The organism is Maribacter sp. C-4077, assembly GCF_055378385.1.
The window spans coordinates 173,015-403,700 of record NZ_AP038807.1; the positions used below are offsets into that span (position 1 = coordinate 173,015).

Here is a 230,686-nt window from a genome sequence, read left to right on the forward strand (position 1 = left end):
AATTCTTTAGAAAAATTCGGCAGAATCTCCTTATGGAAAATAAAACCTCCAAATATTTTAGATATGCCATTGGCGAGATTGTACTTGTAGTCATCGGTATTTTAATCGCGTTACAAATAAATAACTGGAACGAAGAACGACTTGAGAATAACCGGGAAAAAATCACCATGCAAAATCTAAACACTGAATTCCAAGAAAATTTAAGGGACTTGGATTCCATAAATACCATTTTGCAACGCACCATTTTGGCTACGGAAACCATTTTTGGAAAGTTTAAAGAAGAAAACCTACAAGAAACAGAACCAATAGACAGCCTTTTGCACCATGCCATAGAAAGTCCTTCTTGGAAGCCCAGTGAATTTGTTTTGAACGACCTGCAGAACTCTGGCGGACTCTCAAAATTGAACAATACGGAACTTAAAATTCTATTGTTCAATTGGTCCCGATTTTTTAAGGAATTACAGGAAACGATGGATCAAACCGAAAAAACGAATATCAATTTGATCGAATATATTCGGGAACATGGTTCGCTTAGAAACATCGATACACAATCCGATGCCTTTCCATACGAACCCTCCCAGCTTCAAATGGACAATGCACTGTTGCTCCAAAATATTCAATTTGAAAACTATATCGATGACAAACTCTATGTCCTTAAAGAGTCTGAAATTGCCTATTCGCAAGCCAAAATATTAATACAGAAAATTTTGAACGAAACCACCGTAGAATAAAGCATACGGCGCCGAAAAAAATAAACCACTAAACCCATGAAAAACTTTCCAAATGCCTTTGTCATTATCATTGGGGTGGTGCTATTCGCCTGGGTGCTCACCTTTATTATACCCCAAGGAAGCTACCAAAGAATTACGAATACAGATACAGGAATTACAACGGTGGTCAGCAATTCATATCAAAAAATGGAAGGAGATCATTTATCCGCATTTGACGTGATGCTTACCATTCCCAACGGAGTTGCGGGAAGGGCGGACGCTATTGTACTTATATTATTGTTGGGGGGTTGTTTTTTTGTTATCGAGAAAACCGGGGCATTATCAGAAGGATTGTATAAAATCGTCAACATACTCCAAGGAAGGGAAGGTTTATCATTATTCATCGTCTCCTTACTGTTTACGGCAGCAGGGGTCAGTATTGGCATGCAAGAGGAGGTAATTGCCATGATGCCCGTACTGCTCATTTTTGGGAAAAGTATGGGATTCAATACCTATACGACACTGTACATGAGCTACGGTTCTACCGTACTCGGGAGTGCCTTTAGTCCCTCAAATCCATTTGGTGTCATTATAGCACAACAGGAAGCAGGTGTCCCTTTACTTTCGGGAAGCGGTTACCGACTGGTAGTTCTCGGGATTGCCTTTTTAGTTTGGGTCATCTACCTGATCCGCTATAATGCCAAAAACAGGATGAAAAAAGTTGAAGCGTCCACTCCCCACGAAAAAATATCCCATAATTCCAAGATTATTCTCATCCTATTAGGTTTAACGTTTATTATTGTCATGTATGGGCTTCTACAGCTGGATTGGGGCTTTATGGAAATGTCCGCCTCCTTTTTTGCCTTGGGCGTGGTCTCCGGTCTTTTGGGAAAATTGGGTGTGAACGGTACAGGAGAAGCCTATGTCAACGGATTTAAGGAAATGATCTTTGCGGCCATGATCATCGGCTTGGCAAACAGTATTTCCATGGTCCTAAAAGAAGGTATGATCATCGATTCCATTGTATATGGACTATTTGGTCCCCTACAATACCTATCGGCCTCTGTCTCCGGAGTGTTGATGATGGTCGCCCATTCCATTTTACATTTTCCCATCCCCAGTTATTCCGGGCAGGCCATTTTGACTATGCCCATTTTGGTTCCGCTTTCGGATTTGATCGGGATTTCGAGACAGACATGTGTACTGGCCTACCAATATGGCGCCATTATGGGCGACATGATAGTTCCCACAAACGGGGCATTGATGGCTATTTTGGCCATTTGCGGAATTCCCTATAACAAATGGTTCCGATTTGCCTGGAAACCTACGTTACTTATGCTTCTCTTGGGAGGCATAGGTATTGTAGTCGCCATTTATATAGGTTATGATTAGAGCATCTTAATACCAAAGTTACCTTCCCACCGATTTATACCCCCCTCGGATACGTTTTCCATACCGACAGCGGAACCTCTGATTATCAAGTTTAACCTAGAGTTTTGGACAGGAAAGGGCAATTCCCAGCAGGTAATTCTTATTTACATCGTAGTGAGAATTTAATGAAAAATCAGTCCTAATATCGACCGAAAAGTAAGCTAAAAAATAGTGTTTTTGACATCATTAAAAATGTAATTTAAATCTTAAAACCTACTAGTTTTACGGGCAAAATTATACGTGTCCAAATACATGAAAAAACACCTCATTTCCTTCTTGATATTAAGTTTTATTATTCAATCTTCCCATGCTCAATTTGTAAAGCAAAAATCGATAAGTGCGCAAATTGGATTTGTTTCAAGTATGGCTTTCAATAGTGCGGAGGATACAAGTAACAATGGTTTTTTTACCCAAGGGGAACTCATTTTAAAGCTCACTTCATGGGCAGAGTTGCGACCTTATGCGGGCCTGGTTTGGACAGGTACCCAAGGTTATGATTTTGATGGAAATCCCACTTATGAAAAATCGGAAACAAAAGCCCTTATGCTTGGAGGTAAAGCTAGGCTAAGGGCACCAATTCCATGGTTTGCCCCATACATTGAATTGGGCGCAGGGACTTCCATTGGCAAATTCGATACATTTACCGCGTTCACGGACATTGAAAAAAGCGGAATAATTCCCCATTTACCATTTTCTTTTGGCGTAGAATTGGGAAAACGGAACAATGTTGATTTAGGTCCTGCTTTCTATTCTCAACCTACCGTGGAGCAATACGTTGGGGTGTTCGCCTTTGGAATGTCCTTTCCCATAAAATAAAACACTTGTTCTTAGCCTCATAAATTAAGCTAATTTCTTATAGGCCCTTAGTACATTTTCGATTTTCGCCTCCGTGTCCGGGTCAATCCATTGCCGTTCCGGCTTTTCCTGTAGCCATTTTAAGGTACGCTTGATTCCTTCGGAATAGGGAATGGTCGCCTTGAAGCTTGGCACAAAAGTCTTGATCTTGGTATTGTCGAACAGTACACTTTCACTCTTGTCCGCTAATAAACTTCCGGTAAAGGAAGGTTCTATCTGGCAAATAAAATCGGAAGCAATATGAACGATATTCGCCTCCTTGCCAAGTGCCTCTGCGGTTATTTTATAGATCATGTTCCAACTGAGGACCTCATCCGAAGTAATATGAAAGGCGTGACCAATGGCCGTGCTGAGTCCCAAAAGCCCAACAAATCCCTTGGCAAAATCGTCCGCATGGGTAACTGTCCATAAGGAAGTTCCATCGCCGTGTACAATGATTTCCTTACCCTTAAGAATACGGTCTATCGTATTGTACTTGTCGAACCCACCTATGGCCAAGGGCGTCATGGTGTTGTAGGTATGCGAGGGCCGTACGATGGTCATGGGAAAGCCCTGCTCCTGATAGGCCTTGGTCAACAGTTCCTCACATCTTATTTTATTATTGGAATAGTCCCACAGGTTATTACTTAGCGGAGTGGATTCCGTAATGACGGGATAGGTCAAAGGGGTTTGGTAACAGGAAGCCGAACTGATAAAGATATACTGTTTCGTTTTTCCTGAAAACAGGTCCAGATCACGCGCAATATCGGCCGGGGTAAAGGCGATCCAATTCACGACCACGTCCCAATCGTGCTTTTTTAATTCGGTCAATTCTTCTGGTTTGTTGATATCCCCGATGATGGAATGGGCTCCCTCAATGTCCATTTTGGCCTTGCCCCTATTCAGTACATACAGATCCATTCCCTTTGCAACGGCCAAACGGCTAGAAGGGGTACTGATATTTCCCGTACCCCCAATAAATAATACTTTCATTCTACTATTTTTATTTGTTTTAAATACTCATAATCAATAAATTATATGATAAAATTCAACTTTTAGTTCAACTTAAAATGAATTGCCTACAAAACCGTCAGTTCGAGTTTTTTCCATTGGAAAAAGTATCGAGAACACGGTTTTACTGCTGAAAAGTTTTGATTCTCGATACATTTTTTCTGGATGTTATCCAGTAAAAATGCTCGAATTGACAAATTCCTTAAAGGTTGCTTTTATGTAATTAAAAATTATGAACTCGAAATATCCCGATAGAACGTTAGCCCGTTTCTAAACGGGTCATAAAAGGCAAATTCCTTCGTTCCCCAAGCCGTTTCCCGTAACAAAGTATGGGAGTGGAACACATCCTTTTCGGCAAATTCTTCGTACAGTCCTTCAATATTTTGGGTGACAATCCGCAACATGGGCCGGTCGATATCAAAATCCCAATCTTTTTTAGCGTGCCACTGAAAGTGTATCTCCACATCGTCCCGGATGACGCCTGCATATTTGGGATTTTTTGAATCGTCCGCAAAGGCTATCCGGAATCCCAATCGGTTAACATAAAAGTCCAGCGCATCCAAAACCTCCCATACGGGAAGCACCGGATGTATTTGATGTAGGTGAATTTTTTCTTTCATAGCCTTAAGGTAAGTAAAATAGTAGTTAGTAATTAGTGAACTAGCGGTTAGTGGGTTCGTGGTTCATTCACAGTTCTAACTTCTTGCAACTTATAACTATTAACTTAGAGCTAATAACTCTTAAAGACAAAATCCGTAAATTCATGGCTCAAACTAAACAAGCACCAGCATATGAAGAATTGTATTGGCATTATCGCCTTTCTCCTCTGTGTAACGACCGTATCGGCACAGACCAAAACCAACCTCGAACTTACGGATATCTTTGATTACGAGTTTGTATCGGATCCCCAGATATCACCGGATGGCTCCAAAATCATCTATGTGCGGAACTTTAAAGACATTATGACGGACAAAAACCTATCCAATCTCTGGATCGTAAATTTTGACGGCAGCCAAAACCGACCTTTAACGACCGGAAACCACAATGATTTCTATCCCCGCTGGTCGCACGATGGCAAAAAGATCATCTTTAAGTCCAACATGTCCGATGATAAGATGAAACTCTACCTCATGTGGTTGGACACCAAAGAAACCGCACCACTGACCAATACGCCCATGGCACCCGGTGCCGTGAGTTGGTCCCATGATGACCGCTATCTGGCCTTTACCATGTTCGTGCCGGCCAAGGACGAGTCGCTCATTAAAATGCCCGGAAAACCGGAAGGTGCCAAGTGGAACACCCCGCCTACCTATATCGACAAGCTTAACTACCGTGGCGATGGCCAAGGCTATATCAAAGGGGGTAACGATCAATTGTTTACCCTTTCCGTAGATGGGGGCACGCCCAAGCAACTGACTACGGCCGAATTTGACCACGGTGCGCCTGTTTGGTCCAACGATGGCAAAAGCCTGTATTTCTCCGCTAATTTTCATCCGGAATCAGATTTTGAACCCGCAAACAGCGAGGTCTATAAATTAGACCTTAGCGATAATAGCGTCAAAGCATTGACCGATCGCTTTGGTCCTGACGGTTCACCCGCCCTTTCACCCGACGGTAAAAAAATTGCCTACACGGGGAACGATGATACCTTTCAGGGATATGAGCTCACACAATTATATGTAATGAATGCAGATGGTAGCAATTCCCAATTGCTTTCGGCGGATTTTGATCGTGATATTGGCAATGTACAATGGGCCAACGATGGCAAGGGACTCTATTTTCAATACGATGAAGAAGGGGATTCCAAAATAGGCCACATCACCTTGGATGGAAAAGTAACCACCATCGCCGAAGGCCTTGGGGGACTCTCCCTGGGAAGACCTTACAATCAGGCCGACTTTACCGTGTCCAACAAAGGTACCTTTGCCTATACCTTGGGCGGTACGCAACACCCGTCCGATTTGGCCGTAGCCGATAAAAAAGGAACAAAACGGCTTACCTATTTGAACGATGATTTATTTTCTTTCCGTAATGTAGGTGCCGTGGAAGAAATCTGGTGGAACTCGTCCTTCGACAACCGAAAAATTCAAGGATGGATCGTGACCCCACCCAACTTTGACCCGAACAAAAAATATCCCTTTATCCTGGAAATCCACGGCGGACCTTTCCAAAGTTATGGTTCCGTATACAGTGCCGAGATTCAGGCCTATGCCGCAGCAGGTTACGTGGTGTTGTATTCAAATCCGCGTGGGAGTACCAGTTACGGGGCCGAATTTGGCAACCTCATCCATCACGATTATCCCAACCATGATTATGAGGATCTCATGAGCGGCGTGGACGCTGTTATCGCCAAAGGCTATGTGGATACCAATAACCTGTTTGTTACCGGAGGTAGCGGTGGCGGTGTGTTGACCGCGTGGATCGTGGGCAAAACGGACCGCTTTAAGGCCGCCGTGGTAGCCAAGCCCGTCATCAACTGGACCAGCTTTGTGCTCTATGCGGACAGCCCTGCCTTCTTCTCCAAATACTGGTTCGGGAAGAAACCCTGGGAAGACCCGGAAAACTATTTTAGGCGCTCCCCGCTCAACTATGTCGGGAATGTGACTACACCTACCATGCTTTTAACAGGCGAGGAAGATTTTCGGACCCCAATCGCTGAATCGGAACAATTCTATACCGCATTGAAGTTGGAAGGGGTTGAAACCGCCATGGTGCGTATTCCCGGTTCCGGGCATGGCATTGCGAACCGACCCAGTAATTTGGTCGCCAAAATAGCCTCGGTATTGGCGTGGTTCAACAAATACAAAACGGAATAGTCCGGTGACCATGATGAGAAATATATTTTTTGCGGTTTTTACGGTATGTATGGCTGTAATTGGACAGGCACAGGAATTCAAAGTGATGTCCTACAACATCAAGTATGACAACGTCAACGATACCGTAAACAACTGGAATTTTAGAAAGGAGGCTATGGTGCGGCTTGTGCAACACTATGGCCCCCAATTTGTGGGCATGCAGGAGGTTTTGCTTAACCAGTTGGAATATCTAGACGAGCACCTACCGGATTATGGCTATATTGGTGTGGGCCGGGACGATGGCAAACAAAAGGGCGAGTACTCCCCTATTTTGTACAATAGTCAACATTTTGAACTAAAAAGCGCCAATACTTTTTGGCTCTCCCCCACCCCGGAAAAAGTTTCCAAAGGTTGGGATGCCGCCTTGGAACGAATCTGTACCTATGGTCGGTTCAAAGACAAAAGCACCGGGAAGGAACTCTATGTATTCAACACCCATTTTGATCATGTGGGTACGGAAGCCCGAAAGCAGAGTGTCAACCTCATTTTACAGAAGATCAAGGCAATCAATACCCAAAACCTGCCGGTGGTGGTGACGGGGGATTTTAATCTGGAACCGGACTCCGAGCCCATTCAATTGATGCAAGCAGGGATGACGGACGCCCAGCAAGCCACCCAACAACCCTTTTACGGCCCTACCGGAACTTTTAACGGCTTTGACCCAGATATGGTCCTGGACCGCCGTATCGACTATATTTTTGTGGATGATTTAAAGGTGCAAAGCTATCTCCATATCGATGACCGAATGGAAAACAACATGCATATCTCGGATCATTTACCCGTGTTGGCGGAGTTGGGAATGGAATAGGAAATTACTTAAGGTGAACGGTTCGTATTGTGAATCGTATTTTTCAGATGGGAGCTATGATTTCATTTACATGGTTCACTACTAGACTTATTCTATGTTTTTTAAAAAGTGTACTGTTTCCTCTTCTTCCCAAAAGCCTATTTTTTTGTGAAATTCTCTTGATTCTCTATTTGTAAGCCAAGTATCAGAACCTATTTGAATGCAGCCGTTTTCTTTACACCATATTTCACCAATTCGTAGGAAATCCTTTGCTATTCCAATCCTCCTATACTCAGGTTCTACATAGATTCCTTCCAAGTAACCGGTTGGTGACTTATCTGCTCCTTCAACATAATCTGTACGGAGAGAAAAAAATGAAAATCCAGCATTTTTATCATCACCTATTTTAGCCATCAGAATTTTATTCTTTTCCAACTGAACAGCTTCCATCAACACATTTTTGAGCTTATTTTCTTCAAAATCTGTCCAAAGTTTTTGACTCATTTTAAATAGTGCTTCAAAATCTTCGATGACAAAGTCTATATACTTAATTTGATTCATTTTCATTTGCTTGAAGCCAACGGTCTCGGCTATGGTTTGGCGCCTGGAGGCGCCAGCCTTTCCGTTTTGTTTTTGTTAATCCCTAAAATAGCAAATAATCCCAGACCTCTGAGGGCGATGAACCATAGCCGTTGTTAGCGGTAGTATTTAAGACACCCAAAGCATATTTCTGTACAATATTTTCCATTTTCCATTCACTTTGGAGCAGACTATTATTTCCCCTGCTCCGCACAAAGGACCACATAGAAAATCATAGTAGAAAACAGCTTTGTTTCTGTCTTCGTTCATTCTGAAATCAGAGAATCTTAGCGAGGCAATGTATCGATACTCGGTGCTTTTCCAGTATTCTTTATTTTGCTTTTCTAGTTGGTCCAAGTCTTTAATGATATATTTACCTGTTTGGGTTAGTTTCGCTAAATCAATTTCACCTTTATCGAAAACAGTACTATCCGCCAAATCCAACAAGAGTTTGTCGTAGTCTTTTGAATGCAAAGAATCTGGATAGTACATTCTCGGTTGGAATGTCTCTTGGGTACTCCAATTTATTGATTCTGGAATAGGCTTAACATGATATCCCGCAACTCCCAATACCAATTTGGCGGTATCTAATTTCGGATTATCATAGGCCTCATCGAATATTCTTTTTTGAATCTGGTAGTTTATTGAATCTTGTTTGTTTTCAGCATATTCTAGGGGCATTGGAGGTGCAGGCAGTTCTTCATAATAATATTCTGTTCCAACCAGTTCGAGAAAGATGTCATTAAGCAATTCCATATCATTATCATGCTTCTGCCAACAGCTAGACAAGATGGAAAGCAAAATAAAAAGAGGAACTAAATATTTCATATTACCGCTAACAATTGTATAAACTTACCCAGGTATGTTTATTTCTATTTTAGGGGGAAGTGAATTAAAAATCCTACATAAAAATGATTTGGGCAAGGAAAAATGGGAAATATGTGCCTTCGCTTTCCAGAAATGTTGTTTCGACTCCCCCTTCGACTTTAGTTTACCTTGAGCGTAGCCGAAAGGCTCAAGGAAGGCTGCTCAACCACCGAGAGCGATGCCCCTTCGACTTTAGTTTCCATTGAGCATTTTCGAAAGGTACAGGGCAGGCTCCTCGGGCATCAAATATTTAACGCCCTGCAGATATATTAATTAACTTGGGTCGGTTATTTCTTGGAGTATTCAAACAGGTCCCCAGGTTGGCAATCCAAAGCCTCACAAACAGCTTCCAATGTGCTAAATCGAATGGCCTTGACTTTCCCAGTTTTAAGTTTGGATAAATTCGCCAAGGTAATATTGACCCTTTCGGACAATTCATTGAGCGACATTTTTCGCTTTGCCATCATTACATCCAAGTTTACAATAATTGCCATAATCTATACCGTTTCTTCCAGTTCTTCTTGATACTCCACTCCTTTGGAAAATATTGTTCCAATAACATAAATAACAGCCGCCATTAAAATGAATGCCTGACTGTCTGCCCAGAACGGATCCAACTGATTCAATGTAAAACCATTATGTCCCAAATCCATTGCCAACTTCCTCGCAATAAAACTTAATAATCCAATGGAGAGGGTATAGTAGCTTATCTTAAGAATTTGCTTGGAAACCCACCTATTGAAGGGTTTGGGCAGGTCAATTTTAGTTACCAATAAAACAACTTGGTAGAATAGGACGGCCTTTAAAATGGATACGGTAAGAACAAACCCGTACATTCCAAAAAAAGCCAACTTACTACCTTGAAATAACTGACTCATATCCAGTTTCTGATAAAGGTTTTGGATAAATTCTGGACGGAGAAGACTAAAAATAAAATTGACGATTAGGCCACCTGCTTCCACCGAGAGCCCCACAAAGATTATCCAAGAAATGATTTTCAAACCTTTAAATATGAGATTTTTTGCTTTAACCCGTGTTTTCATGATTAATAGTATTAGATGGAATAAAAGTAACTAATTATTTATTGATAAAAAATAAATATTTTTCACTTTATGATAAATATTAGTAATGATATTCTTTTAGGCTTGGCTTGGTTATTGGCATGGAAATGAGGAAATATGTGCCTTTGAGTCCCCTTCGACTTTAGTTTACCTTGAGCATTGGGTGAAAAGAAAATATATTTTCTTTGAACGCAACTTACGAAGCAAAACCAAAGGCTCATATACTCTTTAGGGGCAGGCTGTTTAGGACGAACCGCACAGTAAAAAAAATAAAAGCTGTGGCTAATTGGTTTTTTGAAGTTTATGAAAGGACACGTAAGAGGCGATCAGTATTCCCAAAATAATTAGAGGGAAAAAGGATTGGAAATCCATACCGTCCACGGCAAAATGGCTGATACTGGCAAATATAAAGTCGAAAGCAAATCCAGCATAGGCCCATTCCTTTATGCGCTTAGGTATTTGTGGAATAATCAATACCAAGGCGCCCAATACCTTAAATACGACCAAAGCGTTCCCAAAATATTCCGGGTAGCCCAAATGTCGTATACCCTCCTTGGCGAGCTCGGTTTGGGAAGTCAACGCGGGCATGACCCCTTCCATTAAAAAAATAATAATGGTGGTGGTCCAGAAGATGATTTTGTTGGTTTTTGTAGTTGCCATTTGGATGGTTTTAGGTTCATTCCAAATATAATTCAGATTTTGATTTGTTAGATCGGAATTTTAGAAACGATAATGTGAAAATAACACCGCTAGTTGAAAAGGTATTTCCCCATTCCATTTTGGATATGAGGATTTAGTATTAAGCAGCACTCGATATGAATATGGTAGAGGTAAATTGATATGGAAACGAACTGATTAAAAATACCAAAGGCTGACAAATCACATAGCACATAAATCGATTCTATTCCAATTGTCTATTCTGCTCCTAGTCCCATATTAGGGGCCTATCCACATTCATGGCCCTTAAATAGGATAAAAATTGACCGGCATGGACGGCTTCGTGGTAACCAATCCGTAAGATATATTTTCCAAGGGGTTTCCTTTCCCCGTTTCCCGGATGCACTACCTGGAATTCGCTTAATTCGGTATCCGAAAATTGCCGGACGCTTTCCAAAAATTGATTTCTATAAGGTTCGGCAAATGCCAGTTCGTCCACAACGTTAATGAAGGGTCGTTGCTTCCAAGGTGTTTCATAATGGGCCATGGAGCCATTGTTGATTATTATGTTCCACCCATAATCCGCTTCCAAAACATGTCTTACCATTTCTATTGCGGTCATCGCGCTTTCGTCAGGTTTCCAACGGTAATACTGTTCAGGAAGTGCTTTCCAAAGCTTTATGCTTCTTCTCCGGATTTCCGTAAGGTTTAAAATTATAAGTTCAGCCTGAGTCATTTTCTTGCCGTATCCCATGTTGTTAAACCAATTTTTGTTTTCACAACATTTCCTGCCAAAATATAGGGACAAAGTTCCAAAATCCCCAAAATTTTATTTTTTGCAAGTGATAATTTGAATGTGTTACAACGCTCTATGGAAAGGGTTTGTTATCCTAAAATAAGGACCATCATTTTCGTTACCAAAGTCGATTCTCACAAGGCCTGTTAAAAAGTATATTGGAGCGGCACAACTATTTTTTTCGGTGATGATGTTTCAGTAAACCTCTAGTTTATTGGGAGTTTAAGGACCAATAAAGTTTTGATTTGGTAGCACATAAGTCAGGCTTTAACACCGTCCAAAACCTTTTTCTTCCTTTTGTAGGTTCGCCCATACCACAACAAAGCACCGGTTACAGGTAAACTAGCGGTCAATAGGCTTATTAAAAAGGCAATAATTTTTCCAACAATCCCACCAATCGCCCCAATATGGATATCATAATTCATGCGTAGGATTTTTTCGGCAACCCCTGCATTTTCATATTTTCCATAGATGCTAGGGGTTTCTATCTCCTCCAAGGTGTTCTGGTCAAAAAATCTATAATCCGCATCGTAATAAAGACCTTTACTATGGGATACCTCCACATAAATACTTTCCTCCGATGTATATGGATAATGAAGCTCAAAACTTTCCGCATCGGGATTTTCGTTAGAAAGTTTCGTTATCAAATAATCCATTGGTAAAACATCTTCCTTTTCGTCCGCTTTACGGATGTTTTCCGGTATCATGAAAACAGGTTCCTTTTCGCCACCTACGGACTTATATACTGCATATTTAAGCCAGTTATAAGACATCAATGAGCCCGTAAAGGCCAGTACCAATGAAAATGCACAAATATAAAAGCCAATAACCGTATGTAGATCAAAGTTTTTACGTTTCCATCGTGTAGTACTTTTCCAATCAAATTTTAAGCGCTGCCTTAAGTTTTTACGTTTTTTGGGCAACCATAATATGAAACCTGAAATAATTATGAAAATGAAAATCAAAATTGAAACGCCAACTATCTGCTCGCCAATATTTTTTGGTAACCAAAGTCGCATGTGCCCTTTTAATACAAATGCGAAAAAACCGGATAGATGGTCATCCACTTGGATAACCTCGCCAGAGTATGGGTTTAAAAAAACGCTTTGATAAAATTCAGGTTCGGCATCGTAAAATATTACTTCAATGGCATCGTCCCTTTTTTTGAACAAAGTTCCATGAACCGTGTTATCGGGAAAAATTTGCTTCGCGAGATCCTTTGCCTTGGTTGGTGTTAGTATGGGACGGTTTTCCGGAACAACCTTTTTGTAATCGTCATATAGACTCTCAATTTCTTCTTTAAAGGCCCAACCACATCCCGTGATGGCAACGATGAACACCACTAGTCCGGTCGAAAGCCCCAATATCTTGTGAAGTTGAAATATGATTTTTTTAAATGTCATCCTTAGTAAACTTAAAAAGGACAAAAGCGTTTTATCGCCTTTGCCCTTTCTTAAAATTATGTTTAGAACCTGTACGAAAAATTTGCCAACAATGCCCTTGGTTGTTGTGGGTTTATGGTTGTCCAACCTTTATAATATTCCTTATTGAACGCGTTGTTCAGTTTTAGCCCAATTCTATAATTTACGGATTGGAAATAAAGGGATGCATTGGCAATGGTATAACTTGGCAAAATAAATTCTCCGGTAGATTCATAATTTATGGCAAAGCGTTCGCTTGCCCCATTGAACCCCAATCCCATTCCAAAACCGTTCAAAGCTCCCTCTTGAAACTCATAGTTTGCCCAAAAGTTATATAACGTTTCAGGGCCTGCCTCAAGAGGTCTTCTGTTCAAAATTTGCGCATTGTCGGATTTGGTAGTTTCACTGTCATTATTGCTAAATCCTGCCCTAACATCCAAACCATTTACAGGGTTGGCGTTTATTTCTATTTCAAATCCACTACTTACTACTTCACCACCCTGAATTCTATTGAAAGGCGAAGAAGGGTCTGTGATGACGCGATCAATAACCTTAATGTCATAGTAACTAACGGTAGCATTCAGTCGGTTATCGAAAAGATTGGTTTTGAAACCGAATTCAATCTGGTTTGCCTGTTCGGGGTCAAAGGTTTTCAAAGTTTGAGGTCCTTCATTGGGATCTCCTACCAACTGGGGAGCTACGTTGGTAAAGCCATTTTGGTAGTTTCCAAAAATGGATAACCTGTCCTTGATGGGCTGGTACAATAAGCCGAATTTTGGTGAAAGTGTGGTCTGGTCAAAATCATCGCCCTGGTTCTGTAAACTACCTTCATTGTCAAAATGATCCACCCTTAGACCAATCATCGCCGAAAGGTTATCCGTAAAATTGATTACATCCGAAGCATACAAACTGTAAATATGATATTTGGATTTCACATTGCTGACCCCCTGCGAAGCGAGCGCGGCATCAACTCCTGAAGTGGAAAGAGGAAAAAGGTCATCTTCTACCTCCTGTGTAAATGGGTCGTCCCCGTTTGAACCTCCATTAGGGGTAATATTGCCATAGAATGCGTAACCTGTACTATTGTTGGTCTGTGTTTCGTTGAAATAATCAATACCTATCACCATTCGATTCCTTAAGGAAGCCAGTTTAAAGTCTCCAATGAAGTTTTGCTGAATATCGGTTGTTTGTGTATTTGCGTTTTGTTTATTGATAAATCGGGTATAGGTATTTCCCTCCAAGATACCATAATCAAAGAGATACGAGTAATAACCTTTTGTAGAAGTAGAACTTTTGGAAAGGAGCGTTTGCGATTGCCAGGAATCGGAAAGCTTATAATCCATTTCAATACGATAGTTCTGCGTTGGGTTCTGTAAGGATAGATCATTGCTGGTAAATGATAACTTGTTATTATATCCCAGTTCCTCTAGATTGGATGCCACTGTAGGTGCGCTTCTGTTTAAAAATAAGAAGGTGGGATTTGTCTGCTCTGCCTGGGTAATTTCACCATAAAAAGAAAATGAGAGTCTATTGTTTACTTTGTATGATAAGGACGGAGCAATAAAAAAGGACTTTCTAAAACCTGCATCCTGAAAACTCTCCTCGGTCGTGTAAGCGGTATTCAACCTAAAATATAAATTGTCCGCCCTACTCAGGGGGGTATTGAAATCTCCTACAATTTGATTTAGGCCATAGGTACCGGAAGTAAACGACAGCTCCCCTCCTGTACCCACGTAGGGTTTTTTGGTAACTACATTGATAAGTCCTCCATAAGAACTAACTGCATTGCCAAACAACGTTGCGGAAGGGCCCTTTAATACTTCAATCCGTTCTATGTTTGCAGGATTGATGGTACCATTTGTCAGTCCGGGCAGTCCATTCACCAATTGCGGTTGAATGGAAAAACCGCGAAGCGAATAATATCCTGCACCGTCCCCGCCCCTACCGGTAGAAGTCCAAAGTTGCTCAACGCCCGTTGCATTTTTTAATGCATCATCAAAATTTGTAACTATTTGCGATTTTAAAATTTCGTTGGTAACGGTACTATATACTTGAGTATTTTCAATGTCCTTTAAAGGAAGCTTTGCGACATAAGCCGTTTTCTTTCTAGAAAACTTATTGGTACGCCCCTGTACGGTAACTTCACTTAGTATTTCATTGCCTTCGTACAAGATAATATCAAGATCGACAGTTTTATTATTTGATATTGAAATGGGAATTTCGCGAGTTCTATAACCCAAGTAGGAAACGGAAAGTATATAGTCGCCATTGGCAATATTGGAGATTTCAAAAGCACCGGCTTCATTAGTCTGTGCACCTTTTGGAGTATTTACCAGCGACACGTTTACACCCCAAAGTGGTAATTGGTCATTGTCTTTTACCGTTCCTGAAATTGCTCCATTTTGGGCAAGGGTTACCCTTGAAATGAACAATAAGGTCAGGATACAAAAAAGTTTTTTCATTTGGTTTTATTTAGACTTAATATAAATTATAAGGGCAAGACAAAAATATAAGTGCGTTCTGACATGCACAAATTATTTATATTAAATCTAAATAAATATTCTTAATGGTCTGATTATGTAATGCTGGTGATAAGCAACTTTTATAGCGTGAAGCACAATTTCAGGAATATATAGTATGTTTCCTAATCCATATTATAGGATTAAATAATTCCAATGACCTGTTGGCTTGACCATATTCTAACCCGATTATGGCAATTCCCTAAAAGCAAACAATTTATTCCTTGTTATTTTTGTCCAATCCCTTTTTAGCAACGAATACACCGCTAATCAATATAACCCCAAATACAATTCCCGAATAGGAATTAAATTTGTTGACCTCCGAAAAATGGAGATAAACACCCAATGCGATGCTTAAAATTCCAATTGAAAAAAGTAGATTTTGAGCAGGTTTTTTCATAAAGAATCTTTAATGGGTTAAAAACAAGTATGCCCTTTTGAGATAGGTGGATTGAATTGCTTGATTACAATGTTAGTTTATCTATAATTAAATTTCAAAATACTCCATAATTTTTTGATTCTGGCCAAAACTTGAAACTTTCTTTCAAATCTAATTTTTGGCATGATAGAAGGAAGATTTGCCTTAGGTCATTCTTGCACTAGGGAAGCATCGGTAAGTATAAGAGCATATGCTCCCTCCAATTCTGAGAGTGCATTAAAACGCCATACATCATCCACTATGGGCTGTTGTTCATAGGTTTTAATTAAGTCGCCATTTTCTGCCTTTCGGTAGAGAATTACCTTATCAAAAGCAATACCGCTGGACGGTTTCACAAATACGACCCAATCCACTACAGAACCTATAAATTGTTTTGTACCCTCTTTAATAACTACTTCACCGGCAGTTTCTGATATCCATATCAATTCAGTACTTGAATCGTTTTGAATATAAAACTCAGTACGTAAAACAGGTTCATCGTCAGACTCACATTGGGTGGACATTAAAAGGGATGCCAAGAACAACACGTATATTTTCTTCATGGGACAACAAGTTTAACCTTTTACAACTTAGTTCTTAAAAACACTATCTAAAAACGTAAAATTATTGTTATAAATACAAAAATTTAGAAATACGAAAGCTAAGATCCGGCGGCACTGCGAATGTTCAATTCCTCCTTTGTAGTCCAAAGTCATAAGGTGCATCCACCAATCGCTTGATAGTTGCCATTTGCCCGCAATGCCACATGGTATGTTTTATGTTCCAATCGATGGCCTCAAACTTGGTTTTAACCACGGGATGCGGTACTTTGGTAGGTTCCACGGGTTGCCACAGGTTGGATTCTGACAACGAGTTGATGACCTCCAAGGATGTGTTTTGCATCCGTTGTAAATCGGACCAAAGGGCAGCTGGGGTCCAGGTTCCCTTCATTTCTTTTGCAAACGTATCGTAGCCACATAATTTGGTATACGATCGTAGGTCCAATTTTTCCAAAAGTTCCGGTAAATGCCCCACCGTGGTCATGATGGAATGGTAGTAGATACTCACGACCAGATGACCTATCTGCCAGCTAAGATTTGAGCCTAAAGCTTCGGGGATGATTTCCCATTTCTCGGCAGGAACGGAATCCATTAATTTATGGGTCCAATCATAGGCCGTTTCCGTTTGTTTATTAAGGATTTCAAGTTCGGACATTTGAATTGATTTACCAATCAAAGATATTTAAACTATTGTTTATGAATTAATTATAATTTTAATAAAAAAGAGCCTCTTAAAAAGGCCCTTTTCGCTTCTTAGGTATCCCACTTATTTTTTAAGGAAAGAAATCAAAATTTCGTTCAGCTCCTTCGCATGGGTGATGTTCAATCCATGGGGCGCACCTTTGATAATTTCATACGTATTATCAGCTATACCCTTGGCAGCCTGCTCCGCCGAAGTTTCAATAGGTACTGTACTATCGGCATCACCGTGTACGATCAATGTAGGTACGTCCACATTCTTGAGTTCCGATCTAAAATCGGTGTGCATCCATGCCAAGGCAGCCTGTATGGTACCTCTAGGCGAGGCATGCGAGGCCACGATAAAGTCATATTCCAATTGTCCCTCGCTGACCTTGTTCTTATTATCGTCATAATTGTAAAATCCTTTGTGAAAGGTCTTCAAGAATCCAACTCGATCTTTCTGCAAAGCATCCTTGATATTGTCCAAGACATTTTCGGGCACCCCGGCCGGATTGTCGTCCTTCTTTTTTACCAATGGAATGATGGAACTGATCAGGGCGGCCTTGGCAATCTTATCGCTTCCATAATCCGTCAAATAACGCACCACTTCGCCCCCGCCCATGGAAAAACCTACAATAATGGCATCCGTCAGTTTCATTTTCTCAATAATTGTATGCAGGTCACTGGCCAGGGCGGAATAGTCGTAATCGCCCCAAGGTGCGGAGGAAATTCCAAAACCCCTGCGGTCATAGGATATACAACGGTATCCTTCTTCAACGATTTTCCAAACCTGTTGCTCCCACGACTTTCGGCTCAAAGGCCAACCGTGAATTAAAATAACCGGTTGTCCTTCCCCGTAGTCCTCATAAAATATGTCAACAATTTCCTTTCCTTTTTTGTTCGTTATAAATGGCATCTTAGTTCTATTTTAAGTTTGAAGTAAAGTACCCTTTAAAAATAAATTTGCTTAACGCGTTCACTTAGATTGTTACCTGAATCAATGTTTTGCTACTTTTATGGTATGTATACGCCCAAACACTATAAAAACGAGGACCTTGCTAGCGTAAAGGAATTTATAAAAGCGAACAGCTTTGGAATTTTGGTAAATCAGGTCGATGGAAAACCTTGGGCCACCCATATACCCATGGAATTGGATACCGATGCCGATGGAAACGAGGCACTGGTGACCCATATAGCTAAGGCCAACCCTCAGTGGCGACATTTTACGGAGACTGATGAAGTGCTTTGCATCTTTAACGGTCCCCATTCCTACGTGTCCTCCTCTTGGTATGCCGATGAAGAAGTACCAACTTGGAACTATATCGCCGTGCATGTATACGGTCGAATCCGTATGTTATCGGAAGATGAAGTGTTGGCCTCCATGCATCGATTGGTGGACAAATATGAAAAGGATTCCAAGCATCCCATTTCGTTGCACGATATGTCCCCAAAGACCCTGGCACAGATACGCGGTGTAGTCGGATTTAAAATTTTGATTACTGACATCCAGGCAACTTATAAATTGTCACAAGGTAGGGAACACGACCATTCCAAGATCATATCGGAGTTGAAGGATCGTGATGCGGGTGCCAGGGCAATTGCGGTTGAAATGGAAAAAAAGACGTAACAATGCAAAAGCGCGGTATACATTTGGTTTTGCTCTACCTATTTCTATGGGTAGCAACGTTTGTATATTTCCTGGTCCGGTTTTCCCGAAGAAATGAAAGCCTTTCTGAATATATCTCCTTTTTCTTTGAACTGGCCTCCCGCAAGTTCATCCTCATAGGTTTCCACATCCTTTTTCTACTTTGTTGCTTGCTTTATTTAGTACTTGCCCATTTTGTAAATGTGGGCAGAAAAAAAGGTAGTCGTACCGCTTGGCGCCAATTTTCATTCCGATTTTTACTGCCCATCGTTTTTCTGGTCGTTGGTTTTAAAACAGTGGTCTTCATCAATGCCAATGAGGGACATGATTTTCAATGGGACCATAGCGCCATGAACACATCGGGGAAGGCAAATCATTATTATGAAATTGACAAAAAGCACAGGGGCGCGAGTGTCTTTGGTTGGTCGGACAACAATACGGAAGCCATAGCGAATCTGATAAAAGCAAACGTGGAGTGGGTGGCCGTCGTTCCCTTTTTACATCAGGAAAACGAGAAGACAACCCAAATGGAAGTCCCTGAATCTATGGAAACCTATGACCGAAGGGATTCCAGCATCGTAAGGGCCATCAACGACCTGCACAATAAAGGACTCCACGTGCACTTAAAACCCCATTTATGGATGAACGAAGGTTGGCGGGCCAACATCCAATTGAAGGATGAAGAGGCTTGGGACCAATGGTTTGAAAGTTACCGAAAAAACATGCTCAAGTATGCCAAAATAGCCCAAGAAACGAACACGGAACTATTTTGTGTGGGAACGGAACTAAAAACTTCCATCAAAAAACAACCCGAAAAATGGAGATCACTCATTTCGGAAATCCGTACCCTGTACGATGGCAAACTCACCTATGCCGCCAACTGGCACGACGAATATGAGCATATCGATTTTTGGGACCAACTGGACTATATTGGCATACAGGCCTATTTCCCACTTACCAAAGAGGAACACCCCACTTTGGAGAGCATCGAAAAAGGCTGGGACAAACATTTGGCCGCTTTGGAGGCCGTTCACAAAAAATACAGCAAACCCGTCCTTTTTACGGAAGTGGGCTATAAAAGCACCCCCGATGCTACCATAAAACCATGGGAATGGGGTTCCTATTTTAATAAGTATACCATGAAGAAATCGGACCGGACCCAGCAACTGGCCTATGAGGCCATGTTCAAAAAGAATTGGGACAAACCTTGGTTTGCGGGCATTTATATCTGGGAATGGCAAAATAGGACCACTGCGGAAAGTGCAAAAACCGACCTTGATTTCTCGCCCCGTTTTAAACCTGCGGAAAATGTGATCGCCAAGTGGTTTGGCAAGTATCCCTCCCACCAAAAACCCTGATTTTCTTGGTTCACTTCGCATGTAGTTCATCGAATTTATGGTACTATTAATCTTCAGGTGTTTAGTTTTTTACACCTTTGTACTGCCCAACTTTTTAAAATAACCGGTTTTCAAAAAGTCTTGAGGAAACCATTAAACATTTTAAAATGAAAACAAATCTTATTTTCACCCTACTCGCGTATACCCTATTTTTAGCTGCCAGTTGTTCCGATGACTCCCCAAACCTTAATGAAACCGGGAGGTTACGGGTTCAAATGGTCGACGCCCCATTCCCTTTTGATCAAGTTACCGAAGCCAATGTAACCGTATTCAAAATCGATGCAAGATTAAAAGAAGAGGAAATTATTACGGAAGACGATGAAGCGGTGGATGAAGATGCGGAAGAAATGGACGCCCCGTTCGTAGTTCTCATGGAGGAGGAAATCCCACTAAACCTATTGGACCTAGTGAACGGAACTACGGCCAGCCTAGCCGATTTAGAAGTACCTGCAGGCACCTACGATTTGGTTAGGGTCTATGTAAAAGGTATAAACGTGGTTCTTACGGATGGAACCGAATATGACCTCAAAGTGCCAAGTGGAGCGCAGACGGGTATTAAAGTCTTTATCAATCCGGGACTAACCGTAGTGGGTGGTCTATCGGCAGATCTACTATTGGATTTTGATGTAAGTAAATCCTTTGTTGCCAAAGGAAACACAAAAATAGCCGGAGGTATTAACGGGTTTAACTTCAAACCAGTGATCAAAGCATCAAATATGTCTACGGCAGGAACCCTTACAGGAAACGTTTCAACACTTGTGGAAGAAGCTCCTTTGGGACTGGAAGGCGCATTGGTTGAGATATTCAATGAAACCGATACCTTGACGACCTTTTCCGATATAGATGGAAATTATATGATCATGGGAATTCCGGCCGGTAGTTACAGAATCACTGCAGGTTTGGAGACTTATGTTCAGAGCGATACCTTATCCGCAGAAGTTAATGCTGCCAACAGCACGGTTCAGGATTTTCTATTGGAAGCGGAGCCGATAGTAGAAGGAGGTAACTAAACACCTTCAGTTTGCATGGGATAAAATAAAGAAGACGGTCACGGACCGTCTTTTTTATTTCTGAATGCTTCGTTCCTGAATCAGCTTTCCTTAAGCGATTTCATATCGATAACGAATCGATATTTCACATCCGATTTTTGCAAACGGTCGTACGCTTCATTGATATCCTGGATATTGATCATTTCAATATCGCTCACCACGTTATGTTCGCCACAGAAGTCGAGCATTTCCTGTGTTTCCTTTATACCGCCTATCAATGAACCTGCAATACTTTTTCTTCCCATGATCAATCCACCGCCATGCAAAGGATCCAAAGGTTCCACAGCCCCAACGATGACCATACTGGCATCGCGCTTCAACAGGTTCAAATAAGGGTTCATGTCATGCCCAACGGGAATGGTGTTCAAAAGAAAGTCGAAGCTGCCTGCGTGTTTTTTCATTTCGTCTTCGTTTTTTGAAATGAGAACTTCATCCGCCCCCAATTTTTTGGCATCACTACTCTTGTCTGGAGAGGTGGTGATCATGACCGTATGGGCACCCATGGCATGGGCGAACTTGATATCCATATGGCCCAAACCTCCTAAACCGATCACGCCCACCTTATCATCCTTCTTTACCCCCCAATGGGCCAACGGGGAATAGGTAGTAATTCCCGCGCAAAGTAGCGGAGCGGCCGCTTTGGCATCCAAATTTTCAGGAATTCGCAATACAAAATCCTTATCGACCACAATGCTTTCCGAATACCCCCCAAAAGTATGTCCACCAAGATGTTTATCCTTACTATTGTAGGTCATGGTGGCGCCATTCTCACAAAATTGTTCCAAATCATCCTTACATGAGCTACACGTTTTGCAGGAGTCTACCATACAGCCCACGCCCACCAAATCGCCTTTCTTAAAATTGGAAACGTTCTCTCCTACTTCCACGACTTTTCCAATGATTTCATGCCCAGGAACCACGGGATATTGGGAATTTTTCCAGTCGTTGCGTACCTGATGTAAATCGCTATGGCAAACCCCACAATATAGAATATCGATTTTGATATCATCAGGGGTGATATTCCGCCTATTTATTTCAAAAGGTTTTAAATCCGCCTCCTTTGAAGAAGCTGCGTATGCTTTTAGTGCCGTCATTGTTTGTGCTTTAATTTTTGTAAAGTTGAAAAAAATAAAGGGAGTTCGTTGATCTATATGCTAAAATCGTGGATGCATATTGTTCAAATTTCGTTTTACAATTCCTAAAATTTTGTTAAATTAAACTTAAGCTAACTTTTATTAATCAAACACTGACAGATGGTCCGTGTACGACAATTTTTCAAGAAAATTTTAAAACCTTACGAAGTGCAGGGAATACTTCCCAATATATTGTTATTACTTCCTAGGGTCATAATGGGCTGTTTATTAACCTTTATTTTCTCCAAGGAACTACTTGGCACCCCATGGGCAGATGAAGGTTTAGAGCTTTTACAGGTGGCGCCCTGGTTTGTGGAAAAAGTATCGAATTTTGGTATTCCCTTTAGTCTTATGCCAAAAACCTTTGCTTGGTCTGCAGGTTTTACAACAGCCATGGGAGGTATTTTGTTGATTATGGGTGCAAATACCAGAATCACCGCCTTTTTTATCATTTGTATGATGCTGATAACCATCCTTTTTAGGGCATGGGACGGCAGTTGGGATATTCTCCCCGTATTCAGTTTCTTTTGTTTCGGACTTTTCTTTTTGGGCTTTGGCGCCGGAAAATATAGTTTTGATTACTATTTTTCCAGATATGTTCTTTAGAGGTTGTTCAACTGATTGCTATTGTTATCCTGGCTGATGGTCCAAAAGAAACCGACAAAAAAGAAGGTATCCGCATTTGGACGGATGGTACGTCTTTCAAAAACCCCCAGATCATTGGGTGAATCCGCATATTGATATCCATTTACATTGTTGAATCCTGCCACATTGCTGATTGAAAAGTATAGGATTTTCTGTTGGGACAGTAAATAGGCCCAATTGATGCTCAAATTTTTAAAGGGTTTGGTTTTTTCACTTAGGTATCCGGTTTTGTTGGGGTCGTTGTACGGTCTTCCGGAACCATAATTGTACGAAAACCCTACCTGGGAAGTCAAATCCTCCACCCAATATTTGGTAACCAGCGAGAAACTATGTTTAGGTGCAAAATTGGGAGTGGCCCTTTCCCTGAAATTTCGGTAATCCCTTTCGGTGTCCAAAAAGGAATAGGAAATCCAGTAGTCCAAGTTTTCGATACTTTTATTGTCCCGCCAGAAAAGGTCCAGCCCCGTTGCATAGCCGCCTCCGTTATTATTGAATACGGAATTGAACCCGGGCATATCCGTATTGAACTTCACCAATCCGTCATAATTCTTATAATACCCCTCCGCCCTGAAGGTTTTCCCGTTATCCAAGTATTGATAATTTAGGATGTAGTGCGACGTTTTTTCGGCCTCTAGGTTCTGGTCAAACTTCAGGTACTCAGACCATGGGTTTTGATAGAAGTCCCCATAAGCCAACGAAAATTGTCCCTTTTCGCCACTTTTATAGGCCAATGAAAATCGGGGTGAGAGTGTGGTCTGGTCCAATAGCGCACTGTGCTCCATGCGTCCGCCCAATTTCATGGCAAACCGATTGCTGAAGTAGACATCCGTTTCCGCAAAACCGGCCCATAATCCGTCGTCAAAACCATATTTAAAGGGGTCTACTCCAGCACTGCCGAAACTTTCATCAAAGTCTTGCACAAAATATTCCGTACCAAAATTCAATTGGAGTCGGTTCGTAAAGCTCTTTCCCATTTTGGCCTTGAGGTGTACGGCGGTTTCCTTGGAGTCAATCGCATTGTTCAGCACATTGATATCGTTGGTATCATTGGAGATACTTGCGCCCGTGGTAAGCGTCCATTCCTTATCGAAAAAATGTTTGTAGGAAGCGTTCAGGTACAAATTGTTGTTTTTCAGACTAAAAGGCACAAATTCCTCAAAATTGATATCGGCCTGCGCAATGTCCAAATTGGAATGATTGAAACCCGTATACAGCTTGAACATACTTTTGTCCCCCAGACTACGAAACACCGCTTCCCCAGAAATGGATTCAAAAGGTTTGTTCCATCGCATATCCTGATCGGAAGGTACCAAGACCTGATACGGGGCCAAATTGATGTAATTGGCATTGATGCTCAGGGATTCCTGGCCCCAAATTTCAGTATGGCCCAGTCCACCACCAACGGACATAAGGGAAATATCCGTCTTTTCCTGATCCGGGATATCCGTAGTGTTCAACAAAAGTACACTGGAAAGTGCCTGACCGTATTCCGCGGAATATCCACCGGTACTAAAGGTAATCCCCTTGAACAAAAAGGGGGAAAATCTACCCCGTGTAGGAATATTGTTCGCAGTGGCATTGAAAGGCTGAAAAACCCGTAGGCCATCAATGAAGACTTGGGTTTCCCCGGCGGCACCTCCCCGTACGAACAACCTACCGTCCTCGTTTACGGTACTGGTTCCTGGAAGCGTTTGTAGGGCGGCCACAAAATCGCCTGCAGCCCCTGCCGTGGTAACGATATCCAAAGGTTTTAATACCGAAGCCTTTGAATTGTCGCCCGCCTTGAAACTCCCGGCAGTTAGGGTAACCCCTGTAAGTTCGTTCAAAGCTTCGTACAAGGTTATCTTAAGGTCCTTCAAATAGGAAACGTCTCCCGCTTGGGAATATGTTTCATAGGAAAGCATGGAAACCAGTAAGTGCTGTGTGCCCGTTTCGGTGGTTTCAAAACTGAAACTACCTTGGGCATCGGTAGAGGCACCGTCATAGGTTCCTTCCAAATAAACATTTGCGCCTTCTATTGGACTGTTCTTTGCATCCAGCACCACTCCAGATACTACGGTTTGTGCAAAGGTCCCTGAGGTAATTAGTATGCATATAAACTGATATAAAATTCTCATGATGTTTTTATTCCGATTGATTACGGCACAAAACTCCCCAAATGGAAAAAGTTGTCAAACTTGGCTTGACCGAAGTGTGGAATTTCCTACCTGAACTGTTCCAAAAAAACAGGTCAACAACTCACTCCAAAAATTCAACAATTGGGTAGGTGCGTTTTTTTTGTGGTTTGGATATAACGCAATTTTGAGGCATCGAATAACTTTAAAAACCGAAAACATGAAAAAATTAGGATTTATTTTAGGATTGGTACTGACAAGCGTAATGCCCGGATATGCCCAAGAAAAAAAGGGCGTAAACATTACCGTAACCATTGAAAACGTACTGTCAAGCGAAGGACAGGTCATTGGTTCCCTGCACACCGCCGATACCTTTATGAAAGGGGCCGGCATCCAAAATCAAAGCGTGGATGCCCGTACAGGTGAGGTGACCCTTACCTTTACGGATGTTGAACCCGGTTCCTTTGCACTTATGTTGATGCACGATGCCAACGGCAACCAACGTATGGATTTTGAACCAACCGGTATGCCAAATGAGAGTTACGCCACAACAGGGGAAATGACCTATGGTCCGCCTAATTTTGAAAGTTCCAAATTTGAGGTAGCCGATTCCGATTTGGAATTTAGGATTCGCTTCTAAATAAAACATCAGTAAACTACCTCTGGGTATGGACCCCTTGAGAGGTGCCTATCAAAAAACAAAAAGACTTCCATTTGGAGGTCTTTTTTTATAGAAAGAATTTCCTAATTTTAAATGGATAACCTAGATACACCTTCCTATGCCAACCATGATAAAGGCTTCCAATTTTGAGGGCTATGTTGCCCATTTCCCTATAAAAATACAGGAGCAATTACGTATACTGCGGAAATTGGTCAAAGAAACCGCTCCAGAGGCCGTTGAAGGAATAAGTTATGGAATGCCGGCGTACAAACTGAACGGGAACCCTTTGGTATACTTCGCGGCCCAGAAAAAGCATTTTGGGTTTTATGCCATGCCTTCCGCACATGCCGCATTTGAAGAGGAACTGGCCGGTTATAAAAAAGGGAAAGGTTCCGTACAGTTTCCCTTTGAAGAAGAACTTCCTTTGAGGCTCATAAAAAAAATGGTCAGTTATAAAGTTCGGGAACTTAGTAACTGACCATTTCGTAGGCTTTATATCCATTAAATATCTTCTGCCAGCCAAGCCTTCATCATCCAAACCGTTTTTTCCTGTTCCGTTATGAAATCACTCATCATAGAATTGGTTCCTTCATCAACAGCATCGCCCGATGATTTTAAAATACTTCTTTCTATGGTCAGCAATTCCTTTAATGAATTGACAATCAAACGAATTGCTTCATCATCCTTGGTAATATTCTTGCCTACAGGTACCGAGGCCATATCAATGTAGTCCTCGAAAGTATGCATAGGAACACCGCCCAAGGTTAATATACGCTCTGCCAGCATATCTACTTTAGCGTTTGCGTCGGTGTATAACTCTTCAAACTTTAAGTGCAAGTCAAAAAATCTTTTGCCCTTAATATTCCAATGTATTCCACGTAAGTTTTGATAATACCTTTGAAAATTGGCCAAAAGCAAATTTAAATCCTTACTAATCTCTTCGGATTTGTCGGTTTCTAAGCCTATACTATTTAATTTCATATCTGTTTATTTATATATTAAGTTATCGATTGCAATACTAAGTATAAAGATATTGAATAAAAATGACGATAGTCATAAATATTATTGATAGTTTTAATACCTTTATCATTAAAATCGTTAGCATGACAATTACCCAATTAAGATACGTATTGGCAGTCGCCGAATATCAAAACTTCACCTTGGCCGCGGAGAAAAGCTTCGTTACACAGCCTACTTTAAGTATGCAGATACAAAAGCTTGAGGATGAGCTGGATGTACAAATATTTGACCGCGGAAAAAAACCGATATCGGTGACAGAAGTCGGACAAAAAATTGTGGCCCAGGCAAAGAATATCGTCAACGAAGCAAACAGGATCAAGGATATTGTCGACCAAGAAAAGGGATATATTGGCGGTGATTACACCGTGGGCATCATCCCTACCATTATGCCCACCTTGTTGCCCATGTTCCTAAAAACCTTCATCAACAAATACCCAAAGGTGAACCTCATCATCAAGGAGCAGAATACCGAAACCCTGATCGAAAATCTCCAGGACGGCCATTTGGACGCTGCAATTGCCGCCACGCCCTTGGAGGTGGACACTATCATAGAGAGACCGCTATACTATGAACCCTTTGTGGGCTATGTCCCTAAAAATCACAGGTTGGGTAATTATTCGACCTTGGAAGTAGAAGACCTGGATGTATCCGATATATTATTATTGCAGGACGGCCATTGTTTCCGGGAAGGCGTTTTAAATCTTTGTAAAGCCCCAAAAAAATTGGGCGGTGACCACTTTCAATTACAGAGCGGAAGTTTTGAGACCTTGATCAACCTTTCCAACGAAGGCCTTGGCATGACCCTTCTGCCCTTCCTAAATACCTTGGAATTGGAAACAGATAAAAAAGAGAACCTAAAGTACTTTAAGGAACCATCCCCGGCACGGGAAGTAAGCCTAATTTATCATAAAAGCGAACTGAAAATACAAATTACGGAAGCCCTGCGAGATGTTATTTCTGGAGTGGTTCGCGGGGCCATTGCTTTTCAGGACGTAAAAATCATAAGCCCCCTAAACAAGTAATCAAATTCAAAGTGGTGGTTAGTAAACCTAGTTTATCCACTTGGTTCAAAAAAAAAGCCACTTTTCAGTGGCTTTTCGATTATTTATTAAGATACATTAAACTTGGTCTAAGTTCCGGTTTGTCATCAACGAAAGACTCCAACCAGACCTTTAATTCGGCCACCTCCTCGGGTAGCAATCTCTCAAGGGCTTTTTTAAGCTCCTTGTAAAACAATTTGGCATCAAAACTAACCTTCTGGAGTACCGTCTTACTGTACTCCAACATTGTTCTTTTCATCTAAACACGTTTTTAAATTAGTTGTTGTGTAAATTTAAACCCCAAAGCGAATATAAAATTGCATTCAAAAAGTTAAAATCGATTAAAAAATGTTAAACCGCCTTTGGAAATTAATTTTAGGAAAATACAAAAAGTAAAAACTATATCCTAAAATATTGGATAACAATAAAATACATAATAGTTATATGCGAAAAATATCCCTGCTATTGTTGCTCTCAGCCCTTGTATTTGGTTGCGCCAGCGTTAAAAAAAGAACGGAAAAATCGATTGGTACAACCTTGAATTCCCCTTTTTTTGATAACCAATTTACCGGGTTATTAGTCCTTGACCCAATTGCAAAGGATACCCTATATAGTTATAACAGCGACAAATATTTTACGCCGGCCAGTAACACCAAAATCTTCACCTTGTACACGGCCCTAAAAACATTGCCAAAACAGGCACCTGCACTTAGGTATCTTCAAAAAAACGACACTCTATTTTTTGAAGGAACGGGCGATCCCTCCTTGCTGCACCATTACCTAAAGGACAGTACAGCCTATTCGTTTTTAAAAAACAGCATAAATCTGGCATACCACTACTCCAACTTTCAGGATATGAGGATGGGTCCGGGATGGTCTTGGGACGATTTTGCTTGGTATTATTCCCCGGAGCGAAGTGCTCTACCCATTTTTGGAAATACGGTGATGATCCATGATACTCCGGATTATAAAGTAACTCCTGCCTATTTTAAGGACAGTGTGTTGCAAATCCAACATTCATGGAACCGAGAAGAGAAAAGGAACCTCTTTTATTTTGATTCCGCCGAAAGGGATTCCCTTGAAATCCCTTTTATAACCGACGCAAATACCATAAAAAGTGTTTTGGAAGGTTTGTTTGCTATGCCGATAACCTTAATCAATGAAATGCCCAAGGGCGAAAAGAAAACCCTCTACGGCATCGAGATGGATTCCCTTTATGTTAGATTGATGCATGAAAGCGATAACTTCATTGCCGAACAGTTGCTCATCATGGCCTCTGGCGTATTGACGGATACCCTGAACTCGGAAAATGCCCGAAACCATATCTTAAAAAACCAATTGAAGGATCTCCCGCAGCAACCCCGTTGGGTGGACGGCTCGGGATTATCACGATACAACCTGTTTACGCCCAAATCCATGGTGTATGTGTTAAACGAGTTGTATCAAGAAGTTCCCGAAGAACGTCTTTTCAGTATTTTTCCAGCGGGCGGTGTTTCGGGTACGTTGAATTCTTGGTATGGCGGAGAGGAAGCGCCGTACATCTTTGCAAAATCGGGAAGCTTGGGCAATAACTACTGTTTGAGCGGGTATCTCAGAACCAAAAAAGGCCATTTGTTGATTTTTAGTTTTATGAACAATCACTTTAGGCACTCCCCATCCGAAGTGAAAGAGCGAATGCAAACTATTTTTGAGGCACTACGGGAGGGGTATTAGGTGGTGGCTTTTGGCAATTAGCAATTAGCAATTAGCAATTAGCAATTAGCAATTAGCAATTAGCAAAAAAACACTTTTCATTTTTCTTTTTTTCAATTCCAACCTGCAACTTGAAACTTGAAACTAAAGACTATAAACTATGAACTTTTAACTTTAAACTCCTAATCGCTAACTCCTTATACCCCTATCAACTTATTTAGCTGCGCATACTGCAACAGCATCACGGTCTTCGCATCGCGAATTTCACCTGTTGTCATCATTTGCAAAGCCTTTTCGAAAGGAATTTCAAGAACTTCAATATTTTCGGTCTCATGTTCGGCACCGCCACCCTCTTCAATTTTCATGGCGTCTTCGTAGGCACCAACGAATAAATAGAGTTTCTGGGTCACGGAACCCGGACACATATAGGTGACCAATACCTGCGTCACTTCGGTAAGTTGATAGCCCGTTTCCTCAAGGGTCTCCTTTAAAATGCATTCCTTAGGGCTAAGTCCGTCCAGCAAACCCGCACAGACCTCCACCATCATTCCGTTCGTATTCCCATTTACATAGGTGGGCATCCTAAATTGGCGGGTAAGCACCACGGTCCTTTTTTGGGTATTGTAGAGAAGCACTGCGGCACCATCGCCACAGTCATAGGATTCCCGTTTTTGAACCTCCCAGCTACCATCGAACTTCTGATATTCAAAAATGTATTTGTTAAGGGTGTACCAGTTATCGGAAAGAATTTCGTGTTGAATATTTTTTATTCTGCTGTTTTCCATGTGCTAAATTTAACGAACATAATTCGCATAAATTGCTATCTTTCTCAACTAGACCAAACCTGTTTTTTATGCTATGAGGACCCAATTCGGCCATTGGCTCATATTTTTCCTGTTCACTTTCTCCGTCTCGGCGCAAGATTTGGGGGAACGCTACCTAGCTGCTTGGAAGGCCTTTTATCCCTCCCAAGCACTGGAATCGGGTTTTCGGCCCTCTGTATTCCAATATGAGGACCTATCCCAAGAAAATATAAAACAATGGATTGGCTTCAACGAAAACTTTCTATCCCTGCTGGCAGAATCCAATGCCCAGATAGACCCTGTAGACGGCAGGTTGTTGCGTGTTCAGGCCCAATCGGAAATCGATACCTGGAAAAACCTAGCCAGCCACAACCATTTCCTCAACTTGTATGCGAAGCACATTTTGAATGCCGTCCCATCGGTGGCAAAGGCCGATTATCTTCTGGACAACGAAAAAGTGGATCTTATTTGCCATCGGCTTATAGCCATTGAAAAATTGGCGTCGGCTGCACAAAAAAACCTGAAAAACGTTTCAAAAACCGATTTGGGGAGCGGTCTGGAAAATTTATCCGATGCGCTTACCTATCTATCGCAAGACAAGTATGAAAATTTGGGTCGGGATCAAATCGCCCAACATTGTCCCGAAATGACGAACGCGATAAAGAGTATCGAATCCTTAAAAACACTTGCCTTAGAAAGCTTGAAGGATACGTCGCTGCCCGATACTTCCATATTGGGAAAACAGGAATACGACCGAAGGTTAAAATTATATACGGACAGTGAACTGACTTCGACCGAATTGGCCCAAATGGCCCTTGACGAAATTGAATCGGTACGTAAACTCATCGCCCAAGTGTCCACACAGTACCTTATTGAGACCTATCCCACAAAAAACCTTCCTAAAACCGATTTGGAGATTATTGGTTTGGCCTTTGCCGATATGGAGAAGGACGCTCCTTTGAACAGTGCGGATTATCTGGAATTTTGGCAAGAGCTGGCCGATAGGGCCGTTGATTTCATCGCAGCAAATGAAATTGCCACCTTACCTAAAAATCAGACCCTACGCATTCAAACAGCGCCTGAAAGTGCAGGTCCCGCAGCCCGCATTGGTTGGGTGGCTAGTGCGCCCCCGTTCGACCCCAACCCCATGACCACGCTCAATTTGCCTTCTATTCCGGATACCCTGCCCCAACAGGAACAGGTCGATTTTTGGGCTTCCTTCAACAAGCCCTTTAACCGTATGATCGTCATCCATGAGCTTTTTCCAGGGCATTACATGCAATTAAAAATCAGTCGGGAAACCCCACACCCCGTTCGATTGCTCTTTCCTTACGGGATTTTTATGGAGGGTTGGGCGACATTTACGGAAAAAGTCCTCTTGGACGCCGGCTGGGAGGCTGAAAATAAGCTCACTTTTTTGGCGCATCTGCGAAAACGTTTGGAAAATGCAAATAGGGCCTACACCTCCGTGCAGGTTCACTGTAACGGATGGAACCAGGAGCAGGTTTTAAAATTCTCCACGGAAACTTCCCTGCTGGCCCCACAGTTCGCCAAAAGTCTTTGGGGGCGGATCATCAACAGTCCCTTGCAGCTTACCTCCTATTATTTGGGAGGGGCCCAATTCACCCAACTACTAAAAACGGAGAAAGAACGCCTTGGAGACAAGTTCAATTTGAAATTTTTTATGGATACCATTTTGAAATCAGGTCCCATACCCATCGACGAATTCTATGATATATTTGAAAAAACGAGCCCAAACTAAGCAATGGAACGAATAGCATTACAACCCGGATATACGATTTCAAGGGTAATCAAAGGTGGGTGGCACTTGGCTGGTGGTCATGGCACTATCTCCGAGGAGCAGGCCTTGGCCGATATGCGACACTTCGTGAAAGCGGGCATCACCACGTTTGATTGTGCCGATATTTATACCGGTGTGGAAGAGCTTATTGGCAAATTCCGAAAAAAATACGAAGCTGAATTCCGCTCGGGAGAGTTGTCGCCCCTTCAGATACACACCAAATATGTGCCGGATTACAAAGCCTTGGCAACGCTCAAAAAAGAGGATACAATCCGCATAATCGATCGTTCGCTCAAGCGCCTAGGTGTCGAGCGATTGGACCTGGTACAATTTGCGTGGTGGGATTACCAATTTCCCAAGTATCTGGAAACCGCGGTGCACCTATCGGAATTACAGAAAAGCGGAAAAATACGATATCTGGGGGTTACCAATTTTGATACCCAACGCATTCAGGAAATGCTTGATGCGGGTGTATCCATCGCATCGAATCAGGTGCAATATTCCGTATTGGACCATCGGGTGGAAAAGAACATGACCGCCCTTGCCCAAAAACACCATATTCCCTACCTCTGCTACGGCACCGTGGCCGGTGGGTTTCTGAGCGACCGATATCTGAATGCACCGGACCCTGTTCCACCCTATGAAAATCGTTCCTTGACCAAATACCGATTGATCATTGACGAGTTTGGCGGATATGAACTCTTTCAGGAAGCCTTGCGGACACTTAAAGGTATTTCCGACCAATATGCGGTTGGAATCGCCGAAGTCGCATGTAAATATATCCTACAAAAGCCGATGGTAGGTGGAATCATCGTAGGTGCCCGAAACCGGAATCATCTAGAGAGTCTCAAGAAATTGGACAGTTTTACCTTAACCCAACATGACCTTGTAAAAATAGAAGCTATTGTTTCCCGAAGCAAAGGCCCCAACGGACCCTTTTATGAATTGGAGCGCGACAAGACCGGCAAGCACGGTTCCATCATGAAGTACAACCTAAACGAGGACTAGGTTTGAAGCTGGACGAAACACAGGAAGCCCTTCCAAAAATTGAATTCTATGGTGGCACCTTAGGGGTCTTGTTGCCCTTTTTCGTCTTTGTTTCCGGTGTGATAACAATTGCACTTTCGGGAGCTCCGGACGAACGTGGATTTTGGCCCGTTTTAATACTGGCCTTAGGCTTAGGTCTTTTGCTTTGTAAGGACAAAACCGCGTTTTCCCAAGTGGTCATTTCAGGAATGTCCCAAAAAATAGTGATGATTATGATCACCGCTTGGATGTTGGCCTCCATCATAGGTGTCCTTATGACGCTTACAGGTTTTGTTGAGGCGCTTATATGGCTTTCCGATCAGGTAAAACTTTCGGGTCCAGGGTTTATTATCGCTACCTTCCTCATTTGTTGCATTGTTTCTTTATCTACGGGTTCGAGTTTTGCAACCATATTGATTTGCAGCCCCCTGCTCTACCCAACTGGCGGTGTTTTAGGAGCACATTTGCCCACCTTGGCCGGAGCGATTTTGGGCGGAGCGACCTTTGGGGATTTTATTGCTCCAATTTCGGACACGACCATTGCCAGCGCCCTAGGTCAAGATGCTAAAATTGGCCCTACCATAAAAAGCCGATTCAAATATGTTTTTCCTGCAGCATTGTTTGCTTTGGTCTCCTATGGTGTGATGGCCTACAACAACGTAGGTACATCAAGTATTGCTGATATAGGTGGGTTGGGCAATCCAAAAGGACTCCCTATGTTATTGGTGCCCGCATTCATCATCTATCTTTTCCTGAAAGGAAAACACCTTTTGCACGGACTCTTATTTGGGTTACTTTTCGGAACAGTTTTGAGTCTAGTATTTGGACTTTTACCATTCGATAAGGTCATTGCCCTGGATATCGAAAATTTCACCACCAAAAGTTTTATTATCGATGGAATCAACAGGGCCGTTGGACTCAGTTTTTTTACCATACTCTTAATGGGTCTGGTAGCAACGTTAAAGGCCAGCGGACTTATGGACCGTTTGGTAGATTTTGCCACTGCCCAAGCAAAAACCGAAAAGCATGCCGAAGGTTGGATCGTTACGGTCATGAGTATGGCCGTGTTATTGACTACCCACAGCATTGTCGCTATTTTAATGGTGGCCGACTTTACAAAAAAAACGGGCGAACGATTGGGAGTATCTAAAATACGACGCGCCAATCTCTTGAGTTTGATTGCCTGTATATTCCCCTTTATAATCCCTTATTTCATTCCTGTAATATTAATGGCGAACATGACGAAAACGGGCCAAGAATATGATATTCCACAAGTGAGTCCCTTGGAAGTAGGTTTGTTTAATTTCATGTCATGGGGTCTTTTGATCATGACTGTAATAACCTTAATTTTTGGCTGGGGAAAGTTTAACGAAAGAAAAGATAACAATGAAAAAAGATACAAAACTTAGGGATGATCAGTTTGAACTCTATGATTTAACCGTGGTCGTTGAGAGCATTAGCGGTAACTGCACGTGTAATATGAAAGTCGGCGATAAATTTCACCTAAAAGGTGGAAAACTCTCCATGCCGGATAAATCCGATTTCTGTTTGTATGCCCTACAATCCACCCTACCCCTATTACCCACCAAACAGCGAAAAAACCATCCGGCCGACTGGATGGAAACCGATGCCCGTGTCGTCTGCCCGGATCCTGAGTGCAAGCTTATCATGCGCATAGACAGAAATAACCTGAGGATCCTAAACCACGATGATGTGAGCCCGATTAAATGGAAAAAATAAAGATGAAAACCGGTAGTTTTGAAGAAAAAGATTAAAGCACTGTGAGATTTCGATATTCAGAAATTCCAAAAACCAAGTTTCAAAAACCAAATTACTTAATCAAGTCCGAAAAAAACACCCCACTTCCAGGTCAAAACCCTAATAAGTGAGGTGGATATTTTTAGAGAAAACGAGTATTGATACCTTTAGTTGAACAGGATATATTTCTACAAATTACAAAACAACCGGTACAAGTTTCCTATTACAGACTCCAACGATTACCTACTTCGGAAAGTGGTTTACAAGGCTCATAAGTTCCAGGAATGGGGTCATAGCTCAATACATTTTCTCCTATTTCCTCGGATGTAAAATAAGCCCAAATAGCCATGGATTTCATTGATCTATAAAAACCTACAGGTTGCTGGTCCCCTACCGTAGTTCCCCAAACACCGGGATTGAATTTTGGAGAGCTCGCTTCTGCCTCTTTCAGTACGGCCGTTTTGTCGGCATCACTTAGTTCCGGAAAAATAGCTCCATATTTTTCCTTAGCGGAAGCATTAAACTCGGCAATCGCATTGCGCATATTTTGTTGTCCTTCGGCATCATACGTTTGGGCAACAACATTGTCTATGAACATATCGGCCTTTACATCCAAACCGCCGAGTGTATCGGTCGTAGGTAAAATAGTGTCTATTAAAGCCGAAATGGTCTTAGCCTCCTCCTCGGTAAAAAACTCGGGCTGCCAATCCAACCGGGTCTCTGTTTTACAAGATTGCAAAATGGAAAAAAGGGAGGGCATGGCAATTGTTGCACCTGTCAATAGGCCCGCTTTCTTAAGTGCTTTTCTTCTATCCATGATTTTAGATATTAAATTTTTTCAATTCGGATACTGCATGATCGGCCGCTCTTGCTGTCAGGGCCATATAGGTCAATGATGGATTCACACAAGACGAGGAAGTCATGCACGCGCCATCCGTTACAAAGACGTTTTTGGCCGCATGTACCTGATTAAATCCATTAAGTACGGACGTTTTTGGGTCCCTACCCATTCTTGCAGTTCCCATTTCATGTACTCCATATCCTGGCGGGTGTTCCTTATCAAATCCCATTACATCTTTGAGTCCGGCTGTTTCCAACATTTCAACTGCGTCCTCCTGAATCTGCTTGTTCAAGGCCTTTTCGTTCTCCTTAAATTCGGCATCTATGGTCAAGGTAGGTTGCCCCCATTTATCCAACACATCTTTATTAAGACTGATTTTGTTGTCATGATACGGTAGACATTCCGCAAAACCGGTAATGAAGAATTCCCAACCGCCCGGCTTCAATATACTGTCCTTAAAGTCGGCCCCAAAGGATTCTATATTCGCCGGATTGCCTCCACGGTAACCACTACCTTGGAAGCCGAAACCACGTACAAACTTATCCGATAAAGATTTTTCATCAATATTTACATATCTAGGGATATAGATACCATTTGGCCTTCTTCCCTTGTAGTATTTATCCTCAAAACCTTCAACCTTACCTATGGCACCAACCCTGTAAGTATGATCCATTAAGTTATGACCCAATTCTCCGCTATCATTGCCCAAACCGTTCTCAAAACGCTTGGATTTCGAATTCATCAAAATATGGGCGGTACTCAAGGCCGAGGCGTTTACGAAGATAATCTTGGAGTTGAATTCAATGACTTCACTCGTTTCTGCGTCAATGACCCGAACGCCTGTAGCCTTTCCTTTGGCGTCATCATAAATTACCTCTTGTACAATAGAGTAAGGCCTAATGGTCAAATTCCCCGTGGCATTCGCCGCTGGCAAGGTAACCGCATTACTACTGAAGTAGGCTCCATAAGGACATCCCCTACTACATCGGTTTCGGTTTTGGCACTGTCCCCTTCCATTATGGGGCTGGGTCAAATGGGCAACCCTACCAATAATCATGTTTCTACCTTCAAAATTCTTTTCTATTCGTTCCTTAACATGTTTTTCCACACAGTTCAGTTCCATGGGAGGAAGAAAATGACTATCGGGTAATTGTGGTAATCCTAAGGCTTCCCCACTAATTCCCGCAAATTTCTCCACATACGTGTACCAAGGTTCAATATCCTTATATCGTATAGGCCAGTCTACACCGTGACCATCTTTTGCATTGGCCTCAAAGTCCAAATCGCTCCAACGATACGTCTGTTTACCCCAAAGAAGGGATTTACCTCCCATTTGGTGACCCCTCAACCATAAAAACGGCTTCTCTTCCGTGTAAGGATTGGCTTCATCATCGGCCCAAAAGTGTTCCGTATCCTTGCCGACCCATCCGGAGCGGATGTTTTTGTAATGTTTCTTTTTCTCTTCGGGCGTAAGTCCACCCCGTAGTTCCATGTCCCACGGATCCCAATGCATGGTTTTGTAATCCACCACATGTTCAACGATAGGTCCTCTTTCCAATACCAAGGTTTTTAGTCCCTTTTCACAAAGTTCCTTTGCTGCCCATCCTCCACTGATTCCTGATCCCACAACAATGGCATCATAGGTCATGTCCTTTTTTGCGTCTATATTAAAATTGGCCATAAAAAATATTAGTTAACCCAATAAAGATAGGATTAATCAGGAATATGACAATAAAACGGCAAAAAAGAAAATAAGTGGTATTTTTAATGAAACTTAAGATTCCCATATGAAAAAAATTGTCCTCTTATTTGTCCTTTCCCTTTTTAGCTTTATAGGGTGCAAAAACCAATCCGAAAAGACAACAGTACAAAAGGAGCTGCCAAAAATCGCTATTGCCGGTATTGGCATTGAATCCAGCACCTTTTCCCCGGCCCAAACGGGAGAAGCCGCCTTTCATGCCAAAATAGGGGATTCCATTTTTGGCAGATATCATTTTTTTGATGCTGAAACCGATATTCGAAAGCGGGCGGAATGGGTTCCTACCCTCTTGGGAAAATCCCTCCCAGGAGGCATTGTGACGCGTGAAGCCTATGAATCCATGGTAGAAAAAACCTTGAAAATGTTAAAGGAAGGCATGCCTTATGACGGTGTTTGGTTCGATATTCATGGCGCCATGAGCGTTGTTGGCATGGAGGATGCCGAGGGTGACTTAATTACACGTATCCGAGAGGTAGTTGGCCCTGAAGTTTTAATTTCAACCTCCATGGATTTACACGGTAACGTTTCGGAAACTTTGGCCAAACAGAGTGACCTTATCACTTGCTATAGAATGGCACCTCATGAAGATGCCCTAGAGTCCAAGGAACGTTCGGTTCGCCTGTTGTTAGAACGATTGGAAAACGGTAAAGGAAAACCCGCCTATAAAGCTTGGATTCCCGTTCCTATTTTGCTGCCTGGTGAAAAAACAAGCACCCGCATTGAACCTGGCAAAAGTCTATATGCTAAAGTTCCTGAGGTCGCCGACCAAGAGGGCGTCATAGATGCCGCTATCTGGATCGGATATGCCTGGGCAGATGAACCACGAAACCATGCGGTGGTTATGGTCACAGGTGATGATAAAGAAAGGGTGACCCAAGGAGCTGAAAAATTGGCAAATGCCTTTTGGGAAGTTCGGAACGAGTTTGAATTTGTAGCCCCTGTGGGTACGCTGGAAGAAAGTTTGGCGTTGGCGCTTAAGAGTGATAAAAAACCTTTCATGATCAGTGACATGGGCGATAATCCCACGGCCGGTGGCGCAGGCGACGTAACATGGACCTTACAACAGATTTTAAATCGGCCAGAGTTTAAATCCGAAAATGCTCCTTCCCTTATATATGCCTCTATTCCTGGGCCACAATTGGTGGAAAAAGCTCTGGAAGTAGGCGTTGGCGGTAAAATAAGTGCAACCGCCGGAGCAGAAGTGGATGACCGATTTGCCCCACCCCTGGAAATCACCGGAACAATCGAATCAATAAAAGAGGGAGACCGGGATGCTGAAGTGGAAGTTGTGGTCAAGGTAGGAAGCGTACATGTGATTGTTACTAAAAAAAGAAAACCCTATCATCATAAAAGTGATTTCACCAATTTGGGCCTAAACCCTATGGAGACCGACATTATCGTAGTAAAGATAGGTTATCTGGTTCCTGAACTATATGATATGCGGGGTGATTGGATTATGGCCTTGACACCTGGTGGCGTGGACCAGGATTTAGAACGATTGGGGTATAAAAATATCAAACGTCCCATGTTTCCATTGGATGCGGATATAGAAACGCCGGATTTAAGTGCAAGATTAATTCCGGCCTCCAACGAATAGCATTTAAACGGTAATGGCCTTGTTAAGATATGTTCGAAAGGGAAGCATTTCCTTATAGACACCGAAAACCTTTTCGTTAAAATTATCTTGAAACAGCAAGGTATTATCAAATTTTGCCATCACGGCAAAGGTCTTGTGTTTGATTAAATCGATATGGGGATGGTCCTCAGAAAAACCTTTGGGAGGCCTTGTGAGTTTTACGTCTTCTATCAAACCTCCAAAGGCATTTTTAAAAGAAGGCTTTTCCAAAATGTCGACCAATTCTTCTCCATTATAGTCGATGGCATCCCTAATGCTAGCCAATCTCTTGGGGTCCGGTCGCCATAACCCTCCGGCGAACATGGATTCCTCCATCCCAATTTCGATATAAAAATCGCCCGTATTGGGCCTTTTATCCAAACCGGCACCAAAATGGTCCTTATAAATGGGTCGGTTTGGATGATATAGTAAATTATTATTGATACGGTTGATTCCCTTTTTACCTGGCGTATCATAATAATCATCATACTGCCGTAGAAGATTATCGTTCAGTTCATCAAGCCATCCAACGAATTCATTCCGAACTTGGTGATACCACTTTCTATTGGCATCCATCCATTCCTTACTGTTATTTTTGTTGAGTTCTTGGAGAAAAGTAATTAAGTTTTTGAAATCCACTTGTTTCGTTGTTGGTTGTTGGTATTTTGGCCTTACGCTGTGCGCTATACGCTGATTGCTATTCTTGAATTTATATCTATTTATTGCTAATTGATAATTGATAATTGTTTACTGCCAACTGCCAACTGCCAACTGCCTAAACAAACTACTCTGCACTCTGAACTCTGAACTAAAAAAACTTGAACTTGACTCTTGAGCTTGTATTTGATTTTAGAATCGGTTATCCCCATCCAACAAATCCCCTAAGGAACCAAGGATACTACCTTCGCCCTTGTCCTTGCCACCTCGCGGGATTGCTGCCAATACCCGACCTGCCAGTCGGCTGAAAGGTAAGGATTGGATGTATACGGTACCCGGACCCCTAAGGGTAGCAAAAAAGAGTCCTTCCCCGCCAAAAATGGTATTTCGTATCCCACCGATAAATTCAATATCATAGTCCACATCCTTCGTAAAGCCAACTATGCAGCCTGTATCGACTTTTAAAACCTCACCGGGACCCAAGGTCTTTTTGGCCAAGGTCCCCCCTGCATGTACGAAGGTCATACCGTCGCCCTCCAATTTTTGCATAATGAAACCTTCACCCCCAAAGAGCCCACGGCCCAATCGTTTTGAGAATTCAATTCCGACAGAGACCCCTTTGGCCGCACATAAAAAGGCATCTTTTTGACAAATGAACCTGCCGCCCAGTTCAGATAAGTCAATGGGCACAATTTTACCTGGATAGGGAGAGGCAAAGCTCACCTTCTTCTTACCTTGACCTATATTTAGGAAGGCGGTCATAAAAAGGCTTTCACCCGTTAGCATGCGCTTACCTGCCGAAAATATTTTACCCAATACGCTATTATCCTGGTTGCTACCGTCCCCAAAAATGGTATTCATCTTAATATCGGTGTCCATCATCATAAAGCTACCGGCCTCGGCCACTACGGCCTCTTGGGGATCCAGCTCTATTTCTACGTATTGCATTTCTTCTCCAAAAATCTCGTAATCTATTTCGTGTGCGTTCATAGTTTGTAATTTTTTTCATTCCCGTGAAGTCGGGAATCTTTGTTTTTTCTTGATAGTTATTGGTTGTTAATTTGAAAAATTTGTTACAGAAGATTCTATATTGAATTCTATCAGAACATTATTAAAATAGTTTTGTGGAAATTTTTCAACTAACGACATGGATTATAAAGCAAGAAGCTTTAATTCTATTGCTTCAACTTTACCGTCCACTCAAAATTAAAAGTACTCACCACTACCCCATCGGTATTCACACCAACCGATTTCATCCAGACCGTTTGTCCTTCTCCCGTAGCGATCGTTTTCTCCAAAGCTTCTTTGATGAGTATCCCATCCTCACATGTAAATGTGATTTTTCCAGTGGCCTTTTTGGAGAAATTGGCGTTGTTGTTGGCCACTAGCATGGAAATTTTTTTGCCCGTAGCATTAATCTGATCGATCATCATGGCCCCTGTGGAGAGTTCTGCGGCCATACCCTGCACTGCCCAAAACATGGAATTAAAGGGATTTTGATTGAACCATCTATGCGTAACCGTCACTACGGCCTTCTGCTGGTCCAAATATTTTAAACGTACGCCACACCACCAGGCAGAAGGTAACTTAAAAAAGGTGAACGTATTGAATTTACGGATGTTTACGGCCATTGTTGTTCTGTTTATTTTCTAAAAATATCGATAAAAATCAATATCCTAAAATGTTAATAAAAAGTTAATTTTAAGTACTATGTGTTGCATAGTACCATCTTTTAAATATATATTTGCATTGTAAGTTATTATGCAATCAATATATTCTTATAAAACCTAGTAACATAAAATAGCATCAAATTAAAGAACGAACCATGACCGAATCACTATCAAAACACGAAAGAAACCTCTCCGCATTGATACATGCGAGTACGTTTTCCAAATTCTTTATCCCTTTTGGGAATTTTATTGTGCCATTGATATTATGGACAGCCAACAAAAAGGAATATGACTTTGTGGACCATAATGGAAAACAGGCCTTGAATTTTCAGATTAGCCTCCTACTCTATTCCATTGTTTTGGGAATTATTAGTATTCCCTTTTTCATAGGCTTTTTTCCAAACATCTTCGATTTCGATTTTTTTGGTTTCGGGCATTTGAACAAATGGAACAATCTTAACTTTCACTTGGATAGTGACGATTTTAGGTTTGGTACTTGGTTAGTACCTGTTGGAATTACAGGACTATTACAGGGCGCATTATTCGTAGTGAATATTGTCTATACCATATTGGCAACCATCAGAACCAATGAGGGACAAACTTTTCAGTATCCCATAACTATTAAATTCATAAAATAATGAACCTTTTGAAAATAATCATATATAGCATCGTTGCTTTTTTTACAAGCATGGCATTTGGGCAGGTTTCAAAGGATTCTGAACTGTACAGAACCATTCTGGAATTGGACAACACCTACTTCACCGCTTATAATACATGTGATATGGAAACACAGACGGCCATTTTCGACGAAGACTTGGAATTCTATCATGATAAAGGCGGTTTGGCAACGGACAAAAAAGCAATTTTAAAAAGTATTGAAAACAATATTTGTGGGAAGATAACCAGAACCCTGGTCGAGGATAGTGTAGAGGTCCATGCCATAAACGATTTTGGGGCAGTTCAGATAGGAATGCACACTTTTTTTAATAAAGAAGAACCGGACGCAGAATCAAAACCATCGAAGTTTATAGCCATTTGGAAAAATACGGACGACCATTGGCTAATGCACAGAGTAATAAGTTTACATTAAAATAATCAGGGTACTCATCACACCCATAGGAGTTTATAAATCAATCAAAAATGAATCAAAAATCAATCAAGGATGTTTATTCATCTCCCGATAGCTATCGGGAAAAAAACGAACCGTTAACCCATGCAGACCACAACAACGCGGACAGAGCAATCTCCACTTGGAAAGTGGCCGCATAAAAAAGAAAAAGACAATATGAATGTAGAAAATACAAAAGCGCAGATGCGTAAGGGAGTCTTGGAGTACTGCATCCTGTCCATTTTAAACGGACAAGACAAGTACGCCTCGGAAATCCTGGATACGCTAAAAGATGCCAAAATGCTGGTGGTGGAAGGTACCATTTACCCGCTATTGACAAGGTTAAAAAATGCCGGGCTACTAAACTATCGTTGGGAAGAATCCACATCCGGACCACCAAGAAAATACTATACCCTAACGGAGACCGGTAAACTTTTCCTAAAGGAACTGGACACCACCTGGGATGAATTGAGAAAAGCCACCAATTTGGTAACCAACACAAAAAACAGCTAACAATGAACAAGACAGTAAATATAAATCTAGCGAATACGCTCTTCCATATAGATGAGGATGCGTACAACAAAATGCGTAGGTATTTGGAGAGTGTAAAACGCTCCTTTGCCAATACGCCGGGAAGCGATGAAATTTTGGCCGATATAGAGGCCAGGATCGCAGAACTTTTCTACGAAAAATTGGAGAACGAAAGACAGGTAATCACCCAAAAGCAGGTGGACGAGGTAATCGCCATTATGGGTCAGCCCGAAGATTATGTGGTGGACGAGGACATTTTTGAGGACGAACCAAAGTCCAAAACTACGGGTCCGGCCCCACGTGTAAAAAAGCTGTACCGTGATACCGAACAAAAATATGTAGCTGGGGTATCCTCGGGTCTGGCCCATTACTTGGGAATAGATCCGTTATGGATACGAATCCTTTGGGTCTTTTTGACCATAGGTTCCGGCGGAGGCTTTATCCTACTCTATGGACTTCTATGGATATTGATACCAGAAGCGACCACCACGGCCCAAAAACTGGATATGCGTGGTGAAGCCGTGAACATAAGCAATATTGAGCGTAAAGTAAAGGAGGGTTTTGAGGACGTTGCGGATCGTGTAAAAAGTGTTGACTACGAAAAAGTGGGCAATACCGTCAAAAAAGGAGGCAAAACATTCTTTGATACCCTTGGGGACATTATTATGTTCCTATTCAAGATTTTTGGAAAATTCATAGGAATCTTGTTGATCATCATAGGGGCTTCTACCTTGATAGGGCTGTTCGTAGGATTGATTTCCTTGGGGGTAATGGACATGGTGAACGTACCGGGCATCGACTTCTACAATGTGGTCAACTCCAGCAATATGCCCATCTGGTTGGTATCCCTATTGGCCTTTTTCGCCATTGGAATCCCGTTCTTTTTCCTGCTATATTTAGGGTTGAAGATTTTGGTCAAAAACCTGAAATCCATCGGGAACATTGCCAAATTCAGTCTCTTGGGTCTTTGGTTGATCTCCATCATCGTATTGATAATCTTTGGTGTTAGGGAAGCGGCATCGCATGCCTATTCCGGTAGCGATACCTCAGAACGGGAAATCTATTTTGAAAATACCCTGGACACCTTGGACATACGCCTGGCCACGTTCGACTATGACCGGGACCGTAAAATGCATATGGGAAATATGATTATCACCCACGATGACAATGGAGAGCGGATTTTGGTATCCGAAAACGTTCGGTTCAGGATTCGTAAATCTACCGATACCATTTTTAGGATCGAGGTGCGGCGGGAAGCCAACGGCCCCTCATTTGCAAAGGCCAAGGAAACTGCGGAAGCCATCGATTATGATTACAGCGTGTCCGGCAATAGCCTAGTTTTGGACAACTACCTGCAAATACCGGGAGACAGTAAGTTCAATGACCAAGAAGTACGGGTAAATCTTTTTGTTCCCGTGGGAACCGTTCTTACCTATAATCGCGGGGAAGGTCGCAGTTGGGTCATGCGTGCCGATACCGATCGAGATACGAACGACTTGGACGGCTATACATGGCAAATGGAAAACGATAACGAACTAAGTTGCCTTGATTGCCCCGCCGATATGGAATTTGACGAAGACTCCAACAACAGGGTGCGTATCAATGAAGATGGCATCGATATCAACATCAATGATACCGATGGGGAATCGTTTAAAATGAAAATCGATGAAAACGGGGTTCGTATCAATGCGAAGGACAACGACGAAGAAAAAGTGGATATCAACATCGATGCAAACGAAAGCAAGATAGAGATACAGGCGCAGGACGGTGATACTACGATGCGAAAGACCATTTCCAAGAATTAATTTCAAAGATTACAGTTCAGAAAGAGAAAACGACAGATCGGTAACAATCATTTACTAAAAAGAATACAAAACATCAATTTTACATCAATCAAAAAAGCAACAACCTAAAAAACAACAATCATGACAACACTAGTTAGAGTAACCATCGCATTCGTACTTGCATTATTTCTTAGCTCCTGTGGCTTCGACATAAACTTTGGGGACTTTGGGTCTGGCAAGGCTGGGAACGGCGTAGTAGTGGAAGAATCCAGGGAAGTAACGGAGGATTTCAATGAGGTCCATGCTTCGGAAGGTATACAGGTCTATGTTACCCAGGCATCGGACTTTAGCATTTCAGTAGAAGGTGACGAAAATATCATCGACCTCATCGGAACGGATATTCGCAACGGAAAATTAAAAATCCACGCTATTGAGAACATTGGAAGGGCTACCAAAAAAGTATTTGTTTCCCTACCGGAGATCACTTCCTTGGAAAGCTCCAGCGGGGCCCAGCTAACGTCCCAAAACCTAATTAATGGAGACCATATCAATGTGGATTCCAGTAGCGGTTCCATTTTGAATATAGAGGTGAACGCCAATCACATGGACATAGATGCAAGCAGTGGCGCCAATATTGAAATTACAGGAAACGCCAAGGAAGTTTATGTAGACGGCAGCAGCGGTGCGAATATTAAGGCGAAGGACCTCGTTTCTGAAGAATGCCGTGCCGAAGCCAGCAGCGGTTCCAACATCAGCGTGAACGTGTCCGACCTTCTTACGGCGGATGCCAGTAGTGGTGGCAATATATCCTATAAAGGCGACCCAACGGTGAAAAAAAACAAATCGGTTTCCGGAAGTGTACATAAGTATTAGAAAATATCTTTAATCAATCAATCAACCAACGGACCCACTGAAAAATCAGTGGGTTTTTCTTTGTATTTCTCCCAATTTGGTCTTGGAAACCTGATTGGTCTTTTGCATCTTCGTGTAAAGATTTGACCCATGCAGATACAGCTTCAAAAACACATCCTTGCCCTGAGGCACACCTTCAGCATTTCTAGGGAATCCCATGATTTTCAGGATACCTTGATTGTGTCTCTTAGCTTAAACGGACATACAGGGTTTGGGGAGGCCACGAGCAATCCGTACTATAAAATTACCATAGAGAGCATGATGGCGGAAATAAAGGCCGTTCGAAAAGAGGTGGCGGAGTATGATTTCCAAAATCCAGAGGCCTTCCATGGATTCCTGAGGGCAAGGGGCCTTTCAAATTTTGCACTTTGTGCCATGGATTTGGCAGCCCATGACCTTTATGGAAAATTAAAGGGCAAGCCTTTATACGAACTTTGGGGGACACAATACGACCGTTACCCGATTACCAATTACACCATTGGTATAGCGCCCGTGGAGGAGATGGTGGCCAAAATGAAGGAAATGCCCTGGCCCATCTATAAAATCAAGTTGGGAACACAGGACGATGTCGCCATCGTACGGGAGCTACGAAAACATACCGATGCCGTTTTTAGGATAGACGCCAATTGTGCTTGGACGGCCAAGGAAACCATAGCAAATGCCCTGGTGCTGAAGGAACTTGGCGTGGAATTTCTGGAACAGCCCTTAAAGGCCAATGATTGGGAGGGTATGGAAAAAGTAGCACATCATAGTGTCCTACCCGTTATTGCCGATGAAAGTTGCATTGTGGAAACCGATGTGGAAAAATGTGCCTTACATTTTAATGGAATCAACATTAAGCTCACTAAGTGTGGAGGTCTCACTCCTGCCCTGCGCATGATTAAAAAGGGTAAAGAATTGGGACTAAAAGTCATGGTAGGATGTATGACGGAATCTTCCGTTGGTATTTCGGCCATTGCACAGTTATTACCACAATTGGATTACGTGGATATGGACGGAGCAATGCTTTTAAAGGAAGATATTGCCAAGGGCGTGGAGATACAGGAGAACGGAAAGGTCATTTTTCCGGAATTGGCCGGTAGCGGTATAACCCTATTATAAGCCTCATGGCCTTGTACATCGATTCATTTCCAGGAAGACAGATTACGGTAGCGGATGAAAAATACCTGTACTTTGGCGGGACCTCCTATTTGGGGCTCCAAGACTACGAACCCTTTCAGGAGCTATTTATCAAAAATATCCGGAAATACGGTACCAATTATAGTGCTTCCAGAAAATCCAACGTACGGTTTTCCGTATTTGAGTTAGCAGAGGACTATTTGGCCGATTTGGTGGGCAGTGAAGCCTGTATAACACAATCATCCGGTTATTTGGCGGGACAGTTTTTATCGGATTATATCCACAAGAAATCCTACAAGCCCTTTTTTGCCCCCAACACACATTCCGCCCTTTTCAGGAACAAGGTCAAGAACTATGTAACCTATGCCAGCTTGAACATAGCGCTGCGAAATTACCTGAATGAACCCAACGCCAAAACACCGGTACTTTTCATGGACGCCATTGATTTTTCAGGTGGTGGTTTTCCCAATTTTGAAAGTTTGAAAATACTTCCCTTAAAAGATATAGTCATCGTGGCGGACGATTCCCATGGCATTGGTATTATTGGAAATAACGGGAGCGGTGTCTATCGTTCTTTGGAGGCCTTGAACCCTAAAAAACTATTTGTATGTTGCTCCTTGGGAAAGGGGTTTGGGATACAAGCGGGCGCTATTTTTGGAAACAAGGAAGACTTGCTACAAATGGAAAACAGTTCGTTTTATGGCGGGGCAAGTCCGGCAAGTCCTGCCGCAGTGGCCACCTTTTTGGAAGCAACGCCCATCTATTATGAAAGACGAACAATACTGCAGGAAAATCTAGCCCGATTTTTGGAGAAGTTGGAATCGCTGAAGCATTTTAGGTACATGGATGGACACCCAACATTTACCTTTCTAAATCCGAAGTTGGTGGAATTCCTTGAAATGCAAAAGATGGTGGTTACCAACTTCAATTATCCCGATGATGCTTCAGACAATATGAGCCGTATTGTGCTTTCTGCCTCGCACCGCTCTTCAGATATCGAGTTGCTTGTAAATACCTTAAATTCATTTAAACAGTAGAATCCAGATAAAACGTTAATGAATATTTTGTAATTATTATATATAAATTTTGTTAAATTATTAATATTATTTGTATCTTTTATGGTATTAATAATCATTAAATAATTTGGCCATGAAAAAATTAATTGGGTCGGTTTTTTTGATGTTTATATTGGTTACCCTTACCAGTATTGCCTCCACAAAACTGCAAACACCAAATTCCCTGGAAGGGACTTGGGAGCTAATCAACCGATATAATTATGATGAACAAGGTGTTTCGGACACCTTACAAAACGTAAATGGATATCGGCAAGTAAAAATCTACAGTAAAGGCAAAGTAATGTGGACTCGCTACTCACCTGACGATCCAGTAGAATGGTTTGGATATGGGTCCTATACCAATACTGAAGACGAGTTGGAAGAGCGTTTGGAGTTTGCCTCCGCAGAAATGATGAAGGTTCAGGACACCGTGAAAGTCTTTAAGTTTGAACTGGTGTTGGACGAAAACAATTACAGCCAGATTACCTTGGACGATAACGGCAATAGAATTTATGCCGAAAATTATAAACGAATCGATTAGAAAAGCGGCATTTTTATGGAACAAAAAAGCGCCATTCATGGCGCTTTTCTATTTAGTTTAAATGATTCTCAAATATTATAGTTATCCGCAATGGACTCCGCTACGGAACCAATAGTGGCCAGGTAACGTTCCGCATCCAGGGCCGCCATACATCCCGTACCCGCCGCGGTAACGGCCTGTCTATACTCCTTGTCCTGGGCGTCTCCGGAGGCAAAAACCCCGGGAACATTGGTTTTGGTTGATTTGCCCTTTGTAATGATATAGCCCGTTTCGTCCATATCCAATTGACCCTTGAAAATATCCGTGTTGGGCTTGTGCCCAATGGCAATGAACAGACCGGTGATGGCAATCTCCTCCTTTTCCCCGGTTTGGTTGTTCACCATTCTAAGTCCTTCCACCACTTGGTCTCCCAGTACCTCGTCCACTTCCGTATTGTATTTTATTTCGATGTTCTTAAGGCTCTGCACCCTGTGCTGCATGGCCTTTGAAGCCCTCATGTAGTCCTTACGCACCAACATGGTCACTTTGTTACAGATATTTGCCAAATATGAGGCTTCTTCTGCAGCGGTATCCCCTGCACCCACAATAGCGACGTCCTGTCCCTTATAGAAAAATCCGTCACAAACGGCACAGGCGGAAACTCCTCCGCCGCGTAATCTCTGTTCACTTGGAATGTTTAAATATTTGGCCGAAGCCCCGGTGGAGATTATTACGGTCTCCGCCTCGATCATCTTATCATTGTCCACTGTAATTTTGTGGATATCGCCCTCTTTTTTTCCGAATTCCGCCTTGGTAACCATCCCCATACGTACATCGGTTCCAAAACGCTCCGCCTGTTGCTGTAACTGCACCATCATGGAAGGTCCGTCTATTCCTTCTGGATATCCGGGGAAGTTGTCCACCTCCGTGGTCGTGGTAAGCTGTCCGCCAGGCTCCATACCTGTATACAAAACCGGCTTTAGGTCGGCCCTTGCCGCATAGATGGCGGCCGTGTATCCCGCAGGACCGGAACCTATAATCAATGTTTTAACTCGCTCTATTGCATCCGACATAATAATACGCTTTCATTTAGTTCTACAAAAGTAGGTTTTTGGACAAAAACCTTACGTGTAAGTTATCAAAAGTTTTCACAGGCTACAATTGTTCCCAAGGATGAAAACACGGATTGAACGAAACCTTAAAATAAAAAAATGAACCTAGTTGAAAAAACCCCGTATGTAAGGTAGAAACCTATTTGAAGCTATTATGAAAACACTGCATTGTGCCGTAGTGGAGGATTCGAAAACCCATCTCAAGATATTGGAAAAAAATATTGATTTGAATCCCCACCTTGAACTAATAAAATCCTTTAGGAACGGTAAAGAGGCAAGGGATTTTTTGAAAATTAACCCGATAAACCTACTGTTTCTTGACATAGAACTACCGGATATCAACGGATTTGAAGTTTTGGGACATCTTAATTATGAATTATCCACCATTGTAACCTCTGCAAATCCGAAGCATGCCATTAGGGCCTTTGATTTTGATGTAGACGATTATTTATTAAAACCTTTTTCCAAAGGCCGATTCAACAAAGCCATTGATAAGGTCCTTCTAAATAGGAACCTCCTAAACGAAAATAAGACCGAAGAAAACTGTATTCTGGTGCGCAGTAACCTAAAGGAGGTTCAGCTTTTTCCCAAAAAAATACTTTGGGTGGAAGCCTTGGGAGACTATGTAAAGATTGTCACCCAGGAAAGGAAATTGATCGTGCTCTCGTCCATGAAGGCCTTTATGGAAAAACTGCCCCATGACAAATTCTTACGAATACATAAATCCTATATCGTCAATATAGAAAAAATAGAAATGTATAATCATGCCCATGTTCAGGTAAGGGACAAAAGACTACCCATAAGCAGAAACAATAACCTCGCCTTGGACAAATTGCTCAATTATTGGAACTGACCGTGCTTATTCAAGCATGGCTGCAGTGGCGACCGTCCTAAATCCCGTATGTTCCAATGAGGAATCCATACTGGAGCCCATCCTGGCGGAAATGCGATAGCTAGCGCAATAAGATGCGCTACATAAAAAGGAACCCCCTTTTATAACCCTTTCTTTTGCCAATGGATTATTTGGAGTAAACGGGGCTTTGGCACCTTGTGGATTTCTTTGAACCATGCCCGAAGCTTTGGCCTCCTTATAATAATTTGTATTATACCAATCACTGGTCCATTCCCAAACATTGCCGGCCATGTCATATAGCCCATAATCATTGGGGGGATAGGACTTCACAGGAGCCCTCAATTCAAAGCCATCGGCTTTTGTATTCGTAACGGGAAATTCCCCTTCCCACGTATTGGCTCGGTCCTTTAGAACCGTAATATCATCGCCCCAAAAGAAGGTGGTTCCGACTTGTCCGGCCCTGGCGGCCAGTTCCCATTCCGCCTCGGTAGGTAGGCGTCTACCGGCCCATTCGCAATAGGCCATGGCATCCTCAAAGGAAATCTGAACCACGGGATAGTCGTCTTTACCTACAATGGAACTACCGGGACCATTGGGGTGTTTCCAATCCGCACCAATGGTCCAATTCCACCATTGTGAAAAATCATACAGATTGGGTACCGATGTTTTCGTTTTTTTAAAGGTAAGTGCCCCGGGCTGCAAAACCGAGTCATGGGGTTTCTCCGTGCCCTCCGGCACCTGTTTTTTTAACTCCTCCCAATCTATGGCTCTTTCGGCGGTCGTAATGTATCCCGTTTCGGAGACGAAATTATTGAATTGGGCATTGGTGACCTCTGTAACATCCATAAAAAAACCATCCACCACCACATCAATGGCAGGTTTCTCGTGCTGCATGGCCATCTTGTCCTGGGGTACGGCCCCTTGTTTCAGTTCCCCGCCGGGTATCCAGACCATACCTTCCGGTGTAGGAATATTTTCAGGTTTTTCTACCAGAATGCTTGCCGTTGTTACGGCGATAGGGGTAGGTTCATTTTCAGTTTTTGGACTTTCTGTAGGCTTTTTTACCTCCTCTTTGCATCCTATAAGAACTAGTGCGATTACTATAGGGATATAAACTTTGAAGAATTTTTGCATCCTAAATGTATTAACCTTCCGTAAAACTACATATTCTACAGCGGGATGACAATAGCACTACCTTATTAGATCGAACAAAAAACACCTGGACAGGCCAGGTGTTTTTTTATGCTATTTTCAATGAAACCCTAATGGAGGGGTTTGTTGCTGTAAGTTAAATACCTCTACAAAAGAAAATGTTTAAATATCAAGATATTAACCTAATTTTAAACGTGTTAACTATTAGTTTCCTTTCTTGTAATCTTCCAAGAATTTGGCCAAACCACTATCTGTTAAAGGGTGCTTTAAAAGTCCTTTTATAGCGGATAATGGGCCCGTCATCACATCTGCACCGATTTTCGCACAATCCAAAACGTGCATTACGTGACGCACGGATGCGGCCAGAATTTCCGTTTCAAAGCCATAGTTGTCGTAAATCAATCGGATATCCGAAATCAGTCCAAGTCCGTCCGTGGAGATATCGTCCAACCTTCCAATGAATGGCGAAACGTAGGTAGCTCCTGCTTTGGCGGCCAATAATGCCTGTCCGGCAGAAAAAACCAACGTTACATTGGTTTTGATTCCCTTATCGGAAAAATACTTACAGGCCTTTACACCATCGGCGATCATGGGCAGTTTCACCACTATCTGCGAGTTCAAGGCCGCCAACTTCTCCCCTTCTTCGACCATTCCGTCAAAATCTGTGGAAATGACTTCCGCGCTCACATGTCCGTCCACCAAATCACAGATTTTTTGGTAGTGGTTAAGGATGTTCTCTTTTCCTGTAATGCCTTCTTTGGCCATTAGGGAGGGATTGGTAGTAACACCATCCAGTACCCCCATATCCTGGGCCTCTTTAATTTCGTCGAGGTTTGCCGTATCTATAAAAAATTTCATCGTTCGTTGTTTTATTTGTTTAAAAAATCTATCACCTCAGTATACACTTGATCTCCCGTAAATCCAAATTTTTCGTCCAAAACTGTTGCCGGAGCGGAATATCCAAAGTGGTCAAGCCCGAAAACCTTGCCATTTGGCCCTGCCAAACCTTCTAGGTTTACGGGCAAGCCGGCAGTAAGTCCAAAAACGGGCTTATTACTTGGAATCACTTTTTCCTGGTATTCCTTTGACTGTTGTCTAAAAATACCTTCGGATGGTATGGAGGCTATATTCACCTTAAGCCCTTTCTTTTCCTCCAACAGTTTGGAAGCGTCCATTAAGGTAGAAACCTCGGAACCATTGGCTATTAGAATTACATCCGGGTCCTTGGATTCCTTGACCAAATACCCGCCTTTTTCCGCACCAAGAGCAGCTTCATAGCGACTACCGGACTGCGCAGCAACGTCCTTGATATTCTGTCTGGATAAAATAAGCCCCGTGGGCGTCTTTTTGTTCTCCATGGCCATTTTCCAAGCAACGTTGGTCTCTTGCGAATCCGCCGGACGCAAGGCCATAAAGCTTTGCGCATGACTGTGGTTCTTCAATTTTTCCAATAATCGTATCTGGGCCTCCTGTTCAATGGGTTGGTGCGTTGGACCATCTTCTCCTACCCTAAAAGCATCGTGGGTCCAAACATACTTGACAGGTAATTCCTGAATCGCACTCAAACGTATGGCAGGCTTCATATAATCCGAGAATACGAAGAATGTTGCCACAACGGGTATAACGCCTCCATGTAATGCAATTCCGTTGGCAACGGCGGCCATGGTAAGTTCGGCTACTCCGGCCTGTAGAAAGGCCCCGGAGAAATCCCCATTTTTAAGAATGGTCGTCTTTTTTAGGAAACCATCCGTTTTATCGCTGTTGGACAGATCCGCAGAGGAAACGATCATGTTCTCCACGTTCTCGGCCAAATATGCCAACACATTCGAGGATGCAGCCCTGGTAGCCTGACCCTCATTTTGGGCTATGGAACCAAAATCCAGTTCTGGTAACTTACCGTCAAAAAAGCTATCCAATTTACTGGAAAGCTCCATATTTTCTGACCTCCAGGCATCGATTTCCTTTTTCTTGGCATGTGCAGCGGCTCTTTTTCTTCCAAGGACATCCTCATAGAACTCGGCCACGTTCTTGAAAATCTCAAACGGATTTTCAACATCGGCACCCAAGTTTTTCAAGGTCATTTCATAATCCGCCCCGGTGTCACCAATAGGTTTTCCATGCAGTTCCGTATGACCTTCGTAAGGCGCACCATCAGCGGTAACACAGCCTTTGCCCATAATGGTCCTACCAATTATTAAGGTAGGTTTCTCCGTTTCCGCATTGGCATCGGCTAGGGCCTTTCTGATTTGGTCATGGTCATGACCATCAATAGTTACCACTTTCCACCCCCATGCTTCGTATTTCTTGGCGGTATCTTCCGAGGTTACCTCATCAGTCTTCGAAGATAGCTGAACATCGTTTGCATCGTAGAACATAATGAAATTGTTCAAGCCCAAATGCCCTGCCAAACGGCCAGCTCCCTGGGATATTTCCTCTTGAACACCACCGTCAGAAATAAATCCATATACCTTATGGTTCATCCAATCCCCAAAACGGGCTTGTAGAAACTTGGCCGCAATAGCAGCACCAACGCCCATGGTATGTCCCTGACCTAGTGGTCCTGAAGTATTTTCAACCCCTCTTGCCACATCAACTTCGGGGTGGCCGGGAGTCACTGAACCCCACTGTCTAAAATTGGCAATATCCTCTTTCTTATAGTTTCCCAGCAAATAGTATTGGGCATACATCAAGGTAGATAAGTGACCCGCATCCATGAAGAAGCGATCACGGAACGGCCAATGCATATCGGCAGGGTCATAATTAAAGAATTCGGAGTACAGAATATGCATAAAATCGGCCCCGCCCATGGGTCCGCCCGGATGTCCGGAATTTGCCTTTTCTACCATGGCTACGGCCAGCGCCCTAATGTTGTCCGCTGCCAATTGATCAATTTCCTGGTTCATGTATTAAAAGGTTGTTTGAATTTTACTTGTTGCTTTTAAACTTCTCGCCCCAAATATACCCCATTTGGAGCGCTATTTAAAATTAATATGGCAGATATAACAAATATTATGTGTATTATATACATTTAAAAAGAAGGATTCTTTACCAGTATTCTCATTGGTCGCTTTTGTGCAACTATTTGAACATAAAAAAACCCACGAAAGTGGGTTTAGTATTCTGTTCCAAAATGTGGTGCTATTGTTGTGCCATCTCCAAGTTGATGGTCAAATCGATTTCACTACCAATTGCGGCACTGGCTTCACCAACTCCAAATTCGGTTCTATCTAGCGTACCGGTCAATTTGAGTCCGGCCTTAAGCTTTTGGCTTCGTTGATCGGTGATGACACCGTTGACCTTTCCCTCTAGTGTAACTGGTTTTGTAACTCCGTGCATGGTAAGGTCTCCCATCATTATAAAGGTATTATCACCTGTTTTTTCAACGGATGTTGTCTTAAAAGTCATTGTGGGATGGGCTTCTACGTCAAAAAAGTCGGCACTTTTTAAATGTCCGTCCCTTCTTTCATTGTCGGTATCAACACTAGCGGTATTGATAGAAACTTCAAAGGATGGGTCCATGAACGAATCTCCTGCAGTGGCGGAAATTTCGAATTCGTCAAAATTGCCATCCACCTCGGATATTAGTAAGTGGGTAACCGCAAAACCAATTTTTGAGTGTGCCTTGTCCGCGGTCCAAGTTGATTGGGCACCAACAGCCCAGCTAGAAAGAAGTATTAATAGGAATAGTTTGTTTTTCATAATGTTCTAAAATTTAGTTGTTTGTATAGATGGGTAAGACCACAAAGGAATCGAATGGTTTAATATGAATATGTTAAATGTTTCATAATTAAATAGTATGCTATTCGACTAGTATTCAGTTTTTTAAACCCTTGCCACATCTAACCGAACAAAATACCTCCCACAACAGGAATTACCGTTTTAAAATCATAACTTTAGAAGCGATCGTAAAGAATAATTCCAGGAATGAATGACATTTCGGTCCAATAAAATTTTCTTTTGCGGTATTTGTAAATGGGTTTGTTTTTTATAAAACCTCAAAGAAATTATTGTCGACCAATTGAAATTTGTATCCAACGTAAACCATGAGAAAAATTAGACCCTTCCTTTTCGTATTTTTTATCTGTATGTCATTGACCTTTGCACAGCGTGATTTTAGTGATGTGGCCATAACCTCGGAAAAACTCACCGAAAACGTTTACGTACTTTTTGGTGCCGGAGGCAATATAGGACTGGCCATTGGTGAGGATGCCGCCTATCTCATCGACGACCAATTTAGTCCCCTGACCGAAAAGATCGTGGCGCATGTTCAAACGATTACGGACAAACCTATAAATTTCGTACTGAATACCCATGTGCACGGTGACCACACGGGCGGTAACGAAAACTTGGCCAATGCCGGAGCCATGATCATTGCCCACGAGAACGTGCGCAAGCGGATGATTGAAGCCGATGAACCCAGACCCCAAGAGGCGTGGCCCGTAGTTACTTTTAACGATAAAATGACCTTATACCTTAAAAACGACAGAAGCGTCCACGCCATGCATGTGAATCCTGCCCACACGGACGGTGACACCTATTATTACTTTCCACAGGACAATGTCATCCATATGGGCGACAATTTTTTTAGCGGACGCTACCCCTACATTGACTTAAGTTCTGGGGGCGATATCGATGGGTTGATATCCAACACCACTATGGCCTTGGAACTTATTGATGAAGAAACCAAAATCATACCCGGCCATGGTTCCGTTTCCTCTAAGGCCGAATTAAAGGAATATACGGAAATTTTGAGTATCTTAAGGGAACGTATCATAGCGGCCAGAAGTGCTGGGAAATCTTTGGAGGAGGTCCAAAAAATGGGAATTTCCAAAGAATGGGACGAATCCCACGGACAAGGCTTTATCAATGCGGACCGGATTGTTGAATTCATTTATAAATCTGCCGATTAAAAACTTAGTAATATGAAAGAGCTACGAAAAGAAGACATCAAACAGGAGGTATTTGACCTATATGACGATTACGCCCATAACCGGGTAAGCAGAAGGTTGTTCATTGACAAACTTTCCACCTACGCCGTGGGTGGTATTACGGTATCCTCCTTGTTGAGTTTTATATCTCCGGATTACGTTAAGAAAATTCAGATACAGGCCGATGACCCCAATTTAAAATCGGAATACATCCATTACGACTCGCCCAAAGGAGGTGGTTCCATCAAGGCCTTGCTTTCAAGACCGGCTGATGCAAAAGAACAACTCCCCGGTATCGTAGTCGTTCACGAAAACAGGGGGCTGAATCCGCATATTGAAGATGTGGGCAGACGCGCCGGACTGGCCGGATTCATTTCCGTTGCCCCCGATGCCCTTACCCCCCTAGGGGGCTATCCCGGCAATGACGACGATGGCAGGGAGCTGCAGCGGAAGCGGGATAGGGACGAAATGCTGGAGGACTTCATCGCGGCCTTCGAATACCTCAAAAACCATCCGGAATGTAATGGTAACGTGGGTGTCGTAGGATTTTGTTTTGGCGGATGGATTTCAAATATGATGGCCGTTAAGGTTCCGGACCTTGGTGCCGCTGTACCCTTTTACGGAGGTCAGCCTACGGAGGATATCGATAAAATAAATGCTCCCTTGCTACTGCATTTTGGCGAATTGGACAAACGGGTCAATGAAGGTTGGCCTGTATATGAAGCAGCACTTAAGGAACATGGAAAGCAGTACGAAGCCTATATGTACGAAAACGCCAATCACGGCTTTCATAATGACACTACCCCAAGATATGACCGGGAAGCCGCTGAGTTGGCCTGGAAAAGAACGATAGAGTTCTTTAAAAAGAAATTGTCCTAAGATACCCTCGCAATATCTACGGACACTTTAAGCTTGCTTTTTCCGCTTCCATAGACCACTCCTTTTAAGGGAGGTACGTCATAGTAATCCCTGCCCCAACCCACCACAATATGCTGGTCCTTGGGGATTTGGTTGTTCGTTGGGTCAAAATCAACCCATCCAAAACCGGGAATGAAGATGGAGAACCAAGCATGCGAAGCATCGGCACCCACTAACTTTTCCTTACCAGGTGGTGGTAATGTTTCAATATACCCGCTCACATAGCGTGCAGGCAGCCCCACTGATCGGATGCAGGCGATGGCAATTTGCGCGAAATCCTGACAGACCCCCTTTTTTTCTTTCATGACCTCTTCCACCGGTGTAGAGATACTGGTGAAGCCGGACACAAAATCGAAATCGGTATAAATACGCTGCATCAGCTCATGGGCGGCATCAAAAACGGACCGGTTTGCTTGAAATGAAAGCTCCGCATATTCCCTAATATTTTTATCGGTACGCCTAATAAATATGGATTCCAGTACAAACTGTTTCGCCTCCATGGTGGCAGGGTCATTTTCGTTCATGGCATTGAGCGCCTGGGTCATGGTAATACTTCTACAGGCATCGGAAAAGAACGAATCATGTATGGTCCCATAGTGCCTAATAATCTTGCTCTTGGTCATAACCTTGAGGGTATCGTGCTCCGCTTGTATGGAAAATCGGGTTATATAATTTCCGAAAAAATCCAATCGCTCCGTGATCTCAGCAGGTTTGGGGCTAATGTTTATTTTATAGTCCAACAATTCCTGTCCGTCAGATTTTCGTGGCCTCAGCGTGGCGATATTATGGCAGTAATTGACCGGGGCATTGTATTTAAATGTGGTGATATGAGTAACGTTAAAGATCATGCTTAAATGGGAAATGACTGGGTGAACATTTGCGTCTGTCTATCCGTGTGGTTGAAATAGGTGCTCGTTAAGGATTGGGAAGTTTTATATAACAGATCGGAAAGCTCCCCGAGAAGACTGTCCAAATCCTCCCTGACCACATCGTTCTTGGATCTTGTCATGCATAATTTGTTCGATTCCGATAGCCGTAACTTGGAAAATGCGCTGAAAACATATTTCTGGTAGCTGGTAAGCTGTTGGTCCTTTCTGGAATGTGGCAACCGAGCGATATCCTTTTGAAGTCTTTTGATCATGAACGTGAGGGACCTTGCATATTCCACGTCCAAGATCACCAAATCCAGCACATGTTCCAATTGTATATGTGACCGATAACTGTATCTGTAAATATTCAAACTTTCATGACTCGTAAGCAGATACTCCAATAAATCATACTCTACCTGCGATTCATATTTTACGGCCAACAAGGAACGGCATTTGGATATGGTCAACATACTTTGTTCCAATTGCAGACCTATGAAATAAAGTAAAAGTCCTTGCTGTACCATGATACTTTCCTCGATAAGTCCCATAAAGGCGATTAAGCGGGTAATCAGTTGGTTCAGGACTTTTAGAATTTTTAGAATGGACGGATTCTCGTCCTCCAAAAAGCCCTGCCATAGTTTTTGGATGTTCTCAAAGACCCGCCACATGTCCGAAGACCACAGGTTGCGAATGGAATAGTAGGAATTACTGAACATTCCAATAGTATGGGCCAAACTACCCACCCTGTTTTTGTCCCGAATAACAGAAAGCATTTCCTCATAGGGACTGTCCATGGCCGGATTGCCATCCTTGTTTTTTTCGGCAAAGCCGGGATAGGTGCCCGTTAAATGGGTAACGGTCTTTAAAAGTACTTGTAGTTTTAGGGCTTCCGGCTTTTCATCCCTGTTCTGCACCATGGCCAACTGACGCATTACCGTTCTTATAAATCGGGCACTTACGAGGGTTCTACCCACATAACGGCCGGCCCAATATAGGTTTTCGGCCGTAAGGCTTGGCAAATCGTCCAGACCGGATATGGCTATAGCCGATTTCTGTTCCCAATTTTTATTTTTATCCTCCTTAACCACTTGGTCCTCAACCACCCAAAAATCCTTGCTTGTACCTCCCCTTTGATTGGAAACCCGTACGGTCCTACTGTCCGGTGCTACCCGTACCAATCCGCCGGGCATGACACTGTAGTGGTCGCCCGATGCAATGGAAAAAGCCCGCGTCACCACGTTTCTAGGCTCCAGGATGTTTCCCGATAGATTGGGCGCCGTAGAGAAATTGATTTGTTCTTGGGCCACGAACCTATAGGGCCGCTCCAATATTTGTGCTTTTAAGGACTCCAATTCGCTATCGCTCAAAAACTTGCCGAAATAAATGCTCTCCCTATTGGTGCGGTCTATGCGCTTGACCACCAAATTGGAGAGGTTATTTAGTACGTAGTTCTTCTCCTTTTCCTGCCCGCACCACCAGGAAGCAATTTGCGGAAGTATTAGATCTTCGTTTAAAAAGTATTTGGAAATGGCATGCATGAAGGGAATCAAACCGGGGTTTTCAATGACCCCGCTGCCTACAGGGTTAATGACGGATACATTTTTTCTTCGGACTACATCCAACAATCCTGCAACCCCTAGGTGCGAATCCTCCCGCAGTTCCAAGGGGTCCGAAAAGGCATCATCGACCCTACGCAATACCACATCAATCTTTTTGAGGCCCTGTAAGGACTTCATCCAAAGGAATCCATCGCGCACCACTAAATCATTACCCTGCACGAGTGGGTACCCTAAAAAAGATGCCATGTAGGCGTGTTCAAAATAGGTTTCGTTATGTGATCCTGGGGTAAGGATTACAATATTTGGGTTGTCCTTTTTTCCAGGTGCGGCATGTATCAACATCTGATGGAACTCCTTAAAAAAGGTGGACAATCGGGTCACGTTCATTTTGGAGTACATCTCCGGAAGAATCCTACTTGTGGTGGACCGGTTTTCCAATGCATAGCCCATACCGGAAGGGGCCTCGGTCCTATCGTTCACCACCCAAAGACGACCGTCCGTTCCACGGGCCAAATCGGCCGCATAAATTGAAAGGAGTTTTTCCGTAGTATATTCGATTCCGGCACACTGGCGCAAAAACCCCCTGTGACCGTAGATTATTTCGTGCGGTATGATGCCGTCCTTGATCAATCTTCGTTCCCCATAGGCATCCTTCAGTGCAAGGTTCAACAACTCCGCCCGTTGCTTTAGTCCGGCCTCCACATTTTGCCATTCGTTCCGGTGCATGACCAAGGGAACTACATTCAGGTTCCATGGCCTGTGCATTCCCTGCGGGTCATTGTATACGTTATAGGTGACCCCATTTTCCAAGAGCAACCAATCGATATCCTTTTGGCGTCCGGAAAGTCCGTTTTCTCCTAATTTATCAAAGCCCGTGAACAGCTTTTTCCAATAGGTCTTTACATCATTATTTGCGGTGAACAACTCGTCGTTCCCAAACTTTGTTTCATAGGTATTTAACCAGCTCGCCTTCGTAGTTGTGGACATTAAAATCTGCTAATTACTTCTTTCTTAAATCCGTTACATGCGGATATTCCGGATTTATAGGTATCTCTTTGTATGCAAATGTATTAGAAGCCGACTTAGGTTGTACCATTCTACCAGCAAAATTTGATGAAGGAACGACTTCCATCGGTACAACTTCACCTTGGGTATGGCCAAACTCCCAAAAACGGTTAATTCTTCTAGATTCCGCCTCATAACTATTTACCGGATAGGTATCGTAGGAACGGCCTCCCGGATGCGAAACAAAATAGGTACAGCCCCCAATCGATTTTTTGTTCCAGTCATCCACAATATCAAAAACCAAGGGTGTATCCACACCAATGGTGGGATGCAAGGCTGACCAAGGTTGCCATGCCTTGAACCGTACCCCAGCCACATATTCCCCTTTGGTTCCCGTTGGGCTCAGTTCCACCTTGATTCCGTTGCACGTTAAGGTATAACGTTGTTCCGTAAAGTTTTTCAATTTTACCTGTACCCGTTCCAAGGAGGAATCCACATACCGCGCCGTTCCCCTTCCGGACATCTCTTCGCCCAGGACATTCCAGGGCTCAATGGCCATGCGTAGCTCCAATTGCATCCCGTTGATCTCAACCATGCCATACAGGGGAAATCTAAATTCAAAAAATGGGTCGAACCAATCCAATTTAAAGGGATATCCCGCCTCGTTCAACTGCCCCACTACATCCCTAATATCCTCTTTTACATAGTGTTCCAAAAGGAATTTGTCATGCAGTTCCGTGCCCCAACGTACCAAGTCATGTTTATACGGTTTTTTCCAGAACCAGGAGACCAAGGTGCGTACCAATAATATTTGCATCAGGCTCATTTGGGCGTGTGGCGGCATGTCAAAGGCCCTAAGTTCCAGAATGCCCAACCGCCCAGAAGAAGAATCGGGCGAGTATAGTTTATCGATACAGAACTCGGCCCTGTGGGTATTTCCTGTGATATCAGTTAACAAATGCCTAAAGAGTCGGTCCGTCAACCAAAAAGGAACTTCCTTGTCCTCCGGGATTTGCGAAAAGGCGATTTCCAATTCGTACAAATTCTCCAAACGCGCCTCATCAACACGGGGCGCCTGACTCGTAGGTCCAATAAACGCTCCTGAAAACAGGTATGAAAGCCCGGGATGGTGCTGCCAAAAGGTAAGCAAGCTGCGCAACAATTGCGGGTTTCGCAACAACGGACTGTCGCCGGGCGTGGGTCCGCCAAGGGTGACGTGGTTTCCACCGCCTGTACCGGTGTGCTTGCCGTCCAACATGAATTTTTCAGTACCTAGGCGCGATTTTTTCGCTTCCTCGTAGAGTTTAAGGGTATTTTCGGTCAGTTCCTTCCAATTGTTGGCAGGATGCACGTTCACCTCAATAACGCCCGGATCCGGGGTAACTTTTAAAACTTCCAATCGGTTGTCCCTTGGAGGTTCATAACCTTCCAGAATAACGGGCACTTGAAGCTCCTTGGCCGTTGCCTCGATACTGGCCACCAAATCCAAGAAATCATCGGCACTGTCCAAGGGAGGCAGGAATAAAAACAATTTATCCTCCCGTACTTCGGCGCAAATGGCGGTACGAACGTACGGATGTTTTTTATCGGAATTTATTACATCACTTTTCAACCGTTCATTCAAATCTGAGGCATACGGTTTTAGATGTGGTTTGGCCTCGAACAATTCCGGTTCTGCCGTGGGTTCCGAGGGTATCTCCGGATTTTTGGGCAGGGATTCCAACGGCAAACGCAGTCCTATGGGCGAATTCCCGGGACTTAAAAAGAGATGTGTTCCCCGAAATTTCCACGGATTTGTAATCCACCGATTCCCTTTTTTACTCAATGGCAATACATGCCCAACACTTTTCCCGACACCCTGTTCCAGCACTTCGCCCAATTTCTTACGTAAGGCAGAATCCTTTTCGTTGTATTTCTTTGGGTCGATATCCACGGGTAGTTTCCGTTCCTCCCACAAAAAGTAAAAGGCATCCTCGTAAGCCGGGATAATGGAATCATCAGGACACTTCAAATAGGTAGTAAGGGTTTTTAGAAATTTGGAGGTAATATCATTCGGCAGCTCATATTTTTTGGTGAAGGATGCCAATAAATCGGGTTCCTTCCAAATGGTATCGCCGTCCTTTCGCCAATGTACCCCGATCAACCATCTTGGCAGGGCTTCGCCGGGATACCATTTTCCCTGCGCATGGTGCAACATGCCTCCTTTGCCAAAAGTTTCCAATAATCTGACCGAGAGGGAACTGGCCAATTGACGTTTATGCGCACCATCCGCAGCGGTATTCCATTCCTCGGATTCCATGTCGTCTATGGATACAAAAGTGGGCTCCCCACCCATCGTGAGCCGTACATCGTTTTCCTGCAATTCTTCCTCAACGGCAAAACCTAGATTGTAAATGGCCTGCCACTGATCTTCCGTATACGGTTTAGTAACGCGGGGGGATTCAAAAATTCGGGTTACGGAATTCTCGAACTCGAATTGGGTTTCGCAGGGATCAGTGAGTCCATATACCGGAGCGGCACTTTCAAAGGATGGCGTACAGGCCAGTGGGATATGTCCTTCCCCCGCCAACAGGCCGGACGTGGCATCCAAGCCTATCCAGCCAGCACCGGGGAGATATACCTCTGCCCAGGCGTGCAGATCGGTGAAATCCTCTTCGGGACCGGACGGACCGTCCAAGGATTTTTCATCGGCTTTCAACTGTACCAAATACCCCGAAACGAACCGGGCCGCAAGGCCCAAATGCCTAAGGGTCTGTACCAATAACCAGGCAAAATCCCTACAGGAACCCAATTTTCTGGCCAAGGTTTCCTCGCAGGTCTGGACGCCCGGTTCCATACGGATCGTATAGTTCAAATACTTGTAAAGGCCTTGATTGAGACTCGTTAAAAAATCGATACTGCGTCTGGGTGTTTTGTCTATTTTGGATAACCATTCCTGTAACAGGGGCCCTTGTTCCGTAATTTCAAGATAGGGCAACAGTTCCTTTTTCAGTTCGGGTTTATAGGTGAAAGGAAAATTCTCCACCGATTCCTCCACGAAAAAATCGAAGGGATTGATGGTCTTCATATCGGCAATGATTTCCACATCAATGGAAAGTTCGTCCGTTTTTTCAGGAAAGACCAAACGGGCCAAATAATTTCCAAAGGGATCCTGTTGCCAATTGAAAAAATGGTTTTCCGGCTTTATTTTGATCGAATACGCCTCAATGGGTGTTCTGCTATGCGGAGCCGGTCGCAGTCTAAATATGTGGGGGGACAGATTGACCCTTCTATCGTATTTGTATCGGGTGTAATGTTTAATCGCTACTTTTAAAGCCATATACTTTTAAATTTCAAGCCTAACTAAGATAAAAACTTAATTCCCAATTACAGATTTTTAGAAAGGTTTCCATTCTATTTTTATCCAAATCATAGTTCTTGGGATTATTTTTGAATTAATCATAATTTGTAACCCAGAACTAAATAAGTTAAATCAATACTTACTAAAGGAAAGAACCGATCTTGATTTCATAGTGCGAATTGCTATCTTGTGATTATCAACGTAGGATCTAATTCTAGATTTGAAACCTTTTGACAGTGGAAACATATGTGAAATAACCCTTAAATAGTACCATTCGTGAAAATAAAATTAGCCCTTGCGATAATCGCCTTTTCAACTTCAATACTAAGTTTCTCCCAAGAACCAGACTGGGAAAAACTATACAAGGAATCCCAAAAAACAGAAGTGTATGAACCCGTTCCTCCCAAAGTGGATGCCGGGAAATGCTACGGCGAGCCACCGTCCGATGCGGTTGTACTTTTTGACGGAACCGATTTAGAAAAGTGGACCTATGACAACCCTGAAAATTCCGAAACTTGGAAGGTGGAAAACGGCATTATGACCGTCAATAAAAAAGCAGGTAGTCTCACGACGAGAGACAGCTACTTGGATTACCAATTGCATTTGGAATACCGAATCCCTGAGAATATTACGGGCGAAGGCCAAAGCAGGGGCAATAGCGGAATTTTCCTAGCCTATCTGGGACTTGATGAAACCGGGTTGTTCGAGGACGGGTATGAAATACAGATATTGGACAACTACGATAACGATACCTACGTCAATGGCCAGGTAGGGTCTATGTACAAACAATCCATTCCATTGGCCAATGCCGCCAGAAAACCCGGCGAGTGGCAGACCTATGACATCGTTTGGAAAGGCCCACGTTTTAATGAGGATGGCACACTAAAATCGGCCGCAAGTGTTACGGCATTACACAATGGGGTTTTGGTTCAGAACAATTACGAACTTAAGGGAATCACCCCTTGGATAGGCCCACCAAGCTATAGAAAACATGGCCCATCCCCTATCCGACTTCAGGCACATGGCGACCCCAGTGAACCGATAAGTTTTAGAAACATATGGCTCAGAGAGTTATAACATAAAAATATCCACTATTTCCTATGTCCGAACCGAGAAAACACCGTATCTACACCATGTCCTTCGCAGGCGTATATCCCCATTATATTGCCAAGGCCGAAAAAAAAGGGAGAACAAAAGAGGATGTGGACACTATAATTTTCTGGCTAACAGGTTATGATAGGGAAGCCTTGGCCAATATTATTGAGAACAAAACAAATTTTGAGACCTTTTTTGACGAGGCTCCCAAACTAAATCCCAATGTTTCCAAAATCACAGGTGTCATATGTGGATACCGCGTGGAGGAAATTGAGGACAAACTGTTGCAAAAAGTACGCTATCTGGATAAATTGGTGGATGAACTCGCCAAGGGTAAAGCCATGGACAAGATTTTGAGGAAATAGGGATATTGGGATGCGTGAACCGTTTTAGATTCATAGTTTTCCATAGAGAATGGGGTCGAATTTTAAATATCCGGCCGAAACCTCTGTAACAAAAGTTACCCAGATAACGGTTTATATAGTTTATTTTTGCAGTAAAATACACGGTATGTTCGGCAAAGGTTCCAAAATCTATAGTATTCTATTTTTAAAATGTCCTAGATGTCATGAAGGGGCTTTTCTAGAGGCGAACCCCTATAAATTGAGCAACTTCAATAAAGTGAAGGAGCATTGTCCTAAGTGCAATCTTAAGTACAGCATAGAGCCCAGTTTTTATTATGGCAGTATGTATGTTTCCTATGCCGTAGGCGTAGCGGTTGCCGTTGCGGTATATGTTCTAACGTTGCTCTTGGGTCTTGACCTGAGTATTTTGGGAATATTTGGGGCCATAGTGACCGTTTTGGTCCTGACCATGCCCTGGATTGCGGCCGTGTCAAAGTCGATCTGGGCAAATTTTTTCTTCAACTATAATAAGGAAATTGCCGATAAGGTTAAATAATCTCATCAATGATACAGGAACTTACAGAAAGTTATGGGTCGATTTTTGAAAAGGATCTCATTAATGAAATCGTACAGGTAGGTACCTTTAAAGAAGTCCCCGAAGGATACAAACTCATTGAAATTGGTGATTACATCAAGGGAATGCCACTCTTGATTTCAGGAGCCATCAAAATCCTAAGGGAGGACAATGATGGGGACGAGCTTCTGTTGTATTATTTGGAAAAAGGGGACACCTGCTCCATGACCTTGGCCTGCTGTATGGGAGATTCCAAAAGTGAAATCAGGGCCATTACGGAAACCGATAGCAAGCTTATTATGGTGCCCATGCAAAAAATGGAGGAATGGACCGTAAAATACAAGAGCTGGCGAAATTTTGTGTTCAACAGCTATCACGAAAGGCTGAACGAATTGTTGAGTACCTTAGACAGTATCGCATTCGATAAAATGGATGCCCGCTTGATCAGTTATCTCAAGGAAAAAGCTAGAATCAACAAGGGGGACATCATCAACAACACCCATCAAGAAATAGCCTACGAACTGCATAGCTCCAGGGTGGTGATTTCCAGATTGCTAAAAAAACTGGAACAGATGGGCTCCATTGAGCTGCATCGCAACTACATTAAAATTTTGGATTTGTAATCCTTTGTAACCAAAGTTACTGCAAGGCTTCTGTAGGTGCTATAGCTTCGCACCTGTAATTGTAAATGTTACATGGAAGTGCTACACATATTTGGTTACATCAGCGCGTTAATCATTGGAATATCCCTAGGTCTCATTGGCGGTGGAGGTTCCATTTTGGCCGTACCCGTACTGGCCTACCTATTTTCCGTAAATGAAAAAGTGGCCACGGCCTACTCCCTTTTTATTGTCGGGGCAAGTGCCCTGGTAGGCGGTTGGAAACAACATCTAAAAGGATATGTGGACTGGCGAACGGCGATTGTTTTTGGTATACCCGCTATTATAGGGGTAACCTTGGTAAGGCACTATCTCGTCCCCATTTTACCGGATGTTTTGTTTGAAATAGGTGATTTTCAGTTTACACGTCGCATGGGTATGTTCGGGTTGTTTGCAATCCTAATGATTCCTGCTGCATATTCCATGTTAAAAACAAAAAAGGAAGCCCCAAAGAAAGTGACTGGCGTTGTAAAATACAATTACCCCCTCATTTTGGCAGAAGGCTTGTTGGTTGGTGGTATCACTGGCCTAATTGGGGCCGGGGGCGGTTTTCTGATCATTCCAGCGCTCGTTATCTTGGCCAATGTAGAAATGAAGGTCGCCGTGGGAACCTCCTTGATCATTATTGCGGTAAAATCCTTAATGGGTTTCTTTTTGGGGGATGCGTTGACCATGGAAATCAACTGGTTTTTCCTTCTCATTTTTACAGGTCTTTCCTTTTTGGGAATCTTTATAGGAAGTTATATGGGCAACTTTATCGACGGTAATAAGCTGAAGAAAGGCTTCGGATATTTTATTCTGGTGATGGCCGTATTCATTTTTTACATGGAGTTCTTCACCCTTTCCTAGACGCGCATTTTTCAAGTTTTACTGCATTTTCCCTACCCCGACAATTTTTCGGCTTATGTAACAAAAGTCACTGTATCCTTTTTTGGGAATCCCTACTTTTAAAAAGTAAACCATTAAATATCAGCAATTATGAAAGTAGAACAGATCTATACAGGATGTTTGGCGCATGCCGCCTACTATATTGAAAGTAAAGGTGAAGCCGCCGTATTTGACCCCTTGCGGGAAGTTCAACCATATCTCGATAGGGCAAAAAAGGACAATGCCAAAATCAAATATGTCTTTGAGACCCATTTCCATGCAGACTTTGTAAGCGGTCACTTGGACCTTCAGAAAAAAGCCAATGCCAAGATCGTATTTGGACCGGGGGCAAAACCTGCCTACGAAGCCATTACCGCCGCCGACGGGCAAATTTTTGAAGTAGGCGATTACAAGGTAAAGGTTATCCATACCCCGGGCCATACCATGGAAAGTACCACCTATTTACTTATCGATGAAAAAGGAAACGAACACGGTATTATTACGGGCGATACCTTGTTTATTGGCGATGTGGGAAGACCCGATTTGGCCCAGCACGTAGTATCCGAACTGACCGAGGAAAAATTGGCGGGGCATTTGTTCGATTCCCTTCGAAACAAGATCATGCCCTTGAGCGATGGCCTAATCGTGTATCCCAACCATGGAGCCGGTTCCGCATGTGGTAAAATGATGAGCAAGGAAACCACGGATACCCTAGGGAACCAAAAAAAAGTAAACTACGCCCTCCGAGCCGATATGACCAAGGAGGAGTTCATAAAGGAATTGCTAACCGGACTTACCACACCACCGGGCTATTTCCCAAAGAACGTATTGATGAACATCAAGGGCTACGAAAGTTTGGATAATATAATGGACAGGGCCACAACCCCTTACTCGCCCCAAGCCTTTGAGGCCGTGGCCAATGAAACCGGGGCCCTGGTTTTGGACACGAGGGATGCGGCCGATTTTGCGAAGGGTTTTATCCCTAACAGCATCAACATTGGTCTGGAAGGAAGTTTTGCCCAATGGGTGGGCGAAATGATTCCGGATATCAAACAGGAAATTCTGTTGGTGACCTACGATGGAAAAGAGGAAGAGGCCATTACGCGCTTATCCAGGGTGGGCTATGACAACACCGTGGGCTTCCTGAAAGGTGGCTTTGAGGCCTGGAAAGAATCCGGTAAGGAATTTGAGATGGTCAACCGCATTTCGGCCACGGAACTGGAAAAAGCCATGAAAGATGAAAGACCTTTGATAATCGATGTTCGCAAAAAGAGCGAATTTGATTCGGAGCATTTGATCGGTGCGGTGAACATACCTTTAAATGAGATAAACCAACATTTGGCGGAATTTCCCAAGAACAGCACATTTGTGCTACACTGTGCGGGCGGTTATAGAAGTATGATTGCCGCATCCATACTGAAACAACGGGGATGGCAGGATTTTGCGGATGTAGAGGGAGGCTTCGCCGACCTTGCCAAAACGGCACTTCCAAAGTCGGAATACGTATGTCCGTCCACCATGTTATAATTCATTGAGAACCATGACAAAGCCCCTTTTATAGGGGCTTTTTGTTTGCGGCAAATGTAACCTTTGTTACCTATTTAGTAAATTACAATTAGTAATTTTGTCTTCAATTAAAAACTGTGTACCCATGAAATGAGCCATAACAAGTCTTGATACCTATTGAAACCAAAGGTTCACGAACACCTTTTTTGAAAATAGACAAGCTTCGTGAGTAAATGGTTATTGGCGAATTGCATCTGACCTAATAAAAACAATAAAAATAAACAGATGAAAGTTGAACAGATTTATACAGGTTGCCTTGCCCAAGGAGCTTATTATATAGAAAGTAAAGGAGAGGTGGCTATTATCGACCCGCTACGGGAGGTAAAACCGTATCTCAATAGGGCGAAATTGGATGATGCAAAAATCAAGTATATTTTTGAGACTCATTTTCATGCCGATTTCGTTAGCGGACATGTAACCTTGGCCAAGGAGACCGGGGCACCTATCATATACGGCCCCAATGCCAATCCCAATTTTGAAGCCATCATTGCAGAGGACAACCAAGAATTCAAACTGGGAGAGGTAACCATAAAAGTACTTCACACTCCCGGGCATACCATGGAAAGTACCACCTACCTACTGAAGGACAAAGATGGAAAGGATTATGCCATATTTAGTGGTGACACCCTGTTCTTGGGAGATGTTGGCAGACCGGACCTTGCCCAAAAAATGGGCGTATTGACGGAAAAGGACCTCGCCGGATTTTTGTACGAAAGTCTCAGACAGAAAATAATGCCACTCGCCGATGATGTAATTGTATATCCCGCCCACGGTGCAGGTTCCGCATGTGGAAAGAACATGATGAAGGAAACCGTGGATACCTTGGGAAATCAGAAAAAAATGAACTATGCCCTTCGTGCGGACATGACCAAGGAGGAATTTATCGATGAAGTTACGGACGGATTATTGCCTCCGCCACAATATTTCCCCTTAAACGTAAAAATGAACAAGGAAGGATACGAGGATATCGACCAGATTCTTGAAAGAGGAACCAGGGCCCTGTCCCCAAAAGCCTTTGAAGCGGCAGCCAATGAAACTGGAGCCATTGTATTGGATGTTCGCAATGCGGCCGACTTTGCCAAAGGACATATCCCACGATCCATATTCATAGGGCTTGATGGTAGCTTCGCCCCATGGGTGGGAGCCTTGATCGCAGATGTACAACAACCCATTCTATTGGTGGCACCAAAAGGTTTGGAAGAAGAAGCCGTTACCAGATTATCCAGAGTAGGTTTTGACAATACCCTTGGTTATTTGGAAGGCGGGTTTGAGGCTTGGAAAAAGGCCTCCATGGAATATGATACGGTTAGTCAGGTCGATGCTTCGGAATTAAAATCGCAGATGGAAAAGGAAAATATTCCTGTTTTCGATGTCCGAAAGAACAGCGAATATCTTTCCGAACATGTATTGGAAGCACATAACACGCCCTTGGATTATTTGAACGATTACTTGGCCGAATTTCCGGATAACGATACATTTTATGTTCATTGTGCCGGAGGTTACAGGAGCATGATTGCCGCCAGCATCTTAAAAAGTAGGGGCATCCATAACTTGATCGATGTAAAGGGCGGTTTTAAAGCCATCAATGAAGCCGGAATACCGGTTTCCGAATATGTTTGCCCATCTACTTTGTAAATTAATGTAAATCAAATACCTTCAAAGAACCTTTAGTTAGTTAGAGACCCACGGAAAGATTCATTTCATGATTTTTGTGGGTCTTTTTTTTACCTCAAAGGCCGGTATTCCTAAATTTTTCGATTTTTTTTCCTTGTGTAACTATAGTTACTGTGGGTGCCCGGATTACATTATACCTTTAGGGTACTATAGTAATACGACTGTAGTAACAAAAATCCGATCGATATTTAGGGATAGGTATTGATCCGATTGTTTTTAATTGGTTGGTTGTTTAAAGGAGGCAGGCCAGAAAGTCTGTCTCCTTTTAAAAATTCTCACTTTAAAATTCGTAACAAATGTCATTTCTAAGCGCACTATTTGGTTCCAAGAACACTACCGATACGGGAAACATCGTCATTTTGGATAAAAACGCATATGCCACTGCCATCAGCGACCCAAAAGTACAGTTGGTGGATGTAAGGACCCCTTCTGAATATAACGGCGGACACATAAAAAAGGCCCTTAACATCGATTTTTTCAATGCCTCGAACTTCAGGACGGCTTTTGAGAAATTGGATAAAAATAAGCCTGTATATGTTTACTGCAGATCCGGCGCTAGAAGCCAAAAGGCGGCCAAGAAACTGGTAGCTATGGGTTTTAACGAAATTTACGATCTACGGGGAGGCTATAATTCCTGGAACTGAACATAATAAAAGTACTGGTATGAAGGCTACATTAGTGGTGCAGAACCTTAAATGTGGGGGCTGTGCAAAAACGATCATCAGTAAAGTATCTGAATTGGATTCGGTTTCCAATGTTTCTGTGGACGTAGAAACTTCCTCCGTTTCCTTTGAATACCAGGATTTGGACGATGCCATACTGGTTAAGGAAAAGCTTCGGAAAATTGGATATCCGTCGGTGGATATGGAAAATTCAAAGATGGCACAATTCAAGTCCTATGTTAGCTGTGCTACAGGTAAAATGAAATAGCGCTTTAAAATGGTATTTTGATGCCGATGTTGCAATTGGAATGACCAGTAATCCATATCAAAGAAGGGATATTTTTAGTCTTCCCACAAATACCTAGGAAGCCGGTGCAAGCCTATTTAATTCAAAAAATCAATCCGATGAAAAAAATCCTATTCATAATCTCGCTTCTATATTTGGCAAGCTGTAAGAATTCAGGGAATACTGATAAATCGATTTCCGAGGTAGCAATAGAAAAGCCAGCATTTAACCAACAAGATGTTTTATGGGGCAAGGAACTTATGGAAGCCAAATGCTATGTATGTCATGGTCCCGATGCCAGCGAGGATGCACAGATCGCCCCGCCCATGGTCGCCATTAAGGCTAGATACCTCATGGACAGCCCCACCAAGGAAGAATTTGTGGATGCCATTTGGAACTTTGTGGAAAAACCCAGCCTGGAAAAAGGAAAGATGAAAGGTGCCCTAAAAAGATTCGGGGTAATGCCATATCAACCCTATTCGGAGGAGGATATCAGAATTATATCGGAGTATCTGTTTGACTATAAAATTGAGGAACCCAGCTGGTTTAAGGAGCACTGGGAACAAGGACACGGTTCCGGAAACTTTGAGCAGCAGGGAAAAGTGCTAAAGGAGGCGGACGCCCCTCAAAAATCGGCAAAACAAATAGGCTTGGAGATTGCCCAAAGTACCCAAAAGGTATTGGGCAAGAACCTCATGGGAAAAATGCAAAAGGAAGGTTCGGTCGCGGCATTGAAGTTTTGCAATGAAAGGGCCTATCCATTAACGGATAGCATGGCGATCGTACATAACGCCAAAATCAAAAGAGTTTCGGACAAGACCAGAAATCCTAGAAACAAGGCCAATGCCCAAGAAATGGAGCACATTGCCTTTTTCAAGGATAAAATTAGGGCAAATGAAGTTTATGAGCCCATAGTAATGGAAAACGGCGATGAAACACACTTCTACGCGCCTATTGTCACCAACGATATGTGCCTGAAATGTCATGGGAATTCATCTAAGGATATACCTTCAGAAGTGGTCTCCATATTAAACGAACGCTACCCTGAGGATGCCGCTACGGGATATTCCACCAATGAGGTAAGGGGGATTTGGAGTATTACTTTTCAGAAGGAAGAGCCTTAAGAACGGCGGGGTTCAAAGGTGAAAGGATGAAAAATCTTTGACTTGGGAAAAATATACCTTTAACTTTTAACTCATTACCTTATTCTCTATTTCCTCGGCTACAAAAGTCCCGGTCCAGTCTGCCCTTCCTAATAAAACATGGCAGTGAACAATTAAAAATTAGCTTGGTTCAAAACCAAAATAGGAACATCTGCATGGTTTACCATTCCCTTGGTTTCAGATTTCCTAAATAAATCCAACAATTTATCATGTTTTTTGGCTACAAGGCAAAGAAGATCTGCCCTACGGCTCTTAGTGAACAACCGGGCACCCATAGCGACACCTACCCCGTCCAGTTCAAAATAATCACTGTTTTCTTCTTTTAAAAGAGTCTGTAGATAGGACTTGGCCGTAATTTGGGTGCCGCTCAACCCTTTTCGTTGCTCATCCAAGAACAGCACTGCAATGCGTGCATTATGATCCCTCCTAAGATCCAGCAAGGGTGCAAGTCCCTTTTCGGAATAGTCAACCTCGTAATCGGTAGCAAAGACCAATTCATCGATGTTCTGAAAAGTATAATTCTCTGGTACGGCAAGGACCGCCGCCAGTACTTTTCCCAAAAGGCTACTGGTATTGCTTCCCAAGGTCATCTCTTTAAGACCGGAGGCCCCTTTGGTACCCATGATTACATAATGAATGTCCTTTTCCTCAATAAACTTTTCAATAGTATTAAAAAAAGAGCCCTTTAGGGAACATGGCACGAAAGTGTGTTCCTCTGCTATGCCCTGTGCCTTAAGATCGGCCATGGTGGTCTCCAAACCTTCATTGGACTGCTCCAACAGTGATTTATTGATGGTCTCTGCCATCCTTTTGGTACCTATGCCAGTTGTACTATAGGGGACGGCCCCATCCATGACATTTACCAAATAAAACGTTGTGGTGTTCCCCTTAAAAAGATTTTGGGCGTAGGCAATTGCCTTTTGGGCATTGGGTGAAAAATCGGTGGGCAAAATAACATTTCTCATACTTGACATTTTTATTTAGCCACAAACTACTTAATTAAATAATAATAAAACCTGACAATTGTCATGTACGCATCCTTGATTGGGAAAGTTAGTAGAACTATTTCATAATCATTAAAACTTACGTGACTGGAGCTTTATAACCTTCGTTAACAAGGACTTACCCTACCTTTTTCTTCCAGCGAAATCCATAAAACAATTGCCCAAAAAAGTCTTTTGGTAGGGACTCCTCACCAGCAAAGCCAAGTTCCACGGTACCACTATCTTCTGGAACATAATCGGTTTTGAAAATATAATCCCAAAGACTTAAACTGATGCCGAAATTTACGCCATATCGCTTATCCGAGGGCAGGTTGTAGGCATGATGGTAAAGATGCATCACCGGATTGTTCAAAAGGTATTTCAAGGGTCCCCAGGTAATCTTGATATTGGAATGATTCAAGTGCCCGATAGCAATGGCGAAAAAGTGGACAATATAGGCCTGTTCCGGCTCAAAACCGCCCAATAGCATTACACCAAAGGTTTTTAGAGGCTTGTATAGGATGTTTTCCATCCAGTGATAGCGCAAATGTGCCGCAAAGCCCATTTCCTTAACGCTGTGGTGTACCTTGTGAAAATTCCATAGTACCTCATATCTGTGCAAAAGTATATGGGTAAACCATTGAACAAAATCCAAAATCAGGAAAAAAACGAACAATTGCGCCCAAGAAGGCCATGCGGTAAAATCTATTAGGGCCAAACTCTTGGCAGTAATGCCCATTTCTTCAAAGAACAACTGAAGAACTTTATATACCCCGCTGATGACAATCGCAAAAAGGAAAAAGTTGAAAAACATATAGAAGGCGTCCAGCCAAAAATCCTTTCTGAAAATACCCTGATTCTTTCGCCAAGGAAAGACTATTTCCAATGCCCAAACAAGTAAAGAAATCACGATGAGTCCCCAAAAATAATTCGTATACCAAGGAACCTCAAATAGGATGGATTTCCAGGTCCAGTTGAGGGTTCCCAAAAAAGCATCGTAAAAAGCTTTTAGATATTCCATAGTCCAAATTTATGAGGTCAAAGATAATTTCTTGCTCCGTAAGGTTTGGTAACTTTGGTTACAAAACTTGACCGATAATATCACTATATTAGAGTCAATTTTGCATCGTAACGTATTAACAACCAAAATATAACGGAAACACCACCGACTTGAACAGTTGGTTGGGATTTTAAAACAATAGGAACCAATTAAACTTTTAATCATGAAAAAAAATATGGGAAGTGCGGATAAAACCGTCCGAATTATTATTGCGTTGGCAGTGTTTGCCCTGTACTATTTTAATGTCATCGGGGGAACCTTGGCCTATGTATTGATGGCCTTGGCCGCCATTTTTGTGTTGACGAGTCTCGTCAGTTTTTGTCCACTGTATACGCTCTTTGGCATCAGTACCTGCAAAACAAAGTAATTATCATTTTAATCATTTTGTAAAGACCGATTTCTAACGAAGGAATCGGTCTTTTTTATGACCGCTATCATATAAATTCAAGGCTCTGTAACCTTTGTTACACAATTCGTAAAAAATACCCTATATATTTAACAGGTTGAATAAAAATTTACAATAAATGAGCTCACATCATCAAATTCTTGTTATTGGAGGGGGTACTGCCGGCATCATGGTGGCGTCGCAACTGATAAAGCAAAAGAAAGCCAAGGACGTAGCGGTCATTGAACCATCGGACACCCATTACTACCAACCCGCGTGGACCTTGGTGGGCGCAGGTGCCTATGATTTTGATAAGACGGCACGGCCCATGTCATCCGTTATGCCCAAGGAAGCTACCTGGATTAAAGACAAGGCGACCGGGTTTGACCCTGAAAATAACATCGTTCAAACGGCCGCTAGCGGAGACATATCCTATGACTATTTGGTGGTCGTGCCCGGTTTGGCCTACGATTATAGCTTGGTTCCCGGTCTAGGAGAGGCCATGGACAAAGGCGTGGTGTGCAGCAATTATACGGACCCCAACCATACTTGGGACGTAATCAAAAACTTTAAGGGCGGCACCGCCCTATTTACCCAGCCCACCACCCCGATAAAATGCGGTGGAGCTCCCCAAAAAATCATGTATCTCGCCGAAAGCCATTTTAGAAAAAGTGGCGTAAGGGACAAAACCAATGTCGTTTTTGCAACCAGTGGAACGGTCATTTTTGGGGTAAAGGAAGTGGCCAAAACGTTAATGGAAGTTGTGGACAGAAAGGATATCAACCTGCGCTTTTACCACAAGTTGGTGGCCGTGGATGCCGATAAAAAAATTGCATGGTACGAACTGGGCAAGGATATAACCGCAGGTGGTTGCGTAGTGATGGCCGGTGAGGACGATGACCGACTTCTGGACGACTCCTTCCAATACAACTACAAGGACGTAAAGGTAACCGTTGATGGTAACCGCTACGGTATCCATTATGATATGCTCCATACGGCACCCCCTTCGGTGGCGCCAAAGTTCGTGAAGGATTCCATTTTGGTGAACGAGGCAGGCTGGTTGGATGTGGACCATAAAACCTTGCAGCACAATACCTATCCCAATATTTTTGGATTGGGCGATGTGGCCGCTTTGCCAACGGCAAAAACAGGTGCGGCAATCCGCAAACAGGTTCCCATCGTGGTGGACAACATTGACAAATTGATGAAAACACAGTCCATGGGCTCCAAGGCCTACAACGGTTATTCCTCATGTCCATTGGTCACCGACTATGGAAAAATGGTCTTGGCCGAATTCGATTACCACAACAATTTTACCCCCGATCCCAAGCTAAAGCAAATGTTCATCTCAGATTCTTCCAAAGAACATTGGAGACTTTGGATGTTAAAAAAATACGGACTACCCTATTTGTATTGGAACAAAATGATGAAGGGACAGGACGTTTAATAAATAAATTCCCTCAATATTAAGAAAAAGATGAGGCCAAAAACCTCATCTTTTTTATTTAGTCGAATCCTTCTAAAAATTGTAGTTGAGGATAAAATCCACGTGGAGCATATCCACCTTATTGAAGAAAAAGTTCGGGTTGTTGGGAATATCCCCGTTCCCGAATTTACCGGTAACCAGAAGTTCTGGTTTTAAATTGGTTAACCCCTTTATATTAAAAAAAAGGTCCAAGTTGATATGGGTGTAATCCGGCATGGCGTATTTGTTCCTTTCGGCATCGATAACGGATGGCTTCCAGTGCCTGCCCAAGCTCACAATCGACCTAATATCCAGATCATTTTTGAGGACAGGAAAGGTAGTATCATACGTCAATACAAGGGCATGATTGTCGGATGTGCCCTCGCTGCGTTCCCGTTTCTGGAAACTGAACAGGTCTTCCCTGCCCCACTCGCGCGGAAACAAAAACTGTCCGCCGGGCAATATATAATCATAGCCCAATGAAATATTGGTTTTATAATGAGTATACCCCCATTGGAGCCCTAAAATATCCGAGGACCGCTGGGCAAAATATTGCAATTCTTCCAACGCATTTCCACCATCTCCCAATCTGTTTTGATGCAGCCACTCGGCTTCTAGGGCCCACGCTTCGTTCAATTTGTATCGGGGCTTTACGTAAACGGTATTAAAGACATTGTCCACATAATAATTCCAAACACCCAATTGTAGGTTTTCCGTGAGTTTTACATCGGAATTGAATAAAATAATATAGTCCGATTCCGTATTCCCCGCATAGCGGCTTTCCGTACCAAATATGGACCTTCCCACGGGATAGGTCCCTATGCTTTCCCCGATTCTAAAAAAACCTCCGGTAGATCTTGGCGCAAGGGCATTGAGAATGCCAATTTGAAAGGTATTACCCGGATTTGGTTTGTAGGTATGCCAAAACCCCTGCACCAAGGTAGGTATCATCCTGCCATCTTGCGGGTTTATCATGGGCGTATTGATTTTCATACGCCCTAAAGTGAAGTGGTGCTTTTTTATCCGATATTCCAGGTACAACTCTCCCAGTAGAAATATCGCATCGTTTTCAAGGTCCAAGCGGTCGAACTGTCCCTCCTCGTACCTACTCAACCTTCCCGTAATCCCATCCGGAACGGTCAAATCCTGAAGTCCCAGGTTGGTTGAATTATACAAGGCGGCGCCCACTGTAAAGTTGTTGCCTACATTCAACCGGTATTTTAAATGACCACCTGTGGCCAAGGCCCTAAAATCCTTTAAGTCGGCTTTGTTCGCGGTATGCATAAAATAATTTCGCCACTGTCCGGAAAGCTGTCCCTGCACAAAAGGCCTGGACGTATCTTGAGAATGGAGAAAGAGGGGCAGTATGAGTAAAATGACGATTTTTCGCATGGGCCCTTATTTCACCTTTTCAATATTGTAATTCTCTTTATAGTATTCCATGATGGGCTGAAAGGGACCAAAGTGATGCTGTTCCTGGGAAAAATTGTCCGCCCAGGGACCGTAAGAAGTGGACACGGGTTTTAGTTTCTTATCCGGATAATCGGCCTCCGTGTTCGCCTTTACCGGTCGGACAAAACTATTGATATAACCTGCGACGTGGTAGGCCTCTTCATCGGTAAGCTTCGGATTTTTGTAAGTGGCCAACCCAAAGGGCATGTTGCTCTTGATAAATTCCGCAGCCGTGATTACCCGATGCATACCAGCACCGTTGTTAAAGCTATCCGGACCCCACAGCGGCGGATAGAGATAGCCTTTGGAAGTATCGGTTTTTTTGATTCCCTGCCCGTCGGCTCCATGACATACGAGACACTCCCTATCGTACACGGATTTACCCTTCTCCAAATCGACCCGTACTTCCGGAATTTTAATTTTTGGAAAACCCTTGAACTCATTCTCCCGTTCTTGGGGCAAATCCTCCCCCAACCACTCCATGTAGGCCACAATGGCCAAGATTTCCTGGGAATCTTTTGGTAATTTTTTTCCGTTCATACTACGCTCCATACATCCATTGATGCGATCTTGTAGATCGCCCACAGCATTCGCCCTACCGCCAAATTGTGGAAAACGATTCGCTACGCCCACCCAAGACCCCGAACCTGCTTGGGTTCCAAATTGCAGATGGCAATTGGTGCAGGAAAGATTGTTACCGGCGTATCGCTTGTTTGGGTCCGGGGCCTGTGGGCCAATATTTTCGGGAGATTCGGATACCAAAAGAAATCCGACTTTAACCCTTTGGGGCGTACTTCCGTCCTCCAAAGCGGCCAATACATTTTTGGGCTGCCATTCCGAATTAGAGACAGTAAGGGATACGGTTTTGCTAGGGATGGTAGTTTCTGGTCTATAGGTAAGCAATGTGATAAAAAGCACGGTAATCAAGGAAAGTACGGTGACAAAGAGCCAAAAAAGACGTCTTACCAAATATCCAAAATGCTCCATAACCTTATGCACAACCCTTTAAAAGACCAACGAAAATAATTGGTAACCTTAGAAAATACAGTAACAATTGTTACAAATAAACCCAAAATGAAACGATATTTTCGTAAACTTATCGAGAAATTTACAAACGGAAGAGAAGTAAATATCGGTCCCTTTAAAAGCAAATCGATCCAATTCCAAAAACTAGAAACAAACTATATGAAATCAGTATTAATTCTTTTGACCGCCCTCTTATGTATTGGAGTCTCCTTGGGCCAGGAATGGGAAACCCCAATTATTAAGAGCTATGGTAAGATCAAAAATTTCAAGGATGTGGCCGTACAGCCCGATGCTTCCTTGGAGTACAAATTGGTATTCGATATTACCAGCGATTCTGAAATGGATGGCGTGAACAAGGGGCTTTGGAAAATAGCCAGGGTCATTAACATGTTGGGGTCGGCCGGTATTCCTTCAGATAAGGTACATATTGTAGCGGCCATACATGGGGCCGCCACCTTTGCCACATTGACCGATGCCAAACACCAGGAAATGTATAGCAAGGTCAACCCGAATACGGAACTATTGCAGCTATTGAAGGAATATGGCGTTGAATTATTTGTCTGCGCACAGGCCACGGCTGCCCGGAATATCAGGGCGGAAGACCTCAACCCAAATACGGAATTGGCCCTATCCGCAATGACCGTTTTGGCCAATTATCAATTGCAAGGCTATGCCTTGATGCCCTAGTTTTTTGATGAAGGATTTTTGGAACCGGCGATATTCCGAGGAAACGTTCGCCTACGGAACGGAGCCAAACCAGTTTTTTAAGCAAGAACTGGATCTATTGCAACCTGCATCCATTTTGCTCCCCGCCGAAGGCGAGGGCAGGAATGCCCTGTACGCCCTTCAAAAAGGTTGGCAGGTACATTGTTTCGACTACAGCGAATACGCCAAGGATAAGGCCCTCGATTTAATACATCCGTCCGGATTTGACCTAGATTACCAAGTATGTGATGTTCTGGAGTATCGCACGGAAAAGCAGTTTGATGTGCTTGGGTTTAGCTATGTACATTTTCCGACAGATATTCGGCATCAAGCTCATCAACACCTACTTTCATTTTTAAGGCCGGGTGGCAAGATCATTTTTGAGGCCTTTTCAAAATCACAGTTGGGCAAACCATCCGGAGGTCCCAAAAATTTGGATATGCTGTTCTCCGTTGCCGAAGTCAAAAAAGAATTTAGAGGAATACGTTTTTCTTATCTTGAAGCACTGACCATGGAACTAAAAGAAGGACTTTACCATGTGGGCGAAGCCTCTATAATTCGATTTGTAGGTGAAAAAGGGAACTAAATCATTAGTTCCCTTTTTCCGTATTCCTTATTCTTATTTAAAATGTCCCTTTATAATTCTAAAACTTATACTGCAAAAAAGCGGAAAAATTCCTTCCTGGATCATTGATGGGCACATTGGTAAAACCTGCCTGATTATTGAAGGCGAAATTTAAGTGGTTGTTGTAGGTGGCATCAAATACGTTTAACACCGCCACGCCCAAGGACACATTCGTAACAGGGATTATGCCCAAACGAATATCCAAAACCTCGTAACCGGGAGTACTCCGTTCCCCAAAGGAAGGGGCGATATCATCCTGTCTGGACGTTATGGTATAGTTCACATTGGTCCAAAACCTATCCACCTCATAACCCAACCTGAATCGTGTATTCAAGGGAGGAACCAGTGGCAAGGATTCGTTCAAGTCCTTATTTTTTGCGTACACATAGGCCAATTCTGTCGTAAAATTGAAATGGTCCCAAAAGTCAAAGCCCACCATAGCCTCAAATCCTGTTTTATAGGCCTCGTCCAAATTGCGGAAGACTTTGGGATTCAGAGGTTCGTTGCCCGGCATGAACTTTCGGGTCAAGGTTTCATCTATGACCGGAACAATGTAATTTTCATACAATGAATAGTAAAAAGAAGTGCTATAGCTAAAAGCACCCAAGCTTTCTTCAGAAAGTGGTAGCCTACCTTTAAACCCAAGTTCGAACTGGTTGTTCACTTCGGCATCCAAATTAGGATTGCCTATATATTCGAAAGGATCCTGCCCCACCGTAAAATGATTGATGACACGTTCTATCATATTGGCGGAACGCACCCCCCGGCCATAGGCGACCTCCATGATAAATTCTGTGGAAGGTGCATATTTCAATGAGGTGGTAGCGCTGATATTGTGTTCGGTGCGCTTGTCCAAATTTGGATATAAGGCCGCGAAATCGCCCTCCGGGTCCTTGATTTCCGAGCGTACGTTGTCATACCGAACACCGGCTGTCCAAATCGTATTGTGGGTAAGGGAATACTTGCTTTCAGCAAATAGGCCAAGGTCGTTTATGTAGGAATCCTGCCATACCTTATCCACAAATTGCACGGGCGTTGGCAAGGGCCCCATCATGTTCCTTTTTACCAAACGGGTACGGGCACCGTCACGGGCAATATGCAAGAGGTCCAAACCTGTATAGAGTGAAAGCTTTGCATTGGGAACCAGCTTGAACTCCAGTTTTCCACCAGATGTGGTCGCGTCTATTTCAGAAATGGCTTCGGTCATCATGAACGAAGGCCTTTTGGTATTGGACATGATATGGTCCACATAGCTGTAGTAAGCCTTTGCAGTGACCTCTTTGAGCAATCCGCTACGTCCCGTCAATTTATAATCCAGGGAAAACATACTACTATTATCCTCGTCCGTATCCATGGGCAGACCTGCATGCAAAACATCCCTACCATAGGATTGTCTCCAATTGGCCTGCAACCTTTGGTCCTCGCTAAAATTATATCCGGCCCTTACCCCATATTCCAGACTCCTGAAGGAGGAGGGAATTTCCGTGCCATCGCCGTCCTGATAATTGCCAAAATCCCTATACCCTATGGTTCCGCCAATATCATATTTTGAAGTAGCCTGTTGAATTTGAGCCGATGAAACCATGGAGCCCCCGTTGCTCTCATAACCTGCGTTTATTTGTCCGCTAAGACCATAGTCCATGGCCGATGGTTTTTGGGTCACCATGTTCACCACACCTCCAAAAGTAGCTCCATAGCGCACGGTGTAAGGTCCCTTGATGATTTCTATCTTTTCTATTTCCTCAGGATTTACGTGGGTCGTAATGGGGTCCATTCTATTGGGACAGGCATGCATTACCTTGGTTCCCCCATCGAACTGAACGTTCAGCTGTTCATATTGGGCAGCCCTAAAACTGGGATCGATGGCATAGTTGCCACGTTTTATCAAGGAGAACCCATTGACATCGGAAAAAAGGTCGGCCACATTTCGCGGTTGTACAATTTTCCTCACATAGTCATTCGTTTCCATGGTAAGAACGGGATCGTTCTGAAGCTGCCCCGTAACCAGGACACCCTGAATCTGGATGGGTGCCTCTTTTAGGGCAATCCGCATAATCTCGTTGGAGGGCCTTACCTCAATTTCTTTGGTCCCATATCCCATAAATGATATTACAAGGGTCTCTCCCTCTGGGTCCACCTGAATTCTGAACGTGCCGTAAGCATCCGTGTACGTGGAGCTGCCGCCCTTTATTTGTATACGGGCACCCGATAGTGCTTCGTTGTTGTTTTCAGATACTACCTGGCCTTTAAAATTTTGTGCATTGAGTAGGTTTGCCAGTAGCAACGCCGCTAGCAACCCAAAAAACTTTAGATTCATTTTTAAGCTTTAATAATTATACATAGAAGAAGTACCGTGAGTCTTGGAAACTCCGGTAAGCGGAAATGGAAAAAATCTATTTCCAGGGAGGTATAACTATATGCTGGATGTACCTGAACCGGTATAAATTGATGTGACGAAACTTGTTCGTTCTTACAATTGGAAAAGTTTCAAAGCCCACGGACGATACGTTTTCCAAAAAGAGTATCGTTTCCGTTTTCAACCAATCCAAATTGATGGGTTCCCTTTCCTCCTGCTTCTTCTGTGCCAACATTTTGGAAAGGGCGCATTTACCATCGCATTGCAACTCCGGTCTTTCCTTGTTTTCGCAATAACGTTCTATAAAGTCTTCCGTAAAAAGCGCATAATATCCCAATGTGCCCGCAATTTTTAGGCTACTGGCAACGGTAATGGCCAAAAACAGGCAAGTTATACCCAAGGATTTTAGTTGCATCCGGCAAAAGTAAATCGACAAATAGTTTTACAAAGTGACTTTTGTCACAAAAGGGAAGAAAAATAAAAATGGATAAAAAAGGGAAAAAAGTTCAAAAAATGTTAAAAAGACAGCTATGTAACCCAGGTTACTTCGGAATGAAAATCGATAATATAAATTTATCAAAAATTAAATTAACAATAATAAATATCTATTATGAGTACTGAAAATGTCAATTCTGAAAATGTGAATCCCATGCCAAGAATTGGGGACCAAGCACCCGATTTTACAGCTATAACAACAAAAGGTAAAATCAAATTTTCTGATTTCGCCAAAGACAAATGGGTGGTGATGTTCTCCCATCCAGCGGATTTTACACCCGTTTGTACTACTGAAATGAGCGGTTTTGCCACTAGAAAGGGAGAATTCGATGCCCTTGATACAGAACTCTTGGGTTTAAGTATCGATAGCATTCACGCGCACTTAGGCTGGGTGCAAAATGTACGGGTAAACACAGGTGTCTATTTTGATTTTCCGATTATTGCCGACTTGGATATGAAAGTGTCCAAACTGTATGGAATGCTCCAACCCAATGAAAGTGAAACCGCAGCCGTACGTGCCGTATTCTTTATTGACCCAAGTAAAAAAATACGGTTAATAATGTATTACCCCTTAAATGTTGGTAGGAATATGGACGAAATCCTTAGGGCCTTGGAAGCACTACAGACTTCTGATAAGCATAAAGTGGCCATGCCCTTGGATTGGAAAAAAGGTGATAAGGTCATCGTTGGACCTCCAAAAACCTTGGATGAGCTGAATGAACGCATTAATGACGATTCCTTGGAAAAAGTGGATTGGTATTTAGCCAAAAAAAGCATTTAATCCTCATTACCATCGGTCGATTTAAGAGAGCCTGTTTAAATTGGCCGATTTTTTTTGGGCTTCATTTTGAGAATGAACTAAATGTTAAATTTTCCAATTTGTAACCCATATTACAGAACAAAATATATCCCAATTGTAATTTTATATCAAAGCTATCATCATGGATGTAGAGATTCTCGCCAGAATTCAATTCGCTTTCACAGTAGCCTTTCATTACATCTATCCACCCTTGAGCATAGGAATAGGCTTGATAATGGTGGTTTTGGAAGGACTGTACCTAAAAACTGGCAACAAACAATATGAGGTCCTAACTAGGTTTTGGTTGAAAATATTTGCCATAACCTTTGGTATTGGCGTGGCCACAGGTATCATTATGGAGTTTGAATTCGGTACCAATTGGTCCGTGTACTCCAAATATGTAGGTGATATTTTTGGAAGCGCGCTGGCCGCCGAAGGGCTCTTTGCCTTTGGTCTGGAAAGTACCTTTTTGGGTATCTTGATTTTTGGCTGGAACCGCGTTTCGCCAAAAGTGCACTTCATTTCCACGATCGGTGTTTTTTTGGGTTCCATGTTTTCCGCCATTTGGATCGTGGTGGCCAATAGTTGGCAACAGACCCCTGCCGGATATCACATTGTGGGCGAAGGTCTGAACGCACGGGCCGAGGTAACGGATTTTTGGGCCATGGTTTTCAATCCGTCGAGTATGGATAGAATAATCCATGTTTGGCAGGGTGCCTTTTTGGCTGGTGCTTTTATGGTCTTGAGCGTACATGCCTATTACCTTTTAAAGGGAAGGTATATTGAGATTTCCAAAAAGGCATTCAAGATTTCCTTGGCGATAGCAACGATCGTATCATTGATGCAATTGGTCTCCGGTCATAGTTCTGCTGATGGCGTCGCCAAAAACCAGCCCGCTAAATTGGCCGCAATGGAAGGTCACTATAATGCATCCGAAGCAGCGGATCTCTATCTATTTGGTTGGGTGGACAACGAATCCCAAAAAGTTACCGGTATGGGAATCCCTGGTGGATTGTCCTATTTGGTACATCAGGATTTTGAGGCGCCCATAAAGGGTTTGAACGCCTTTCCCAAGGACGAAATACCTACACAGGTTAATGCGGTATTTCAGTTTTACCATATCATGGTCTCCATTGGAATGTTTTTGATCTTGTTGACCCTTTATGCAAGCTTTTTGTGGTGGCGGGGTACTTTGTTCGAGAAAAAATGGTTGTTGCGCATTTTTATGTTTTCGGTCTTGCTACCGCAGATAGCCAATCAGGTGGGCTGGTTTGCCGCGGAAATGGGAAGGCAACCTTGGGTGGTCTATGGCCACTTAAAAACCAGTGAGGCCTTTTCACAGGAAGTATCGGCAAATCAAATTCTTTTCTCGCTGATTTTATTTCTAGTCGTTTATGCCATCCTATTTTTATTGTTTTTGTACTCCTTGAACAAGAAAATAAAACACGGGCCCTATGAAGAGGCCAAAAACCCAGATGAATTTTTGAAATACACATAAACCCGACATGATGGAAACATTTCTAGGAATTGATTACCCCACTTTATGGTACTTGGTCGTTGGGCTTTTGTTTTCCGGCTATGCGATTTTGGAAGGCTTTGATTACGGTGCAGGTGCTTGGCATCTCTTTTTTAGAAAGGACTTGAGCAGGCGCATCGCCATAAACGCCATTGGTCCGCTGTGGGACGCAAACCAAGTCTGGTTGATTATAGGTGGAGGTGCCCTCTTCGCGGGCTTTCCGGTCATGTATGCTACCATGCTTTCGGCCATGTATATACCGTTCATGTTGTTCTTGATGCTGCTCGTTTTACGTTCGGCCGCCATAAAATTTAGAAGTTCGGAAGAAATGACCTGGTGGCGAAATACTTGGGATATCGTCTATTTTGTATCCAATACGCTTATAGGTTTTCTTTTGGGCGTTGTTCTTGGAAACATTCTCCAAGGCTTTGAACTTCATGCAAATTTTGAATACAGGGGCGGTATCTTTTTTACCTTTTTAAATCCCTATGCGCTAATGACGGGCCTCACTACCTTATCCATTTTTATGACCCAAGGGGCGATTTTCTTGTTGTTAAAGACCGAAGGCAAGCTGCACGACAGGCTATCCTACCTTCTGAAAAAGGGTATGGTATTCTTTATCATTAGCTTTGCCATTACCTCTTTGTATACCCTAACATTCCTTCATGGAGTAACCGATAAATTCAAGGAACAACCAATCTTTTTCCTTCTCCCCGTTTTGGCTTTTTTGGCCGTTGCCAACGTTCCAAGATTGGTCTCCAAAAAAAGATATGCGCATGCACTAGTGTTTTCATCATTGATCATGGCGTTTTTGTTGATGTTGGTGGCATTCCAGCTCTATCCGGTACTCCTGCCCTCTACCATAGATCCTGAATACAGTGTAACCATTTACAATGCGGCCTCGTCCCAAAAATCATTGGGCATTATGCTGACCATCGTTTTGATCGGAGCGCCACTATTGGCGGGATACTTTTTATTTTTATACAAAACCTTCCACGGAAAGGTAAAATTGGACGATACCAGTTATTGAGGTATGAGCAATGGCTGTTTTTTAGGAGCACCAACTTTGGTGCTCTTTTTTTTGTGTAACATTGGTAACTGTGGGCAAACCGACTTGGTTTTACATTTAATGTAAAATTAAGATTATGTCCAAAATAGTCATATTAGGTGCCGGTATCGCCGGCCATGTTGCGGCGACCCACCTACGAAGAAAACTGCCCAAAGAACATGAGGTTGTCGTAGTATCGCCCAACAGCAATTACCAATGGATTCCCTCCAATATTTGGGTGGGCATTGGAAGGATGCGATCAAAGGAAATCCTCTTTCCGCTGGAGCCCCTTTATAAGAAAAAAGGCATCGGTTACAAGCAGGCAAAGGTCATGACCTTTTTTCCGGAAGGGGATTTGGAGACCGACAAACCTTTTGTATCGGTAGAATATGTGGCCGGGGAACAAAAGGGAACTACTGAAAAGGTCACCTATGACTACCTCATCAATGCGACCGGTCCCAAACTTGCCTTTGAAATGACGGAAGGGCTCAACCCTGGAACCAACAAAGCATATTCCGTATGTACCTATTCCCATGCGGAACATGCCTGGAATGCGCTCCACAACCTAATACAGCAAATGAAACGGGGTGTAAAAACGAAGATTCTCATTGGTACGGGCCATGCAAAATCGACCTGTCAAGGTGCGGCATTTGAGTACATCCTCAATGTGGAACAGGAACTAAGGCGACACAAGGTCAGGGATAAGGCAGACATAGTCTGGATCTCCAACGAACCCAAACTAGGGGACTTTGGCATGGACGGAATGCTCCTGAGCTATGGCAGCAATATCATGAAATCCAGTGAAATGGTTGAAATGGTCTTTGAGGACCGGGGCATCCAATGGATTTTAGGGGCCGGAGTGAACAAAATAGAGGACGGTGTGGCGCATTACGAAAACCTGGAAGGGGAGTTCAAATCAGAAACCTATGACTTTGCCATGCTCATACCGGCCTTTTCCGGACACGGATTCAAGGCGTATGACAAAAATCAAAATGATATAACCGGAAAACTTTTCAATGGTTTTATGATCGTGGATGCCGATTATACACCAAAACCCTATGAGGAATGGAGCGTTCAGGATTGGCCGGAAACCTATCAAAACCCGTCCTACGCCAATATATTCGCACCGGGCATCGCTTTTGCACCACCCCATGCCATTTCAAGACCCAGAATAAGCAAAAACGGAACCGCCATTTCACCTGCACCACCAAGAACCGGAATGCCATCCGGAATTACGGCCAAGTTGGTAGCGGACAATATTATCGATACCATTAAGGGCAAAAAGGAACTCCACCATAAAGGTTCGCTCGGGAATATGGGAGCGGCCTGTATCGCGTCCGCTGGATACGGAATGACCCAAGGCAGTGGCATAAGCATAACCACCTATCCCATTGTGCCGGACTACAAAAAGTACCCGGATACCCAGGGAAGACAACTTAAAAAAACCTTTGGGGAAATTGGTTTGGCCGGCCATTGGCTAAAATTGGCACTACATTACGCATTTCTTTATAAAGCCAAAATGAAGCCGTTTTGGTGGCTCATTCCGGAATAACGATAACTTTTCAATCCAATCCTTGATGCAATGACACAACGAATTTCAAAATCCAAGCGCTTTTTCATGATGAACCCCGTTATCCAATTTTTTAAGTTTATTTGGTTGAGCCTAAAAATATTGGTCATCGTTGCGGGCGGCCATGGAGGTACCAGGAACATTTCTTGAAATGACTAAATTATTCGGTCACAATTGAATTCCCTGTTCCTAAAGTAAATCTACTTCGGAGCATATACAAGTGATTTTCTTTGGACTGTTTTCAATACACGAAAGTTTGGTTTTCCATACAGCATAGCTTTCCTATTGTGGGCCCAGGCAGTGATGTGTAACTATTGTTACATACAAAAACCTGACCAAAGTCATATATTTGTGCCATAATAGTTTATATGGACTGGATTTATGAACCTTGGCCTTGGTATGTCTCCGGGCCCATGATCGCCTTGGTCATGTTTTTGTTATTGATGGTAGGGAAGAATTTTGGGATGTCTTCCAATTTAAGGACCCTATGTACCATCTGTGGTGCCGGAAAGAAATCGGATTTTTTTAGATTTGATTGGAAGGCACAACGTTGGAACCTGATAGTTGTACTAGGGGCCATTATAGGTGGCTTTATCGGTTCACATTTTATGACCACCGATGCCGCGGTCGCCATCAATCCAGATACGGTAGCTACCCTTAACGAATTAGGTTTTAGTAGTGCCGGAAAGGCCTATTTACCCACAGAACTATTTGATATGAATGCCTTGACCGATATAAAAAGTATTCTACTATTAACAGTTGGTGGTATTTTGGTCGGATTTGGAACACGCTATGCCGGAGGTTGTACTTCTGGCCATGCTATCTCCGGCCTTAGCAATCTACAATTGCCTTCCTTAATAGCGGTTGTCGGTTTTTTTATTGGAGGTTTGGTTATGATACATCTTATTTTCCCCTTACTTTTTTAAACTATGAGAACACTAGCGTATTTGTTTATCGGAATCATATTCGGAATCACCATGTTCAAATCTGAAGCGGCCTCCTGGTTCAGGATCTATGAAATGTTCAAATTTGAATCCTTCCATATGTACGGGATTATCGGTTCTACGGTAATCATTGGGATTATTCTGGTACAATTGATTAAGAGAGTTCCCATTAAATCTTTTTATGGGGAGACGATTCAACTACCGCCCAAGGCCAAAAGTTTTAGCCGATATATGATTGGGGGTATCCTTTTTGGATTGGGCTGGGCCTTGGCCGGTGCTTGTCCAGGACCCATGTTTACTTTGGTAGGAGTAGGTTATGTTCCCATCATTGTGGTAATCATCGCATCCATTTTCGGGACATTTTTGTACGGATTGATGAAGGATAGACTACCGCACTAAAGGTAGGTCATAAAACTACTCGTTTTTTCAATACTGCAAAACAGGAAAAACGTACAACCTATTAATTTTACGGTTGATTTGGTATGACTTTTATCATGCCCTAATCCAATAGTTTTGAATAGTTTGTGGGAAACCCAAAAAGTAAACCTATGACCATTCTTTACGCCACAGATTGCAATGAGAACTCGGTATCAGCCTTACGATATGCCCAAAAATTATCGCTTCAGCTGAACGCTCAATTGGTTCTTCTCTATGTGTACGATATTCCACCAGTAGCCGGAAGAACCATTAAAACTGAGGAACAGTTACAGCGTAGCCTCAAAGGAGAAAAATTGGAGCTGTTAACCCGATATTACAGGGAAAACGGGATAAAGGACCAACAAAAACTTTCAATCCACTTTTGGGCCGAATATGGTATTTCGATTGCCGATACCATTTTGGAATACGCCTTAACCTTAAACTGTGAACTTGTACTGGTGGGCATGAAGGACGAACATACCAAGAGAGGGATGTTCTCTGGAAATATTGCCAATAAGCTGCTCAAGAATGTCAATTGCAAATTATTGATCGTACCTAACACCTTTGAATATTCGACCATTACCTCGATTGCCTATGCCACCGATTTTGAGAACGCGGATGTCCGCGCAATTTCTGAATTGAAACAGCTTTTTCCTCACAAAGAAGTTACTGTTAAAATTGTCCATGTGACTACCGATGAAAACACTAAAGAAGGTGAACAAATGGAATGGTTCAAGGAAATCTTGCTTGAAAAAATACCAGGAGAAAGCATATCCTTTCACCTTATTAATGCCCAAACGGTACCCCTTGGGTTAAGGATGTTCATTGGTGATGAAAACTCAAGCATGATTGCATTATTGGAGCGGGAAGAGCAATCAGTTTTCAAAAGACTGTTCCATAAAGATTTGATTAAATCCATGGAATCGCAGATAAAAATTCCTATTCTTTCCATTAATCCTAAATCATTGAATTAATCAATTCAAACTATAGTATATCTGTACTATAACCTACTATACTGCAATTGATAGTAAGTATTAGGACAATATATAATTATTAGTACTCCTAAAGCAAATCTGAATTCATGTATACTTTATGGTCTATACAAAAGTTCAACGAAAGATCTACAATGCATTATTTTTTAAATTCATTGCTGTAGGCTTAAGAATTCTAATAAAGTTGGCTTCAACTAAAATGGAATTCTAAGAGTATAGTTTCTAAGTGGGCGTTAATCAAACTACTGATGGTTTAACTTTTCAATTAATCCTCGAAGGCGGATGGTGATTTTCTATAGATGAAAGGTTTTTTTAGATAGACCTATGACTACAAGAAACTACCACAATATATTTACTTTTATATTGTTATATTTTCCTACACCTTTAAAATGAAACAAAGGTCGAATACACTACTAATTCTGGCACTCTTTATTGGGGTGGGCTTTCACGGTTCTAGTATTTTCTTCACACTGGAATCAACCTATGATGCATTGATCCATTTGTTCTTTGCAGACCATTACGCCCAAAGCTGGTTTGAACCCTGGGATTACAGGTGGTATACCGGATTTACGGTACAGTCCTATCCTCCTCTGGTACATCAGACCATAGGCATTTTATCCTATTTAGGCGGTCTTAAATTTGGTATGTTTACGGTGGCCTTGATAGGAATAGTTCTCTTTATTACGGGTGCATACCGGTTTGGACTATTAATTACTGGTGATAGGAAAATCGCAGGGTACACCTCGCTCTTGGCCGTATTCTCATCGACCTTCATTGAAACCTTGCATATTTTTGGGCAATTACCCAGTATTTTGGCCTTATCCATATTACTGCATGCCTTGCCCGAAATATATTTATGGATAAAATCTGGAAAACTAAGGTACTTGGCCACTAGTTTATCGCTAATTGCCGTAACGGTAACCTCCCATCATGTGACACCCATTTTTGGAATGGTATTCTTCATATTTCCACTGATTGCTATGGTGGTTATGGATGCCAGTAAAGATCAAGTACAGTATATTAGGGCTATCACATTCAAGGTTTTCTGGTTTCAATTCAAAAAGCTTTTTTGGCGAATCGTAATTTTTGGATTTGGATCTCTTGTTTTATTTGTTTTCTGTATTCTACCCTATTGGTTGAATTCAAAGAAAAACCCCATTACTCAAGTCCCCATACCCCATGGGTCCAGGGACAATTTTCTAGAGGTTACATCATCGGGTCTGGTTTTCTTTCTTATTCCTTGGGGCATATTGTTGTTTATACTTCCCTATATATTTTATAGGTTTTATAGTAAACGTTACCTTTTCTTTGGCTTGTCCTTTACCATCCTTACAATCTTGGGTACGGGTGGTACTACACCAATACCACGGCTGGCTTTAGGTGAAACCGCATTTAATATTCTAACCTTGGATAGGTTCACGCTTTGGGCAACCATTATGGCGCTTCCCATTTTTGGTGAATTTGTTTTTCGCTTGGTAGAGGGAGATTTAAGAATATATATCCAAGACCGGTTTGGGTCTATCTACCATAAAATTGTTGGTGGATCGATTGCTGGAGGTATTTTGCTCATGGTCGTCTTTACAATGAGCCTAAATTATTTTAGGCCATCGCAGCCACAAAAAATAAACATGCTACCCATCGTAAATTTTTTAGGGCAGGACCAACATGATCAGTGGCGTTACCTACCTCTTGGCTTTGGAGATCAGATGGCTTGGCTATCTGCCCAAACCAATGCCATGACCGTTGATGGTAATTATCATTCGGCCAGAAGACTACCTGAACTTACAACAAGGGCCATTGAACGTTTGGAAAATTCTAAATTTAGGGGTGTTGAAGGTATTGGGTCGTTACAACAATTTTTAACCGTTCCTGAAAAATATAATTTGAAATATATCTTCTCAAATGACAAATTCTATGACCCAATTTTATATTTCTGTGGATGGCAACGCTTGCAACAATTAGAAAACGGTATTATGGTCTGGGAAAAGCTGAATGTTCCACCCATGCCAGCTATTATATCAAAAGAGGACGTTTCCAATTGGTTAAAAATAATGTGGGGCATTGTTCCTTTATTAACCGTTATTGTTGCGTTTATTATTAATATCCAATGGGTCTGGCTACGTGCTTTGAAGTCAAAAAAATTACCTGAAGGTTTGTTTTTGAAGTATGCCATATCCTATGATAAATTTTCACCCAAAATTGTGTTTACAAGCCATATTTGGGCATTTTTCTTACTAATTGTATTTGCTTATGGTGGATATCAAGCTTATTTGAACCACGCAGAACAAATTGCCCCCAAAAATGTCTTAATGGCCTATTATGACGCACTGGATTTCAAAGAATTTACAAGGGCCTATTCCTATATTGACCCAAATGACCAGGTAAGCCTTTCCCAATATATGTTGGAAGTATCTGTAACTGACGGTATTTTAAGTTCGTATGCCAAATTGGATTCAATTGGCGTAGATATTATTGAAGAATCTGATAATTATGCAAAGGCCAATGTTCATACTCAATGGATTACCCCTTTGGAAAAAATAAAAAAGGATTATGAACACGACCTAATAAAGGAAAATGGTAAATGGTTCATCCATGCCAAAGGTTTTGATAATGATTTACCTCCAGATCAATTCCTATCATCCAATGGCACAAGTTATTTTAATCATGGCAGAAGGCGCATTACCACGCAACAAACAAATCATGAAGATGTATTGAAGCAACCGGTACTCGAGATATTAAAGGCAAAGCTGGTAAAATTCGACAACGGATACAGTATCATTGGAGAACTACAAAACGTTGACGATATTCCATCGGTTGTGGTTCTTAAAGCCACGCTCTATAATAACGAAAACCAAGAACTGGCAAACTATAATGCAAAATATCAAATGAAGCATAAGTTAATGCCAAAGGAAATAACGAGTTTTAGGGTAGATTTTGAAGGTATAGCCTGGTCCTCCACCAAAGATACCATCCCCCCTACTTTTGACCCCGATGAATTTACACCGGTTTCGCTCTCAGAGCAACCTACAAAATTCAACTTACAGTGCGCCGGTAATTCCGCTACAACAGATCTCTACAAAAGCGTGGCCCTTCAAGAACTCCACATAGAGGAAAATTCAATTAGGGGTACCTTGTTCAATTTTGGCATCCAAGAAGTGACCATACCGCAGTTATTGCTTTCCTACTACAATTCTGATAAGGAATTGATATGGGTAGACCATCGTTTTTTAAAGGAAGGGGTCCGCATCCAAAGAAAACAGACTTTCGATTTTTCGTTAAACGACCTAAATGGAATTCAGACCATTAACAACAGTCTTGAAAACTGTTTTGTCAATGGATTACCCAATGCATCTATTTCCAGAAAGATTTTCCCTAACAGGATTCCATCACATCAGGAAAATCTTTTTCAACCTACTCCAGGACGCGGTTTTGATTTTATTAAAGTTGAAGTAAACGGTTACATAGGCAATCCAAGATAGTTTTGAAATTTATTAGGTACATAGCACTAGCAACTATCCTTTTGACAGGATGCAGGGAGAACAAATCACCTGTGGTCAGTAATGAAAATGGGTCGTTCCAACTATTGACACCAGTTACCGAAGTTGTGGCCGGTCACGCTATTACCGTAAAATTTAGGGCAAACGTAGTCGATGATGTGTATTTACTCTTGAACAATGCAACAGGTTCGACACTTGTGCACCCTATTGTCCAAGGGGATACACTATCGTACACTTTTCCTCCATCATTCAAAAACAAAGCCGGAATTTGCTCATGGAATCTGGTTTACAACGGCTTATCTCACGAGGAGGGGCAATTAAACATACTCCCTAATAATTCGTATCCCGTTTTGGAGACCTATCTGGGCCCAAGAAGCATCTCTGCAGGTAATCAGGATTTCTCTATGTTGGTCATTGCACCCACAGATAGCTATGACAATCCTCTATTGGATAGTACCAGGATAGATTATAGTTTTCAGTTTAAGGCAGCTATTCAGAGCGAGTTCGTTCATACCAAAAATCTTATAGGTTGGGAAAGAATCTTTAGTCCGAAGGAATCCGGACAGATATTGGTGGCCGCATCTTATGATAATGTAAATAGCAAGGAATTCGTGACAAAGGTCTATCCATCCATTCCAACTGATTTTAGGATTTCCTTTGAACGAAACCATAAGTTTGCCGATGGCAATCAACAGATAGCCTTTATAACGGACATCATTAAAGATGAATTTGGAAATGTTATCACAGATGGGACCATGGTTACATTTACCATTAAAAGTTCAGAAAACATGATACTGCAAACAGTGGGCACAACGCTAAACGGAATTGCAAAAGGTAAAATATTACACCCAAATAAAGAACAGCGATGGAACGTGACCGCCTATGTGATTGGTGCTGCGCAGAGTAATACACTCGTTGTGGATTTTGAAAAAGCCATTAAGAGTTTTGATATCGAAATTTCAAAAGACAGCACTACGGTATTCGTTACGAACATGAAAAGTTTCATGCAACAATTGGTACCGGACGGTATCCCCATTACTATGGTTATCAGCAAACCTAACGGTGAACTTATAGAAACCAAAACAACCACTACCCGCCTTGGTAAAGGTTCTTTTAGCCTTACCAAAGACTTCTTAAAAAAAGGCTCATATAAAATTAGAATTGAAAGTGCCGGTATTACTAAAACTGAAAACTTGGAGATAGAATGAGATTGAACCGTACCATCTACCAAACGTTACTTATTGTGTCTTTTTTGGCACTTAACGCTTTGATCATTTTTGGAATAAGCGCTGTTTGGTCCTATTTAAATTCGGGTGCCGACCGTTCAAAAATGCTCCACCTTCCTGAAAAGCTTACCGCCTCATACTTACCTAAAGTTCAATGGAATTTGGAATACACCGAAGGTCGCCCCATTGAGGAACAAACTTTAAATGAAATTGAAAGGGATTATTTAAAGTCTTGGCAAGTAAAAAGTATTGCTCTGGAAACAAATAATCGTTACGGTCTTTCGGATTATTTTACAGACAGTGCCCGTGTAAAATTGTACGATCTAATCGAACTGAACCAATCCCAAAATATAACCATAAAGACAACTTCCATAAAGCATAACCCAAAACTAGAGTTTTATAGTGCAGACGGTAAACTTGCCGTTCTTACCGATTATGATGTGGAGCACTATCAAGAGACCTACCTACAAGATAGACTTCTACATTCCCAAAATTCTACGAACACCTATCAAGTTTTACTTTTATTGGAGGATGGTTTTTGGAGAGTTCGTCATATGGTACAAATGGATGCGGGTAAGAAAAGAAATATAGCCAACACCATACAGAATTTGGATGAAAGTTTGCTCTCCAAAGTAAAAGGTGTCAACTACTACCCAAAGGACCATCCCTGGGATATGTTCGGGAGCAATTTCAAGGACAGCATTATTTACAAGGATTTTAAAAAAATTAAGGATTTAGGCCTTAATTCCATCAGGATTTTCGTGCCTTACGAGGCATTTGGTAAAGCTGAGGTCGATAGCGTTAAATTGGGTCAACTTTCAACAACCTTGGATATTGCCCAAAAATTTAACCTAAAGGTAATTGTAACGCTATTTGACTTTTACGGGGACTACGGGATACAGGACTGGACCCTGACCCATAGGCATGCGGAGCAAATTGTTGAAGCGCTTAAAAACCATGAAGCCTTGCTGGGTTGGGACCTTAAGAATGAGCCGGATTTGGATTTTGAATCACGTGGAAAATCCAATGTACTAGCATGGCTTAGGAACACTATGGAAGAAATCAAGGGATGGGATTCTGAGCATCCTATCACCATTGGCTGGTCCAATGCAAAGGCGGCCCAAAACCTATCGGAAGAGGTTGATTATGTATCGTTTCATTATTATCTCGACCCTGATAATTTTACAGAGGCTTATTCGCTACTTAAAACAGCCGTACCGGATAAACCCATTGTTCTACAAGAATATGGATATTCCTCATATAGTGGCTTTTGGAACGCCTACATGGGATCAGAAAGGAAACAGTCCTCCTATTTTAAGAAAATACAAGAGGGCATTGAATCCCAAGGTATTCCAAGCATTTTTTGGACGTTGTATGATTTTGACCTTGTACCCAATTCCGTAGTGGGCCGATTACCCTGGAGAAAATCCAAACAAAAATATTTTGGCTTATTGGATAAAAATGGCAATCCAAAGGAAGTCGTAAAAGTAATAGTGGATAAATAAAAAAGGAGTGACTAACTGTGGTCAATCCTTTCATTTACAACTAATCAAAAATTAAACCGCCACTTTTTCTTCTTTAGTCAAGTCATTCAATTTAAAACCATTGGCCTTGGCCTTCTGAATGGCCTTAAAGTAATCTATGTACATCTGGGTAATTGAAGACATTGGGAGTGAACATGCAGCATTATAATTGGCCCTACCAAGGCTAACCCTGTATTGTTCGTCATTTAATATCTTCTCGATGGCATTGGCCAAGGAAGACGGATCGTAGGCATCAAAAAACTCACCTCTATATCCTTCTTCTTGAACTAGGGTACTAAGGTCTCCCAAATCTGGAAGAGCTACGGCATTTCCATAACTGCCTGCTTGGTGTAATACCCCTGAACTACCTGTTGTTGAAGTATACGGGAATACGGTTACCGCACTATCGCCAAATAGCATGGGTACATCCTCTTCCGCTACATAGCCTGTAAATGTAAGCTGTTCCACATCATTATATTTCTCCTTGATGGCATCCAGATATCCCAGTGTATTTGGACTATCTGTACCCGCAATTACGATCTCAATGTCTTCGTTGCTTCGCTTTCTTATTAATTCTACGGCATCGATTAGTATTTCGACCTTCTTATAGGTCCCGAACTTACCGAATGCCATAACTTTCTTTGGCCCTAAAGGAAGTTCAAAACTAGGCTCGGGTGGAGTTTCAAAAGATCCGTGTGGGATGAGGGCAACATTGCGTACTTTGTATTTCTCCTCCAAAATACCAACATATTTGCTCATGGTTACGGCGAGAATATCCGAAGAAAGGACGAAGCGCATCAAAGTTGTGCCTATAAGATTATAGGCCCATTGTAAGAATCTATTCTTAGTAAACCCGGCATTTTCCAAATCAACTTTCTCCAAAATATTGTGTAGCAGCGAAATTGTTGGTATTCCCCTGGTCTTACAGATAAATGGAAGCATTAACCCCAATGCCGCAGGAATCTTCTTGTCCCCAAATTTTAAAAACTGAAGATTAAAAAGTACCGCATCTGGTTTTGATTGGGAAATAGCCTTATTGATGGTATATATATTTTTGTAACTATTAAATTTCCAACATTCCTTTACCGTTATCTTACAACCTTCCTCATCAAAATCAATTTCCTTTGGTTGTTGGGTATAATCTGTAATCAAGATAAGCTCTGTCACTTCTTGCTGAAGCCTAAAGTGCTTCACTAAATAGTAGCCATATTCGGTCAAGGTTACTTTACTAGGGGGGTACGCGGTAACGATTGCTAGTTTCATAGGGTTTTCAAATATTTCTGTTTATACTTCTTTTGTATTTATATCGTTGTCCCGACGGGACGCACTTGTTTTATTGGATGCAAAAAAGAATAGTATTTGAGCAAACAACAAAATCAACATTGCAAGGATTTGAACATGCACTACCATTGCCAAATCTGAGTGAAAAAAGGTAATCAAAAATACCTGTGACAATCCCAATACTCCAGAAAGCATTACAGGTATATACTGATTCAAGGATAGAAAATAGTAGGCAAAGATATTGGATACGGCAAAGAGCGACGTGGCCAGCGCATATTTCCATAGTAGACCTGAAATAGGGAGGTAGGACTCACCGAACATTACTGTAATAATGAACTCAGGCATCAAAGAACAGGCAATTACTATGGTTGCTGATAAAGCACCAATCAACAATACATATCTTAATAGGACAGGTTTGGTAGGCTCACCATCCTTTTGCTTTTGTATTACCGTAGGCATCAATAGCATTACGAACATCCAAGCCACAAAATATACCACCCTACCAATTAAGGCCAAGGATGAATAGAGACCTGCCTTATAATTATCAAAATAATGCTTGACCAACAAGATGTCACTATTATTGATTATTATCTGGGTAAGTTCATAACCCGCAGTAAGGCCAATGAACACCCAAACCTCCCTAAGCTGTGTACTTGTAAGGTGAAAATTAGACCTGAAATTGGCCATTTTTATTCCGGATGGAAATAAACCAAAACAAAAGGATAATCCAATACCTAATGCTATTACAATCCCAGACTCGAAAGGCAAAAGCCATAAGGCAATGAATGTCAAAAGTAACCTACTCCACATCTCTGTCTGGTAGGTAGCTGCCAACTTGCCAAATTCCTGACGCCCTTGAAATCTCCCCCTATTGACACTCATTAGAAAATAAAGCGGCACGGCCAACCCAAAAAGAACAAAGATTAGTGAACTAAGAGTTTGGAAAATATCTTGTAACTGACTGGAAAACAATATGATTAATACCCCGACTGTAATACCAAAAAAGGCGGCATACCTATACATGGTGTTCTTAAAGGCGATCCAAACATCACCTGAATAAACCACGGCAAATTTTGTCGTGGCCAATTGAAAGGTCATTCCTATAAATGAAAGCACCAATAATAACGTTACCAACAGGGCGGCATCCGCAAAAGCACCGGGTCCCAGGATCCTACCCAAAAGCAAATTGTAGAGATAATTTCCACCATTTACCAAAATGGCACTTATCATGAACATTTGTTGGGGCGAAACCTTTTTTAAAACCAGTTTGACGTAGGTCATTAATATTGTTGTATTGGGATGAATATTGAAGGTAGTTCCTATCTATACGAAATGGCTATTTTGGCTAATTGCCCCACAATCTTAACAGAATCCTTCATGGACAATTTGGAACCGTCTGCGTGAATCCAACGTTTTAATGGCTGTTCACAAATCATTTCCTTGGCTTTGGTTTTACCAAAATGCTTTCTTATCCTCATAAAGATTTCCACATCGAACAGCCATCTTGTTATAAAAGGTTTTTCAAACAATAAAGGGACCAAGGAACTCTTCATGACCTTGGCTCCGCATTGGGTATCGTTAAAAGGCATTCTTAATATGGTCCTGATAATTAGGTTAATGGTCATACTTATGATTTTTCTGGCAGACTCCTTGGTAATATTGGCCCCCATCCTACTCATTCTTGAACCACTCACTATTTCAAAATCTGATTGATCAAGCGTTTCCACCAAATCATCAAAATCCCTAAAATCTGTGGAAAGATCCGCATCTAAAAAGCCAATACAATCCAATTGCTGATCTTTGGCCAGGTGTAGCATACCTTGGCGAACAGCTTCAGCCTTACCACCATTTTTCTCACAGTCAAATACGCTTATATTATTGTCACTTTCTTCTTCTAGCTTCCTAAGCACTTCCAGAGTATTGTCCGTACTCCCGTCGTTAACAAAACAGAGATGGTAACCAAGGTTTTTATGGGCAAAGTCCTTGAATTCCTCACTCAATAATCGTTCTTCTTCATTATAACAGGGAATTACAACACCTACACAGTTCTTTTGTAAAATCCTGCTATCGTTTTTATGGGAGGTCGTTGTGGTTTCAATATTGGGCGCTCCTATAATTCGCTTTACCCTGGCGGCCATTTCATCCAAACTAATAGGCTTTTTCATGTAATCATCGATACCCAGTGTAAATCCAGAAATAATTGTTTCCTCTTGCGTATTACCAGACATTACCATTACAGGCACATCTTTCTTGGAATTTGTCTTTATCCGTTTTACGATGTCTAGACCAGACATGTCGGGCATATTGATATCGACAAGGACAAGGTCTGGTTCAAAAGAATTGAACAATGCAATACCCTTTTCACCAGAATCGGCTATCATTACAGTATATCCTAATTCCTTTAACATCCTTTCAACGGAAAGAAGAATTAGTTGTTGGTCATCAATCGCAAGAACTTTCATAATTTTAAAAGGTAATATTTAACTTACATTTAACGTAGTATTTTTCAAATATTTTATTTCATGTTATTTTTTCGTTGAAATACTACTTCACCATGGCTTTAGAGGACTAATTAAAAAAAGTTTAAGGGTAAGGCCATTCAAAACACTCTCATTTAGTATAACCCATCAAATTAGTATTAGTATCCAAAAGCCTTTGGGCTACCTTCTAATCAGGCACAAATAATTTAAAATGATGCTAATCTTATTTGGAGCCCTTCTTTTTCATAACATCTAAATAAGCTTACCACCCTTATGCATTAAGTATTTATTTCTTCAATTGCTGGTTTCACTGGGTTCTTTATTGTATAGTATCCTTTATTTTCTTCCACAAATATTCAGTTTCTTGATGTCTCAAATTCCTCAGCTTAGGTGGTTAATCCATAAGTATAGACCAATGGTAAATAACTTACTTCCAAAGTAAATCCTGGCATTATAATTTTATAACACCCTAACACACAAATAAAATAAGATTATCCACGTTAGGTATTAACAGTATAAATCTTACAATTTAAATGATTCGGAAATTATTCATATTTATTGTTGTTTTCATGACATTTACTTTTCTGCATTCACAAATGACAGAAGGGTTTACCTATCTGGAGAATGGAGATTTTGAAAAGGCCGAGGCATTCTTTTTCGATTATTTAAAAACAAACCCCAACAACAAAACGGCAAAACTCTGTTATGCCAGAGCAGTTGGATTAAGTGGGGAACCTGAGAAAGCTACTTCGTTATTTAAAGACCTGTTGACAGAATATCCTGAGGATTTTGAAATACTGATAAACTACAACGAATCCTATTTATGGTCTAAGGAATATGAGCAGGCCAAACCACTATATGAGAGTCTCCTGAAAAAGTATCCCAAGGAATTTGGGGCTGTGTTAGGTTATGCGAATACCTTGAGTAACCTTAAGCAGTACGAAATCGCCCTCGAGTGGATTGAGAAAGCCATAGCATTGGATTCGACCAATAGAAGTGCCAGAACATCCAGAAAATATATAAGGCTAGGTTATGCCAATGAATTTGTAAATAACCAAGAATATGATAAGGGAGAGAAATTAATCCACCATATTTTTGAAGATTTTCCAGAGGACAAAGACGCACTTCTAAATCTAGCCAACCTATATCTCATAACCAAGGAAGTGGACCTTGCCAAAGCTACTTATTGGAGATACGCCACAACCCAGAAGGATACCATAATAGCGCGCAATGGAATTAGTCTTGCCGAACACATTGGAGAAAAGGACAAAGAAGCCCTTAAGGTAGCAACCCGCAACCTGACCGAAGTAAAAAATATTTACGATTTTGAATTAACGGAACGCACCAATGACCGTTACATACAGGCGTTGATTTGGAATGGGAAATTTCCGAAGGCCAAAAAGGAAATACGGGTACTGGAAGAAAAATATGGCACCAGGGACTGGCTTTCTGCCTTAAAGGCAACCTTAGGCCTTTACACGGGAGACCCCAAAAGTAGTATTGCCCATTATGATGCCATTCTGCAAAATGACAGCGCCTCGTTCGATGGTAATTTAGGTAAGGCCAATGCTTTATTTGCCGCAGACAAAATTATGCTAGCATACCAAATGGCATTCAAAACCCTTGATTATTATAAAAATCAAAAAGATGCCCTAGGATTTATAGAAAAGTTGGACCTGATGCATCTTCCAAATATTCAGGAACATGGGGCTTTCTCTTTTGATAATGGTAAAAACCAAGCTTATTTTACCAATACTACTGTAGAAATCCCTTGGTCCACAAAATTTAGGACACATCTGTCATACATGTATAGAAGTACCCAGAATACAGCAAGTGGCAATGAAGCTAGTTCCCATGTTTTACTTGCAGGTCTCCAATATAAACTGCTACCCAAGACAAACGTTATGCTGGCAATGGGCGTCAATAACAGTATTTCTATGAACGATAGGTATTCACAGCCTTTAATCGATGCGCAATTACAGCTTCAACCCTTTAAACTGCAAAATCTGAACCTAGGTTATCAACGGGAAATCCAAAACTTCAATGCAGATCTTATAGAAAGGGAAATCGTTCAAAACCACTACGGACTCAATTACAATTTAGGGACCAACTTTAATCTAGGATGGTATACCCAAGCTATGTATACCCTTCAGAGTGATGAAAATGTTAGGAGTCTATTATTCACCTCGTTGTACTATACCTTACTTAAAAAACCAGCGCTCAAAATGGGTGTAAACTATCAGTACATTACTTTTAAGGACCAAGTACCCATAGTTTATTTTAGTCCGGAACAGTACCAAGCATTTGAAGTCTTTGTCGATGTACGCGAGGAGTTTTCCGAAAAATTGGATTTCATGGCAAGTGCCGCAACTGGTATCCAAAAGGTAGAGGAAGACCCAGATACCAATATTTTTAGGGCAGAGCTTGGGCTGCAATATGAGGTATCCAACTACTTTAATCTTAAAATCTATGGGAAATATAGCAACATAGCATCTGCAACTGCAGCAGGTTTTGAATTCTCAGAGGTGGGCCTCAAATTCAAATGGATGTTCACAAAACAACCGTTATACCAAAAAAGTGTTGGCCAGTAGTACTTTTTAGAATGCTTTGATTACTAACAATTGTCATAGAAGTTTAATGCAACGCAGTTCCTTAACCTACAACTTAATTCTTGTATTTGAAATAAATTGGACCTGTATCACTGGTATATTCTCCCAACAAAGTGGCCCTAGGTCATACCAAACTTTAAAAAAGTAAGGGTTACGTTTGCTAGCAATAACTATTTTATAATGTGTAGTTTTTTAAATTTGACAAAAATCTACTTGGGAATCTTGCTCAAAATTTGAAGTTTTCTGGAATCTTGGTCTAAAAGGTCATTAAGCAAGCACTATTTTCTTTAAGAAAAGGATCCTAAGCTTCTTATATCAAAAGAAATTTAAATCAAGCCTATTAAGGACAGTGTAATATTTAACACAACTATGGATAACATTCATTTTTAAGTCGATATAAGTTTCTTCATTGCCGCTATTATTAATACTATAGTTTCCATAATTTGATGATTTGAATTAATTATAATAAGCTTCCAATGGTAGAACTTTTTTAGTGTTGAAGTCTTAAGGTATAGACAGTTGATATCTTTTCTTGGTTGGATACTAAGAAATTAAGGAAAACTTACAAGAGGTTGAGCCTACGCATTAATTCAGGACGATTTGAGCGGCTTATTGGTACTACATTTTTTTCAATAAGAACACTATTATCCTCAATATCAATAATTTTAGTAAAATTAATTATATAAGACCTGTGGATTTGCAGAAACAGCTTGTCCGGTAATTTTTCCTTAATTTTCTTTAAAGTATTATGTACCCTAAAACCCTCCTTTTCAGTTTTTATATCAATATAATCCCCTTTCGCCTCGATCACTAAAATCTCGTGGAACTTTAATTTGATCAACCTGCGGTCTATGTTAATGTAGAGGTCTTCACCTACCGAGGTTTCTTCCGTTCTTTCAGGGCTATTCTTAGGTTGCTGGACCAACGTGTTTTTTACCTTTTGAATGCACTTTTCAAACCGTTCCAAAGTAATAGGTTTTACCAAATAATCAACGATACATTCATATTCATAGGCGGCTATGCCAAACTGGGTATCTGAAGTTGTCAATACAATCTTTGGTGGGCTTTTTAAGGTTTGTACAAAATCGACCCCACTAAAACCGGGCATATGTATATCCAAAAATACAATATCTATGTCCTGATGGTTTAAAAACTTGATGGCTTCAATGGCATTGTCAAACTCTTCGATGACATCAATGTTCGGCAAATTAGAACACAATTTTCTAACTATGGCCCTTGCCGCAACTTCATCATCAATTATAATGCAATTCATACTCAAATTATGTCTAAGTAGGTCTCCACTTTTTTTAGGATGGATTTAAATTCAGTTTCAGAGTGGGTACGCCCCTCCAATAGCTCCTTTTCATACCTTACCGCTACTTCGTAAGAATTATGAAGTCCTAATATATTAAACTTATGCTTAATCTTATGAACAATGTCCGCTGTCTGTTTTAACCTAGCGTTTTCAACATGATCGTAATACACTTCCTTTTCCAAAGGAAATTCTTCCTTTAAAATAGTAATAAATTGTTGTTTAAAATCCATATCGTCCCCGGAGAGCTGGTTGATGTATTCTAGGTTAGGCTGTTCTGTCATATCATTTCTTTAATGTAAAATAAAAAGTTGTTCCCCTATCCTCTTCGGATTCCAAACAAATTTCACCTTCATACAGTTCAATGATTTTCTTTACAATGGCTAAGCCTATTCCTGTGGAAAGAACATCATTTTCCAATTTTTTGAACATTTCAAAAACTCCTTCTTGATGGTACTTTGGTATGCCCTTTCCGTTGTCTGCAATGCTGAACTTCCAAAAAGTGTCATCCGGTTCATAATTTATGGAAATAATCCCATTTTCTTTGTCTTCGGTAGCCTTGACCGCATTTGTTATCAAATTCATGAACAATTGTTCCAATCTTTCTTTTTCGAAAGTCATGGTAGGGAGCTCTTCGCCAAACGTAAGAGAAACATTTTCAGGAATATAAATAGTACGTTGAATTTCTTCAAGAAGATTCCTCAGTTCAAAGGATACTGGCTGTTCTTGGGTTTGGCCCAAAGTAGCATGTTTTAGGATTCCCGATATTAATTTGTCCATCTTCTCCAGATTCTGGGATACTAAAGAGCAGTTGTTTTTACTTATATCCGAAAACTTTTCCTTCTCCTCGTCCACAATCCAGCTCATGAGGGCGTTTATATTTCGAATGGGGGATTTTAGATCATGGGAGACCATTTGGGCATAGTTATTCAAAGATTTATTCTGTTCCTCCAAATCCTTTAAAAGCCTATCCTTTTCTGTGGTCATGTCTGACATACGTAAGGCCAGGTCACTAATATTCTTGGCCAAATATTCTGCGTTAAATCCATGCTCTCCCTCTGTGAACAATACCTCCTTCTCATGTAGATTCTTACTTAAACTTTCAATGGCACTTTCTAGGTCCGTCAAAATTGCCTTTTGACGAACGGCTTCTTTCTCCAGCCTTTGATTGGCCTCGAACAATTCTTCTGAACTTATGGTAGACGCCCTTTGTAGCATGTAAAATTTCTCGTCGAAATTTTCATATGATTTCTGGACAGCATCCAAAAATTGGGTCATTTCTTCAGTAAGGTGCTCCTCATTAGGTAAATATTTACGTAATTGTCTCTTTAACAAGGAGTGCATTATTCGCTAAATAAGGTTAGTGTCATCGTTTGATTGTGAAGCTTACAGGAGTTGTTTTGACTAAAGGGTGCCAATTCTCCATAAGAATAAAATCCCCCAATATAGACATCACCACCAATTACGGACTTAACTTCCTCTATCTCTTCTTCCGTTCTTTGGTCCATGACTAATTTTCTGCCAATACAGCTGACCAAAAGGGCAAGTTCTGGAGATTTCAATCTATCCTTCATTGCCAACCTCCCGGCCTCATTGGCTCCGTTGGCGATATCATCTACTGAGGACATCATCAATTGTACCTTGGAGCCCTGGGGTACGTCACCGGCCAAGGTCATGGTATTTTCCTTTTCATCTATATTTAAAATTGTCCTAACAATAGGTTCTGCATTTTCTGATGTCTTCACGCTTAATGGATACAAAAGGGCCGACTTGGGAAGATCCTTTGCCTTCTTACCCAAATACTTTACATATAGGTCCAAGGCAGGTTTACCATCCAGTTCAAAAAGTAAATTTCCCTGGGATCGTGTAATTATTCGCTGTGGCCCAAAAGGGGTCCATCCCCCATAATTGGCACTGGTCACCTCCAAGGTTTCACCATAAAATCCAATACCCACGATTTCACCCTCTTTTGGAGGTTCATTATACGAAGCCAACGTTCGTTCAAAACGATCGTCATCACCACATAATCCGCCCGAAAGACTTACACCAATTTCTTTTCCGTTCTCCAAACCAGTAATTAGTGCACTGCCATTGACACTACTACCGTCAGAAATGATAAACACATGTTTTAATCCTTCTTTGGGAAACTCCTTGATCAAACTATTGCCCAATGCTATTTCATCGTTTTGGTAGGTCTTCAGATTTTTGGATTTGACCAAAAAACTACTTTTCTCAAACTCTATGGCTGTCAGTACTACAGATTCCTCCATAACGGTATCATCCATAATTTCACCACTAGTACTTCCAAAGACCAAATGTCCATCCGGAAACAAATCTCTTATTTCTTCGTAAATAGTTCCATTTTCCAAAATAAACCTATTGCCAAAAACCAACACCAAAGGCCTGGTCAAGTATTTCTTATTATTAAACTCAAAAGGGTTGTTTTGCCTTTTTATTGCCTGTACAATTTTCATCTGATTGACTTACTAAACTTTTTTTAATCGTAAAATGGAAATCCGTTCCTTTCCCCACTTCACTTTCTACCCAAACGTCACCTTCATACCGATCCACGATCTTCTTAACAATGGACAATCCTATGCCGGTAGATCTTTCATTGTTCCCTATAGATTGAAAAATCTTAAAGATTTTTTTATGGAATTTTTCCGGAATTCCTACACCATTATCTTTAATGGAAAACTCCCAGAAATCATCATATTCACTTGCAGTAACCTCAACAACACCCACTTTCTTTTCAATATGAACCACTGCATTGCCAATGATATTTTGAAAAAGTTGGTACATTTTTGTTCTATCCGCTTGTATTACTGGTAATTTTTCAGGAACACTTATAGTAACATGTTCAGGGATATAAATGGTTTCCCTAATCTCCGATACCACTTCATTGAGGTTTACCGTTGAACTATCCAGTTCAGAACTATTGGCTGTGGAATATTCTAGGATGCCATGAATCAATTTATCCATGGAAGCCACTTTTTCCTGCATCATCTGTAAATTCTGTTTACCACCTTCATCCAGAATATCCTTGTAATCTTCATACAACCAAGTGGCTAAGGAACTAATACTTCTCAGGGGGGATTTTAGGTCGTGCGATACAATATGAGCGTATTCCTGCAATCCGGTATTGCTTATTTCCAATTCCTTTAAAAGTTTTTCCTTTTGGAACTCCAAGTTCTTTTGATCCGTAATATCCAAGTGAATCCCTATCGATCCAATGACAGTCCCGGATTCATTATATCTTGGTGCCCCGCTGATGAGCCAATGCCTATTTCTACCATCCTTGCTTTGCACCTCTATTTCATAGGAATCCGATGCTCCGGACAAACGTCTCTTATTTTTGGAAGGAATTAATTCCTTATTGGAAACCTGTAAGATATCCCTGGCAACCTTGCCCACTAGTTCATGTTCCCTAAAACCACTCATTTGGCAAAAACTTTGGTTCACCATCTGAATAACATCATTATTGTCCACTTCCACAAGACCAAGGTTCATATTGGCAATAATGCTACTATACTTCTCTCTTTGGGCCTCTAGATTCTTTTTATAATTTTTTCCGATGGTAACGTCATGATATGCCCATAGATGCCCTTTGTAAATACCGTCATTGTAAATTGGAATATAATCCCTTTCAAGAATCCTACCATCGATCAACTCAAGCTCATCCGAAAGAACGATCTCCCTCTGTTCTAGTATTTCCTCTATTCGTTTTACGAATGTGTCGGGGTTTTTAAAGTAAACCTTGCTCTGTTCTGCTGATTCGCTGCAATCCGCTCCTTTCAAATCTTCCGGATTTGCAGGAATGTTGAAAAGGTTACAGAACATTTTGTTGGTAAGTGCAATTTTTCGATCCTCATTCTCCAATAAAACTCCAGAATGTAGATTGGAGATTAGGGTGGAAAGTCTACTCTCCGATGCCTTCAATTCCATTTCGGCCTTTCGCTCCTTTGAAATGTCCTCAATAATACCTACCTGATAATTTATCTCCCCTTGATGGTTGGTCACGGCATTCATTCTGGTCTTGGTCAAAATGAACGACCCATCCTTTTTAAAGAATTTTTTAATGGCGGTAAACTCCTCCAAGATACCTTCGTTCATTTGATCGAGAAGCATACATGAATCCGATTGTTCTTCCGGGGCGGATATATCCTTCAAGGAAATATGCATGAGCTCATGATGGGAATACCCTAACATCTGCATGAATGTTTCGTTGGCCTTGATTATTTTATTGTCCTTCGCCAGCAGAATACCTAAAGGGGAGTTTTCCACGATTATGTCCAATTGCTTTTTCTGTTCCCCAAGCAATTCCTTTACTTCCATCTCCCCGGTAATATCCCTAATGATACCTTGAGCCGCAATTGGTTTTCTTTGGCTATTGAAAATGAGACTGGCATTAATTTGAACCCAAATTTCCATCTCTTGGGATATAATGATTTTCGCTCTATAGTTTTTTAAGGTGCCCACCTCTAATAAAGACTGCATGGATTCCAAGGTATATTGTTGAAAATCTGGGTGTATAAAACGTGCCAGATTTACATTCTCTTTGGTGTGGTCTTTTTGCAACAGTTCCTTCGCGGAAGTGTTCATATTGATAACATTGAACTGCAGATCCATGAGTACGTATGGATCTAAAATGTTCATGAAAACACCATCTAATTCTGATGTTTTTTCGCTTAAAAGATTTTCCAATTTGTTATTGGTCTCCTTTAAATGACGCGTTACGTCATAAAGCTCCTTGGATTTGTTTTCTAGAATTCTCTCTGCCTGTTGACGTGCTTTCTTTTGCCGTTCAAGGGCTTTTTTAAGAAGATTGATTTCCTTATTATCCATTTTGGACAATCTTAAATTTTACTTGGGTTCCATCCTCTTTTAGTAGTTCATAAGTTACATCTGCCTTACCGTTAAAATGCTCAAAGGTCTTTTCTATTAGACCATGGGCTAGACGATAAAGGCCTCTTGAAGAGGTATAGATCATTGTTAAGGAACTATCTGTCTTTTCTAGAATTTTGAAGGAAGGCAACTCTGCATCTGGATACAGTTTTTTTACATGTACATGTATATGATCCTCAATGGAGTAAAGCAACCCCAAGGGACTATTGTAGTTTTGTATTACCTCTGGGTGGGCTCTGCCCAAGCTCGAAAAAAGATAATGGCCAAAAGTGTATATTAGGTCACCAGAGGGCACATTAACCTCTTTACTCAAAGCAGTAATAAGGCTGACCATTTCATTAAATTCGTAAGTTGCAATGGATGTATACACACCCTCGGACGGTAGATTGGATTTTTCTATGATTGAGTCCACTACCTCAAGTCCATAAGCATTCTCTACCATTTCCAAAAACTCTGTAAAAACAATTCCTTTCATGTTGCTGAATAATTCAGGTTAAATGTAAGAAAAGTAATACGTGCCGCTAAAATTTTGTTGTGAAATGGTCTTTTTAACTAGGCTTTCACCAATTCATTGATGTCCCAATACTCCAGAACGCGCTTAAGTTTATGCTCGTAATCCTCGTATTTTAAGGGCTTGATGACGTAACCGGCGATACCGATCTTATAGCATTCCAACAAATCGACCCTGTTCTCGGATGTTGTGAGAACGATTGTTGGAAGGTAACGTAACTTATCATCCTCTTTAAGGATATTAAGAAACTCTATACCGCTCATTCTAGGCATGTTCAGATCCAACAAAATGATATCTGGCAACCTGTTTTCAGAATTAAGAAACTCCAGCGCCGCCTCTCCATTTTTTGCTTGGGTTATTTTATGATTTACCTCTAGCTTACTCACGGTGCGCTCCAACTTCATGATTTCTATTGTATCATCCTCAATTAGTAAAATGTGCATAAGTTTATGTTTAGAGTAACGAACAAATTTCTTGTTAAGATACCATATTTATGAATCACTATCGGCGGATTACTTTTTAATGTAGACGAATGGTAAATTACCTAAGATAAAGGAATTGAAATAATTTCAGAATATTTATTCAACGGAATATTCCAACACCTTAAAATTAAGTTTAATTAATTTATACTAGGAAGAATGACAGAAGTTGGACAAAACCCTATGCACTCCAGACTCCAAAAAAATTGTGTGAATTATCCAAATATTCTATATTAAAACCAATTAGTTAAACAGGTATGGATTCCATGGAGGTACGGTATATCTCAACAATCGTTTTTACGGCCATCTTTAGTGTTTTTGGGATATATCATCTACTCTCATTCCTTGTTTTAAAGCATAGAATCCTACTTTATTATGCGATACTGATATTTGGTTTGACCCTCCATTGGAGCCTGTATCTTTTCATTGAAGGTCGTTTTGGTCCGAACATCGCTAATATCGCTTATCATGCCTCGTTGGTTACCGCCATGTTGACCACCTTTGGTCTATTGAAGTTTACCGAGAATTATTTGAATATTGATAAGGAGGGAAATCCACGGCTGTTCAAAATTTATAGTCTTCTGATCCTCTTGGTCATTGTCATTCCCGTTTTGCACATTCTGAACATACTAACGGTAATAAATCCTTTACTCTCTGAAATACTAGAGCTACTTGCCGCATGTACCGCACTGGTTACCTTGATATTAAACATAGTATCGGGATTTCTTTTGTTCAAAACAAAGAAGTTCAACACCTATTATTTGTATGCTAATACTCCTCTATTGATTTCGGGTGTTTTATATGTAGTTACTTGGTTTTTGATGAATCATTTTCCTATAAACACAGGATTCATAGTATTGGTAAGTGCTATCCTGATCACATTACAATTGATCTTATTTTCAATACTGATAGGCTTCAAGTTCAAGTTTTTGGAAGATGAGAACATCAAGATGCAGGTAGCGGCCAACGAACTTTTAAAAATTGAGGTCGACAAACAAACCGAAAACCTTCAAATTGCCAAACAAAAATTGGAGGACCAAAACGGAGAGTTGGTCAAAGTAAATAAACTAAAAAACAAATTATTCTCCCTGATTACCCATGATGTTAGGGCTCCCTTAATAAATCTAGGACAGATGGTTGACATTATTGAAAGTGAATTTGTCAATGAGGACATGAAAAAATTAACGGGTAAGCTAAAAAGCGATATTTCATATAAAATAACTATGGTCAACGGCCTATTGCAGTGGTCCTATAATCAATTGGAAGGGGTACAATTAAATAAGGAGAAATGTGATTTACAATCGATTTTTTCCACCATCAAAAAAGAGTTCGAGAAAATGGCCATGGATAAACAAATTGATATTTCGCTGGATACAGGTTGTGAGACCCTGCTTATTGACAAAAATATGCTTTTGGTGGTTCTTAGAAACTTGACCTCGAACGCAATCAAGTTTAGTGAGAACGGACAAAAAGTGGTGATTTGGTCCAATTGTTTTTCTGGGGCCATTGAAGTGGGAGTTAAGGATTTTGGGGTTGGAATGGATATGGATTGGTATGAAAATCTGGAACAACGAGATGCCCCAAAGACAAGTTTGGGAACCGATGGAGAAAAAGGAACCGGCTTTGGCCTTATCATTGCAAAGGATTTTACCGAGATGAACGGCGGTACATTGCGCTGCGAGAGTACCAAGGGTGCCGGAACGAACTTTATCATGCGGTTTGTAAAGGAATAGGAGCCGTCCAACCAATTCATATACCCATCCAAAATCGCAAGAATTTTTGTAGTATAGAGTTTTAGTTGAAAAATAAAATATTAAGTTTATCCTTATGTTTTGTGTTTGAACCCTGGCAAGTGGCTATATTGATTTCTTTTGTATTTCCTCTTTGAGATGCCACCTTGCTTACCGAATTAATGAGTAGTAAGCAGTCCATAGCAGTTTTACCTTTTGTCAATATGAGCAACGATATTGAGAACGAGTATTTCTGTGATGGAATTACGGAGGAGATTATAAATGCACTTACCAAAATCGATCAGCTCAAAGTAATTGCACGAACCTCTTCATTTGCCTTTAAGGGAAAAGACATCGATATACGCAAAATAGGTGGGCAATTGGGCGTAGATACCATTCTTGAAGGGAGTATCAAAAAGTCCGACAAAAGGGTCAGGATTACGGCACAGCTCATTGAAGTTGCCCAAGGTACCCATTATTGGTCCAAAAAATTTGACCGTGAATTGATCGATATTTTTGACTTGGAGGATGAGATCAGTCTAGCGATTGCGGACGAGGTCCGCAACAATTTTGGACATTTTGAAGTTCAGGAGCATTTGATCAATCAACCAACAAACAATATTGATGCCTATCAATTATTTTTAAAAGGAAGATCATTACAATTAAAATGGACCCCGGAAAGCCTTAACGAGGCCATAACCTATTATGATCAGGCCATTGCATTGGATAAAAATTATGCGAAAGCCTATTATGCCAATTTGCAATGCTACGGATTATTGGCCATGTGGGGGTATATGCCCTACCAAGAAGCTATGGATTTGGCCATTGACAATCTTTTGATCGCCAAAGAAATAGACACTTCCTTGCCAGAATATCCGTTGTCTTTTGTTGGTAAGTTTTTTTGGGAGGAATGGGATTTTAAAAATGCGTACATCCATATCAATAAAGTCTTGGCCATTAATCCGAATCACATCGATGGTTTGGAAGCTATGGCGGAACTCTTCATTGCCCTCGGCTTTTTTGACGAGGCCTTAGTATATGCCAACAAACTTTTGGATGTAGACCCGCTTTCGGCAAACAATCATTACACTTTTGCCCATATCTGCTATTATCAAGGTCAATTTGACAAAGCCTTGGAAGGTGTAAACTATGCCTTAACTATTAATCCGGAATTGGCCTTAGCGCATCATTTAAAGTGTTTTTGTTTGATATGGCTAAACCAAGAACAGCAGTTTGAAAAATTTATAAAAGAAACGCCAATAGTCCAAGAGAAAAAATTGTTGTTCCAACTTATCAATGAAAAGCCTGTTGAAGTCCCGAAGGAAATTGTATCACGATGGACAGCTAGTGAAAGCAACGAAACCATGCTTGTTCCCTACGACCTTTATATATTGAGTAATTCCAACCATAAAGCGCTGGGTTTTTCCCGTTTGCAGGAAATGATCGACCGCAGGCGTGGCCAAATCATCAATTACAGGCAAGAACCTTTTTTGAAACCCTTACACGGAATGGTAGGTTTTTCGGATTTGCACCATTCCAACCTGTACCTTTCGGATATTGCATCCCCCGTGGAAGAGGAAGAAAAATCGACACCTACTATATTAGATGCTTCCCAAATAGCGGCCTTAAAAGAGGAACTGCTTACCTATTTTGAGGAAGAGGAACCTTTTCTGAATCCGCAATTGAGTTTAAAATTCGTGGCCGATGTCCTAGGGTTCAACACCAATAAAATATCCTACCTGATCAATACCGCCTTTGATCTAAATTTTAATGACTTTGTGAATTCATACCGACTAAAACGCTTTAAATCCATTGCCCTGGACCCCAAAAACTCACATTTGACCATTCTTGGATTGGCCTATGATAGCGGGTTCAATTCCAAAAGTGTGTTCAATACCTACTTTAAAAAAATAGAGGGGATAACCCCTAGGGCTTGGATGAAGTCCAATGCATGATTCATCTTCTTTAGTTCGTTTCAGATTATAATTCAGAACGATTGATGTGTACTTACGGTCAATCTTTGCATCAAAATTATGAATCAAAAAACGAACAATTATGACAACTTTACACAAATTCTTACTACCTTTTATAGTAGCCACTGTACTACTATTTACATCGTGTTCTAAAGAAGACGATACAATTTCACCCAATCCCAACGAAACCACCATTGAAACTGTCCTCACCGATATCGGGTTTCAAGGCTATGCCATTGTAACCAAAAACGGGAAGGATTTGGTACGCCAGGGTTTTGGATGGGCCAATCAAGACACGGAATTGCCCCAAGGGGATAACCTAGGGTACCGAATAGGTTCGGTTACCAAAACACTTACTGCAGCGGCGGTAGTACAATTAAAACGTGACGGGTTGATCCAAAGCTTTGATCAAACCTTGGATGAATTTGATACCGAATTCCCGAATGGTGATCAAATTACCATTGTCCAGTTACTATCCCATCAATCCGGTATACCGGAGTATCAATTACTGGCTGAAGGTGCTTACGAACAAGGGGAAACCTTGGATGAAGGCACTATTTATGACCTTATCAAAGAATTGATCCTTGAAAATGGACTCGAGTTTACACCAGGGTCCAACAAACAGTATTGCAACTCAAACTATCTCATTGCAGCCTTGTTGGTCGAGCAGGTATCAGGGATGCCCTATCACGAATATGTGCAGCAGAAAATTTTCAATCCGTTAGGGATGTCAGAATCCTACAAAGGGAGGGATGAGATTGACAGCGATACCCATGCACAGGGTTATTTGAACGGAAGTCCTAACAGTTCGTATCCTATGGACATCCCTTTTGGGGCAGGCGATTTCAGTAGTACGCCAAGCGATATGGAAACTTGGACAAATGCCGTAAAAACGGATTGGTTTACCCAAGCTGAAAAGTCGGAAATATTTGCCAAAGATGTTCCAAGTGGCTATGTGGATTTTGGCTTGGGATGGTTTACCACACAAGAGGGCAGTACCACCATGTACTGGCACGGTGGCGATATTAATGGCTATTGGAGTATGATCGGTTTTATACCGGAATATGATGCCACAATCGTACTGTTAAGCAATCAGCAAGACGATACGGGAACACAACGCAACACCATTATCGAACACGTATTGACCACAGTGTTTAATTAAAAATATTTCAATTATATAGATATGAAAAAATTAGTAGTATTATTTGCCTTTTACACATATTGTACAAATCCTGTTTTTAGTCAGCAAGACTATGAAGTTAAGGTCATAACAAGTGTAGAATCTATTGTTTCAAGCGGATTGGGCCGATCACGTATGCTTTCTTCCAACGATGATAGGGACTACAAAGAATTCACTTCTGAGCAAACAGAAGACGACAATTCCCGGAATACCTCCAAGAGAAAGGACATTAGGGTCAAAAACTTTGAAGAAACGAAGCTGTTGAACTTTTATAATTTGGGCGGCATACGCTTTCAAAATATTGTAGCGAACGATGCCTTGATTTCATCAAAACTGACGGACATGCTTACGGAAGGTTGGGATTTAGTGTTCGTTACCAGTGCCGTGGAAAGTGACGCAGGCAAAAATGACGATAATGGGATTTTTATAACCCGATATATTTTTAAAAGAAAACTGGACTGAAAAACACTTTAAATCTTTATTAGTGATGAAACATAACAACGTATTATTGGCAGGCGCTACAGGCTATTTGGGTGGTTTCTTATTGAAAGTCCTCATTGAAAGGAAAAATCAGGTTGTAGCCATTTTGCGCAATCCCGATAGCTTGCAAAATGACCATGAGAACTATTTGGAAATAAAACAGGCCCAAGTAACACGACCTGAAACCTTACGTGATATCTGTAAGGGCATTGACACCGTAATTTCTACCTTGGGCATCACCAGGCAAAAAGACGGTCTTACCTACATGGACGTGGATTATCAGGCCAATTTGAATTTGTTGGAAGAAGCTAAAAAGGCGGGTGTAAAACACTTTGTGTATGTGTCCGCCATTAACGGGGACAAACACCGCAATCTAAAAATCCTTGAAGCCAAGGAAAAGTTTGTGGATGCTTTGAAAGCTTCGGGATTGCATTATACCATCGTACGGCCGAATGGTTTTTTCTCGGATATGAAGGATTTTTTAGAAATGGCGAAATCGGGACGTGTTTATTTGTTTGGTTCCGGCCATCAAAAATTCAATCCTATCCATGGCGATGACCTGGCAAGGGCCATTGTAGCTACCTTGGATGAAGGCAACAAAGAACTGTCTATTGGAGGTCCGGATGTTTTAAGCTTGAATGAAATAAGTGAACTTGCACTAAAAACCTTGAACAAACCCGTTAAAATGGTGCATTTGCCGGATTGGTCCAGAAAACTGACCATTTGGTTTTTGCGAACTTTTACCAGTGTCAAAACCTATGGACCCATCGAATTTTTTCTCACCTTAATGGCAGAGGATTGTATTGCCCCCTGTTTTGGGACCCATCATTTGGAGGATTTTTACAAGGAAGTAGTTCAAAACAATATCTGACCAAAATGAAAAAAATAAACGTTTTTGGAAGAACTGCGCTGGGTATTGTAATGGCCTACGTTCTATTTCACATACTGATTTTATTGCAACTCATCCCATCCCATGTGGTTTGGGGAGGAAAAATAATGGAACCCAAAACAATCCTAATTTTAGAATGGGTAGCGCTTTTGGTTATGTTGTTTTTAGGCAGTGTGATTCTAATGAAAACCAAAGTAATTCCCAACAAATGGCAAGAGAAAACCCTAAATAGATGGTTAATGGTGTTTTCCGTATATTTTATACTCAATACTCTTGGTAATCTGCTGGCAGAAACTATTTTTGAAAAATCGCAAGCCCTGCTTACCCTTATTTTAGCGCTAAGTTTATTTAAAATATCCAAACGTAATCCATGAAAGCTCCCGACCCAAATACTCGTTTCCCCTTACCAAACTACGAGACGCTTTGTTTTCTGAAAAACATCGTTACAAATCCGAATATCATTGTTGGGGATTATACCTATTACGATGATTTTGAAGATGTTGCCAACTTTGAAAAAAACGTCAAATACCATTTCGATTTTATTGGGGACAAGCTCATCATTGGGAAGTTCTGTATGATCGCCTCCGGTGCTACCTTTATTATGAACGGTGGCAATCATCTCACCGAAGCCGCAACGGCCTATCCTTTCGCCATATTTGGAGGTGCCTGGGAAAACGCCATGGAGGGTAAAAGCTATCCCACAAAAGGGGATACCATTATCGGCAATGATGTATGGATAGGCCACGGGGCAACGATTATGCCGGGAATACACATAGGAGATGGTGCCATTATTGCCACAAAGGCAGTGGTTACAAAAAATGTGGAACCTTACAGCATTGTGGGGGGCAATCCTGCAAAACCAATTAAAAAACGCTTCTCCCAGGCTACCATTTCCAAGTTATTGGAACTACAATGGTGGCATTGGGGTATAGAAAAAATCACCCAAAATCTAGGGAAACTCACCAGTAATCCGGAAGCGTTGTTTTAAAAACTTACATAGTATGTTCCAGACGGCTTAGCACTTTAAGTGTTAAGCCTTTTTTGTGCATCCAACTTTTCCTTTCCCGATACTAAAACCTAGAAATAGTAGGGAAAACAAAAAGGTTTGGAATCATAATTCAGGACGATGCGCCTTCCTATGTACAGTTTTTTTGCCTTATCAATTCATTACGAATCAAAAACAAAAATTTAAAACACATTACAATGAAAAAACTATTCATCATCGGTCTAACACTTTGCACGTTAAGTATTTTTTCACAGGGTAACAAGGAATCTGTATTGAGTAATGGTTCCGATTATAAGTACCGGGTGAGCTTTCCTGCCATCATCCTAGGTAATATTGGTAAAGGAGGCGAAAGAACAAATACACAACATATTGAGCTTCATGTGAAGCGCGAATTGGATTCCAAAAACATCATCGGTTTAAAATTCGCCACTTGGAGGTTGTTTCAGCCCATGGGCATACAGTGGTGGGATGGACTATTGGATAAAATAGATTCCAAAAGTGAATTCTATCCCGGCTACCTACGTGAAACGGGTATTGGAATTTCATACCAACGCATGCTCTGGAAAGGATTGTTCGCTACGGTAGAAGTGCTACCGCAATACAAAACCTATCTAGACCTAAACAATGAAAAAATAGCCAATGGATTCAAGCTCTACACGTCTTACCATCTAGGTTATCATATTGCTTTCGGAAAAAAGAAGCGCATTTTTATTGAGCCCCAGGTCCATTTTCAAAATTGGATGTTCGATACCAATACCCCGGACGCCTTTAAACAATTGGACAATCGATGGAAATCCTATTTCCTTTTTGAACCGAATCTGTACGTTGGAATCAAATTTTAAAAATAACCCCAAAGCGATACAGTCCTCGATGGGACATCAAGTAAGACTTTGGAGTATAGTGATTTAACAACGATTTTCTAACTACTACACAATGAAATATCTATTTACAGCAATTTGTATTGTGCTATCCTGTACTTTAATCGCGCAAAGCCCTAGGCTTGATTCAAAACGTGTGGATACCACCCAATTTGTGAAAATTGGGGACAGTAAGCAATTCATCAGTATCAAAGGGAATGAAAGCAAGCCCCTTATGCTGTATTTACATGGTGGGCCTGGAGCGGCGAGCGCATCGCAAAGGGAACAAATCACCCATATTCTGGAAGAACATTTCTTGGTGGTCCATTGGGACCAAAGAGGATCAGGAAAATCGACGCTCGGTAATTTAAAAGCGCCCACCCTTTCGATTATGACACAAGATGCCGAGGACATCTTTGAATATCTATTGGAAGCGTTTCATAAAGACAAAATGATAGTGGTAGCCAATTCTTGGGGAACCGTTTTAGGGTTCCATTTGGCAACAGAATATCCAAATAAAATAGCCTCATTGGTGGCCATTAGTCCCGTATTGGATAATCAAAAAAGTCAAAACACGGCCCAAGCCAAACTGTTAAAACACTACAGGGAACGGAACAATAAGGAAGCCGTTGGGCAACTTAAAGCTGTACATATACCTTATGAAAATGTTGAGGATATGGCCGTTCAATTTAAATGGATCAGTGATTACAAGGGAACTCCCATTCCAGCAAATGAATTTGTGCAATACATGAAATTCTTTAAGGAATGGGAGCCACAATGGATGCCCCTTTATAAAGAACTGTATAGCATTAACGCAATAAAGCATGGAACCCATTTTAAAATCCCCGTATATGTAATCATAGGAGAGGACGATTTAACCACCGGTTTTGAACTCACACAAAAATTTTATAAAAAACTAGAAGCACCCGAAAAGCAACTGTTTCGGCTGAAAAATGTGGGACACCAAATACCGATGTATAAATCCGTAGATATGCAAAACTTGATATACCATGTCTTGGCGACGGCCAATAAGTAATCAATCCAAAGTAAGAGTAAAAGGAATAGTTAGGTTTCAAATTATAATTCAAGACGATTTGCTTGAATAGGTACCCCAACTTTGTAACATCAATTTAAAACAATCAAAAAACGAACAATCATGAAATCAAAGATTCACGAATACCTATTAAAATTAAATAATAAAGGCATGAGTAAAACAATTAAAAAACAAATTTTACTAAAAATGGCTTGTGTAGCCATTGCATTCGTATCCAGTGTAACATATGCACAAAACACAAATTCTGAAACAACAACGCAAAGGGATGGTTTCATCTTTGAATTCCAAGTAGGGGGAGGCATAATCGGTATAGAAGATAGTGCTGGTAATCAAACGTTTGACAAAGCCCAGGGAACGTTTGTTTTTCCAGATGTAAAGTTTGGCCATATGTTGAACGACAATCTCGCCATAACGGTCTCTTTACCGGGAAACATATACGAATTTCAGGACAATGACAGACATTTTGGAGGCTTTATACCGTCCCTGCAATATTGGGCAAAGGACCGTTGGTGGATTCATGGAGGTATAGGTTTGGCCATTGATTCACCGGCACTCTACGACATTAAGGACAACGTAAATGATGATTGGAATTTTGGATGTGCCGTGATGGCCAGTACGGGCTATGAGATCTACAAAAAGAATAATTTTGCGCTGAATGTTCAGTCCAAGCTAGTACTGGGCAGGGTTTTTTTAGCAGGAGATGCGCATAGGGACGCAGTAAGCCTTAACATCGGGCTAGGGTTCAGTTGGTTCTAATAAGGGACTATTTTAAATGGAGTATCTTACATAACGAAAGCAATACAATGAAAAATAAGGTAATACGAACCATAGTACTCTTTGTTTCCATATGGACTTTTGGTCAGCAGACCGGACCTCAGAAGGTTGTGGAATTATTTTCGGCCGAATTGGAAAAGGAGCCTATCAAAAGTGCTTTTCTGCACGTCTATTCAAAATCCAAAGGAATTGATATTCGGTTGGCGGAAAGTGCCGTGAATTCGGAAAATGCTTTAACAATCAATACTCCATTTTATACGGCCAGCATTACCAAAATGCTCACGGCTACCGCTGTAGGCATGTTAAAGGACCAAAAGAAACTGAATTTTGAAGATAAAATCGCCCAACATCTACCAAAATCACTGATTGAAAAGCTGCACGTATTGGATGGAAATGAGTACTCAAAAGACATTACCATAGCGCATCTTCTGCAGCATACATCAGGTTTACCGGACTATTTTACGGATGACACCCTTGATGGTAGTCCCAATATCATTAATCAACTGTTAATGAATACCGATAAGATATGGTCTCCCGAGGAACTCATTGAGTTTTCAAAAGAGAAGATGGTACCCCATTTTGCCCCGGGTGAGGGTTACCATTATACGGATACGGAATATGTGCTGTTGGCACTGCTGATAGAAAAGGTAAGCGGCCTTTCCTTGAACGAATTTTTTAAACAGCATATTTTTAAGCCTTTGGGAATGAACGGTTCCTATATCAATCTAAAATCATCGCCGTTGAAAAATGAAATGGCCATGGCCGAATTTTATGCTGGCGATGCGGAACTATCAACGCTAAAAAGTTTAAGTGCCGATTGGGGTGGAGGTGGTCTGGTCGCAACAACCCAAGATTTAACCCGATTCCTTCAGGGATTCAACAACGATGCATTGGTAAAGAAAGAAACCCGTCAGGACATGCAGCAATGGGTGTATGAAACCGTTGGAATGGATTACGGTTACGGACTTAGAAGAGTATCCTTTAAAGAGCTTTATAATAATGATTCAAATTTAGAAGTAATCGGCCACACGGGTAGTACCGCCTCCTTTTTATGGTACTGCCCGCAATTGGACACCTATGTATCAGGCACTTTAAATCAATTGGAAGCTTCAAAGGGAGCGCTAAATTTGGTGTATGAAATACTTAAATTAATCCAATTAGAATGACATTATAGGTAATAAGCATTAGCCCCTTGCAATACAAGGGGCTAAAAACATAAATGATGAAACACTAAATTTGATTATTTCGTACCAGTTATCGTAACATTGGCACTTAGCTGAATAGCAGAAGTTACGGAGAGGGCCCCGAGATTAAGTCCAGTCGTCGATTCCACTTGCAAAAGTGAGTTAAAGCTAACCACGTCACCTTCCTCTTTATATGAGGCAAAGACCAGCTCATATTCACCTTCAGCCAAGAAATTCAGGCTGTATTCATTGTTCAGTCCACTTACTTCAGAACTGGTAACAGCATTTGCGAAAGTTACGTTGCTATCTCCCTTCCCATTTGTTTCCACTTCGGCATTAAATGCTCCTTTCTCATAGGCATATACAATAATTTTATCGGAGGTATTTTGGACATCGTTGGCAATTCCGGAAATCATTCCCGTAGTTTCCTTGTTAAGAGTACGTATACCTGCTGACAGCTCTGCCATTGTGACAAATTCAAAATTATTGGATACGGTTCCCTGTTCTTCCTTTATGGTCTTTCTTAGGTCAAAATCTATAATTATCTCATTGGTATTGGAGGCAAATATTTCATAAGAATCAGTGATACTTATTTTGTTGGAAGCGGCCTCCAGTTTATCCTTTTCTCCATTGACCATCTCTACATAACAGCCTGGGGCATTCCCCGAGGCATCCATATCATAGTCCAACTCCAATTCAATATTGGAATAAGAACCAGCTTCTAACTGCAAGTTTCCTAAAGTTTTAGTCTGTCCATTGACCAAGGCGGCCAAATCGAAGGTTGTTTTGTTAAAACCCTCTAAGGAGGTACCATCTACCTTAATGTCAGAAACCGTAACAAAGACCGCCTCAACATTGGCGTTATCGATTGGGGCATCAGTAATCATGAAAGTAGTTTCATAAGATTCAGCACCCATCTCCGAACCCCCATTATCATCCTTACTGCACGAAGTCATGAGGAATATGGTTGTTAATGCGATCGTTACTGTTTTTAAATGATTTTTCATGTCTATTAATTTTTATGATTTGGACCTATATAACATCCGAAAGTGAATTTTCCCTATATAAAAAGTGTTAAAATTTTTCAAAATAAGCCTTACGCCACTATTCGAATTACTTAATCATTTGTTCTTTAATCCGTTAAGCCATTTAACTATTTTGGGCCTAAAATTCCTCTTTTCGAATTAGAATTTTTTAGACAAGCCAAATCCACAATAAGGAAAGATGCCAATATGTGCCAATAACACTATAAATATTAGCGGCCATCTTTCTTTTTCCTTTGTGAATTGTTTTAGAAATACAATTTCAGTACATGAATCACGTTTTATTTATGTCGACTATTTGTTTGTCAAGCAAGTAATTCAATAACTATGGGAACTAAAAGTCTAAAAATTATTCTCCTATTATTCTCAGTTCTTATTTCCTGTTCAAAGGATACAGGAAATAGCACCGAAATTATTGAAGATGAGAATGGAAACCCCATCGAAGTGGACACTTCTGTAAATAAAAAAAGTGTAGGGGATTCGGCGAACGATCTTTTATCATCTGGTAGTTTTGAAAAGTTGATTTTGGAAATATTGTATGTGGGCGAACTGAACCCAACTTCTACAACTTTGGATAATTTTAAGAAATTCTTGGAAGCCCGGTTGAACAAGCCGAAAGGAATTGAAATTATTGTGCGACAAATTGAAAAGGTAGACCAAGAATTTTATTCTATACAGGACATAAGAAATTTAGAGGACACGCATCGCAGTAAATTCAATGAGAAAGGGACGATTGCGGTAAGCGGTATCTTTATAGACGGCGAGTATGACCAAAATACCGAAAACGGTTCGGTATTAGGTGTGGCTTATCGTAATACCTCATTTGTAATTTTTGAGCAGACCATAAGAGAATTTAGCAATCAACCTTTGGCTCCCAGTTTGACCACTTTGGAAACAGTTGTGGTAAATCATGAGATGGGGCATTTACTCGGGTTAGTAAATGCTGGAACTACCATGCAGACAAATCACCAAGATATCGAGCATGGTAGGCATTGTACGAATGAAAACTGTCTCATGTTCTGGACAGCCGAAACAGGAGAAGGATTGCTTAACATGTTGACCGGAGGTTCCGTTCCACCGCTGGATGCGCTTTGCATTTCGGACTTGCAGGCAAATGGTGGAAAGTGATAAATCAATTATCCTATTCAATAAAAAATATTTGGCTTTAGATGAACCTATTTTAAGGCCAATCCGCAGCCGACTTTTAGATAATTAGTAATCTATATTATTTTTTGGTTGTCCATAAGCTTATTTTAAATGCCTCAACATTTTTCATACTCATCCTAAATATAAATTCTATATATTACGAAATAACCCTAGGATATATTAGTTATTTAAAATTGAAATTTTAAAAAGTGGCTAATCAAAAGATTGATTTGGCAAGTCAAAAACACGCTAATAGCTAATTTAGCTTTGATTTTTTTCAAGAAAGTTGGATTTAAAGAATCCTTTATACCTCCAATGATGGAAATAATAAAGTTGGAATTTTATTATTTCTAAAGCGGCAAAGTTTTGGAGAATCCTTTTACACCGCTATTGTTGCAAATTAAAGCTTCGCTTTAGTTTAGCTAAATGCGAAAGATTTTAATCTACTGGAGTAATGGATTTAGATAATCCTCAAAATCCTCATTGCAAATGACAAAGTGAAGGCTCCCGCCTTCGTACCTTTTGCTTTCAAATTCGTACACGAATTTTGTTTGGGACTCTTTTGAAAGCAAAAAGTGAACTGTTTTCACAGTTCACTTTAACATTCAGTCGGGATGACAGGATTTGAACCTGCGACCACTCGACCCCCAGCCGAGTGCGCTACCGGACTGCGCTACATCCCGAAACTTCAATATAAGAACCAAACATGTGTTGGCCTTGTAGTTTTAAGACCTTGCCAGAACATCCTGTAGTGCAGTTTATCCTGAGCTTGCCTGCACTGAGCGCAGACGAAGTGTCGAAGGGCTACATCCCGAAATTGGATGGCAAAAATAAAAAAGTAAAATAGATTACTCCCTATCTTTTTGCAAATTTTAGCCTATCGTATACTTTCTATCCATTCGAACAGTCGCTCTGTCCAACCTCTAAGGTGTATATCGTTTCTGGCCAATGAAAATCCATGGCCGCCTTTAGGATAAATGTGCATCGTCGCAGAAACCCCTTTATCTTTAAGTGCCTGAAAAAATAGCAAACTATTTTCTACTGGAACCCCTCCATCATCCGTAGCATGCATGAGAAAGGTGGGGGGTGTTTCAGCAGATACTTGTTTTTCATTGGAAAAGTGCTCGACCATGGCTTCCGTGGGATTTTCACCAATTAAATTTTTCTTGGAACCGCCATGAGTGTTTAAGCCAAAGGTAATGACCGGATACCCAAGCGCCATAAAGTCTGGGCGGGCACTAAGTTGATCAACAGCATCCACGGCTTCATAGACCTTTTCATTATAATGTGTACCTAAGGTAGAAGCCAAATGACCCCCAGCAGAAAACCCGATAATCCCGATTTTTTCCGTCTTAATATTCCAACCATCGGCCTTACTACGAACCAAACGTATGGCACGTTGAGCATCGATCAACGGTACATTGTGCTTTTCCACTTGCGATACATTAGAAGGCAATCGGTACTTGACCACAATACCAGCTATGCCCTTTCCATTTAAAAACTTCGCTATATCCGTTCCTTCCCAATCATAGGCCAAAACACCATATCCCCCACCAGGGAAAATCAACATGGCCTCACCGGTAGCATTTCTTGCTGAAGGCAAATACACCTCAATAGTAGGGTCTTGCACCTTACTAATAATGAGAATACCTTCTTCTCTATGAGTCTCCTTTTCGTTACTATGAATGTGATTGGGGACCTTACCCTTTGGCCATAAGGGTATAATGGTATCTTGTGAATACATGGTTATACCTATTAAGAAAATTATTCCGTAAACTAGTTTTTTTGGCGTTTCCATTTTTCTATTATTTTATTCGCAATCCCAGGTAAAGTTGGCTATTTTTTCATTGGATGCAGATGACAGGTTATAGTGCCACCATTCCGTGCGTATCGACCAAAAGCCATGCTTTTCCATCGTTTCCTTTAATAATTTTCTATTGTCCAAAATTTCTTGGGGAAGATCTGTATTATCGTGATAGGCCCTTTTACCAAAAAAATCGAAATCGGTTCCCATATTCAATTCGTTACCGTCCATATCCACCAAGGTAATATCCACTGCCCCGCCCTTATTATGTATGGACCCTTTTACCGGATTCGCCACATATTGCGGGTTGGGAACAATCTCCCACATCTTGTACTGAACGGAATTGGGCCTATAGCAATCGTAGAACTTTATTTTTACACCTTCTTTTAAAAAGTCCTTATTAGCGGCAATTAGGGCCTTCGCGGTTTTGACCCGAGTATAGCATTCGGCACATTCATACACCTTGGCCTTTAAAAAGTTATTTTCTGTGGCATAGCGCATGTCATAGGCAAAGTCATCACTAAAGTCGGCCAGCCTTATAAAGGTGGTATCGGCCAGTCCATCAAAACTCCTTAGTCGCACTTCTGAAACTGGTGCTGCCTCGATCATGGTATCCTTTTTCTGTATTTTTTCAGGGATTGCCGCCTCTTTTTCCTTTTTATCTCCCGACTTACAGGAAACAATCAATAGACAGAAAAGCATTCCAAAAATGTATTTCATACCTGCAATTGTTGCGATTAAATTACATCTAATTGAGGGAACTTCCTAAAACCTACTTGATATGAAGGTGGGATTCCAATTTTTCATGAGGATTGATGTAAATATGCGTAAATTGATGTTTGTGAAAAATCAAATCCTAACTATGTATTCCAGAATTTCCCTCGTTAGTATCCTTATCCTTTTTATAGCCTGCAAAAACAAATCCGAGTTAACCGAGCCAACTGGAGAAGAACCCGCTTCCCAATGGATGTTGGGTTTTGAAAAGGCCGAGAAAAATCCAATCATGGTTCCGGATTCTACCTACATATTTACCGATCCCATTACCCAAAAGGAAGTTCGATGGCAAAAGGCAGATGTCTTCAATCCCGGGGCCATTGTAAAAAATGACACTGTGTTTCTCCTGTTTCGGGCAGAAGACAACCCCGATGCCATTTTAGGCGGACGCACCTCAAGAATCGGGCTCGCATATAGTACCAATGGTATTGATTTCACCAAGTATCCGGAACCGGTTTTCTTTCCAGAGGACGACGCATTTAAAAAATGGGACTACCCTGGTGGCATGGAAGATCCTAGGGTCGTAGAAACGCCTGATGGCACGTACCTTATGTACTATACAAGTTGGAACCAGGATGTAGCCAGACTTTCCGTAGCGTCTTCAGATGATTTGAAAAATTGGACCAACCATGGCCCCATATTTCAAAAGGCCCACGACGGTAAATTCTTGGATGTTTGGAGCAAGTCGGGTTCCGTGGTGACGGAATTAACCAATAGCCGCTTAATCGCCAAAAAATTCAATGGTAAATACCTCATGTATTGGGGAGAACTTTTTGTAAATCTTGCCGAAAGTGAAAATGGAATAGACTGGATTCCCCTACTCGATGACAATGGCGAACTCCTTCATGTGTTTAAACCGACCTTAAACGAGTTCGATAGTCACTTAACGGAACCGGGGCCTCCGGCCTTATATACCGAAAATGGAATTCTATTGCTGTATAATGGCAAGAATCTTTCCGGTGAAGGTGCTACCGACAAATATCCAGAAGGTACGTATTGTGGAGGCCAGGTATTATTTGACAAGGACAACCCTAAACAGATGCTGGCACGACTGGAATCTCCTTTCATTTGTCCCAGCTTGCCCCATGAAGTCAGTGGGCAATACAAGGCAGGAACCACCTTTATTCAAGGGTTGGTCTATTTTAAAGACCAATGGTTTTTGTATTATGGAACGGCCGATTCCATGGTGGGATTAGCGATTAAGGAATAATATGACATGTACAGGATTTTAAAAATAGATACCTCCGTTATTTTGCTTCTTTTACTTTTGACCAAATGTAAGGAAGTGACTCAAGATGCCTCTGAAAAAAAAGTTCAGAGACCTAATGTAATTCTTATCATGGCAGATGACCAAGGATGGGGTGACTTGAGCTTTCATGGCAATACCAATCTGAACACCCCTAATATCGATGCAATTGCCAGGAATGGAGTATCCTTTACCAATTTCTTTGTACAACCTGTCTGCTCCCCTACCCGAGCGGAACTTTTGACCGGAAAATACTTTACCCGACTTGGGGTGCATGATACCTCGGCAGGCGGAGAGCGAATGGACATTGGTGTACCCACAATTGCCGATATCTTAAAAAACCACGGATATAAAACCGCCGCCTTTGGAAAATGGCATAACGGTATGCAACCTCCGTATCATCCCAACGCCAGGGGTTTTGATGAGTTCTACGGATTTGCTTCGGGGCACTGGGGCAACTATTTTAGTCCGCTGTTGGAACACAATGGGGAATTGGTTCATGGCAATGGTTTCTTGGCAGACGACCTTACCGATCATGCTATTTCCTTCATGCAAAACTATAAAGAAGCACCCTTCTTTGTCTATCTTCCACTGAATACGCCCCATAGCCCCATGCAGGTACCAGATGCATTTTGGAACCGATTCAAGGACAAAGAACTTGTGATGAAATATCAAAATCCGGAGGAGGAAGACCCTCAATTTACAAGGGCCGCTTTGGCCATGGTGGAAAATATCGATGCGAATGTAGGTCGGATTTCAAAGGCTTTAAAAAATCTTGCTTTGGAGGAAAACACGATTGTCGTTTATCTATCGGACAATGGCCCCAATGGATGGCGGTGGAACGGCGGATTGCGGGGCAAAAAAGGTGCTACCGATGAAGGCGGTGTTAAAACGCCCTTTTTTATCCAATGGAAGGACCATATCAAACCGGGTATCACAGTAGAAAGAATTGGTGGGTCCGTCGATATTACCCCTACCCTATTGGGGTTGTTGGATTTATCCGAAAATGAATTTAAAGCCGATGGTATAAATTTGGCCCCTTGGATTTTCGAACCAAATTCGGCCTACAAGGACCGTATCATTTACAATCACTGGGCCGGTCGCACCAGTTTAAGAACCCAACAATACCGTTTGGATGATGAAAACCGATTGTACGATATGGTCAACGATCCCGGACAAAAATTGGATATTGCCGAAAAATTCCCCAAAATTCGGGATTCGCTGCTACAAGAAAAACTGAAATGGCTGTCAAAATACCCATCGCTCACCAAGGAAACGGACGACCGACCCTTTACCTTGGGCCATCCCAATTTCAAGTTTACCCAACTACCCGCCAGGGATGCAATGGCAACAGGAGACATTGAGCGTAGTAACCGTTTTCCCAACAACACATTTTTTACAAATTGGACCCAAACCAAGGATTCCATTTACTGGGATGTAGAAACCTTAAAAAAAGGAAGCTATCAAGTTACCCTCTATTATACCATACCCGAGGGAAATTCGGATGCCGAAATCATGCTACAACAAGGAAAAAATACCCTAAGGACAACAATTTCAGCAGTACATGACCCTCCACTTAGGGGCATGGAAAACGACCGGGTGGAGCGTATGGAATCCTATGTAAAGGATTTTAAACCTTGGAATATGGGCGTAATGGAATTGGATACCGGTAGAATGCCGTTTGTCTTAAAACTAGACCGAATAAAAAGTACAGGCCCGGATGTCCGACTTTTGCAATTTGAACGCATAGAGTGAATCCTTTTTTCTATTTTGTGCTCACTTAAACCATTTTTATGTCGACCAAGAATATTTCCCGCAGAAACCTATTGAAAACAGGTACCCTATTCGCTGTCTCGGCTTCATCGGGATGGGCCTTTGGCAATACATTTACACAAGAAGTCGGTTGGGGTGCACAGGAACCCAAACATTCGCTCCCGTTTAGGGTAAGCCTAAATACCTCGACCTTAATGGCATACCAACTTCCGGTTGATGTCCAGATTGAAAAGGTAATCGCTGCCGGTTTTGATGGAATTGAATTATGGATGCGGGATATCATGACCTATTTGGAAAAAGGGGGCACCACGCAAACTTTAAAGGAAAAATTGCAGGCCGGTAACCTGAGATTGGAAAACATCATTGGTTTTTCGGAATGGTGCAGTGATGACCCTGAAAAAAGGAAGAACGCCCAAGAACAACTCCGCAAGGAGATGAACATCATTAAGGAATTGGGCGGAGAACATATAGCGGCACCCGTTATGGGAATTTCCAAGTTAGAACCCTCCAAAATGGGCGAATATGCGGAACGTTATCGCGCTATTCTCGATTTGGAAGCGGAAACCGGGGTGATTCCCGTCCTAGAACTTTGGGGCATGGGAGCCCTGCACAAGGTGTCTGACTGTGCACAGATTATCATAGAAACAAGCCATCCCAAGGCGTCCCTGCTGTTGGATTTCTATCACGTGCACCGCGGTGGAAATTCATGGGATACGATCGATGTTCTCAACGGTGCCAAATTGCCCGTAATGCACATGAACGACTATCCCTCTGAACCCTCATTTGATAAATTAACGGATGCCGACCGTGTTTTGCCCGGGGAAGGCATATGCCCGTACGATTCAATTGTTCCAAAACTGTATGAAGCGGGATTTAGGGGCGGTTTCTCCGTGGAGCTTTTCAATAAAGGCTATTGGGATACCATGGATGCCGATACCCTACTAAAAAAGAGTTTTGAAAATTCTGTATTGGTTTTGAGTTCGGCTCTGCAGAAGGCGGGGTATTACTAACTATTCCATTCTTAGAATCTCACTATCCAGATACCCGATCCGTTCCGCTTTGGCCTCAAAATTCAAATCTTTGGAAAGTGGTTTTACGTAGACCTTCCAAATGGAATCCTGGGGAAGTTTCCAAACAATCGTAGCGTCCGGTTGCGGGGAAATCAACTGGACGACGTAATCATTCATGGCAACTTCTAAGGGAGGTAAACGCTTTGCTTTTCCATCGGGGAGCCATTTGGCAATAAGTTCCCGCTCCGGGATTCCGCCCAAATCCTTACTATCCTTAATCCATCCATCTAAAATGTTTCGGTAGAAGATGAGCGTATCTTGCAAATCGGGATTTCCTGCGAGGTTGTCCAGTTCATAAGGGTCGTTTTGCAAATCGTACAATTCCTCTTCCGGTTTGGTGGGATGCAACCAAGCTGCCTGTTGTTCGTTCAAGGCTCCTTCGTTATAAAGTTTACGTAACGCTTGCATCATCGGCATTTGCTCGCGATAGGAAACGGGCAACGCGTGACTTAGTTCCGTATTGTAACTTTTAATGTATTTATAACGCTTGCTACGTACGGCGCGCAATCGGTCATAAATCTCATCAAACCGATCTGAGGTGTGAAAGGTATATTTGGGTTTTTTCTCAACCTCGTACTTGCCGAATTGGGCAACACCCTGCATCACTTTGGGAGGTTCTATTCCAGCTAGGGAAAGTACCGTAGGCGCATAATCCAAAAAACTGATGAGTCGTTCATCATAACTTCCGGCATTCTCGTTCTTTGGAAACTTGATAATCAAGGGCACCTTTACACCTGTATCGTACAAGGCCCTTTTATGTCGAGGGAAGGGTCCGCCATGATCACCATAGAAAAAGATAATGGTGTTTTCATACAGGCCGTCTTCCTTCAAGTCTTCCAAAACCACTCCAATCTGGTCATCCAAACGCTTCAGGTTACTATAATTCACGGCCAAATCATGTCTGATTACCTCCGAATCCGGGAAATAAGGAGGTACCTGTACATTTTGCGGATCGACAAAAAGTGAATCCTGGCCCCTGTTCCAAATTTGGGACTCGTGGCACACAGCAAAATTGAACACGGTAAAAAATGGCTGACCTTCTTTACGTTTTCTCCAATGGCGTTCCCCGCTGCTCTCGTCCCAAGCGGCATCGGTCCTTTCAAAATTGTAATCCTCCTTAGGACCATTGGCGGTGTAATAACCAATTCTTCGTAGGTATTCTGGAAACATTTTCACTCCCTCCGGCACCACAGGGGAGTAGCTGGGCAAGCTATCCAATAGAGGCTCATTGATTGGCGCCCAGGGTTTATGTGTTCTCATATTATGGGTTCCCAAGGTCGTGGGATACATGCCAGTAATAATGGAGCTTCTGGCCGGGGCACATACGGGAACCGGAGCCACGGCATTTGTAAATACGACTCCGTCGTTTGCAAGCGATTCCAAATTTGGTAAGGACATCGTGGAATCCCCATACATGGGAAACCATTCCGGGGATTGATCTTCGGCAACCAGCCAAACGATATTGGGAAGGTCATGAGAGTCCATAATTCGATTTTCCTTTTCCTTTTCGGAACAACCAAAAAATAAAAAAGCTAGTAATGGGGTAATCAGATATTTAGAAGGCATAGGATTAAATCGATAATCCCATAAATATATGGTTTTTACAAACAAAAAGCCGTTCAAAGTTTCCGCTGAACGGCTTTTACTCAATCTATTGATTTTGAACTATTCAAGACTTTCCAAAAATTGCAGGCTTTGGGGAACTTGCTCCACCACCCGGCTTGATTCGTCCTCAATGAACATGTATTCCAGACCTAGTTTTTTGGCTTCGGCAACCACTCCGGCAATATCCACCTGTCCCGTTCCCAATACCACGTTTGTCTCTACATCCTCATGGCCGGTATTATTACCCTTTACACCATGCTCCATGTCCTTTAAATGCAATAAAGTCATTTTCCCGGGATACTTTTTCATGAGCGCTACCGGATCGGCCCCACCATGTTTTGCCCAATACACATCAAGTTCGAAGGTGAAATCGGTTGCATTCTTGGCCATATAGTCAAAGAACGTACCGTCCTCATACGGTCTAAACTCATAGCCGTGGGCATGATAGGCCAAGGTCAAACCCGCTTCCTTCAAGCGCTTTCCGGCCGTATTGAAAACATCCGTGGCATGTCTGGTCTCTTCCAAGGCCCAATTGTTCCCATCATGGGGAACCCATGCGCACATGACATATTTAGCCCCGAAATCCTTGGCATTCTGGATGACCTTGTCCACATTTTTTTCCAAATCATTGAAATCCGCTCCAACGCTCACAACCTGTAGATCATGCTCCTTTAATAGTCCTTGAAAGTCCTCTAAAGGCATTCCATAGGTACCGCCACCTTCAATCTTTGAGACTCCCCATGAATTGATGAGTTTTAGGGTTCCGGGAACATCTTCCTTAAACTGGTTTCTAAGGCTATACAATTGCAACCCGACTTCCTGGGCGCTAGCGCCGAACGCCATACATCCAATAGCAATTACCGTTAAAAGCTTCTTCATTTTCTTTGTAATTAGGTTAGAAGGTTTCCTTCATCGTCCCATTCCGCAATGACGTTTCGCTTGCTTTGGTCCACGCATTTAGCAATCCATTCCGGGTCATACGCTACGCCATGTTGGTCCAGCACATCCTGCGGAACACCGTCCCAGACATTGGGCTGGTTGCCCTTGTAACCCAAATCCGCTATGCCCACTTTGGAGGTGTAGTAACCGGTAACCGTCAAGCCCCGCATCATGTAGAAGAATTGAATTTCCAAAGGCTGTTCGGATAATGGCTTCTCAGTATCATGCCAGCAAATGGCATCACAGATCTGTTTTTTCTGCTCTAAGGTGGCCGATTTAAACTCGGTTCCAAACTCCGTATTGCTCTTATGGTCCAACCACATGAGTCCGCCCAACAAGGTTGGGGCCATCTCCGGAATATCCTTGCCCATAAATTCAACTAACTCCGGTACTCCCGCCTCTATGGGTCCGCCATGGGGTTCTTTTGGAGGAAGGATAACCACGCTTAAAGCGGCAATGGTTTCCATTTCATGTTCGTTGAACAATTGCTCTGCCTGTAGTTTTTCCAAACGTTCCAGCTCCGCAGGTGTCCTTCCAAAATATGTATCGCTACTTTCCGTGATGGCCTGGTCTACGGCTTCCGTAGTTTCCGTTTTACAGGAATTGAAAACCAATCCCGATCCTGCTGCTGCCCCACCAAGGAGTAGGGTCTGTAAACTCTTTCTTCTGTCCATCTTCTTAAATATTTTGCTTCTTTAATTGATCGATTATATAGTCCGAGGCCCTCCAAGATAAGGCCATAATGGTCCACGTACAATTTTTGTCCGCTTGTGAAACAAAGGGTCCGGCATCTACAATGAACACATTATCGCAGTCGTGCAATTGCTGAAATTTATTCGTGACTGAAGTTTTTGGGTCATCACCCATACGTGTAGTGCCCACCTCGTGAATAATTTGTCCAGGGGCCAACAAGCCGTAGTTTTGGTCCTTTCCGGGTTTTTCGCTCAAGGGGATACCGCCCATGTTATGGATCAGTTCTTCAAAGGTATCCTGCATGTGCTTGGCCTGATTGATTTCATACTGTGAGTGCTTGTAATTGAATTTCAGTACAGGGATACCGTATTTGTCCACGGTGGTGGGGTCTATTTCGCATCGGTTTTCCCTGAAGGCGATGGCTTCCCCCCTACCTCCAAATCCAATGACCGAACCGTAGTATTTCTTTACGTCGTCCCGTAAACTATCGCCATATCCGCCCACTTTTAATCCAAAAAACTTGTTCATGCCATTGGGATCAAAACCGAAGCCGTAATTAGGTTGGCCCATTCCGCCCCAAACCTCAATGTGGTAGCCGCGGGGAAAATCCAACTTGGAGTTGTCTCCCCACCATGGGGAATAGACGTGCATACCTCCTACCCCGTCTTCGTTGTAGGAGACCTTTCGGTTCAAAAGACCCGGTATTACCCCAGATGCACTGGCACCTGTAGAGTCGTGCAAATATCTACCTACGACATCGCTGCTATTGCCCAATCCATTGGGATGCTGCTTGCTTTTTGAGTTAAGAAGTATCCTAGCGGAACTACAGGCGGATGCACCCAGAACGACGACCCGACCTTTTAATTTATATTCTTTTCTATCCTCCTTGTTGATGTAAGAAACTCCAGTCGCCTTGCCTTCCTCATTGGTAGTCACTTCGCGCACCATACAATTGACAAAGAGTTTTACCTTGCCTCCATTTTTTTGAGCCGGAAAGATGAGGCAACTTCCCGCAGAGAAATCGGCATAGACCTGACAAGAGCGTCCACATTGGCCACAATAGAAGCATACGCCTCGTTCGTTATTGATTCTTTTGGTCAACATGGAAAGTCGGCCAGGTATCACCGGAATACCTGTTTTCTTTGCCCCGTTGATATAAAACAATTCGTGCAACCTTGGTTTTGGGGGAGGAAGAAAAAAACCGTCTGGATCGTTCTCACGGCCTTCCTTGGTCCCAAAGACCCCAATGAGCTTGTCCAATTTGTCATAATAAGGTTTTATATCCTCATACCCTATAGGCCAATCATCGCCAAGACCGTCCCTTGATTTCCCTTTAAAATCCTTTGGTCCAAATCGAAGTGAAATACGCCCCCAGTGATTGGTACGTCCTCCAAGCATTCTGGCACGCCACCATTTAAACTCGGTTCCTTCCTCATGGGTATAGGGCTCTCCTTCCACTTCCCAATCGCCCCAAGACTGATCCCATTCCCCAAAGGCCCGATCGGTGCCGGCACCTCTTCTTGGCGAATCGTATGGCCATTTTAACTGGGTCATCGTTTTTGGGTCCGCTGGGTCAAAAAACGGACCCGCTTCAACAACGGCTACGTTCAGTCCTGCATCCGCCAATTGTTTGGTGGCCATTCCGCCACCGGCCCCGGAGCCTACAATAATTACATCATACACTTCGGAGGATTCTTTTATCTGCATAACTTGGTATTTGGTTTATAGTACAATTTATAGAATTATTCAAAATCAAATTAGCCATTTCTCTGTTTGGAAGTATAAATTCATGAATCCTGATGTTTTTATACTCCATTTCTTGAAAATCCCGTACACCAATGAATTAAATTAAAGCTCCTCACTTATAAAAGTTGACGCAGGTAAACCAACCGAATTGAATAAATTTGGAATGTCCGTACTTCTATAAGCATATCGAACCATTTTTGGCTCCTTTGCCTCTTTTGCCTGTACGGTTACGATACCATTTTTGATTTTCGCCTTCGCCGGATACCAAGTTCCATCCGATGATAAAACCTCGAAATGCTCCAAGTCTTTTCCTTTCACGGTAAGCCCTTCATTATGTAAAAAATGAACCATTACTTTATCCCCGATAGCTTCGGCCTTATCGAACAAAGGTCCATAGACAGTTGTATCCAAAACATCATACTGTTGTTTAAGGGCAATGTTCGCCAAACGGATGCCCACATCCTTTTTATTTCTAGGATGGATATCGTCCACGGTACAAATATCACTGGTCATGGCCATACCCGTGTTGGGAAGTGACAAGGTCCTCCTTTGTTGATCCCGAACGATGCCGCCCTCATATTCCCGACCATATTTATAGGGCGCAATCTGTACAAAGTAAAAAGGGAATTCATAACCCCATTTATTTCGCCAGGATTGGATCAACGTACCAAAGGTATTTTCATAGCTTTCAGCGTTGGCCGTATTGGATTCCCCTTGATACCAGAGGGTTCCGCTTATTTTAAAATTCGTTAAGGGAGCGATCATGGCATTGTACAAAATCGACTTTTCAATCGGGACCCAAGGGTTGGGCTTTATAAGTCCGTAGGACTCTTGTAGGGCCGGGTACTTGTCGAATTCCTCTTCCGGTGTCCAGACTTCGGCACAGGAAGCTCCCCAAGAGGAGTCTATCAATCCAATGGGTACATCCATTTCTTCCTGAAGTCGTTCGGCAAAAAAATAGGCAACTGCACTGAATTCGGGCATGGTTTCTGGTGAACAAACCTGCCACGTCCCGGCCAAATTGTCCTGGGGATGATCAGCCGTTCTTTTTTCCACAGTAAACAGCCTAATTGTGGGTTTATCAGAACTAGATATGGCCTCCTCCTTATTGTCCAATCCGCTATTGGCGCTCCATTCCATATTGGATTGCCCGGAACATAGCCACACCTCCCCGATCAAAATATTATCGAGTAGAATCTCATTGGAAGCCCCTTTAAAGGCAATCTCATAAGGGCCACCAGCTCCCGGCGTTTCCACGGATATTCTCCACTTGCCCTTTATCGGCGTTTTAATGGAATGCACCTTGGAATCCCAACCGGTCGTAATCGTAAATTCCTCGCCCGGATGGGCCCATCCGAAGAGGTCAACGGTAGATTCCCGTTGCAAGACCATATTACTGGAAAATATGCTTGGAAGGGTAATTTCCGCCTTCGCAATAGAAACACAGCAAACAAAAAATAGTAAAAACAGTCTCCTCATGATAAATTGTTAATTTAAACCAATCAAATATAAATATTTAATAAGGTTCAGATAATTTTTATGCCAACATGATGTGTTTTTTTGTTTTTATCTGATAACTTACACGAAACTTTTTCACAGTCCAGCATTCTTAAGAAACTATTTATGAACACTGAAAAACAATTTTTAGGTAGACGGAATTTTATCAAAGGTGCATCCGCCGCTTCCCTACTCCTATCCTCCATGAGCAGTTATGGATTCGAATTTTTTGCCGATGAAAAACCAAAAAAAGTAGCACTTATCGGAACCGGTTGGTATGGCACTAGTGATCTGTTCAAACTTATACAGGTTGCCAATGTGGAAGTGGTTTCCCTTTGCGATGTGGATTCGAATTTTCTTAACGATGTCGCGGAACAGGTTTCCCAACGCCAAAAGAACGGGAAAAAGCCAAAGATGTATTCGGATTATCGGGACATGCTCAAAAAAGAAAAACTGGACATTGTATTAATCGGGACCCCAGACCATTGGCATGCCTTAATGTGTATTGAAGCCCTAAAATCAGGGGCACATGTGTATGTCCAAAAACCCATCAGCGTGGATATAATGGAAGGTGAGTCCATGGTGGCTGCCGCCAGAAAATATAACAGGGTGGTACAAGTTGGAACCCAAAGAAAAAGTACCCCACATTTGATCGATGTCAAAAGGGAGATTGTTGATAAGGGGCTTTTGGGCAAGATTGGCCATGTGGAGATGTGCTGCTATTATCACATGAGGGCCAACGGAAACCCTCCCGTACAGCCGGTACCGGAATTTTTGGATTACGAAATGTGGACGGGTCCAGCACCTTGGAGACCCTATGACGGAATTCCACATAGAAGATGGTGGCGGACCTTTATGGAATACGGCAATGGCATTATGGGAGACATGTGCGTACACATGTTGGACACCGTACGATGGATGTTGGATTTGGGATGGCCCAAACAAATAAGTTCAGAAGGCGGCATCTACATACAGAAAGAAGGAAAATCAAATATAGCCGATACACAGACCGCAGTTTTTGAGTATGATGACCTCAATTGTGTTTGGCAACATAGAAGCTGGGGCAACCCAGCGGACCCGGAATATCCCTGGGCCTTCGTAATCTATGGCGAAAAGGGCGTACTTAAAGGAAGTACCATGCAAGCCGATTTTATCCCCTACAAGAACGGCGAACCGATTCATTTCAACGTACTTTACGAGAAAGAGAAATATCCCGAGGATTTGGAGGAAAAGGACAATGAATTGCATGCGGCGCCAGCTACTCGAAGACATATGATCGATTTTCTGGAAGCAATAGCAAATGGCACCAAACCTATAGCGGATATAGAAGAGGGACATATCTCAACCGCCAGTTGTATTTTGGCCAATCTTTCCATGGAATTGGGAAGACCTTTGACGTATGATCCCAAAACCAGGACCGTTGTGGGGGATGAAGAAGCTACGGCCAGATTAACGCGCGACTATAGGGAGGATTGGGAACATCCACATCCGGACACCGTGTAATTACTGAAGTTTCTTGGTAGAATCCCGTACCAAAAGGCTTGTTTTGACCACTTTGGTCTCAAATGGTCTATTGGGTTCCTTTATGCGTTTGATCAATAGCTCTGCGGCCTTTTCGCCAATGAATTTTCCATGCTGACTCACCATGGTCAAGGAAGGCGTGACGTATTGTGACAACTGACCGTTCGTAAATCCTACTATGGACACATCCCCAGGAACATTATAACCGCGGGATTTTACTATGTGCAAAATTTTTACCGCCGTAATTTCATCCAAGCCCAGAATACCATCTATGGGTTTGTAGTTCAAAAGGAAGGACATGAGCAAATCAAGATCGTCCTTGGCCGTAAAATTGACCACCAACTTTTCATCGAACTTGATTCCCGCTTCTTCCAAGGCCTTTCTGTACCCAGCCAACCGCAACTTCCCTACGCTCGATTTGCCTATGGGAGAAACGAAAGCTACGTTCTGGCATGCTAGGTTCAAAAAGAATTTTGTAGTCTTATATCCTGCTTCAAAATCGTCTACGATTACCTTATCGCAGTCTATCAACTCGGATACCCTATCGAACAATACCAATGGTATTTGACTCTCCGTTATTTCCCGTAACCCCTCGATTTGTTCCTTTACCTGGGTTTCCTCAGCCAAAGAAATGATAAGACCATCTACCGTTCCCGAATCCAAAAACGCCAAGGTTTTGGACTCCTTTTCATAGGATTCATCACTTATGCAACTGATAATATTATAGCCATTTTCATTGGCCACCTTTTCAATACCATATAATACTTGAACAAAAAAGTAGTTCAAAATATTTGGAACGATGACCCCAATGGTCTTGGTACTTCGGTTCAGAAGATTTAAGGCCAGCTTATTAGGTTTGTAATGATGTTCCTTGGCATACTCCTGTATACGCTTCTTCAAATCCCTACTAATTTCATGGCTGTCGTTGACCGCCTTGGATACCGTAGAGATGGAAACATCAAAATGTTGCGCTATATTCTTTAGGGTAATCTTCTTCATTATCCGATAATCAAATTTTGAATGCCATGGCCCTAGCGCCATGAACCAAATGAATATCTCTATCCTCACCTCGCTTGCTTTAAGCGAGACTGTTTACTTAAAACCAAAAAGGTCTTGAAGCATATCAAGACCTTATTGATAAAAAAATCCTTTGATTAAATATATTGATTTACAATATTTTCAAAAAGCTCTTGTTTGCCACTAACCAAAGGTAACTCGCCGTTCTCCTTGGCAATTTCGTACAAATCCTTCAAATCCAATTTGCCTTCCTCAAATTCCTTCCCCTTTCCTGAGTCGAAAGAACTATACCGTTTTTTTCTCAAGCTTGAATAAGCAGAGGAGGAAATTATTTTATCCGCGGTTATCAAGGCACGGGCGAAGGTATCCGCACCGCCAATATGTGCTAGGAATATATCTTCCAGGTCCGTAGAGTTTCTTCGGATTTTGGCATCAAAATTAATACCGCCTCCTTGAAGTCCTCCCGCTTCCAAGAATACCAACATGGCTTCAGTAGTTTCAAGGATATTGTTTGGAAATTGGTCCGTATCCCATCCGTTTTGGTAATCGCCCCTATTGGCGTCCAAACTACCCAGCATTCCTGCTTTTCCGGCAACCGCCAATTCATGTTGGAAGGTATGCTGCGCCAAAGTAGCGTGGTTTACCTCTATATTGATCTTGAAATCCTTATCCAATCCATACTCCCTTAGGAAACCAATGGCGGTAGCGGAATCAAAATCGTATTGGTGTTTCATGGGCTCCATAGGCTTTGGCTCAATGAAGAAATTTCCTTTAAACCCTTGGGCACGGGCATAATCCCTACACATGGTCAAAAACTGACCCATATGGTCCAATTCTCGGCCCATATCGGAATTCAATAGCGACATATAACCTTCCCTACCGCCCCAGAATACGTAGTTTTCACCATTTAGCTCCATGGTAGCGTCCAGGGCCATTTTAATTTGGGCACCTGCCCTTGCAACGACATTGAACTCGGGATTGGTCGCCGCACCGTTCATATAACGTGGATTTGAAAAACAGTTGGCCGTTCCCCAGAGCAATTTTTTACCGGATGCCTTCTGCTTCTCCTTGATATAGTCTACAATGGTATGCAATCTTTTTTCCGACTCCGCAAAGGTTGGACCTTCTTGAATTAGGTCAAAATCATGAAAACAAAAATAATCGAAACCAATTTTCTCAAAAAACTCAAAGGCTGCATCTGCCTTGTCCTTTGCCGCCTGAACAGGGTCAGAAGACTGGTCCCATTCAAAATTCTGTGTTCCCGGACCAAATGGGTCAGACCCTTGTCCACAGAACGTATGCCAATAGGCGATGGCAAATTTAAAATGCTCACGCATCGTTTTGCCCGCCACCACTTGTTCAGGGTTATAATATTTGAATGCCAAGGGATTATCAGATTCCTTGCCTTCAAATTTAATTGCATCAATTCCTTTGAAATATACTTTTTCTGCCATTATTACTGATTTATAAGTTGTTTACTTTGTTATTAATTCCAATTCCTTTTTCCAATGCTGGTAGGCTTTTTGATATTCCGCTTTATGTGCAAGCGGCTTAAATGTCATCACGTAATCGTTTTCCATGATAGCCTTCCCAAAAGCATCATAATCACCTTCCCTTAAAAGTCCGGCCCTAGCGGCCCCAATGGCCCCTGTAGTATTATAAATTTCTATATCATAGCCTATTAGGGTAGCCACCGTTTCCGAAAATATCTTGGACCTGAAAAGATTATCGTTACCAGCCCGCATGACGTTGACCTGAATACCATCGGATTCCATTATTTCCATTCCATAAACAAAGGAAAATGCGATACCCTCAAGGGCCGCCCTACAAAGATGCCCCTTACCATGGTTATTCAAGTTTATATTTACCAACCTTGTACCAACTTCCTGATTGTTAAGCATTCGCTCCGCTCCATTACCAAAAGGTATGATAACCACACCATCAGACCCAACAGGAATCTCATTGGCCAATCTGTTCATCTCGTCATAGGAACCCACTCCTAAATTATTCAGCAACCACCTGTACTGGATTCCGGAACCATTTATACACAAGAGCTTCCCTATTCTTGAGTCGCTTCCCGGACTATAATTGACGTGGGCAAAATTATTTACCCTAGCACTTTCCTTTACGGATAGACTATCGGTAACGGCATAGACAACACCGGAGGTACCTCCTGTGGCAGCTACTTCACCCGGGTTAAATACATTTAAGGATAAGGCGTTGTTGGGCTGGTCCCCAGCCCTATACAAAATAGGTGTCCCTACTTGTAGTCCACTTTCCGAAGCACCCTTTTCATTTACCTTGGATTGAATACCGAAAGTGTTAACGATTTCAGGAACCAAATTGGCATCCAGATCATAGTAGTCCATCAAAAAGGTGGCAATATCCTTATTCTTAAAATCCCAAAAAATCCCTTCCGAAAGACCGGAGACCGTTGTATTTATTTCACCCGAAAACTTCATTGCTATGTAATCCCCGGGTAACATAAACTTATAGATTTTAGAATATATATTAGGTTCATTGTCCTTTACCCATTTTAGCTTACTTGCCGTAAAATTGGAGGGAGAATTCAGGAGATACTCGGAACACTTGTCCTCACCTATTTCCTCAAAAGCTTTTTGACCGATAGGCACTGCACGACTATCGCACCAAATAATCGAATTCCTAAGCACTTCCCCGTCACTATCCACGAGCACCAACCCATGCATTTGGTAGGAAATACCTATACCAATTATATCTGGGGAAGAAATTCCGTGAGTTTGAATCAGATTTTTGATACCCTTGCAGGCATAGGTCCACCAATCCTCAGGATTCTGTTCCGCCCAACCATTTTTTATTGCCAACATGGACATCTCGGTCTCAGGCTCCTGTACCACATCCACACTTTTTCCAGTACCTGATTCCACCAAAGCGATTTTAATGGAAGAACTACCTATATCCAAACCTACATAATACATATACGGACTACTTTAATGCATTCTAATTTAGCCCTATAAAGGTACTATAATACAAGCTTTGAAAAGAATAGCAAGGCTAAGATTACTTGTCAATAAGAAAGAACTTTCGAGTGATTTTTTAGTATTCATCATCAATATGCTATTGATTTTTAGATATTTATATTTTTTTCGTGAATTACGAAAATTCATCGAAACCCTTTTCGTAAAGAAAAAGGCCCAAGGAAACCAGATTTGTTTCCAAGGACCTTTACCCAAAGCATAAGTAGGTATTATAGACTTTCAAGCTTGCTCAAAGCTTCGGACTTTGAATTTACGTCCAACTTTAGATAGATATTCTGAATATGAAAATTGACGGCACTGGTAGTAACAAATAGTTTGTCGGCTATCATTTTATAGGTTGCCCCATTGCATAAATAGTCTACGATTTGATTCTCCCGTTCGGAAAAGAAACTATAGGATTTCCTATTGAAATTGGAGACAACTTGTTTAACGATATCGTTACTGATGGTTGCTCCTTCTTCCCTGACGCTGGTCAATGCATGGCTAAACTTGTCTGCAGACATGGGTTTGGTCAAATAGCCATTTGCTCCTTTTTTGAAGCTTTTTTTAATAAGCTCGAAGTCATTGTTTTCACTGATCATCACCACCTTTACGTTCCAGTCCTTTTTTCTATATAACTGAATGGTTTCCAAACCGCTGGTTTCCTCCAGGTCAACCTCGGTCAACACAATGTCCGGCCTGGTTCTATTAAAATCCTTTAAGGCCTTGCTGGCGCTGGTATAAATGCCCATGAGTTGAAAACCATCCACTCCTTTTAGGTAGTTAAGATAGCTCGCATGCAATTGTTCGTTTTTTTCTACAATGATAAATTTTAAATCCTGAGTTTTCATAAGTAAGTTAAATTGTCCTGTTCGGTTTCTTTTGGAAACCAAATCCGGGGGTTAATAATTGGGTAAAATCTGGGTAGCCTACGGCATTTATTCGCTGATTTTTTTTTGGAATTGACCAAAAAAAACGTTCTATCCAGATTGGGTAGATCTGAAAATTAAAATGGAAAAATAAAAGCCTAGGACGAAATTGTCTTAGCAGCGATGTTGGCCTGTGTCAAGCAACGGTCCGTGCCAAATAGGTTTCAGAATACATTTCAAAAAATAAAGCATGTTGAGCAAATGCTTTGGGCTTGTCGTTAAGAAGGATTGCTTGTGGGTAGCAAGCTGTAGGTAAAAATTATCCATAATCTGGGGGATTTGGGGTTAAAGAATGGTTTATTTCTGTTTGTTCCCGAAATATACTTCTTTAACAACTATACCTGATAAACTCCCTAATTTTTTCGTTCAAATGCACAATTTGAATGTATTTCATCGAAAATAGCGCATCAAAATAAAAAGGAGGGGCCCCAGTTATCCCCCCGGATACTACCCCTCCTTCTGTCGACAATTTACTCAAACATAGAAATACTCAAACTTTTATATATCGATTCTAGTATGCAATCCTTGCTATATTTTTGTTAATCTTCTTAATATGAATCACTATCTTCAAAGGTGTTTGACACCGTTGCCGTGTGCTCGTCCACTTGCATGATCCACTTTTCATCATTGTACTTACCGCCTAGATTGGATACATAGGCATCATGCGCATCACTCTTATAATCATAATCCGCCAAATAGACGTAATACAGACCATTTTCTTTGTTGTAGAACTGTTGGGCGTTCAAGCCTTGGTCCTTTAGCTTTTGCATAAAGGCGTTCAAGTACTTTTTGTTGCTGTACACATTGGCAATAACATAGTAGCCAGATTTAACCCCCAACATATCCGCGCTTCCCAGCATTTTGATGGGCAGCTTGTTATATTTTTCGAAATCCTCCTCTGCGGCCCTACGTGCATGTTCCTCTTCCATTTTTTTGGCCGCCATCATGGTCCGCTCTTCTAATTTGAAATTTTGAAGGTTGGAGTCCACGCTGTTCTTTATATCGTTGCGTAAAAGCCGTACAATGGTTTCGAACTTCTTTTCAAAAGCCAAGGTCCTCGCTTCCTCTATGGAATCCTGTCTTAGGATGAGCTCGTCAAGGATCAATCGGTTTTGATAGGCCAGATCGTTCGGATCTATATTTTCCATGGCGGACGCCGCAACCGGATTGGCGACGGTCTCTTTTTCAGCTTCACGCTTTTCCTTTTTTCGAGTTTTATCACGCTCCGATATCAAATCGGCAATCTGCTCCTCATAATTCCGGACAATTGCATCTATCTTACTGTCCTCAGATCGATCTGCAATTGTAATGGACATGTCCTCATCCTTGAATTTGTAAGCCAAAGAAACTTCATGGTTCCACCCCAAATTGGATTCGTTCTGCGAGAGGTCCTTTTCTATCAAATATCCTAGGGACATTTTTTTGCTGAAGTTGAAGCCTACTCCGGCGGACATTCCATATTCTTGATCCAAAGTAGTCTGTAACCATCCATAATTGGGTAGATCCAACAGCAGGGAACCTAAATAGTACATGCTTCCATCCTCGTTTTTGCCCACTTGGGCCAAGGGCATCAATCGTGCGTCCTCAAAGAGCCCTCGGCCAGCGTTAAAGCTATGTGTGTACTGCATGGAGGCCTTTACGCTTCGGGTGGACAGGTTTGTCAAAAATTCATCCGTAGTTTGGTTGTATCGGAGTAAGTCCTGGGCATACAATCCAAAATCGAACTTTCCAATGGATAGGTTGATTCCCGGTTGTACGGCAATTTTACTCTCTTTTCTGGCATCGGATATTTCTGGATCGGCTTCGGAGATTACCACGCGGTTTTTATCCAGACCTTGATTAAAATAGGTAACGTTGGTTCCAAAGGTTAGCGTGCTTTTATCACCCAATTTTACGGCAGTGGCGTAGTTGGCATTGAAACCGAATTCCTGTACGACTCCGGACCATTGACTGTAAACACCAATACCTATTGCGGTTCTGTCATTAAGCATATTGCTGAAACCAAGGAAGTAGTTTTGGGTATTGTCATCAAAAGTGGCGTATTGGTTCCTGTGCAAAATGTTGAGGTAGGATTTGTTTTCCCTAACCAGTGAAAATGTAGGGTTGATCAAGTACCTATTATAGAACAGCTGATTGTGATAGGTGCTGCTCGAGTTCAAATTGGCATTCGATTCCTGGGCGAATCCAGCCATGCTTCCAACAAATAGGAACAGTAAAATGGGTAGTCCTTTTAGTACCGATTTTTTTATAGCGAATTTCATTTGAGTAGGGTTAAAAGTTCAGGTAAATTGTGTCTTCAAAGGAATGGGGGTATCGAATTTTCCATGTTCCATAAATGGATTCCGATGTCCTTTGTTAGGTTCCGAATCTCTATATTTAGGGGATATATCAGTTAATGATCGTCTTCAAAAACGGATGTTGAATATTGGGTCCTCTCCTCGGTATTTAAAGCCTCCATCAACTGAAAGTCCCTGGCATGCTGTGTTTTTCCTTCCTGAGGGAACGAAAAGGCGACAAGTTCCGTCTTTCTTCCATCGCCTCCCCTATTGGACATCACATATCCCATTTGGCCGCTAGTGAACTGTATCGAGAAGTCGTCGCTTGGGCTGTTTATGGAACTGCCCATGTTCATGGCCAAACCAACGTTGCGTTTTTCCACTTCAACCATATAAACATCGAGCCCTCCATAGCCTTGATGGCCTTCGGAGGCAAACACCAAGGTATTGCCTTCCATAACCTTTGGATACATTTCGTTTTTTGGGGTATTTACTTTGGTACCTAAATTTTTGGCTACGCCTACCACACCGTTTATTTTTATGGTAGATACATAAATATCATACTCGCCAAAGGTACCTGGCATATTGGACGCAAAGAACAATCTGGTACCATCTTTTGAAATGGCAGGATGCAAGGCCGAATAATCCTTGGGGCACAAGGCCAGTTCCTTGATGGATTTCCATTCACCGTTTACCTTGTCCGCCCTAAAGATGCGGTGGACCTTCTGTTTCTTTGAAAACAGGCCGGTCGTAGGTTTTACCAAAACTTCCTTGCTAAAATAGGCGGTATTACCGTCCCTAGTTAAAACCACTGGGCTTTCGTAGTTTAATTCCCGCTCGGGTTTTACTTCCTGCTCTTTTACTACATAAGGCCTATCGTTCCCAATGGAAGCCGTACTGTAATCCGAATCGATATATAAAGGTTTAAAATAGTTCCTTCTCAATTGCCTTTTGTTTGACTTCAAGGAAGCGTCCGTCATGTGATAGTCCTGTTTTACCAGCTCCGTCCAGTTTTCATCGGCATCGGCCTTTTTGGCTTCCTGTCCCAATTTGGACAGGGCATGGTCGTACCGTTTTTGATAGGACGAATCTAGTTGACCATCGGGACTGATTTCCATCAACTTTTCGTACCAAAACAGCGCCGTCTCATAATTGTGGGACAAAAAATGGGCATTGCCCAAATCCTGATATATCTCCTTTTCAGTATAACCCAGTGATTTTAGGTCCTCATAGTTCTGTTGGCGCTTCTCCAACTCGCTCATACGAGCCGATTCATTGGAAACCGCCATTCCATTTTGGGCATTCAGCGTATAACATCCTATTAAAAGACTACACCCTATGACCATTTTGTAAGCTAACGTATTTCTCATAATACAGGTATTTGGGGTTCAACAGGTCAAAGTTCCCAAAAGTTACCGTGCACCGACTTATTAAAAATTCATAGGTTTTACCCTTTTTTTGATGATTTCCTTAAAATTTTGTGTATTTCATCGAATAATTGTAGCCGTTCATCCTGGAATTTCAGTATCTAACTAAAAATTTTAGTTGAGACATGGTTTACTTTTCTTAATTATTTGTTAATTATGTTAAAGGTTTGTAAATTGCTAGTACACAATACCAACACTATTTGATATGAGCACTTCTTCCAAAACAAACCCGAACATTAAATTACTTACGGACAACTTGGTTTTAATAATGTTCATTATAGCAGCCATGCTGTTCTTTCAGAATTACCATGAAATAGAAAATGAGATTTCAAGTGTTCTCCTTAATTCCCTGCACGACATTAACCATAGTATTGCCGAAACCAGGACAGGTAAGTAAATGGTAGTAGCTACCGTTTTCCTATAAAGACATTGGCCACCAGGGCACCAATGATCATCAGGATTCCTAAGAGACTAAAAAAGGAGTAGAAGTCCCCAAACCAAAATACGCCTATAGTAAGCGTAAAAATTACCTCAATATATTTCAGCGGAGCGACCAGGGTCGTTTTGGCCACTTGAAAGGCCTTGGTCATGAACAATTGACCAAAAAAACCAAAAAAACCTAAGCTTAACAGCAAGAACCAGTCATTTCCCTTAGGCAGCATAAAATTATTTATGCTCAACAAGCCACCTATCAGCGTGGCGATAAACATAAAATAGTTCACCACCACCAAGGGATGATCCCCATTTCCGATCCTGCGGATCAACACGTAGACCAGCCCACTAAATACGGAGGCCGTTAATACCAATAACAGACCCGTTGTATCCAAATCTTCCCCAAAACCCTTTATGACCAAAACACCACAAAAGGCTATTAAAAAAAGTAACCATTGTACGGCCCGCAACTTTTCTTTCAACCAAAAGACCGCAAAAAAGGTGGCAAAGATGGGGGCGATATATCTTAAGGAAACGGCAGTGCCCACAGGGATGTATTTTAAGGACATGAAAAAAAGGCTCATGGCCGTTAAGCCTGCAAACGACCTATAGAGCATGAGCTTTTTGTTGTTACCCATTATAGGTATGCCTTTTATAAGAATGTAGGAGGTAGCTAGAAACAGCGAGCCAATGGACCTGAAAAAAACGATTTCAAACGTTGGGAAATGGCTTAAGTATTTTACGAATGCGTTCATTAAGGTGAACGAGAATGTACTTATGATCATGTACAGGACGGCTTTCTTCAAGGTCTAGCATGGCTTTGTACAAAGTTACGCGAAGGAAACCGTATAAAATATGAAACCCGATAATTTCCAGACTACAAAAAACACAAACCGGAATACCCTATTATTACCAACTCACTAAAAGTAGTTCCGTCCGTATTGACAATAAATACTAAAGAAAATCACATAGAATTGAATTTAATTACATAAAAACGAGCAAGTATCAAAAAATCGGTATAATATTGTTACATTTTGAGACAATCTATTTAAACATTTAGGCATTCATGTTACCGAAGACTATATCGATATTAATTCTCTTTTTCACCTTCACCCAATTTGCCCATGGGCAAAAGGAAATTAAATTATATGAGGGAATCGCCCCAGGCTCTGAGACATGGGATTGGAAGGAAGGTCTGAGCGAAAACAACCTTTTTAATACCAAGGTCGTCTACAACGTCACGGACCCTACAATCACGGCCTATCTACCCCACAAGGCATCGGCGAATGGAACTGCGGTAATCATTGCTCCCGGTGGAGCCTTTCATACCCTAAGTATCCAATCAGAAGGGGTCGATGTGGCCAAATGGCTCAACAGCAAGGGTATTGCCGCTTTTGTTCTTAAGTACCGGGTAGCGCGAAGCTTTACCGATGACCCCGTAAAGGAACTCATGAGTAAAATGAACGATTTTGAAGCGTTGGACAAGGAAAACGAACCTATTGTTACACTTGCCATGAACGATGGACTAAAGGCCATGGAATATGTTCGGAAAAATGCGGAAAGCATGAATATCGACCCTGAAAAAATCGGGTTTATGGGCTTTTCGGCCGGTGGCACCTTAACAATGTCGGTTTTATATAATTCCCAAGAGAGCAACCGACCCAACTTTGTTGCGCCTATCTATGCCTATGAACCGGCAATCATCGGTTCTGAAATACCATCGGAAGAAACCCCCATCTACATTGCTGTGGCAAGCGATGATCAACTGGGCATGGTACCGTACAGTATAAATATTTACAACAAATGGTTCAAGGCCGGGCAACCCGCGGAACTTCATATTTATGAGAAAGGAGGGCATGGATTTGGCATGCGAACACAAAACCTGCCGACCGATACATGGTACGAATCCTTTGGGGCATGGCTGAAAATGCACGGATTAATGGAAGGTTCTACCAACCTCTCCCCGTTTCAAAGACCCACTAGCCCAAATGACTCCCTACGATCCGTTTTATTGAATGCGGACAAGAAATTGGAATTTAAAATTTATGCCCCAATGGCGGAGGAAGTATCCGTTACTGGGGATTTTCCAAATGGCTTTCCGGGAATTGCATTGAAAAAGAATTACTTGGGTGTTTGGTCCGGTCAGACAGAAAATGAAGTTACCCCTGATATTTATACGTATGACTTTACCGTGAACAAAATCAAGACCTTGGATCCTAAAAATACCCTGGTCAAGGAAAGTCTGAACGGTTTCTCAAATCTTGTAGAGATTGAAGGAAAGGAAAATGACTTTCAAACCAGAAAGGATGTTCCGCACGGTCGAGTCGAAAAAGTTTGGTATACCTCCAAAACTTTGGATGGTGCCCAAAGACGGCTACATGTCTACCTCCCACCTAAGTACGATCGATTAAAAAAGAAGGAAAATCTTCCAGTCCTGTATTTATTGCACGGTGGAGGCGATAATGATGCATCCTGGACCACAGCGGGCAGGGCCAATGTGATTTTGGATAATCTATACGCCGAAGGAAAACTGTCCCCCATGATCGTGGTAATGCCCAGCGGACATACCGGTAAAGAAGGATTTTTCATGGGTGCGGGACCACAACAAGATCCCTTTTGCGGGGATTTGCTAAACGAAATCATTCCATTTATAGAGAACACCTATCCAGTTTCCAACAAGCGTACCGATAGGGCCATTGCAGGTCTTTCCATGGGAGGTGTACAGACCTTGAACACCGCACTTTGGAATCCGGAATTGTTCGGTTATGTAATACCTATGAGTACCGGCTATTTTTCTCCCAATATCAAGGAAATAAAGGAAAATTATGCCGATGTAATGGAAAACGAAGAAATCAATCGGTTTGAACTATTCCAAATTTACATGGGTGGCGAAGCCGATATCGCCTATCAAAACAACTTGAACATGATGGCCATGTTCGACGACTTCGGAATCAAATACAACTATACAAATAGTGAAGGTGGCCATACCTTCCGGGCATGGCGACGAAATCTACACGATTTTGCGCCCTTACTGTTTAAGAAGAAATAATGCTTAAACGCGATAAGGATGAAACTAAAGACTTTTGGTGTACTACTCGTCTTGATTACGTATGGAGTACAAGCCCAAACCATACAGACGAAAGATGGAATGGTAAAAGGCTACACCAGTAACGATATCCAAATTTTTAAGGGAATCCCCTTCGCCCAGCCCCCAGTAGGAGATTTGCGATGGAAGTCGCCACAACCTGTAACCCCGTGGGAGGGCGTAAAGGAATGTACCGAATTCGGGCCCAGTCCCATACAGAACAAACCGGAACCTTTTCTATGTTGGACCGAAGAATTTATTGCCAAACCTGAGCCCTTGAGCGAGGATTGCCTGTACCTGAACATTTGGACGCCCGCAAAATCCGAAACCGAAAAACTTCCCGTTTTTGTCTGGATCTATGGGGGTGGATTAAGTTCAGGGTCGGCCAACTGCGATATTTATGACGGTGCCCAGATGGCGGAACAGGGCGTTGTTTATGTCAGTATCAATTATCGTGTTGGGGTCTTAGGGTTTATGGCGCACCCAGAATTGAGTGCGGAATCCGGCAATAATGCCTCTGGAAATTACGGTTTCATGGACCAACTCCAAGCGCTGAAATGGGTGAAAAACAATATTGAGGTCTTTGGCGGCGATCCTAACAATGTGACCATTGCAGGGCAATCTGCCGGATCCTTTAGCGTGAATGCCCAGATTGCCTCTCCTTTGGCCTCGGGATATTTTCATAAGGCCATTACCCAAAGCGGAGGGATTTTAAGCGGTCGGTTGATGCAAGATCTAGCATCGGCAGAGCAGCAAGGTCTGGCCTTCCAAAAACTTGCTGGCGCTTCTTCCCTATCGGATTTACGAAAAATACCTGCGGACGAACTTCAGAAAATAAGTTCACAACGGGAAGCGGGAAGGTTTGGGGTGGTTTTGGACGACTACTTCCTGCCGACCGATCTGCTAGAGTCCTTCAAGGATGGCAAACAGAATCAGGTTTCCGTACTTTCGGGTTGGTTGCCCGGTGATGCAGCCCTCTTTCCCGTAAACGATATTACCTCGGATTCCTTCAAAGAACAGGTTTTTAGGAATTATGGGGATAGTACGGGTGAATTTCTGGAGTATTTTCCCGCCAACACCAATGAAGAGGCCGCCGAATCCCAAAAGAAATTGAACCTTTTGAATTTCGCGGGCATACCTAGTTACTTATTGGCCAAATACATGGACAAGGATGTTTGGTTGTATGAGTTTACCCATGTTCCGACGGACAAACCCGGTTTTCCCAATTATGGGGCCTTCCATACCTCAGAAGTCCCTTTTGCCCTTCATACCTTAGATCAGTGGCAACGGGACTGGAAGCCTGCGGAGCGTACCTTGGAAAATCAAATGTCCGGTTATTGGGTCAATTTTGCCAAAACCGGGAATCCAAATGGGGAAAACTTACCAAACTGGGAACCTTATGATTTGAATACCGGAAATATAATGGTTTTTGATACGGGTGATTTAGGTATGCAAAACAGATACAAGGACGAATTTGAGTTTTTAACCCGTATCATGCAATAGAAAATCTATTACGGCTTCAAACTACTGCAAACACACGCTTTTTTACTGTTTTTTAATTTCACCATAGCGGTGCTATGCTTAAATTAAGAAAACACTTGTGTTTATTGTATTTTGAACCCTCATGACGATGTCCTAATGCATAATCCGGGTTTGACGAATTGATATCGATATTTAACTTCAGAAAACAAAAAGGCCCGCTTTCCCGCGGGCCTTTCTCAATTTGTAACTCATGGACTATGCTTCACAACTAGCACAATCTTTCTTCTGCTTGAACTTCTGTGCCGCGTTCATACTATGTTGATAGTACAATGACTTTAACCCTAGCTTCCAAGCGGTTACATGGATTTTGTTGATTTCCTTCACGGGCATTTCCGGATGGACGATGATATTCACGGACTGTCCTTGGTCAATATGGTTCTGCCTGTTGGCAGCTTGATAGATGATATCCATTTGGTCGATTTCGGAATACGTCTTGAACACGTCTTTCTCCTCTTGGGTCAAGAAATCCAGGTGTTGCACGGAACCGTCAAAATCCCGGATGCTTCTCCAAACTTCGGTGGTATTTTTTCCCTTTTCTTCCAATAGCGCTTCCAAATATGGGTTTCGTATGGTGGTCTTTACCTTGGCGATGTCCTTTACATAGGTGTTGGACCAAATTGGCTCAATACCTTGTGAAACCTGGCCCAAAATGAATGCGGAGGAGGTTGTTGGCGCAATGGCGTTCAAGGTGGCGTTACGTCTTCCATAACCTTTTAGAACGGCTGGCTCACCAAATTTCTCCGCCAACTCCTCGGATGCTTTATAGGACTTGTCCTTAATTGTCTTGAAAATTTCACTGTTCAAGTTATAGGCTTCCTGACTGTCAAAGGCCAACATTTTGGATTGTAGGAAGGAATGCCATCCTAAAACACCTAGGCCCAAAGCGCGGTTGTCCTTCGCAAAATTATAGGCACGCTCCATAAATAGGAAGGTCTGGCGGTCCTCACGGCTATCTGAATCACGGTAGGCCTCCAATTTTTCACAGAATTCGGTAATCACGGCATCCAGGAAGTACACCATAGTTTCCACGGCATCGGTATTTTTCCATTTATCGTAGTGCAAAAGGTTTACGGAGGACAATACACATACGAAAGACCAATTGTCATTGGAAGGCAACATGATTTCGGTACACAGGTTACTGGCGTAGATAGGCAGGTTCTTATCCTTGAATACATCCGCAGCACCGTTGTTCGCATTGTCCTTGAAGAAGATATATGGGTAGCCCATTTCTCCCCTTCGCTGTAAAACCTTCGCCCATATAGCCCTTTTATCGGTATCGCCATCCACCATTTCCTGCATCCATTGGTTGGTAACGGTTACCCCGTGGGTCAGCTCCTGAATGGGATTTCCTTCCGTTCCGATTTCCAAGAACTCCTTAATATCCGGATGCTCCACAGGTAAATAGGGTGAAAAACGACCGCGACGTACGGAACCCTGACTAACGACATCCACCATGGATTCAAACAATTGCATGATATGCACGGCACCGGAAGCCTGACCGTTGTTCTTAACCTCTGCCCCGCGATGTCTGATTTTTCCGAAATAGCCAGATGTTCCTCCACCTAATTTGGACATCATGCCCACTTCTGATTGGGTATACAGGATATTACCCATATCATCATCGATGTGCGACCCAAAACAACTGATAGGCAATCCCCTCTGTTTACCAAAGTTAGACCATACAGGTGAGGCCAACGAGAAAAAGCCTTCGCTCATGTAGCCATAGAACTTATCGGAAAATCCTGGAATCTTCAGAATAGCCTCTGCCCTATCGGCAATTTCACGGATTCGTTCCTCTGGGGTAACTCCTTTTGTAAGGTAGCCCGATGCCAAAAAATTTCGGCTATGTTCGTTCAACCAGGCAAATCCCTTTCCTTGGCCCTTCTCTTCGGACAAGTTCCTCAATGCCTCCTTTCTGGCTTGCACCAGTTGGTCTGAACCTTTTAATACTTTTCCTTCTTGTACTACTTCGTTTTGTAGGTTTGGTTTTGTCTCGTTCATGTTAAAATAAGTCGTCGCTGGTTATACTTTGTGTTCTTTTGCTATAGTTGATAGATCTTTTCACGAAAAAGTCTCCGTGTTTGGTACCGATAATCTCATCGTCAAACCACTCGGTCTGCGCCAATAAATTTTCGTCTACCTCAAATATTTTGTCGATTCCTATGCTGTCCAGGGAATCGTTGAATCGCTTTTTAATGAACTCTTTTACCAAAACTTTAGGCAAAAAGTCGATTTCTCCTGCCTCAAAAATCCAATCGATGATATCACTTTCAGCTTCGAAGGCATCCTTACACATATCCTGAACCATGGCGTGGTATTCCACATCAAACCAATCCGGATTTTCATCCTTTATGATATTGATAATGTCGATACCAAAATCCCCGTGAATCTGCTCCTCTTTGGAAGTGGCCTCCACCACATTGGAGATACCCTTCAACATGTTCTTGTATTTGTTGAAGGCCATGATGATCAAGAACTGGGAGAACAGGGAAACGTGTTCAATGAACAGGGAGAATAAAAGGATGGATTCCGCATACTCTTTATTGTCCTCGCTCTTTGCATTCTTGAGGGCGGTCTCCAAATAATGGACACGCTTCATAATAACGGGCTTCTTCTTCAAGGTTTTGAATTCTTGGTTCAAGCCCAGGATTTCCAGTAGATGGGAGTAAGCATCGTGGTGCCTCACTTCACTTTCGGCAAAAGTGGCGCCTACGGAACCTATTTCAGGCTTGGGCATTTTGTGATAGATATCGCCCCAAAAACTTTTTACGGCTACCTCAATTTGTGAAATGGCCAACATGGTATTCTTGATGGCACTACGCTCGGTGTCATTAAGACGGGTCTTAAAATCCTGTATATCACTGGTAAAATTAAACTCGGTATGAATCCAGTACGAATGTCTTATTGCCGGTACATACTCGTACAAGGCAGGATATTCATAGGGTTTTAGGTTGATGCGTTTCTCGAAAATGTTCGACTTTCTTTTTTGGGCCTGTTCGTTTCTATAAAGGATGTAGGCCTTGGCCACTTCAAAAAAGCCACCTTCCATTAATTTCTTCTCCACAAAGTCCTGGACTTCCTCTACGGTAGGTTTGTAAGCGTCATCTGCCCTTTTTCTCTCCAGCAGCGCCGAGTACACGGTTTCTGAAATTTTTTCGGCATCACCGGGACCACCAAGTTCCACTGCGGTCATTGCCTTCAAAATTGCATTCGTTATCTTCTCTAATTGAAAGGGTTTAGTGGTAAAGTCCCTTTTGATGACTTCCGTTATCTCCATGTTAATAAAAGGTTAAAATGAAACTATTTTCGAGAGGTATAAAGGTCAAATTTTTAACCCTTAAATGGTAGGTGGGACGTTTTAGTTTTTCAACAGTTTTATCAACAATTAAAAACACAAACTGAGTAAAAAAGCAAAAATATAATTTTTAAATAACTGTTTTTCAGTTATTTAAAAACAAACAAATAAAGTTACAAATTACCTTGAATACCCGGCAGCACTCAATTTAGTACGTCTTAGGGTTACAATTATAATCGATCTAAAGGCCTTCAAAAGATATAAAAACCTATACCCCTAAAATAGTGGCAAATAGGACCTGTATAAATGCGCGCCCAACCTCTAAATTTTTACAAATTGATGTATTACAAATTTTAAAAAACAAAAATAATCCTTCTGTATTTTTTTGGTCAATAGAAACAAATCCACTGTAGATTGGTTTGACCAATAGGATTTTTTGTTATTTCCTGTGTTTGATTGTTGATTACGTACTTTTCGATTTTCGTCTCGCGTCTTATGTATGCGTTACAACCAAATTTGTGTCCCAAATGTTCAAAAAAAGAGACATTATTAGTTGTATGTTTCATTGGTAAGACGTAACACATCACTAGGTATGCAAAATTGTAAATGCCCTATACCGTAAAAGTGTCCCAAAAAAACGTATGGCTCAGCTTCTACTCCATTAACTAGATCCCCCTATTTAGGCACAACGGTAACGATAACCCGTTTGTACCTTGTTAAGGAAGGGCTGCCTTTATCGGAGAGCTTCAAAATAAAATGAAGGGTTTCCTTTTTATCCACTTCAGGTGCCGTAAGGTTCACGATATGAACGTTCTCCGCCCCCATATAGATTTCCTTTTGATACGTGCTTTCCTCTGGATAGTGAAACCATAAATAACTTAGGTTGTCCCCATCTGGGTCGGTGGATTTAAAAGCATCCAGACTGAAAGCTTCGCCCGATTTTACGGTAAATTCCTCCGGATGGGTCAGACCGGGCACCGGCGGATGGTTCGCCTCCTCATACGTCATGAGACACCAGTCCATACGGGCGGCAAAATCATTTTGAAAATCATCCCGCCACCGCCATAAGGTGGCCTTATTGTTCTTGAAGGTTAGGGTATCCCTTTTTACGGTTCTCCCATATTCTTGGGACACATAAGGCGTGTACGTATCATCAACATTCGTCCAAATTGCTCGGGTCTCGGGAGCAATGGTTACCACCGAAGTTCCTTTTTTGGTCTTGTCAAATTCCGGTTTGTAGAGGGCATATCGGCCGCCCCATGCGCCCCATTCCGGATGTTCGGGTGCATTGAGCCCATTGGGTATCAGGGACAAAAAAGCCGGGGTATCGCCTTCCATGCCCCAAGCCACATCGGGATATTCCGCACCTAAAGGCCCATGGACCTGCTGAATATTTTCGGCAATCCACGTATTGCTAATGGTACTGTTATCGATTCCGTTGACATACGTATTAATTCCCGTCCAAGTCGCCGAGGCATAGTGATCTCCCGGGGAAACGATATAAAACAGCTCCGGAAACGTATTGCGTATCCAAAGTCCGCTGTCATCCTGATCGGAAATGGTATATACCCGCAGTTTTGAGATCATCCGCTTCGCTTCGCTCTTACTTTTCGTTTGTTTTATTTTATGGAGGGATTGCGCCAAGGTATTTACCCCGCCCCAAACCGAAATCCACAAGGGGCGATCATCCTTTTCTTCCAAAACCTTAATGATCCAATCTGAACCCTCGGAATCTTTACCGTCGCCTACACCATCCATCCCGTAGACCGGAAGTCCGTTTTTGATCAGCGATAACAAGGTTTCCGATTCCGGATAGCCGGATTCATGTTTTAAAAGGTTGGGTTGTACTTTGCCATAGCCGCGGATGACCCTGGCAATGGACTCCGGATTTATTTTGTTCTGCATCCAGCAGGAGGTGGTAGCCACCAGACCCTTGATATCTATTTGATTGGCATAGAGCAACAAACGCACCAAGGACTGCGTATCATCTGGATCGGCTTCAATATCCGTTAGGATAATGACCCTGTTTTTTTGATGGTTTTGGGCGAGCGATGGTGTGCAAACAAGTAAACAAAGAAAAATTAAGCACAAAAATGTTTTCATAGTAATAAAGTTAGGTGTAGCACTTAAGGGTGTACCCCGTTCAGCTTCGTTTCTATTGATCTAGTTTTATACATGGATGCTAAAGTTAAGAAAACCAAAGTAAGATTGATACTGTTTCCTTCCTGCAAAAACCAGTCGGGTGTAGCACCGGGGCAATTTCGGAAGGATAGATGCAGGTTATTGGTTATTGGTTGTTACAAGTAAAATTTGTCATTTTAGCATGCGGTTCTCGATACAATTTTCTATCGAAAATCATTCGAACTTACATGCCAAAAAACATAAGGAGCAACAAAGGACCTACGGTACATTCTTGTTCCGCTAGTAGTTCGTTTCCAAAATACCGGGTTCCAAGTTGTGCCCATATAGTTTGGCCACCAAGGAACTCCTGTGCTTTAAAAAAGCATACTGATTTATGGATCCTTTTTCCGTTACTTCTCCCCTTTCAGGTGAAAGTTCAAAATCTGCAATAAGGGCACGCTTTACTTTTGTGGAACTGCCTGTACTGTTTTGGGCAAGGGTATCCAGCATTTCCTGTACACGGTCCCGTATGGGGAGGGAATGCGCTGCATTGGAGTCGGTCGTTTGACGTTCGCCACCCAAAAAATCCGCACAATATCCCAGATTCAAAAATAAAACGGCCCCCACAAAATCTTGGTCATGCCCTGTGATGACAACATCCTTTACCAAACCTTTGCCTTGGGCTATAATGTTATCCCGGAGATTTCCCACATTGACCCAGGTTCCCGTACTTAATTTAAAATCTTCGGCTATCCTACCATCGTAGCGCATGCCTACATTGGGGTCTCGCTCATCAATGAATTTTAAAGCCTCAGAGGTTTTATAAAATCCTTCCCGGTCAAAAGCATTGACGGTGGCCACCTCATTTTTCCAGTAGCCCGGCGTGATATTGGGCCCCTTGAACCTGGCTTCCCACCTATCCCCCATGGGTACCAGTTTCATTTCCAAACCAGGAACCGGCACCCCCAAAAATCCGGCCTTGCTGTCATACGCGGTGCAAAACATGGCGGACGGGCTAGATTCCGTCATTCCAAAACCGGATGAAATCAATATCCGCTTTCCCGTAGTCCGTATGGAAAGCCTTTCAAGTTCGTCCCAGACTTTTTGTGAAATGCTGGCTCCGGCATAAAAAAGCATCTTCAGTCTGGAGAAGAACGTCTGCCGCAAACTTTCATCGGTATTTAAAAAGGGCAAAAGCTCCTCAAACCCTTTAGGTACGTTGAAATAAACCGTTGGGGCAAAACCCTTTAGATTTTTAATGGATTGCAGCATTCCCGTTGGGGTTGGGCTGCCCTCATCGATATACAGGGAACCTCCATTGTACATGACCAACCCAAAATTATGGTTGCTACCAAAGGTATGGTTCCAAGGCAACCAATCCATCAACTGCAAGGCACCGTTCCGCACAAAGGGAAAGGTCTGGGTAATCTGCTGCCAATTCGCCGTAAGGTTACCGTGGGTATTCATGACACCCTTGGGCAGCCCTGTGGAACCACTTGTAAACAATACCTTTGCCAAGGTATCCCTACCTATTTTATTGTAGGCTTCCGCTACCTTGGGTGTCGATTTGGTTTTTAAGATATCCTCAAAACGGTCCGACCCCGGCATCCCATTTTCAACGAAGACCAATCGGCAATTACGGGTGTTGCCGGCCACGCCATCCAAAGCCTTTTTATAGGCATTTCCATCCTGAACAAAAATCAATTCGGGGTCCAGAACATCCAAACAATGCTTCAGTTTATCAAAACTATGCGATTTCAAGGAGTACGCGGGACTGATAGGGGCATAAGGTATCCCGATATGCATAGCGGCCAGTGCCAATAGTCCATGTTCAATACTATTGCCGGAAAGCAGGGCAATTGGCCTGTCTTTTGAGGTCACGGTTTCCAAAAGATACTGCGAGATTCCCTGAATTTTCTGCCAAGCTTGCACATAGGTAAGCGTTCTCCATTCTCCGTCATCCTCGCGCTGGGCCAAGAAAATGGCATTAGGTGTTGAATGTGCCCAAAATTGTAAACGTTCGGTGATTTTTTTTGGGTGTTGCCCCAGAGGAATTTTGGATTTAAGATAATTGACGCCCTTTTCCCCGACCCGTCTCTCTATATCAACGGCAATAGTTGGTACCTCCAAATAGGGAATGTTATCGGTCACCCAGGTCTGTTCGCTCATAATGTAATTGAATTGGCCATCTGCTTGACGGTCCAGAGGGGGTAAAAATAGGCAATCAAGCCCTATTTTGACAATTTCGGGTTTGGATAATTGTCAGATTGGTCTTCATCGGTATTATCCATACACACAAAATCCTTTTCCAATAAAAGCGACAAGGTGTTGCCGTTTGAAGTTTTTATTTCCGAGCTGAAACCCACTATTTCGTTCTTAGGCCATGCCGAGCTTTTGTCCTTGTTCAGGTACATGGTGATGGTGTCGTTTACATAGTCGGCATGCAATTCTGGTATGGCCTGATCCGCCTTAATCGCGTACACAAAGGTCCTTTCCCCAAAGAGGGTCTCCTCTTTGTAATATCCCGTTTGCGCCAACGTTTCCACTTCACTTTTTGTGAGTCGATAGCGCACCGTATTCCCTTGGATTCTAATTTTCATGAGTTCATTTATTCTTCTTTTCAACCAAACCTTTGGTGAATTCGTTTAAGGTTTCCACTTTCTCCTCAAAATCACCTTTGATAGTTTTTCTGAATTCATTGAGATTTTTGACCAAATCATCAATATTCTCGGGGATGACGTCCTCAAAAAACTGCCGGAGTCTTTTGGCGGTAGTGGGGGATTTTCCATTCGTGGAAATCGCCACTTTTACGTTCCCCTTGGTGACGATACCTCCCATGTAAAAATCACAAAATGGAGGGTTGTCCGCCACGTTCACCAAAATACTTCGTTCCCTACAATCATGGTACACTTGCTCGTTCACGGCAACATTATCCGTCGTGGCAACGACCATATGCTTGCCTTCCAAATAACTTGGGTCATAGTATTCCTTATGCATCACCACTTGCGCAGTTTGGGCCAATTGCACGGTCTCCTCCCGAAACATGGGGGAAACCATTTCCACCTGCGCATTGGGGCTCGATTTCAGCAAAAAGGTCAATTTCTCCAAGGCCACATTGCCTCCGCCCACGATCAATATTTTTAGGTTGGAAACCTTTAAAAAAATTGGATATAGTTCATTTCGCTCCATATGCTAACATTTATTCTCATTTATGACAAGGCCTTTTCCACGAACTCCTTGGATGTTTGTGACAGGGGGAGTTTCAATGCGGCCTCCTGTCCCTTTTCCGACATTTTCCGCCAGGTCTTTTGTAAAATATCCACCACCTTTTCCTCTGGATGCTCCCTGGCAAAGGGCTCAAAGTAAAATTCCAAAAAGACCAAACAAATGACATCTTCCAAGGTTTGGGTTTCTGCGTTTCGTTTCAGTTGTTTTTTTTCCAACAGAAATTTCACCTTGCCTATTGTTTCCGAATCATATCCAACTTTTTCCAATATTTCAGAGGCTTTTTCGGCATGAAACTTTTTAAGGTCCTGTCGCCACTTCAAATAACCTGTCCGATTCATTTCATAGGATTCCCTAGGAATTTCCCACCTACAAATGTGTTGAGCCCTTACCGTTAAGCGCAAAACTTCTGAGGCATCAGGGGCAAATTCGTTGAGTTTTTCGGTCATCCTAATGGCATACAGCACTTCTTTGGGATATTCCCTTCCCATGAAAAGCTCCTTGTTTGGATCCTTTGAGTTTGCAAGGTCAAAGAGCTCAAATGCCTTCAATAATTTGTTGGAAGTTGCCATAATCGGAATTTTAGACTAAGATACGATAATGATTCGTCGCTGTAAATGGACCGAATAAACTAACTGGATGCCTCTGAAAATACCTATAATATGTCTTTTCTAAAATTTGAATTTTCATATCTTTTCAAAGTCGGAGTTTACGCTTCCATAAAACATACTGAATGACAATACATTACCGCATGAAACCCTAATCGAGGGATTTGTTATGCTATGTTAAATACCTCTATAAAAAGAAATGTTTAAAATCAAGCAATTAATCCAATACTAAACGTGTGAAAAATATCCTATTACTTTCTCTAGGTTTGGCCTTTATCACTATGGGTTGGGCCCAGGAAACCATGAAAAGAACCATTGTGACCACCGATGGTGAAATTGACGATGTAGATACCTTCATCAGGTACCTCCTCTACTCCAATGAATTTGAAACCCAGGGTTTGGTCTATTCCAGCTCCATGTGGCATTGGAAGGGTGATGGTAAGGGTACTACATTCACGTCCGAAATGGAAATGACCAAAAAAATCTATGGCAAGGACCTTACGGACCTACGATGGCCGGGAACCAATTGGATACAAGAGCTTTTGGCGGAATATGCCAAGGTCTACCCAAACCTCATAGGCCATGACAGCAATTATCCTTCCCCGCAAGAATTATTGGACTTGGTACGCGTGGGCAATATCGATTTTGAAGGGGAAATGGCCCAACGTACAGAAGGTTCAAAATTGATACGAGAAAAGTTGCTTGATGATGACGATAGAGAGCTGTTTTTACAAGCATGGGGAGGTACCAATACCATTGCCAGGGCCTTAAAATCCATTGAGGAAGATTACAAGGACACCCGGGACTGGAAAGATATCAAGGAAAAAGTCTCTAAAAAAGCCATTATTTATACCATTATGGACCAAGATGCCACCTACAAAAACTATATAGGACCCAATTGGCCGAAGATTAGGGTTTTCTACAACGCGAATCAGTTCTGGTGTTTTGCCTATCCTTGGAAACAAGTGGTTCCCAAAAGTCAGCAACCTTTTTTAGAGGGAAGTTTTATGGGCGCCAATATTATCAATGACCATGGTCCCCTTCTAAAAAAATATTATTCCTATGGGGACGGACAAAAACAAGAAGGAGACCCCAATCATTTTGAGGGCGATATCACTAAAATTGCCAACACGGAACGCGGGAGTTTCTCCAAATATGACTTTATATCGGAAGGCGACAGTCCCGCATTTTTACATTTATTGGATGTAGGATTGAACAACTACGAAGACCCTTCAAGAGGTGGATGGAGCGGTCGATTTGTGCTTTCCAAGGATAACCCGTACCGATATGAGGATGGGGACCATGCGGCTGACCTAAATCCCGAAACGGGCAAGATGGACAAAAGCTATCCCCAAACCCGATGGATAAAAGCCATGCAACTCGATTTTGCCGCTCGTGCGGATTGGTGCGTCAAAACCTTTGAGGAAGCCAACCACGCACCTGAAGTTATCATAAAAGAAGGGCTTTCCATTACCGCTAAAGCGGGTGAAATCTTCAACATTCACGTTGCTTTAAATGACATTGACGGGCATCCCGTTTACCTGAAGGCCTGGTGCTATGACGAGGCGGGTGACGGTCATGCCGAGGTTAAAGTGGAGAACGCTATCGTTACCGTACAAATACCCAAAACGGCCAAAAAAAAGAATCAATTTCATATTATTGTTGAAGGGACCGATACGGGATTTCCAGCATTGACACGATATCAAAGAGTCATTGTTTCTGTATTGTAGCTCAAAATGCGAAAAATTAACTTTTCAAAAATGTGTTTCTTTAGGGCAACGAAACAATATTGATTTATATTAAACGGTTGAAAATACTATTTTAAGAGGGCAACCGTTCAGTTATAAATAATTTCCTACAAATCCCCCGGAAATATGAACATTTTTGGTTTTCTAACTGGAATACGGTCCAGGAAATTCATTTTCCTATTAATTCTATTGATAGGAACAATTGTACGCTCGCAAACCGTAAAGGAACTTGAATATTTACTGACCCAACCAGAGCTCACTTCCAAGGAAAAAATTGAAATTCTTTATACCCTTAGTAGGGAATTGACGTACGTAGATAATTTAAAATCATTAAAATATGCCGAAAAGGCGTTGCAGTTATCTATAGAATTGAAGGATGAAACAGGTATAGCCTACAGCTACAGGATATTATCCAGTATATATGCCATAAATGATAATTATTTTATGAGCACTGAATATATTCATAAGGCCATCGATATTTTTGAGAAAAATTCCAACAAGGAGGGATTGGCGAACTGTTATATTTCCATGGGACATATCTATCGCAGTCTTAACAATCGCTTACAAGAAATAAATTACCACAAAAAATCATTCGAGATTTTCAAGGATTTGGGTATCACCGAAAGAATCGGGGTATCGGCCCATAATCTAGGAGAAAGCTACTATAACAACAAAGACTTGGCCGAGGCCGAAAACTTAACCCGGTATGCCATTAAAATAAACGATTCCATACGTAATCTACCCGTTCTTTCAAGTTGCTTTAAAGTTATGGGACTTATAAAGGTAAACGATGACCAAATCGACTCCGCTAAACATTATTTTAAAAGTATACTCAAGATTTCCGAGGAGCTAGGTAAAAACTCCCAAAAGGTTGCGACAGTGGAGGCAATGCTTCAACTAGCCCAAATTGCCAAAAACGAAGGCGATTCAAGTCTTCAATATTCTTACTTGGAAAGCACCGAGGCATATTGCAATAAATTTCATTTGAACCAGCCCTTATTAAGGGTATATAAAGACTTACAGGCTTTTTATTTGGAACGGAGCAACCTAGAAAAGGTAAACTACTATTTCAATGCCCATAATGAACTCTCTGAATCCATTAAAAGAATTCAACTGGAGGATAGAAATAGGTTGACGCAAAGTATGGCCTCTATACATACATTGAACAGAACCACCCAAGCTTTGGAAAAGGAAAATGCCGCGCAGGCCTCAACGATAGTATATAGAAACATTAGTATAATCATAATTCTCTTATTTCTTATTGGATTCTTCCTTGTTTTAAGAAAATTGAAACGCATCAACAAAGAACTAACGGAGCAAAATGAAACCATTCAAACGCAAAAAGAAGAACTACAGGAACTAAACGCCACTAAAAATAAATTCTTCAGCATTGTAGCACATGACCTTAGAAGCCCTTTGACCTCTTTAAAATCCTTCATTACTGTTCTGGTTGATCATCTAGATTTATTAAGCAAGGAGGAGATATTGAATATGGGAAAACAACTAAGTTCATCTGTTGATAATACACTAAAAATGACGGATAATTTGATTATCTGGGCCAAATGTCAAATGAACGTGCTGGAGGACAGAACGGAACTAATTTCTTTAAAGGAAATAATTGATGAAGTGACGGAAATTTTTATGGTGATAGCATCTAACAAAGGGGTAGCTCTTGAAACTTCCGTAATAGGTAATCCAAAATTTATGGGAGATAAGAACCAAATTGAGTTTGTAGTTCGAAATTTGATAAATAACGCCATAAAATTTACTCCCAAGAATGGCATTGTCAAACTATCCGTTACCCATACTTTCAAGGAAATTAAGATCATAATATCAGATACAGGAATCGGTATGACCCCTGAATTCAGAAAACAGTTATTTTCGGTACAAAAACCAAAAGGAAGGAACGGTACCAACGGTGAAAAAGGAAGTGGGCTTGGATTGGTACTCAGCTCAGAATTCATAAAAAGGAACCATGGTGATATACATGTGGATAGCGTTGAGGATAGAGGAACTACGATTACTGTAACCTTTTCCGAAAATCAAAAAGTAGCCTAGGTATACAAATCCCTATCTTCAAAAAACAATTGATGTTATCTAGAGACTTAAAAAGTAGCATGTTTCGGGTTGTCATCATGTTGCCCAGGACAGTAACGAAATCCCTGTTAAAAACCTTTGATTATAAGAAATTCGTGAATGTGGACGAAATAATTTTAGGATGCCCTAGTCCTTACAAAATTGGTAAAGCCTCTGCTACGGCAACTACAGGTATCCAAGGTTTCCAATCCATAGGATTATGCGGATTTTGAAGCAAATAGGGACTGGATTTATAAATAAGGTCATAGGTGAATTCATAAGCCTTATCAGTAGCTTACTCATTGTTTTCCGTTTTACCAAAATTCCCAAAGGATATATAATCCGAATAGGAAAATCAACGAAAAGCTTTTAGTTAGCTTCATAAAAAAAGGGAATTATTGTACCGTTGTACGGGGGGTGGGACCATTTTTTAATCACCATATTTTGTCTTTCCAAAATATATTGTGTGAATACTATTAATTAACTTGTTTAACCCGCAAAGAATTAGCAATTTGGCATAAATTGAATACTTCTAAAATACATCAAATGAAACTATGTAGGTTTTTTCTAATATTCCTATGCTTTTACAACTTAGAAACAAACGGTCAACAATTAAATGATTATAAGCTCTGGCTGAAATATGAACAAATTACCGATTCCAAATTATCGGCTTCCTACAAAGATATAAGCTCCAAAATAGTTGTTGGCGAGAGCACGCCTTCGCTACTTAATGCCAAAGAAGAACTAGCGCTGGCCCTGCCTCAAATGCTTGGTACGGACATCGAGTTTTTGAGTGCGATCGATAAGGGCAACGCCCTGATCGTGGACGTTTATCAGAATCTACCGGTAGACCTTAAATCGGCCGTATCCAAGGAAATGATGGATGTAAAAGGCGATGGTTTCGTTTTGAAATCTGTCAAATTAACAAATAAAAAAGTTACGGTAATCACCGCCAAAACGGATCTTGGGGTTCTTTATGGTACATTCAGATTTCTACATCTTATGCAGTCCCAACATCTCCTCGATGATTTAAAAGTTGTAGACAATCCTAAATTGGACATTCGAATGCTCAACCACTGGGACAATCTGGATCGTTCAGTGGAAAGGGGCTATGCGGGATTCTCACTTTGGAACTGGCAAAAATTACCTGAATATGTAGACCAACGCTATATTGACTATGCCAGGGCCAATGCCTCCGTTGGAATAAACGCTACCGCACTTACCAATGTTAATGCAAACGCCTTGATTCTTACGCCCATGTATCTTGAAAAAGTAAAGGCCTTGGCAGATATCTTTAGGAGCTATGGCATCAAAGTATATTTGACAGCACGTTTCTCCGCTCCTATGGAAATCGGTGGACTGGAAACTGCGGATCCCTTAAATGCCCAAGTACAACAATGGTGGAAAGATAAGGCCAAAGAAATATATACAATCGTTCCAGACTTTGGTGGTTTTTTGGTTAAGGCCAATTCCGAAGGACAGCCCGGACCCCAAAATTATGGTAGAAATCATGTTGACGGTGCCAATATGATGGCAGAGGCCGTAAAACCTTTTGGGGGCAATGTCATTTGGCGTGCCTTTGTGTATTCAGAACATGACGATACGGATCGAGCAAAGCAGGCCTATGACGAGTTTTTACCGTATGACGGTAACTTTATGGACAACGTTTTGGTGCAGGTAAAAAATGGCCCTATAGACTTTCAACCAAGGGAGCCCTTTCATCCTATGTTCGGTGCCATGAAAAAGACACCGCTAATAATGGAGTTTCAGATAACCCAAGAATACTTGGGGTTCAGCACTCATTTGGTGTATTTGCCCAAACTTTTCGAAGAAGTCTTGGACGCCGATACTTTTCAGAAAGGGGAAGGTTCTACTGTAGCAAAAGTCATAGACGGAAGCCTCTATGGGAACAAACTGACAGGTATGGCGGGAGTCTCCAACATTGGTACTGATATCAATTGGACAGGCCACCCTTTTGCACAGGCCAATTGGTACGGTTTTGGACGTTTGGCCTGGGACCCTTACCTAAGCGCGAACACCATCGCAGAGGAATGGCTAAGGGCCACCTATTCCAATGAAGAGGAATTTGTGGATCCGATAAAGGAAATGATGCTAGATTCTAGGGAAGCGGTAGTTAACTATATGAATCCGCTTGGTCTGCACCACATATTCGATACCGGTCACCATTACGGACCGGGTCCTTGGGTCGACAATCTAGGTAGACCGGATTGGAACCCTGTTTATTATCATAAAGCCGATTCATTAGGAGTTGGTTTTGACAGAACGCCAAGCGGAAGCAATGCCACAGAGCAATACGCATCCGAAATTGCCGTGCAGTATAATGACCCAAAAACCATACCTCAGGAATACCTGTTGTGGTTTCATCACCTACCTTGGGATTATAAATTGGAAAATGGTGAAATTCTTTGGGATGCCATCGCATTAAAATATCAGGAAGGTGTGGACCAGGTAACACAAATGATCAAAACATGGGATCGTATGAAACCTTATCTTTCTGAAAATGAGTACAAAGAGGTGTCCATGTTATTGGAAATCCAATTGAAGGAAGCAAAATGGTGGCGAGATGCCTGTCTCCTCTACTTTCAGACCTTTTCCAATCGTCCTTTGCCCACAGGTGTAGAAAGGCCCACGAAATCCTTGGAATATTTTAAATCCTTAAAGTTCCCATTTGCACCGGGAATACGTCCTAGATGGGATTAAATTATTGATGTAAGTTAGAAACAAGGTACTACGGCTACGGATTGGCGGCCAAAGATTCCTGTTAGTTCTATACTAAAAAACCTCAGTTTTTAGATGTGATTTTTGTATGCAGATCAAAATGGTAAATTGTACTACCTCAAATACTGAATTTCAAATTTCGAATTGAATATATATTAAGTATTTTGTAGAGTACAAATAAAAAGAGGTTTACAAAAAATAATTTGTAAACCTCTGATAATCAAGTCGGGGTGGCAGGATTCGAACCTGCGACCTCCTGCTCCCAAAGCAGGCGCGATAACCGGGCTACGCTACACCCCGAGGCTATCTTAAATTAAAAGAAATTGCGGAGAGAATGGGACTCGAACCCATGCGACACTTGCGCGTCGACAGATTAGCAATCTGCTCCGTTACCACTCCGGCACCTCTCCAATAATCTATTTTCAGGAACGTTCGCTCAAATTGCGGATGCAAATGTAAATTTTACCGTAGAAGCACGCAACTATTTTACTAGGTTTTTTAAAAAAAAATAAACGGTCTGTCATTCAGGATATTCTACCCTTAAATGGTAAATATTGGTCAGTTTTTGCTTGAAGATTTTCTTGATGATTTCAATCTCCTTAAAGGTGATGTTCGCATTTATGAATTGATTGGCTTTCATTTGTCCTGCAATTATCTTATCTACAAATTCATCAATCATGGTATAGGTGGGATCCTTTAGGCTTTTTGAGGCTGCTTCTACAGAATCTGCCATCATCAATATGGCCGTTTCTTTTGAAAATGGAAGAGGGCCTGGATATTTAAAATCCTCTTCATTGATATTTATTTCCAAGTCCCTCTCCTTCTTATAGAAATAGTAAACGTATGTAGTTCCATGATGGGATCTAATAAAATCGATAATACGATCAGGTAATTTATTTTTTCTTGCTATCTCTATGCCCTTTATAACATGTCCAATAATAATCTTGGCACTTTCTCTAGGAGTGATTTCGTCATGGGGGTTCACATTGGTAATCTGGTTTTCGGTGAAATAGGTAGGGTTGTTCATTTTACCTATATCGTGGTAGAGTGCCCCTACCCTTACCAACATGGCATTTGCCCCAATTTCATTGGCCGCGGATTCTGCGAGATTGGCTACTTGAAGGGAATGGTTAAACGTACCAGGGGCTTTGTTGGATAATTCTTTTAATAACTTTGAATTGGTATCCGAAAGTTCCAACAAGGAGACGTCGGATACTAGACCAAAGACTTTTTCATAAATATAAATCAAGGGCTGTACGAACAAGGTTATCATACCATTGAGTAAGAAAAGCCCTAGTGTATACCATGAGATATTACTGAGGTTGCCTTCGTGTATTATGTGAAATGCCAAATACCCCACTACATAAATAGAAATAATCTGTCCTATAGAAATAAATAGATTGGCCCGTTTATACAATTCAGAAACTGTTAAAATGGTAACAATACCCGTAATAATCTGAAGGAAGATATATTCAAAACTATTGGGTACTACAAACCCTAAAATCAGTACGGTCAGTACATGGGCGAATAGCCCCAATCTCGCATCAAAGAAGGTTTTTAGAATTAAGGGTAGTATACATAACGGCACTACGAACACCAAGGAATCATCATACTTTACAACCATGGTTGTGATAAAAACCATCAGGAGGATATTGAAAAAAATGAAGGTTACTTTTGTATTGTTACCATAGATGGCTGGTCTGTATTTCTTCAGAAAAAGCAAGAGCATTAAAAGTACCAAGGCCACCAATACGGTATACCCAATAAGTATGATATAATAATTGTGAGCTGTCCATAACTCCGATTCATATTCCGACTTCAAAGACTCCAATACTTTCAGATTTTCGCCTTCTACAACCTCGCCCTTGGCAATAATTAGTTTACCTTCATCTACGGTACCTCGAGTGTAACTTATCTTAGATAAAGCGTCCTCCCGGCTCTTTTGCGTGAGGCTAACATCGTAACTGACATTTGGCTCAATAAGCTCAAAAAACAGGTCTTGAAATTCTTGGTTCAAATGGGGAATATTCTCTTCCTTTAGTTTGTTTTGAATCAAATTCCCAACATCAGAAAGCCTGTAAAACGAGGAAAATTGTTTTTTCGCGGCCGCGTTGTTCTTAACCAAAAAAACAGAACCTCCCCTAATCTGTTTAGCACTACTATCCAGTACACCATTTTGGTAGATGGAATCTAAAAGGGTTTCACCTATTTTTTTTAAAAAATCCTTTTGGGCATTTGTGTAAGCCGAATTACCAAAAATGCTCTGGAAAGAATTATCATATCGCTCGTAAACCCTGCTAACCCGCTGATGGTCGTACCTAAAATATTGTCCGCTTGTCTCTTCTATTTGCTGCTTTTCCTGAGCAATCTCGGAATCGGATTTTTTTATCGAAAAATCAAAAGGTGCATATAAGGTTTCAAATTGCCATGGTTTCCCTTTTTGAAATTCATACTTGAACTTTCCGCCTTTAGGAAAAAAGAAAACAATAAATCCTATGGAAACAAAGTATAGGAAGTACTTGTATATAAGGGATTGTTTTTTGTAAAGGTTGTCCAAACGTTCAATTTTTGCGTAGCTATTCCAAAAATAGAAAATATAAATGTACAATAAGGAATTAGGTCAATAACCAAGGTTTTGGTTTAGAATTTAGTAATTTCGTTTATATAAATTTGAAAATACATGAAATGAGCGATAGGGATCCTTGATACTTATCAAGATGTACCGATAGCTATCAAGATGGCGAAATCAAAGTTTCAAAAACTTTTGAAAACAAAGGATAATGATATGAATAATTACACCCGCCTGAACGTTACATCATGACAGATCCATTTTTAAAAAGCAATAAAAATATAAGATGAAAGAGGTTGTTTTAGTTTCTGCGGTACGAACGCCAATAGGAAGTTTTATGGGTGCCTTGTCCACAATTCCTGCTCCTAAACTTGGTGCCGCCGCGATAAAGGGAGCCCTAGAAAAAATCAATTTAAAGCCGGATATGGTGGAAGAAGTTTTAATGGGAAACGTTGTACAGGCGGGCACGGGACAAGCCCCTGCAAGACAAGCGGCTCTTTATGCAGGAATTCCGGATACCGTACCGTGTACCACGGTGAACAAAGTTTGTTCCTCCGGAATGAAGGCCGTGATGCAGGCAGCCCAAGCCATTGCCCTAGGAGATGCCTCCATCATAGTAGCGGGAGGAATGGAGAATATGAGTTTGATTCCGCATTATGCTTACTTGAGATCACCGGTGAAATTTGGTCCGTCATCCATGGTAGACGGAATGCAAAAAGATGGTTTGGTAGATGCCTATGATCAAAATGCTATGGGCGTATGTGCGGATGCCTGTGCCGTTGAATATAAATTTTCAAGGGAAGACCAAGACGCTTTCGCCGTACAGTCCTACAAAAGGTCTGCAGAAGCTTGGAAAAAAGGCCTTTTCAAAAATGAAGTTGTTCCCGTAACGGTACCTCAGCGACGTGGGGAGCCATTGATCGTTTCCGAAGATGAGGAATACAAGAACGTTTTCTTGGATAAAATCCCAAATTTAAGACCGGCATTCTCCAAGGATGGTACGGTAACGGCCGCGAATGCCTCCACCATCAATGATGGCGCCGCTGCCCTGGTATTGATGAGTGCCGAAAAAGCAAAGGAATTGAACCTAAAACCTTTAGCCTCCATTAAGGGCTATGCCGATGCCGCACAAGAACCAAAATGGTTTACGACCGCACCTGCCAAAGCTTTACCAAAGGCTTTGAATAAAGCAGGGCTTACACTTCAAGATGTTGACTTTTTTGAGTTTAACGAAGCTTTCTCAGTAGTAGGTTTGGCGAATATGAAGATATTGGGTCTTACCGATGTAAATGTAAATGTTAATGGTGGTGCCGTTTCTTTGGGACACCCATTAGGATGCTCCGGAGCACGGATTCTTGTAACACTAATACATGTTTTAGAACAAAAAAATGGAAAAATTGGTGCAGCAGCTATTTGCAATGGAGGCGGTGGTGCTTCTTCCATGATTTTGGAGCGAGCCTAAACATCCTAGAAAATAGATGCAATACGGTATTTGCCCACTAAGTGTTATTCCTTTGAGAATATCGCCCGAAGAAGCTTCGGAAATGACGAGCCAAGTACTCTTTGGAGAGCATTTTAAGATATTGGAATCCCGCAAATATTGGTCAAAAATCAGAGTTTCGTCGGACAAATGTGAGGGATGGGTACCAAATAATCAAGTACATTTTATCACCAAAGAGGAATTTATATTAATTGAAGAAAAACAGCCAATTTTTGCTACAGATCTCTTAAGCTTTGCAGGACATCCAAACGGCACACCGATTTCAATAATTTTAGGTTCCTCAATCCATTTGACCGACATTCTTAATGTAACGGTTGAAGGAAATAAGACGGAAGGGAAACAAACAAAAGAGCACATAATCAATACTGCAATAAATTACTTAAATGCGCCGGAATTAAAAGGTGGTAAAACTCCATTTGGTATAGACGCCTCTGGATTTGCACAAATGGTCTATAAAATTAACGGCTACAATTTATTACGCACCGCACAGGAACAGGCGAGACAAGGGGAAGCTCTGAGCTTTATAGAAGAATGTGAACCTGGGGATTTGGCCTTTTTCGATGATTCCTACGGACATATCAATCATGTTGGTATCGTAATGAAAAATAATTTTATCATTCATGTAAACGGTATGGTACGAATAGACAGGATAGACCATACCGGAATTTTTAATTACGATCTTAGAAATTATTCGCATCAACTAAGGGTCTTAAAAAGAATCCTATAAAAAAAGGGTCCTAAAATTATTGGACCCTTTTTATAATTTATGTTGTTTAAAGAATCATTCCCCTAGCAACTTTTTTATTCTCATGAAGTTTTCATTATCGCCCATAGCACCATAGATGTTCTTCAACTGCGTTAATATACCTTGATTGTCTGGGTTTGTTTTTAATGCGGTTTCCAAAATATCGGCACCCTGAGTGAAGAAATTATCCTTTTTTGTTTTAAGCTCGTCATACTTGGCAATGTCGGCTCTGCTATTACCCAAAGAATTCATTTCGTCAATCAAAGCGTTGCCCTGATTAACATAGGTAGTGGAAAGGTTCAAATAGGCGTTAGTGTAACTAGGATTGATTTCAATTGCCTTTTTGTATGACTCTCTAGCCTCCTCAAAATTCCCTTGCTCCATGTTGATTACACCTACATTATAGTGTAAGTCTGCATTATCAGGTGCCAATGCTATCGCTTCAGCCATTAATTCCTTGAATTTATCCTTATCGCCCAATTTAAAATATAGGTTAGCCTCGTTCAATATAAGGTTGACATCTTCTGGGTCATTAGCTCTAGCGGCTTTATATGCCTCTAAAGCTTTGTCATCCTGTCCTAATTGGGTGTAGATTAGGGCAGTATTTTTTACGATTTCAGCTTTTTTGGAAGGTGTTTTCTCATCAACTGGATCTTTATAGGTTCCAGATTTCACCATTAGGTCACGTTGCGTTTTGTCCATAATTTCCTGCTCACCGGTTTCAGTATTGGTGGCCTTATATACGATACCGCTGCCATCGTAACCTATTTCTTGAAGCTCATTGTAATATTCCAAAGCTTTTTCATAGTGTCCGCCGTTCACGGCACTGCTTGCAGCATAGTACAAATATGTAGTATCCTTTGGGCTGATTTTATAGCTCATATAAAGCTTATCGGCAGCGGATTCAAACTTTTGTTGTTCGTTATCGGATACTGCGGAGTTTACCAAATCTGCAGATATACTTGCCATGTACTGGGTTGCCTCGTTGGAGTATTTACTTTTACCGGATTGCTCTTCTATTTCCAATACCTTTTGGAAGGAATTGGCCGCAGGCTCAAATGCGGAATCATCTCCTTTTTTGGCCAAATCGGCATACACTTTTCCTCTTGTATAATAATATTGGGCCTGCATTTTTTCGTCTGCGCCAGAAATACTACCCATGGCGGCTTCAATAGAGGTTTTAGCAGCTGCCACATCCCCGTCTTTCAATGCCTTTTCGGCATCCTTTATCTCGTTTTTTTGGGCTAAACCCACCATTGCAATGGACATTGCCGCTATTATTGAAATCTTAGTTTTCATTTTTGATTCTATTAATTATTAATTAGTGTTAAATATCTTTCGGTGCAAATTTAATCAATTCCCATGCCAATTTTACTCAGGGTTCACTTCAATGTCATTAATATCGGTCCCGTCTAAGTCATCTTCTTCCTTCATAACCTTAGCTACGGCCGCGATAGAGTCATTACCTTTTATGTTGATTAATCTCACACCTTGCGTGGCCCTTCCCATAACCCGAAGGTCCTCAACGCTCATTCTTATGGCTATTCCGGATTTATTGATAATCATAAGATCATCGGAATCCGTAACATTCTTGATGGCGACCAAATTACCCGTTTTTTCGGTAATGCTGATGGTTTTTACTCCTTTTCCACCACGGTTGGTAATCCTATAATCCTCGATACTGGACCTTTTGCCATATCCATTTTCGGAAACAACAAGGAGCTCATCCTCAAAATTATGAACGGAAACCATTCCAATTACCTCGTCTTCATCGCTGTCTAGGGTAATACCACGTACACCGGATGCACTACGACCCATAGGTCTTGTTTTACTTTCCTCGAATCTAATTGCCTTACCAGATTTTAGACCCAAGAAAATTTGGCTGGTACCTGTCGTCAATTTTGCCTCCAAAAGTTCATCGCCCTCCCTAATGGTTATGGCATTGATACCGTTCTGTCTTGGACGGGAGTATTGTTCCAACAGGGTTTTTTTGACGACACCCTTTTTGGTAGCCATTATAACATAATGACTGTTCACATACTCCTCATCCTTTAGATCCTGCGTACAGATAAATGCCTTTACGGTATCATCCTGCTCAATGTTGATTAGGTTTTGTATGGCCCTTCCTTTGGAAGTTCTGCTTCCCTCCGGGATTTCAAACACACGCATCCAGAAACACTTTCCTTTTTGGGTAAAGAACAACATGTATTGATGGTTGGTCCCCACAAAAAGGTATTCCAAAAAGTCCTCGTTTCTTGTAGATGAGGCCTTTTGACCAACACCGCCCCTATTTTGGGTCTTATATTCCGATAGTGGGGTTCTTTTGATATAACCGGCCCTAGAGATAGTAATGACTACCTGTTCATCGGGTATCATATCCTCCATACTCAAGTCCCCACCGGCAAAATTAATTTCCGAACGGCGTTCATCACCATATTTTTCCTTTACCTCAAGAAGCTCTTCCTTGATGATTTGCATTCTCCGCTCTTTTTTGGCGAGAATATCCTTTAAGTCGGCAATGGTCTTAATGATTTCCTCATATTCAGAACGCAACTTGTCCTGTTCCAGACCTGTCAATTGACGCAACCTCATTTCAACGATTGCCTTGGCCTGAATTTCTGTAAGCTTGAATCGCTCCATGAGGTTTTCACGGGCCTCATCGGCATTGGAAGAAGCTCTAATGATAGCGATTACCTCATCGATATTATCAGATGCAATGATCAAGCCTTCCAAGATATGCGCCCTATCTTCGGCCTTTTTCAGCTCAAATTCGGTACGTCTAACTACCACCTCATGACGATGTTCCACGAAATAGTGGATCATGTCCTTTACATTCAGTAATTGCGGCCTTCCATTGACCAAAGCAATGTTGTTTACGCTAAAGGAAGTCTGTAAAGCGGTATACTTAAAAAGCGTATTTAAGACAATATTGGGTATCGCATCCCTTTTCAACATGTAAACGACGCGCATACCTTTTCGGTCGGATTCGTCCCTAATGTTGGAAATCCCCTCTATTTTCTTCTCGTTGATAAGGTCGGCCGTCTTTTTGATCATATCCGCCTTGTTCACCTGATACGGAATCTCGGTAACAATGATACATTCACGCCCTTGAACCTCCTCAAAATGAGCCTTCGCCCGCATGACTATTCTACCTCTACCCGTATGGAATGCCTCTTTTACGCCGTCATATCCATAAATTATCCCCCCGGTTGGAAAATCCGGAGCCTTTATATGGGTGATCAACTCATCAACTTCTATATCGTTGTTGTCGATGAAGGCCACTGTTCCGTCCACTACCTCGGCAAGATTGTGCGGGGGCATATTTGTGGCCATACCTACGGCAATACCCGATGCTCCGTTCACCAATAAGTTTGGTATACGGGTAGGCAGTACCGTGGGTTCCTGTAGAGAATCGTCAAAATTCAATTGGTGGTCTACGGTATCCTTATCGATATCCGCTAACATTTCGTCAGCGATCTTGCGCATGCGCGCTTCGGTATATCGCATTGCGGCCGGACTATCTCCGTCCACCGAGCCAAAGTTACCCTGACCATCGATCAACATATAGCGCAAACTCCAATCTTGGGCCATTCTCACCATAGTGTCGTAAACGGAAGTATCGCCGTGGGGATGGTATTTACCCAATACCTCACCCACAATACGTGCCGATTTCTTATGGGCACTTGTACTTCTTACCCCAAGTTCGTGCATTCCAAAAAGCACCCTTCTATGTACCGGTTTTAGACCATCTCGCACATCTGGCAGTGCCCGTGACACTATGACCGACATTGAATAATCAATGTAGGCAGATTTCATTTCTTCTTCTATGTTGATAGGAATCAATTTTTCTCCTTCAGCCATGGTAAATTTTTAATTGTTTTTTATTCGTAAAAAAGCATGCCAATATACGGAAAATAGAGGGGTTGAAAGAACTGAACGAAGTATTTATTCAATATTTTATCAACATAAAACCTAGGTGCATTGGTTGATAATTATACCGACACGTACTTTGATTTGGTGAACTTTTTTCGTCATTTAGAACAACTTTAACGAATATAGGTACGGTATTTGCCCATGATTCATTGATATTTAGTAATTTTATAGTTGATAATTCAATATATGGACGACAATTTTTCACCTAGAGTAAAAGATGTAATTGCCTACAGTAAAGAGGAAGCTTTACGGCTCGGTCATGATTTTATTGGAACGGAGCATTTGATGTTGGGCCTTTTGAGGGATGGCAGTGGAAAAGCAATAAGTATTTTGGATGCCCTGGACGTAGACTTAGATCATTTACGTAGAAAGGTAGAAATACTTAGTCCTTCCAACCCAAATGCAGGGAACGTTCAAAAAGATAAGAAAAATCTTCATTTGACGAGACAGGCGGAAAGAGCATTAAAAACGACATTTTTGGAGGCAAAACTTTTCCAAAGCTCATCGATCAATACGGCGCATTTACTGCTTTGCATCCTACGGAACGAAAATGACCCTACGACCAAACTGCTCCACAAGTTGAAAGTGGATTACGATGGGGTCAAGGAGCAATTCAAGTTTATGATCACCAGCGATGACGAAATCGTGGATTCACCTACTTCTGAATCCTTCCCAAGTGATTCCGATGAATCCAATGAAGGTAAGGAAAGTACTTTTGGGACCAATTCTGGGAACAAAGGCTCCAAAAAATCCAAAACCCCGGTTTTGGATAATTTTGGAAGGGATCTTACCCTAATGGCCGAAGAAAACAGATTGGACCCCGTTGTTGGTAGGGAAAAGGAAATAGAGCGGGTTTCCCAAATTTTAAGTAGAAGAAAAAAGAACAATCCACTGTTGATCGGTGAACCCGGTGTGGGTAAAAGTGCCATTGCAGAAGGCTTGGCCCTACGCATTATAAACAAAAAAGTATCCCGTATCCTTTATAACAAACGGGTAGTAACCTTGGATTTGGCTTCACTTGTGGCTGGTACAAAATACCGTGGCCAATTTGAGGAACGTATGAAGGCCGTTATGAACGAATTGGAAAAGAACGATGACGTCATTCTGTTCATAGACGAAATCCATACCATTGTGGGCGCTGGAGGTGCTACCGGTAGTTTGGACGCTTCCAATATGTTCAAACCTGCCTTGGCAAGGGGCGAGATTCAATGTATAGGAGCCACCACCTTGGACGAATACAGGCAATATATTGAAAAAGATGGCGCCTTGGAGCGCAGGTTCCAGAAGGTTATCGTTGAACCTACCAGCGTTGAGGAAACCATTGAGATATTGCACAATATTAAAGGTAAATACGAAGACCACCATAATGTCAGCTATACGGATGAAGCCATTGAAGCTTGTGTAAAACTGACCAGCAGATATATGACCGATAGATTCCTTCCGGACAAGGCGATTGACGCCCTGGACGAGGCAGGATCTAGGGTACATATCGTAAATATGGACGTACCAAAACAGATTCTTGAACTTGAGAAGAAACTGGAAGATGTGCGGGAACTAAAGAATTCCGTGGTCAAAAAGCAGAAATACGAGGAGGCCGCCAAATTGAGGGACGATGAAAAAAGGCTCGAAAAAGATTTGGCCATAGCCCAGGAAAAATGGGAAGACGAAAGCAAGCTTCACAAAGAGACCGTTACCGAGGACAATGTAGCCGATGTGGTTTCTATGATGAGCGGCATCCCCGTTAATAGAATTGCGCAGACAGAGAGCAACAAATTGGCAGGATTGCCCAAGCTCATAAAAGCGAACGTAATTGGACAGGACGAAGCAGTTGCCAAGGTATCGAAGGCCATTCAAAGAAATAGGGCCGGTCTAAAAGATCCTAACAAACCTATTGGTTCCTTCATATTCTTAGGACAGACAGGTGTTGGAAAAACACAGTTGGCCAAGGTTATGGCTAAAGAACTTTTTGATTCCGAGGATGCCCTTATACGCATCGATATGAGCGAATACATGGAAAAGTTCGCCATATCAAGATTGGTAGGTGCACCTCCGGGATATGTTGGCTACGAAGAAGGTGGCCAATTGACCGAAAAGGTGCGAAGGAAACCCTATTCCGTTATTTTGTTGGACGAGGTTGAAAAAGCCCATCCAGACGTATTCAATATGTTGTTACAAGTGTTGGATGATGGTTACCTTACCGATAGTCTTGGTAGAAAAATCGACTTTAGGAATACCATTATTATCATGACCTCCAACATTGGGGCACGTCAATTAAAGGATTTTGGTCAAGGTGTCGGGTTTGGAACTGCGGCCAAAAAGGAACAAGCGGATTCCCATCAGAAAGGTGTCATTGAAAATGCGCTTAAGAAGGCCTTTGCTCCGGAATTCTTGAACAGAATCGATGACGTTATAGTATTCAATCCTTTGGAAAGGGAGCATATACATCAAATTATCGATATCGAACTTTCCAAATTGTACAAACGTATCAAAGGCATTGGTTACGAATTAGTATTGTCAGAAACCGCGAAGGACTACATAGCCGAAAAAGGCTTTGACAAGCAATACGGGGCAAGACCTTTAAAAAGGGCCATCCAGAAGTATATAGAGGATGCCTTGGCCGAGGAAATTGTCAATTCCAAATTGGAGGAAGGGGATACAATTACCATGGATTTGGATGAGAAAAATGAGGAGCTTACCATTAAAATCGATAAGCCCCAGGAATCTCCAAAATCCGAATAAGTAAAATACAATTTCAAAAATATGAAAGGGCATCCAAGTAGGATGCCCTTTGTTTTTTAAATGAAATACATCAACCTTCGTAAGAATTAAAACACAAGCCCTTTCGCCGCTTCGTATTACGTGCGATATTTACGCTTTTAATCTAATAATTTATTCCGTGGAGGATAATCGGTATATTTTCGTTCCAGACACTATAATGAATATAAAATGAAGGTAGGATCTGTGAACAAAAAGATCATCGTGCGCGAGTACAACCTGGAGGTTGGAAAAATTCAGGTTTTTGACGATTATATGGTATCCATTTTTGATGAAGGAGCCACGTTAACTTTAGAGAGGGCATATCAAATCATTGGGATTTCTGAAATCCATTTTAGGGATAAAAACTTCGGCTTTATCAGTCTAAGAAAAAATTCCTATGCCATAGACCCCACGATATACAGCTATTTAAAAGAATTGGAAAACTTGAAGGCATTTGCTATCGTATCCGTAAAGGAAATCGATATGCACAATTTCAAAATCGAAAAACTCTTTTATAAAAAGCCGATGAAGTTTTTCATTGAATACGAAAATGCGCTTAAATGGGTTAAAAGAAGGATCAGCGCCAAGTAAAGGTTTAACTTTCCTTTTCAGGGGTATCCGGACGCTCCTGCTCCGGTACCCTGAACAAATCCAAAAAAGCACTCCCAATGCCTTCTATAATATCCGAAGCAATCAATGCCTGATATCCCGTGTTTTCTACGGATATATCTCCCGATTTTCCATGGATGTAAACCCCAAAAATAGCCGCTTGCAAACTGGAATAGCCTTGTGCGATTAGTCCGGTAATGATACCGGTAAGGGCATCACCACTGCCCGCGGTGGCCATCCCTGGATTTCCAGTAGTATTGATGTACCCCCTACCCTCAAAAAAAGTGATGCTGTGAGCTCCTTTGACTATAAGGACAACTTTTCGCTTATCCGTAAACTGTCTTACCTTTTCCAACTTTTCAAAATCGTCCTTCCACTTCCCCACTAACCGCTCCAATTCCATTGGATGTGGTGTTAAAATGGAATTCTCTGGTATAAAATCCATCAGGTCCTGATTCTTGGAAAGGATGTTCAACGCGTCAGCATCCAAGACAAGTGGTAGTTTATTTCCCTTTAAGAAATGCTCCAATGCCTTTACGGTTTTGTCATGTATACCCATTCCTATTCCCAAACCAATGACCGTTGGCTTCATGTCGAATTCAATAGCTTCGATAGCCTCTTTGCCATTTGTTAGGACCATCACCTCTGGTATCGCTGTCTGTAAAATTGCATATCCACATTCCGGAACGTACGCCGTCACCAAACCGCTGCCCGCTTTCAATGCGGCCCTGCTCGTCAAAATGACCGCGCCCATCTTTCCATAACTACCTCCCACAATGAGGGCATGTCCGTAAGTACCCTTGTGCGAGTATTTTGTCCGAGGCCGATAAAACTGAAGAACCTCGTTCTTAGAAATCAGTTCGAAATCTGTTTTCTCGTTCATCAAGAATTCCGCATCCAGACCAATATCCAAAACCTCCCATTGTTCCACATATATTCCGGTTTCGGGAAGAAAGAAAACCAATTTTGGCACTTGAAAACTTAGCACATAATTGGCCTTTATTACAGCTTCTTTGTCCTCTGGAACACTGTCCGTAAACAACCCGGATGGAATATCTACCGAAAGGATAAACGCCTTGGAAGTATTCAAATGCTGGATTATTTTTGCTACCCAAGCATCGGGCGTTCTGTTCAACCCAATCCCAAAAATGGCATCCACGATAATATCGTTAGGATGTATTTCCGGTAGATCGCTATCGGCATCCATATAAATGGGCCAAATTTTCCGGTCTTTCAATCGGTCCAAATTTGTCAGGAAATCCTTGAATCGTTTATCGCTATACTTAACAACGTACACAGCAATGTCATATCCATGCTCGAACAAGTGCCTGGCAAGCGCAATACCATCGCCCCCGTTATTCCCAATGCCACAAAACAGATGGATCTTTACCGGTGCCCCCTGCATCCTAAAGTGCATCCAATTAAAGATTTGGGTAGCGGCCCGCTCCATAAGGGCATCACTTGTTATCTGTTGTTTTTCAATAGTAAATGTATCGGCTTTATAAATTTGGGCGGCGGTAAAAACCTTCATAATAGTTTTGGATTGAATTAAAAAGTAACGATCCCATAAAAAATTGTGGAAACGTTTGAATAGCTAGCCAAATGTACTACTTTTGAGCCTCATCAAAGTAAATATCCCAAAAGGACATAATGCTTGTATCCAATACAATAAAAAACCAATTTCTTACACGTACCGTGTACACCACCCCTATGGGGTAATAATTATACACCTCCGTTATAGTGTTTTTCAACACGATTCCCATAAAGTCAATTTATACATTATTCTAGCATGAAAGTCTTGAAATTTGGCGGCTCTTCCGTAGCCAGCCCAGAAAATATCATAAAAATCAAAAACATCCTTTTGGCCTATAATGACCCGATCATTGTAGTGGTATCCGCCTTTGGAGGAGTGACGGACCAACTACTTCAAGCAGGTGAGATGGCGGCCAAGGAACAAACCGGATATAAGGATATCCTCAGTGAAATCGAGACCAGACATTTGGATACCGTTAAGGAACTGATTCCCATAACCGCGCAAAGCAAGGTGCTTAGCAAGGTAAAGTCTGAATTGAACATCCTGGAAACCCTATTGGAAGGTGCTTATTTTATTGGTGAGATTACACCTAAGCTTTCCGATAAAATCGTAAGTTTTGGGGAACTGTTATCGTCGTATATCATCAGCGAGTATTTGGCTTCGGAAGGTCTGGACGCCGTTTACAAGGACAGTCGGGAACTGATCAAAACCTTTAAGCTTGCCGGTAAAAATGTGGTGGACTTTACGTTGACCGATGCCAATTGCAAGGAATTTTTCAAAAACAACGGGGCTTCCATAACCGTTTGCCCGGGATTCATCGCCACTTCCAAAAATAATGACATAACCACATTGGGCAGGGGCGGTTCCGATTATACCGCGGCCATCTATGCCGCCGCTTTGGAAGCTGATGTTTTGGAGATTTGGACGGATGTGAGCGGCATGTACACCGCCAATCCAAAAATGGTAAAGCAGGCCAAGGCGATTACCCATATTTCCTATGAGGAAGCCATGGAACTTTCGCATTTTGGCGCTAAAGTCCTTTATCCTCCAACGATACAGCCTGTTCTGTCCAAAGGCATTTCGATACTCATAAAAAATACCTTCAAGCCAGAAGAGGAAGGAACCCTGATAACAAAATCTAGGAACGAAGGCGGAAAGACCGTACGCGGTATCAGCCACATTGGCAATATGGCACTACTTTCCTTGGAAGGTCCAGGAATGGTGGGTATACCCGGAATTTCAAAACGATTTTTCGAGGTCTTGTCACAGGCCGATATCAGTGTCGTGCTCATTACCCAGGCCTCTTCAGAGCACTCCATTTGCGTAGGGGTTTCGGCGGATGATGTTGAAAAATCCGTTGAAGTCGTAAACGAGGCGTTTGCCTACGAAATAGAGAGGGGAAAGATCAAGGAAGTGATACCGGAAAAGGGACTGGCCATTGTGGCACTCGTAGGCGACAACATGAAGAGCCACCAAGGACTCAGTGGAAAATTGTTCAGTACGCTGGGTAAGAACAATGTGAATATTAGGGTAATCGCCCAAGGTGCCTCAGAACGTAATATATCCTGTGTCATCAACGAGAAGGATGTAAAAAAGGCCCTAAATGCCCTTCACGAGGAGTTTTTCGAGGAAAACGTAAAGCAGCTCAATCTTTTCGTCATGGGTGTTGGAAACGTTGGAGCCAAGTTCCTGAACCAAATAAAATCGCAGGAAAAATATCTAAAAAAGAATTTAAAGCTGAATGTTCGGGTGGTTGGCATATCCAACTCCAGGACCATGCATTTCGATGAAAAAGGAATTCCGTTGAATACGTGGCAAGATACTTTGTTGACCGGACAAAAGGCAGATAAGCAGCTTTTTATCGATAGGGTCAACGACCTCAATCTCCGTAACAGCATTTTTGTGGACAACACGGCGAGTGCGGAAATAGCGGGCACCTACGCCGATTTTTTGAGCAACAGCATATCCGTGGTAACGTGTAACAAAATTGCCTGCTCATCGGAATACAACAATTATGCACGCCTAAAATCCCTTGCCAGGGAATACAACGCGCCTTTCTTGTTCGAGACCAATGTGGGTGCGGGACTGCCTATCCTGGACACCTTGAAAAACCTCATAGCTTCAGGGGACAAGGTGCTTAAAATTCAGGCGGTTCTGTCAGGTAGCCTGAACTTCGTGTTTAATAATTTCAATGACTCCAATACCTTTCACGACATCGTAAAAAGGGCCCAAGAAGAGGGGTACACGGAGCCCGACCCAAAGATAGACCTAAGCGGTATCGACGTGATGCGGAAAATTCTCATCTTGGCTCGTGAAAGCGGTTATGTTTTGGAAATTGGAGACATAGAGAACAAATCCTTTCTGCCCAAAGAAAGTCTGGATACCACGAACAACGATGATTTCTTTACATCCTTGGTAACGTATGAGTCGGATTTTCAGAAAATATATGCCGATGCCAAAGCGAAAAACTGTAAGCTTAAATATGTGGCCCAGTTTGAAAATGGCAAAGCCAGCGTAGGACTTCAGGAAATTCCAGAAGGCCATGATTTTTATAACCTGGAAGGAAGTGACAATATCGTTTTGTTCTTTACCGAAAGATACAAGAACCTTCCCCTGATCATCAAGGGCGCGGGAGCAGGTTCCGATGTAACGGCGTCGGGTATTTTTGCGGATATTATTAGAATAGGTAACTTTTAATTATGGACGAAGTAAAGGTGTTCTGCCCGGCGACCATCGCCAATATTTCCTGCGGATTCGATGTTCTTGGCGTAGCCTTGGATTCGGTAGGGGATGAAATGGTCGTTCGAAAGACCGAAAAAAAAGGAGTTTTTATAACCAAAATTGAAGGACAGAATTTACCCCTTGAAACACAAAATAATGTAGCAGGTGTCGCAGGTCTTGCCTTATTGGAAAAAGCCGATTACGCCGGAGGTTTTGAAATCGAAATAAATAAAAAAATAAAACCTGGAAGCGGCATAGGTAGTAGTGCGGCAAGTTCTACGGGAGCGGTTTGGGCCATGAACCATTTATTGGGAAACCCTTTTTCAAAAACCGATCTGGTCACCTTCGCCATGGAAGGGGAACGCCTGGCCAGTGACGTAGCCCATGCGGACAATGTAGCACCGGCGCTGTTTGGCGGTTTTACACTGGTACGAAGCTATTCCCCTTTGGACATTGTACCCATAAAAGCACCCGAAGAATTGTTTGCATCGGTCATACATCCGCAAATCGAGATAAAAACATCAGACTCCAGAAAAATTTTAAAGACTACATTATCCCTTCAAACCGCCATAAAACAATGGGGAAATGTAGGCGGATTGATTGCCGGTCTATTGCAAAATGACTACGAGTTGATAGGTCGTTCCTTGGAAGATCATATCGTTGAGCCCATACGCTCTATCTTAATTCCTGGTTTTGATAGAGTGAAGAAAGCATCGCTAGAAGCTGGGGCCTTGGGCGCTGGAATTTCAGGGTCGGGACCTTCCATCTTCGCTTTGAGTCATGGAAGGGAAAATGCAGAAAAAGTTGCCCGGGCGATGAAAGAAGTGTATCAAGAAATAGGTGTGGAGCATGATATACATGTATCCAAAATTAACCATGAAGGTGTACGGACAATTTAATTCCGTGGCCTAAAGAAATATAAGTCAGCACATTGAAATTCTACAGTTTAAATAAAAAAGCCCCTGACGTTTCCTTTAGAGAAGCAGTTATTAATGGCATTGCCCCGGATAAGGGACTTTATTTCCCCGAAAACATTGAACGGCTACCCAAAAGTTTCTCTGAAACCATCGAGGACCTTTCAAATCAGGAAATAGCGTTCAATGCCATCCATCAATTCGTTAGTGATGAAATTCCGAACGATGTCCTCCGCGAGATTCTAAAGAATACGTTGGATTTTGAGTTTCCCGTTGTTGAAATCGATAAGAACATTGCTACCTTGGAACTTTTTCATGGGCCCACCATGGCGTTCAAGGATGTAGGTGCACGCTTCATGGCGCAATGTTTGGGCTACTTTTCTAAAGACGAAAAAAATGAGGTCACCGTTTTGGTGGCCACCTCTGGAGATACGGGAGGTGCCGTAGCCAATGGATTTTTAGGGGTGGATGGTGTAAAGGTGGTGATCCTTTATCCAAGCGGAAAGGTGAGTGATATCCAGGAACGTCAATTGACCACCTTGGGGCAGAACATTACGGCCTTGGAAGTGGAAGGTACTTTTGACGATTGTCAGGCGATGGTCAAGACTGCTTTTCTAGATGAGGCACTTTTAAGTAACATGAAACTGACCTCGGCCAACTCGATCAATGTAGCCCGATGGCTTCCACAGTTATTTTACTTTCTGTTCGCCTATAAACAAGTAAAAAGTAAGGGAAGGGAAATTGTCTTTTCAGTACCTTCCGGGAACTTTGGGAATATATGCGCCGGTATGGTCGCACAAAAGTTGGGAATGCCGGTAACCCATTTTATTGCCGCCACCAATGTAAACGATACCGTTCCACAGTTCATGAAAACACGGAGCTACGACCCCAAACCTTCAACGGCGACCATCTCAAATGCGATGGATGTGGGGGACCCGAGTAATTTTGTGAGAATACGACATTTGTTCGAGGACGATTTTAACATTTTAGAGCATCACCTCTCCTCCTACTCCTTTACGGACACCGAGACGAAAAAAGCACTTTTGGATATTTACCAGTCCAGTGAGTACTGTGCTGACCCGCATGGGGCCGTAGGCTATTTGGGACTAAAAAAGTATCAGGAAAAACACCCGGATACCTATGGCATCTTCTTGGAAACCGCACACCCCGTGAAATTTTTGGATGTGGTGGAAGAGACCATTGGCAAAAAACTTCCCCTGCCCCCACAAATCCAAAAGGTAATGGACAAAGAGAAGAAATCGATAAAAATCAAGACTTATTCGGATTTAAGCGATTTCCTATTGAACCGTTAATCCAGCTTTGGCAATTGAAAATCGTCCAACGGACTTGGCTGTTTCATCATGGCCTCGATGGCTTCTGTCGTTCTTGGAGCCATAGCCGATAGATTCACCGGACCCTCATGCGTAATAAGGATGTCATCCTCGATACGCACGGCGATGCCCCACCATTTTTCATCGCAATCGCTGCCTTCCGGAATATAAATACCGGGCTCCACTGTGATGACGGTATTGGCCTGAAACGGACGGTAGGTTCCTTGGTCATGCACATCCAAACCTAAATAGTGGGATGTACCATGCGGAAAATAGGTCCTCGCCTCACTGGCTTCCTTTATGATACCTAACTTCATCAATCCATTCTCCACGATTTTCAAGGCGGCCTTTCCGGGGGCTTGAAATTCAGCACCAACCACACTGGACTTTATCCCTGCCTCTTGGGCCTCATAAACAATATCGTAAATGGCCTTTTGCTCAGGAGAGAATTTCCCATTGGCGGGAATGGTTCGGGTAACATCGGCCGTATAGCCATGATATTCCGCTCCCAAATCCATAAGGACCAAATCATTGCCTACCTCCATTTTATTATTTTCAATGTAGTGCAAAATACAACCGTTATTGCCGCCCCCCACAATGGAAGGATAGCCTTCGTATTCAGCGCCATATTTCTTATAGACGTACTCATGGACGCCTTGGATTTCCGTTTCGGACATGTTGGGATGCAAGGCCTTCATCACTTCAATTTGACCCACTGCGGAAATTTCTATGGCCTTTTTCAATAATTTCAGTTCCTCCGGAGTCTTGGTTTCCCTGAGCGTGGCCATTATTTCTGAAATCATTCTGGAGTCCAAATTGTTGGAAGCCAACACTAAATTTACTTTTTCCTTTACTTCCAGCCTTTTTGATTCATCGGTGGCATTCACGAAGTCCGTCAGGAATTCATCGTCTTTTAGGTTTTCATAAAATGCTAAATACCTACTCACAGCCTTCACAACGTTTTCGGCATTATTGGGTGTGACCGATTGGATCATGGCATACAGATTCTGCTTTATCGGGTCATAATCCGAAGGATAATTAGCCTTTAGTTTAAACGTTTTGATAAGATCGAACAAATCGGCCGCTCCCCTTTTATCACGGTAATCATTCTCAAAATCAAAAAAGGAAACTTTATCGAAGGATTTGAAATCGATGGGAACATCGGCAAAATCACTACCATTGAAAACCTTATCGAAGCCCAGTTGATCCCGTACCCCTTCCACACCCAAACGCTTTCCGGTCCATTGCTCTTCCTTGGCATTTCGCTCCTGTACATATATCATTTCATTAAATTCCTTTCCAACGGCATCGGTTTGCATATCGGAGAAGATAAGCAACACGGCATTGGGTTCCTTATATCCGGTGAGATAATAAAAATTGGGATCTTGATGGTAGATATAATCCACGTCATTGGCCCTGTTGCGTTCCGCATTGGCAAAAAAGACTAGAACACTGTTTGGGGACATTAATTCACGGACTTTCTCCCTTCTATCCTTATGAAATTCCGCTGACAAATAGTCTTGCGGAAGGTTTTGAGCGGTTACCGTTACTATAGAAAGGATGGCAATCCACAGTATAGATAATTTCATAGTCATTCTTTATTATTGCAAATAGGAAAGGACAAGTTACTATAAAATTTGGGGAAAACATACGATGCCCTTAGAATGCTATCCTATTTAATTCCCTTAAATTTGCCATGCACAATTCGATACTATGAAAAATACAGCCTTAACAAAAACCCATGAGCAATTAGGTGCCAAGATGGTACCATTTGCAGGATATAACATGCCAGTTTCCTACGAAGGCGTAAATGTGGAACATGAAACGGTTAGAAACGGTGTTGGTGTCTTTGATGTTTCGCACATGGGTGAATTTTTGATCAGCGGTCCCCGCGCGTTGGACTTGATACAAAAAGTGACCTCCAACGATGCCTCCAAATTGACAATAGGCAGGGCGCAATACAGTTGTTTGCCCAATGAGACCGGTGGTATTGTGGATGATTTGATCGTTTACAAGATCAAGGAGGAACAATATCTTTTGGTGGTCAATGCTTCAAATATAGATAAGGATTGGGCACATATTTCGAAGTATAATACCGATTTCAAAGCAGAAATGCGAAATCTCTCCGATGATTATTCGCTGCTGGCCATACAAGGTCCAAAAGCAGTGGAAGCCATGCAATCCCTGACTTCCGTTGACTTGTCACAAATCAAGTTCTACCATTTTGAAGTGGCCGATTTTGCCGGTATCGAGTATGTAATCATCTCGGCAACAGGGTATACGGGTTCCGGTGGTTTTGAAATCTATTGCAAGAACAGCGAGGTACAGCAAGTTTGGGACATGGTTTTTGAGGCCGGGGCAAATTTTGGTATCAAACCGATCGGTTTGGCCGCTAGGGACACCTTACGATTGGAAATGGGCTACTGTCTGTATGGAAATGACATTAACGATGAAACCTCCCCTATTGAAGCAGGCTTGGGATGGATAACCAAGTTCACCAAGGATTTTGTCAATAGCGAAGCTTTGGAAAAGGAAAAAGAAAAAGGGCCCGAAAGAAAGCTTATTGGTTTTGAGTTGGACGAACGGGGAATACCAAGACATGACTATGACATTGTGGATGCCGATGGAAATAAAATCGGCATCGTAACCTCTGGAACCATGTCCCCTTCTTTGGGAAAGGGCATTGGACTGGGGTATGTCTCGACCGAATTCTCCGCAATTGGAAGTAAAATCCATATTCAGATTCGAAAAAATTCGGTACCGGCCACCGTAGTGAAACTACCTTTTTACAAGGGTTAAATGCTAGATTTCAAAAATATACTACATACCATTTACGAAGAGACGAAGCAGTTGTCCGATACGGGAAGGGTTGCCACTTATATTCCTGAACTGGCCTGTGTACCGGAGGATAAATTTGGGATCTGTTTATTGGATATTGAAAAGGAATCGTATCAAATCGGGGATTTTGACGAGCGTTTTTCCGTGCAGAGTATCTCCAAAGTGCTCACATTGGCCATGGCCATGGGTCTTATTGGTGAAAAAATATGGGACCGGGTTGACGTTGAACCTTCAGGGGATCCCTTCAACCATCTATCCCTTTTGGAACAGGAAAATGGTATCCCTAGAAATCCGTTGATCAATGCAGGAGCCATTGTCATCGCGGATATTTTGGTTAGCGAGCTCAAAAACCCCAAGAAGGAATTTTTGGAGTTTGTACATAAAGTCAGTGGCGACACTTCAATTTCATACAATAAAAAAGTAGCCAGTTCCGAAAAAGCGACCGGATTTAAAAATTATGCTGCCGCAAACCTGCTAAAATCCTACGGCAACTTAAAAAACGATGTCATTGAGGTGTTGGATTTCTACTTTTACCAGTGTTCCCTATCCATGTCCTGTACCCAGCTTTGCAATACGTTCTATCTGTTCATAAACCGGGGCAAGTGCTTACAGAATTATGATTTTTTGACCGTAAGTCAGGTCAAACGGATCAATGCCATTATGCTTACATGTGGCTTTTATGATGAGGCTGGCGAATTTGCATTTGAAGTGGGACTACCCGGCAAGAGTGGTGTCGGCGGTGGAATTGTGGCATTATTACCAAAAAAATTCTGCGTGGCCGTCTGGTCGCCTGGCCTAAACCCTAAAGGAAATTCTACAAGGGGCATGGCGGCCCTGGAGCGACTGACCACATTATCCGATTTATCAATTTTCTAGTTTGGAAAAAAAGAAGGTCTTAATATTAGGAGGAAGCGGGTTCCTTGGCAATGCCATTTATAAGGAATTGTGCAACTATTTTGATACCTATGGAACCTATTTCAATGCACGGAGGTCATTTGAAAACAACAAACAATTTTTCCATTTCAATCTGGAGGAGGATGATATTTTCGAGATACTTGATACCGTTAAACCACAGATAATCATCTCCGCCATACGAGGTAATTTTGCGGCACAAATAACCATGCACCAACATCTGGCGGAGTATATTGGCCAACAAGATTGCAAACTCTATTTTCTATCGTCTGCGAACGTTTTTGATGCCTATAGTAAATATCCTTCCTATGAAAATGACAAAACACTTTCGGAAAGTATTTATGGCCGATTAAAAATAAAAATAGAGAATATGCTCATGCGTTTGCCAAAGGACAAAATGGCCATTTTGAGAATCCCTATGGTATTTGGAAATGGTTCGCCAAGGGTGCGGGAAATGAAAAATCTCATCCTTAACAATGAACCTGTGGAGGTTTTTCCTAATTTGATATTAAATGTGACCAATGATGACAGGCTAACACAACAAATTCATTATCTTATCAATAGAAATAAAACGGGAATTTTCCATCTTGGTAGTACGGATTTGGTACACCATGAGGATTTTATAAAGGAAGTTTTGGAACGTGTGGGTACCTTCAACCCAATAATTAAAAGGGTTTATACCACCAATGAGGACAGATATTTGGCAGTGCTTCCAAAATCGAACTTATTGCCCAAAAATTTAAGATTTACATATCAGGAAATTATAGACCATCATATTATTAAAGAATAACACATGGAAAAATTTACGGACAAACAGATTTATGATTATTTAGGCCAGTTGGACGGCTGGGAATATGTGGACGGAGCCATTGAGACCACTTTTGAATTCAAGGATTTCAAGGAAGCGTTTTCCGTCATGACACGAATAGCTTTTGAATGTGAGGCCCAGGGCCATCATCCTGATTGGAGCAATGTGTATAAAACGGTCAATATTCGGTTAAGTACCCATGAAGCTAATGGCGTTACTGAAAAAGACTTTGTATTGGCAAGAAGCATTGAGGATATCATTGAGAGTGATTAACCGTATACTTTCAAAGACCGGTTTGCGGCTATAAGATTTGGGATTTTTACTAAATTTGCCGGCATTAAAGAAATAGACTATGGGAAGAGCTTTTGAGTTTCGGAAAGCACGTAAAATGAAGCGATGGGCCGCTATGTCCAAGGCCTTTACCCGGATCGGGAAGGACATTGTAATGGCCGTTAAGGAAGGAGGTCCGGACCCTGATGCCAATTCAAGGCTACGGGCGGTGATCCAGAATGCGAAAGCGGTCAACATGCCCAAGGACAACATTGAACGGGCCATTAAACGTGCCACTGACAAAAACCAAGGCGATTATAAGGAAGTACTTTTCGAAGGTTACGGTCCACATGGAATTGCTATATTAATTGAAACCGCAACGGATAATAATACCAGAACAGTTGCCAATATCCGAAGCTATTTCAATAAATGTGACGGAAGTTTGGGAACCTCCGGCTCCGTGGAATTTATGTTCGACCATACCTGTAATTTCAGGATTCCTGCAGAAGGTATCGACCCCGAAGAGCTGGAATTGGAAATGATAGATTTTGGTGCCGAAGAAGTCTTTGTGGACGATGACGGTATTTTAATCTACGCTCCCTTTGAAAGCTTTGGTGCGATACAAAAAGAATTGGAAAATAGGGGTATTGAAATCCTATCCTCCGGTTTTGAGCGCATCCCCCAGGTCACAAAACCTTTAAGCGAGGAAGAAGCGGCCGATGTGGAGAAGCTCCTGGAGAAAATTGAGGAAGATGATGACGTCCAGAACGTTTATCATACAATGGAGGAATAATACTAACGCCAGTTAACCAATCAAGAATTTTTTCGGGTGATGAAAATGATTAGGCAATTCCTGATATTAGTAGCAATAGCTTTAGGAATTACTTTCTTTGTTTTCTCACCAAACAATACTAAAGGAGGGAAATCCAAAAAATTTGCATCCGAAGAAATAGCTCCGGTGGCCCAAATTCAGAACCCTGCTCCCACCCTACTTTTTAAATCCGGATTTGAAGGCGTTTCGCTAAGTGCGCCACAGGAAGGTTACCAGTATTTGACAGGTAAGGACACCGAAACGGGATTTTCCTGGCCGCTATTTATTTTGGGGTCCGACTTTAGTGGCATTCATCGGGTAAATGACGATAATGGTAAGGCTATTTCAAATCGGTTGGAAAAAGCACAAGGGCCAAATGGAACTATTACCACCACGCTGTATCAGGAAGTATCCTATGACGTTGAGGTAACCCAAACCCCGTATCAAATAAATCATATACAACAGAATCCCAAGGAGTTGTACATAAGTTACTGGATGAAAACGGACACCATATCGCTGTTGGGAAATGATGAATGGCGTGCGCTTTGGGAATATAAGACAAAGAACTATGCGGAGAACAACGGTTTTAGGATGATCGCCTACATGGCAAAGGACATTCAGGGAAAACCCTTTTGGTTGTTTCAGGGCGATAGAAATCCGCAAATGCCCGTTTGGCAAGTGGAAAACTATAAAATCCCCTTGATTATGGGCAAATGGTTCAAGCTGGAATTTTTTCTGCGTTGGAGCGATGATTCCAACGGATACGCTTCCATGAAGGTCAACGACCAACTTATTGGGGAACATTATGGTCCAACGACCTACAACGCTGACCCCATGGATTTTATAATGCTCACCCAGGTTTACGGAAATTCGCACCCCATGTACCAATGGATGGACGACCTACAAATTTGGGATGGCGTCCCTACCCCCTAATCCCAACAATAAATACCGAGTCAGGCTAAAAGGTCATTTGACGGATATAATGGCAATCAAAAAGAAACGATTGATTTTAGATTGTTGATATTATTTATATTTGAAAAAAAATTGTTATGCTCCGATTTCATTGCTGTCAGAGTATCCTATAGCCCATTATGAAAACATTAGTGCCATATTTTTTGGCCTTGCTACTGGTCGCCTCCTGTAATAAGGATGGAGGTACCGATCCACTTCCATCCACACCGCAATTATTGTTCCGTTCCGGTTTTGAGGCGAATACCTATATGGATGAAATCAAGGACAGCTATCAGGTCATTCGGGGCATGGACGATGAAACAGGGTTTTCATGGCCCATCAAAATCCTGGGTTCAAATTTTAGTGGCATCCATAGAATTGAAGATGATGGAGGCGCCGCCATTGAGAACTACATGGATACTGTGGAAGGCGTAAATGGCACCCAGACCACGAGCCTTTACCAACGTGTCAATTATGACATCGGGGTAACCCAAACACCATATCAGATTAACAATATCAGGGAAAATCCAAGGGAGCTTTATATGAGCTACTGGATGAAAATCGATGATACCTCCTTGAATGGACCCGATAATTGGCGTGCCATTTGGGAGTACAAAACAAAAAAATACAATACAAGCCGCACGGATGGCTTTCGTATGATCGCCTTCATAGCCACTGACGATACTGGTACTCCCCATTGGCTACTTCAAGGAGACATAAACCCTACGGAACCTATCTGGCAAGTTAGAAACTATCAGGTGCCCATACCTAGGGAGGAATGGTTCAAGGTTGAGTATTTTTTAAAATGGAGCGAAGATTCAGATGGTTATGCTTCCATGCGGGTGAACGGAAACTTGGTAGCGGAGCATTACGGTGCTACTACCAACAGAGGCGACAATTTGGATTTTATCATACTTACCCAAGTTTATGGAAATACCCACCCAATGCATCAGTGGATAGACGATGTTGAGATTTGGAGCGGATTGCCCCAATAATCATTGCCTTAGGATTTCATTTTTAAGGAATTACGGTAGGCTGCATCAAAAACAAAGGCTTTTTTGGTTTGATGTAGATGGTGCATGGCCATAAGGCCTTTGTCAAAAGTTGGATGGTAAACTGCCGTCACCGCTTCTTCATATTCCTCTAAGCTCAACTTTTTGATTTGATTGATATTCAGTGCCCTACCATAAATCCCATCCTCATTTCTTTGTGAAGGTCTAAAGGGTACATTGCCCTTTTTGAAAATACCACCCCCGTTGCGCGCTACACGGGCATCAATAATTACCGGGTTTTGGCGATGGGGAACCAACTCCTTCAGATGTAGTGAATCTACCCGATAGATGAATAGTTCACTGTTCATGGGTGACGCCCCGTCCGCCTGTTTATTAATGAAGAGCCACCGTTGATCGTCAGAATCTGTGTAAAAAAGAGGGTCGGCCACAAGTTCCCCTTCAAAAGCGGTACTGTATAGTTCCCAAGAAACGGGAAAATCGACAGCCCTGTAAAGCTCCAACCTTTTATTCGCCGAGGTTTCCGGCATCAAAAAAATATCCTCTCCTTCCCTGAATATAAAAGGAAAGGAAAGGTGATAATCCATTACCATTACATCTTTGATGTGCTTCAAGGTATTGTCTTCCAAAATTCCACACGAAATTTTTCCTCTTTTTGTATGATAGGAATAGTTTTCAAAAAACACATAATCCCTCCCTTCGTGTTCAAATAGAAAGGGATCGGCCCAGAATTCGTCCTTGGGCATTGGGACCGACTTAAATTTGTCCAACGAAGCGGTTTCAAAATCGCCATAACCTAAAAAAAGTGACCATTTTTCCGGCCGTATTCCAAAAAAAGCATTCCCCAATTTCTCTAATGCCTTGGCCCCTAATCCATTATAAAATCTACCCATATACCTAAAAACATCTGAAAATCCTGGATATTTCAAATTTGGAAGTTGGGAATCGGGTTTTAAGGAAATAGTCCGATTGTCATCAGACAGGGCATTTAATTCCTTCAACACCATGGAAACGGCTCCCTCGGTTACGGTTCTAGATGTTTCGGACATGGACCATGCCCGGTTAAAAAAGCACGTACTTCGTATGTTACAACGATCTTGGTTGTTGTCGGCAATGGTACATAAAGTTGCCCCAATACCCGAATCACCCTCCAAAACCTCCCAAAACCCTATGGGACCGCGTCTATTTTGTTCGGCATCGGAAAATAGTATATTCCAGACACCGTTTTTGGATGCATCAATATCTTCTTCCGATAGCAAAACATCGGTTAGGTTTACGATAACCTCAAAATCAGGGTTTTTAGGACCATCTTTCCTTAAGGAGGCTACATTGATGGTTGTAATAGAAGGATAGGTACTTTTTAAAAAATCCGATGTAACCGATATTGGTTGCATGGTGTTCAAGAGTTTTTTTTCGAAAACCAAATGAAGATTTAAAAGCGTTCCGGCGAGCGAATTTATAGTGGAATTTGGTGCGGTTTCTCGTTTGAAAGCTTGGTCCAAGTAAAGAAACACCGTTTCAAAGTTTTGGTTTTCCACGACACTCTTGACAAATCGCTGCTGCCAATTGTACATTGGTGCATCTGTAGAATAAACGAATCCAACTTTTTTCACCAAAGTTCCTTATTTAAAAAAGGGTTATATCTGCCTAGGCAAACTCCTTGAATTACACCTATCAATGTTGAAGAAGGCAATTAGCCATTATAGCCATACGCATAGCCATAATTGTACTTCCTATGCTTGAGGTTACCCACGGCGTTCACTACATAGGCCATATTTTTTAGCTTTTTGTTTTTGTGCAATTCCTTTGAAAAATGCAATAGGTTTTTGTCCGTCATACCTGAACGCAACACAAATAAGGTGACATCTGCAAGGTCCGAAATAAGGAAGGTATCCGTAACCAACATTGTAGGTGCGGTATCCACTACAACATAATCGTAACTTCTTTTGGCTTCCTCTAAAAATTCAGCAAAACGCTTATTGGAAAGTAGCGCAGGGGCACTTTCTGGAATAAACCCACTTAGGTAAACGTGGTGATTAAAGTTTTTCTTAAAACCGAATTGGATACCATCCTGAAAATCAAACCAAGCATTTTTTAAATAATCCGAAAGCCCAGGTGAATTCCTATCCAAATCCATATAACTGTGCAACTTTGGATTGCGGAGATCCGCCCCAACCAATAGAACCCTTTTTCCCAAACTGGCATAGGCCAACGATAAGTTAAGGGCGGTCATGGTCTTACCTTCTTCCTTGATCGCGGAAGTCACAAAAACGACTTTTCCACCTTCCTTTTTGGGAACTAGGTAATCTGTATTGGTGCTTAAGATTCGGTACGATTCCGCCAATGCAGAGCCCTCTTGGAATCCGTGCATATTCTTTTTGTACTTAAAAAAGGGAATCTCTATCAATGTAGGTATCTCCGGATTGATTTTTTCGATTTCCTCCCTACCTTGGACTTTGGTATCCATGGAAGATTTGAAAAATATGAAGGTAAAGGGCAAAATGAAACCCAATAGCAGTGAAACTGGATACACCAACACTTTTTTGGGCCAAACGGGTTTAAGTCCACTAACACTGTAGTCGATTACTTTGATCGATGAGGCGGGTGCCGCATAGTCAATGGCCGCTTCCTCCCGCTTTCGCAAGAGCAATAAATAAAGGTTTTCCTTGATATTCTGCTGTCTTTCAATAGATCGAAGAATTCGCTCCTGTTCTGGTATTTGTGAAAATTCAGAACCGGCCCTACTCTTTTCCTCATTGTAGGTGCGCAAGGAAGTTCTCATCTGTGCCTCGTAAACCCCAACTGTCTTAAGGATGTTATCCCTGGCAAAATCCAATCGCTCCGAAAGGTTTTTGAGGTTCGGGTGGTCCTTGCCTACGGAAAGCATTAATTTTTGGCGTTCCCTGGCCAACTCGTTATAATCCTGGACCATAGTGTTCAAAGCCTGGTTCGCTAGACCTATATCCGCCGCCAAAAGGCCGTAGGCCTCATCTGAGTACAACGACTTCTTTAAAATGCCAATCAAAGATAGTTGTGTTTCTAATCGTAATACCTCACTCTCACTAATCGTCCTCTTACTCAAGCTCGCGTTGGCATCGGCCTGTATATAGGAAAGGTCTTCCAATTTCTTAAAGTCCTCCTTGCTCAATTCGATGGAATCCAATTCCGTGGACAAATCCTTGAATCGTTGGTCAATAAGGGATAATGTGTGTTGGGCCACAAGTTGTTTGTCCTCCAAACTGTTGCTATCGAATTTGTAAACGATGGCATCCAAAATTGCTTCTGTACGTTGCGTACTGTTGCCTTTCATGGAAAGTGTTATTACATCGCTTTGTTTTTCAGATGTTCCAATTTTCAATGCCTCTGACAATAACATGGTGGCCTGTCTTTTTGAACGTAGCACTGCTCGGTATACAATATCTTTATGGCTATTTACATGGTCAATATCTCCCAAAATGATCCGAAAGGGCAATTTAAATTCCCGGTCACGTTCTTCCTCATAAGAAACAAGGTAGAAGTTACCATCGGCATCCGTAATATTGAATCCTGCGGATGTCATTTCTATTTCGTAGATCAATGGATTGGAGATTTCCTCATCATCCATAAGCTTTTGCAAAACGAAAGGAGCCGTCCAAATTTGGGAAAACACCAAGTTGTTGGACTGGTAATAATCAATATCCAGTCCCAATTCGTCCACAACCTCACCTAAAAGTCGGTAAGATCTTAAAACCTCTATATGGTTTTCCAGGTTCAACCCAAGGTTTGGGTTGTTTACGACCCTATCATTGGGTATGATTTTGGGTTCCTTGGCATCATCCAAAATTTTGATCTTGGCCTCTGTATAAAAGGTCTTAGGTGCATATTTACTATAGTAGTGCCCCAGCACTAAAAAAATGGCACAACTAACCAAGAACCATGGCCAAAACCGAGTGTATTTCAAAAGTATGTCTTGGATGGAAACGGTTTCGTCCTCCTCCTTAAAATCTAAGATATATGGCCTTTCACTCATAATGTACGTGCAATCTTTTAGATACACTTAATGAAAAAACAGAACTCCAATAAACGCTGCATACCTCTATTTTAGGATACTGTTTGATTATATTGAACCGCAGAATTTTAGTAATTTTTTGCAGGCTTCAACGGACGAAGCTACGGATAATTGCCTGCCGTCTAATTATAATTCGTTCAATCCCAATATATTTTCGATAATACGGGGGGCCGTGGCACCATCCCAAAGCGGTGGAATACTACCTACCTTCCAATTCCCGGACAGCAATTTTTCCATGGCGGGCCTAATGGCCTTTGGATCCGTACCCAAAAGTTCGTTGGTTCCAATGGTAATCGTTTCAGGGCGTTCCGTGTTGTCCCTAAGGGTCATACAAGGAATACCCATCACGGTGGTTTCCTCGGTAATACCACCGGAATCCGTAACAACGGCCTTGGCGCGTTCTACAAGATAATTGAATTCCAAATATCCCATAGGTTCCACCAAATGAAGGCGTTTGTCTGCTATTTTAAGCCTTTCCAAAACTTTCGCCGTTCTAGGATGTACTGGAAATACCAAATCGTAGGGTGCGGAATGCAGAATGATCTCATCGATAAGGGTCTTCAAATTCGCTTCCTCGTCCACATTGGCCGGTCTATGTAAGGTCATGACCATATAACTTTTATCTTGCAATCCAAGCTCGTCCCAAAAAACCGGTTTTCTAAAACGGGGGCGCTGCTTTAAAAGCGTATCGATCATTGTATTACCTACATAGAAAATTGTTTCAGGTTTTGCCCCACTTGCCAAAAGGTTTTGGTTCGCCAATTCTGAAGTGGTAAAATAGTAATTGGTGATGGCATCGGTCAAAAGCCTGTTGATTTCCTCGGGCATACTCCAATCGTTTGATCGTATTCCGGCCTCTACATGGGCCACTTTTGTATGGAGTTTTTGGGCCACGATGGCACAGGCCATGGTAGAGGTGACATCCCCCACAACCAAGACCAGACTTGCCGGATTGTCCAAGAGTTCCTTTTCAAACTTTAGCATGATCGCTGCCGTCTGTTCCGCTTGCGTACCTCCTCCGGCCGCCAGGTTTACGTGGGGTTCCGGAATTTGAAGTTGCTCAAAAAAACTTCCGGACATTTTCTCGTCATAGTGTTGACCGGTGTGGACCAACCTGTAGTCAATCTCCTTTCCTTGGTCTCGTGCCTCTTCCAAGGCATGAATGATTGGTGCAATTTTCATGAAGTTGGGTCTTGCACCAGCAATAATGGTAATTTTTTTCATCTTCAAATTTCTTCGGTTTGATGGAGTCATTTTTAGGACCTTGTTGACAAAAGGGAGACGCACTCTTGTTCCGCCGCTTCCAGTTCCACAGTGGCAACCTTTGCCCAATCTATTTGCTTTATAGCCGTATCCAGGTCCACAAATTCAAAGTCCTGAATCCATCGCTCCAATTTTGACTTGCAATTTTTAAGGCCTACATACGACTTGAATTTTCTGAATGGAGAAAGCCCCTGTAGCATGGGCTGTCCATGATCAAAATCCCTTGGGTGGAAATAGGTCATTATGTAATCCGAATTTTTACTGAATTGCTTGATGAACGGATATGGAAATAACCTAAAATATCCTCCACCCGAAAAGATAAGTTGCCGACCCATTACAGGGTGCGTATTAATAGGGAATTCCTTTAACTCCACACCGTTGTATCTAAGTAGGGAAGGTTTACTTGTCCCGTATTCGGATAGTCCACCATGACCTCTCTTGGCAGCAAACACGGAGGAATCGACCGTGATACCCAATTCATATAAAACCTCAAATGCCCACTTATTGCTTTCAGTAATGGAAAAACCGGGAGCCCTGAATGCGCGGACTTTTTTCCCGGTACAATGCTCCAGGGTCTTTATGGATTTTTCTACGTCCTTTTTAAAAGTCTTTCTATCCTGTTCGTAGGCCAATTGATGTAAATGGGTATGACTACCAATTTCATATCCCTTTGAGGCAATTTCACGCACCACCTCAGGGAATTTTTCTGCTATCCAACCCACAACAAAAAATGTTGCGCTCAGGTCTCCCGTATGTAATATATCATGGATGGTTTCCATATTTTGATGGATCCGCGCTTCAAAATTGGCCCATTCCTTAGGGGTTTTTGTATACGGATTGTCCAAAATATGATACCACTCTTCAATGTCAAAAGTCAGAATATTCATCTAGTAAACGTATTTTGAAATATAGTGCCCAAAAAATACCGAAGATTTTAAAGGCTGTAATTTCCAGATTTTTGTTAGAAATGTCATTTCCTTCAGAGATGCTCCCACAGGCTCCGAATAATTATAATAAATGGGAAGCTCCAAGGGGTTCCACTGTTTTTTAAACCGATGGTTGTTGCTCTCTTTCGTAGACCTACCAAAAGAGAAGTAGTCATACTTTCCGATGGAGTTTTTCATCATTTCCCAACAGATCAGGGCATGTAGATTGTGTTTGTCATAGGCACAATCCGTGGCAGACCAGCAGATTTCATTAAAATTCAGGTAGGACAAGGAAAACCCGGCAGCAATCACTTTGTCACCCTCGTTAATTACGGTAATGCCCGCCTCACCAAATTGATAGTATTCCAAGAGGTTTTTGTAAAAAATCTTACCTATGGTAGGAGACCCAAATTTCAACATCTTTTTACTGTACAGATCATAAAAATCATCCAACAGTTCCAAGCCGCCTACCCTGACCGAAAAATCCAGATTTGAGGCCTTCCGAAGCTTTTGGCGCAGTTTGGATTTGAAGGTCATTATCTGTTCCTTGACCGTAGGTTGTAGTGGTACGACACAGCTGATTTTTTTATCGAATACCTCCCCCGTCAATTTTTCAAAAGATCGAACCTCGAACTTTTTGGTAGGGAGCATCTCGGATACTTTATACTTCCTTTTAACAGTATGTTTTAAGAATGGGCCTCCATAGGAAAAATGGGGCATTGAAACCAATTTCCTCCCTATTTGAACGGTTGGAAAAAGCCCTATCACCTCACCATGTTCCTTTACTGCATAGTTAAAGGACTTATACCCAAAGCTTTTCTCCAATATTTCGCCCAAGGATGGGTTATGCGCTATGGTTACCATTTGGTGTTCCTTTTCATGTTCCAAAAAGGAATTCCAAACGTTTGTATCCTGGCACAACTCCAAAACAGCACGTTGATGAACTGTATCATTAGGGTTATTGGTCATTTTATTTTTTTTGGTTTCCATACGCTGTCAATACACATATTTGGAGATGTATTTCCCAAAAAGAACAGATGTTTTAAATGGCTGGAGCTTCCAGAGCTTCGTTAAAAACGTGAATTCCTTAATTGATTTTCCTACGGAATGGGAGTGGTTAAAAAAGAGTGGCAATTCTATGGGGTTCCATTGTTTTTTAAATCTATGGTTGGTACTATTGACCGTGGACCTTCCCATGGAAAAATAACAGTAACCATTTGCAATGGAGTCCTTAATGATATTCCAGTATAACAAAGAGTTTACATTATACTTGTCATACTTTTTGTCTGAACTTACCCAGCATAGTTCATTAAAATCCTTATAACATAGCGTTAGTCCGGCAGCCGCAACATTCCCATTGGAATATATTGCGGAAATTTGGGCCTTGCCATGTTCATAATCAGACAAGAGGTTCCTAAAAAAATCCTTCCCCAAGGGAGGCGAACCTTTTTGGAACATTCTTTTAGAATAAACTTTATAGAAATCGTCCAGCAGCTCTAAGCCTCCATGCATCGTTTGAAAATTTCTTTTTCGAGCCTGTCTAATCTTTCTACGCGCCGATGAGGATATGTTCATAAACTGTTCTTCCGGACAATTCTTGAGTTTCACCTTGGACAGGATTTTATTGGCATAAAAATTATCCGTCACCTTCTGTAGCCCCCTGACCTCAAAACTGGTTTCGTTCAAAAGGTTGGAAACCTCTAGATTTTCCTTGGACTTGGAACAAAAAATAGGACCACCATATGAAAAATGGGGCATGGATACTAGTTTTTTACCCACCTTTACAGCGGGAAGGACACCAATGATCTGGTCATCCTTCATGATAAACATATTCTCTTCCTTGTAACCAAAGGTCTTGGCTAAAATGCGTCCCAAGGAAGGGTTGTGGGCAATGGTAACAAGTTGTCGCTCCTTCTCCTCCTCGAGGAAACCGTTCCAAGCTTTAAAATCGGATGCTTTTGCGAGATGTATCATAGCCTGTTCAATATTAAATTCATAAAAAAGGGCAATACCCTAATATCTCTCATTACACGCTTCTTGGGTTCTTTCATGGTCCTGTAAACACCCTCGAGGCCATTTTTGATCCACCATTCCGGTGCCCTGTGAACTTTGCCGGTAAAAACATCAAAACTTCCGCCTAGTCCTTGATAGACGGCAGCATGTAGCTTCGCCATCTCTTCCATCAAAAGCTCCTGTCTGGGGCTGCCCATGGCCACAAAGACCACATCGGGGCGTTTTAAAGCAATTTCTTCCAATAGGTCTTCCTTTTCTTTTTGATCCTTTAGAAAACCGTTGCGGTATCCCACTAGGTTCATATTGGGATACCGTGTCTTTAAAAGCTCCACCGTTTTGTTGATAACCGCATCTTCCCCCCCCATGAGAAAAAAACTCTTGCTGTCATGGTATTTGGCCACAATATCCAACCAGAGCTCACATCCCGGAATTTTCTGGACATTTTTATGTCCCTTTCTATTGAGGGCCCAAACAGCACCTACGCCATCAGGATACCCCACATTCCTGTTGATAATTTCCTTTGAAAGGTCCGTGGCATGATGGATTTTTTCGGCATTTACGGCAACCAGGATATTCTTGTTCTCGAATACGTAGTCCAGTAGTTCCTCGCGCGAATTGGGAACGGCGGTCTTGACCCCGTTCAACATTTCCCAAACCATATTTTTTTTAGTTAGTGTCATTAGATTCGAACCAATAATAAATGCTCAGTAATAGAAAGATTTGTTTCTCCTTATTATATCCCGATGCGTGATCGTGTAAAATTATAGATACCGACGATAGGTTGAATACCTTTGAAAAGGCCGAAGAGGAATCCAACAATAACCCTTTCAAAGTTTCCATTTCTTCCCGGAACCACCTATTGGTAGGGGATTGAAAACCTTTCTTCTTTCTATTGATTATCTTTTTTGGCAATAATTTTTCAGCATAGGCCTTGTGTATCAATTTTCCTTCACGGTAATTGACCTTTCGTTCCAAAGGAAGTGATTCCATAAAACGCACCAATTCCAGATCCAGCATGGGAACCCTACATTCCAAGGCAAAGTTCATCGTTATTTTATCCGTATAGTTCAAAAGGTCGTCTGAGAGGTTGAGACGGGTATCCAGGGCCATCAATTTTTCGGCAGGATGGATACGGGATTTACAGTCCAACGTAGCATAAAAATGACCTATCAAATCTTCACTGAGATTGTCTTCTTTCCCAATTAACGCCTGAATTTCGTCTTTGTCAAAAATTTCATATACCGAAAGGAACCGCTCCATTTCATTGGTAATTTCCATGGTCTTGGCCCCACGAATCAATTGATCGTTCCTGGTTCCCAAAAGTTGAAAAGTGGGTTTCAATACGGACCTTATCGGGGATGGCAAATGTTCCCTGATAATTTCCGAACGGTATCGGGTATATCCCCCTAAAGGTTCATCGGCACCTTGACCTGTCAATACAACCTTTACATGCCCCGAAGCCAACTTGGCCAAGTAATACATGGGTATCATCGAAGTCGTTGCCAAGGGTTCTTCCACAATACGGGAACACTCCTTTATCAAGCCGAGAAAATCATGAAACGAAATCTTCTCCACGTGATGTTCAAGGCCCAAAAGCTCAGCGGTTTCCTTGGCATCGGCTATTTCGTCCTCTTCGAACTCCCCTTCAAAACCAATGGTAAACGCCTTCAATTTTCCGGTATAGTGCTTTTTTGCAAGTGCCGCGATCATGGCGCTGTCTATACCGCCACTCAATAATACCCCAACTTCAACATCTGATAATAATTGTCTTTTTACGGATGCTTCCAGAATATCCCCGTACGCATCCACCAATTCCTTTTTACCGCCTTTTATGGTTTTGGGCAATTGGGAAGCATAAAAATGGGATTCATGGGTGATTTTGGCATCGGAAATATCCCAAGTAATACTATGACCGGAAGGGACTTTTTGAACGTTTTTAAAAAGTGTCCTAGGAGCGGCATTGTATCGCAATCTCAACAAACTGGCCAGTGCCTGTCCGTCGAGTTCGTTCTCATTCAGGAGTGCCTGAATCGGTCTAATTTCGGATGAAAAAACAAGTCCGTTGTCACTATGGGAATAATACAAAGGTTTTACACCAAAGGGATCCCGGGCTAAAACCATTCGCTTCTTCGCCTTATCCGCAAAGGCAAAGGCAAATATTCCATTAAGGTCCGCAATGCCTTGCTCTCCAAAATGAATGAGAAAATACAACAGGGTTTCACTGTCCGAATGCCCCTTAAATTCGAAATTTTTGGGTAACCGTTGTCTTAATTCTTGATGATTATAAATTTCACCGTTAAAAATGAGGACATAATTTCCACAAGGGGAAACCATGGGCTGATGCCCTGCTGGACTCAAATCGACTATAGAGAGCCTGCGATGTCCAAAATGCACTTCGTGTTCGCCACTTTGGAACCTTTCGATACCAAAATCGTCCGGACCCCTATGTGCGATCAAATCAAGGATATCCTCCGAAAAGGGTATGTTTACCGATCCTAAAATTCCGCACATATAGCTAGTTTGTTAGTGTTTTCATGCAAAAGTTACCAAGGACAAAGAAAATCCATCGTAACTGCAATAACATAAAAACACGATTAAACACCATAAGCGATGGACAAAATGAAAATGGACAAAAAATAACCGTTTCAAAAAAAGGAATGCCGCTAGACGAACGACGTTTATTAACTACAAAATGAACATCATCGGGACTCTAAAGTTTTATTTTTGAAAAAGATGGAATGCGGAAAGCGCATATAAATAGGGCATTTTGGCCCAGCGTAAGGTGTTTTTGTTTTTCCGGAAATGGAACATATCAATGACCGAATAAATGTCTTCTCCCTTCCCAAACTTTACATCTATGGCACTTGCCAGTTTCTGGGCAAAATCAAGATCCCTCAATAGCACGGCCAAATGTAAAAACTCCGCATTGTCGTACAAATCGTATTTTATAATGGACGGTTTGTTGCTAAGGCTGAATCTCTTGAAAAGTCCATCCTTAGATGCGTAAAAATGAAGCTTTAAATAATCATAGCCCATGTTTGTGGTTTTCTTCACATCGTTTAAGGGTACAATTTGATGCGTTTTATGGATATTCTTAAGCACGAAACAGCTATGGAAACAATCTATAAAGGAATCTTCATCCTCGGGCGAATACAACCATGAACCATCGTTTCGCTGCCTGTTTTGAATAAAGGCGTACAACTTGCCAATTTTTTCCTTGATAGCATCTTCTTTATCGGGGAAATAGCCTAAAAAAATAGCATAGGCGTACATGGTGTAGGAAACCGCATTGGTGACCAGTCTGTCCTTGGACGGGCCGTAGGAGGTGGCCATTTCGGTATCGTCTTCATAAAGGACCTTTATGTCGTTTTCATAAAAATCAAATATGCTTTTTATGTGCCGTATATAGCTCGTATCCTTGGTTATTTGCACATACGTATGTATCGCTTCCAGGGCATAGGGGGTGTGGGTACTGAACGGCGTGTTCTCATTGTAGTCCAAACCCTCGCCGGCGGCCCATTTAAAGCCTAATCCCCAACAGAGTCCGGCATAGCCTGTACAGGTGTTCTCAAGTAGCCAGTCCAAATGCAATTTGGCACCCTGCAACAATTCTTCTTTATTTTCTCTTTTATAGAGATTCAAAAGTGTAAGTGCCGCCATGGCCCTTGCGGTTGGGTATTCCCTTCTTTTGTATCCGAGCCGGGTATTGTTGTTTAGGAAATGGTCAAATAGTGTTAAAGCGGCTGCGGGAAGTATTCCCAAATACTTGTTTTTATTGAACAGGGACTTTACCTGAATGCCCAAATCGGTCATCCATATATCATACGGGTCGTAACATGACAGGTCATCCTTCATGCAAACCGACGCTATCCTATTCAATTTTTTATCTTCATTCATAGCATCATGATGGAATTATGGGCGTCCGATAATACTTTTAAAAGACTCGGCCAATCGATGGGCCACCTTGTCCGACGTGAGGTAATTGAAGGCATACCCATGATTATTAGTGCCGATTGTGACCATCTTTTCGGTATCTGAAATCAAATCTTGTAACCGATGGACCATATCCTCCTTCTTTAAATCCACAAAATAGCCCATCTCCTTATCCTTAAAAAAATATTTCAGTCCGCCAACAGCCGTCGTAATTACGGGCATTCCAAAGGCCATGGCTTCCAGGACCGATGTGGGAAGCCCCTCCGTGTAACTGGGTAGGCAATACACATGGGATTTCATCAATAGGTCCTTTTTTTTATCTCCTTCCACATGTCCTAGCATTACGATATCAGCATCGTTCTTGGTTTCGTTGGCCACAAGCTCCATTTCAGCTCCGTCCCCGGCAATAAAAAGTTCGATGTTGGGGAACGACAACTTGAGCTTTCTATAGGCATCGATCGTTTCGTAAATTCCTTTCTCCTTTACCAATCTGGACATAAACAGGATTCGAAGGTTTCCTGAATTTCCAATATGTTCATTTTTGTCCTTGATAGAAAAACCGGCAATCAGCCCACGTTCAATGGTCGTGGTCGCTATGGATATTTTGCCGGTATAGCCCCATTCCCGGAGTTTGGTTTCAAAATCCTTGGAGAGGACAAAAATCTGTTCGGCTTTAGCGAATGAACCCTTAAAAAAGCCTACATAGCTCTTGGTTACATTCCTTTCAAAATCCAGGTCCCAGCCATGAAAAAAGACCACGAACTTCCTTTTCCTCATGGCCAATTGTTTTGCAAATAATCCGTCCCTAAAGAAACTACGGGCGCCTAAAGAAGGGTTGAGTACCACCAAATCCACCTTCTTAAGGGAACCCATAAGTTTCCATTGATCCAAAAATGGGCCTAAGGGATTTTTGCCGTGCCCTCCTATTTCCAAAGGTGTAACTTTCAAATCCTTTTTTAGGTGAAACTCGGGCAAGAGGGCATTCCAAAAGGAACTTACCCCTCCCGGAGTTTTAAGGTTTGGTACGGTCACAAGAATCTTTGCCATGGGCGGTCAATAACTTTTAAGGGATTTAATGCGCGGTGGCAGGTATATATGATTTTTCCATATTCCTCTTTTTTCTTAGAACGCTCACTTTTTTAAACATTATGTCCTCAAACTCCAGTTTTACGTAGACAAGTACCATAAAGACATCCAGCTCAAACCACATTCCCCCTTGGGTCAGCATCAAGGACAGGTACAGAAAATATACGGACAATGCCAAGCGATACGAAGGTCTATTCTTTCTTTTCCAGATAAATTTAAAGAGTGAAATAAGGTATCCGAAGAAAAAAACGATTCCCAAAACCCCATTCTGGCCCAATTGGGTAAAAAACTCGTTATGGGCGTACACGCGTATCCCGGTCGCCTCCTTTATCTTGTCTACCAAGGCATCGAAGCCAAAACCAAAGAGCATTTCAAAAAGGTTTCCACTGTACCATAATTCAACTGCCGTTTGCCAAAAAATGAGTCGGCCAGAGCCTGCTGCGGTCTGTTTACCGTTTCGTATGTCAAAAATCCGGTTGTAAAATGTCTCGTTGGTTTCCAAAAGATAAAAGAATCCAACGCCCAATACAGCAACGGCGAGGGTCGCCGTAGCGATTTGCTTTATGGAGAATTTCTTGGGAAGAAACAAGAAAACGAGCCCAATGGCCAACATGGCATATCCCGTTCTAACATAGGTCAAGTAAACCAGGTAAATACCAAATGCGACGATGGCGTAATTCAATTTCGTATACTTGATGATACTCGATTTTGCCTTTAAAAAGGCGATCATTATCAAAACTGCGGTGGTGGTAGTAATGGCGGCACCGTGCGTATTTTGGAACATACCTGAAAAAGTACCGAAGCTTTCATAGTCTACCGTATCCTTTGCCTTGGTTTCCAAAATGCCCAAAATAAAGGGAATCCCGGACAAAATCACGAACTGGGCAAAACCTAAAAGAATCTTGTCCAAATTCCTAAGGTCCTTTATCTTGATCATAGCATATTCGAACATGAGCGGAAACATCATGTATCGGACAAAATCGATGATGCTGGCAAAATAGCTTAATGAAAAGTTTGCCGTCACCAGGTTTTTTCCGGCCCTGGCGTAGGACCATTTTAAGAAATTCGGTTTTCTCCGATTACGGATGATCAAAACCTGCCAAACCAAAAAAAGAAAAAGGGGAATCTTCCAGAATTGGGAAAACGTGGTTGGGCCCACAGGTACGGGTCCTAAATAGATCAGAACGAACAAAACCCCATAAAGTGCCAGTTTTTTAATATCGCTCATTGTAATTAGTTCTGCCGATTCCTTATTTCTTACCCAAAAACCCCGAAATGAGTTGCCTTAGCCCTAGGCGTTTATCCAGTTCCACAAAGGAAAAATATCCGGACAAAAGGATAAGAAGGACGCCCAAGATATACATCCAAAGTGTATTCAACATAGTAATACCGACCAAGCACAGCACTCCAAAGATGAATTGCAAACCAAAAATCCTTGAGAATCCCTTTTGGAAGGAAAACCGATATTTTCTACTGGCTATAAAATAAACCTGCCCTAGGTAAACCATGTACGACACCAAAAAGGAAATTCCCAAACCTTCCAGCCCCCAATAATGATAACCTAGGATGTTGAATAGCAAGAGATAGAGATTGGAAATCAACTCGTTCCAAAAGAACAGTTTACTTTTTCCCTTCGCAATAAATATAAAGCCTATCACCCATGCGGGAACCTTAAAGAAGAGTCCTAAAAAGGCCCAATAAATCATTACGTTGGCTGCCAGGAATTCTGAAGAATACAGAATGATAATGACCCAATCGATAAATACCATTAACCCCACCAATACCGGTGCCAAAATCAACAAGGCTATTTCGGTTTGTTGGTTAATTAGTTCATTTGCCTTTGAATTATTTAAGGCCACGGAAGCAAGCCTAGGGTAATAGTCAGTTTCCATCGCTGTAAAAAGCAATCCAACATACGTAGTTATCAGGGCAATTCCTGCATTGTAAAGCCCTACTTCCTCCACGCCTCCGGAATAATTGATAAAAACCCTTAAAATATAAGATTCGCCCAATACCATAATTCCGCTGAGGCTCAATATAAAACCCATGGTCATCATGCCCTTTCCTTCCGCCTTCAATTCTTTGAAAGGTAAAGGAACCCGTTCTTTTTTAATGCTTTTACCAAAATAAAGTGCAAAGATAAAAGTTGCTAGAGCGGTTATCACCAAACCTGGCACTATCCCTTCCAGACCCAAATAGTAGTAAAAAGGTATCGACAATGCAAGGCCAATGGCGGAACCGATCATATTGGCTTTTGCCAAGTCCTTAAGTTTCCGTAATCCTTGTAAAATCACAAAATGGCCACTGGCCAATTGCTTTAGAAGTACGGTTATGGACAACCAGATAAAGGCGATGGTATATTCTGTATTTCCAAAAGCCATTTGACTCAGCCATTTCGCCCCAAAGAGTGTAATCAAGGAACCTGCAACTCCTGTTAGCCAAATTAATCGGTTAAGTACGCTTATCGTTTTGGCCAAGCGGAATTCATCATTGGAATCTTTCGCCGTGGCAATGTCCTTTACGCCACTGATTCCAAGGCCAAAATTCGTCAACGAACTGATTAATAATATTGTAGTATTGAGCAATCCCAAAATACCAACGCCGGCAGGACCTAGTAGCACCGCCATAATTTTGGATCGCAAAATAGAAATTAGGATATTAAAGACCTGTACCCCTCCAAAAATGGAGGTAGCCTTCATGATCTGTCTATAACTGCTTCCTTTTTGCTTTTCTACTTTATTAAGTTCTATGGATTTTTCCAACGCCTGCGTTTTATATTGACCGGCTCACGGAGCAATTTCTATTTGGTTTTATATGGCTAATGCCCTTCTATTAAAGGACACTATCCTTATCCAATGCCTTGTCCTTTCTGTTCCTCAATTTTCCCTTTAACGAATTAAAGGTTTTGGTTCTGTCCTTCATAAATTCCTTCCCAATGGATTGACCCTTTACTTTATTGGGCATATCATTCAAATCGGATTTGAAAGTTTTGCTTTGTTCCGATGCAACCGAATCCTTTAAAGAAGCGACATCATGGGCATCACTTCCATTTAAAAGTACCGAAACAGTACTGGAAGCGTTTGATTGGGTACCATTTTTGATATCAAACACTTTCAAAAATGGTAGTAAATAAACACATGCACCAAACAACACCGATGCTACCAAATGAATATGAATGTTCAGTTGCATCGTTAGGAACGCAAAGGCGATTACCAATGAATTAGCGATTACCAAGGTAAACGTGGCCCTTTTATGCGACAATCCCAACCGTAAAAGCCGATGATGTATATGGTTGGAATCGGCACTAAAGGGACTCCTTCCCTCGCGAATCCGTATTGCAAAGACCCGCAAAAGGTCAAACAGTGGATACGAAAGTATGGCCAACAAAATTACGGGGGAATTAGTAAAGTTATTGGTTGTTCCTATTTCCATATTGAGGTTTAGAAAATAAATACCTTGATAGGCCAAAAGGAACCCGGTTAAAAGAGATCCACAATCTCCCATGAAAATCTTTTTGTCCCTCGATAGATTATACTTTAAGAAGCCCAAGACCGACCCCACGAATATGGTAGCTACCAAAGACATCAGATAATTGCCTTTGATGGAAAAAAGTACGCCGAATGTAATGCTTCCAAGTATGGAAAGTGAACCTGCAAGACCATCAATACCATCCACAAGGTTAAAGGCGTTGATGACCAACATGAAAACAAAAATCGAAAATAACACGGAGGCAACGTAAGGCAACTCGTTTATCCCAAAAATACCTCCAAAATGCAATATTCTAATATCCGTAAGCACCACTACGTTTAAGACGGCAATCAACTGGCCAAGCAATTTCTTTTTAGGCGCCATTCCGGTCAAGTCATCCTTGATTCCCAAAAAGACCAAAATTATGGACGAGCCCATGATTGCCAGAAGTTTCGCTAAATCCGTAGGAACAAGATCGGTCAAAATTCCAAATACGATCATTGAAAGCGAAAAGGCCAAAAATATACCCAATCCACCCAAGTTTGGGGTTTTGGAAACGTGCATCTTTCGATGATCGGGATCATCCATCAAACCCTTTAATTTCGATACATTTATTATTACTGGATATAGATAAATACTAGTAGATAAAAAGAAAGCGGCAAAACCGGCAATCAAGGAAAGGTAAAAATAATTGGATAAAAAGTCTATCATACTATTGGGCATTCCTTTCTAATTTTCGTAACCATGATGAACATTTACTTTCTCATTGGCATTTACTCCCCAAATGGGCGCACCATTTTGCATAAATTCCTCTCTAGGGAGGTAATTCCAATAATAGTTCAAGGTGGAAAGAAGTTGGGTCAGTTTGGTTTTCAAGTTTATTTGTGGGATAAAAGTAAAGGGAAAGTAAATGGTTCAGAACAATAATCGTTATTATACCGTGTTCATCGGCAATCCGCTAAGCCCCATTTATAAAGGGATGTTCGACAAGAGGTATTGTAATCTTCATCTTACAAGCCCAAGTTGAAAACTAGCAATTGGAGGTGCCCCACCGTTATTCTAAGAAGTGTTGAAATGAAAAAAGCCCTTTAGGATTAATCCTAAAGGGCTTTTGGTCAAGTATTGATTTAATTACCTTTTTATGAATTTTTTTATCATATTGTTTGAACTGCCTCCGTTAGCCCTTATAATATAGACACCTGATTCTAAACTCCTAACGTCAATTTGTTGTAAGTTCCAAGAATTACCAGGAACACTTTTGACCAACTTACCAGAAATATCATAAAGGTCAAATCTGATTATACCTGAGGCCTTTGGAACCTCCAGGTTTAAGATTTCAACCGTAGGATTAGGCCATAACTCCATTTGAAAAGTTCGTGCCGTTGTTAGCATATATGGGTTCACCATTCCAAATGTTGGTCCCTCCAAGTTACCACTGAACGAACTAAACGTATAGGGATTTGAGTCTAAATCATAGGTCATACCGTCAGTATGGTCATTAATAGCATACCATGCATTTGTATTACTGTCTCTAAAAACCAACATAGGTTCAGCACCTGTAAACTTGAAGTCATCACCTCCCAGTTGTGTGCCAAATAAGAAATTTTCATCGCCTGTTGCGTCAGGAACGCCTATCGCATCCAAAACATTACCAAGATTTGAAATATCTGAATCCAATTGGCCGTCGTTATCACTATCAAAATCGTCAATACCATCTTGATAGTTATCGGTAAGGATTAACGTAAAACTTGGATTCTCAACATCAGGAATCGAAACAGTTAAAAGCCCATTTGCATCAAAGGTTCCAGAAATTTGCTCTACATCATTGACCCCTCCGGAGGCGTTTCCAGAATCAGAATCCAGGATTACTATCCATCCTGCAAACGGTTGACCGGCAGGGCCTTTTAGTTCAATCATTTGTGTCGATGGATCGTTACCTGATGGATTTGGCTGAAATTCATTGATTAGTACCGTAAAAGGAACTGCTTCAAGAACGTTGACTACATCTGTCGCAGAATTGGAACAACCATTACCATTTGTATAGATATAGGTCAATGTATGTTCCCCAAGTCCCGCAGCCACTGGGTCAAAAGTATAGGTGCCATCCCCATTATCGGTTACTCCAGGTCCGCTGTAAGTCCCCCCATCCGGGCTACCCCCAGAAAGGTTGTATTGAATACCTGCATCTATACGTATTTCTCCAAAGGCGACAAACTCAACCGTTGGCAATATAACATCTTCATCGATGTCACCATCGCCATCATTGTCTACACCATCGCACTCCTCAACATCGCATCCATCAGGAGTTCCGTCTCCGTCAGAATCTAGGGTATCGTCAAAACCTTCACATTTGTCCAAACAATCCACAACGCCATCGCCATCCGTATCCAGTGATACCCCATTGGCATCAACGTTGTCCGGACAAGGTGAATCCATTTCTTGATCATCGCAATCAACAATACCATCACCGTCTGTGTCAACGGTATCGTCACAGTCGTCCATACAATCCGGGGTCCCATCTCCATCAGAATCAAGGTTGTCATCGTACCCGGGACATTTGTCCGAACAATCAGGGACACCGTCCTGATCTGAATCCAAATTATCATCACAATCATCGAAACAATCGGCAATCCCGTCCATATCTGCATCGAAGCCCTCATCTACTTTTCCATCACCGTCGTTATCCATTCCGTCACATTCCTCTATATCACAAGCATCGGGTATCCCATCGTTATCTAAATCTTGAGAATCATCTCCAATTGGGCAAAGATCGAAGCAATCTGCAACACCGTCGTTATCGGCGTCAAAGCCCTCATCGATTTTTCCGTCACCATCATTATCTATGCCGTCACAAACTTCGTCGTTTGGCTCCGATATGGTCACCGTGCACGTAGATGTGGCGCCCGTGGCATCCGTAATCGTTACTTTGTGGATGCCGGCGGGTAGGGAACTGTTCACATCCCCGATGGTACCGTCCTCCCACATGTAACTGTAGGGCCTGTAGCCCCCGTTTCCAAATACCCTTGCGGAACCGTCGTTGCCTCCTTTGTAGCTCACGTTCTGTATTCGGCTTGTCCAACAGTAGAGTTGCTTGGCGACGTCTATCTGGCATGTCGTCTCGCAGCCGTTGGCGTCCGTCACCGTCACCGTATGGATGCCATAGGTCAAGGTGGTAGCCGCCTGGCCAGTCTCACCATTGTCCCATAGATAGGTATACTGCCCGCTACCGCCAACGGGATAGACCGTGGCAACACCATCAGGGGACTGATGGTTGGTGGCAAGCACGTCCTGCTCTATACCACAGGTGAGGTTCGTACAATTTCCTTCATTTGGCTCCGATATGGTCACCGTGCACGTAGAGGTGGCACCCTTGGCATCCGTAATCGTTACTTTGTGGATGCCGGCGGGTAGGGAACTGTTCACATCCCCGATGGTACCGTCCTCCCACATGTAACTGTAGGGCCTGTAGCCGCCGTTTCCAAATACCCTTGCGGAACCGTCGTTGCCTCCTTTGTAGCTAACATTCTGTATCAAATTGGTCCAACAGTAGAGTTGCTTGGCGACGTCTATCTGGCATGTCGTCTCGCAGCCGTTGGCGTCCGTCACCGTCACCGTATGGATGCCATAGGTCAAGGTGGTAGCCGCCTGGCCAGTCTCACCATTGTCCCATAGATAGGTATACTGCCCGCTACCGCCAACGGGATAGACCGTGGCAACACCATCAGGGGACTGATGGTTGGTGGCAAGCACGTCCTGCTCTATACCACAGGTGAGGTTCGTACAATTTCCTTCATTTGGCTCCGATATGGTCACCGTGCACGTAGAGGTGGCACCCTTGGCATCCGTAATCGTTACTTTGTGGATGCCGGCGGATAGGGAACTGTTCACATCCCCGATGGTACCGTCCTCCCACATGTAACTGTAGGGCCTGTAGCCCCCGTTTCCAAATACCCTTGCGGAACCGTCGTTGCCTCCTTTGTAGCTAACATTCTGTATCAAATTGGTCCAACAGTAGAGTTCCTTGGCGACATCTATCTGGCATGTCGTCTCGCAGCCGTTGGCGTCCGTCACCGTCACCGTATGGATGCCATAGGTCAAGGTGGTCGCCGTCTGGCCCGTTTCGCCGTTGTCCCATAGATAGGTATACTGCCCGCTACCGCCAACGGGATAGACCGTGGCAACACCATCAGGAGACTGATGGTTGGTGGCAAGCACGTCCTGCTCTATGCTGCAACTCAATTCCCGCCATAGATCTACCATAAAGATCGAAGAACCGGACTCGCAAAAGTAGTCATTAGTCGTAGTTAAGGAGTACTCCACACCTGGTTGAAACCCTATTATGTTACCAATACCATCAACATCTGGGCCTTCAGGGACAAATGTGTAGATTAGATTATCATCATAGTTAGTTATCGAAACAGTTCCCTTTATTTCACAGGTTGAGTTAAAAACGTCAACCAAGGGATTTTCAGGGGCGTTCGGTACCGGGTCTATCGTTATCGGGCCGGTCTCGCTCATGCACGTCTCGTCATCCATACTGCGTACCATCACAGTATAATCGCCGGGGGCAAGGCCTGCGAACTCGACGCCAGCTTGCCATGTCGTCCCGCCGTCGGCGCTGTACTCAAGGTCGGCACCCAAGGGTACCGTCACGGTTATAGTTCCCGTGGGGACTTCGCACGTAGGCTGTACCACCGTAGTGGTCGCAACCTCGGGGGCGTCCGTAGCAGGGGCAACGTTGAAGGCGGCGGCATCCGAGGTACAGCTGTCCCCGCTCTGGGCAGTGCTCGAGGCAGTTACCGTATAGTCCACCCCGGTGTCGAAGCCGGAGATTACACCGCCAGCTCCTACCGTTGGCCCCGCAGGGGCGAACGTATAGGTCAGCGTGTCGTCGTAGTTCGTTATCGTAGCGGTACCGGCGGCATCGCAGGTCGCGTCCGTTACATCCAGCTCGGGGACCGCAGGGGCGTCCGTAGCAGGGGCAACGTTGAAGGCGGCGGCATCCGAGGTACAGCTGTCCCCGCTCTGGGCAGTGCTCGAGGCAGTTACCGTATAGTCCACCCCGGTGTCGAAGCCGGAGATTACACCGCCAGCTCCTACCGTTGGCCCCGCAGGGGCGAACGTATAGGTCAGCGTGTCGTCGTAGTTCGTTATCGTAGCGGTACCGGCGGCATCGCAGGTCGCGTCCGTTACATCCAGCTCGGGGACCGCAGGGGCGTCCGTAGCAGGGGCAACGTTGAAGGCGGCGGCATCCGAGGTACAGCTGTCCCCGCTCTGGGCAGTGCTCGAGGCAGTTACCGTATAGTCCACCCCGGTGTCGAAGCCGGAGATTACACCGCCAGCTCCTACCGTTGGCCCCGCAGGGGCGAACGTATAGGTCAGCGTGTCGTCGTAGTTCGTTATCGTAGCGGTACCGGCGGCATCGCAGGTCGCGTCCGTTACATCCAGCTCGGGGACCGCAGGGGCGTCCGTAGCAGGGGCAACGTTGAAGGCGGCGGCATCCGAGGTACAGCTGTCCCCGCTCTGGGCAGTGCTCGAGGCAGTTACCGTATAGTCCACCCCGGTGTCGAAGCCGGAGATTACACCGCCAGCTCCTACCGTTGGCCCCGCAGGGGCGAACGTATAGGTCAGCGTGTCGTCGTAGTTCGTTATCGTAGCGGTACCGGCGGCATCGCAGGTCGCGTCCGTTACATCCAGCTCGGGGACCGCAGGGGCGTCCTGCTCGTCGACGACCACGTCCGCACTAACAGCATCACAGCTCCCCGAAGCGGCTATCATATAGGTATAGGTCCCGGCACCGGCCAAGGTGGGGCTCCAGATCCCGTTCGTGTCAGGGTCGCCCATAAGGGCACCGAACAACTGCTCCTCGGTCACCGTTTCGCCAGCACAGATAGTCAACGTGCCGTCCATTCCGGCATCGGGGGCCTCCTGCTCGTCGACGGTAACCGTAGCTCTCGTATCATCACAGGCAATATTTGAATGTGTATACGTGTATAAACCTGCCCCTCCCAAAGTAGGTGTCCAAATTCCCCCTTGTTCTGGAGTTCCCAAAAGTGCGGCAAATAGTTCTTCCTCTGTAACTGTTTCTCCTTCACAAATGGTTAACGTTCCATCCTCGCCCGCATCCTTTTTTCCATATACATTGGCCACAAAAGAGTCAAAAGGCCTACACAGCGGATCCGTAAGGTCAGGGTCCGTAACATCCAGTATTGCATATATGTAATGCGTACCGACGGGCAGACTCCCCAACTGGACCTGAGCCCTTAAAGGTGAACCAAAAGGGGTTACAGCAGTACCCAAAGGGGTTCCTCCCGTGTAAGGATCCGTAGTGGGGGAAGGAAAAATCCTAAATACCACATCCACTACATCAGAATCAATAAAAAAAGAATTAAACGGGTCTACCTGATCCTCGCAAAAATTTAAAGGATCTGCAGCTGGTCCTTGAAATTCAGGACAAACAAAACAAATGGGAGTAGTAATTGATGTAGTGGTAGTGCAACCATCGGAATCTGTAACTGTAACACTTAAAATTTCTCCTTGAGGAACATTTTGGGGGTCCTCTTCTGAAGATGTAAATCCACTATCAAGACTTGTCCAGGTGTAAGAATAAGGAGCCTCCCCACCAACAATCGTCAAATCAACGTTAGCATCAGAACCTGAGCATTCAGCGGTGGCAACCGCACTTAAAGGAGGAGTAATTTCCAATGAAATACCGGGAGCCCCACATTTTGAAGGAGGGGGCGGATCCGAAGCTGGAATTGGACAATCAGGGTCGGACGGTACGGTCCAAACCAATAGTATATTGTCCAGGGTAAATTGAGATCCGCATTCAAAGGTTATTTCACCATAAGAGATTGTTTGAACACCATTTCCTCCATTCCCAACTGGAATATTATCATTAATATTTTTTTTGGGTATTATAGGACCACTACAGCGTGCGAACACAGTAGTCGTGCTATTACCATTCATATCTACCACTGTTAAATCACCCAATATTGCTAAGGCAGGCCTGTCACTATTTGTATTATGTCTTATTGTAATGAAGAGCTCTTCAGTAATGATTTCACCAGGAGTACATGTTGGGCATGCAGTGGATCCAAGCGATGCACTAAGAACTTCCACATCATTTGCAGTACAATTCAAACCGTCAAGCTCTCGTAGGTCCATTTGCTCCTGTGCTTTCAATGTCGAAAAAGAAAGACAAATCAAGGCGATGGAAAAATAGGTTGAAAAAGATTTTGAAAATCGAAGAGTAGAATTCCCCATATGTTTGGTTTTTAGTGTTTAGAACCAAAGCATACAAACGAGAAGTATCAAAATTAAGATGTGGGGCCTTAATCTGTGACTAAAAAATTCTTAATAAAAATACTGAGGGGGAATATTAAATGAAACTAGTCATAAATTTAACTTTTTGCAAAATTTTGTTAAATATTCCTGAAAAAATCGATGAAATGCACATTCTATCCTTAAAATTAACTTTTACTTCCTTTCCGAAACACTTAAGTTTCTAGAACCTGTTATTAGATTCGATTGGCTGCAAGACTCTTAGTGATGTTTTTTATGATTTGGCAACCTTCCCCCTCACCCCCATAAAAAAAGACTCATATTTTTTTCGGTCGGCGACTTAATCGTCAGTTGGCATTTGAGGCTCGTAAAACTTCACTTCTTTCTGGCCATAATCAAAGGCGACCATGACGATGGGAACCTTTGCTTGCTTAGCAATGTGGTAAAAGCTCTTATATAGAGGAATGATATGTGAATCATTATATCATTTTTATCTTACAAAATCATTGTGAGTACACCAATGCTTTTCAGAAACGATATTTATCCAGTTCCGTACTTAGGGCAATATTTCATTTTCCAGTTCTATGGTAACTAAAAAATTTGAATACACAAGAACCCTTTCTTATGGAAAATTATTAATAAAAATGGCCACCTTAAATAAGGTGGCCATTTTTCCATTTACAAAATACCTCATGGCCTGCGAAGCACCTTTAAGATCTGCTTGCCGCTACCGGTGGTAACATATACATAATACATTCCCGCAGGCAGTTCGTTCGTCCTTAGTCCGATCTCATTTCTACCTTTTTTCAGGTAGTAGTTTCCAAAAGTCTGGACTCTTTTACCGATTCCATCATATAGGGACAATTCGCTCTTCATCTCTCTAGGAGAAATCACCACGAGCGTAAAGTCCTCCTTGAATGGTACGGGATACCCTGATAGTTCCAAGGTAGGTGCCCGATATTTTGACACATTGTCCATAGGGCAGACCTCTGCATGAAGAATAACATAAAATATGTCGGCATCCCCTGTACCTATGTCATCGAAGGTATAGTTCGTGAAATCGGACCCGGGCTCATACTTGTGATCATACTGCCCCGGAGCCACAGTGAGGTTGCCGTTGTTCGGATTTGTAGGTATTAGGTCCGTGCCTACATGCAACTGGGCCTCGGTCATTTTATAGCCGTTCAGAACCGATACCGTAACATCTACGCTACCGTTGGAGTATACCACTTCCACGCTTCCCACCAGGGCCCCTTTGGAGATATCGCATTGGCCGGCCGCAGCATAAAGCTCCATTTGGTACGTACCGTTAATCGATGGGAACTCGTTGGTCCACCCCCATCGAGGTGATTTGAAATTTGGAATATCCTCAAAGCAAGTTGATGAGCCACTGCTCATTGCAAATGCAGTTTCACACTTATCAATAGAACCGCCGGCGCAGCTTGGGTCACCATCTTGGACGATGTCCCATTCACAGGTGTCAGGGTTCCATATTGCCGTTTCATAACAGAGGGTTTCCGGCATCTCCGGCTGTTCGCCCTCTATCTCCCATTCACAGGTGTCAGGGTTCCATGTTGCGGTCTGGTAACATTCCGTCTCAGGTTCTAAAGGCTGATCACCTTCAACATCCCAGCTACAGGTGTCTGGGTTCCATGTTGCTGTTTCGTAACATTCCGTTTCGGGCATTTCGGGCTGTTCGCCAACAATGTCCCAGCTACAGGTCTGAGCGTTCCACACCGCTGTTTCGTAACATTCCGTTACGGGCATCTCCGGTTGGCCGTCCACGATATCCCAGCTACAGGTCTGAGCGTTCCATACCGCCGTTTCGTAGCATTCCGTTTCGGGCATTTCGGGCTGTTCGCCAACAATGTCCCAGCTACAGGTCTGAGCGTTCCACACCGCTGTTTCGTAGCATTCCGTTTCGGGCATCTCCGGTTGGCCGTCCGCAATATCCCAGCTACAGGTCTGAGCGTTCCATACCGCCGTTTCGTAGCATTCCGTTTCGGGCATTTCGGGCTGTTCGCCAACAATGTCCCAGCTACAGGTCTGAGCGTTCCACACCGCTGTTTCGTAGCATTCCGTTTCGGGCATTTCGGGCTGTTCGCCAACAATGTCCCAGCGGCAATTATCGGGCTTCCAAATAGCGGTCTCGTAACAGGCAGTCTGTGGCATTTCCGGTTTTATACATACTACATCATCACAGGCATCTGGAATGCCATCATCATCCTCGTCAACACTATCATCACCATTAGGGCATTTATCATAACAGTCGGCAATACCGTCGCCGTCCTGGTCGAAGCCTTCGTCTATGTCACCGTCACCGTCATTGTCGATTCCATCACATACTTCCTCTGAGTTCGGTTCCGTTATATGCACACTACAAACAGAGGTGGCTCCCGTGGCGTCCGTGATCGTCACATAGTGGGTGCCAGTGGTAAGGTGGTCGTTCACCTCGCCGGTACTGCCGTCCTCCCATTCAAAGGTATAGGGCCTGTAGCCGCCGTTGCCACTTACCCTAGCAGAACCGTCGCTGCCGCCGTTGTAGCTTACGTTCTGTATCAAATTCGTCCAACAGTACAGTTCCTTGGCAACGTCTATCTGGCATGTCGTCTCACAACCCTTCGTGTCCGTTACAGTCACCGTATGGATCCCATAGGTCAGGGTGGTCGCCGTCTGGCCGGTCTCGCCGTTGTCCCATAGATAGGTATACTGGCCGCTACCTCCCGTTGGGTAGACAGTCGCCACACCGTCGGGAGTCTGGTGGTTCGTAGCCAATACGTCCTGGTCTATGCTACAGGTTAGGTCCGTACAATTTCCTTCGTTGGGCTCCGATATGGTCACCGTGCACGTAGAGGTAGCACCCGTGGAGTCCGTAATCGTTACTTCGTGGATACCGGCAGTAAGGGAACTGTTCACATCCCCGATGGTACCGTCCTCCCACATAAAGCTGTAGGGCCTGTAGCCGCCGTTGCCGAGTACCTTGGCGGAGCCGTCATTGCCTCCCTTATAACTAACGTTCTGTATCAAATTCGTCCAACAGTACAGTTCCTTGGCAACGTCTATCTGGCATGTCGTCTCACAACCCTTCGTGTCCGTTACCGTCACCGTATGGATCCCATAGGTCAGGGTGGTCGCCGTCTGGCCGGTCTCGCCGTTGTCCCATAGATAGGTATACTGGCCGCTACCTCCCGTTGGGTAGACAGTCGCCACACCGTCGGGAGTCTGGTGGTTCGTAGCCAATACGTCCTGGTCTATGCTACAGGTTAGGTCCGTACAATTTCCTTCGTTGGGCTCCGATATGGTCACCGTGCACGTAGAGGTAGCACCCGTGGAGTCCGTAATCGTTACTTCGTGGATACCGGCAGTAAGGGAACTGTTCACATCCCCGATGGTACCGTCCTCCCACATAAAGCTGTAGGGCCTGTAGCCGCCGTTGCCGAGTACCTTGGCGGAGCCGTCATTGCCTCCCTTATAACTAACGTTCTGTATCAAATTCGTCCAACAGTACAGTTCCTTGGCAACGTCTATCTGGCATGTCGTCTCACAACCCTTCGTGTCCGTTACCGTCACCGTATGGATCCCATAGGTCAGGGTAGTGGCCGTTTGGGTGGTCTCCCCGTTGTCCCATAAATAGGTAAAAGGCGCTTTACCCCCGATTGGGGTCACGGTTGCCACCCCGTCCTCGGTCAAATGGTCCGTGGTAAGTATGTCCTGCTCTATGCTGCAGGTCAAAGGCTCGTTGTTGGTGACGATGAAGGCCTCAGACGTGGTCTCGCACCCGAACTCGTTGGTCACCGTTACCGTATAGCTTCCCTCAAGGGCCGTAATGGTCCGCGTGGTCTGCCCGCCTGGTGACCAAAGATAGCTGGTAAAGCCGGCACCGGCATCCAACTCGACACCGTTCCCGTCATGGCAATAGCTGTCCTTGCCTGTAATCTCCACTTCGGGTAAAGGGTTCACAGTCAATGTCGCAACATCACTGATCACCGAACAATCGTCCGCAGGGTCGTTGGGCGTGCCGTTGTCACTGGTCACGATTACACGGTATTGGTTACCATTGGCTGCCAGACCAACCGATACACCAACTTGAACGTTTGGCGAATCACTTAAAACATCGATAAAACTTGATGTTCCAGGTGGTGCAAACTGCCATTGGTACGAAAGTGTTCCCGTGCCCGAAGCTTCTACCGACAGGTTCAATGGGTCAAACTCGCAAACGGCTGGATCTTGCGGTTGGATGTCTACGGAAACCTGACAAGGTTCTACATATGTGTTTATAAATTTTATTGAAACATTGTCTCCAGAAGCTACGTCAACCTGAATTTCATTATTCGTTTTTAACCTTATTGAAGACGTACCTTTCTCAGAAGTAAATTGAATGTCACTTATGGAATATTCATCGGGTAAGTTTTCTTCCCTCACTTGAATCAAGAAAGCGCCATTAAAAGAAAATGACCCTCCTTCCTGTTCAGGAGAATTAATACCAGATTCACTTAAGTAAAAATTACCCAACTCATTAGGTATAGAGGTATTGTAAAAGAAATAAAACTGGTCATCAGGATTTGAACCAACACCGATTACATCTTTTGTAACTTTTACAGTTGACAATGGATCAACCGTAATAATTTGAACACAACTAGAATTATTTGATTGTTCATCAGTAGCGGTCCATGTCCTGGTTATTGTGCCATCAGTAGCTACGATATCGGAAAAAGTAATAGTGACATCTCCTGCGCCACCAGTTGCAGTGGCAAGTCCGGTGTTGGAAGGATCTGTTGATTCACCCTCTTTAATGGTAATGTCTGGTGGGCAAGTTATATCGACACAGATGCCCAATGGATCAGTCACTGTAACTACCACATCATAAGGCGTTTGATTGCCATGTATATCCCTTACAAATATTCGTTGTGGATTTTCGCCAATATTCGCACAAGTAAAAGTATTTGGACCTGTTACTCCTACACCTCCGTCAACGCCGCAATTATCATCGGTACTTATTAAAGCACCTGTTAAAAATGGATTTGCGCTAACCTGTCCCTGATCATCCAGTTCTATGATAACATTTTGAACAATAGCACTAGGTGCTTCATTATCGGTTATCACGATATCTAAGCTACAACTGCCGGTATTACCTTCAGCGTCAACGGCAGTCCAAATAACGGTTGTGGTACCAACTGGAAACGTTTCACCCGCTAACGAAGAAGTATTGTTAAAGTCATTGGTCAAGGATACTACACCAACATTATCAGTTGCCGTAGGATCAAATCCGGTATCTGGCATGGTAAAACCACATTGCCCGGCATCATTGTTCCTAGCGCCATCAACTGACGTACAGTCTATAACTGGAGGGCTCTCATCCGGACAATTAAACTGAGTTTTGTCAACTTGAATATATGTCTCACAATAATCGCTATTACCATTGACATCTTCTGCCCAAATACGCACCAAAGTAATTTCTTCATCCTCACAACCCAAGGTTAGGCTCGGTGACTTTACGTCCGAACCGACACGAGATATCAAATACGTTACAGGACCACAAGCATCAACTGTTGGTGACGCAATAAAATCCGAAGCGAAAATTGTCCCAAGGCCTGTTGTAGCATCCAATTCTACCGTTAGGCCGTTGATACAAATGGGAATAGGTGCTTTATTGTCCTCAATGGTAAGGCCCATGTTACACGTGACAGAATTCCCTGCATCATCTGTGGCCGTAAAGACAATTACCGTAGTACCGGCACCATTGAATGTGGACCCTGCTGGGGGACTTTGCGTAATGATCGGTAAAGCGGTAACATTATCCGTTGCCGTAACCAAACCCGTATAATCTGGAACCAATACATTGCAATTGGAGTCTGCAATCAATATCTGGTCAGGAGGGCACGTTATTTCCGGTGGAGTGGTGTCACCTATTGGTTCAACTGTAAATGGTATTCGTAGTATGTTAATACAACTATTATTATCAGAATCAACATAGGTAAATTGAATGTTATAATCACCAGCATCTCCTATTGCTGGGGTGTAGGTTGCTATTGCTGTAACCGCACTACCTGAAAAACTTCCGCTAGGTGGAGATGGTAGCATGGCCACAACCCCTGAGGTCGCTGCCCCACCCAGTAGACCTTGAAAGTTAATCGGCGCTCCATCTTCGGCAACCGAAGATGGTCCCGTTATGCTAATATCGGCCTCTGGATAGACCACAATGGTTTCTTGGGCCTCGGCAACGCAACCTGTTGAATTCGTATGGGTATATACCAAAATATAGGTGCCGGCCCCTGCCGCTATCGGATTGAAAGTACCCGTACCGTTACCATTATCAACCAATGGGTTTGTAACCGGAATATCAGAACCAACACCCAAACTAAAGGTTCCACTACCTGTTGGATCAGGCGTTGAGCTACCCGTTAAATCTATAGTGTCGGGTGGTGAGAACGACAAACAAACCTCGGTATCCGAAGCTTCTAGCGTTGCTTCGCAGGGGGAAGAATTATTACCCGCCTGAATATCGGCAAAGGGCGTCTGCGAAGGGGTACCATTGGGCTGGCCATGATTCCAATTCGATGGGTTTTCCAAATCTTCGCGGGTGACCGTACCCCCTCGTGAAGTGGGGTCGTATTCCGTAAAATCTGGCTGGGAATCTGGAAAACCATCCACAACGATGGCATTTGGAAAGTCGTTTGTAGGATTTTCATCAGAAGGAATGCTACCACCATTTACACTGGGCGCTTCTCCACTACCCGTGTAGACCACACAAAATATTTCCGTAACGCCGTTTGTAGGGTCTGTATCACTATCCGAATATAAATAATGTCCCTCCCCATCTGTAGCAATCGCGAAATTACCCGATATAACCGTTGCACTTCCCGTACAACCATTAGAACAGCTAAAAGAAAGCACATTCATCGACGTCTCCGAAAGAACTATTATATTTCCTTTGGACATTGCAGAAGTAAGGCTAATCTGAACCACTCCCTCACCTGAAGCAAAGGCATTGGATGCATCACTATACTCAGAATCCGTATAATAAAATGTTTCACCCGAAGGAAGATCTTCCAAGGCTACAATGGCTATGCCATCTGGAGTGGTATGATTCATACCTACTATAGCCACTTTTTGCGCTATACCCAGAATGGGAAACGCCATAAGAGCGATGAACGATACTAAAAGAGTAATTTTTTTCATAATAGTGGAGTTTAGTTAGGTACAGATATATGGATTTTTCCAACCGGAGTACTGTATCTCCTCGAAGGTTTCGACAAGATCTATTGGTTCTCCTTTGGATAATTCTTCTATAACCGAATTGATATAGGCACTTCCGTTGAACTCAAATTTGCGCAACAGTTGTTTCTTTGGTTTCGTTTGATTGTTTTTACTGATAAGTATTTGACCGCGTGGGGAACCCTCTATAGTGGTATTCTTAATTTTTTCGAAAGTTATCTCACCATTATTTATAAGAGCATTTGCTATGAGTCCTGATTCATGCCCTAAAAGGGAAATAACATTTGGAACATTACCATATGTTGCTTTAAATGTTTCCATAAAGGTTACCATATTCGCTGAGCCATACTCAAAAGACCAAGAGGCCACCGATAGTGTTTTTGGTAAATTCCCAAAATCAGGGTACTGCATGCTTTCATCTGTCATAACAGGCGATGCCATTATAAATGGTAACCCTTCGGCATCTTGTTCAGAAAGAAATTCAAAGAAGTGCTTTGCCTCATTAAAACTAAAAAGGGAAAAAGCGACTTCTGCCCTATTCTCCTTTAGTTCTTTTAACATTTTTTCATAATTGCTGCTTCTATAGTCCATAGGAGATACATTATTATAGACTATAGTTCCACCAGCATCCAAATAACCAGTAACAAAAGAGGATGACAATTGGTAGCCACCGTCATAAAATGAAGACAACAAAGCACCCTTTTTTCCAAATTTTTCAGCTGCTATTGTCCCCGCCAAATATGCAGAATCACACAAATGCAAAGAATGGTGCAACACGTAAGGGCTGAAGTGCACCTTTTTTGGTATTGAGCCACCTAGGTCTACAAATAGTAATGGAATTTTATATTTATCGAATTTTTCAACCATGGCATCCAGATGAAAAATGCTACAGAAAGAAATGGTTAAATCAATATCTTCCTGCAACAACAACTTTTCCGCCACCTTTAAGACGTCTTCATTCGAGGCCTTTCCGATACTTTCTATGAAAAGCTCAACTTCAGCAATATTCTCTTGCACACCCAGTTTAAAGCCATTCAAAAAATCCTTGGCCAGAGTTGGAAACATATCGGAAGTAGGTAGTAGTAAAGCTATTTTCATATAACTAACTCCTTGAAGGGTAAACACCTACCAATGCTATACAAACATACATACCCAGATAAGGATTTTGTATAGAGATACTATTGGAACTGCCTACGTTCATAGTTTTTTCATCGCCTAGATTTTCAGAACCTGGGTCTTCATTGTAAGCCCCTTCATTGGATGCAACAAAATTACCCGAAGGGCTACTCAAATCGCCAACATCCGAAGATGCGTTAAGCTTTTGATTAAAAGAATGGTTGTGTTGAGGCATTTCAACAGTGGTTAGTGCAAGTGAGTCTCTCCCTGCCTTTTCTCCTGCTCGAATATTAGTTAATCCAGGGCCATTACCAACATGTCTTAAGGTTCTTCCCCTTAAATCGGGAAGACCAAAAGTGGTCCTTCCATCCCCTCCAAAAGTGGTACCCAATAATGAAAATAGTGCATCATTTTGGGAGATTGATAATAACTGTCCTTGACAAACGGCCCATCCTCTTGGTGCGAAATTAAACGCAAAAGCCTCTATTTGTCCTATAAATGGTGTTGCTGACATATCGTTTAATTTCTAGATGGAAATAATCCTTGTATTGCAATACATGCATAAATACCCAAGTAAGGGTTATCAATGTTTACCGGTAGATTCCCTCCAGTATTTGTTGTGGAAACAGCGGTACTTCCGTTTAGAGTAGCATTTGAAGTGGACTTGAAGCCATTGGTTCTTGCTGCAATATAATTGTTTGCCGGGCTGGATTCTTCCCCTGTTTCAGTGCTCACGGGTACCGCAATACCATGGTTATGAGATGGTAAATTACCGGTAGACAAAGTGATTTCGTTTGCACCACCTTTCTCCCCCCAACCTACACTGGCAAGGCCAGGGCCCGATCCGACACCCCTAATACTACGGCCCCGCAAATCCGGGAGTCCAAAGGATGTTCGACCATCACCTCCATATGTAGTTCCCAGTAAAGAATAAAGGGCTTGAAATTGTGAGATGGGCAAAATTTGCCCATCACATAATGCCCAGCCTCTAGGCGCAAAATTACCGCCGAACATCATTATTTGTCCTAAAAATGGTTCCATAGTTATTTAGATTTGTTGGTTTATTGAAATATTAAAATTGATTTTAGTTCTAAATAGTAATTTTTCCATTTTTGGAAAAAGTAGACTATCTTCCAAATTTTGATGGGCTTCCCAATGTTTTTCGGTAATAAAAACATCGAAATCCGAAAATTTCAGTTCCGTAACCAATTCCTCATTTTCCTTTGAGACCCTAAAGTGGATGGTCGTGTGCTTACCCATTTCTCTGGACGGATAATCAGTCCTTAAAAGGTATTTTCCTTCGGAATCCGTTATCAATAAGCCCTTGTGTCCAATTTGTTCCGAATTGGGGGAAAGGTGCCAGAATTCAACCTTCGCATTTTGAAGGGGAATCTTTCCTGAAACGTCGAATACCTGTCCAGAAATCTCCACTTGCTTGCCAAATAGCTTGGTCCGTATATCTGCCGTTGAAATTGAAGGGTAAGAAGATGATGATTCTTTTGCGAATAAATCGATCGTAGGCAAAAGCATGGCACCTGTGGATGCCAATACGGAACCTTTAAGAAAGTTCCTTCTTTTTTGGTTGTTTTTCATTTTTCCTTTGGTGATTGGTTACAATGACCATAGGAAGCGGTTTGGTTCTTTGTATTGTGGGGTTACAAAAACCAGCTAGATTCTCCAGCTAATAATTATGTTAATGAAAGTTAAAGGTTTGTGAACCTAAATAGTCCCTTATGGGATGAACGGTACAAAATAATGGATGAAATGCAAGAAAATACATAAATCTATGTTTATTTAACAACATAAATAAAGTAAACAAGTAGATTTAAAAAATTTTCGTTTTTCTAAGTAAAAAAATAACTTGATAAGTTATTTATAACAAATTAATTATGAATGCTTCCCCCTCACACCCATAAAAAAGGACTCATATTTTTCCAAATCAGCTGATTGATTTTCGGTAGGTATTTGAGGCTTGGAAAACTTCACCTCCTTTTTTCCATAATCAAAGGCGACCATTACAATGGGAACATTGGCCTGTTTGGCAATGTGGTAAAAGCCCGTTTTCCATTTATCCACTTTTCTGCGCGTACCTTCCGGGGAGAGGGCCAATCTGAATTTATCCCTGTTTTCAAAAATCCGTACAATGGCACTAACGGTGTCGTTACTTTTGCTTCGGTCTATAGGAGCACCGCCCGTCCAACGAAAAAACCAGCCAAACGGGGAATCAAAAAGGCTTTTCTTACCAATGTAGTTGATTTCCTCATTCAATATTTTTCTCACCAATAGCCCCAAGAGAAAATCCCACCAACTGGTGTGGGGCACGACGATTATGACAAACTTATCCAAATGGGAAGGAAACGTACCTGTCATTTTCCAACCTAAAAGCTTGAAGTAAATAAAACGCGAAAGTCTCTGCATCTGGGTTTGGGAAGGATTTCCTATATTTTTCTATAGATGGATTTCAATTTGGCCGGAGTAATGACCGATTTCCAATTTGGCCCCAAGGCATTTTCCCACAAGGGTTCCATTCCCATGGCGATGGATATCATTGCATCCAAGTCATTTTCGGTCAAACCGGCACAAACACCTTTTGGAAGATCGATTTGGTGTTTTTTTCGCATCTCGTTGAATATTGACACCCCCTCCGGATAAAATTCCTCCAAGTACTGAAACACCAAACAATTGCCCAAACCGTGTTTGATGCCCAATTGATACCCCAAGCCGTAACTCATGGCATGCGCCACGCCTACCTGCGAATAGGCAATGCTCATACCCCCATGCCATGACGCCATCATCAACTTGTTTCGGGATTCTTCCTCGGCAATATCGTCCAAAAAGACTTCCTTGCAGAGGTCCAACGCCTTTTCCCCATAACTCTGGCTGAAGGCATTCAAATAGGTCCCGTTCAGGCTTTCTATACAATGGATAAAACAATCCATACCCGTGTAGAACCATTGTTCCTTGGGTACTCCTTTGGTAAGCTCCGGATCTAAGATCACTTGGTCAAAAGTGGTGTAATCCGAATTGATGCCCAACTTTTTTTCAGGTCCCAAAAGCACCGTGGTTCGGGAGACTTCGGCCCCGGTACCGCTGATGGTAGGGATTCCGACATGGTAGACCGATTCCCTATGTACCAAATCCCAACCCTGATAATCGGCCGCACTTCCAGAATTGTTCAGCAGTATGGCTACGGCCTTGGCAAGATCAAGTAAAGTACCTCCGCCAATACCCACAATCCCGGACGGCATTTCCTGAAAGGATTCCTTGATTTGCTTCACCAAGGTATCTACTTGCTGGGTCTTGGGTTCCTCATCGGCAGAAATAAAAATAATTTGGTCCGAAAAAATCCGGGGTATCCTGGCATGCAGATCGGAATCCTCAAATACATCGTCCACCAAGAAAATAATGGGCGCGTCCGAATTTTTGCGTTTCGGTAACAAAATATCCCCCAATTGGTCAAAACTGCCATTTCCAAAGACCACTCTGGGTACCATGGGAAAGTTTCGAAACTTTTGGGATGCCCTTGTAGGTATATTTTTCATTTCCATTTCCTTGCTTGTCTCCATCCGTTCTATTTAAAGGTAATTCAAAACATCCGTAAGTTTCGATACCGTTATATATCCTTTTTTTTCCCTGGGCTCCGCCACCTCTTCATGCTGCCATGTGGTATGGAAGGGCACGTGAACCGCCTTTGCACCGATATTCACAAGCGGTAGAACATCTGATTTTAAGGAATTTCCGATCATCAAAAAATTCTTCACATCGATTTCCAAGTGGTCCAAAAGGTCCTG

Annotated in this window: 191 protein-coding genes and 3 tRNA genes (2 of these 194 cut by a window edge); 94 read left to right on the plus strand and 100 right to left on the minus strand. The window is 42.3% G+C overall.

Annotated features, from left to right (window positions below):
* From ACZ41C_RS00770 to ACZ41C_RS00785, 4 genes are all read left to right on the plus strand, one after another.
* Position 1, plus strand: partial view of a DUF6090 family protein gene (locus tag ACZ41C_RS00770; protein ID WP_464563598.1) — a 1-nt sliver only. 803 nt of this gene lie to the left of the window's left edge; just 1 of its 804 coding nucleotides falls inside the window; its start codon lies beyond the left edge, outside the window; only part of the stop codon is in view: it crosses the left edge, with 1 base visible at position 1.
* 31 nt (positions 2–32) lie between these two features.
* On the plus strand, positions 33–731 hold the full coding sequence (locus ACZ41C_RS00775) for a DUF6090 family protein (protein ID WP_162515455.1): 699 nt from the start codon (positions 33–35) through the stop codon (positions 729–731).
* Positions 732–767: 36 nt separating this feature from the next.
* Complete coding sequence (locus ACZ41C_RS00780) at positions 768–2,102, plus strand: YfcC family protein (RefSeq protein WP_464563600.1); 1,335 nt, start codon at positions 768–770, stop codon at positions 2,100–2,102.
* A gap of 291 nt (positions 2,103–2,393) precedes the next feature.
* On the plus strand, positions 2,394–2,957 hold the full coding sequence (locus ACZ41C_RS00785) for a hypothetical protein (protein WP_464563602.1): 564 nt from the start codon (positions 2,394–2,396) through the stop codon (positions 2,955–2,957).
* Positions 2,958–2,981: 24 nt separating this feature from the next.
* Here the strand turns inward: ACZ41C_RS00785 and ACZ41C_RS00790 are convergent, their stop codons facing one another.
* Both ACZ41C_RS00790 and ACZ41C_RS00795 read right to left on the minus strand, forming a co-directional pair.
* Positions 2,982–3,968 carry an SDR family oxidoreductase gene (locus tag ACZ41C_RS00790; RefSeq protein ID WP_464563604.1) on the minus strand — a complete coding sequence of 329 codons (987 nt, stop codon included), beginning with the start codon at positions 3,966–3,968 and terminating at the stop codon, positions 2,982–2,984.
* Between the two features lie 248 nt (positions 3,969–4,216).
* Positions 4,217–4,606 carry a glyoxalase superfamily protein gene (locus tag ACZ41C_RS00795; RefSeq protein ID WP_464563606.1) on the minus strand — a complete coding sequence of 130 codons (390 nt, stop codon included), beginning with the start codon at positions 4,604–4,606 and terminating at the stop codon, positions 4,217–4,219.
* A 171-nt stretch (positions 4,607–4,777) separates the two neighbouring features.
* On the opposite strand from ACZ41C_RS00795, the gene ACZ41C_RS00800 reads away from it, so the two are divergent.
* Positions 4,778–6,802, plus strand: coding sequence for a S9 family peptidase (locus ACZ41C_RS00800; RefSeq protein ID WP_464563608.1), 2,025 nt, complete (start codon positions 4,778–4,780; stop codon positions 6,800–6,802).
* A 10-nt stretch (positions 6,803–6,812) separates the two neighbouring features.
* Positions 6,813–7,649: an endonuclease/exonuclease/phosphatase family protein gene (locus tag ACZ41C_RS00805; protein ID WP_464563610.1), complete on the plus strand. Its 837-nt coding sequence runs from the start codon at positions 6,813–6,815 to the stop codon at positions 7,647–7,649.
* 87 nt (positions 7,650–7,736) lie between these two features.
* On the opposite strand, the gene ACZ41C_RS00810 is transcribed toward ACZ41C_RS00805, so the two are convergent.
* The 11 genes from ACZ41C_RS00810 to ACZ41C_RS00860 form a co-directional block, all read right to left on the minus strand.
* On the minus strand, positions 7,737–8,189 hold the full coding sequence (locus ACZ41C_RS00810) for a GNAT family N-acetyltransferase (protein ID WP_464563612.1): 453 nt from the start codon (positions 8,187–8,189) through the stop codon (positions 7,737–7,739).
* A gap of 147 nt (positions 8,190–8,336) precedes the next feature.
* Positions 8,337–9,035 carry a hypothetical protein gene (locus ACZ41C_RS00815; protein ID WP_464563614.1) on the minus strand — a complete coding sequence of 233 codons (699 nt, stop codon included), beginning with the start codon at positions 9,033–9,035 and terminating at the stop codon, positions 8,337–8,339.
* Positions 9,036–9,361: 326 nt separating this feature from the next.
* Entirely contained in the window at positions 9,362–9,568 is a 207-nt protein-coding gene (locus ACZ41C_RS00820; protein ID WP_464563616.1) for a helix-turn-helix domain-containing protein, read from the minus strand.
* 3 nt (positions 9,569–9,571) lie between these two features.
* On the minus strand, positions 9,572–10,117 hold the full coding sequence (locus tag ACZ41C_RS00825) for a DUF2975 domain-containing protein (protein ID WP_464563618.1): 546 nt from the start codon (positions 10,115–10,117) through the stop codon (positions 9,572–9,574).
* A gap of 300 nt (positions 10,118–10,417) precedes the next feature.
* Positions 10,418–10,795, minus strand: coding sequence for a DoxX family protein (locus ACZ41C_RS00830; RefSeq protein WP_138258487.1), 378 nt, complete (start codon positions 10,793–10,795; stop codon positions 10,418–10,420).
* Between the two features lie 265 nt (positions 10,796–11,060).
* Positions 11,061–11,546 carry a DinB family protein gene (locus ACZ41C_RS00835; RefSeq protein ID WP_464563620.1) on the minus strand — a complete coding sequence of 162 codons (486 nt, stop codon included), beginning with the start codon at positions 11,544–11,546 and terminating at the stop codon, positions 11,061–11,063.
* Between the two features lie 302 nt (positions 11,547–11,848).
* Positions 11,849–12,991, minus strand: a complete 1,143-nt coding sequence (locus ACZ41C_RS00840; RefSeq protein WP_464563622.1) for a PepSY-associated TM helix domain-containing protein — start codon at positions 12,989–12,991, stop codon at positions 11,849–11,851.
* Positions 12,992–13,053: 62 nt separating this feature from the next.
* On the minus strand, positions 13,054–15,471 hold the full coding sequence (locus ACZ41C_RS00845) for a TonB-dependent siderophore receptor (protein WP_464563624.1): 2,418 nt from the start codon (positions 15,469–15,471) through the stop codon (positions 13,054–13,056).
* 645 nt (positions 15,472–16,116) lie between these two features.
* On the minus strand, positions 16,117–16,509 hold the full coding sequence (locus tag ACZ41C_RS00850; protein WP_464563626.1) for a hypothetical protein: 393 nt from the start codon (positions 16,507–16,509) through the stop codon (positions 16,117–16,119).
* A gap of 124 nt (positions 16,510–16,633) precedes the next feature.
* Complete coding sequence (locus ACZ41C_RS00855; RefSeq protein ID WP_464563628.1) at positions 16,634–17,161, minus strand: DinB family protein; 528 nt, start codon at positions 17,159–17,161, stop codon at positions 16,634–16,636.
* Positions 17,162–17,272: 111 nt separating this feature from the next.
* Positions 17,273–18,103, minus strand: coding sequence for an alpha/beta fold hydrolase (locus ACZ41C_RS00860; protein WP_464563630.1), 831 nt, complete (start codon positions 18,101–18,103; stop codon positions 17,273–17,275).
* A gap of 105 nt (positions 18,104–18,208) precedes the next feature.
* On the opposite strand from ACZ41C_RS00860, the gene ACZ41C_RS00865 reads away from it, so the two are divergent.
* The 3 genes from ACZ41C_RS00865 (at position 18,209) to ACZ41C_RS00875 (ending at position 21,239) form a co-directional block, all read left to right on the plus strand.
* Positions 18,209–18,814 carry an FMN-binding negative transcriptional regulator gene (locus tag ACZ41C_RS00865; RefSeq protein WP_138258656.1) on the plus strand — a complete coding sequence of 202 codons (606 nt, stop codon included), beginning with the start codon at positions 18,209–18,211 and terminating at the stop codon, positions 18,812–18,814.
* A 2-nt stretch (positions 18,815–18,816) separates the two neighbouring features.
* Complete coding sequence (locus tag ACZ41C_RS00870; RefSeq protein WP_464563632.1) at positions 18,817–20,190, plus strand: glycoside hydrolase family 113; 1,374 nt, start codon at positions 18,817–18,819, stop codon at positions 20,188–20,190.
* A gap of 146 nt (positions 20,191–20,336) precedes the next feature.
* Complete coding sequence (locus ACZ41C_RS00875) at positions 20,337–21,239, plus strand: DUF4382 domain-containing protein (RefSeq protein ID WP_464563634.1); 903 nt, start codon at positions 20,337–20,339, stop codon at positions 21,237–21,239.
* 80 nt (positions 21,240–21,319) lie between these two features.
* Here ACZ41C_RS00875 and ACZ41C_RS00880 read toward each other — a convergent pair whose 3' ends face one another.
* Positions 21,320–22,372: an NAD(P)-dependent alcohol dehydrogenase gene (locus ACZ41C_RS00880; protein WP_464563636.1), complete on the minus strand. Its 1,053-nt coding sequence runs from the start codon at positions 22,370–22,372 to the stop codon at positions 21,320–21,322.
* A gap of 159 nt (positions 22,373–22,531) precedes the next feature.
* Between ACZ41C_RS00880 and ACZ41C_RS00885 the strand changes: the two genes are divergently transcribed.
* Positions 22,532–23,017 carry a DoxX family protein gene (locus tag ACZ41C_RS00885; protein WP_138258496.1) on the plus strand — a complete coding sequence of 162 codons (486 nt, stop codon included), beginning with the start codon at positions 22,532–22,534 and terminating at the stop codon, positions 23,015–23,017.
* Here the strand turns inward: ACZ41C_RS00885 and ACZ41C_RS00890 are convergent.
* Entirely contained in the window at positions 23,014–25,173 is a 2,160-nt protein-coding gene (locus ACZ41C_RS00890) for a TonB-dependent receptor (RefSeq protein WP_464563638.1), read from the minus strand. The genes ACZ41C_RS00885 and ACZ41C_RS00890 overlap by 4 nt on opposite strands.
* A gap of 217 nt (positions 25,174–25,390) precedes the next feature.
* On the opposite strand from ACZ41C_RS00890, the gene ACZ41C_RS00895 reads away from it, so the two are divergent.
* Both ACZ41C_RS00895 and ACZ41C_RS00900 read left to right on the plus strand, forming a co-directional pair.
* Positions 25,391–25,810 carry a DUF2141 domain-containing protein gene (locus tag ACZ41C_RS00895; protein WP_464563640.1) on the plus strand — a complete coding sequence of 140 codons (420 nt, stop codon included), beginning with the start codon at positions 25,391–25,393 and terminating at the stop codon, positions 25,808–25,810.
* A gap of 139 nt (positions 25,811–25,949) precedes the next feature.
* Complete coding sequence (locus ACZ41C_RS00900; protein ID WP_464563642.1) at positions 25,950–26,309, plus strand: iron chaperone; 360 nt, start codon at positions 25,950–25,952, stop codon at positions 26,307–26,309.
* 23 nt (positions 26,310–26,332) lie between these two features.
* Here ACZ41C_RS00900 and ACZ41C_RS00905 read toward each other — a convergent pair whose 3' ends face one another.
* Positions 26,333–26,812: a Dps family protein gene (locus ACZ41C_RS00905; RefSeq protein WP_464563644.1), complete on the minus strand. Its 480-nt coding sequence runs from the start codon at positions 26,810–26,812 to the stop codon at positions 26,333–26,335.
* A gap of 122 nt (positions 26,813–26,934) precedes the next feature.
* On the opposite strand from ACZ41C_RS00905, the gene ACZ41C_RS00910 reads away from it, so the two are divergent.
* Positions 26,935–27,873 carry a LysR substrate-binding domain-containing protein gene (locus tag ACZ41C_RS00910; RefSeq protein WP_464563646.1) on the plus strand — a complete coding sequence of 313 codons (939 nt, stop codon included), beginning with the start codon at positions 26,935–26,937 and terminating at the stop codon, positions 27,871–27,873.
* Between the two features lie 79 nt (positions 27,874–27,952).
* On the opposite strand, the gene ACZ41C_RS00915 is transcribed toward ACZ41C_RS00910, so the two are convergent.
* Positions 27,953–28,150, minus strand: a complete 198-nt coding sequence (locus ACZ41C_RS00915; protein WP_138258500.1) for a hypothetical protein — start codon at positions 28,148–28,150, stop codon at positions 27,953–27,955.
* 185 nt (positions 28,151–28,335) lie between these two features.
* On the opposite strand from ACZ41C_RS00915, the gene ACZ41C_RS00920 reads away from it, so the two are divergent.
* Positions 28,336–29,604, plus strand: coding sequence for a D-alanyl-D-alanine carboxypeptidase/D-alanyl-D-alanine-endopeptidase (locus ACZ41C_RS00920; RefSeq protein WP_464563649.1), 1,269 nt, complete (start codon positions 28,336–28,338; stop codon positions 29,602–29,604).
* Between the two features lie 176 nt (positions 29,605–29,780).
* On the opposite strand, the gene ACZ41C_RS00925 is transcribed toward ACZ41C_RS00920, so the two are convergent.
* Positions 29,781–30,368 carry an NUDIX domain-containing protein gene (locus tag ACZ41C_RS00925; protein WP_464563651.1) on the minus strand — a complete coding sequence of 196 codons (588 nt, stop codon included), beginning with the start codon at positions 30,366–30,368 and terminating at the stop codon, positions 29,781–29,783.
* 73 nt (positions 30,369–30,441) lie between these two features.
* Here ACZ41C_RS00925 and ACZ41C_RS00930 point away from each other — a divergent pair, with 73 nt between their 5' ends.
* From ACZ41C_RS00930 to ACZ41C_RS00945, 4 genes are read left to right on the plus strand one after another with little or no spacing between them, the layout of a single operon-like run.
* Positions 30,442–32,148 carry a DUF885 family protein gene (locus ACZ41C_RS00930; protein WP_464563653.1) on the plus strand — a complete coding sequence of 569 codons (1,707 nt, stop codon included), beginning with the start codon at positions 30,442–30,444 and terminating at the stop codon, positions 32,146–32,148.
* Positions 32,149–32,151: 3 nt separating this feature from the next.
* Positions 32,152–33,195, plus strand: coding sequence for an aldo/keto reductase (locus ACZ41C_RS00935; RefSeq protein WP_464563655.1), 1,044 nt, complete (start codon positions 32,152–32,154; stop codon positions 33,193–33,195).
* A 2-nt stretch (positions 33,196–33,197) separates the two neighbouring features.
* The gene (locus ACZ41C_RS00940) at positions 33,198–34,622 is read left to right on the plus strand and encodes a Na+/H+ antiporter NhaC family protein (protein WP_464563657.1); all 1,425 of its coding nucleotides are present in this window, start codon (positions 33,198–33,200) and stop codon (positions 34,620–34,622) included.
* A complete protein-coding gene (locus tag ACZ41C_RS00945) occupies positions 34,600–34,953 on the plus strand; it encodes a TIGR04076 family protein (RefSeq protein WP_464563659.1) in 354 nt (117 codons plus the stop codon). The genes ACZ41C_RS00940 and ACZ41C_RS00945 overlap by 23 nt, the downstream gene beginning before the upstream one ends.
* A gap of 241 nt (positions 34,954–35,194) precedes the next feature.
* On the opposite strand, the gene ACZ41C_RS00950 is transcribed toward ACZ41C_RS00945, so the two are convergent.
* Both ACZ41C_RS00950 and ACZ41C_RS00955 read right to left on the minus strand, forming a co-directional pair.
* Positions 35,195–35,788 carry a gluconate 2-dehydrogenase subunit 3 family protein gene (locus ACZ41C_RS00950; RefSeq protein ID WP_464563661.1) on the minus strand — a complete coding sequence of 198 codons (594 nt, stop codon included), beginning with the start codon at positions 35,786–35,788 and terminating at the stop codon, positions 35,195–35,197.
* Positions 35,789–35,792: 4 nt separating this feature from the next.
* Complete coding sequence (locus ACZ41C_RS00955; protein ID WP_464563663.1) at positions 35,793–37,493, minus strand: GMC oxidoreductase; 1,701 nt, start codon at positions 37,491–37,493, stop codon at positions 35,793–35,795.
* Positions 37,494–37,599: 106 nt separating this feature from the next.
* On the opposite strand from ACZ41C_RS00955, the gene ACZ41C_RS00960 reads away from it, so the two are divergent.
* Positions 37,600–39,168, plus strand: coding sequence for a M81 family metallopeptidase (locus ACZ41C_RS00960; protein ID WP_464563665.1), 1,569 nt, complete (start codon positions 37,600–37,602; stop codon positions 39,166–39,168).
* A gap of 3 nt (positions 39,169–39,171) precedes the next feature.
* Here the strand turns inward: ACZ41C_RS00960 and ACZ41C_RS00965 are convergent, their stop codons facing one another.
* From ACZ41C_RS00965 to ACZ41C_RS00975, 3 genes are all read right to left on the minus strand, one after another.
* Positions 39,172–39,825, minus strand: coding sequence for a DUF2461 domain-containing protein (locus ACZ41C_RS00965; RefSeq protein WP_464563667.1), 654 nt, complete (start codon positions 39,823–39,825; stop codon positions 39,172–39,174).
* 210 nt (positions 39,826–40,035) lie between these two features.
* Positions 40,036–40,833, minus strand: a complete 798-nt coding sequence (locus ACZ41C_RS00970) for a TIGR00266 family protein (RefSeq protein ID WP_138258511.1) — start codon at positions 40,831–40,833, stop codon at positions 40,036–40,038.
* Between the two features lie 185 nt (positions 40,834–41,018).
* Complete coding sequence (locus ACZ41C_RS00975; protein WP_138258512.1) at positions 41,019–41,474, minus strand: DUF4442 domain-containing protein; 456 nt, start codon at positions 41,472–41,474, stop codon at positions 41,019–41,021.
* Positions 41,475–41,668: 194 nt separating this feature from the next.
* Here ACZ41C_RS00975 and ACZ41C_RS00980 point away from each other — a divergent pair, with 194 nt between their 5' ends.
* The 9 genes from ACZ41C_RS00980 to ACZ41C_RS01020 all read left to right on the plus strand — a co-directional run bounded on the left by ACZ41C_RS00980 (position 41,669) and on the right by ACZ41C_RS01020 (position 48,563).
* Positions 41,669–42,151: a DUF4870 domain-containing protein gene (locus ACZ41C_RS00980; RefSeq protein ID WP_138258513.1), complete on the plus strand. Its 483-nt coding sequence runs from the start codon at positions 41,669–41,671 to the stop codon at positions 42,149–42,151.
* Complete coding sequence (locus tag ACZ41C_RS00985; protein ID WP_464563670.1) at positions 42,151–42,603, plus strand: nuclear transport factor 2 family protein; 453 nt, start codon at positions 42,151–42,153, stop codon at positions 42,601–42,603. The genes ACZ41C_RS00980 and ACZ41C_RS00985 overlap by 1 nt, the downstream gene beginning before the upstream one ends.
* Positions 42,604–42,653: 50 nt before the next feature.
* Positions 42,654–42,782, plus strand: a complete 129-nt coding sequence (locus ACZ41C_RS00990; protein WP_272637413.1) for a hypothetical protein — start codon at positions 42,654–42,656, stop codon at positions 42,780–42,782.
* Positions 42,783–42,798: 16 nt separating this feature from the next.
* Entirely contained in the window at positions 42,799–43,134 is a 336-nt protein-coding gene (locus ACZ41C_RS00995) for a PadR family transcriptional regulator (protein WP_099545205.1), read from the plus strand.
* Positions 43,135–43,136: 2 nt separating this feature from the next.
* Positions 43,137–44,957, plus strand: a complete 1,821-nt coding sequence (locus tag ACZ41C_RS01000; protein WP_464563673.1) for a PspC domain-containing protein — start codon at positions 43,137–43,139, stop codon at positions 44,955–44,957.
* A 120-nt stretch (positions 44,958–45,077) separates the two neighbouring features.
* A complete protein-coding gene (locus ACZ41C_RS01005) occupies positions 45,078–45,809 on the plus strand; it encodes a head GIN domain-containing protein (protein WP_138258516.1) in 732 nt (243 codons plus the stop codon).
* A gap of 129 nt (positions 45,810–45,938) precedes the next feature.
* A complete protein-coding gene (locus ACZ41C_RS01010; RefSeq protein WP_464563676.1) occupies positions 45,939–46,949 on the plus strand; it encodes a dipeptide epimerase in 1,011 nt (336 codons plus the stop codon).
* Positions 46,950–46,954: 5 nt separating this feature from the next.
* Complete coding sequence (locus ACZ41C_RS01015) at positions 46,955–48,004, plus strand: pyridoxal phosphate-dependent aminotransferase family protein (protein ID WP_464563678.1); 1,050 nt, start codon at positions 46,955–46,957, stop codon at positions 48,002–48,004.
* Positions 48,005–48,116: 112 nt separating this feature from the next.
* Positions 48,117–48,563: a hypothetical protein gene (locus ACZ41C_RS01020; protein WP_138258519.1), complete on the plus strand. Its 447-nt coding sequence runs from the start codon at positions 48,117–48,119 to the stop codon at positions 48,561–48,563.
* Positions 48,564–48,631: 68 nt separating this feature from the next.
* On the opposite strand, the gene trxB is transcribed toward ACZ41C_RS01020, so the two are convergent.
* On the minus strand, positions 48,632–49,615 hold the full coding sequence (trxB, locus tag ACZ41C_RS01025) for a thioredoxin-disulfide reductase (protein ID WP_464563680.1): 984 nt from the start codon (positions 49,613–49,615) through the stop codon (positions 48,632–48,634).
* A 193-nt stretch (positions 49,616–49,808) separates the two neighbouring features.
* On the opposite strand from trxB, the gene ACZ41C_RS01030 reads away from it, so the two are divergent.
* Positions 49,809–50,507: a LytR/AlgR family response regulator transcription factor gene (locus ACZ41C_RS01030; RefSeq protein WP_464563682.1), complete on the plus strand. Its 699-nt coding sequence runs from the start codon at positions 49,809–49,811 to the stop codon at positions 50,505–50,507.
* A 6-nt stretch (positions 50,508–50,513) separates the two neighbouring features.
* Here the strand turns inward: ACZ41C_RS01030 and ACZ41C_RS01035 are convergent, their stop codons facing one another.
* The 4 genes from ACZ41C_RS01035 to ACZ41C_RS01050 form a co-directional block, all read right to left on the minus strand.
* The gene (locus ACZ41C_RS01035) at positions 50,514–51,641 is read right to left on the minus strand and encodes a formylglycine-generating enzyme family protein (protein ID WP_464563684.1); all 1,128 of its coding nucleotides are present in this window, start codon (positions 51,639–51,641) and stop codon (positions 50,514–50,516) included.
* Positions 51,642–51,863: 222 nt separating this feature from the next.
* Entirely contained in the window at positions 51,864–52,517 is a 654-nt protein-coding gene (gene fsa / locus ACZ41C_RS01040) for a fructose-6-phosphate aldolase (protein WP_464563686.1), read from the minus strand.
* 11 nt (positions 52,518–52,528) lie between these two features.
* Positions 52,529–54,562: a transketolase family protein gene (locus ACZ41C_RS01045; RefSeq protein WP_464563688.1), complete on the minus strand. Its 2,034-nt coding sequence runs from the start codon at positions 54,560–54,562 to the stop codon at positions 52,529–52,531.
* Between the two features lie 235 nt (positions 54,563–54,797).
* Positions 54,798–55,358 (minus strand): YceI family protein, encoded by a 561-nt coding sequence (locus ACZ41C_RS01050; RefSeq protein WP_464563690.1) that lies wholly within the window; start codon positions 55,356–55,358, stop codon positions 54,798–54,800.
* Between the two features lie 344 nt (positions 55,359–55,702).
* Here ACZ41C_RS01050 and ACZ41C_RS01055 point away from each other — a divergent pair, with 344 nt between their 5' ends.
* Positions 55,703–56,569, plus strand: coding sequence for an MBL fold metallo-hydrolase (locus ACZ41C_RS01055; RefSeq protein ID WP_464563692.1), 867 nt, complete (start codon positions 55,703–55,705; stop codon positions 56,567–56,569).
* A 12-nt stretch (positions 56,570–56,581) separates the two neighbouring features.
* Positions 56,582–57,466 carry a dienelactone hydrolase family protein gene (locus ACZ41C_RS01060; protein ID WP_464563694.1) on the plus strand — a complete coding sequence of 295 codons (885 nt, stop codon included), beginning with the start codon at positions 56,582–56,584 and terminating at the stop codon, positions 57,464–57,466.
* On the opposite strand, the gene ACZ41C_RS01065 is transcribed toward ACZ41C_RS01060, so the two are convergent.
* From ACZ41C_RS01065 to ACZ41C_RS01075, 3 genes are read right to left on the minus strand one after another with little or no spacing between them, the layout of a single operon-like run.
* Entirely contained in the window at positions 57,463–58,353 is an 891-nt protein-coding gene (locus ACZ41C_RS01065; RefSeq protein ID WP_464563696.1) for a transglutaminase family protein, read from the minus strand. The two genes, ACZ41C_RS01060 and ACZ41C_RS01065, sit on opposite strands and share 4 nt — an antisense overlap.
* 2 nt (positions 58,354–58,355) lie before the next feature.
* Positions 58,356–60,920, minus strand: coding sequence for a circularly permuted type 2 ATP-grasp protein (locus tag ACZ41C_RS01070; protein WP_464563698.1), 2,565 nt, complete (start codon positions 60,918–60,920; stop codon positions 58,356–58,358).
* A 13-nt stretch (positions 60,921–60,933) separates the two neighbouring features.
* Entirely contained in the window at positions 60,934–64,257 is a 3,324-nt protein-coding gene (locus ACZ41C_RS01075) for a transglutaminase family protein (protein WP_464563700.1), read from the minus strand.
* A gap of 297 nt (positions 64,258–64,554) precedes the next feature.
* Between ACZ41C_RS01075 and ACZ41C_RS01080 the strand changes: the two genes are divergently transcribed.
* From ACZ41C_RS01080 to ACZ41C_RS01125, 10 genes are all read left to right on the plus strand, one after another.
* Positions 64,555–65,355, plus strand: coding sequence for a 3-keto-disaccharide hydrolase (locus tag ACZ41C_RS01080; RefSeq protein WP_464563702.1), 801 nt, complete (start codon positions 64,555–64,557; stop codon positions 65,353–65,355).
* A gap of 23 nt (positions 65,356–65,378) precedes the next feature.
* The gene (locus tag ACZ41C_RS01085; RefSeq protein ID WP_138258530.1) at positions 65,379–65,738 is read left to right on the plus strand and encodes a DUF2200 domain-containing protein; all 360 of its coding nucleotides are present in this window, start codon (positions 65,379–65,381) and stop codon (positions 65,736–65,738) included.
* Between the two features lie 145 nt (positions 65,739–65,883).
* Positions 65,884–66,273 carry a DUF983 domain-containing protein gene (locus ACZ41C_RS01090; protein WP_272637513.1) on the plus strand — a complete coding sequence of 130 codons (390 nt, stop codon included), beginning with the start codon at positions 65,884–65,886 and terminating at the stop codon, positions 66,271–66,273.
* A gap of 8 nt (positions 66,274–66,281) precedes the next feature.
* Positions 66,282–66,914 (plus strand): Crp/Fnr family transcriptional regulator, encoded by a 633-nt coding sequence (locus ACZ41C_RS01095; protein WP_138258532.1) that lies wholly within the window; start codon positions 66,282–66,284, stop codon positions 66,912–66,914.
* Between the two features lie 72 nt (positions 66,915–66,986).
* Positions 66,987–67,799 carry a sulfite exporter TauE/SafE family protein gene (locus ACZ41C_RS01100; protein ID WP_464563705.1) on the plus strand — a complete coding sequence of 271 codons (813 nt, stop codon included), beginning with the start codon at positions 66,987–66,989 and terminating at the stop codon, positions 67,797–67,799.
* A gap of 129 nt (positions 67,800–67,928) precedes the next feature.
* Positions 67,929–69,344: an MBL fold metallo-hydrolase gene (locus tag ACZ41C_RS01105; protein ID WP_464563707.1), complete on the plus strand. Its 1,416-nt coding sequence runs from the start codon at positions 67,929–67,931 to the stop codon at positions 69,342–69,344.
* A 264-nt stretch (positions 69,345–69,608) separates the two neighbouring features.
* The gene (locus ACZ41C_RS01110; RefSeq protein ID WP_464563709.1) at positions 69,609–71,018 is read left to right on the plus strand and encodes an MBL fold metallo-hydrolase; all 1,410 of its coding nucleotides are present in this window, start codon (positions 69,609–69,611) and stop codon (positions 71,016–71,018) included.
* 335 nt (positions 71,019–71,353) lie between these two features.
* Entirely contained in the window at positions 71,354–71,701 is a 348-nt protein-coding gene (locus tag ACZ41C_RS01115) for a rhodanese-like domain-containing protein (RefSeq protein ID WP_464563711.1), read from the plus strand.
* 19 nt (positions 71,702–71,720) lie between these two features.
* Positions 71,721–71,987, plus strand: a complete 267-nt coding sequence (locus ACZ41C_RS01120) for a heavy-metal-associated domain-containing protein (protein WP_138258537.1) — start codon at positions 71,721–71,723, stop codon at positions 71,985–71,987.
* 137 nt (positions 71,988–72,124) lie between these two features.
* Positions 72,125–73,129, plus strand: a complete 1,005-nt coding sequence (locus tag ACZ41C_RS01125; protein WP_464563714.1) for a c-type heme family protein — start codon at positions 72,125–72,127, stop codon at positions 73,127–73,129.
* Positions 73,130–73,281: 152 nt separating this feature from the next.
* Here ACZ41C_RS01125 and ACZ41C_RS01130 read toward each other — a convergent pair whose 3' ends face one another.
* Positions 73,282–74,133, minus strand: coding sequence for a universal stress protein (locus ACZ41C_RS01130; RefSeq protein WP_464563716.1), 852 nt, complete (start codon positions 74,131–74,133; stop codon positions 73,282–73,284).
* Positions 74,134–74,290: 157 nt separating this feature from the next.
* Positions 74,291–75,172 carry a sterol desaturase family protein gene (locus tag ACZ41C_RS01135; protein ID WP_464563718.1) on the minus strand — a complete coding sequence of 294 codons (882 nt, stop codon included), beginning with the start codon at positions 75,170–75,172 and terminating at the stop codon, positions 74,291–74,293.
* A gap of 202 nt (positions 75,173–75,374) precedes the next feature.
* Here ACZ41C_RS01135 and ACZ41C_RS01140 point away from each other — a divergent pair, with 202 nt between their 5' ends.
* Positions 75,375–75,578, plus strand: a complete 204-nt coding sequence (locus tag ACZ41C_RS01140; protein ID WP_464563720.1) for a YgaP family membrane protein — start codon at positions 75,375–75,377, stop codon at positions 75,576–75,578.
* A 157-nt stretch (positions 75,579–75,735) separates the two neighbouring features.
* Positions 75,736–77,043 carry an NAD(P)/FAD-dependent oxidoreductase gene (locus ACZ41C_RS01145; RefSeq protein ID WP_464563722.1) on the plus strand — a complete coding sequence of 436 codons (1,308 nt, stop codon included), beginning with the start codon at positions 75,736–75,738 and terminating at the stop codon, positions 77,041–77,043.
* Between the two features lie 72 nt (positions 77,044–77,115).
* Here ACZ41C_RS01145 and ACZ41C_RS01150 read toward each other — a convergent pair whose 3' ends face one another.
* Positions 77,116–78,453 carry an OprD family outer membrane porin gene (locus tag ACZ41C_RS01150; protein WP_464563724.1) on the minus strand — a complete coding sequence of 446 codons (1,338 nt, stop codon included), beginning with the start codon at positions 78,451–78,453 and terminating at the stop codon, positions 77,116–77,118.
* Positions 78,454–78,459: 6 nt separating this feature from the next.
* Complete coding sequence (locus tag ACZ41C_RS01155) at positions 78,460–79,512, minus strand: c-type cytochrome (RefSeq protein WP_464563726.1); 1,053 nt, start codon at positions 79,510–79,512, stop codon at positions 78,460–78,462.
* A gap of 186 nt (positions 79,513–79,698) precedes the next feature.
* On the opposite strand from ACZ41C_RS01155, the gene ACZ41C_RS01160 reads away from it, so the two are divergent.
* Positions 79,699–80,226, plus strand: coding sequence for a DsrE family protein (locus tag ACZ41C_RS01160; protein WP_464563728.1), 528 nt, complete (start codon positions 79,699–79,701; stop codon positions 80,224–80,226).
* A gap of 7 nt (positions 80,227–80,233) precedes the next feature.
* Positions 80,234–80,830 (plus strand): class I SAM-dependent methyltransferase, encoded by a 597-nt coding sequence (locus ACZ41C_RS01165; RefSeq protein WP_464563730.1) that lies wholly within the window; start codon positions 80,234–80,236, stop codon positions 80,828–80,830.
* 58 nt (positions 80,831–80,888) lie between these two features.
* On the opposite strand, the gene ACZ41C_RS01170 is transcribed toward ACZ41C_RS01165, so the two are convergent.
* Together ACZ41C_RS01170 and ACZ41C_RS01175 are read right to left on the minus strand one after the other, a co-directional pair.
* A complete protein-coding gene (locus tag ACZ41C_RS01170) occupies positions 80,889–83,186 on the minus strand; it encodes a TonB-dependent receptor domain-containing protein (RefSeq protein WP_464563732.1) in 2,298 nt (765 codons plus the stop codon).
* 76 nt (positions 83,187–83,262) lie between these two features.
* Entirely contained in the window at positions 83,263–83,640 is a 378-nt protein-coding gene (locus ACZ41C_RS01175) for a hypothetical protein (RefSeq protein ID WP_138258548.1), read from the minus strand.
* A 195-nt stretch (positions 83,641–83,835) separates the two neighbouring features.
* On the opposite strand from ACZ41C_RS01175, the gene ACZ41C_RS01180 reads away from it, so the two are divergent.
* The 11 genes from ACZ41C_RS01180 (at position 83,836) to ACZ41C_RS01230 (ending at position 97,234) form a co-directional block, all read left to right on the plus strand.
* On the plus strand, positions 83,836–84,501 hold the full coding sequence (locus tag ACZ41C_RS01180; protein WP_138258549.1) for a peroxiredoxin: 666 nt from the start codon (positions 83,836–83,838) through the stop codon (positions 84,499–84,501).
* A 160-nt stretch (positions 84,502–84,661) separates the two neighbouring features.
* A complete protein-coding gene (locus tag ACZ41C_RS01185) occupies positions 84,662–86,017 on the plus strand; it encodes a cytochrome ubiquinol oxidase subunit I (protein WP_154918789.1) in 1,356 nt (451 codons plus the stop codon).
* Positions 86,018–86,027: 10 nt separating this feature from the next.
* Positions 86,028–87,065, plus strand: coding sequence for a cytochrome d ubiquinol oxidase subunit II (gene cydB / locus ACZ41C_RS01190; RefSeq protein WP_464563735.1), 1,038 nt, complete (start codon positions 86,028–86,030; stop codon positions 87,063–87,065).
* A gap of 115 nt (positions 87,066–87,180) precedes the next feature.
* On the plus strand, positions 87,181–88,635 hold the full coding sequence (locus ACZ41C_RS01195; protein WP_464563737.1) for an NAD(P)/FAD-dependent oxidoreductase: 1,455 nt from the start codon (positions 87,181–87,183) through the stop codon (positions 88,633–88,635).
* Between the two features lie 30 nt (positions 88,636–88,665).
* Positions 88,666–88,803 carry a hypothetical protein gene (locus ACZ41C_RS01200; protein ID WP_161595348.1) on the plus strand — a complete coding sequence of 46 codons (138 nt, stop codon included), beginning with the start codon at positions 88,666–88,668 and terminating at the stop codon, positions 88,801–88,803.
* A 218-nt stretch (positions 88,804–89,021) separates the two neighbouring features.
* Positions 89,022–89,579, plus strand: coding sequence for a YeeE/YedE family protein (locus ACZ41C_RS01205; RefSeq protein WP_154918786.1), 558 nt, complete (start codon positions 89,022–89,024; stop codon positions 89,577–89,579).
* 3 nt (positions 89,580–89,582) lie between these two features.
* Positions 89,583–89,996, plus strand: coding sequence for a DUF6691 family protein (locus ACZ41C_RS01210; protein ID WP_138258554.1), 414 nt, complete (start codon positions 89,583–89,585; stop codon positions 89,994–89,996).
* Positions 89,997–90,145: 149 nt separating this feature from the next.
* Positions 90,146–90,988, plus strand: a complete 843-nt coding sequence (locus ACZ41C_RS01215) for a universal stress protein (protein ID WP_138258555.1) — start codon at positions 90,146–90,148, stop codon at positions 90,986–90,988.
* A 407-nt stretch (positions 90,989–91,395) separates the two neighbouring features.
* A complete protein-coding gene (locus tag ACZ41C_RS01220) occupies positions 91,396–94,485 on the plus strand; it encodes a hypothetical protein (protein ID WP_464563741.1) in 3,090 nt (1,029 codons plus the stop codon).
* 2 nt (positions 94,486–94,487) lie between these two features.
* Positions 94,488–95,711: a hypothetical protein gene (locus ACZ41C_RS01225; RefSeq protein ID WP_464563743.1), complete on the plus strand. Its 1,224-nt coding sequence runs from the start codon at positions 94,488–94,490 to the stop codon at positions 95,709–95,711.
* Positions 95,708–97,234, plus strand: a complete 1,527-nt coding sequence (locus tag ACZ41C_RS01230; protein ID WP_464563745.1) for a glycoside hydrolase family 2 TIM barrel-domain containing protein — start codon at positions 95,708–95,710, stop codon at positions 97,232–97,234. Before ACZ41C_RS01225 ends, ACZ41C_RS01230 begins: the two co-directional genes overlap by 4 nt.
* A gap of 51 nt (positions 97,235–97,285) precedes the next feature.
* On the opposite strand, the gene ACZ41C_RS01235 is transcribed toward ACZ41C_RS01230, so the two are convergent.
* Genes ACZ41C_RS01235 through ACZ41C_RS01245 form a run of 3 tightly spaced genes read right to left on the minus strand, consistent with a single transcriptional unit; the run spans position 97,286 to position 100,995 of the window.
* Positions 97,286–98,515, minus strand: coding sequence for a glycosyltransferase (locus tag ACZ41C_RS01235; RefSeq protein WP_464563747.1), 1,230 nt, complete (start codon positions 98,513–98,515; stop codon positions 97,286–97,288).
* A 21-nt stretch (positions 98,516–98,536) separates the two neighbouring features.
* Positions 98,537–99,814: an oligosaccharide flippase family protein gene (locus ACZ41C_RS01240; RefSeq protein ID WP_464563749.1), complete on the minus strand. Its 1,278-nt coding sequence runs from the start codon at positions 99,812–99,814 to the stop codon at positions 98,537–98,539.
* Positions 99,815–99,852: 38 nt separating this feature from the next.
* On the minus strand, positions 99,853–100,995 hold the full coding sequence (locus ACZ41C_RS01245; protein ID WP_138258561.1) for a response regulator: 1,143 nt from the start codon (positions 100,993–100,995) through the stop codon (positions 99,853–99,855).
* 587 nt (positions 100,996–101,582) lie between these two features.
* Here ACZ41C_RS01245 and ACZ41C_RS01250 point away from each other — a divergent pair.
* Positions 101,583–103,604 (plus strand): tetratricopeptide repeat protein, encoded by a 2,022-nt coding sequence (locus ACZ41C_RS01250; RefSeq protein WP_464563752.1) that lies wholly within the window; start codon positions 101,583–101,585, stop codon positions 103,602–103,604.
* A 580-nt stretch (positions 103,605–104,184) separates the two neighbouring features.
* On the opposite strand, the gene ACZ41C_RS01255 is transcribed toward ACZ41C_RS01250, so the two are convergent.
* The 7 genes from ACZ41C_RS01255 to ACZ41C_RS01285 form a co-directional block, all read right to left on the minus strand.
* Positions 104,185–104,895: a LytR/AlgR family response regulator transcription factor gene (locus tag ACZ41C_RS01255; RefSeq protein WP_138258563.1), complete on the minus strand. Its 711-nt coding sequence runs from the start codon at positions 104,893–104,895 to the stop codon at positions 104,185–104,187.
* 2 nt (positions 104,896–104,897) lie between these two features.
* Complete coding sequence (locus ACZ41C_RS01260; protein ID WP_138258564.1) at positions 104,898–105,218, minus strand: Hpt domain-containing protein; 321 nt, start codon at positions 105,216–105,218, stop codon at positions 104,898–104,900.
* 1 nt (position 105,219) lies between these two features.
* Positions 105,220–106,278 (minus strand): sensor histidine kinase, encoded by a 1,059-nt coding sequence (locus tag ACZ41C_RS01265; protein ID WP_464563755.1) that lies wholly within the window; start codon positions 106,276–106,278, stop codon positions 105,220–105,222.
* Positions 106,278–107,408, minus strand: coding sequence for an FIST signal transduction protein (locus ACZ41C_RS01270; protein WP_464563757.1), 1,131 nt, complete (start codon positions 107,406–107,408; stop codon positions 106,278–106,280). Before ACZ41C_RS01270 ends, ACZ41C_RS01265 begins: the two co-directional genes overlap by 1 nt.
* Positions 107,365–109,779 (minus strand): PAS domain S-box protein, encoded by a 2,415-nt coding sequence (locus tag ACZ41C_RS01275; protein ID WP_464563759.1) that lies wholly within the window; start codon positions 109,777–109,779, stop codon positions 107,365–107,367. Before ACZ41C_RS01275 ends, ACZ41C_RS01270 begins: the two co-directional genes overlap by 44 nt.
* Positions 109,772–110,314, minus strand: a complete 543-nt coding sequence (locus ACZ41C_RS01280; protein ID WP_138258568.1) for a heme NO-binding domain-containing protein — start codon at positions 110,312–110,314, stop codon at positions 109,772–109,774. The genes ACZ41C_RS01275 and ACZ41C_RS01280 overlap by 8 nt, the downstream gene beginning before the upstream one ends.
* 77 nt (positions 110,315–110,391) lie before the next feature.
* Positions 110,392–110,793 (minus strand): response regulator, encoded by a 402-nt coding sequence (locus tag ACZ41C_RS01285; RefSeq protein ID WP_138258569.1) that lies wholly within the window; start codon positions 110,791–110,793, stop codon positions 110,392–110,394.
* A gap of 293 nt (positions 110,794–111,086) precedes the next feature.
* Between ACZ41C_RS01285 and ACZ41C_RS01290 the strand changes: the two genes are divergently transcribed.
* From ACZ41C_RS01290 to ACZ41C_RS01340, 11 genes are all read left to right on the plus strand, one after another.
* Positions 111,087–112,562: a sensor histidine kinase gene (locus ACZ41C_RS01290; protein WP_464563762.1), complete on the plus strand. Its 1,476-nt coding sequence runs from the start codon at positions 111,087–111,089 to the stop codon at positions 112,560–112,562.
* A gap of 179 nt (positions 112,563–112,741) precedes the next feature.
* Entirely contained in the window at positions 112,742–114,514 is a 1,773-nt protein-coding gene (locus ACZ41C_RS01295; RefSeq protein ID WP_464563764.1) for a helix-turn-helix domain-containing protein, read from the plus strand.
* Between the two features lie 100 nt (positions 114,515–114,614).
* Complete coding sequence (locus ACZ41C_RS01300) at positions 114,615–115,694, plus strand: serine hydrolase domain-containing protein (RefSeq protein ID WP_464563766.1); 1,080 nt, start codon at positions 114,615–114,617, stop codon at positions 115,692–115,694.
* 21 nt (positions 115,695–115,715) lie between these two features.
* On the plus strand, positions 115,716–116,174 hold the full coding sequence (locus ACZ41C_RS01305; RefSeq protein ID WP_464563768.1) for a hypothetical protein: 459 nt from the start codon (positions 115,716–115,718) through the stop codon (positions 116,172–116,174).
* A gap of 25 nt (positions 116,175–116,199) precedes the next feature.
* Positions 116,200–117,063 carry an SDR family oxidoreductase gene (locus tag ACZ41C_RS01310; RefSeq protein ID WP_464563770.1) on the plus strand — a complete coding sequence of 288 codons (864 nt, stop codon included), beginning with the start codon at positions 116,200–116,202 and terminating at the stop codon, positions 117,061–117,063.
* Positions 117,064–117,068: 5 nt separating this feature from the next.
* The gene (locus ACZ41C_RS01315) at positions 117,069–117,455 is read left to right on the plus strand and encodes a hypothetical protein (RefSeq protein WP_138258575.1); all 387 of its coding nucleotides are present in this window, start codon (positions 117,069–117,071) and stop codon (positions 117,453–117,455) included.
* Positions 117,452–118,069, plus strand: a complete 618-nt coding sequence (locus tag ACZ41C_RS01320) for a CatB-related O-acetyltransferase (protein WP_464563772.1) — start codon at positions 117,452–117,454, stop codon at positions 118,067–118,069. Before ACZ41C_RS01315 ends, ACZ41C_RS01320 begins: the two co-directional genes overlap by 4 nt.
* Positions 118,070–118,284: 215 nt before the next feature.
* Positions 118,285–118,929, plus strand: a complete 645-nt coding sequence (locus ACZ41C_RS01325; protein WP_464563774.1) for a hypothetical protein — start codon at positions 118,285–118,287, stop codon at positions 118,927–118,929.
* Positions 118,930–119,020: 91 nt separating this feature from the next.
* The gene (locus tag ACZ41C_RS01330) at positions 119,021–119,980 is read left to right on the plus strand and encodes an alpha/beta fold hydrolase (RefSeq protein ID WP_464563776.1); all 960 of its coding nucleotides are present in this window, start codon (positions 119,021–119,023) and stop codon (positions 119,978–119,980) included.
* A gap of 168 nt (positions 119,981–120,148) precedes the next feature.
* Positions 120,149–120,754, plus strand: a complete 606-nt coding sequence (locus tag ACZ41C_RS01335) for a hypothetical protein (protein ID WP_464563778.1) — start codon at positions 120,149–120,151, stop codon at positions 120,752–120,754.
* Positions 120,755–120,801: 47 nt separating this feature from the next.
* Positions 120,802–121,938, plus strand: coding sequence for a serine hydrolase domain-containing protein (locus ACZ41C_RS01340; protein ID WP_464563780.1), 1,137 nt, complete (start codon positions 120,802–120,804; stop codon positions 121,936–121,938).
* A gap of 74 nt (positions 121,939–122,012) precedes the next feature.
* On the opposite strand, the gene ACZ41C_RS01345 is transcribed toward ACZ41C_RS01340, so the two are convergent.
* Positions 122,013–122,963, minus strand: a complete 951-nt coding sequence (locus ACZ41C_RS01345; protein ID WP_138258581.1) for a DUF4382 domain-containing protein — start codon at positions 122,961–122,963, stop codon at positions 122,013–122,015.
* A gap of 363 nt (positions 122,964–123,326) precedes the next feature.
* Here ACZ41C_RS01345 and ACZ41C_RS01350 point away from each other — a divergent pair, with 363 nt between their 5' ends.
* Positions 123,327–124,127, plus strand: coding sequence for a membrane metalloprotease (locus ACZ41C_RS01350; protein WP_464563783.1), 801 nt, complete (start codon positions 123,327–123,329; stop codon positions 124,125–124,127).
* Between the two features lie 627 nt (positions 124,128–124,754).
* On the opposite strand, the gene ACZ41C_RS01355 is transcribed toward ACZ41C_RS01350, so the two are convergent.
* From ACZ41C_RS01355 to ACZ41C_RS01365, 3 genes are all read right to left on the minus strand, one after another.
* Positions 124,755–124,828 (minus strand) — tRNA-Pro (locus ACZ41C_RS01355).
* Positions 124,829–125,022: 194 nt separating this feature from the next.
* The gene (locus tag ACZ41C_RS01360) at positions 125,023–125,889 is read right to left on the minus strand and encodes an alpha/beta hydrolase (RefSeq protein WP_464563785.1); all 867 of its coding nucleotides are present in this window, start codon (positions 125,887–125,889) and stop codon (positions 125,023–125,025) included.
* A gap of 66 nt (positions 125,890–125,955) precedes the next feature.
* Positions 125,956–126,669, minus strand: coding sequence for a M15 family metallopeptidase (locus ACZ41C_RS01365; protein WP_464563787.1), 714 nt, complete (start codon positions 126,667–126,669; stop codon positions 125,956–125,958).
* A gap of 142 nt (positions 126,670–126,811) precedes the next feature.
* On the opposite strand from ACZ41C_RS01365, the gene ACZ41C_RS01370 reads away from it, so the two are divergent.
* Genes ACZ41C_RS01370 through ACZ41C_RS01380 form a run of 3 tightly spaced genes read left to right on the plus strand, consistent with a single transcriptional unit; the run spans position 126,812 to position 130,752 of the window.
* A complete protein-coding gene (locus ACZ41C_RS01370) occupies positions 126,812–127,933 on the plus strand; it encodes a glycoside hydrolase family 130 protein (protein WP_464563789.1) in 1,122 nt (373 codons plus the stop codon).
* 6 nt (positions 127,934–127,939) lie between these two features.
* Positions 127,940–129,724, plus strand: a complete 1,785-nt coding sequence (locus ACZ41C_RS01375; protein WP_464563791.1) for an arylsulfatase — start codon at positions 127,940–127,942, stop codon at positions 129,722–129,724.
* Between the two features lie 38 nt (positions 129,725–129,762).
* A complete protein-coding gene (locus ACZ41C_RS01380) occupies positions 129,763–130,752 on the plus strand; it encodes a sugar phosphate isomerase/epimerase family protein (RefSeq protein WP_464563793.1) in 990 nt (329 codons plus the stop codon).
* Here ACZ41C_RS01380 and ACZ41C_RS01385 read toward each other — a convergent pair whose 3' ends face one another.
* The 5 genes from ACZ41C_RS01385 to ACZ41C_RS01405 all read right to left on the minus strand — a co-directional run bounded on the left by ACZ41C_RS01385 (position 130,753) and on the right by ACZ41C_RS01405 (position 137,274).
* The gene (locus ACZ41C_RS01385; protein WP_464563795.1) at positions 130,753–132,297 is read right to left on the minus strand and encodes a sulfatase family protein; all 1,545 of its coding nucleotides are present in this window, start codon (positions 132,295–132,297) and stop codon (positions 130,753–130,755) included.
* Positions 132,298–132,477: 180 nt separating this feature from the next.
* Positions 132,478–133,296 (minus strand): sugar phosphate isomerase/epimerase family protein, encoded by an 819-nt coding sequence (locus ACZ41C_RS01390; protein WP_464563797.1) that lies wholly within the window; start codon positions 133,294–133,296, stop codon positions 132,478–132,480.
* An 11-nt stretch (positions 133,297–133,307) separates the two neighbouring features.
* Positions 133,308–134,030, minus strand: coding sequence for a gluconate 2-dehydrogenase subunit 3 family protein (locus ACZ41C_RS01395; RefSeq protein ID WP_272637470.1), 723 nt, complete (start codon positions 134,028–134,030; stop codon positions 133,308–133,310).
* A gap of 4 nt (positions 134,031–134,034) precedes the next feature.
* The gene (locus ACZ41C_RS01400) at positions 134,035–135,756 is read right to left on the minus strand and encodes a GMC family oxidoreductase (RefSeq protein WP_138258591.1); all 1,722 of its coding nucleotides are present in this window, start codon (positions 135,754–135,756) and stop codon (positions 134,035–134,037) included.
* A gap of 141 nt (positions 135,757–135,897) precedes the next feature.
* On the minus strand, positions 135,898–137,274 hold the full coding sequence (locus ACZ41C_RS01405; protein WP_464563800.1) for a sialate O-acetylesterase: 1,377 nt from the start codon (positions 137,272–137,274) through the stop codon (positions 135,898–135,900).
* Positions 137,275–137,418: 144 nt separating this feature from the next.
* Between ACZ41C_RS01405 and ACZ41C_RS01410 the strand changes: the two genes are divergently transcribed.
* On the plus strand, positions 137,419–138,795 hold the full coding sequence (locus ACZ41C_RS01410; RefSeq protein WP_464563802.1) for a Gfo/Idh/MocA family protein: 1,377 nt from the start codon (positions 137,419–137,421) through the stop codon (positions 138,793–138,795).
* Here the strand turns inward: ACZ41C_RS01410 and ACZ41C_RS01415 are convergent, their stop codons facing one another.
* The 6 genes from ACZ41C_RS01415 to ACZ41C_RS01440 form a co-directional block, all read right to left on the minus strand.
* Complete coding sequence (locus tag ACZ41C_RS01415; protein WP_240042738.1) at positions 138,796–139,812, minus strand: LacI family DNA-binding transcriptional regulator; 1,017 nt, start codon at positions 139,810–139,812, stop codon at positions 138,796–138,798.
* 155 nt (positions 139,813–139,967) lie between these two features.
* Positions 139,968–141,284 carry a xylose isomerase gene (xylA, locus tag ACZ41C_RS01420; protein WP_154918750.1) on the minus strand — a complete coding sequence of 439 codons (1,317 nt, stop codon included), beginning with the start codon at positions 141,282–141,284 and terminating at the stop codon, positions 139,968–139,970.
* A gap of 21 nt (positions 141,285–141,305) precedes the next feature.
* Positions 141,306–142,787: a xylulokinase gene (locus tag ACZ41C_RS01425; protein WP_464563805.1), complete on the minus strand. Its 1,482-nt coding sequence runs from the start codon at positions 142,785–142,787 to the stop codon at positions 141,306–141,308.
* A gap of 269 nt (positions 142,788–143,056) precedes the next feature.
* On the minus strand, positions 143,057–143,677 hold the full coding sequence (locus ACZ41C_RS01430; protein ID WP_464563807.1) for a response regulator transcription factor: 621 nt from the start codon (positions 143,675–143,677) through the stop codon (positions 143,057–143,059).
* 626 nt (positions 143,678–144,303) lie between these two features.
* The gene (locus tag ACZ41C_RS01435) at positions 144,304–146,016 is read right to left on the minus strand and encodes a PorP/SprF family type IX secretion system membrane protein (protein ID WP_464563809.1); all 1,713 of its coding nucleotides are present in this window, start codon (positions 146,014–146,016) and stop codon (positions 144,304–144,306) included.
* 131 nt (positions 146,017–146,147) lie between these two features.
* Positions 146,148–147,401, minus strand: coding sequence for a cell envelope biogenesis protein OmpA (locus ACZ41C_RS01440; protein ID WP_464563811.1), 1,254 nt, complete (start codon positions 147,399–147,401; stop codon positions 146,148–146,150).
* A 262-nt stretch (positions 147,402–147,663) separates the two neighbouring features.
* On the opposite strand from ACZ41C_RS01440, the gene ACZ41C_RS01445 reads away from it, so the two are divergent.
* Positions 147,664–147,855 carry a hypothetical protein gene (locus tag ACZ41C_RS01445; protein ID WP_464563813.1) on the plus strand — a complete coding sequence of 64 codons (192 nt, stop codon included), beginning with the start codon at positions 147,664–147,666 and terminating at the stop codon, positions 147,853–147,855.
* Positions 147,856–147,865: 10 nt separating this feature from the next.
* Here ACZ41C_RS01445 and ACZ41C_RS01450 read toward each other — a convergent pair whose 3' ends face one another.
* Entirely contained in the window at positions 147,866–148,696 is an 831-nt protein-coding gene (locus tag ACZ41C_RS01450; RefSeq protein WP_464563815.1) for a DMT family transporter, read from the minus strand.
* A 260-nt stretch (positions 148,697–148,956) separates the two neighbouring features.
* Between ACZ41C_RS01450 and ACZ41C_RS01455 the strand changes: the two genes are divergently transcribed.
* Together ACZ41C_RS01455 and ACZ41C_RS01460 are read left to right on the plus strand one after the other, a co-directional pair.
* Positions 148,957–150,939: an alpha/beta hydrolase-fold protein gene (locus tag ACZ41C_RS01455; RefSeq protein ID WP_464563817.1), complete on the plus strand. Its 1,983-nt coding sequence runs from the start codon at positions 148,957–148,959 to the stop codon at positions 150,937–150,939.
* Positions 150,940–150,957: 18 nt separating this feature from the next.
* A complete protein-coding gene (locus ACZ41C_RS01460) occupies positions 150,958–152,478 on the plus strand; it encodes a carboxylesterase/lipase family protein (RefSeq protein WP_464563819.1) in 1,521 nt (506 codons plus the stop codon).
* A gap of 234 nt (positions 152,479–152,712) precedes the next feature.
* Here ACZ41C_RS01460 and ACZ41C_RS01465 read toward each other — a convergent pair whose 3' ends face one another.
* The 7 genes from ACZ41C_RS01465 to ACZ41C_RS01495 form a co-directional block, all read right to left on the minus strand.
* The gene (locus ACZ41C_RS01465) at positions 152,713–154,518 is read right to left on the minus strand and encodes a ribonucleoside-diphosphate reductase subunit alpha (protein WP_138258601.1); all 1,806 of its coding nucleotides are present in this window, start codon (positions 154,516–154,518) and stop codon (positions 152,713–152,715) included.
* Position 154,519: 1 nt separating this feature from the next.
* Positions 154,520–155,794: a ribonucleotide-diphosphate reductase subunit beta gene (locus ACZ41C_RS01470; protein WP_138258602.1), complete on the minus strand. Its 1,275-nt coding sequence runs from the start codon at positions 155,792–155,794 to the stop codon at positions 154,520–154,522.
* A gap of 693 nt (positions 155,795–156,487) precedes the next feature.
* On the minus strand, positions 156,488–157,915 hold the full coding sequence (locus ACZ41C_RS01475) for a DUF1593 domain-containing protein (RefSeq protein ID WP_138258603.1): 1,428 nt from the start codon (positions 157,913–157,915) through the stop codon (positions 156,488–156,490).
* 318 nt (positions 157,916–158,233) lie between these two features.
* On the minus strand, positions 158,234–160,102 hold the full coding sequence (locus ACZ41C_RS01480) for a feruloyl-CoA synthase (RefSeq protein WP_464563822.1): 1,869 nt from the start codon (positions 160,100–160,102) through the stop codon (positions 158,234–158,236).
* A gap of 62 nt (positions 160,103–160,164) precedes the next feature.
* A complete protein-coding gene (locus tag ACZ41C_RS01485; RefSeq protein WP_272637486.1) occupies positions 160,165–160,533 on the minus strand; it encodes a DUF7009 family protein in 369 nt (122 codons plus the stop codon).
* Between the two features lie 4 nt (positions 160,534–160,537).
* On the minus strand, positions 160,538–161,122 hold the full coding sequence (locus ACZ41C_RS01490; protein ID WP_138258606.1) for a precorrin-2 dehydrogenase/sirohydrochlorin ferrochelatase family protein: 585 nt from the start codon (positions 161,120–161,122) through the stop codon (positions 160,538–160,540).
* A 20-nt stretch (positions 161,123–161,142) separates the two neighbouring features.
* Positions 161,143–161,730 carry a DUF4202 domain-containing protein gene (locus tag ACZ41C_RS01495; RefSeq protein WP_464563825.1) on the minus strand — a complete coding sequence of 196 codons (588 nt, stop codon included), beginning with the start codon at positions 161,728–161,730 and terminating at the stop codon, positions 161,143–161,145.
* A 272-nt stretch (positions 161,731–162,002) separates the two neighbouring features.
* Between ACZ41C_RS01495 and ACZ41C_RS01500 the strand changes: the two genes are divergently transcribed.
* From ACZ41C_RS01500 to ACZ41C_RS01515, 4 genes are all read left to right on the plus strand, one after another.
* On the plus strand, positions 162,003–163,496 hold the full coding sequence (locus tag ACZ41C_RS01500) for a DUF1593 domain-containing protein (protein WP_246160874.1): 1,494 nt from the start codon (positions 162,003–162,005) through the stop codon (positions 163,494–163,496).
* A gap of 144 nt (positions 163,497–163,640) precedes the next feature.
* Positions 163,641–165,572: a tetratricopeptide repeat-containing sensor histidine kinase gene (locus tag ACZ41C_RS01505; protein WP_464563828.1), complete on the plus strand. Its 1,932-nt coding sequence runs from the start codon at positions 163,641–163,643 to the stop codon at positions 165,570–165,572.
* Between the two features lie 32 nt (positions 165,573–165,604).
* Positions 165,605–165,823, plus strand: a complete 219-nt coding sequence (locus ACZ41C_RS01510; RefSeq protein WP_154918731.1) for a hypothetical protein — start codon at positions 165,605–165,607, stop codon at positions 165,821–165,823.
* 313 nt (positions 165,824–166,136) lie between these two features.
* Positions 166,137–168,311, plus strand: coding sequence for an alpha-glucuronidase family glycosyl hydrolase (locus ACZ41C_RS01515; protein ID WP_154918730.1), 2,175 nt, complete (start codon positions 166,137–166,139; stop codon positions 168,309–168,311).
* Positions 168,312–168,554: 243 nt separating this feature from the next.
* Here ACZ41C_RS01515 and ACZ41C_RS01520 read toward each other — a convergent pair.
* The 3 genes from ACZ41C_RS01520 to ACZ41C_RS01530 all read right to left on the minus strand — a co-directional run bounded on the left by ACZ41C_RS01520 (position 168,555) and on the right by ACZ41C_RS01530 (position 170,886).
* Positions 168,555–168,629 (minus strand) — tRNA-Pro (locus ACZ41C_RS01520).
* A gap of 26 nt (positions 168,630–168,655) precedes the next feature.
* Positions 168,656–168,739, minus strand: a tRNA-Ser gene (locus tag ACZ41C_RS01525).
* Between the two features lie 110 nt (positions 168,740–168,849).
* A complete protein-coding gene (locus ACZ41C_RS01530; protein WP_464563831.1) occupies positions 168,850–170,886 on the minus strand; it encodes an HD family phosphohydrolase in 2,037 nt (678 codons plus the stop codon).
* Between the two features lie 298 nt (positions 170,887–171,184).
* Between ACZ41C_RS01530 and ACZ41C_RS01535 the strand changes: the two genes are divergently transcribed.
* Both ACZ41C_RS01535 and ACZ41C_RS01540 read left to right on the plus strand, forming a co-directional pair.
* On the plus strand, positions 171,185–172,360 hold the full coding sequence (locus tag ACZ41C_RS01535) for an acetyl-CoA C-acyltransferase (protein ID WP_138258625.1): 1,176 nt from the start codon (positions 171,185–171,187) through the stop codon (positions 172,358–172,360).
* A 16-nt stretch (positions 172,361–172,376) separates the two neighbouring features.
* Positions 172,377–173,126 (plus strand): C40 family peptidase, encoded by a 750-nt coding sequence (locus tag ACZ41C_RS01540; RefSeq protein ID WP_138258626.1) that lies wholly within the window; start codon positions 172,377–172,379, stop codon positions 173,124–173,126.
* Between the two features lie 54 nt (positions 173,127–173,180).
* On the opposite strand, the gene ACZ41C_RS01545 is transcribed toward ACZ41C_RS01540, so the two are convergent.
* Positions 173,181–174,443, minus strand: coding sequence for a tetratricopeptide repeat protein (locus ACZ41C_RS01545; RefSeq protein ID WP_138258627.1), 1,263 nt, complete (start codon positions 174,441–174,443; stop codon positions 173,181–173,183).
* Positions 174,444–174,515: 72 nt separating this feature from the next.
* Complete coding sequence (gene gyrA, locus ACZ41C_RS01550) at positions 174,516–177,005, minus strand: DNA gyrase subunit A (RefSeq protein WP_138258628.1); 2,490 nt, start codon at positions 177,003–177,005, stop codon at positions 174,516–174,518.
* Between the two features lie 258 nt (positions 177,006–177,263).
* Between gyrA and ACZ41C_RS01555 the strand changes: the two genes are divergently transcribed.
* Positions 177,264–179,816: an ATP-dependent Clp protease ATP-binding subunit gene (locus ACZ41C_RS01555; protein ID WP_138258629.1), complete on the plus strand. Its 2,553-nt coding sequence runs from the start codon at positions 177,264–177,266 to the stop codon at positions 179,814–179,816.
* Between the two features lie 207 nt (positions 179,817–180,023).
* The gene (locus ACZ41C_RS01560) at positions 180,024–180,425 is read left to right on the plus strand and encodes an STAS/SEC14 domain-containing protein (protein WP_125222690.1); all 402 of its coding nucleotides are present in this window, start codon (positions 180,024–180,026) and stop codon (positions 180,423–180,425) included.
* A 4-nt stretch (positions 180,426–180,429) separates the two neighbouring features.
* On the opposite strand, the gene ACZ41C_RS01565 is transcribed toward ACZ41C_RS01560, so the two are convergent.
* Positions 180,430–181,974 carry an NAD(P)H-hydrate dehydratase gene (locus ACZ41C_RS01565; protein WP_464563836.1) on the minus strand — a complete coding sequence of 515 codons (1,545 nt, stop codon included), beginning with the start codon at positions 181,972–181,974 and terminating at the stop codon, positions 180,430–180,432.
* Between the two features lie 258 nt (positions 181,975–182,232).
* Here ACZ41C_RS01565 and thrA point away from each other — a divergent pair, with 258 nt between their 5' ends.
* From thrA to thrC, 3 genes are read left to right on the plus strand one after another with little or no spacing between them, the layout of a single operon-like run.
* On the plus strand, positions 182,233–184,674 hold the full coding sequence (gene thrA, locus ACZ41C_RS01570) for a bifunctional aspartate kinase/homoserine dehydrogenase I (RefSeq protein ID WP_464563838.1): 2,442 nt from the start codon (positions 182,233–182,235) through the stop codon (positions 184,672–184,674).
* A 2-nt stretch (positions 184,675–184,676) separates the two neighbouring features.
* A complete protein-coding gene (locus ACZ41C_RS01575) occupies positions 184,677–185,597 on the plus strand; it encodes a homoserine kinase (RefSeq protein WP_464563840.1) in 921 nt (306 codons plus the stop codon).
* Positions 185,598–185,629: 32 nt separating this feature from the next.
* Complete coding sequence (gene thrC / locus ACZ41C_RS01580) at positions 185,630–186,925, plus strand: threonine synthase (RefSeq protein ID WP_464563842.1); 1,296 nt, start codon at positions 185,630–185,632, stop codon at positions 186,923–186,925.
* Here thrC and ACZ41C_RS01585 read toward each other — a convergent pair.
* Positions 186,922–188,532 (minus strand): aminopeptidase P N-terminal domain-containing protein, encoded by a 1,611-nt coding sequence (locus ACZ41C_RS01585; RefSeq protein ID WP_464563844.1) that lies wholly within the window; start codon positions 188,530–188,532, stop codon positions 186,922–186,924. The genes thrC and ACZ41C_RS01585 overlap by 4 nt on opposite strands.
* 124 nt (positions 188,533–188,656) lie before the next feature.
* Between ACZ41C_RS01585 and gcvT the strand changes: the two genes are divergently transcribed.
* The 7 genes from gcvT to ACZ41C_RS01620 all read left to right on the plus strand — a co-directional run bounded on the left by gcvT (position 188,657) and on the right by ACZ41C_RS01620 (position 194,528).
* Positions 188,657–189,742, plus strand: coding sequence for a glycine cleavage system aminomethyltransferase GcvT (gene gcvT, locus ACZ41C_RS01590; protein ID WP_138258634.1), 1,086 nt, complete (start codon positions 188,657–188,659; stop codon positions 189,740–189,742).
* Positions 189,743–190,657 (plus strand): glutaminase, encoded by a 915-nt coding sequence (locus ACZ41C_RS01595; protein WP_464563847.1) that lies wholly within the window; start codon positions 189,743–189,745, stop codon positions 190,655–190,657.
* 1 nt (position 190,658) lies between these two features.
* Positions 190,659–191,483 (plus strand): sugar nucleotide-binding protein, encoded by an 825-nt coding sequence (locus tag ACZ41C_RS01600; RefSeq protein WP_138258636.1) that lies wholly within the window; start codon positions 190,659–190,661, stop codon positions 191,481–191,483.
* Positions 191,484–191,486: 3 nt separating this feature from the next.
* Positions 191,487–191,774 (plus strand): 4a-hydroxytetrahydrobiopterin dehydratase, encoded by a 288-nt coding sequence (locus ACZ41C_RS01605; protein ID WP_138258637.1) that lies wholly within the window; start codon positions 191,487–191,489, stop codon positions 191,772–191,774.
* A 79-nt stretch (positions 191,775–191,853) separates the two neighbouring features.
* On the plus strand, positions 191,854–192,564 hold the full coding sequence (locus ACZ41C_RS01610; protein WP_138258638.1) for a YebC/PmpR family DNA-binding transcriptional regulator: 711 nt from the start codon (positions 191,854–191,856) through the stop codon (positions 192,562–192,564).
* A gap of 39 nt (positions 192,565–192,603) precedes the next feature.
* A complete protein-coding gene (locus ACZ41C_RS01615) occupies positions 192,604–193,515 on the plus strand; it encodes a hypothetical protein (RefSeq protein WP_138258639.1) in 912 nt (303 codons plus the stop codon).
* 158 nt (positions 193,516–193,673) lie between these two features.
* A complete protein-coding gene (locus tag ACZ41C_RS01620) occupies positions 193,674–194,528 on the plus strand; it encodes a hypothetical protein (RefSeq protein ID WP_138258640.1) in 855 nt (284 codons plus the stop codon).
* Between the two features lie 8 nt (positions 194,529–194,536).
* Here the strand turns inward: ACZ41C_RS01620 and ACZ41C_RS01625 are convergent, their stop codons facing one another.
* From ACZ41C_RS01625 to ACZ41C_RS01735, 23 genes are all read right to left on the minus strand, one after another.
* The gene (locus ACZ41C_RS01625; protein WP_464563851.1) at positions 194,537–196,156 is read right to left on the minus strand and encodes a glucosamine inositolphosphorylceramide transferase family protein; all 1,620 of its coding nucleotides are present in this window, start codon (positions 196,154–196,156) and stop codon (positions 194,537–194,539) included.
* An 80-nt stretch (positions 196,157–196,236) separates the two neighbouring features.
* Positions 196,237–198,552 carry a GumC family protein gene (locus ACZ41C_RS01630; RefSeq protein ID WP_138258642.1) on the minus strand — a complete coding sequence of 772 codons (2,316 nt, stop codon included), beginning with the start codon at positions 198,550–198,552 and terminating at the stop codon, positions 196,237–196,239.
* Positions 198,553–198,717: 165 nt separating this feature from the next.
* Entirely contained in the window at positions 198,718–199,815 is a 1,098-nt protein-coding gene (wecB, locus tag ACZ41C_RS01635; RefSeq protein WP_464563853.1) for a non-hydrolyzing UDP-N-acetylglucosamine 2-epimerase, read from the minus strand.
* Between the two features lie 32 nt (positions 199,816–199,847).
* Entirely contained in the window at positions 199,848–200,741 is an 894-nt protein-coding gene (locus ACZ41C_RS01640; protein ID WP_464563855.1) for a polysaccharide deacetylase family protein, read from the minus strand.
* Positions 200,742–201,749 (minus strand): GNAT family N-acetyltransferase, encoded by a 1,008-nt coding sequence (locus ACZ41C_RS01645; RefSeq protein WP_154918683.1) that lies wholly within the window; start codon positions 201,747–201,749, stop codon positions 200,742–200,744.
* Between the two features lie 27 nt (positions 201,750–201,776).
* On the minus strand, positions 201,777–202,754 hold the full coding sequence (locus tag ACZ41C_RS01650; protein WP_464563858.1) for a GNAT family N-acetyltransferase: 978 nt from the start codon (positions 202,752–202,754) through the stop codon (positions 201,777–201,779).
* Positions 202,751–203,473, minus strand: coding sequence for a WecB/TagA/CpsF family glycosyltransferase (locus ACZ41C_RS01655; RefSeq protein WP_464563860.1), 723 nt, complete (start codon positions 203,471–203,473; stop codon positions 202,751–202,753). The genes ACZ41C_RS01650 and ACZ41C_RS01655 overlap by 4 nt, the downstream gene beginning before the upstream one ends.
* Complete coding sequence (gene asnB / locus ACZ41C_RS01660) at positions 203,460–205,304, minus strand: asparagine synthase (glutamine-hydrolyzing) (RefSeq protein ID WP_464563862.1); 1,845 nt, start codon at positions 205,302–205,304, stop codon at positions 203,460–203,462. Before asnB ends, ACZ41C_RS01655 begins: the two co-directional genes overlap by 14 nt.
* Before the next feature lie 207 nt (positions 205,305–205,511).
* Complete coding sequence (locus ACZ41C_RS01665) at positions 205,512–206,690, minus strand: hypothetical protein (protein WP_464563864.1); 1,179 nt, start codon at positions 206,688–206,690, stop codon at positions 205,512–205,514.
* 15 nt (positions 206,691–206,705) lie between these two features.
* On the minus strand, positions 206,706–207,773 hold the full coding sequence (locus tag ACZ41C_RS01670) for a glycosyltransferase family 4 protein (protein WP_464563866.1): 1,068 nt from the start codon (positions 207,771–207,773) through the stop codon (positions 206,706–206,708).
* A 25-nt stretch (positions 207,774–207,798) separates the two neighbouring features.
* Positions 207,799–209,040 carry an O-antigen ligase family protein gene (locus ACZ41C_RS01675; protein ID WP_464563868.1) on the minus strand — a complete coding sequence of 414 codons (1,242 nt, stop codon included), beginning with the start codon at positions 209,038–209,040 and terminating at the stop codon, positions 207,799–207,801.
* Between the two features lie 22 nt (positions 209,041–209,062).
* Complete coding sequence (locus ACZ41C_RS01680; protein WP_464563870.1) at positions 209,063–210,574, minus strand: O-antigen translocase; 1,512 nt, start codon at positions 210,572–210,574, stop codon at positions 209,063–209,065.
* Between the two features lie 70 nt (positions 210,575–210,644).
* Positions 210,645–211,991, minus strand: coding sequence for an MraY family glycosyltransferase (locus ACZ41C_RS01685; RefSeq protein ID WP_464563872.1), 1,347 nt, complete (start codon positions 211,989–211,991; stop codon positions 210,645–210,647).
* An 18-nt stretch (positions 211,992–212,009) separates the two neighbouring features.
* Complete coding sequence (locus ACZ41C_RS01690; protein ID WP_161595353.1) at positions 212,010–212,156, minus strand: hypothetical protein; 147 nt, start codon at positions 212,154–212,156, stop codon at positions 212,010–212,012.
* Positions 212,157–212,411: 255 nt separating this feature from the next.
* Positions 212,412–218,546 carry a T9SS type A sorting domain-containing protein gene (locus ACZ41C_RS01695; RefSeq protein WP_464563874.1) on the minus strand — a complete coding sequence of 2,045 codons (6,135 nt, stop codon included), beginning with the start codon at positions 218,544–218,546 and terminating at the stop codon, positions 212,412–212,414.
* A gap of 708 nt (positions 218,547–219,254) precedes the next feature.
* Entirely contained in the window at positions 219,255–225,743 is a 6,489-nt protein-coding gene (locus tag ACZ41C_RS01700) for an HYR domain-containing protein (RefSeq protein ID WP_464563876.1), read from the minus strand.
* A gap of 15 nt (positions 225,744–225,758) precedes the next feature.
* On the minus strand, positions 225,759–226,877 hold the full coding sequence (locus ACZ41C_RS01705) for an ABC transporter substrate-binding protein (RefSeq protein ID WP_464563878.1): 1,119 nt from the start codon (positions 226,875–226,877) through the stop codon (positions 225,759–225,761).
* 4 nt (positions 226,878–226,881) lie between these two features.
* Positions 226,882–227,409, minus strand: a complete 528-nt coding sequence (locus tag ACZ41C_RS01710) for a phage tail protein (RefSeq protein ID WP_464563880.1) — start codon at positions 227,407–227,409, stop codon at positions 226,882–226,884.
* Between the two features lie 5 nt (positions 227,410–227,414).
* Entirely contained in the window at positions 227,415–227,936 is a 522-nt protein-coding gene (locus ACZ41C_RS01715) for a phage tail protein (RefSeq protein ID WP_464563882.1), read from the minus strand.
* 6 nt (positions 227,937–227,942) lie between these two features.
* Positions 227,943–228,488: a hypothetical protein gene (locus ACZ41C_RS01720; protein WP_464563884.1), complete on the minus strand. Its 546-nt coding sequence runs from the start codon at positions 228,486–228,488 to the stop codon at positions 227,943–227,945.
* Positions 228,489–228,782: 294 nt separating this feature from the next.
* Entirely contained in the window at positions 228,783–229,313 is a 531-nt protein-coding gene (locus ACZ41C_RS01725) for a 1-acyl-sn-glycerol-3-phosphate acyltransferase (protein WP_464563886.1), read from the minus strand.
* A gap of 20 nt (positions 229,314–229,333) precedes the next feature.
* Positions 229,334–230,461, minus strand: coding sequence for an iron-containing alcohol dehydrogenase family protein (locus ACZ41C_RS01730; protein WP_464563888.1), 1,128 nt, complete (start codon positions 230,459–230,461; stop codon positions 229,334–229,336).
* A gap of 9 nt (positions 230,462–230,470) precedes the next feature.
* On the minus strand, positions 230,471–230,686 hold the 3' end of the coding sequence (locus tag ACZ41C_RS01735; protein ID WP_464563890.1) for an HAD family hydrolase. 483 nt of this gene lie beyond the right edge of the window; only the last 216 of its 699 coding nucleotides appear in the window; its start codon lies off the right edge, out of view; the stop codon is at positions 230,471–230,473.

What these genes read in the sequence shown, in the direction of transcription:
- ACZ41C_RS01665 (WP_464563864.1), bottom strand. Translation starts at nt 206,690, where the DNA reads ATGAATGAAGATAAAAAATTGAATAGGATAGCGTCGGTTTGCATGAAG.
- ACZ41C_RS00885 (WP_138258496.1), top strand. Translation starts at nt 22,532, where the DNA reads ATGGTCCGTGTACGACAATTTTTCAAGAAAATTTTAAAACCTTACGAA.
- ACZ41C_RS01045 (WP_464563688.1), bottom strand. Translation starts at nt 54,562, where the DNA reads ATGAACCAGGAAATTGATCAATTGGCAGCGGACAACATTAGGGCGCTG.
- ACZ41C_RS01465 (WP_138258601.1), bottom strand. Translation starts at nt 154,518, where the DNA reads ATGAACGAGACAAAACCAAACCTACAAAACGAAGTAGTACAAGAAGGA.
- thrA (WP_464563838.1), top strand. Translation starts at nt 182,233, where the DNA reads ATGAAAGTCTTGAAATTTGGCGGCTCTTCCGTAGCCAGCCCAGAAAAT.
- ACZ41C_RS01300 (WP_464563766.1), top strand. Translation starts at nt 114,615, where the DNA reads ATGACAACTTTACACAAATTCTTACTACCTTTTATAGTAGCCACTGTA.
- ACZ41C_RS01235 (WP_464563747.1), bottom strand. Translation starts at nt 98,515, where the DNA reads ATGAAACTAGCAATCGTTACCGCGTACCCCCCTAGTAAAGTAACCTTG.
- ACZ41C_RS01085 (WP_138258530.1), top strand. Translation starts at nt 65,379, where the DNA reads ATGTCCGAACCGAGAAAACACCGTATCTACACCATGTCCTTCGCAGGC.
- ACZ41C_RS01685 (WP_464563872.1), bottom strand. Translation starts at nt 211,991, where the DNA reads ATGATAGACTTTTTATCCAATTATTTTTACCTTTCCTTGATTGCCGGT.
- ACZ41C_RS01260 (WP_138258564.1), bottom strand. Translation starts at nt 105,218, where the DNA reads ATGACAGAACAGCCTAACCTAGAATACATCAACCAGCTCTCCGGGGAC.
- ACZ41C_RS01265 (WP_464563755.1), bottom strand. Translation starts at nt 106,278, where the DNA reads ATGCACTCCTTGTTAAAGAGACAATTACGTAAATATTTACCTAATGAG.
- ACZ41C_RS00985 (WP_464563670.1), top strand. Translation starts at nt 42,151, where the DNA reads ATGAACCTTTTGAAAATAATCATATATAGCATCGTTGCTTTTTTTACA.
- ACZ41C_RS00955 (WP_464563663.1), bottom strand. Translation starts at nt 37,493, where the DNA reads ATGGCCAATTTTAATATAGACGCAAAAAAGGACATGACCTATGATGCC.
- ACZ41C_RS01150 (WP_464563724.1), bottom strand. Translation starts at nt 78,453, where the DNA reads ATGCGAAAAATCGTCATTTTACTCATACTGCCCCTCTTTCTCCATTCT.
- ACZ41C_RS00865 (WP_138258656.1), top strand. Translation starts at nt 18,209, where the DNA reads ATGTATACGCCCAAACACTATAAAAACGAGGACCTTGCTAGCGTAAAG.
- ACZ41C_RS00875 (WP_464563634.1), top strand. Translation starts at nt 20,337, where the DNA reads ATGAAAACAAATCTTATTTTCACCCTACTCGCGTATACCCTATTTTTA.
- xylA (WP_154918750.1), bottom strand. Translation starts at nt 141,284, where the DNA reads ATGGCAGAAAAAGTATATTTCAAAGGAATTGATGCAATTAAATTTGAA.
- ACZ41C_RS00800 (WP_464563608.1), top strand. Translation starts at nt 4,778, where the DNA reads ATGAAGAATTGTATTGGCATTATCGCCTTTCTCCTCTGTGTAACGACC.
- ACZ41C_RS01280 (WP_138258568.1), bottom strand. Translation starts at nt 110,314, where the DNA reads ATGAAAGGAATTGTTTTTACAGAGTTTTTGGAAATGGTAGAGAATGCT.
- ACZ41C_RS01135 (WP_464563718.1), bottom strand. Translation starts at nt 75,172, where the DNA reads ATGGAATATCTAAAAGCTTTTTACGATGCTTTTTTGGGAACCCTCAAC.
- ACZ41C_RS01535 (WP_138258625.1), top strand. Translation starts at nt 171,185, where the DNA reads ATGAAAGAGGTTGTTTTAGTTTCTGCGGTACGAACGCCAATAGGAAGT.
- ACZ41C_RS01185 (WP_154918789.1), top strand. Translation starts at nt 84,662, where the DNA reads ATGGATGTAGAGATTCTCGCCAGAATTCAATTCGCTTTCACAGTAGCC.
- ACZ41C_RS01285 (WP_138258569.1), bottom strand. Translation starts at nt 110,793, where the DNA reads ATGCACATTTTACTAATTGAGGATGATACAATAGAAATCATGAAGTTG.
- ACZ41C_RS01130 (WP_464563716.1), bottom strand. Translation starts at nt 74,133, where the DNA reads ATGAGAAATGTTATTTTGCCCACCGATTTTTCACCCAATGCCCAAAAG.
- ACZ41C_RS01110 (WP_464563709.1), top strand. Translation starts at nt 69,609, where the DNA reads ATGAAAGTTGAACAGATTTATACAGGTTGCCTTGCCCAAGGAGCTTAT.
- ACZ41C_RS01140 (WP_464563720.1), top strand. Translation starts at nt 75,375, where the DNA reads ATGAAAAAAAATATGGGAAGTGCGGATAAAACCGTCCGAATTATTATT.
- fsa (WP_464563686.1), bottom strand. Translation starts at nt 52,517, where the DNA reads ATGAAATTTTTTATAGATACGGCAAACCTCGACGAAATTAAAGAGGCC.
- ACZ41C_RS01095 (WP_138258532.1), top strand. Translation starts at nt 66,282, where the DNA reads ATGATACAGGAACTTACAGAAAGTTATGGGTCGATTTTTGAAAAGGAT.
- ACZ41C_RS01560 (WP_125222690.1), top strand. Translation starts at nt 180,024, where the DNA reads ATGAAGGTAGGATCTGTGAACAAAAAGATCATCGTGCGCGAGTACAAC.
- ACZ41C_RS01615 (WP_138258639.1), top strand. Translation starts at nt 192,604, where the DNA reads ATGAAAATGATTAGGCAATTCCTGATATTAGTAGCAATAGCTTTAGGA.
- ACZ41C_RS01365 (WP_464563787.1), bottom strand. Translation starts at nt 126,669, where the DNA reads ATGAAATACATTTTTGGAATGCTTTTCTGTCTATTGATTGTTTCCTGT.
- ACZ41C_RS00905 (WP_464563644.1), bottom strand. Translation starts at nt 26,812, where the DNA reads ATGAAATTAAATAGTATAGGCTTAGAAACCGACAAATCCGAAGAGATT.
- ACZ41C_RS01630 (WP_138258642.1), bottom strand. Translation starts at nt 198,552, where the DNA reads ATGAGTGAAAGGCCATATATCTTAGATTTTAAGGAGGAGGACGAAACC.
- ACZ41C_RS00870 (WP_464563632.1), top strand. Translation starts at nt 18,817, where the DNA reads ATGCAAAAGCGCGGTATACATTTGGTTTTGCTCTACCTATTTCTATGG.
- ACZ41C_RS01390 (WP_464563797.1), bottom strand. Translation starts at nt 133,296, where the DNA reads ATGAAGAAGCTTTTAACGGTAATTGCTATTGGATGTATGGCGTTCGGC.
- ACZ41C_RS01505 (WP_464563828.1), top strand. Translation starts at nt 163,641, where the DNA reads ATGAACATTTTTGGTTTTCTAACTGGAATACGGTCCAGGAAATTCATT.
- ACZ41C_RS00975 (WP_138258512.1), bottom strand. Translation starts at nt 41,474, where the DNA reads ATGGCCGTAAACATCCGTAAATTCAATACGTTCACCTTTTTTAAGTTA.
- ACZ41C_RS01215 (WP_138258555.1), top strand. Translation starts at nt 90,146, where the DNA reads ATGACCATTCTTTACGCCACAGATTGCAATGAGAACTCGGTATCAGCC.
- ACZ41C_RS01305 (WP_464563768.1), top strand. Translation starts at nt 115,716, where the DNA reads ATGAAAAAATTAGTAGTATTATTTGCCTTTTACACATATTGTACAAAT.
- ACZ41C_RS00900 (WP_464563642.1), top strand. Translation starts at nt 25,950, where the DNA reads ATGCCAACCATGATAAAGGCTTCCAATTTTGAGGGCTATGTTGCCCAT.
- ACZ41C_RS01315 (WP_138258575.1), top strand. Translation starts at nt 117,069, where the DNA reads ATGAAAAAAATAAACGTTTTTGGAAGAACTGCGCTGGGTATTGTAATG.
- ACZ41C_RS01725 (WP_464563886.1), bottom strand. Translation starts at nt 229,313, where the DNA reads ATGCAGAGACTTTCGCGTTTTATTTACTTCAAGCTTTTAGGTTGGAAA.
- ACZ41C_RS01195 (WP_464563737.1), top strand. Translation starts at nt 87,181, where the DNA reads ATGTCCAAAATAGTCATATTAGGTGCCGGTATCGCCGGCCATGTTGCG.
- ACZ41C_RS00790 (WP_464563604.1), bottom strand. Translation starts at nt 3,968, where the DNA reads ATGAAAGTATTATTTATTGGGGGTACGGGAAATATCAGTACCCCTTCT.
- ACZ41C_RS01035 (WP_464563684.1), bottom strand. Translation starts at nt 51,641, where the DNA reads ATGCAAAAATTCTTCAAAGTTTATATCCCTATAGTAATCGCACTAGTT.
- ACZ41C_RS01565 (WP_464563836.1), bottom strand. Translation starts at nt 181,974, where the DNA reads ATGAAGGTTTTTACCGCCGCCCAAATTTATAAAGCCGATACATTTACT.
- ACZ41C_RS00920 (WP_464563649.1), top strand. Translation starts at nt 28,336, where the DNA reads ATGCGAAAAATATCCCTGCTATTGTTGCTCTCAGCCCTTGTATTTGGT.
- ACZ41C_RS00925 (WP_464563651.1), bottom strand. Translation starts at nt 30,368, where the DNA reads ATGGAAAACAGCAGAATAAAAAATATTCAACACGAAATTCTTTCCGAT.
- ACZ41C_RS00970 (WP_138258511.1), bottom strand. Translation starts at nt 40,833, where the DNA reads ATGAACGCACACGAAATAGATTACGAGATTTTTGGAGAAGAAATGCAA.
- ACZ41C_RS00840 (WP_464563622.1), bottom strand. Translation starts at nt 12,991, where the DNA reads ATGACATTTAAAAAAATCATATTTCAACTTCACAAGATATTGGGGCTT.
- ACZ41C_RS00855 (WP_464563628.1), bottom strand. Translation starts at nt 17,161, where the DNA reads ATGTCCGAACTTGAAATCCTTAATAAACAAACGGAAACGGCCTATGAT.
- ACZ41C_RS01030 (WP_464563682.1), top strand. Translation starts at nt 49,809, where the DNA reads ATGAAAACACTGCATTGTGCCGTAGTGGAGGATTCGAAAACCCATCTC.
- ACZ41C_RS01370 (WP_464563789.1), top strand. Translation starts at nt 126,812, where the DNA reads ATGTATTCCAGAATTTCCCTCGTTAGTATCCTTATCCTTTTTATAGCC.
- ACZ41C_RS01015 (WP_464563678.1), top strand. Translation starts at nt 46,955, where the DNA reads ATGGCCTTGTACATCGATTCATTTCCAGGAAGACAGATTACGGTAGCG.
- ACZ41C_RS01495 (WP_464563825.1), bottom strand. Translation starts at nt 161,730, where the DNA reads ATGGCAACTTCCAACAAATTATTGAAGGCATTTGAGCTCTTTGACCTT.
- ACZ41C_RS01020 (WP_138258519.1), top strand. Translation starts at nt 48,117, where the DNA reads ATGAAAAAATTAATTGGGTCGGTTTTTTTGATGTTTATATTGGTTACC.
- ACZ41C_RS01545 (WP_138258627.1), bottom strand. Translation starts at nt 174,443, where the DNA reads ATGAAAACTAAGATTTCAATAATAGCGGCAATGTCCATTGCAATGGTG.
- ACZ41C_RS01410 (WP_464563802.1), top strand. Translation starts at nt 137,419, where the DNA reads ATGAACACTGAAAAACAATTTTTAGGTAGACGGAATTTTATCAAAGGT.
- ACZ41C_RS01005 (WP_138258516.1), top strand. Translation starts at nt 45,078, where the DNA reads ATGACAACACTAGTTAGAGTAACCATCGCATTCGTACTTGCATTATTT.
- ACZ41C_RS01645 (WP_154918683.1), bottom strand. Translation starts at nt 201,749, where the DNA reads ATGACCAATAACCCTAATGATACAGTTCATCAACGTGCTGTTTTGGAG.
- ACZ41C_RS01425 (WP_464563805.1), bottom strand. Translation starts at nt 142,787, where the DNA reads ATGTATTATGTAGGTTTGGATATAGGTAGTTCTTCCATTAAAATCGCT.
- ACZ41C_RS01435 (WP_464563809.1), bottom strand. Translation starts at nt 146,016, where the DNA reads ATGAAATTCGCTATAAAAAAATCGGTACTAAAAGGACTACCCATTTTA.
- ACZ41C_RS01705 (WP_464563878.1), bottom strand. Translation starts at nt 226,877, where the DNA reads ATGAAAATAGCTTTACTACTACCTACTTCCGATATGTTTCCAACTCTG.
- ACZ41C_RS01460 (WP_464563819.1), top strand. Translation starts at nt 150,958, where the DNA reads ATGAAACTAAAGACTTTTGGTGTACTACTCGTCTTGATTACGTATGGA.
- wecB (WP_464563853.1), bottom strand. Translation starts at nt 199,815, where the DNA reads ATGAAAAAAATTACCATTATTGCTGGTGCAAGACCCAACTTCATGAAA.
- ACZ41C_RS00825 (WP_464563618.1), bottom strand. Translation starts at nt 10,117, where the DNA reads ATGAAAACACGGGTTAAAGCAAAAAATCTCATATTTAAAGGTTTGAAA.
- ACZ41C_RS01275 (WP_464563759.1), bottom strand. Translation starts at nt 109,779, where the DNA reads ATGGATAATAAGGAAATCAATCTTCTTAAAAAAGCCCTTGAACGGCAA.
- ACZ41C_RS01430 (WP_464563807.1), bottom strand. Translation starts at nt 143,677, where the DNA reads ATGAAAACTCAGGATTTAAAATTTATCATTGTAGAAAAAAACGAACAA.
- ACZ41C_RS01715 (WP_464563882.1), bottom strand. Translation starts at nt 227,936, where the DNA reads ATGGAACCATTTTTAGGACAAATAATGATGTTCGGCGGTAATTTTGCG.
- ACZ41C_RS01000 (WP_464563673.1), top strand. Translation starts at nt 43,137, where the DNA reads ATGAACAAGACAGTAAATATAAATCTAGCGAATACGCTCTTCCATATA.
- ACZ41C_RS01325 (WP_464563774.1), top strand. Translation starts at nt 118,285, where the DNA reads ATGAAAAAACTATTCATCATCGGTCTAACACTTTGCACGTTAAGTATT.
- ACZ41C_RS01445 (WP_464563813.1), top strand. Translation starts at nt 147,664, where the DNA reads ATGAGCACTTCTTCCAAAACAAACCCGAACATTAAATTACTTACGGAC.
- ACZ41C_RS00820 (WP_464563616.1), bottom strand. Translation starts at nt 9,568, where the DNA reads ATGGCAATTATTGTAAACTTGGATGTAATGATGGCAAAGCGAAAAATG.
- ACZ41C_RS01230 (WP_464563745.1), top strand. Translation starts at nt 95,708, where the DNA reads ATGAGATTGAACCGTACCATCTACCAAACGTTACTTATTGTGTCTTTT.
- ACZ41C_RS00930 (WP_464563653.1), top strand. Translation starts at nt 30,442, where the DNA reads ATGAGGACCCAATTCGGCCATTGGCTCATATTTTTCCTGTTCACTTTC.
- ACZ41C_RS00830 (WP_138258487.1), bottom strand. Translation starts at nt 10,795, where the DNA reads ATGGCAACTACAAAAACCAACAAAATCATCTTCTGGACCACCACCATT.
- ACZ41C_RS01200 (WP_161595348.1), top strand. Translation starts at nt 88,666, where the DNA reads ATGACACAACGAATTTCAAAATCCAAGCGCTTTTTCATGATGAACCCC.
- ACZ41C_RS00945 (WP_464563659.1), top strand. Translation starts at nt 34,600, where the DNA reads ATGAAAAAAGATACAAAACTTAGGGATGATCAGTTTGAACTCTATGAT.
- ACZ41C_RS00860 (WP_464563630.1), bottom strand. Translation starts at nt 18,103, where the DNA reads ATGCCATTTATAACGAACAAAAAAGGAAAGGAAATTGTTGACATATTT.
- ACZ41C_RS01710 (WP_464563880.1), bottom strand. Translation starts at nt 227,409, where the DNA reads ATGTCAGCAACACCATTTATAGGACAAATAGAGGCTTTTGCGTTTAAT.
- trxB (WP_464563680.1), bottom strand. Translation starts at nt 49,615, where the DNA reads ATGTCGGATGCAATAGAGCGAGTTAAAACATTGATTATAGGTTCCGGT.
- ACZ41C_RS00980 (WP_138258513.1), top strand. Translation starts at nt 41,669, where the DNA reads ATGACCGAATCACTATCAAAACACGAAAGAAACCTCTCCGCATTGATA.
- ACZ41C_RS00775 (WP_162515455.1), top strand. Translation starts at nt 33, where the DNA reads ATGGAAAATAAAACCTCCAAATATTTTAGATATGCCATTGGCGAGATT.
- ACZ41C_RS01290 (WP_464563762.1), top strand. Translation starts at nt 111,087, where the DNA reads ATGGATTCCATGGAGGTACGGTATATCTCAACAATCGTTTTTACGGCC.
- ACZ41C_RS00895 (WP_464563640.1), top strand. Translation starts at nt 25,391, where the DNA reads ATGAAAAAATTAGGATTTATTTTAGGATTGGTACTGACAAGCGTAATG.
- gcvT (WP_138258634.1), top strand. Translation starts at nt 188,657, where the DNA reads ATGAAAAATACAGCCTTAACAAAAACCCATGAGCAATTAGGTGCCAAG.
- ACZ41C_RS00950 (WP_464563661.1), bottom strand. Translation starts at nt 35,788, where the DNA reads ATGGATAGAAGAAAAGCACTTAAGAAAGCGGGCCTATTGACAGGTGCA.
- ACZ41C_RS01220 (WP_464563741.1), top strand. Translation starts at nt 91,396, where the DNA reads ATGAAACAAAGGTCGAATACACTACTAATTCTGGCACTCTTTATTGGG.
- ACZ41C_RS01100 (WP_464563705.1), top strand. Translation starts at nt 66,987, where the DNA reads ATGGAAGTGCTACACATATTTGGTTACATCAGCGCGTTAATCATTGGA.
- ACZ41C_RS01145 (WP_464563722.1), top strand. Translation starts at nt 75,736, where the DNA reads ATGAGCTCACATCATCAAATTCTTGTTATTGGAGGGGGTACTGCCGGC.
- ACZ41C_RS00910 (WP_464563646.1), top strand. Translation starts at nt 26,935, where the DNA reads ATGACAATTACCCAATTAAGATACGTATTGGCAGTCGCCGAATATCAA.
- ACZ41C_RS01595 (WP_464563847.1), top strand. Translation starts at nt 189,743, where the DNA reads ATGCTAGATTTCAAAAATATACTACATACCATTTACGAAGAGACGAAG.
- ACZ41C_RS00810 (WP_464563612.1), bottom strand. Translation starts at nt 8,189, where the DNA reads ATGAATCAAATTAAGTATATAGACTTTGTCATCGAAGATTTTGAAGCA.
- ACZ41C_RS01475 (WP_138258603.1), bottom strand. Translation starts at nt 157,915, where the DNA reads ATGAAAACATTTTTGTGCTTAATTTTTCTTTGTTTACTTGTTTGCACA.
- ACZ41C_RS01070 (WP_464563698.1), bottom strand. Translation starts at nt 60,920, where the DNA reads ATGTCCACAACTACGAAGGCGAGCTGGTTAAATACCTATGAAACAAAG.
- ACZ41C_RS01540 (WP_138258626.1), top strand. Translation starts at nt 172,377, where the DNA reads ATGCAATACGGTATTTGCCCACTAAGTGTTATTCCTTTGAGAATATCG.
- ACZ41C_RS01360 (WP_464563785.1), bottom strand. Translation starts at nt 125,889, where the DNA reads ATGTATTCACAAGATACCATTATACCCTTATGGCCAAAGGGTAAGGTC.
- ACZ41C_RS00880 (WP_464563636.1), bottom strand. Translation starts at nt 22,372, where the DNA reads ATGACGGCACTAAAAGCATACGCAGCTTCTTCAAAGGAGGCGGATTTA.
- ACZ41C_RS01125 (WP_464563714.1), top strand. Translation starts at nt 72,125, where the DNA reads ATGAAAAAAATCCTATTCATAATCTCGCTTCTATATTTGGCAAGCTGT.
- ACZ41C_RS01060 (WP_464563694.1), top strand. Translation starts at nt 56,582, where the DNA reads ATGAAAGAGCTACGAAAAGAAGACATCAAACAGGAGGTATTTGACCTA.
- ACZ41C_RS01270 (WP_464563757.1), bottom strand. Translation starts at nt 107,408, where the DNA reads ATGAAAATTGTACAGGCAATAAAAAGGCAAAACAACCCTTTTGAGTTT.
- ACZ41C_RS01730 (WP_464563888.1), bottom strand. Translation starts at nt 230,461, where the DNA reads ATGGAGACAAGCAAGGAAATGGAAATGAAAAATATACCTACAAGGGCA.
- ACZ41C_RS01010 (WP_464563676.1), top strand. Translation starts at nt 45,939, where the DNA reads ATGCAGATACAGCTTCAAAAACACATCCTTGCCCTGAGGCACACCTTC.
- ACZ41C_RS01400 (WP_138258591.1), bottom strand. Translation starts at nt 135,756, where the DNA reads ATGCAGATAAAAGAATCCTCCGAAGTGTATGATGTAATTATTGTAGGC.
- ACZ41C_RS01485 (WP_272637486.1), bottom strand. Translation starts at nt 160,533, where the DNA reads ATGAAAATTAGAATCCAAGGGAATACGGTGCGCTATCGACTCACAAAA.
- ACZ41C_RS01585 (WP_464563844.1), bottom strand. Translation starts at nt 188,532, where the DNA reads ATGAAATTATCTATACTGTGGATTGCCATCCTTTCTATAGTAACGGTA.
- ACZ41C_RS01395 (WP_272637470.1), bottom strand. Translation starts at nt 134,030, where the DNA reads ATGGACAGAAGAAAGAGTTTACAGACCCTACTCCTTGGTGGGGCAGCA.
- ACZ41C_RS01650 (WP_464563858.1), bottom strand. Translation starts at nt 202,754, where the DNA reads ATGATACATCTCGCAAAAGCATCCGATTTTAAAGCTTGGAACGGTTTC.
- ACZ41C_RS01180 (WP_138258549.1), top strand. Translation starts at nt 83,836, where the DNA reads ATGAGTACTGAAAATGTCAATTCTGAAAATGTGAATCCCATGCCAAGA.
- ACZ41C_RS01480 (WP_464563822.1), bottom strand. Translation starts at nt 160,102, where the DNA reads ATGAGCGAACAGACCTGGGTGACCGATAACATTCCCTATTTGGAGGTA.
- ACZ41C_RS01310 (WP_464563770.1), top strand. Translation starts at nt 116,200, where the DNA reads ATGAAACATAACAACGTATTATTGGCAGGCGCTACAGGCTATTTGGGT.
- ACZ41C_RS01490 (WP_138258606.1), bottom strand. Translation starts at nt 161,122, where the DNA reads ATGGAGCGAAATGAACTATATCCAATTTTTTTAAAGGTTTCCAACCTA.
- ACZ41C_RS01175 (WP_138258548.1), bottom strand. Translation starts at nt 83,640, where the DNA reads ATGCAACTAAAATCCTTGGGTATAACTTGCCTGTTTTTGGCCATTACC.
- ACZ41C_RS01720 (WP_464563884.1), bottom strand. Translation starts at nt 228,488, where the DNA reads ATGAAAAACAACCAAAAAAGAAGGAACTTTCTTAAAGGTTCCGTATTG.
- ACZ41C_RS01115 (WP_464563711.1), top strand. Translation starts at nt 71,354, where the DNA reads ATGTCATTTCTAAGCGCACTATTTGGTTCCAAGAACACTACCGATACG.
- ACZ41C_RS00890 (WP_464563638.1), bottom strand. Translation starts at nt 25,173, where the DNA reads ATGAGAATTTTATATCAGTTTATATGCATACTAATTACCTCAGGGACC.
- ACZ41C_RS00915 (WP_138258500.1), bottom strand. Translation starts at nt 28,150, where the DNA reads ATGAAAAGAACAATGTTGGAGTACAGTAAGACGGTACTCCAGAAGGTT.
- ACZ41C_RS00995 (WP_099545205.1), top strand. Translation starts at nt 42,799, where the DNA reads ATGAATGTAGAAAATACAAAAGCGCAGATGCGTAAGGGAGTCTTGGAG.
- ACZ41C_RS00935 (WP_464563655.1), top strand. Translation starts at nt 32,152, where the DNA reads ATGGAACGAATAGCATTACAACCCGGATATACGATTTCAAGGGTAATC.
- ACZ41C_RS01415 (WP_240042738.1), bottom strand. Translation starts at nt 139,812, where the DNA reads ATGAAGAAGATTACCCTAAAGAATATAGCGCAACATTTTGATGTTTCC.
- ACZ41C_RS01105 (WP_464563707.1), top strand. Translation starts at nt 67,929, where the DNA reads ATGAAAGTAGAACAGATCTATACAGGATGTTTGGCGCATGCCGCCTAC.
- ACZ41C_RS01295 (WP_464563764.1), top strand. Translation starts at nt 112,742, where the DNA reads ATGAGTAGTAAGCAGTCCATAGCAGTTTTACCTTTTGTCAATATGAGC.
- ACZ41C_RS00960 (WP_464563665.1), top strand. Translation starts at nt 37,600, where the DNA reads ATGAAAAAAATTGTCCTCTTATTTGTCCTTTCCCTTTTTAGCTTTATA.
- ACZ41C_RS00815 (WP_464563614.1), bottom strand. Translation starts at nt 9,035, where the DNA reads ATGAAATATTTAGTTCCTCTTTTTATTTTGCTTTCCATCTTGTCTAGC.
- ACZ41C_RS01050 (WP_464563690.1), bottom strand. Translation starts at nt 55,358, where the DNA reads ATGAAAAACAAACTATTCCTATTAATACTTCTTTCTAGCTGGGCTGTT.
- ACZ41C_RS01670 (WP_464563866.1), bottom strand. Translation starts at nt 207,773, where the DNA reads ATGGCAAAGATTCTTGTGACCGTACCAAACCTTAAAACTCCGGGAGGG.
- ACZ41C_RS01340 (WP_464563780.1), top strand. Translation starts at nt 120,802, where the DNA reads ATGAAAAATAAGGTAATACGAACCATAGTACTCTTTGTTTCCATATGG.
- ACZ41C_RS01510 (WP_154918731.1), top strand. Translation starts at nt 165,605, where the DNA reads ATGTTATCTAGAGACTTAAAAAGTAGCATGTTTCGGGTTGTCATCATG.
- ACZ41C_RS00805 (WP_464563610.1), top strand. Translation starts at nt 6,813, where the DNA reads ATGATGAGAAATATATTTTTTGCGGTTTTTACGGTATGTATGGCTGTA.
- ACZ41C_RS01240 (WP_464563749.1), bottom strand. Translation starts at nt 99,814, where the DNA reads ATGACCTACGTCAAACTGGTTTTAAAAAAGGTTTCGCCCCAACAAATG.
- ACZ41C_RS01405 (WP_464563800.1), bottom strand. Translation starts at nt 137,274, where the DNA reads ATGAGGAGACTGTTTTTACTATTTTTTGTTTGCTGTGTTTCTATTGCG.
- ACZ41C_RS01170 (WP_464563732.1), bottom strand. Translation starts at nt 83,186, where the DNA reads ATGAATCTAAAGTTTTTTGGGTTGCTAGCGGCGTTGCTACTGGCAAAC.
- ACZ41C_RS00835 (WP_464563620.1), bottom strand. Translation starts at nt 11,546, where the DNA reads ATGGGATACGGCAAGAAAATGACTCAGGCTGAACTTATAATTTTAAAC.
- ACZ41C_RS01455 (WP_464563817.1), top strand. Translation starts at nt 148,957, where the DNA reads ATGTTACCGAAGACTATATCGATATTAATTCTCTTTTTCACCTTCACC.
- ACZ41C_RS01255 (WP_138258563.1), bottom strand. Translation starts at nt 104,895, where the DNA reads ATGAATTGCATTATAATTGATGATGAAGTTGCGGCAAGGGCCATAGTT.
- ACZ41C_RS01555 (WP_138258629.1), top strand. Translation starts at nt 177,264, where the DNA reads ATGGACGACAATTTTTCACCTAGAGTAAAAGATGTAATTGCCTACAGT.
- ACZ41C_RS01440 (WP_464563811.1), bottom strand. Translation starts at nt 147,401, where the DNA reads ATGAGAAATACGTTAGCTTACAAAATGGTCATAGGGTGTAGTCTTTTA.
- ACZ41C_RS01330 (WP_464563776.1), top strand. Translation starts at nt 119,021, where the DNA reads ATGAAATATCTATTTACAGCAATTTGTATTGTGCTATCCTGTACTTTA.
- ACZ41C_RS01655 (WP_464563860.1), bottom strand. Translation starts at nt 203,473, where the DNA reads ATGACACTAACTAAAAAAAATATGGTTTGGGAAATGTTGAACGGGGTC.
- ACZ41C_RS01385 (WP_464563795.1), bottom strand. Translation starts at nt 132,297, where the DNA reads ATGGACTCTCATGACCTTCCCAATATCGTTTGGCTGGTTGCCGAAGAT.
- cydB (WP_464563735.1), top strand. Translation starts at nt 86,028, where the DNA reads ATGGAAACATTTCTAGGAATTGATTACCCCACTTTATGGTACTTGGTC.
- ACZ41C_RS01675 (WP_464563868.1), bottom strand. Translation starts at nt 209,040, where the DNA reads ATGAGCGATATTAAAAAACTGGCACTTTATGGGGTTTTGTTCGTTCTG.
- ACZ41C_RS01160 (WP_464563728.1), top strand. Translation starts at nt 79,699, where the DNA reads ATGAAATCAGTATTAATTCTTTTGACCGCCCTCTTATGTATTGGAGTC.
- ACZ41C_RS01700 (WP_464563876.1), bottom strand. Translation starts at nt 225,743, where the DNA reads ATGAAAAAAATTACTCTTTTAGTATCGTTCATCGCTCTTATGGCGTTT.
- ACZ41C_RS00990 (WP_272637413.1), top strand. Translation starts at nt 42,654, where the DNA reads ATGAATCAAAAATCAATCAAGGATGTTTATTCATCTCCCGATAGCTAT.
- ACZ41C_RS00845 (WP_464563624.1), bottom strand. Translation starts at nt 15,471, where the DNA reads ATGAAAAAACTTTTTTGTATCCTGACCTTATTGTTCATTTCAAGGGTA.
- ACZ41C_RS01245 (WP_138258561.1), bottom strand. Translation starts at nt 100,995, where the DNA reads ATGAAAGTTCTTGCGATTGATGACCAACAACTAATTCTTCTTTCCGTT.
- ACZ41C_RS01075 (WP_464563700.1), bottom strand. Translation starts at nt 64,257, where the DNA reads ATGGCTTTAAAAGTAGCGATTAAACATTACACCCGATACAAATACGAT.
- ACZ41C_RS01470 (WP_138258602.1), bottom strand. Translation starts at nt 155,794, where the DNA reads ATGGAGATAACGGAAGTCATCAAAAGGGACTTTACCACTAAACCCTTT.
- ACZ41C_RS01515 (WP_154918730.1), top strand. Translation starts at nt 166,137, where the DNA reads ATGAAACTATGTAGGTTTTTTCTAATATTCCTATGCTTTTACAACTTA.
- ACZ41C_RS01055 (WP_464563692.1), top strand. Translation starts at nt 55,703, where the DNA reads ATGAGAAAAATTAGACCCTTCCTTTTCGTATTTTTTATCTGTATGTCA.
- ACZ41C_RS00850 (WP_464563626.1), bottom strand. Translation starts at nt 16,509, where the DNA reads ATGAAGAAAATATACGTGTTGTTCTTGGCATCCCTTTTAATGTCCACC.
- ACZ41C_RS00785 (WP_464563602.1), top strand. Translation starts at nt 2,394, where the DNA reads ATGAAAAAACACCTCATTTCCTTCTTGATATTAAGTTTTATTATTCAA.
- ACZ41C_RS01210 (WP_138258554.1), top strand. Translation starts at nt 89,583, where the DNA reads ATGAGAACACTAGCGTATTTGTTTATCGGAATCATATTCGGAATCACC.
- ACZ41C_RS01620 (WP_138258640.1), top strand. Translation starts at nt 193,674, where the DNA reads ATGAAAACATTAGTGCCATATTTTTTGGCCTTGCTACTGGTCGCCTCC.
- ACZ41C_RS01380 (WP_464563793.1), top strand. Translation starts at nt 129,763, where the DNA reads ATGTCGACCAAGAATATTTCCCGCAGAAACCTATTGAAAACAGGTACC.
- ACZ41C_RS01345 (WP_138258581.1), bottom strand. Translation starts at nt 122,963, where the DNA reads ATGAAAAATCATTTAAAAACAGTAACGATCGCATTAACAACCATATTC.
- ACZ41C_RS01610 (WP_138258638.1), top strand. Translation starts at nt 191,854, where the DNA reads ATGGGAAGAGCTTTTGAGTTTCGGAAAGCACGTAAAATGAAGCGATGG.
- ACZ41C_RS01695 (WP_464563874.1), bottom strand. Translation starts at nt 218,546, where the DNA reads ATGGGGAATTCTACTCTTCGATTTTCAAAATCTTTTTCAACCTATTTT.
- ACZ41C_RS01165 (WP_464563730.1), top strand. Translation starts at nt 80,234, where the DNA reads ATGAAGGATTTTTGGAACCGGCGATATTCCGAGGAAACGTTCGCCTAC.
- ACZ41C_RS01575 (WP_464563840.1), top strand. Translation starts at nt 184,677, where the DNA reads ATGGACGAAGTAAAGGTGTTCTGCCCGGCGACCATCGCCAATATTTCC.
- ACZ41C_RS01065 (WP_464563696.1), bottom strand. Translation starts at nt 58,353, where the DNA reads ATGATCTTTAACGTTACTCATATCACCACATTTAAATACAATGCCCCG.
- gyrA (WP_138258628.1), bottom strand. Translation starts at nt 177,005, where the DNA reads ATGGCTGAAGGAGAAAAATTGATTCCTATCAACATAGAAGAAGAAATG.
- ACZ41C_RS00780 (WP_464563600.1), top strand. Translation starts at nt 768, where the DNA reads ATGAAAAACTTTCCAAATGCCTTTGTCATTATCATTGGGGTGGTGCTA.
- asnB (WP_464563862.1), bottom strand. Translation starts at nt 205,304, where the DNA reads ATGTGCGGAATTTTAGGATCGGTAAACATACCCTTTTCGGAGGATATC.
- ACZ41C_RS01320 (WP_464563772.1), top strand. Translation starts at nt 117,452, where the DNA reads ATGAAAGCTCCCGACCCAAATACTCGTTTCCCCTTACCAAACTACGAG.
- ACZ41C_RS01120 (WP_138258537.1), top strand. Translation starts at nt 71,721, where the DNA reads ATGAAGGCTACATTAGTGGTGCAGAACCTTAAATGTGGGGGCTGTGCA.
- ACZ41C_RS01090 (WP_272637513.1), top strand. Translation starts at nt 65,884, where the DNA reads ATGTTCGGCAAAGGTTCCAAAATCTATAGTATTCTATTTTTAAAATGT.
- ACZ41C_RS01605 (WP_138258637.1), top strand. Translation starts at nt 191,487, where the DNA reads ATGGAAAAATTTACGGACAAACAGATTTATGATTATTTAGGCCAGTTG.
- ACZ41C_RS00795 (WP_464563606.1), bottom strand. Translation starts at nt 4,606, where the DNA reads ATGAAAGAAAAAATTCACCTACATCAAATACATCCGGTGCTTCCCGTA.
- ACZ41C_RS01375 (WP_464563791.1), top strand. Translation starts at nt 127,940, where the DNA reads ATGTACAGGATTTTAAAAATAGATACCTCCGTTATTTTGCTTCTTTTA.
- ACZ41C_RS01640 (WP_464563855.1), bottom strand. Translation starts at nt 200,741, where the DNA reads ATGAATATTCTGACTTTTGACATTGAAGAGTGGTATCATATTTTGGAC.
- ACZ41C_RS01335 (WP_464563778.1), top strand. Translation starts at nt 120,149, where the DNA reads ATGAGTAAAACAATTAAAAAACAAATTTTACTAAAAATGGCTTGTGTA.
- ACZ41C_RS01205 (WP_154918786.1), top strand. Translation starts at nt 89,022, where the DNA reads ATGGACTGGATTTATGAACCTTGGCCTTGGTATGTCTCCGGGCCCATG.
- ACZ41C_RS01250 (WP_464563752.1), top strand. Translation starts at nt 101,583, where the DNA reads ATGACATTTACTTTTCTGCATTCACAAATGACAGAAGGGTTTACCTAT.
- ACZ41C_RS01350 (WP_464563783.1), top strand. Translation starts at nt 123,327, where the DNA reads ATGGGAACTAAAAGTCTAAAAATTATTCTCCTATTATTCTCAGTTCTT.